Below are 173,441 nucleotides of genomic sequence, written 5' to 3' on the forward strand. Positions count from 1 at the left end.
CCGCGCACTGGTGCTGGACGGCGCGGTGCGCAACGCGCCGGCTATTCTGGTGACGTGGTTCCTGGGCTCGCAATCCGGACCGGCGATCGCCGACATCCTGTTCGGGGTCGAGGGGCCATCGGCACGCCTGCCGGTCAGCTTTCCGCATGCGACCGGGCAGGAACCCTATCATTACGATCACAAGAGCACTGGTCGCCCCAATGGTCCGGGCGAGCTGAAACCGTTCAAGGCGCATTATCGCGGGCTTCCGAACACGGCGGCGTTCCCGTTCGGCCACGGCCTCACCTATGGCCGGATCGAATATAGCGCGCTCGGCGTCGGCGACGGCCGCCTGACCGCCAGCGGCGCGCTGACGGTCACGGCCACGATCGCCAATCGCGGCACCCGCGTGGCCGAGGAAGTGGTGCAGCTCTACATCCAGGACGTCACCGCCAGCATCACCCGCCCGGTGCGCCAGCTAAAGGCGTTCCAAAAGATCAGGCTGGCCGCCGGCGCGCAGCAGACGGTGTCGTTCACCCTTCGCCACGACGACCTGACGTTCATCGGACTGGACCTGAAACCCACCGTCGAACCCGGCCGCTTCCGCCTGTGGGTCGCCCCTTCGGCCGAAGCCGAGGGCGTTGCGGGCGAGTTCACGCTGGTCTGAGGGAACGCTCGCAAAACAGCGCGGGAATAGGCAATTTCGACAAGACGTTCCCCGGCGGAGGCCGGGGTCCAGTTGGGTGAACGATTGTGAAGACTTACTACCGCCATCCCAACTGGACCCCGGCCTCCGCCGGAGAACAACCATTCGTCGGGTACGTATCGGCAGATCACCCCCGCCCCAACCCAGCCACGATCGCATCATGCGTCTCCCGGCGCAGCGGATTGGCGACCATCGCCACCATCGACACGGCGATCGCCACCGCCGGCCCGACGATCATCAGCCAGCCGATGCCGGCGACCGCCGCCGGCCCCTGCACCGTCCCGCCGGCATAGCCGATCGCATCGTACACACCGCCGATCACCGCCGCCGCCATCGCCAGCGCCCCCTTCTGCACCAGCGCCGACACGCCGAACGCGATCGCCTCCACCCGCAGCCCTTGCGTCGCCTCCCCATATTCGACCGTGTCGGGCAGCATCGCCCAACCGGCCAGGCTGAACCCGGCAAAGGCGATCTGCATCCCCAGCAGGAACAGCCGCGTCGTCCCCTCGCCCGCCGCCGACATCGCAAAGCCCGCCGCACAGGCCAGCCCGACCAGCCCCGCCACGAACCATGCCGATCGCGCGCCCCGCCGCGTCGCCCACCATGTCCACAGCGGTACGACCACCACGCCGACCAGCCCCATCATCGCCAGCGTCCCCGGCCCCGCCCCCGGATCGCCGACCACATGCGCGAAATAATAGAGGACCGACTGGTTGAGCAGCGCCGCCGCGATCCCGCCCGCCGCCATCGCCGCGTTCAGCGTCACGAACGCCCGGTTACTCCCCAGCACGCGCAGGCACGCCGCCACCGACACCCGCTCGACGGCGGCCACCGGCAACACCTCCGGCGTCGACGCCGCGACCATCAACAACACAGGCGTAGCCACCGCCGCGAACACCGCCGCCGCCACGAGATAACCTCCCGGCGACACACCATCGCCGATCCGGGCCGCGATCCACGGCGTGCCCAGCGCCACGATCGTCGCCGCCGCCGCGCCGAACAGCATCCGCGCGCCGGCGATGAACGTACGGTCGCCGCTGTCCTGCGTAATCCGCGTGCTCCACGCCGCATAGGGCACGTTGACCAGCGCATAGAGACTGCGGAACGCGATATGCGCCACCAGCGCCGCCGCCACCGGCTCGTCCACTATGGCGGGCGCGCCGTACAGCAACACGAACGCCACCCCCAGCGGGATCGTCCCGCCCGCGATCAGCGTCCGGTATCGATAGCGGCCCCGCTGCGCGACGATCCCAACCGCCAGATCGGCCAGCCCGTCCCAGATCGCCCCGATCATATAGATCAGCCCGGCCACCCCCGGCGCCAGCCCCAGCACATCGGTGTAGAAGAACAGCAGGTACAGCGTGACGCTCTGCCAATAGAGATTGCACGCGAAGTCGCCCGATCCGAACAGCACCAGCCGCCAGCGGGCAGGACGCGGCGGCGCCGTGTTGTGGTTCACCGACCGCAGGCGCCGTCGGTCGCCGTCGCCCGCTGCGCTACCTTCTGTAACGCCACCGCGAGAGCAGGTGCGATGCCCAGATCGGCCGCCGCCGCCTCGCCAGCGCCCAGCGTCCGCGGATCGCGGCCGGTGATGCTCGCGAACAGCATCAGCGCTTCCAGATAATAGCCGGCAGCACTCGCGTGATAATGATCGTCGGTCCACAGATCGACCTGCCCGGGCGCAGTCCCGTCATACGGATCGCCGTCCGCCACGCCGGTGCGGATCGCACAGGTAAACGCCTGCCCCACCGGCACCACGTCCTTCACCGCCGGTCCCGCCGCCTTCGCCGCCCGGTCATAGGCACGACGCAGATCGACCGCCATCGCGCCGATCGGCCGCCCCGACCACGGGCTGCCCGGTCGATAGACGAGGTCGGGGCGCGACCATGTCGCCGTCAATCGTATCGACACCTTCGGATTGCGCGCGCGGAACAGCGTCGCCAGCGCCTTCGTGTCCGCGATCGTCCGCGTCGCATCGCCCGGCTTGCCCGCATCCAGCGTGCTGTATTCCTGCAGGACGACCTGATCCCACGCCCGGTCGATCACCGCCCGCCGCTCGTTCAGGTGCCAGCCCAGACTGCGACCGCCACCCGTCTCCAGCGCCACGGTATAATCCAGCCCCGCCTGTTCGGTGAAGCGCTTGAAGATCGCCGGCACACCGCCGACCCCCTCGCCGTTCAGGTCCTCGACGCTGCCCGGCCGATAATGCCACGCCGCCGATCCCGCGCCGAAGGTGAAGCTGTTGCCGACGAACAGGATCGTCTCCGCCCGCACAGGCATCGCCGCGAAGGACAGGAGCACCGCCGCGATGCGGATCAGATGCGTGGGAAAGCTGGATCGGATCATGCCCCCTCCTACCCGGCCGCCGCCGCCACGTGTAGAGGCACGCCACCGGCCGCGTGGCCGGCGACGGAACGACGAGGTGGATTCGATGCAGGCACAATCCGCGATCGTCCTGGGTCTGGATTTCGGCACTACCAACAGCGTGCTCGCCGAATCGACCGACGCAAACACCGCCGATCTGGTGATGCTGAACGGACCGGAGGCCGCCGACCCCGTCTTCCGCTCCGCGCTGTGCTTTTGGCACGAGGAAACCGCCCGCGGCGGCATCGCGGTCGAGGCTGGGCCATGGGCGATCGCCGAATATCTCGATTACCCGGAGGGCAGCCGCTTCATCCAGTCGTTCAAGTCGGTCGCCGCCAGCCCGACCTTCGAACACGCCACCGTGTTCGAGCGGCGCTATCGCTTCGAGGATCTCGGCCGATCCTTCGTGGAGCGCATGGCCGCCCATGCCGATGGCGCGCTGGGCCGAAAGATCGCGCGCGTCGTCGTCGGCCGCCCCGTCCATTATGCCGGCCACCGCCCCGATGCGGCGCTCGCCCGTCAGCGCTACGACGCGATGTTCGGCGCACTCGGGGCAGAGATCAGCTATGTCTACGAACCCGTCGGCGCGGCGTTCAGCTACGCCTCGCGGATCGAGGAGCCGGCGACGATCCTGGTGGCCGATTTCGGCGGCGGCACCAGCGATTTCTCCGGCGTCCGCATTGCCGCCCCCGGTTCGCCGCAACGCTGCACGCCGCTGGGCCATGCCGGCCTCGGCATCGCCGGCGACCGATTCGACCAGCGCATCGTCGACCGGCTGGTCATGCCGCTGCTGGGCAAGGGCGGCTCCTATCGATCGTTCGACAAGATACTCGACATCCCCTCGGGCCATTTCACCGATTTCGCCGACTGGTCGCGCCTCGCGCTGATGCGCAACCGCCGCACGCTCGCCGAACTGGAGAAGCTGCGCCGCGCCGCGCTTGACCCCGATGCGATCGGGCGGATGATCGCGGTGATCGAACGCGAACTGGGCTATCGCCTCTACGACGCGGTCGGCCGGGTGAAGCGCACGCTATCGACCGCCGACGCGACGACCTTCGCGTTCGACGGCGACGATTTCACGATCGAGGCATCGGTGACGCGCGACGAATTCGAATCGTGGATCGCCCCGGACATCGCCCGGATCGAAGCGACGATCGATCAGGTGCTGACCAGCGCCGGCCTCGCGGCATCGGATATCGACCGTGTCTTCCTGACCGGCGGCACCTCCCTCACCCCCCGCATCCGCCGCGTCTTCACCGACCGGTTCGGCGACGACCTGATCGCCACCGGCGGCGAGCTCACCTCGATCGCACATGGACTGGCGCTGATCGGCCAGCAGGACGATCTGGCGGCATGGACGGTGTGATTTTATTGGGTCGCCGATTGAGCAACGTTGTTCCCCGGCGAAGGCCGGGGTCCAGTCGGGTGGCGGCTGAGATTAAGACTCAGTGATCCACCGCGTCGTCGTTGCGAGCGTAGCGAAGCAATCCAGCGTTACGCATGTGACGCTGGATTGCTTCGCTACGCTCGCAACGACGGAAATCAGCTCGATGGCCATTCAAGCCTTCCCAACCGGACCCCGGCTCCCGTGGGGGAACAAGGATGTGGCGATGGCGGGCCAACAGGCGCGTGCGATGACTGACGGCAACATCGACATCGATGATACCAACCAACCGGCGCTCTAACTGAAAATGAAAAAAGCGACGCCCTATGGGCCCCACAAAAACCGGATCACGCCACGGCGCAACCAACGGTCACCCGAACAGGAATGGTGGAGCCGAGGGGGATCGAACCCCTGACCTTTCGCATGCCATGCGAACGCTCTCCCAGCTGAGCTACGGCCCCATCCTGTCGGGAAGGCGGCCCCACTAGCGGGCCGCTTCCGGCTTGGCAAGCGGCGTTTTTCACACCGCCTGCCAGCCCGTCACATCAATGTTCGTCTTCGTCCGTGGGCGTTTCCACGCCCAGGTCGTCGTCGCCGCCCAGATCGACCTCATCATCGGCAGAGGGTTCTTCGTCCTCGCCGGTGATCGCGCCGATATCCTCTTCCTCGCCCTCCAGATCCGCATCCGGCTTGGCCTGGTCGGGCTTGGCCTGCTCGAACGGCAGGGGCTGCTTGGACTTCAGGATCGGCTCCGGCTCCCACGCATAGCTGCAATTGATGCAGGTGACGGGGTCGTCCTTTGCGAGATCGTAGAAACGCGTCGCGCATTTCGGGCACGTACGCTTCGTGCCCCATTCCGGCTTGATCATGCCGTGTCTTGCCTTTCGGAATTGGGTTATCGCGGCCGAAGGTGGCCCCTCGCCCGTAACATGGCGGGTGCCTTGCCATACGGCAACCCGGCTGTCAAAGCGCGCCGCGAATGTCACATGCCGCACCCCAACCCCGCCGGATCGATGCGCAAGGGCCGCTGACGGGCACCGTCGCGGTGCCGGGCGACAAGTCGATCAGCCACCGTTCGCTGATGCTCTCCGCCCTCGCCGTCGGTGAAAGCCGGATCGAGGGGCTGCTGGAAGGAGAGGATGTGCTTGCCACCGCCGCCGCGATGCGGGCGATGGGCGCGACGATCGACCGCGGCGACGATGGCGTGTGGCGGGTCAGCGGCGTCGGCGTCGGCGGCCTGCTGCAACCGGCCGGGGCACTCGACATGGGCAACTCCGGCACATCGACCCGGTTGCTGATGGGGCTGGTCGCCAGCCATCCGATCACCGCGACGTTCACCGGCGATGCATCGCTGTCGGGCCGGCCGATGGGCCGCGTCATCGAACCGCTGGCCCGGATGGGCGCGGACATCACCGCCTCCCCCGGCGGCCGCCTGCCGCTGATGCTGCGCGGGCTGACGCCGGCGGTGCCGATTGAATACACGCTGCCGGTCGCCTCGGCGCAGGTGAAGTCGGCGATCCTGCTGGCGGGCCTGAACACCCCCGGCATCACCCGCGTCATCGAACCGGTCGCCACGCGCGATCATTCGGAACGGATGCTGGCCGGCTTCGGCGCAAATCTCACCGTCACGCCGTCGCCCGCCGGCCGGATCATCGAAATCCATGGCGAGGCGGAATTGAAGCCGCAGTCGATCACCGTCCCCGGCGATCCCTCGTCGGCGGCGTTCTGGCTGGTGGCCGCATCGGTGGTGCCGGGATCGGACATCGTCGTTACCAATGTCGGGCTGAACCCGACACGCACCGGCCTGATCGCCGCGCTCCGTCTGATGGGTGCGGATATCGAGGAAGTGGACGCCCGCACCGTCGGTGGCGAGCCGGTCGCCGACCTGCGCGTCCGCCACGCCGCGCTGACCGCGATCGACGTGCCGGCCGAGATCGCGCCGAGCATGATCGACGAATATCCCGTCCTGTTCGTCGCCGCCGCCTTCGCCGCCGGCCGCACTACCGCCCGCGGCGCCCACGAACTGCGCGTCAAGGAATCGGACCGCATCGCCACCATGGCCACCGCGCTTGCCGCCTGCGGCGTGCAGGTCGAGGAGCATGAGGACGGCCTGTCGATCGACGGCACCGGCGGCGATGCGATCCCCGGCGGTGCGACCATCGCGTCGAAGCTGGATCACCGCATCGCGATGAGCATGACCGTCGCCGGCCTCCACGCCGTCCGCCCGGTGACGATCGATGATATCGGCCCGGTCGCGACCAGCTATCCCGGCTTCTACGCGTCGCTCGACCGCCTGATCGCGGGGCCGGCATGATTATCGCGGTCGACGGGCCGGCCGCCAGCGGCAAGGGGACGATCGCCCGCGCGCTCGCCCGGCATTATGCCATCCCGCATCTGGATACCGGCCTGCTCTATCGCGCCGTCGCCGCCAATGTCCGCGCCATGGACCTCGATCCGGCGGTGGAGGCCGATGCCGTCGCCGCCTGCGATTTCGACGATGCGATGCTCGCCGATCCGGTGCTGCGCGATGACGCGACGGGGCAGCTTGCCTCGATCGTGTCGGCGCATCCGCTGGTCCGTGCCTCGCTGCTCCAGCGGCAGAAGCGGTTCGCCTATCAGCCCGGCGGCGCGGTACTGGATGGTCGCGACATCGGCACGGTGATCGCACCGGATGCGGACGCCAAGCTGTTCGTCCGCGCCACGCCCCAGATTCGCGCCCGCCGCCGCCATGCCGAATTGCAGGCGAACGGCTCGACGATCAGCTTCGACCGCGTTCTCACCGATATTCGTTCCCGCGACCTGCGCGATTCGGGCCGCGCCGCCGCGCCGCTGGTCCAGGCGGTCGATGCCGCCACGCTCGACACCAGTTTCCTGTCGATCGAGGCATCGGTGCAACGCGCGATCGCCCTTGTCGAATTGGGCAGGACCGGTGCCAAAGATTAACGGCAGCACTGATTAACCAGTTTCTGTTTCAGACGGGGATTTTGCGACGCTACAGGCCGATTGATTCGCCACCGGAACATTGGGAATGAGACCTCAACAACCGAGGGACATTCAACATGAACAAGATTTTTCAGATCGGTCTGACCGCAGCCGCCATCACTGCCGCCATGCCCGCACAGGCGACCGATTTCATCGTCAACACGACCAGCGCGGGGACCGGTTCGCCGATTGCCGCAAATGGCAATGTTTTCAATTATACCGCGACAACCGGCAAGGAAACGCTGAGCGTCAAGGCGACTGCGTGGTCGCTGGAACTCGACGGCTCGCTCAAGACGGCACAACTCGCCTCGTTCGGGACGAACGGTCTGGGCGTTTATCAGCAGGATGAGCGTCGGGATGGCGCCTATCACCAGATCGATAACAGGAACGGCTGGGAATTCGTTGTTCTGCAGTTCAGTCAGGACGTCACGCTGCTTTCCGGCGTGCTGAACGCTTATCAGCTGGTCGATCGCAACTATACGGACAACGATGCCTATCTCGGCTGGAACAAGCTGACGGGCGCCTGGGACCAGAACCTGACGGCTACAAGCCTCGCGAATATTGGTCAGAGCATCAAATCGATCAACACGAACGGGCAGGGCGCATCGACTCCCAACCAGACGTTCAACCTGGCGTCGTCGGCGGTCGGCAACATCTGGGTCATCGGTGGCTCGGTCGACGGCCCGGATGGTCTGAACGACGCCTTCAAGCTGGCGCAGCTGACCGTTCGCACGGTATCGGCCGTGCCCGAACCGGCCACCTGGGCGATGATGCTCGTCGGGTTCGGCATGGTCGCCGGCGCCGCTCGCTACCGTCGTCGCAAGACCGGCGCGGTCTTCGCCTGACATAGCCATCGGCCGTCCGTGGCGACACGGACGGCCGGACGCCCGATAACGCGGGCGATCAAAGCCGGCATGCCCGATTGCGGCATGCCGGCTTTTGCATTATAAGGACAACATCCAGCGGGCAGGCGCTCGCGGAGGCAGGCGCGGAAGGTCGATCCTTCACGCGCCCTTTTCGCATACGCGTCTAGCCCCTCCGCCTGTGCCCGTTCGCCGGGTGCCGCAATCGACACGGGGTCGTTGCGGCTTTTTGGCCAAGACCATCGGACCCAACCGATTGGCCGGAAACAACGTTCGAGGAACTACTCTTTTTATGGCAACCCAGGTTCAGCCCACCCGCGACGATTTCGCGGCGATGCTCGATGACATGTTCGGCGGCGCCGACAGCTTCGAGGGGCGCGTGGTGCACGGCACCGTCACCGCGATCGAAAACGACATGGCCGTCATCGACGTCGGTCTGAAGTCGGAAGGCCGCGTGCCGCTCCGCGAATTCGCCCCCGCCCCCGGCCAGAAGGCCGAGCTGAAAGTCGGTGACGAAGTCGAAGTCTATGTCGACCGCGTCGAGAACATGCACGGCGAAGCGATGCTGTCGCGCGACCGCGCCCGTCGCGAAGCCGCATGGGACAAGCTGGAACTCGAATTCTCGAAGTCGGCCCGCGTCGAGGGCACGATCTTCGGCCGCGTCAAGGGCGGTTTCACCGTCGACCTGTCCGGCGCCGTGGCGTTCCTGCCCGGTTCGCAGGTCGACATCCGCCCGGTACGTGACGTCACGCCGCTGATGGATATCCCCCAGCCGTTCCAGATCCTGAAGATGGACCGCAAGCGCGGCAACATCGTCGTGTCGCGTCGTGCCGTGCTGGAAGAGACCCGCGCCGAGCAGCGTTCGGGCCTCATCATGAGCCTGGCCGAGGGTCAGATCATCGAGGGCGTCGTCAAGAACATCACCGATTACGGTGCGTTCGTCGATCTGGGCGGCATCGATGGCCTGCTGCACGTCACCGATCTCAGCTACAAGCGCGTCAACCACCCGTCCGAGATGATCAACATCGGCGACACGGTGAAGGTGCAGATCATCCGCATCAACAAGGACACGCAGCGCATCAGCCTCGGCATGAAGCAGCTCGAATCCGATCCGTGGGATGGCGCATCGGCCAAGTATCCGGTCGGCGCCAAGCTGTCGGGCCGCGTCACGAACATCACCGAATATGGTGCGTTCGTCGAGCTGGAAGCCGGTATCGAGGGCCTGGTCCACGTGTCGGAAATGTCCTGGACCAAGAAGAACGTCCATCCCGGCAAGATCGTCTCGACCTCGCAGGAAGTCGATGTCGTCGTGCTGGAAGTCGATCAGGACAAGCGCCGTATCTCGCTGGGCCTGAAGCAGGCGCAGGCCAATCCGTGGGAGGCGTTCGCGTCGGCCCATCCGATCGGCTCGACCGTCGAGGGCGAAGTCAAGAACGCCACCGAATTCGGCCTGTTCATCGGTCTGGACAACGACGTCGACGGTATGGTCCACATGTCGGACATCGCCTGGGGCGTGTCGGGCGAGGACGCACTGGCGCTGCATCGCAAGGGTGAAACCGTTCAGGCGATCGTGCTCGACATCGATGCCGAAAAGGAGCGCATCTCGCTGGGCATGAAGCAGCTTGAGCGTGGCGGTCCGGCCGCCGGCGGCGTCGCCGCTGCGGGCGATCGTCTGGGCAAGAGCCAGGTCGTCACCGTCACTGTCCTCGAAGTCCGCGATGCGGGCCTCGAAGTGCAGGCGGGCGACGATGGCGCCGCGGGCTTCATCAAGCGCACCGATCTCGGCCGCGACCGCGACGAGCAGCGTCCGGAGCGTTTCCAGGTCGGCCAGAAGTTCGACGCGATGGTGACCGGTTTCGACCGTTCGAAGAAGCCGACCTTCTCGGTCAAGGCGATGCAGATCGCCGAGGAGAAGCAGGCCGTGGCGCAGTACGGCTCGTCCGATTCGGGTGCGTCGCTCGGCGACATCCTGGGCGCCGCGCTGAAGGCCCAGAACGACCAGTCGAAGAAGTAAGACGAAGGGGCCGGAGGAAACTCCGGCCCTTTTTTTACATTCGAGTGCCGAATCAATCTATTCGGCATTAAAGTTGACTTGTATCAATCGCCGGAAGTGTGATCGCCGGGGGGTAGACGTTGATTCGTTCGGAATTGGTACAGCGGCTCAGTGACGAGCATCGCACGCTCAGCCCACGCGAGGTGGAAACCATTGTGTCCACCTTCTTCGACGAGATCACCAGCCGTCTGGCCGACGGTGGTCGCGTCGAAATCCGCGGCTTCGGCGCCTTCTCGACCCGGCCACGCGACGCCCGCACGGGCCGCAATCCCCGGACCGGCGAGACGGTGGACGTCGATGCCAAGCGGGTTCCCTATTTCAAACCCGGCAAGGAAATGCGCGCCCGTCTCAACGTCTGAGCGTCTGCGCGCTTGACGTTGCGGCCGGCATCGGGCTTTCCCATGCCGGTGCGCGGACGTGGCGAAACCGGTAGACGCAGCGGACTTAAAATCCGCTTCCCCTGGAGTGCGGGTTCGAGTCCCGCCGTCCGCACCATCATGCTTGCCCTGCCGCTGTTGATCGGCGCCTGCGACCGTCGCCGCGATACCGGGGCGGTGGTGGTCAGCGCGATCGGCGAGGCACCGGCCTATACCGCGACCGAGATACCGCTTCGCGATACGCCATCACGCCTGTTGATCGATGCGACCGCGCAGGGGCTGGTCCGGTTCGATGCGGCTGGCCAGATCGAACCCGGCCTCGCCGAACGCTGGACAGTGCTGGACGACGGCGCGAGCTACATCTTCCGCCTGCGCGGAGCCTATTGGACCGGTGGCGACCGGGTAACCGCCGAACAGGTCGTCCGGCTCTTGCGGCGCCGCATCGCGGCGCGCGACAATCCGCTGGCGCCGTTCCTGACCGCTATCGACGAGATCGTGGTGATGACGCCGCAGGTGATCGAAATCCGTCTCGCCCGCCCCCGCCCCGACCTGTTGAAGCTGTTCGCCCAGCCCGACATGGCGCTGCTGCGATCGCCACCGCCGACGGGCAGCGGCCCGCTGCGCATCGTGTCGGCCTCCGCCACCCCGCTGCTCCGTCCCGCCTTCGATCCCGGCCGCGCCGATCCCGACGATCAGGCCGAACTGCAACCCGAACAGGATGTCCGGCTGATCGGCGAGCGGGCATCGCACGCCATCCTGCGCTTCGCGGCGCGGCGATCCGATCTCGTCAGCGGCGGCACCTATGCCGATTGGCCGTTGCTCGCGGGCGTCGACCTGCCCCGCACCGCCGCCCGGATCGATCCCGCCGTCGGTCTTTTTGGTATCGCCATCATCAACCGCGACGGTTTTCTGGCCGATCCGGCGAATCGCATCGCCTTGTCGGAGGCGATCGATCGCACTGCTCTCGTCGCGGCGATCGCACCGGGATGGGACGCGGTCGATCGTATCCTGCCCGATACGCTCGATTCAGCCGCGCCGCCGCAAATCCCCGATTGGAGCCTGCTGACCCTCGACCAGCGCCGCGCCGCCGCCCGCGCGCGCGTGGCGGCATGGAGCGGCGGCCCGATCCGCCTTCGCCTCGCCCTGTCGCGCAGTCCGGGTGCGACCCTCCTACACGGTCAGCTCGCGGCCTCGTTCGCCACCATCGGCATCGCCCTCGACCGGGTGGACGCGGATGCCGAGGCCGATCTCCTCCTGATCGACGCGGTCGCCCCCTATGACAGTGCGCGCTGGTATCTCGCCACCGCGTGCATGGCCTGCGGGGATCAGGCGCAGCAGGCGCTGGACGCCGCCCGGCTGGCCCCGACACCCGCCGAACGCGGCACCCGGATCGCCGCCGCCGATGCCGCGCTGTCCGCCGATGCCGGGTTCATCCCGCTGGCCCGGCCGCTGCGCTGGTCGCTCGTCGCGCCCCGGCTGGCCGCGTGGCAGGCGAACAGCCGTGCCTGGCACCCGTTGAACCGTCTGCGCCCCGACCCCACCTGATCGTCATGACACCCAACGCCGCCCTGTTCGACCAGCTGCCGATCGGCCGCGATCCCGCCTCGGTTCGACGCCGGGTGGAGGCATTGGAAAAGCTGCTGGAGCGCAGTTTCACCATGCCGGGGATCAACCGGCCGTTCGGCCTCGACTTCCTGATCGGCCTCGTCCCCGTCGTCGGCGATGCACTCGCCGCGCTGATGGGCACATGGCTGGTCTGGGAAGCGCGCAATCTCGGCATGTCGAAATTCCAGATCGCGCGCATGATGGGCAATGTCGGCTTCGATGCGATACTTGGCGTCGTCCCATTCGTCGGCGACGCCGCCGATTTCTTCTTCCGGTCGAACACCCGCAACCTGCGGATTATCCACCGTCACCTCGACAAGCATCACCCCGGCACGGTCACGATCGACCGCTAACGCTCCCCGCGCCAGATCCTGACGGGCGCGCTGGGGGCCAGCCCGCCCTGATGCGCCGGACAGGTTCGATAGCGGAACCGCTTGTCCAGACAGATCCACACCTCGTCCAGCCAGCCCTGCCTGTCGGCGGTGACACGCATCATCGTCGGCTGCAGCCCCGGATTGGCGCGCGCGATCGCCGTCGCCAGCCCCAGCGCCGTCAACGGCCGCCGCGACAGCGCATCCATGTCCGGATAGCGCAGCCGCCCGTACAATGCCGTCGACTGCCCGAAATACCGCGCCGGCGAATACCCCGCCATGCAGGTGCCGTGCTTCGCCCATTCGTGCTGCATCAATTGCGCCGAGGGCGTCGAGCATAGATGCGCGCTCACCACCCGCGTCGGCAGCAGCGGCGTCGACCGGCAATATTGCGGCCAGTCCTTTCCTGTTCCATCGGGCCACAAGCCGTGCAGCGTGAAGCCGAACCGGTTGCCCCCGCCACACTGGAACGCCGCCGACTCGCGGTCGCCATTCTCGCGGCAATATTGCGGCGCCCAGGTGATCGCCAGGGTATAGCTGCCGATCGGCAGCACCCGGCGCGGCTGGCTGGACGAGGGAAGATCGGGCCGGATCGCCGGCACCCCGTCCGGCGCCGAACAGCTATACGCCTGCGCGCCCGCCACCGCCGGCACCGCCGCCATCAGCGCGCCGAACACGATCGACGATAGCCGCATCATACGAGATCTTCCGTCGTATCGTCGCTCATGCTGGCGAACCATGCCCGCGCATTCGGCCGGAACAGCAGGACCATGGCGATAACGCTCGACAATGTCTGGATCGTCGTCAGCACGCCGAACAGGCCCGCCGCCACCACCCCGCCCGATATCTGGAACAGGAAACCGACGACGTTGATCGCGGTCAGCGCCGTCAGCAGCCACAGCGCCACCCGGCTCCCCCGCCGCGTCGCGAGCAACAGCAGCAGGATCGTCAGGCCGATCACCACCACGTTGATCGTCGCCGCCAGCACCGGCCCGCCAACCGACGCCGCCTCCTGCCAGCCCATCACCGCCAGCGCGATCGTCATCACGATCGACGCGGCATAGACCTGCTCGCCCAGTATCACCGATTTCGGCCGCATCGCATCCCCCATGTTCGACCACGACGATAGCCCAGCACCCGCACTACGCAACCGACCTTGCGCCGAAGTGCCGGGGCGGGCCATCAGATCGCGGTGAAATCCAGCCCGATGTCGACCGCCGGCGCCGACTGGGTCAGGCGACCGACGCTGATATAGGTCACGCCCGTCTCCGCGATCGCGCGGATCGTCTCCAGCCTGACCCCGCCCGATGCCTCGGTCGGCACCCGGCCGCCCACCATCGCCACCGCCCGGCGCAGCGCCGCGGCGTCCATATTGTCTAGCAGCAGGTGCGTCGCGCCCGCGTCCAGCGCGGGGACGATCTGGTCGATCCGGTCGACCTCGACGATGATCCGCGCGATCCCCGCCTGCACGGCGCGCGCCACCGCCGCCGCGACGCCGCCCGCCACCGCGACGTGATTGTCCTTGATCATCGCCGCGTCCCACAACCCCATGCGGTGGTTGGTCGCCCCGCCCATCCGCGTCGCGTATTTTTCCAGCAGGCGCAGGCCGGGGATCGTCTTGCGCGTATCGAGCAGGGTCGCGCCCGTGCCCGCGATCGCCTCGACATGCGCCGCGGTCAGCGTCGCGACGCCCGACAGATGCTGCACCGTGTTCAGCGCCGATCGCTCCGCCGTCAGCAGCGCCCGCGCCCGGCCGACGATCCGCAGCAACTCCGTGCCCGCCGCCACCCGGTCGCCATCCGTCACCAGCCGCTCGATCGCGACATCGGGGTCCAGCGCGCGGAAGAACGCCTCGGCGATCTCGATCCCCGCCACCGTCATCGCATCGCGGCTGGCCATCACCCCGGCAAAGCGTGCGTCCGCCGGGATCACCGCATCGGACGTCACGTCGCCACCCCCGAATCCCCCCCCGCCCATATCCTCCGCCAGCGTGGCGGCGACGAACGCATCGAGGTCGAACGGGGCAGGCAACGGCATCGCGGGGGACTTTCCGGCAAGGGTCCGGCCGTGACACATCCGCCACGCCCCGTCCGTAAATGACGACGGGGCACGGAAATGTCATGACGGTCGTCGCACCGTCTAGCGTCCGATCGCAAGTTCGGACAGGTTGTCCGCAACCTAATATCAATACGATCCCGCTACCGAGCATGCGGGGCATTCGGTCAGGACGACGCAGGGCGTGTTACGCAGTTCGATGGGTTTCAGTGCGCCGCGGCTAGCCATTACCCGGTGGCTCGCCTTTCCGGGATGCGACACGCCCGCCGAACTGCACCCGGCGTTGCTGGGGACGTTGTTCGGCACGCTGACGGTATTCTTCGCGGCGCTGGTCAACTCGGTGCTCGTCACCGGTGTCGTCGCGTTTCATGAGGGCAGCGCCCCCTTTATCGGCTGGTTCGTGGTGGAGGTTGCGATCTGCACCGCCCGGCTGGCGGTGCTGGCCGTCTCGCTGCACCGCGCCGGGCGCGGGCGATCGACACCTACCGACCTGCATCTCTGGATGTCGGTGCTATGGGCGCTCAGCATCGGCTATGGCGGGTTCATCACGATCACCGCGGGCGACTGGGTATCGACCGTCATCGTATGCCTGTCGTCGGCGGCAATGGCGGGCGGCGCATGCCTGCGCAATTACGCGGCGCCGCGCTTCGTCGTGCTGCTGCTGACCTGCAATCTAGTGCCATGCTGCCTCGCTGCCATCCTGTCCGACCAGCCGGCCTTGCTGGTGCTGCTGGTGCAGACGCCGCTCTTCATGGTCGGTATGACGGCGGGCGCGTTCCGCCTGAACCGCGCACTGGTCGCGACGATGCAGGCGGAAAGCGCGATGGTGCATCTGGCGCTGCACGATCCGCTGACCGGCCTGCTCAACCGGACCGGGCTGGAACAGGGATTTGCCGGCCGCGCGGGCGACGCGCTGTGCTACATCGATCTCGACGGGTTCAAGCGGATCAACGACCGTTACGGCCATGCCGCCGGTGACGGCCTGCTCCAGACCGTCGCCGACCGGCTGCGTCAGGTCGCCGGGCCGGATGCGCTGGTCACGCGGATCGGCGGGGACGAATTCGTCGTCATCGCCGCCGATCATGACAATCACAGCGCGATCGCGCTCGGCAACGACATCGCCGCCGTATTGCGGGAACCCCATGCGATCGCCGGCGATCTCGTGGTGTCGGGCGCCAGCATCGGCATCGCCGTGCACGATGGCGGGGTCAGGCCGCTGGCCGACCTGATGGCCCGCGCCGACCGCAGCCTGTACCGCGTAAAGGCGATGGGCGGCGGCGCCCGCCTCGCCGATCCGGAACGGCAGGACGAACTCCTGCCGTTCTGAACGCCATCAGTCGCCGGTTAGTGTCGCCGGTCCCAGATCGCCTTGCCCCACCGTGCCGCCCGCCATCGCCAGCATCGCATCGAGGCTCTTTTTGGCACGCAGCCGCAGCCCCTCCTCCATCTCGATCCGGGGTTCGAGATCACGAAGCGCCACGTACAGCTTCTCCATCGTGTTCAGCGCCATGTACGGGCAGATGTTGCAGTTACAGTTCCCGTCCGCCCCCGGCGCACCGATGAAGTGCTTGGTGGGCATTGCCCGCTCCATCTGATGAATGATGTGCGGCTCGGTCGCGACGATCAGCGTGTCGCCCGGCATCGCATTGGCATATTCCAGGATACCGCGCGTCGACCCGACATAATCGGCATGGTCCAGGATGATCGCAGGGCACTCCGGATGCGCCGCGATCGGCGCGCCGGGATGCTGCGCCTTCAGCTTCAGCAGCTCGGTTTCCGAAAACGCCTCGTGCACGATGCACACACCCGGCCACAACAGCATGTCGCGGCCCGTCTTGCGAGCCAGATAGCCGCCCAGATTGCGATCGGGGCCGAAGATGATCTTCTGGTCGAGCGGAATCTTGGCGAGGATAGCCTCCGCCGACGACGACGTGACGATCACGTCCGACAGCGCCTTCACCTCGGCCGAACAGTTGATGTACGTCAGCGCGATGTGATCGGGATGCTTCGCACGGAACGCGGCGAACTGTTCGGGCGGGCAGCTATCCTCCAGCGAGCAGCCGGCGTCCATGTCGGGCAGCACGACGATCTTCTGCGGGCTCAGGATCTTGGCCGTCTCCGCCATGAAGCGCACGCCGCAAAACGCGATCACATCGGCATCGGTCGCCTGCGCCTTTTTCGACAGGTCGAGGCTGTCACCGACGAAATCGGCGATGTCCTGCAATTCCGGCTTCTGGTAATAATGCGCCAGGATCACCGCATTGCGCTCCTTGCGGAGCCGGTCGATCTCGGCCCGCAGGTCGAGCCCGGTGAAGTTGGTCGTCAATTCCATCGATCGTCTCCGCCCGCGTCGGTTGCGGCTATTGCCTGTTCCCTAGCACTTCCGCCAGCGAGCGCGAGACATCCCAACGCTCATCGGTGGTCGTCGGATCATCGGCGAAGCGCACCTGCACCTTCGCATCCAGCCCGGCGGCGCGCAGCGGCAGCGCGAAACTGCGTTCCACCGCGCGGCGCGTGGCGTCCTTGGCCAGCCGCATCGTCGTCGGCTCGCGCGCCTGCCGCAGCAGTTCGGCCTGTCCGGCACGGCGGTTGGCGGCGTCCAGTCGCGATTCGGCGTCGGTGAAGGTCGTCAGCACGCCGCCCGATCCATATTCGCGCGTCGCCGCCAGATCGACCTGCGGACCATCCACCTCGACCGCCGGCAACCGCACCGACAGCGTCTTGGTGGCGGCATCCCACGCCACGTCGCGCTCGGTCAGCTTGCCCAGATCGACCTCGTACCGCACCGAGCCCGGCATGATGAGCGTCTTCTCGGTCGAAAAACCGAGCTGCGACTGGCGCGAGGTGACGACCGCGACATAGCGCGCCGCGAACGCCGACAGCCGGTTCTGTTCGCGCAGCCCTTGCAGGCTCGCGCTCGCGATCGTCGTCGGATCGGGGGTCAGCCGGTCGGCGACGTAACGCTGCACCCCCAGCAGCGCGAGCAGGACCGCCAGCACCAGCAGGATGACGACGCCGGTCGCCTTCGCCAGAAACGATCCGGCCCCGCCGCCCTGCTTCGCCACAGGCTCGGGCACCGGATCGATCACGCCGCGATCCGCCATGTCTCACCCTCCTGCGCCACCAGCCCACGGTTCGCCAGATCGTACAGATGCGCCAGCACGGATCGCTCCGCCGCCGGCAACAGCAGCGTATCCAGCCCCGCATACATCCGCCCGACCATCGCCGGGATCGCCTGTCCGTCCTCACGCAACAGCCGCAATATCTGGCCCTCGCGCTGCTTGCGATGGCCCAGCATCCCACGCACCAGCCGGCGGGGATTCTCCACCGCCTCGCCATGCCCCGGATAGAACACGCGGTCGTCGCGACCCATCAGCTTGTCCAGACTGGCCATGTACGCGCCCATGTCGCCATCCGGCGGCGAGACGACGCTGGTCGCCCAGCCCATCACATGATCGCCAGAAAACAGCGCCCGTGTCTCCGCCAACGCAAAGCACAGATGGGCCGACGTATGCCCCGGCGTCGCCAGCGCGGTCAGCGTCCAGCCGTCGCCGCCTACCGTATCGCCCTCCGCCAATACCCGGTCGGGCGCATAGTCCGCATCGAACGCGGCATCGGCGCGGCTCCCATGATCCCCGGGTGCGAAGGGCGCCGCCCCGACGATCGGCGCGGCCGTCGCGGCGCTCAGACGACGGGCCAGCGGACTGTGATCGCGGTGATGATGCGTAATCATGATCGCCCGCACCGGCCGCCCGTCGATCGCCCGCTCCAGCGCGGCCAGATGCCCGCCATCGTCGGGACCGGGATCGATCACCGCCACGTCACCCGCGCCACCGACGACATAGGATTGCGTGCCGGTATAGGTATAGGCGGAGGCATTGGGCGCCAGCACGCGGATCACCAGCGGTTCGAGCTGGATCGGCATTCCGGTCGGGAGATCGGCCATTATCGACCGATGTGGCGGCGGAGCGCCGCGATGGCAAGCCCCGCCCGTCCCCCGATGCCATCGCCTCTGCGGTCTCAAAGGCGAAGAAGATATTTCGGCAAACCCGACATATCGTCATTGCGAGCGCAGCGAAGCAACCCAGTGCCTCACGCACTGCCGTGGATTGCTTCGCGGCGCTCTCAATGACGAACATCCATAAAGCATGATGTGGCCAGCCCCTGAACGGTTCACGCGGAGACGCGGAGACGCGGAGCAGAAGAAAGAGAGATCCCGGCGCCGCGCGCGGCCGGCCGCAGGCCCTCCAGATCACGCCCCCCCGGATCGCGATCCGCGGCATCACGAGCGACTCCCGCCATCCCTTCTTTTCCGCGTCTCCGCGCCTCCGCGCGAACCCATTTCTTCCTGCCGGACCGATTCCCCCGGATCAGTCCTGCATCTCGCGGCGCACTTCCCGCAAGGCATCGTCCAACCCGGCCAGCGCCTGTGCCCGCTTCTCGCCCGTCAGGTTGCGATCGTTCTCGATCGAGGTGCGCGCCAACTGGATGCTGGCGATCGCCTGCTTCAGGCCCGATACCTTCGCCTCGTTGGCGCGGCGTTCGGCGATCGCCGCCTGACGTTCTGCGCGATCCGCCTGACGCTGCGCCTGTGCGGCCTGCCGCTCGGCATCGGCGGCCTGCCGACCGGCCCATGCCCCCTGGGCAGAGGCCGCCGCCGCCGCCGCGCTGGCCTGTGCCGCGATCCGGTTGCTGCACAGGACCGTCACCCGCCGGCCATTCTCCTGCCGATGGATCACCGTCTCGCTGCCCGACGCCGGCTGGCAATCGCCGCTGCGGATCGTCACCGGGCCATGGCCGCCATCGACGACCGTGTCGCCGTTCACCCGCATCACCATGACGCGCGGCGGCACCGGTGGCAGCGGCGGTCTCGCCCCATCCACCCGCACGGGCGGTGCAGGCGGCGTCGGCACCATGATCCGGTTGGTCGTCAGAAACCGGTCGGCGTCCGCGCCGACATAGGTGGTGGAGCGACCATCCTTGACGATCACGACCCGCTTCGTGGCCTTCTCATTGGACGCCGGCGCCGCCGGCACGGCGGGCGCGACCGGTGCGGGCGGCACCGCCGGTGCGGCGATCTGCACACCCGTCGCCCGCTCCACCCGCTCGGTGATCGCCGCCGCCGCCTGTGTCCCCGATGCGGTCACGGCCAATCCCGTCACCACGACCCCCAGCACCGCCGCCGCCCCGGTGGCCAGGCGAGCGCGCGACAGACGCGTATTCGTCAACATCTTCAGTCTCCCTTTCAGGTCGGTGATGGTGTGCAGATGACAGGCAGCGGAGATCGCGCCGCCATGCGCGGCCTTCACGATCGCGCAGGCATAGATGTGCCGGTCCGTCCGGCTGCGCCCCGCCAGCACGCGCGCGTCGTTGGCCAGTTCCTGATCGCAGCGGAACGCCCGGAAAGCCCGCCACGCCAGTGGATTGAACCAGTGCACCGCCAACAGCGCCAGCGCCGCCCAATTGGCGATCAGGTCGCCGCGCGCGTGGTGGCCCAGCTCATGCGCCAGCGCCAGTTCGCGCTCGTCCGCGTCATAACGGTCGGCGAAATCGTCCGGGAACGCCACGAAGCGCCGCGCCGTACCGAACGCCAACGGCCCCGCCGCCGCCGCCGTCTCGATCACCCGCACGCCGTCAATCTCGTCCAGCGTCCGCGCATCCAGCAACAATCGCCGACAGAACTGCCGATGCCGCACGACATGCAGCAGGAAGAACGCCCCCGCCCCCAGCAGCCAAGCCGCCGCGATCATCGCCCCCCAGGGCAGCGCCGCCGCCGGCTCGACCGCAGCAGCAGCAGCCGCCCGGATCGGCGCGGCGGACGGCACGATCAGCACCGTCACCGCCTCGCTCGCCCGGCTGATCGGCATCACCGCCTGCTCGCGCCAGTCGGCGGGCAGCGGCGGCGTCACCATCCGCAGCATCGGGAGCGCCCACAACGCATAGGCGATCTGCGGCCCGAACAGCCGCCGCACCGGCGCCCGCACCAGCAACACCACCGCCATCAGCACCGCCGACGCGATCAGCGCCTCCACCGCCCAGCCGGTCATGCCTTCAGCTCCTTCAGGATCGCCTCGATCTCGGCGATGTCGCGCGCGGTCAGCTCGTCCCGTTCCGCCAGATGCGCCACGAACGGCATCAGACGCCCGCCGAACAGCCGGTCGATCAGCCGCTGCGATTCCCCCGCGACATAATCGTCGCGCGCCACCAGAGGCCGGTACAGGTAACGCCGGCCATCCTGCTCATGCGCGATCACCGCCTTGCCCAGCAGCCGTCCCAGCAGCGTCTTGACGGTATTGGCGCTCCAGTCCCGCGCCGGATCGACCCGTTCGGCCACATCCTGCGCGGTAAGCGGCGACGCCTCCCACAGCACCTCCATCACGGCATGTTCGGCATCGCTGATCCGTTCGGCCACGACTCGCTCCCTCATTGACTACGCCTGTAATCGCATCGATTACAGGCGTAGTCAATGATGCCTGCCCACTGTCGGAAAATCTTACGACCGCCGCATCCCGCCCCCGACCGTTAACCACCGGACCCCGCGGGAATCCGGCCTTTCACCGAACTGGCACGCGCCCTGCTAAGATAGGGACAGCCGAAGCCTCAGCGCTTTCAGCAGGGTGGACCGGTCGCTCGCGATCCGTCTCGCACCGGTCCACCCGCACCCGGCCTTTCCAGCACGGTTGACCCATCGGCCCGCTCTCGCCCATGATCGCGCCACCGGGCCGACGCGGACGCCCGGTCAGACGGTGACCGTCCAAGTCCGCTCCATCCGCCGTGCCCACGGCGCGCAGGAGCGACGCATGACCGACCCGATCCCCGACACCCGCCCGCCCCACCTCGGTCTCGGCGCCCTGTTCCTGAAGTTCCTGACCTTCGGCGCGCTCGCCTTTGGCGGCCCCGTCGCGCAGATCGCCATGCTGCGGCAATCGCTGGTCGAACGCGAACGCTGGATCGATCCGGCGCGCTTCAACCGGTTGCTCGCCGTCCTCCAGATCCTGCCCGGCCCGGAGGCGCATGAGCTGTGCGTCCATCTCGGCATCGTCGCCCGTGGTCGCCGGGGCGGGGTCGTCGCCGGCCTCGGCTTCATGCTGCCGGGCCTGTTGCTGATGATGGCGGCGGGGTGGCTGTACGTCACGTGGATCGCCGGCAACATCGAGCTGGCCGGCATATTGCTGGGCGTGCAGATCGTCGTGCTGGCGATCATCGCCCGCGCGATGGTGCGGATCGGCCAGCATGTGATCGAGGACCGGCTGCTTGCCGTCATCGCCGTCGCCAGCCTGATCGCCACGCTGGTCGGCGTGCCGGTCTGGATACCCCTCGCCGCCGCCGGGTTCGTCTATGCGCTGGTCCACCGCCCGGCGATGGCGGCCCTGGTCCTGCTCGCCGCGATCGTCGTCGCGCTGGTGGTGCCGGTCGCCCTGCCGGCCGCCCGCACCGCCGTCGCGGCCGGCGCGCCGGTGACGCTGGCGGCGCTGTTCGTCGCCGGCCTGAAGGGCGGCCTGCTGACCTTCGGCGGCGCCTATACCGCGATCCCCTATGTCCGCGCCGACACGGTCGGGCGGGGCTGGCTGAGCGACGCCACCTTCCTTGACGGCATCGCGCTGGCCGGCGTCCTGCCCGCCCCGCTCGTCATCTTCGCGACCTTCGTCGGCTATGTCGTCGGCGGCCCGGCCGGTGCACTGTCGATCACCGCCGGCATGTTCCTGCCCGCCTTCGCCTTCTCGTTGATCTTGTTCGAACGGCTGGAATCAGTGGTCGAGAACCCCGCCCTCCACCGCTTCCTCGCCGGCGTAGCCGCCGCCGTCATCGGCATCATCGCCGCCACCTTCGCCCAGCTCGCCCGCGCGACGGGCGCGCCAGTGACGCAACCCGCCATCGCCATCGCCCTGTTCGCCATCGCCCTCACCGCTGCTTGGCGCCTGAAGGGTGGCTGGGTGATCCCGGTGCTGGTTGCCGGCGGAGCGATGGCGGGGTGGCTGGTGCCGCTGGGAATCAATCGGGCGGGAGGTTAGCGGCGGCCTGATTAGGGCGATCTTGACCGCTTCTACGTCGGAAATTGGTGGTTAGCTGCCGTTAGTCGGAATAGCTTCGCCTCGGGAGTTAGCCCTACGAGTCTCCTGAATGACAGGGTGATCGCGAACGAGCATCGACGGGCTGAATTGCCATTCGGGGATAGTTGGCAGAGTTTCATCCACTCCCGCAATTCGATAGGCGAAAATTGCGCCAACCAGAAAGCGCAGTGCGCGCAAATCGCACGCTGCCGCATGGAGTGCAAAAAGATTGAAGTGGATGTCTTCCATCTTCTCACGCTCTTTAATGCCGGTGAAGTTCATATTCACCCAGCATTCTGGGTTATAATCCGACATCACCGTTATAAAGTGCGTAAGCCGGTCCCGGAAAAACTGTATCTCTCCTAGGTGACTGAACAGAGAATCAACAAATGCCTTACGGTCTATTGCAGCTCCCGTCACCCGCAGAAGGCGCTTAATAGTATCCTTTAGCGGCGACATGCGTTGCCCACCCAGCATAGCGACGACCGCATCATCCCGCTCGACGAGGCGTGTCACCGCTACGTAGACTGAACACGTTAGCTCATGCTCAAGCGCCGTGTAGCTATGATGCAGCTCTCCCAACAGGCGAAAGAAGTGCCCGCTTGCCTCGTCTTCGTTAAACGGGGTGGCTGGAGGCTGAGTGTCCATGGGCGCATATTTGCTCATGTTTGTTAGCGTCCGCTAGTGGGCGTAAGCCGCCTCTAGAAATGAGCGAGACTGGCTGCCGTGGCCCAAGCCATCGACAGCATAGCCATAAACGCGCCGCAAAAAGCCAACGAGCCCCATGTCACGTCCACGCGTCGCGAATGGCGCAAGTCGGTCATGATGCGCCGCCCGCAATAGATCAGGTTGCAGACGAGCAGTGCCAGCGCCAGCAGGACGGCAGTCAGGATGCTCATAGCGACATCATCGCCCAAGTGGCGAACGCCCGCAATTGAGCGCTCGCCAACGACCACAAACGAAAACGGGCGCCTCCCGGCGCCCGTCGTCGTCACATCAAACAGCCACCCGGCCGTCAGGCGTCGGATTTCTCCGCCCCGAACAACTCGGCTAGTTCGCCGCTCTCGTACATCTCCATCATAATGTCCGATCCGCCGACGAACTCGCCATCGACATAGAGCTGCGGGATCGTCGGCCAGTCCGAAAAGGCCTTGATGCCCTGGCGTATGCCCTGATCCTGCAGCACGTCGACGCTTTCGAACTCCGCGCCCAAATGGTTCAGGATCGCCACCGCGCGGCTGGAAAAGCCGCATTGCGGGAACAGCGGGCTGCCCTTCATGAACAGCACGGCCCTGTTGGCTTTGACTACCGCATCGATGCGGGCATTGGCGTCGTCGGTCATGTCGTCTTCCTCAGGAAATCGGCTCAAGAAACGGCGGTGGTCAGCTGGAGCGCGTGCAGCACGCCCCCCATGCGTCCACCCAGTGCCGCATAGACCTTCTGGTGCTGGCGCACACGCGGCATCCCGGCAAAGCTGGGTGATACGACGCGCGCGGCATAGTGATCGCCATCGCCGGCCAGATCGGTGATCTCCACCTCGGCATCGGGAATGGCAGCGCGGATCATCCGGGCGATTTCTTCGGCGGCCATCGGCATCGCTTACTGCGCCTCCATCAACTGGCGGCGCGCCTCGATCAGCCGTTCCTCCAGCGCGCGGCGGACAATGCCCTCGTCGGTCTCGATCCCCGCCGCGGTCAGGTCGCCGACCAGCTTGCGGATCACGTCCTCGTCGCCCGATTCCTCAAAATCGGCCTGCACCACCGCCTTGGCATAGGCATCCGCCTCCGCCGGGGTCAGTTCCATCTGCACCGCCGCCCATTGGCCCAACAGCCGGTTGCGCCGCGCGGTGATGCGGAACGTCATCTCCTGATCGCGCGCATATTTCGCCTCGAACGCGCGTTCGCGATCGTCGAAACTGGTCATCGGCGGCTTCCCCATCGCATATCTCCGTCGAGATAGGCGCGCCGACGCCGTCGCGCAACGTGTCCGGCGCCGGTGCGCCGCGTTACGATGACCGCTGTCCTACAGCCGGTCGTTCCGGTATCCCCGTCCTGTTCTTTCGCATCGCCGGACCCGCTCCGGTATAATCCCCCGCGCATGTACGCGCGTGATCGCGCGTGCGTGGAGAGTGTGACTTTAGCGACTTTCCAGCCGGCCAAGGGTGTTGAGCCGTTCGTGCTGAGCGAAGTCGAAGCACCTTGTGGAAAGCTGGTCTTCGACGTCGCTCAGGCCAAACGGATATCGATAGGTGCGGTTGCGCTAAACCGTCACCACCAGCTTTCCGATCGCGCCGCGCGCCGCCATCGTCGCGATCGCCTCGCCACCGCGTGCCAGCGGAAAGCGCGCCGTTACCCGGGGCGCGATCGCGCCTTCCGCCCACAGCGCGAACAGCCGGTCGATATGCGCCGCATTCGCCGCCGGATCGCGCGCCGCGAACGCACCCCAGAACACGCCGCACACGTCGCAGCTTTTCAGCAGCGTCAGGTTCAGCGGCAGTTTCGGAATACCGGCCGGAAAGCCGACCACCAGATAGCGGCCTTCCCAGCCGATCGACCTGAGCGCCGGTTCGGCATAATCGCCGCCGACCGGATCATAGATCACGTCGAACCCGGCCTTGCCCCCCGCCGCCTTGAACCGGTCGGCCAGCGCCTTCGACTGATCCTTGTCGAACGGCGCCCGGCCATAGACGATCGTCTCGTCCGCCCCCGCCGCGCTCGCCGCCACCGCCTTCTCGTCCGACGACACCGCCGCGACGACCTGCGCCCCGAACGCCTTGCCCAGTTCGATCGCCGCCAGCCCGACGCCGCCCGCCGCGCCCAGCACCAGCAGGCGCTGCCCCGCCGCCAGCCGCCCGCGATCGAGCAGCGCATGGATAGTCGTCGCATAGGTCAGCAGCAACGCCGCCCCCTCGGCGAAGTCACGCTCCGGCGGCAGGCGATACAGCCGCCCCGCCTCGACCGCGACCTTCTCGGCCAGCCCGCCATGACCGACCATGCCGATCACCCGGTCGCCGACCTGCCAGCCGGTCACGTCCTCGCCGATCGCCTCGATCACCCCGGCGATCTCGCCGCCCGGCGCGAAGGGGCGTGGCGGTTTGAACTGGTACTTGTCCTCGATGATGAGAACGTCCGGATAGTTGATCGCGCAGGCCTTCACCGCGACCAGCACCTGCCCCGCCGCGACCGGCGGATCGGGAACCTCGCTCAATTCCAGAAGATCAGGTCCGCCCGGCACCCTCGACAGCAACGCCTTCATATCCGCGCCTCTCCTCGATCCAGGGGCGATGTTCGGCCATCGCTCCCTCGAATTTCGAAATCGCGGTATCTCGCGCCAAGGTCAAGCCGATCTCGTCCAGCCCCTCCATCAGGCACTGGCGGCGGAACGGGTCAAGGTCGAACGGAAAGCGGTCCTGAAACGGCGTCGTTACCGTCATCGTCTCCAGATCGACCGTCACCGGCTGATCCTTCGCCACCTCGACCAGCCGGTCCACCGCGTCCTGCGGCAGCACGACCGGGACGATGCCGTTCTTGAAGGCATTGCCCGAAAAGATGTCGGAAAAACTCGGCGCGATCACCGCCCGCACGCCCATGTCCGCCAGCGCCCAGGCGGCATGTTCGCGGCTGGAACCGCAACCAAAATTATCGCCCGCGATCAGCACCGGCGACCCGGCATAGCGCGGATCGTCGAAGATATTGTCCGGCTGCGCCCGCACCGTCTCGAACGCCCCGCGACCGAGTCCCGTCCGCGAGATCGTCTTCAGCCAGTGGGCCGGGATGATGACGTCGGTGTCGACGTTCTTCGCCCCCCAGGGATAGGCGGTGCCGGTGACGACGGTGACCGGCTGCATCAGCCCGCCCGAACCTGCGTCAGCGGCTTCGCCACCGTGGCGCTATAGGCCGCGAAGCCGCTCAGCACCGCACCGGCGATCAGCATCACCAAAACCTTCTTCATGACTTCGCTCCCATCAGATCGCGGACATCCGCCAGCCGTCCCGTCACCGCCGCCGCCGCCGCCATCGCCGGCGACAACAGATGCGTCCGCGCCCCCGGCCCCTGCCGGCCGACGAAGTTGCGGTTGGAGGTCGAGGCACAACGCTCGCCCGGCGGCACCTTGTCCGGGTTCATCGCCAGACACATCGAACAGCCCGGCTCGCGCCATTCGAACCCGGCGGTGGTGAAGATGCGATCGAGGCCCTCTGCCTCGGCCTGCCGCTTCACCAGCCCCGACCCCGGCACCACCATCGCCCGCACCCCGTCCGCGACGCGGCGACCATCGGCGACCGAGGCCGCCGCGCGCAGATCCTCGATCCGGCTGTTGGTGCAACTGCCGATGAAGACATGGCCGATGTCCACGTCCTGCATCCGCGTGCCGGGCGTCAGGCCCATATAATCGAGCGACTTGCGCGCCGCCGCCCGCTTGGCGGGATCGGCGAAACTGTCCGGATCGGGCACCGAACCGGTGATCGGCACGACGTCTTCGGGACTCGTTCCCCAGGTCAGCGACGGCGCGATATCGCTGGCGTGCAGCGTCACCGTCCGGTCGTACACCGCGCACGGATCGCTCGGCAACGTCCGCCACCACGCCACCGCCCGGTCCCAGTCGGCGCCCGACGGCGCCATCGGTCGGCCCTTGATATAGGCGAACGTCGTCTCGTCCGGCGCGACGAGGCCGGCGCGCGCGCCCCCCTCGATCGACATGTTGGCGATCGTCAGCCGTCCTTCGACCGACAGGTTGCGGATCACCTCGCCGGTATATTCGACGACATAACCCGTACCGCCCGCCGCCCCGATCTTGCCGATGATCGCCAGGATCACGTCCTTGGCCGACACACCGAAGCCCAGCGTGCCATCGACACGGATTTCCATCGTTTTTGACGGCGACAGCAGCAGCGTCTGCGTGGCGAGCACATGCTCGACCTCCGACGTGCCGATGCCGAACGCCAGCGCCCCCAGCGCGCCATGCGCCGACGTATGGCTGTCACCGCACACCAAGGTCGTTCCCGGCAGGGTGAAGCCCAGTTCCGGTCCGACGACATGGACGATGCCCTGCTCGACCGCGGTCGCATCGATGTAATCGACCCCGAACTCCGCCGTGTTGCGACGAAGCGCGTCGAGCTGCGCCGCGCTTTCCTTGTCGGCGATCGGCAGCAGGCGGCCGGCGGCATCGACCCGCGGCGTCGTCGGCAGATTATGGTCCGGCACCGCCAGCGTCAGCTCGGGCCGCCGCACGCGCCGGCCGGCGACGCGAAGCCCCTCGAATGCCTGCGGGCTGGTCACTTCATGGACGAGGTGGCGGTCGATATAGATCAGGCACGTACCATCGTCGCGACGTTCGACGACATGGGCGTCCCAGATCTTCTCGTAAAGCGTTTGCGGACGGCTGGACATGATCGCGCGCGTTAACCGAAAAGGCCCGCGAGGCCAAGGTCGGGCGCAATAACCTGTCCTCGGTCGTCGGGATCGGACGAATTCCTGCTATAATGTACCGTGGCGGACCTTATCGGGTGCAGCGACCGTTAGATGCTGATCCATGTTACCGGAGACGTCCTGTGTGCCACGTTCTGATTATCGAGGACGAGCCGCTGGTCGCGATGAACATCGAGATGATCCTCGCCGACGCCGGCGCCACGTCCTTCTCGTTCGCCGCGACCGAGGACGAGGCGGTGGAGATGGCGCATCAGCACCACCCCACCCTCATCACATCGGACGTGAAGCTGGAGAATGGCTGCGGACCGGCGGCGGTGGCGCGCATTCTCGACGCGCTGGGGCCGACGCCGGTGATCTTCATCACCGCCAGTCCCGATGAATGCGATCCCTGTCACGCGTCCGCCAAGATACTGGTGAAGCCGGTGACGGACGATGCCGTCACACAGGCATTCCACCAGCTCGTCAGGCTTTAGCCCCGACGTCTCATTCCCATTCGATCGTGCCGGGCGGCTTTGATGTGTAGTCATAGGTGACGCGGTTGATGCCGCGCACCTCGTTGATGATCCGCGTCGTGACGCGTGGCAGGAAATCGCCGGGGAACGAGAATGCCTGCGCGGTCATGCCATCGGTCGATGTCACCGCGCGCAGCGCCAGTACGTGATCATAGGTACGCGCATCGCCCATCACGCCGACGGTGCGGACGGGCAGCAGCACGGCGAACGCCTGCCAGATGGCATCGTACAGGCCGGCGCTGCGGATTTCCTCCAGATAGATCGCATCCGCCTTGCGCAGGATGTCGCAGCGCTCGCGCGTCACCTCGCCGGGAATGCGGATCGCGAGGCCGGGTCCGGGGAAAGGATGGCGCCCGACGAACACGTCCGGCAACCCCAGTTCGCGACCGAGCACGCGAACCTCGTCCTTGAACAGCTCGCGCAGCGGCTCGACGAGCTTCATGTTCATGCGTTCGGGCAGGCCGCCGACATTGTGGTGGCTCTTGATCGTCACCGATGGCCCGCCGGTGAAGCTGACGCTTTCGATCACGTCCGGATAGAGCGTCCCCTGCGCCAGGAACTCAGCGCCGCCGATCTTGTTCGCCTCCGCCTCGAACACGTCGATGAAGGTCTTGCCGATGAACTTGCGCTTGGCTTCCGGGTCGGTGACGCCGGCCAGGCCATCCATGAACAGGTCCTGCGCCTGCACATGGACGAGCGGAATGTTGTAATGGCCGCGGAACAGTCCGACGACCTGCTCGGCCTCGCCCGCGCGCAGGATGCCGCCGTCGACGAACACGCAGGTCAGCTGATCGCCGATCGCCTCATGGATCAAGAGCGCCGCTACCGATGAGTCGACCCCGCCCGACAGGCCGCAGATGACCTTTCCGACGCCGACCTGCGCGCGGATCTCGGCGATCTTGGCGGCGCGGAAGCCGGCCATGCTCCAGTCGCCGGGCAAACCGCAAACGTGGCGGACGAAATTCGCGATCAGCTTTGACCCGTCCGGCGTGTGGACCACTTCCGGGTGGAACTGCATCGCATAGATACGCCGCGCCTCGTCGGCGATGATCGCGAAGGGCGCGCCGGGGCTGGAGGCGACGGGGTGGAAGCCGGGTGCGATCTCGGCGACGTGATCGCCGTGGCTCATCCACACCTGATGGCGCTCACCTTCTGTCCACAGACCGTCGAACAGCGCGCAGGTGGCGTCGACCGACACGAACGCCTCGCCGAACTCGCCGCCCATGCCCTTTTCGACCCGGCCGCCGAGCTGCTGCGTCAGCGCCTGCTGGCCATAACAGATGCCCAGCATCGGCAGGCCGCTGTTCAGGATCGTGTCGGGGATGCGCGGGCTGTGCTCGTCCAGCACCGATGCCGGGCCGCCGGACAGGATGATGCCGCGCGGCTGCATCCGGGCGAAGGCGTCGGCGGCGGACTGGAAGGGGGCGATCTCGCTATAGACGCCGGCCTCGCGCACGCGGCGGGCGATGAGCTGCGTCACCTGGCTGCCGAAATCGACGATGAGGATGCTGTCGGGGTGTTCCATGGCGGGCCGATAGCGACATGTGGCCGACAACGAAAGAGGCCGCGCTTCCGAATGGAAACGCGGCCTCCTGATATGGACGGGCCGACATGGCGAAGCCATGTCGTCGGACGGCGCCCTGGCGCCGCCGGCCGGCCGGACATCGACCCCGATCAGCTTTCGCTATCCCGGGGATGTCCGGCTTACGCCGCCTCGTTGTAATCCTCGTCGTTGTTCATGACCGGACCCGAATCCTGACCCTTGGCCGAAACGTCACGATCGACGAACTCGATGATCGCCATCGGCGATGCATCGGACTGGCGCGGGCCGGCCTTGATGATGCGGGTGTAACCGCCGTTGCGATCGGCGTAGCGGGTGCCGATCACGTCGAACAGCTTGATGAGCTGCGCATCGTCCAGCAGGCGGGCATGGGCGAGACGACGGTTGGACAGGCCACCCTTCTTCGCCAGCGTCACCAGCTTCTCGACATACGGGCGAAGCTCCTTCGCCTTGGCGACGGTCGTGGTGATCTGCTCGTGCTTGATGAGCGCTGCCGCCATGTTGCGGAACAGGGCGATACGATGGGCCGAAGTACGCTGTAGCTTACGGCCGCCGACACGATGACGCATGGGTAAATCCTTCTTCGTTCGATAAGGGGCCGTGTCACGGAACCCCAGAGCAGGCGGTGTGATCGGGCCACCGCCCATAGCCCATCCCGGCCGAAGCCGGGGAAATCGTGGAAAGTCACACCTCGGCGAGGGTGATGTGTGACTTTCCGGGGTGGCCGGACCCCGAAGCGGGGCCGCGGGCGAAGCCCGCGTCCTGACGTCGGACGGGTCGGTATCGCGGCATTGCCGCTTCCCCGCCCGCCGGCCGAGATAATCGCCGAGACGGTGGATAGCGAACGCTATCCACCTGCGATTACCCCATGATCTCCTGTTCCAGCTTCTTGGCCATCTCTTCGATGTTCTCGGGCGGCCAGCCGGGGATTTCCATGCCGAGGCGCAGGCCCATCGACGACAGCACTTCCTTGATTTCGTTCAGGGACTTGCGGCCGAAGTTCGGCGTGCGCAGCATTTCCGCCTCGGTCTTGCCGACCAGATCACCGATATAGATGATGTTGTCGTTCTTCAGGCAGTTGGCCGAGCGGACCGACAGTTCGAGCTCGTCGACCTTCTTGAGCAGGTAACGGTTGATCTGCTGGGTATCGCCAGCAGGCTCCGCACCACCGGCCGTCGGTGCCGCCGCCTGGCCGATCGGGGCCGAACGGGTCATCGACGAATCGTCGAAGTGGACGAACAGCGCCAGCTGGTCCTGAAGGATACGACCGGCATAGCCGACCGCGTCTTCCGGGGTTACGGTGCCGTCGGTCTCGATCGTCAGCGTCAGCTTGTCGTAATCCAGGTCCTGCCCGACGCGGGTCGGATCGACCTTGTACGACACCTGACGTACCGGCGAGTACAGCGCATCGACGGGGATCAGCCCGATCGGTGCATCGGCCGGACGGTTGGCGGAGGCCGGGACATAGCCCTTACCGACGTCGGCGGTCAGCTCCATGTTGAGCGTCGCACCCTCGTCGAGATGGCAGATCACGAGGTCCTTGTTCATGACCTCGATATCGCCGGACACGGCGATGTCGCCTGCCTTCACCTCGCCGGGGCCGGTGGCCGACAGCTGGAGACGCTTGGGGCCTTCGCCCTGCATGCGGATGGCGATCTGCTTCACGTTCAGGACGATGTCCGTCACGTCCTCTCGGACGCCGGCGAGCGACGAGAACTCATGCAGCACGTTCTCGATCTTGATCGAGGTGACGGCAGCGCCCTGAAGCGACGAGAGCAGCACGCGGCGCAGCGCGTTGCCGAGCGTCAGGCCGAAACCGCGCTCCAGCGGCTCGGCGACGAACGTCGCCTTGCGCTTGCCATCGCCGCCCTTCTTTTCCAGGCCGCTCGGCTTTTTGAGTTCCTGCCAGTTCTTTGCATTGACAGCCACGGGGTTCCCCTGGGTTGGAGGCGGTTGGGGAACCGCCTCGGTATAGAAGACGCCGACTCGTCAGTCGGCGCCTGAAAGATCGGGCGCCTGCCAGGCAGGCGACCGAATCAGACCCGGCGACGCTTCGACGGGCGCACACCGTTGTGCGGGATCGACGTCACGTCGCGGATCGACGTGATCTGGAAACCGACCGCCTGCAGCGCGCGAAGCGCCGACTCGCGGCCCGAACCCGGACCCTTGACCTCTACTTCGATGGTGCGGACGCCGTGCTCGGCGGCCTTCTTGCCAGCGTCTTCCGCTGCGACCTGTGCCGCATACGGGGTCGACTTGCGCGAACCCTTGAAGCCCATCGCACCGGCGGACGACCACGAAATGGCGTTGCCCTGCGCGTCGGTGATGGTGATCATGGTGTTGTTGAAGCTGGCGTTCACATGCGCGACGCCGGCGGTGATGTTCTTGCGCTCGCGACGGCGAATGCGCTGCGGTTCACGTGCCATATGGTATTCCTGACCCTATCCTGAAAGGCCGGGGACGATCGGTTGCCGACCGGACCCCGACGAAAGAAGTGAGCGTGTGACGCTTACTTCTTCTTACCTGCGATCGGCTTCGCCTTGCCCTTGCGGGTGCGCGCATTGGTGTGCGTGCGCTGGCCGCGGACGGGAAGGCCACGACGGTGGCGCAGGCCGCGATAGCAGGCGAGGTCCATCAGACGCTTGATGTTCATCGCCGTCGTGCGGCGCAGATCGCCCTCGACGCTGTAATCGGCATCGATCGCTTCGCGGATCTGCAGCACTTCCTGATCGGTCAGGTCCTGCACGCGACGCTCCGGCGCGATCGCCAGCTTCTCGGTGATCTTCTTGGCATTGGCGGGGCCGATACCGTGGATATAGGTCAGCGCGATCACCACGCGCTTGTTGGTCGGGATGTTCACACCCGCGATACGTGCCATGTTCTTTTTCTCCTAGCTCCACAGCGATCGGCATGGCAGCACGACCGCTATCTCGACGCGATAAGCCCGAACGCACGATTGCGACGTACGCCAAAAAGCGCCGCCGGAACCGGTGGATCGGGGTAAAGATCAGTTAAGCGCCGCGAAACGCCAAGTCAAGCGATCGGTTCCGCCTCGACACCCCCTGCCGCCCGCGCCTTCGACCGCAGACCGACCCAGCGGCGCAACGCCACGACGAACCAGATCAGTTCGACCGCCCCGAACGGCCAAGCGCCCTGCAGGAAACCATAGGCCGATCCCATCAGGCAACCGATCGCGAACAGGAACGTCCAGAACGGCGCCCGGTCCTCCAGCACATAACAGATCAGCATGAAGGTGACGGCGAACAGGCCGAAGGCGGTCAGGGCATCCATCGCCTGCTGGTAGCCAACGCAGTCGCCGCTTGCACCCCTTTGTCGGGGTTCGCGATCACCCCGCCGAAGCGGCCGGCATGCCGAACGTCTTGGGTGGTGCCGACGGGTCCATCAACCATGTCATCGCCGCTTCCTCCGATTCGAAGATCCGGTGCCATTCGCTCGACATGCGTTTGGCCTGAAGCCGGTGGATCGCCCCGGATACCAGCATCGCGATCCGCTTCGAGGGCGAGTCGGGGCGGACCATCTTGGCGAATTCCGCCGCGGCGTTCTGCGGCAACAGGTTCTTGCGCCGCATATCGATCAGCGTGCGCAGGTGACCGGGCCGCGCGCCCTGCCCGATCATCTCCCTCAGCGTCCGGGTGACATCCGTCGTAAAGCGCTGCGCGATCACGACATCCCAATCCCCGGTCAGCGTCAGCCGCAGGAACTCGTTCGCCGCGTCCGGCTCTATGACATATGTGGGAGCTATCATGCCCTAATGCGTATCATGCCGCGGTTAACGAATTCGCCTCGGCCCGGATCGCTAGCGCGGCAGGATGACCCGCGCGATCAGACCGGGTCCATTGTCGTCCAGCTCGAACCGTCCATCATGCAGGCGCGCGACGGTATCGATCAGCGACATGCCCAGCCCCGCACCGGGCGTGGTGCGCGCGATATCGAGTCGGCCGAACCGACGCAGCGCCTCCGCGCGGTCGGCCGGCGCGATGCCGGGGCCGCGATCCTCCACCTGCACCGCGATACCATCCGGATGTGGGGCAAGCCGCAGCGTGACGACGCCACCGCCCGCGCCGTGTTTCGGCACCCCGTGTTTCAGGGCATTGTCGATCAGGTTGGTGACCGCCTGGCTGAGCAATTCGCGGTGCAGGCGCATCGGTGGCGGCGCGATGTCGATCGCGACGAGGAATTCCAGCCCCGCCTCCTCGGCGACTGGGCCATAGAGATCGGCGATCTCCTCGATCAGTGCCACCGGATCGACCAGCGTGAACCGGTCGCGCGATACCGATTCGGAGCGGCTGATCTCGATCACCATCGTCAGCATCCGCATCACCAGATCGGTTTCGACCAGCAGGCCGCCCAGCATCGCCTCGCGCGCCTGCGGATCGCCGGCCATCACCGCCTGTTCGGTCTTGGTGCGCAAGCGCGCGAGCGGTGAGCGCAAATCGTGCGCCAGACTGTCGGTGACGAGCCGCAATTCGGTCATCAGCCGCTCGACCTTGCCCAGCATCGCATTCAGCCGCGCCGCCAGCCGGTCGAACGAATCGGCCCCACCCGCCACCATCTCGACCCGGCGCGACAGGTCACCCTCGCCCGCCGCCTCGATCACCCCGGCGATCCGGTTCAGCCGCTTGCCGACATAGCGGGTCAGCACCAGCCCGGCGCCGATGCCCAGCCCCAGCGACAGCGTGACCGCCAGCGCCAACGCCCCCTCGATCGCACGCTGCTCAGCCTCGATCACGTCGAGCGTGCGGCCGGTCAGCAGCCAGTTCGCGCCGATCGGCTGGAGGATATAGCCGGTGTCATGCTGCTCCCACGTCCCCGTCACGCCCAGCCGGTCGACGCGGAACGGGGTCGGGCGCAGCGGCACCGATACGCGCAGCGGCGCATAACCGGCCAGCCGCCGCCCCTCCGCATCCAGCACCGCCACGACCAGCGAGACGTCGCCGGGGGGCCGCGCGTCCTGAACGGCGGCGGCCAGCGGGCGCAGGCCGTCGCTGCGCCAGATCGACAGCAGCGCATCGGATTGCTCGGTCATCTCGCGACGCGTCGCCGCGATCGCGTCGTCATGCGTCCATTTCCAGACGAAGCCGACCAGCACCAGATTCGACACCAGCGCCAGCGCGATCGCGAGCAGCGCGATCCGCGCCGTGACCGACAACCTCATGCGGGCAAACTATCCGTCCGCCGCCAGCCGATACCCGGCACCACGCACGGTGTGCAGGATCGGCGAGCCAAACCCGTCCTCCAGCTTGCGGCGCAGGCGGCCGATATGCACATCGACCACGTTGGAACCGGGGTCGAAGTGATAGTTCCAGATCTTCTCCAGCATCATCGTGCGGGTCACGACCTGGCCGGCATGGCGGGCGAGGAATTCGAGCAGGTTGAATTCGCGACCGCCCAGCGGGATCGCGCGACCGGCGCGGCTGACGTGGCGCGACAACAGGTCGATCTCCAGATCGCCGACCGACAGCTTGGTCTTCTGTGGCTCGGTCGCGGCGCGGTCGGAGCGGCGGACCAGCGCCTCGATCCGGGCCGACAGTTCGGCGAACGAGAACGGCTTGCACAGATAATCATCGGCGCCCGCCTTCAACCCGTCGACCCGGTCGTCGACCGATGCGAGGGCCGACAGGACCAGCACCGGCGTCGCGACCTTGGCGGCGCGGAGCGCGCCGACCATCGACAGGCCGTCGAGGCCGGGCAGCATGCGATCGGCGATGATGAGATCGAACACGCCCTCGCTGGCGAGGAACAGGCCGTCGCGGCCATTGTCGGTGGTTTCCGCCGCATAACCGGCCTCGGCCAGCCCCTTCGCCAGATAGGCGGCGGTGGAGGCATCGTCCTCGACGATCAGGATCTTGCGGCTCATCGCTCTACGCTCACCCTCTGGTCCATACAGGAAAAGCCGGCGGAAAGCATCCTTTCCGCCGGCCCTACGGCACCCCCGGGAGTGTCGGGCACCGATCTCGTCAACGCTGTCGCAAGGGCCGCTGCGGTGGGCGACCCTGCTGTCGAGAGACGGGATAGGCGATCCCGGCATACCGGGCCGTGACGGCGACATGACAAATATGTCATCCGACAGGGTCGCTGTCGTTAAGCCGACGTCAGTTGGACCCTCCCGTGTTCCTGCGAAGGCAGGAACCCAGGGTCACAGGCGATGTCGCTTTTGGCCCTGGGCTCCTGCCTTCGCAGGAGCACGGGAGCGATGTGCCTCGACCCTGCTCCATCAAACCGGCGGCGTTGCCGTCGCCGCCACATCCTCGTCGGCCACGGTCCGGTCCCCCAGCGCCGTCACCACCGCCGCGGCCAGCGCCGCGCCGCGATAGGGTTTGGCCAGGATCACCGCCTCCGTCCCCGCCGGCACCGCGGCGGTATCGCCGGTGGCGAAGACGACGCCGACCCCCGGCCGCAGCGCCCGTGCCTTGTCCGCGAAGGCCAGCCCGGACAGACCCGGCAGGTTCACGTCGGTCACCAGCGCGTCGATCGCCACCGTCTGCAGCGCAGCCATCGCCTCCTCGGCGCTCGCGGCATCGACCACGACGAAGCCCGCCTCCTGCAACATGTCGGCGGTCGCCGCGCGGATCAGCATGTCGTCCTCCACCAGCAGGATCACGCCACGAGCGGCAGGCGGCGAGTCGGTGGCGGGGGTAGGCGCTACTTCCGCCGATGCGACCGGCGCGTCAATTCGATCCGCGCCGATCGCCCGCTGACCCTGATTGGCCAGCACATGGCGGAACTTCCGCGCCAGCGCCTCGCGCGTGTAGGGCTTCGACAGCAATTCGACGCCGGCATCCAGCTTGCCGCCATGCACGATCGAATTCTCGGTGTAGCCCGACGTGAACAGCACCGCGAGCTGCGGCAGGCGGATGCGCGCCATGCGCGCCAGCTCCGGGCTTTTCAGCGTGCCCGGCATCACCACGTCGGTGAACAGCATGTCGATCGGGATGCCGCTTTCGATCACGTTCAGCGCACTGTCCGCATCGACCGCCTTCAGCACGCGATAACCCAGATCGGTCAGCATCTCGACGACGGTGGCGCGCACCTCGGCGTCGTCCTCGACCACCAGCACCGTCTCGGTGCCGCCGGCGATCGGGCCGGTATCGACCGCGACCTCGACATCCTCGCTCTGCATCGCGCGCGGCAGGTACAGCCGGATCGTCGTGCCCTCGCCGACCTCGGAATAGATCTTCACATGGCCGCCGGACTGTTTGACGAAGCCATAGACCATCGACAGGCCCAGCCCCGATCCCTTGCCCTCGACCTTGGTCGAGAAGAACGGTTCGAACACCTTGTCGATGATGTCGGGGGTCATGCCGCTGCCCGTGTCGGACACCGCCAGCATCACATACTGGCCCGGCTCCACCTCCTCATGCGTGCGGGCGTACTCGTCGTCGAGATGGGCGTTGCCCAGTTCGATCGTCAGCCTGCCCTGCCCCTCCATCGCATCGCGGGCGTTGATCGCCAGATTGAGCAGCGCATTCTCGATCTGCGCCGGATCGATGAACGTATTCCAAAGGCCGCCACCGACGATCGTCTCGATCTCCACGCCCTCGCCGATCGCGCGGCGCAGCATGTCGTCCATCCCGCGCACGAAGCGCGTGACGTTGACGACCTTCGGCTCCAGCGCCTGACGACGGCCGAAGGCGAGCAACTGGCTGGCGAGCTTCGACCCACGCGACACGCCCGCCATCGCATTGGCGACGCGACGTTCGGCGCGGTCGTTGCCGGCGATGTCCTTGGCCAGCAATTGCAGATTGCCCGACACGACCTGCAACAGGTTGTTGAAATCATGCGCGACGCCGCCGGTCAGCTTGCCGACGGTTTCCATCTTCTGCGCCTGCGCCAGCTTGGCTTCGGCCTGACGCCGCTCGGCGATCTCGGCGATGACGCGGGCTTCCAGCGTCTCGTTCAGATGGCGCAGCTGATCCTCGGCCCGCTCGCGGTGGCGGACCTGCCGGGCAAGGTGTTCGGCCTGTTCGCGCAACGCCGCCTCGGCCGCGCGCTGATGCGTGATATCGGTGTGGACGCCGACCCATTCGACGATCTCGCCCGCATCGTCGACGATCGGCAGACCGCGCACCGCGCAGGTCCGCCACGTACCGCAATGGCGACGCACCCTGTGTTCGAACACGAACATCGACCGGGCAGCAACCGCCGCATTCCATGCCTCGATCGTCGGCGCGACATCATCGGGATGCACCGCATCGGCCCAGCCGAAGCCCTGATATTCGTCGATCGACTGTCCGGTCAGCGCCGCCCAGCCCGGCTGTTCGCCGACCATCCGGCCATCCGCGCTGTTGGTCCACAACACGCCGTGGACCGCATCCATCGCAGTACGGAAACGGCCGTTGCTGTGCGCCAGCGCCGCCTCCCGCTCGGCCCGTTCCTCGACATCGATGCCCAGCACATAGACGCCGGGGATCGACCCGTCCGCCGCGACATGCGGGATATAGCGTATCTCGCACCGCCGCGCCTGGCCGGTGCGGTCCGGCAGGACCGTCTCATCGGCGAACCCCTCACCAGTCAGCGCGCGATCGATCGCGGCGCGGCGATGCGCGTAGAATTTGTCGCCCACGATCTCGCGCACCGATCGGCCGACGATCTGGTCCGGGGACCGGCCAAACCATTGCTGATAGGCGCCATTGGCGAAGCGATAGATATGGTCGCGATCGATATAGGACACTAGCATCGGCACCGCATCGGTGATCTGGCGAAGCTGCGCCTCGCTGGCGGCCAGCCGCCGCTCCGCCCCGACCCGGCCGCTATTGTCGACCATCGTGCACATCACGCCACCGACCCGGCCATCGGCGAGATAGACGGGGGTGTAGAACAGATCGAGGAACAGCGTCTCGTCACCATCCGCGCGGTGGAACAGGATCGGCTGGTCGCGGTGCGCCACCACCTCCCCCCGCCGTGCCGCCGCCAGCACCGACCGGTTCCAGTCCCATACCTCCGGAAAAGCCGTCGCGACGGGATGGCCCAGCGCGGCCGGATGGCGATCGCCGGCCACCGCGCGATAGCTGTCGTTGTACAGCATCACATGGTCCGGTCCCCACATCACCACCTTCGCCACCGGCGAATTGACGATGTTGCCCACGGTCGTGCGCAGTTCCGCCGACCAGCCGTCGATCGCGCCCAGTGACGTTGCCGCCCAGTCGAACCGCCGGATCAGGTCGCCGCACTCACCGCCGCCGATCGGCCACGTCGCCGGCAATCCTGCTGACCCGCCGCCATCCTGCGCCCGCAACAGCTTCAGCGCGGTGCGCACCACCTCGCTGGCATTGCCGTAATCGCCCGAGGCGAGCTGATCGTCGATGAAGCTGCCCAGTTCGGGCGTCAGCGAGATGTTGCGGGACAGTCTATTGGTGGCCATGGACAGACTTGTTGGTGAGCCGCCGGTCGTGTGTCAACAGATGACACGGAGGGCGACATATCCACAGGCGGGATCGCCGGATTGATGGAGTGGTTGATGATCGGTCGGGCAGGAATCGCGTTGGTCGTTGCATCGCTGGCGAGTGGTGCATCCGTCGCCCGGCCATCCGAGTCGGCCCCCGTTATCGCCATCACCTTCGATGATCTGCCCGCGCACGGCGCCCTGCCCCCCGGCCAGACGCGCGAAGGCATCATCCGCGCCATCGCCGCCACGCTGAAGGCGGAACGCGTACCCGCCTTCGGGTTCCTGAACGGCGGCGTCGAGCGCGACGATCCCGATGCCGCGCGTGCCATCGCCGCATGGCGCCGCGCCGGCCTGCCGATCGGGAACCATGGCTATACCCATGCCAATCTAGACACCGTCGGCGCGGCCGCCTTCACCACCGATATCGTCACCAACGAAGCGCCACTGATCGCCGCCATGGGTACGCGGGCGGACTGGCACTGGTTCCGCTATCCGTTTCTGGCGGAGGGCCGGTCGCCGGCGGCGCAGAACCAGATCCGCGCCACGCTGCGCGACCGTGGCTATCGGATCGCGGCGGTGACGATGGGCTTTGCCGACTACGCCTGGAACGCACCCTATGCCGCCTGCCTGGCGAAGGGAAACCGCGCCGCCGTCGCGCAACTGGAACAGGGATTCCTGAACGACGCCCGCACCGCCGCGCTGGCATCGCGCGCCAATGCGACGGCGCAGGTCGGACGCGACATTCCCTATGTCCTGCTGATGCATGTCGGCGCGCTGGATGCGCGGATGCTCCCCCGGCTGATCGCGCTCTATCGGTCTATGGGCTTCCGCTTCACGACGCTGGCGCGGGCGCAGGCCGATCCGTTCTATGCCGGCGCCATGGACCTGTCGCGGCCCGGCCCGTCGCCGGCGCTCGCCAACCAGCCGCAACTGACCGGTCCGCCCGCCGATCTGTGTGGCTGACCCGTCACAGCGTCCGGATGACGCCCGAGAAATCGAGCCGCCCCGCGCCGCCCTCGACGAAGTCGGCATAGATATCGCAAGCATGGCCCCCCATTGGAGTGGCGGCACCGACATCGGCCGCCGCCTCGCGCGCCAGCTTCAGGTCCTTCAGCATCAACGCCGCCGCGAAGCCGCCCTGATAATCGTGATCGGCCGGCGTCTCCGGTCCCACCCCCGGCACCGGGCAATAGCTCGTCATCGACCAGCTCTGGCCCGACGACACGCTGGCGATGTCATAGAATGCCTGCGCCTCCAGCCCCAGCCTGTCGGCCAGCGCGAACGCCTCGCACGTCGCGATCATCGTCGAGCCCAGCAGCATGTTGTTGCAGATCTTCGCCGCCTGCCCCGCGCCGTCGCCACCGGCATGGATCACCGCCTTGCCCATATCCGTCAGGATCGGATGCGCCCGGTCGAACGCCGCCTGACTGCCGCCGACCATGAAGGTCAGCGTGCCGGCCCCGGCGGCGGCGATCCCGCCCGACACCGGCGCATCGACCGCCGCCAGCCCGCGCGCCGTCGCTCCTTGCGCGACGCGCCGGGCGGTGGCGACGTCGATGGTCGAACAGTCGATCAGCAGGGCGGCGGGCGGCAGCGCGGCGAGGATGTCGGCATGGACCTGTTCGACATGGCTGCCGGCGGGCAGCATCGTGACGACGACCTCCGCCCCATCGGCCGCCGCGACCGCATCGGCGGCGGGCAGGCACCCGGCCGCCTCGGCTCGTGCCAGAGCGTCGGCCGAAAGGTCGAACGCGCGGACATCATGCCCCGCCTTCGCAAGGTTGGCGGCCATGCCGCCCCCCATGTTGCCCAGCCCGATAAAGGCGATGCGTGCCATGCTCTCTCTCCTGCTTCTTCTTCTGCTCCCCTCCCGCTCGCGGGAGGGGTCGGGGGTGGGCCTGTCACCAGTCGTTGCCCGCTGTTTGCGTGGACAGGCCCACCCCTAGCCCCTCCCGCAAGCGGAAGGGGAACGACCGGTCAACTTCCCGTCCACACCCCCGGCCGCTTCTCCACGAACGCCGCCATCCCTTCCGTCTGGTCCGCCGTCCCGAACAACCCGTGGAACAACCGCCGCTCGAACTGCACCCCCGCCGCCAGGCCGGTCTCGAACGCCGCCAGCACCATCTCCTTGTTGGCGATCGCCGCCAGCGGGGCCATGCCGGCGATGACGGTGGCGGTCTTCACCGCCTCCTCGACCAGATCGTCGGCCGGGACGATCCGCGCGACCAGACCCGCGCGCTCCGCCTCGACAGCGTCGATCATCCGGCCGGTCAGGCACATCTCCATCGCCTTCGCCTTGCCGACCGCGCGGGTCAGGCGTTGCGATCCGCCCATGCCGGGGGTGACGCCCAGCTTGATCTCCGGCTGGCCGAACTTCGCGGTATCGGCGGCGAGGATGAAGTCGCACATCATCGCCAGTTCGCACCCGCCGCCCAGTGCATAGCCCGCCACCGCCGCGATCACCGGCTTGCGCGTGGCGGCGAAGCGGTCCCATCCGGCGAAGAAGTCATGCCCGTACATCGCGGCGAAACCCTGCGCCTGCATCTCCTTGATGTCGGCACCCGCCGCGAACGCCTTGGGCGATCCGGTGATGACCGCGCAACGCTGGCCGGGATCGGCATCATACGCGGCCATCGCGGCGAGCAGGTCGGTCAGGATCTGCCCGTTCAACGCATTCAGCGCCTGCGGACGGTTCAGCGTGACGAGCGTCACCGCCCCGCGATGTTCGACGATCAGCGTATCGTATTCGGCCATTCGATCCTCATTCAAAAAGGTGTCCACGCCTCATGATCGGGCAGCGGCGCGACGATCTGGTCGATCAGGTGGTCGCTGACCGCTTCCGGCGTCGCGGGGTTCCAGCGGGGAGCGTTGTCCTTGTCGACGATCACCGCGCGCACGCCCTCGGCGAAGTCGTGGCGCTGCACGATGCGGGTGGCGATCGCGTATTCCTGCCGCATCTCGTCCTCGAACGTCGCCATCGTCGCGCCGTCGAGCAGCAGCTTCAGAGACAGCTTCATCGATTGCGGCGACCGGGTCCGCAAGGTCGCCAGCTGCGCCGAAGCCCATTCGCCGCCATCACCGGCGAGCGCGGCGAAAACCTCGTCCAAATCGTCCGACGCGAACAGCCGGTCGATCGCCTCACGATGCCCCATTATGGCCGCTTCGGGCGGCGATAGCGCCAGTCCGTCCAGTGCGGCGGCAATGCCTTGCGGATCGGCGGCGATCCGCCGCTTCGCTTCCTCGATTCCGTCGGCAGGCAGGTAATGCGTCGCCAGCCCCAGCGCGAGGCATTCCGCCCCGTTCAACCGATGCCCGGTCAGCGCCAGAAATTGCCCCATCCGCCCCGGCAGCCGTGACAGATACCAGCCGCCGCCGACATCGGGGAACAGGCCGATCGCGGTTTCGGGCATCGCGAATTTCGTGTTCTCCGTCGCCACCCGGAACCGGCACGGCATCGCCAGACCGACGCCGCCGCCCATCGTCACGCCGTCCATGAAGGCGACGGTCGGCTTGGCATAGGTGAACAGCCGGTGGTTCATCCGGTATTCGGTGGCGAAGAACGCCCGCGCCGCCGCGCCGTCGCCCGCGCCGCTATCGGCCAGCATCCGGATATCGCCGCCGGCGCAAAAGCCCCGTCCCTCGGCATGATCCAGCACGACCGCCCCGACATCGCCCTCCTCGCGCCACGCCTCCAGTGCGTCGATGATGGCGGTGCACATATCCGTCGTCAGGGCGTGGAGCGCCCTGGGGCGGTTGAGGCGAAGACGGCCGGCGGCGCCGTCGGTGGTGACGATCACCTCGGCGCCCATCACTTCACCAGATCCCGGCCGATAATCATCCGCATCACCTGATTGGTCCCCTCAAGGATCGAATGCACGCGCAGGTCGCGCCAGAAACGCTCGATCGGATAATCCATGAGGTATCCGTACCCGCCATGCAGTTGCAGCGCGCGGTCGACCACGCTCGATCCGGTATCCGTTGCCAGCCGCTTGGCCATCGCGGCGAAGCGCGTCTTGTCGGGCGCATCCGCCGTCACCTTCGCCGCCGCCAGATAGAGCAGCGCCCGCGCCGCCTCCAGCTCGGTCGCCATGTCGGCCAGCGTGAACTGCGTGTTCTGGAAGTCGGCGATGGGTTTGCCGAACTGCTTGCGGTCCTTGGTGTAGCCGATCGCCTCGTCCAGACAGCGTTGCGCGCCGCCCAGCGAACACGCGCCGATGTTCAGCCGGCCGCCGTCCAGCCCGGTCATCGCGATGCGGAACCCCTCGCCCTCCGCGCCGACGAGGTTCTCGGCCGGCACGCGAACCTGATCGAACATCACCTGCCGCGTCGGTTGCGAATGCCAGCCCAGCTTGCGCTCGTTGGCGCCGAACGACACGCCGGGCATATCCTTCTCGATGACGAGGCACGAGATGCCCTTCGGCCCGTCCGCACCGGTGCGGACCATGACGGCATAGATTTCGTTCTCGCCCGCGCCGGAGATGAACTGCTTGGTGCCACTGACGATATAATCGTCGCCGTCGCGCACCGCCCGCGTGGTCAGCGCCGACGCATCCGATCCCGATGACGGCTCGGTCAGGCAATAACTGGCCAGCCGGTCCATCGTCACCAGATCGGGCAGGTATTTCGCCTTCACCGCCGCCGACCCGAACCGGTCGATCATCCACGCCGCCATATTGTGGATCGAGATGAACGCCGCGGTGGAGGGACAGCCATAGGCCATCGCTTCCATGATGAGCGCCGCCTCGACCCGCCCCAGCGCGATGCCGCCGGACTCTTCCGACACATAGATCGCCGCGAAGCCCAGATCGGCCGCCGCCTTGATCGTCTCGCGCGGGAAGATGTGCTTCTCATCCCACTCGCCTGCGAACGGGGTGATCCGGTCGGCGGTGAAGCGCCGCGCCAGTTCCTGGATTTCGCGCTGGTCGTCGGTAATGTCGAACTGCATCACGACACCGCCGCCGGGCAACGACTGTATCGCTGCGCGCCCTTCACGCCCAGATCGTCGCCCCTGGTGACCTCGCGGACCAGCGTCTTGCCGTCGTCGAGCAGGCCCAGCGTCGCGGTCTGGGTCCAGGTCTGGCCCTCCCCCGAATAGCTCAGATCGATCGTCAACCTGAGCGGCGTGTCGAGGCGGATGTTCGTCGGCGTCGCGCGCGATTCGTAGAAGGTCAGGCGATCGCCCGCCACGACCATCAGCCCCTTGGCGATATCGGCCTTGGCCGGATCGCAATCCGCCACCGTCATGCCCCAGCGTCCCCGGAACGCCTCCGGCAGCGCCGCGACCGGGGTTGCGCTCGCCATGGGCGTCGGGCCGGAACCGGGCGGCGTCAGCGGCACCACGCTGTTGGTCGGGTCCTCCATCAGATTGGCCGGCGTCTGTTCGACCGCCGCACCGCCGCCGGTGGATTCGCCCGCGCTGTTGTTACCAGCCTCGTCGCTCGATCCGCACGCGGCGAGCAGCAGGGCGAAGCCGAATATCGCCTGTGTCTTCATGGTCATGCTCCTCAACCCATGGTCGGGATGACGAACGCATCCTGCACGCGAGAGGGTCCGCCATCCTCGCTGCCGCCGGGCAGCACCGATCCGTCCGGCCACCGCTGCGTCACCGTCTTCGTCCGGGTCCAGAAGCGCACGCCCTCGGTGCCGTGCTGGTTGATGTCGCCGAACGCCGACCGCTTCCACCCGCCGAAGCTGTGATAGGCGACCGGCACCGGGATCGGCACGTTGATCCCGACCATGCCGACATTGACCCGCGCCGCGAATTCCCGCGCGGCATGGCCGTTGCGGGTGAAGATCGCAACGCCGTTGCCGTATTGATGCTCGCTCGGCAGGCGCACCGCCGTCTCGAAATCGGGCGCGCGCACGATCTGGAGGACGGGGCCGAAGATTTCCTCGCGGTAGCTCTTCATCGCCGTCGTCACATGATCGAACAGCGACGGGCCGATGAAGAAGCCCTGCTCGTGCCCCTGCAACGAGAAGCCACGGCCATCGACCACCAGTTCGGCGCCCTCGTCGACGCCGGTCTGGATCCAGTCCTCGACACGCGCCTTGTGCGCCGCGTTCACGACCGGGCCGTAATGCGCATCGGCATCCGTCGATACGCCCACACGCAGCGCGGCGATGGCGGGGATCAGTTTCTCGCGCAGGCGATCGGCCGTCTTGTCACCCACCGGCACGACGACGGGCAGCGCCATGCACCGCTCGCCCGCCGACCCGAATGCGGCTCCCGACAGATCGGCGACGACCTGATCCAGATCGGCGTCGGGCATGACGATGCCGTGGTTCTTGGCCCCGCCCATCGCCTGCACGCGCTTGCCGGCATCGACGCCGCGGCGATAGACGTAATGCGCGATGTCGGACGATCCGACGAAGCTGACCGCGGCGATCCCCGGATGATCGAGGATCGCATCGACCATCTCCTTGTCGCCATGCACCACCTGCAGGATGCCCTCGGGCGCACCGGCCTCCAGCATCAGTTCGGCGAGACGCACCGGCACGCTGGGGTCGCGTTCCGACGGTTTCAGGATGAACGCGTTGCCGCACGCGATCGCGGGGCCGAACATCCACATCGGGATCATGCCGGGAAAGTTGAACGGCGTGATGCCCGCGCCCAGCCCCAATGGCTGGCGCATCGAATATACGTCGATGCCGGGGCCCGCTCCTTGCGTGTATTCGCCCTTCAGCACGTGCGGGATGCCGCAGCAGAATTCGATCACTTCCAGCCCGCGCTGGATATCGCCCTTGCTGTCGGCGATCACCTTGCCATGTTCGGACGACAACAGGTGTGCGAGCGCATCCATCTCGCGTTCGACCAGTTCCTTGAACCGGAACATCACGCGCGCGCGGCGTTGCGGGTTGGTCCCGGCCCAGCCGGGCTGCGCGGCATGGGCGGCGGCGACCGCCCGGTTCAGATCGGCGGCCGTGCCCAGCGGCACGCGGGCCTGCACCGATCCGTCGTTCGGATCGAAGACGTCGGCCGTCCTGCCGCCCCCGATCCCGGCTGTACCGGCGATCAGATGGTCGATGTTTCGCATATCGCTCTCCTTGCTGCCGGCCTTAGAGGCAGCATCCCCGCCGCTCAAGTGCGGCATGGGACGAAAGGTCGGGGTGGCGCGATGCGACCCGCCTGCTAAGCGGACGCCAAATCCGCTTCTGCTTCAGGAACCTGCCCCCATGACCGGCCTCCGCCCCGCCGCGCTGCTCCTTGCCGGCTGCGCCACCGGCGCCGTCGCCCAGACGACACAAGCACCCGAGATCGTCGTCACCGGCCGCGGGCTGGCCGACCAGCCCGGCGACCGCGCGTTCGACGTCGTCACGATCGACCGCGGCCGGATCGAGACGAACGCGTCCGACCGGCTGGAAAGCGTGCTGGCCGATGTCGCCGGCCTCCAGCAGTTCCGCCGTTCCGACAGCCGCAGCGCCAATCCGACCAGCCAGGGCATCACCCTGCGCGGCCTCGGCGGCAACGCATCGAGCCGCGCGCTCCTGATCCTCGACGGTGTGCCGCAGACCGATCCGTTCGGCGGCTGGGTCGCCTTTCCCGCCTATGCCACCGACCGGATCGGCCGCATCCGCGTGACGCGCGGCGGCGGCAGCGGCTTTTACGGACCCGGCGCGCTGGCCGGCACGATCGAGATGGACAGCGCCACCCCCACCGCGCTCGCCCCGCTGATCGGCAGCGTGGCGTATGGCAGCCGCGATTCGATCGAGACGCAGGGGTCGGCGGCGCTCGTCCGGCCGGGCGGCTTCGCGACCATCTCGGGCGCCTATGCCCGCGGCGACGGTTTCACCCCGACCGTCGCCGACGATCGCGGCCCGGTGGATCGCCCCGCTGCCTACGAACAGGCATCGGGCGCGATTCGCACCGTGCTGGCGCTGGCGGCCGACACCGAGGTGCAGGTCAACGCCGCCGCCTTCACCGACACGCGCGAACGCGGCACGCCGTTCACCGCCAACAGGAGCGAGGGCGCGGACGCCAGCATCCGCCTGGTCGGGCGGGGCCGCTGGGGCTGGTCCGCACTCGGCTATGTCCAGACCCGCGCCTTCGCCTCCAGCTTCGCGGCCATCAACGCCGCCCGCACCACCGCGACGCAGACGCTGGACCAGTACAACACCCCTGCCACCGGTTTCGGCGCGCGGGTGGAGGTGCAGCCGCCGCTGGGCGAGGCGATCGCCCTGCGCCTGGGCGCGGACGTGCGCGACGTGAAGGGCCAGACGCAGGAACGCTATACCTTCGTCGCGGCCAGCCCCACCCGCCGCCGCATCGCCGGGGGCGAGAACCTGACCGGCGGCCTGTTCGCCGATGGCAGCGTGCAGGCCGGCGACGTGACGCTGTCGCTGGGCGGCCGGGTCGACTGGTGGCGGATCGGCGGCGGCTTCCTGCGCGAGAACACGATCGCCACCGGCGCCGCGATCAACGACCTGTCCTTCGCCGACCGCACGGGGACGGAGGCGACCGGCCGCGCCGGGATCGCGTGGCGCGTCGCGTCGCCCGTCACGTTGCGCGCCGCCGCCTATCGCGGCTGGCGCCTGCCGACGCTCAACGAACTGTACCGCCCGTTCCGCGTCGGCGCCGACGCCACCGCCGCCAATGCCGCGCTGTCGCCCGAACGGCTGACCGGGGTGGAGGGCGGCGTGACGCTGACCCCGACCGCCACGACCAGCATCGCCGCCACTGTGTTCCACAGCCGGCTGGACGACGCGATCGCCAATGTCAGCGCCGGCACCGGCCCCGGCACCTTCCCGCTGGTCGGTTTCGTCGCGGCCGGCGGCATCTACCGCGTCCGGCAGAATCTGGATGCGGTGCGATCGAACGGGATCGAGGTCGATGCGTCGTGGCGGCCCGGCCCGGTCGGCGTCACCGCATCGTACAGCCATGTCGATGCGCGCGTCCGGGCATCGGGTGCGGCGCTCGCGCTGGACGGCCTGCGCCCCGCCCAGACCCCGCGCGATCAGGTGTCCGCCACGATCGACGGCCGGTATCGCGGTATCGCCGCCGCCGTTACCATCCGCCACGTCGCCCGCCAGTTCGAGGACGACCAGAACAGCCGCACGCTCGCCCCCGCCACCACCCTCGACACCTATCTCGCGCTCCCGGTCACCACCGCGCTCAGTGTCGAGGCCCGCGCCGAGAACCTGTTCGACGAGCGGGTCGAGGCCGGGATCAGCGGCGCGAACATCGTCGAACGCGCCACGCCGCGCACGCTGTGGATCGGCCTGCGCTATCGCCCGCGATAGAGGGCGGCTCTTGAACGGCGGCGGCGTATCCATCAAATGCCGGTCATGAACCCTTTCGCCGACGCCACCGCCCTCCCCCGCTTCACCGACATCACGCCCGATGCGATCGCCCCCGCGCTCGACGCCGCGATCGCCGACCATGAAGCGGTGGTGGAACGGCTGACCCGCGACCGCCCGACCGGCTTCGCCGAGGTGTGGCTCCCCTATGAGCGCGCCGACACCGCGCTGGGCGCGATCTGGTCGGCGGTGTCGCATCTGCACGGCGTCGCCGACACGCCCGAACTGCGCGCCGCCCATGCCGAGGGACAGAAGCGCCTCGTCGAAAACGGCATGAAGGTCGGCCAGAACCGCGACCTGTACGACGTGCTGGTCGCGCTCGCCGCCTCGCCCGCCTTTGCCGAACTGCCCGATGCCGACCGCGTCGCCGTGGAGCGGGAAATCCGCAGCTTCACCCTGTCCGGCGTCGCGCTGGAAGAGGAAGCGCGGGAGCGGTTCAAGGCGGTGTCGGTCGAACTGTCCGGCCTGTCGAACGAATTCGGCAGCGCGGTGCTCGATGCCACCGATGCTTGGGAAGCGCTGGTGACGGACGAGGCGGACCTCGCCGGCATATCCGACACCGACAAGGCGATGTTCGCCGCCGCCGCTGCCGCCAAGGAACAACAGGGCTGGCTGGTCACGTTGCAGGGGCCGAGCGTCGGCGCGATCCTGACCTTTGCCGAGAATCGCGATCTGCGCGCCCGCGTCTATCGCGCCTCGGCCACCCGCGCCTCCGATCAGGGGCCGCACGCCGGCCAGTTCGACAACGGCGCCCGCATCGCCCGCATTCTGGAACTGCGGCGCGAGGCGGCCGGGCTGCTCGGGTTCGCCGATCCGGTCGAATGGTCGCTGGCGACCAAGATGGCGCCCAATGCCGGCGAAGTCCTCACCTTCCTGCGCGATCTCGCCCGCCGTGCCAAACCGGCCGGCGAGCGCGATCTGGCCGAACTGCGCGCATTCGCCGCCGAACGGTTCGGCATCACCGATCTGGAGCCATGGGATGTCGGCTTCGTGTCGAACCGCCTGCGGCAGGATCGCTACACCGTCGACGAGCAGCAGGTGCGCGGTTACTTCCCCGTGACCCGCGTCATGGCCGGCTGGCAGACATTGCTCGGCCGCCTGTTCGGTATCCGGTTGCAGGAACGCCACGACGTCGCGCTGTGGCACCCCGATGCGCGTTATTTCGATGTGCTGGACGAGGACGGCACGGTATCGTCGGGCCTCTATCTCGATCTCCACGCCCGCACCGGCAAGCGTGGCGGCGCGTGGATGCAGCAGGCGCGGCCCCGGTTGCAGGACGGCAACACCGTGACGGTGCCGGTCGCCTATCTGATCTGCAATTTCGCCCCCAATACCGATGAGACGCCGTCGCTGCTCAGTCACAACGACGTGACGACGCTGCTTCACGAGACCGGCCATTGCCTCCACCATCTGTTCACCCGCGTGAACCGGCCGAGCATCGCCGGCACCAGCGGTTTCGAATGGGATGCGATCGAACTGCCCAGCCAGTTGATGGAGGATTTCGCCTGGGACCGGGACGTGCTGACCGGCATGTCTGGGCATCACCAGACCGGCGAGCCGCTGCCCGCCGGCCTGTTCGACCGGATGCTGAAGGCGCGGCATTTCCAGGCCGGGCTGTTCATCCTGCGTCAGGTCGAATTCGCACTGTTCGACCTGCTGCTTCACCTCGGCACCATGGGCAGCGACCCGATCGAGGTGATCGAGGCGGTGCGTGACGAGGTGGCGGTGATCCGCCCGCCGGCATGGCATCGCTTCCCGCACGCGTTCAGCCATATCTTCGCAGGCGGCTATGCATCGGGCTATTACAGCTATCTCTATGCCGAACTGCTGGCGGCGGACGGTTTCCAGCGGTTCGCCGAACATGGTCTGGTCGATCGCGCGACCGGCGAGCTGTTCCGCGACGAGGTGCTGGCGCGCGGCGCCACCCGCCCCGCCGCCGACAGCTTCCGCGCGTTCCGCGGCCGCGATCCGGAACCGACCGCCATGCTCGTGCGGCACGGCCTGCAATGACCGTATCGCGGGTCGACCGGGCATGGCTGAACGAGGCGGTGCGGCGGATCGAGGCGGATTATAACCGGTCCGCCGACACCCACCTGATCCGCGTCGACCTGCCGCGTTATCCGGGCATCACGCTGTATCTGAAGGACGAAAGCTCGCATCCGACGGGCAGCCTGAAGCATCGCCTCGCCCGCTCGCTGTTCCTCTATGCGCTGTGCAACGAGTGGATCGGCCCGAACACCTGCGTAATCGAGGCGTCATCCGGATCGACCGCCGTGTCGGAGGCGTATTTCGCCCGGATGCTCGGCCTGCGCTTCATCGCCGTCGTCCCCGCGTCGACCGCCGCGCCCAAGCTGGACGCGATCCGGTTCCATGGCGGCGAGATCCACATGGTCGACGATCCGCGCACCGTGTACGATGTGTTGCACCGGCTGGCGGCGGAAACCGGCGGTCATTTCGTCGACCAGTTCACCTATGCCGAACGCGCCACCGACTGGCGCGGTAACAACAACATCGCCGAATCGATCTTCGCGCAGATGGCGCAGGAGGAACACGCCGTTCCCCGCTGGATCGTCTGCGGCGCCGGCACCGGCGGCACCTCGGCCACCATCGGCCGTTTCATCCGCTATCAGCGATACGCCACGCGATTATGCGTCGCCGACCCCGAACATTCGGTCTTCCACCGCCATTTCGCCGACCGCCGCGTCACCGAACTGCCCGAAGGCTGCGCCTCGCGGATCGAGGGGATCGGCCGCCCGCGTGTCGAGCCCAGCTTCGTCCCGTCGGTGATCGACCGGATGATCGCGGTCGGCGACTGCGCCAGCGTCGGCGCGATGCGCGCCCTGTCCGACCGTCTCGGCCGTCGTGTCGGCGGATCGACCGGAACCAACCTGTGGGCCTGCGCCGCGCTGGTCGAGGAAATGGCGGCGGCGGGCGAACAGGGCAGCATCGTCACCCTGCTGTGCGACGGTGGCGATCGCTATGCCGCCACCTATTTCGACGACGACTGGCTGGCGAAATGCGCGATCCTGTCGGCCCCGGCCACGCAACGGATGGCGGCGTTCCTGGCATAGGCTGCGGGACGACCGCTTCCGGATGAACGGTTCGACCGTCATTGCGAGCGTAGCGAAGCAACCCAGTGTTCCACGCGCTGCCCTGGATTGCTTCGCTACGCTCGCAATGACGGTCCACACTTCACGGCTGTCCTACATCGCCACGATCGGTTATTCCTTTTGACGATCGTTCTTTCTTACCCTTGATCCGACCCCCGATCATCCCCATTCGCGCGGGTGTGTGCGAGCGCGGGTGGAGGGTGTGACTTTCGGTGTGACTTTCCGACCGGCAGGCATCTGTTTTGGCACGGCGACGGGCGACCAACGCCCTTGCATCCCGCTGCGCCATCCTCATATGTTGCATTGCAGCATAGACGTCGTCGATCGGACGCGTCACGCTCCACGGCCCAACGGAGCCCTTATGCCTAGCATCAGCGATACCCTGTCCCGCCTGAACAAGATGTCCGCCATGTCGGGCCAGATGGGCGGCGCCATCGACAATGACCGGCTGACGCCACTGTCCATGACGGGCAGCAATCCCGGCGGGCTGAAGGCGTATTTTTACGCGCCCGACACGACCGCGACTGTCCCGCTGGTCGTCGTCCTGCACGGCTGCACCCAGACGGCGGCCGGGTACGACCACGGTTCCGGCTGGTCGGCGCTGGCCGAGCGGCATGGCTTTGCCGTGCTGCTGCCCGAGCAACAGCGCGCTAACAACCCGAACCTCTGCTTCAACTGGTTCGCCGCCGCCGACACCCGGCGTGACGACGGCGAAGTGCTGTCGATCCATCAGATGATCGCCACGATGATCGACCGCCACGGTGTCGATCCCGCCCGCGTGTATGTCACAGGCCTGTCGGCGGGTGGCGGCATGGCCTCCGCCATGCTGGCGACCTATCCGGAAGTGTTCGCCGGTGGCGCGATCATCGCCGGCCTGCCGCACGGCGCCGCCGGTTCGGTGGGGCAGGCGATGGAGCGGATGCGTGGTCAGGGACATGTCGGTGACGCCGCCTATGCCGATCTCGTCCGTGCCGCCTCCCCGCATGACGGCCCATGGCCGACCGTCTCGGTGTGGCAGGGCGGTGCCGATACGACGGTCAGCCCGGCCAATGCCGATGCGATCATCGGCCAGTGGCGCCTCCTCCACGGCGTCGGCCCGATCCCCGATCGCGAGGATGTCGTGGATGGTCATCCCCGCCGTCAGTGGCTCGATCGTCAGGGTCGCGCCGTGATCGAGGATCACCGCATCGCCGGCATGGGCCATGGCACGCCGCTCGATACCCGCGGCGACGCGGGCGTTGGCGTGGCGGGTGCCTATATGCTCGATGTCGGCACCTCCTCCACCCGCCACATCGCGGCAAGCTGGGGCTTGCTGGACAGGGTCGCTGAGGCCGCACCGATGCCGGGCGCGGCGAAACCGGCGGCCCCGGCGACCCCGGCACCGACCATCTCACCCAACCTCCAACGGATGCCGGATACCCCGGTCACGCCTAAACCGGAGGGCGTGCAGGCGGTGATCGAGGCCGCGCTGCGCTCCGCCGGCCTGATGAAGTAAGGCTCAGGTCGACCGCGTCGCGTCGGTCATCGGTTCCGCCAGTTCGCGGGCACCGGCGGTGCGCAGGATCGGCAGCGATCCGGTCTGGCGTTCGATCATGCGGTGGACCCGGGGGGCATCCGGCCCGGCGTGCAATGCCAGAATGATCGTGCTGTTCTCGACATCGGCGTGCGTGCGCCGCTGGTTGTGGCGGATGTAATCGAGCCAGGTGGCGACATGATACCGCTCGATCCACAGGTCGGGCTCGCCGAGATCCCGCAGCAGCGTCCAGTGGCGGGCGCCGTCGCGGCGGCGGATGCGGCCCCGCTCGTTCATCGCGCTCAGGAACCCGACGATATCGCCGGTGGCGATGCGGTATTCGATCGTCACCACGATCGGGCCGCTGCGCGATTCGACCGGCACGGCGGTATCCGGTTCCGACCAGCGGTTCAACGGATCGAGATTCAGGTCGCCGATCTGCGGCAACGGCAGGATCAGGCCGACGAGTGCGCCGCCGGTCTGCACCAGCGCTGCCGCACCCAGCGCCACCGCGACGCCGTGATCCTCCGCCACGACGCCAAATATCCAGCTACCCCCGGCCATGCCGCCGAACGCCGCCATCTGGTACAGCGCCAGCGCCCGCGCCACGACCCAGCGCGGCGCGGCCATCTGCACCGTGACGTTGAAGGTCGACAGCGCCAGCACCCAGCCCGCGCCGGCCAGCATCAGCGCCGGCAAGGTCAGGACCAGCGTATGGCTGAACGCCGTGGTGGCGCCCCCGGCGGCCAGCGCGACCGAGGCGATGCGGACGATCCATTCGATCGAGTAACGCCGCCGCAACTCGCCGCTCGACAAGGCACCGCCCACCGCGCCGACACCGAACGCGCCGAGCAACAGGCCATAGGTGAGCGGCCCGCCGGTAATCAGCGTCCGGGCCACGAGCGGCATCAGCGCCGGGATCGCACTGGCGGCGATGCCGAACAGCGACGCCCGCAACAACACGATGCGGATATTGGGTGACATCGCAACATAGCGGACACCCGCCGCCATCGCGACGCCCAGCTTTTCGCGGGGCAGCAGCCGGGGCGGCAGATCGGGCCGCCAGCGCGCCAGCACCGCGATCAGCCCCAGATAACTGACCGCATTGACCGCAAAGGCCGCCGCCGCACCCGCCGCCGCGACGATGACGCCGCCGATCGCCGGCCCCAGACTGCGCGCGATGTTGAAACCCATGCTGTTGAGCGCGACCGCCCCCGGCAGCGAAGGGCGTGGCACCATATCGCCGACCGATGCCTGCCACGCCGGGCCGTTCACCGCCGTCCCGCACCCGATCAGGAAGGTGAAGACCAGCAGCAGGACGGGACTGAGCACACCCATCCAGCCGCAGATCGCCAGCGCCACCGACACCAGCAGCATGAACCCCTGCGCCCCCAGCATCACGATCCGCCGGTCGAGATTGTCGGCGATCGCCCCGGCCCAAAGAGAAAAGAGCATGATCGGCAGTGTCGTCGACGCCTGCACCAGCGCCACGAGTTGCGGCGACGGCGCCAGCGAGGTCATCATCCACGACGCGCCCACCGACTGGATCAGCCCGCCGAAGTTGGACGCCATGCTGGCGATCCAGACGGCGCGAAAGATCGGCAGGGTCAGCGGCGAGGCGGGGGTCACGGATGGATGGGAAGAATCCGGCATTGTCGTCCGATGCGGTATCGCAGGCCGGATGCCAAGCCGTCGAAAGCGCAAACCGTCAGCGGCGGGCCATCGCCTTCTTTAGCCGGGCATGCGCCGATCCCTTGATCTGGCAGACCCGCGCCGCGCCGACGCCCAGCACCTGGCCGATCTCTTCCAGATTGAGTTCCTCGACATAGTAAAGCTGGATCACCTGCGCCTCGCGTTCGGGCAGTGCGGTGATCGCAGCGATCAGCCGGTCGCGGGTCTGCCCGTCGGACAATTGCTCGAACGCGTCGGGCGTGTCGTCGGCGAACCATGGCAGGTCGTCGGCATACACCTCGTCGATCGAATCGAAGCGGACCGCGTCGGCCGTCTGGTACTCGCTGCGCAAGCGATCGACCGTCACGCCCAGATGGGCGGCGACCGCCGCTTCCGCCGGTGATTTGCCGGTGGCATCGGTCAGCTGGCGGATCGCGTCGGCATGCTGGCGCCGCCGCCGCATCGCCCCGCGTGTCGTCGTCGCCTGACGCCGCAGTTCGTCGATCATCGCGCCGCGCAGCCGCGTCGCCAGATATTGCCGGAACGTGACCTGACCGCGATCCTCGAACCCCGTCGCCGCCTCGACCAGCGCGACGAGGCCGACCTGCACCAGATCCTCGACCTCGACCAGCGTACTCATCGCGCCGTGGACGTGCCACGCGATGCGGCGGACGAGCGGCAGGTGCTGGCGGATCAGCGCCTCGCCGTCACCGCCCGGTCGCTGGCCAGGACGATAGGTGAGCGGCAGCGGCGTCGCCTGATCGAACGCCGTCGCCATCGGTTCGGCGCTCATGCTGCCAGCGCCTGTACCGGCTGGTGCGCACCGATGACCGCGACGACCTCGACCGCCTTGTCCTCCGGCACCTCGAAGAACGACAGCACCGGCGTATCGGGCAGGCAGGTCCTGACCAGCTTGCGCACGGCGATGCGGATCGACGGCTGCACGACGAGCGCGAAGGGCTTGCCCTCGGCGATCAGCGGTTGGGCGGCGTTCTGCAGCGCATCGACGATGCGGCGGCCCAGATCGGGTTCGATGACATGGCGGCGCGACGTATCGGCGCGCATCGCCTGTCCCAGCAATGCTTCCAATTGTCCCTCCAGCGTCATGACGCGCAACGGTTCGCGCACACCGCACAGTTTCTGGATGACGAGCGGCCCGATGGTCGGCCGGATCGCCTCCATCAGGTCTTCAGGGTCCTGCGTCCGCTGCGCGGCGACCGCGATAGCGCTGGCGAGGCGGCGGAATTCCTTCAGCGACACCTGCTCCGCCAGCAGCCCCTTCAGCACCTGCGTCAGCGCGGTGAGCGGCAACGGTTGCGGGCAGAGCGAGGCGACGAGCTGCCCGGCGCGATCCTTCAACCCGTCGAGCAGCGACTGCACCTCGTCGGGGCCGAGCAGGTCGGCGGCGTTGACGCCCAGCGCGTGGTTCAGGTGCGTCGCCATCACCGTGCCGGGATCGACGACCAGATAGCCCGCGCCGGTCGCCGCATCGGCATCGCCGGATGCGATCCAGATGGCTTCCAGCCCGAAGGTCGGGTCCTTGGTCTGCTTGCCGCGCAATGCGCCGAAGGCCTGGCCCGTATCGAGCGCCAGCATCTCGTCCGGCGATACCTGATCCTCGCCGACGCAGACGCCGTTGACCATGATGCGATAGGTGTAGGGGGCGAGATTGATGTCGTCGCGCACCCGGCATTGCGGCACGACGAAGCCCAGTTCCTTCGACAATTGCCGACGCACACCGGTGATCCGGCCCATCAGCGGCGCGCCGCGCCGTTCATCGACCAGCGGCACAAGGCCATAGCCGATGTCGAGATTGACCTGCATGCCCTCGGTCACTTCCTCCCAGCCGATCCGCGACGGATCGACCGGTTCGGCGACAGCGGGCGCCGCGACGATCATCGGGCGGCGTTCGATCTGGCGCAGCTTCCATGCGGCGAAACCGGCGATGGCGGCGGCGGTGAGGATGACGAGATGCGGCATACCCGGCAGGAGGCCAAGCAGCGCGAGGATGCCGGCGACCGGCGTCCAGGTGCGTGGGGAACCGAACTGGCCGCCGATCTGGCCGGCGAGGTCCTTGTCCGACGACACGCGGGTCACGATCGCGGCGGCGGCGATCGACAGCATCAGGCTGGGCAACTGCGCCACCAGTGCGTCGCCGATCGCCAGCAGGATATAGGATTTTGCCGCCGCGGCGATCGTCATGCCGTGGCTGACCGGCCCCAATATAAGCCCACCGATGACGTTGGCGGCCAGGATCAGCATGGCGGCGACCGCGTCGCCCTTCACGAACTTGGACGAACCGTCCATCGATCCGTAGAAATCGGCCTCGGTCGATACCTCGACCCGGCGCGCCTTGGCTTCGTCGGGGGTGATGAGGCCGGCGTTCAGATCGGCATCGATCGCCATCTGCTTGCCGGGCAGCGCGTCGAGGGTGAAACGGGCGGACACTTCCGACACGCGGCCGGCGCCCTTGGTCACGACGATCAGGTTGATGATCATCAGGATCGCGAAGACGAAGATGCCGACGACGTAATCGCCACCGATCAGGAAGGTGCCGAACGCCTCGATGACGTGGCCGGCCGCGCTCTCGCCCTCATGCCCGTGCACCAGCACGATGCGGGTGGAGGCGACGTTCAGGCCGAGGCGGAACAGCGTCGCGAACAGCAGGACTGTGGGGAAGGACGAGAAATCGAGCGGCTTCTGCGCATTGAGCGCGACCATCAGGACCGCAAGACTGATCGCGATGTTGGCGACGAAGAAGATGTCGAGCAGCACGGCCGGGATCGGCACGACCATGACGACGACCAGCAACAGGATCGCCAGCGGCAGGGCCGCACCGCGTGCCTGACCCAGGATCTTGCCCATCTCAGCCACCCATCCGTGCGAGCATCAGGTACGCGAGCCGCGCGGTTTCAGGCGTCGGGCGCAGGACGCTCGCCTTTTCCGTCCCCAGCCGGCCGAGCGTCGAATTGGCCCAGGCGATCGCATCGGTGGCGCTCTGGTTGTTGCCGGTGATGACGGTAGTGTCGCCATCCAGCGCCAGCGCCTGTGCGGCGAACGACAGGTTCGCTGCCCGCGTCTCGGTCACGCTGTCGGCACCCTGCCCCAGCTTGGCGGCAAAGCGTTGATAGATCGCCGACAGCGACCGGGGCGATCCGTCGGCGTTGTTGAAGACGCCGGGATTGGCGCGTGCGGCACCGGGAAACAGCGCCGCACCGCTGGCGTCCGGGTTCGACTGCATCGCCGACAGGAATTTGGTGGCACCGCCCAGACCGAGAAAATGCGCCATATAGAGGTCGGTGCCGGTGGCATCGCGGCCTAGCCTGCCTTCCAATGCATCCTTGTTGTCGGAGGCGTGTTCGGCGGCCATCAGGCTGGCGGCGGCGGGATCGTCGCGCAGCGACAGGATCGCCTGGCGCGTGCCGGCATCGGCGACGGTGTAGCGGCCCGACCCGGTCTGGCCGATCGCATCGGCGGCCCAGCCGAGGCCGTGTTCGGCGCCGTGCTTCTTGACGACCGCCAGCCAGCTCGATTCGATGAATTGATAGAGGCCCGAGGCGGAGGACGAGCCGGCATGGGCGGCGGCGTTCAGCCCGCTTTCGACCTTGGCCTGCCCCATCAGATAGTCGAAGTCGACGCCCGTCCGGCTGGACGCATAGGCGATCGCGGACTGGACGCGGCGGGTGGCTGATGGATTGACTGCGGTCACGTTTGCTGGATCACCCCTGTTCTAAGGGATCATCAGCAAGGGCCGTGCCAGTTCAATCGAAACCCGTCAGGCAAAGGCCCCGCGCAGCATGGGCCGGTGGGCGGCAAAGGCATCGCCGGTCAGGGTTTGCAGGCGGCGGCGGGTATTTGCCGCCATCAGGTTGACGTAGATCCGGCAGGTCTCGTTCAGACGGCTCGCCTCATCGGCCAGCTCGCGCACGTCGGGGCCGGCCGGGCCGGTGCCGGCGGCGGCGATCGCGTCGATCCCCGACAGCTTGTCCGCCGTCGCGCGTTCCAGCGCGCGGACGTCGTTCGCCTTCAACGCGGCGATTTCCGCATGGAGCGCGTCGATCACCGATACCAGGGCATCACGCCTTGTCATTGGCATTCCAGTCCAGTTTCAGGGCGATCAACCGATCCGCGATCGTGGAGGGAACGAGCGGGAACGTACCCTTGGCGATCGCCGCCTTGATCGCGGCGACGCGTTCCACATCCACCGGTGGCGACGAGGCCAGCGCCTTGGCCAGCGCGGGCGAGCGGGCGGCGGCCACATCGGTGGCCGACGCGGCAAGGCGCGGTTCCGTCGCCGCGGCGCGCACCTGCGCCATCGTCGTCGACGGTATGGCGCGTGTCGCGCTTCCCGTAGTTGTCCTGCCTATCGCGTCCATTACGCCCGTACCTTCCGGTTCCTGACAGCGGAGGAAACGGCCGGATGCGCGATGGCTTTAGCATTTTGTTGAGAGAATGATTCATTGCCAGCCGGGCAGGGTCGCGCGGCCGGCGGCGACGGCCACCGCCTGCACCGGCGCGGTGGCGCCATCGACCCGCACGCCGAAGCGGGCGCCGGGGGCGGCATCGGCGATCGCCACGCCGTCGCGGCTGATCGCGAAGCCGTTCGACCCCGCCTCGATCGTCACCGCATCGCCGCGACGGATCACCGGTTCCGCCTTGGCGACCGGGACCGGCCGCGGCGTGGCGGGCGCCGCGCCGGCGGCGACAGCGGGCGCGCGGCGGACGGGAACGAACAGCCGCCAGTCGGGGCCGGAACAGGCGACGACGACCGCATCATGCGCCTCGCTGCGCCATGACAACGCCACCGTCGGGCAGGTGCGCAGCCGCAGGCGGGCATCGATGCCGGCCTGCGCCCCGCCTTCCTCTCCCGTCGCATGACCGGCAAAGGCAGCGACGGCACGGTCGAGCGCGGCGATATCCTGGAAACCGGCGGTCGCGGCGGCGGCGAGAAGGAATAGCGGGATCATGGTCGGGTCCTTGGCGGCTCACCGGCAAAGGCGAGCGTGACGGTGACGGCCGGCGGGCCGGCGGTGGTGGCGATCAGCACGCGGGCGGGTGCGATCGGCGCGATGACGGCGGCGACGGCGCGGGCGCGATCGGTGGCGAGGAGGGTGGCCGAACCGGTGACGGGATCGACATCACCCGCCTGCCCCGCCGCGCCGGTGACGGTCAGCGTGACGCGGGGATCGGCCAGTTGCGTACGTGCCCAGCCGGCGAGCGTAGCCGGATCGTGCGGCAGGGCGGCCGATCGTGGCGCGAACCCGTCGATCCGCGTCGCGGCGACCGCCATCGGCGCATCGACCACCGGACCGGCGAAACCGGTACGCAGCGACCGGGCGAGCGAGGCGGGCTCGATCCGGCTCGACTGGAGCAGGACGAAGAACCCGACCAACAACAGCGCCAGATCGGCCAGCGTCACCAGCCACAGCGGCCGTGCCGGTGGTGCGTCGGGCCATTCGGTCATGCGACGCTCTGCAACGGATGGCCATGCGGCAGGCGTGGGGTCTCGCGTTCGGCGAGCGCGACCAGCGGTGCGTCGAGCCGCACCCGCTCCAGCGCCTCCGCCCGACCGGCGGCGCGCAGGCGGGCGGCGATGGGGGCGAGGATGAAATTCGCCAGCAACGCACCGTAGAGCGTCGCCAGCAGGGCGACCGCCATACCGGCGCCGATCGCGGCGGTGTTCTCCATATCGGCGAACATGCGGGCGAGGCCGATCAGCGTGCCGACCATGCCCATCGCGGGTGCGGCCTCGGCGGCGGCGGCCCACATCTCGGCGACGGCGATGTGGCGTTCGATGCGGTTGCCACGGCTGGCGCGAATGATCGCCTCCACCTCGACCGCCGTCGACCCATCGACGATCGCGACAACCGCCAGCGCGATGTCGGGATCGGTGATGACGGTGCGGTCGAGCGCATGCACGCCGTGCCGTTGCGCGATGCGCGACAAGGCAGCGACCTGACGCAACAGCGGTTCGGCCGAAAAGCGGCGACGGCGCAGCACGACCAGCGCGCATATCCCGCGCACCACATCGCGAAGGGGCGTGCGGAGGATGGTGGCGATCAGCGTCCCGCCGACGACGACGGCGAGCGCGACCGGATCGTAGAGTGTGGCGACCTGCATACCGCCATTGCATGCAAGCGGCGGGCCAGTTGCGAACTGGCGAACTGAATTTATCCGCTGCTCGACTTATGCCGTCATCCCCACGCACGCGGGAATCCATACGGGCCGACGTCGCAACGTGATCCGCTACGGTAGAGTTTATGGATACCCGCCTTCGCGGGAATGACGGTTGCAATGCGTGGAGAGGAGCGACAGCGGTTGCCGTTGCCCGGCAAACCGTTGCCGGATGCGTTGCCGACCGGCTGCCGCCCCTCCCCTCCCACCCCTTGCGATAAAACTGGCACGGCCATTGCTTAGTCACGGTTGCGTCAATCGGGACGCGGGAGGCCGGCATGGCAGGTGATACGCTTTTCGGGGTTCATGGCGCGGCGCTGGAAGTGCGCTCGCAGCGCATGGGTGTCCTTGCCTCGAACATCGCGAATGCGTCGACTCCCGGCTTCAAGGCGCGCGACGTCGATTTCAAATCGGCGCTGGCATCGCTGGAAGGCGGTCAGGACGGCATCGACGCCGCGACGAAATACCGCGTGCCGATGCAGACGTCGATGGATGGCAACACCGTCGAACTGTCGTCCGAGCAGACCGCGTTCGCCGAGAACGCCGTGCAGTACCAGACGACCCTGTCGTTCCTGAACGGGCGGATCAGCCAGATCACCCGCGCGCTGAAGGGGGATTGAGATGGCCGGTTCACCGATGACGATCTTTCAGGTCGCGGGCCGCGCGATGAGCGCGCAGCTCGTCCGCATGAACACCACCGCCTCGAACCTCGCCAATGCCGGCGACGTCGCCGGCTCCGCCGAGGCGGCGTACAAGACGATGAAGCCGGTGTTCCGCACCAGCTTCGATCACGCCAGCGGGATGGCGACCGTCGATGTCGAGCGCGTCGTGACCGCCGGTGGCGAGCCGACCAAACGCTACGACCCCAGCAATCCGATGGCGGACAAGGACGGCAACATCTTCGAGGCCGCCGTCGACGAGACGCGCGAGCTGGTCGACATGATGGAAACCGCCCGTGGATACCAGAACAACGTCGAGGTGATGCAGACCGCCAAGTCGCTCATCATCGACACCCTCAAGCTCGGGCGCTGACGATGGCCGCTGCATCCTTCGATTCCACGCTCACCAATCTGGGCATCACCCGCACCTCCACCTCGAAGGTGGCGTCGGCGAGCGCCTCGACCTCGCTCAACCAGTCCGACTTCCTGACGCTGATGACCGCGCAGATGAAGAACCAGGACCCGTTCAACCCGGTCGACAACACCCAGATGGTCGCACAGATGGCGCAGTTCTCGTCGCTCGCCGGGATATCGGAGATGTCGACGACGCTGAAGGCGATCTCCGACAAGCTGGGCGCGACCACCGCATCCGATGCGATGGGTTATATCGGCAAGACGGTGCTGACCCCCGGCACCACCGCCTATGGCCGCAGCGGCGGTGGCCTGACCGGCGCGATCGAACTGGGCGGCGCGGCCAGCGGCACGACGGTGACGATCAGCGACGAGAACGGGCAGGTGCTGAACCAGCTCGATCTCGGCAAGCAGGCGCAGGGCACCGTGACTTACGACTGGGACGGCAAGACCACCACCGGCGCGGATGCCGGCACCGGGCCGTTCAAGGTCGCCGTCAACGCGCAGAACAGCGGCAAGACAGTGGCCGCCACCAACCTGGTCTGGGCGCCCGTCGCCTCCGTCTCGACCACCACCGGCAGCGCGGTGCTGACGTTGCCGGGCATCGGCGACGTTCCCGTCAGCGCCGTCCGCCAGATCGGCTGATCCCCCCTTTTCTCCGGAGACCCCCATGTCCTTCTACACCTCGCTTTCCGGCCTTCAGGCCTCGCAGACCGAAATGGCGACGATCAGCCACAATCTGGCGAACGTCGCGACCAACGGCTTCAAGAAGAGCCGCACCGAATTCGCCGACGTGATCGCGTCATCCGTCTCGCTCAACCCCGCGCAACAGGTTGGGTCGGGTACGGTCGTGAAGGCCAACCGGCAGCAGTTCGGCAACGGCAATTACGTGCAGTCGGCCAACACGCTGGACCTTGCGGTATCGGGTGACGGGTTCTTCGTCGTGAAGCCCGATGTGGACGGCGCACGCGTCAATTTCACGCGCAACGGCGGCTTCCTGGTCAACAGCGAACGCTATGTCGTGGATTCGCAAGGGTCGCACCTGCAGGTCTATCCGGTGGACGGATCGGGTTCGGTCGTCGCCACCGGCACCGACGCGGCGCGCAGCCTGCAATTGCCGGAGACGAGCGGCACCGCGGTCCCGACCAAGAACGTCACGATGTCGCTGAACCTGAACGCCAACGCCGCCATCCCGACGGCGACGAAGTTCGATCGCTTCGATCCGACCAGCTACAACCAGTCGTCGCAGACCACGATCTACGACACTAGCGGCAACGCGCTGACGCTGACCAACTATTTCACGCGCGCCACGACGCCGACCAGCAGCACCGACGATTCGACCTGGACCGTCCATAGCTTCGTCGGCGACAAGCAGTTGACGAGCGGCGGAGCGGACAAGGTGACGCTGACGTTCAACCCGTCGGGCGCGCTGACGTCGCCGCTGGGCAACATCAGCTACGACGAGTTCTCGACCGCCGGATCGACCGCCACGCAGCAATTCTCGTTCCAGTACGGCGTCGACACCACGCAGCTGTCGCAGCCGTTCAACGTCACCGCGCGCGGACAGGACGGCAAGGCCGTGGGTCAGATCCAGGGCGTGTCGATCGACGAGAAGGGCATCGTGAAGGCCAGCTTCTCGAACGGCGATACGCAGGCGCTGGGTCAGGTGATGCTCGCCAATTTCTCCAATCCGGAAGGGTTGCGCCAGTTGGGCAACAGCTATTGGCAGGCGACCGGCATCTCCGGCGACGCCAAGCTGGGCTCGGCCGCCAGCAACGGCTTCGGCAGCCTGATGTCGGGCACGATCGAACGGTCGAACGTGGACATCACCGAGGAACTGGTCGGCCTGATCGCGGCGCAGCGCAATTTTCAGGCGAATGCCAAGGCACTGGATACCGCCAGCCAGATTTCGCAGACCATCTTCAACATCCGTAGCTGATCCGAAGGCGACGGGAGCACCGCATGGACAAGCTGATCTACACCGCCGCGACGGGCCTGCGGGCGCACATGGCGTCACAGGCGGCGATCGCGAACAACATGGCGAACGCGTCGACCACCGGCTTCCGCGCCGATCGCGTCGTGTTCGACCGGATCGAGCTGAAAGGTGGCGGCAGCACGATCGAGGCGCGCTCGCCGACGTCGGAAGAAGTGACCGACGCCGATCGGACGGAGGGCGCGATCCAGCAGACCGGCAGGCCGCTCGACGTCGCGATGACCGGCGATACCTGGCTGGCGGTGCAGGCGGCGGACGGCAGCGAGGCCTATACCCGGCGCGGCGATCTGGAGGTGGCGCCGTCGGGCGTGCTCCAGACCGGCGACGGGCATATCGTAATGGGTGAATCCGGGCCGATCACGCTGCCGCCGGCCAGTTCGATCAGCATCTCCGCCGACGGTTCGATCTCGATCGTGCCGCAGGGGGGCGATGCCACGCCGCAGATCGTCGATCGGCTGAAACTGGCGTCGACCAGGGGGTCGGACACGGTGAAGGGCCTCGACAACCTGCTCCGCGTGCGGGGTGGCGGCACGCTGCCGGCCAATCTGGACGGGACGGTCACCGGCGGGGCGCTGGAGGGATCGAACGTCAACATGACGCAGGCGCTGGTCGACATGATCGAGAACCAGCGCAGCTACGAAGTGACGGCCAACATGATGAAGTCGGCCAAGGACATGGACGAAAGCGGTGCATCGCTGATGCGCCTGCCGAGCTGAGGGATTAGCCAATGACCACCGCCGCCATGCATATCGCGCGCACCGGGCTCGACGCCCAGGACATGCGCATGCGCGTCATCTCGAACAACCTCGCGAACGTGAACACGACGGGGTATAAAAAGGACCGGGCGGCGTTCGAGACGCTGTCCTATCAGGTCGTGACGGCGCCGGGTGCGCAGTCGACGTCCGAAACCAAATACGCGACCGGCCTGAATCTGGGCACGGGCGTCCGCATTCAGGGCACCGCGCGGATCGATACGCAGGGGTCGATGCAGCAGACGGGCAACAGCCTCGACCTAGCGATGGACGGCGACGGGTATTTCCAGGTGCAGTTGCCCGGCGGCCAGCTCGGCTATACCCGCGCCGGCAACTTCTCACGCTCCGCCGAGGGGCTGCTGGTGACGGCGGAGGGGTATCAGGTGATGCCGGGCATCACCGTCCCCGAAGGCACGACCGCGATCACGATCGGTAACGACGGCACCGTGTCGGCGACGGTGCCGGGACAGACCGAGGCGAGCCAGCTGGGCCAGATCCAGGTCGCGAATTTTTCGAACACCGCCGGCTTGCAGTCGAAGGGCGACAATTACCTGCTGGAAACCGCGGCATCGGGTGCGGCGAATGTCGGCGTTCCCGGCGTCGACGGTCGCGGTACGGTGCGGCAGGGGATGCTGGAGGCGTCGAACGTCAACGTCGTCGAGGAACTGGTCGACATGATCGAAACGCAGCGCGCATATGAGGTCAACTCGAAGATGATCTCGGCCACCGACGACATGCTCAAATATGTGAACCAGAACCTGTGAGACACGTCGCGCTTCTGATCGTCGCGGCCCTGATCGCGACACCGGCGGAGGCTGGGCTGTTTGGCAAGAAGAAGCCGGCGGAGGATTTCTCGGCCGCGCATCCGCTGGCCCCCGCAACGATGCCGATCGCGGCGACGGGATCGATCTTCGCCGCCAGCGACGGCTATGCCGCGTTGTACGAAGGCTGGCGCGCGCGCCGGGTTGGCGATCCGCTCACGATCGTGCTGGTCGAGCGCACCGCCGCGTCGAAGTCCGCCGGGTCGAAGCTCGACTCGCAAGGTAATCTGAGCATCACGCCACCGAGCGCTGGGCCGTTCAAGCTGTTCAGCAAGGCCGAAGCGTCCGCCAGCGGCAATCGCGGTTTCGACGGCAAGGGGTCGGCCGATCAGGCCAATTCGCTGTCGGGCGAGGTCTCGGTAACGGTCGCGGCGGTCTATCCCAACGGCACGATGCTGGTGCAGGGACAGAAGCGCGTGACGCTCAATCGCGGCGACGAGTTCGTGCAGATCAAGGGCATCGTACGGACCGCCGATGTCGATCTGAACAACCGTGTCCCGTCAACCCGCGTCGCCGATGCCCAGATCGCCTATACCGGCAAGGGCGATGTGGCGCGTGCCGGCCGGCAGGGCTGGCTGTCGCGGTTCTTCTCCGTCGTGAGTCCGTTCTGATGATCCGGCTTCTCCTCGCCAGCCTCGTCGCGCTGTTCCTCGCCGTTCCCGCCTCGGCCGACCGGATCAAGGATCTGGGCGGATTTCAGGGTATCCGGTCGAACCAGCTGACAGGATACGGCGTCGTCGTCGGCCTGCCGGGCACGGGCGACGATAACCTCGAATACACGGTGCAGAGCCTGAAGGCGGTCACGTCGCGCTTCGGGTTCCAGCTGCCGCCGGGGGCCAATCCGGGCATGAAGAACGCGGCGGTGGTGATGATCACCGCCGACCTGCCGCCTTTCGCCAAGCCCGGCCAGCGGCTGGACATCACCGTGGCGTCGATGGGCAAGGCCAAGTCCTTGCGCGGTGGCAGCCTGATCCTGACCCCGCTGCTGGGCGCGGACGGCCAGATCTATGCGATGGCGCAGGGCAATCTGGCGGTCGGCGGACTGGGTGCCGAGGGCGCGGACGGATCGAAGATCGTCGTCAACGTCCCCTCGACCGGCCGTATTCCCGAAGGTGCCACCGTCGAACGCGCGGTCGCGACCGGGTTCGACACCGCGCCGACCCTGACGTTCAATCTGGCGCGCGCTGATTTCACCACCGCGCAGAATGTCGCGGGCGTCATCAACCGGACGCTGGGCGCCGGATCGGCGCAGGCGATCGATGCGGTATCGGTCGCAGTGCGCGCGCCGGAAGGTGCGAACGTGCGATCGACGCTGATGTCGACGATCGAGAATCTCGACGTCGTCTCCGCCGAACCGTCCGCCCGCGTCATCGTCAACGCGCGCACCGGCACCGTCGTCATCAGCTCGGCGGTGCGTGTCGGCCCAGCGGCGGTGACGCACGGCAAGCTGACGGTGCGGATCGACGAGAACCAGCGGATCAGCCAGCCGGCACCGCTGTCCGGCGGCCAGACCGCGGTCGAGCAACGATCGAACGTGTCGGTCGAGGAAGAGAAGAAGCCGATGTTCCTGTTCGCCCCCGGTCCGAAGCTGGCCGATGTCGTCAACGCGGTGAACGCGATCGGGGCCAGCCCCGCCGACCTCGTCGCGATCCTGGAAGCGCTGAAGGAAGCCGGCAGCCTGAAGGCGGAGTTGATCGTGCTATGACCGACCTTCCCGGCCTTCCCGCCGCCGTATCGTCCACCACCGGCATCGGCACCGACAACAGCCGGCTGAAGAGCAAGGCCAACCTGGAACAGGCGGGCGCGCAGTTCGAGGCGGTGTTCACCGGCATGATGCTGAAATCGATGCGCGCGGCCAAGCTGGCCGACCCGCTGTTCGATTCGAAGGCGCTCGATACGTTCCGCGACATGCAGGACCAGAAGACGGTGGCGGCGATGGCCCAGCACACGCCGCTGGGTATCGGCAAGGCGATGACGGCCTTCCTCTCGCGATCGCAAGGTGATCTTAACGACTCCCGGCAATAATTGCCGGGCATGAGCGACCTTCTGTCCATCGGCGCTTCCGGCGTCCGCGCGTATCAGACCGCGCTGTCCGTCGTCGGCGAGAACGTCGCCAATGTCGGCGCGACCGGCTATACGCGGCGCAGCGTCCGGCTGAGCGAGATGGCGGCGGGCACCGGCGCGGTCGAGATCAACGGCGCCGGCAACGGCGTGCTGCTGACCGGCGTGACGCGGGCCAGCGACGTCTATGCCAGTGCCGCGGTCCGCACGGCGAGTGCCGACCTGTCGCGGACCGAAAGCGGCGCGACATGGCTGGACCGGATCGAAAAGGCGCTGACCGGCAATCAGTTGACCGGACGCGTCACCCGTTTCTTTGCCTCCTCGACCAGTCTCGCCGCCGAACCCGACTCGAGTGCGTTGCGCACCGGGATGCTAGGGGCGGCGCAGTCCGCCGCGACTGCCTTCACCGCCACCGGGGCGGCGTTCGACCAAATCGCGACCGATCTCGACACGACCGCGCGGCAGGCGACGACCAGCCTGAATTCGCTTGGGGTCGCGCTCGTCCGCATCAACGACGGTCTCGGCCGGACGACGCCCGGCACCACCGCCTCCGCCCAACTGATCGACCAGCGCGACCAGATCCTCGACCAGATGAGCGCGATCGTCGATGTCGGCGTCAGTTTCGATGCGCTCGGCCGATCGACGGTGAAGCTGGGCGGTGCCGCCGGCCAGACATTCGTCGATGCCGACATCGCTGGTCGCGTCGCCTATTCGCGCAATAACGAAGGCGCGGTGGTGCTTGCGCTGTCCTATGGCGGCGAGCGGATGATGGTCAGCCCCAATGGCGGCGCATTGGCCGGGATCGTCGACGGCGCGCTGAGGATCGCGCAGGCCCGTGACAGCATCGAATCGGTCGCCAGGGATTTCGTCACGCAGGTCAACGCCAACCAGTTGGCCGGCGACGATCAGAAGGGCGCACCCGGCACCGCGATGTTCGCGACCGGCACCCGCCCCACCGAGATCACCGTCGCGATGACCGAGGGCAGCCAGATCGCCGCCGCCAGTCGCGGTGGCGGTGCGCGCGATTCGAGTAATCTCGCCAAACTGGAACAGGTGCGGCTGGGTCGTGGTTACGAGGCGTCGCTGACGTCGACGATCACGCAGAACGCGACCGCGTACGAGCAGAAGAAGATCATAGCCAATGCGCAAAATGCGATCCGCGACGGGGCGACCAGCGCGTTGAGCAGCGCGACAGGCGTAAATCTGGACACCGAGGCGGTCGAGCTGATGCGGTTCCAGCAGGCGTATCAGGCATCCAGCCGCGTGATCCAGATCGCGCGCGACACGCTGCAAACCATATTGGACATCAGGTAGGCGCCATGCAGATTTCAACCTCGTCGTTTTACGACAACACGTCGAAGCGCCTGTCGGCGATGTCGAGCCGCGCATCCACGTTGCAGACCGAGATCGCGACCGGCAAACGCTTCCAGACGCCCAGCGAAGCGCCCGCGACGTCGCAGCAGATCGCCGAGTTGAACCGCAAGGATGCCGATGCCGCCGTTTATGGCGGTAACCTGACGCTGGCGGGATCGCTGCTCGATCAGGCGGACGGCGTGCTCGGCCAGATCGGCACGCAGTTGCAGCGTGCGCTTGAGCTGACGACGCAGGCGGCCAACGGCACGCAGACCCCTGCGACCCGCAAGATTCTGGGCACCGAACTGGCGTCGATCGTCGATGCCGTCGCCGGCCTTGCCAATATCCGCAACGTCCGCGGCCAGCCGCTGTTCGGGACGCCCGACGGCGTGCCGGCGGTGACGAAGAACGCCGATGGCAGCTTCGCCTATGCCACGATCAATGTGTCCGAGGTGCCGATCGCCGATGGCCAGACCGTGCAGGCGACCGAGGGTGCATCGCGCATCTTCAAGCTGGACGGCGGCAAGGACACGCTGAAGATCCTGAGCGATCTGGCCGCCGCATTGCAGGCCGACGGATCGACCGGCAAATCCGCGAGCGACGCGCTCGACGACCTGAACGCCGGCATCGAACAGGTGACGGTGGTGCAGGCGTCGGTCGGCGCGCGGTCCGCCCGCGTCGAATTGCAGCAGACGCTGCTCGCCACTGCCGATACCGACCGAGCCGCACTGCGATCGAAGCTGGAGGATACCGACGTGACGTCGGCAGTGATCGAATTGCAGCAGATGATGACCGCCCTGTCGGCGACCCAATCCAGCTTCAGCAAATTGTCGTCGCTGTCGCTGTTCGATTATCTGCGCTGAACCGCTTATTATAGGCGCCCTGCCCGCCCGATGGTAACGGGTTGGCGAGGAAATGCGGTTAATCCTTGGCCGACAAGCCGGGACACGCCCGGCGCAACCGGGAAAAGCGTTTCATGTTTCCTGCCATCGGCCTCGTCGTTCTGCTCGCCATGGTGTTCGGCGGCTTCGCCATCACCGGCGGGGCGCTCGGCCCCGTCATGCATGCCATTCCACACGAAATGCTCATCATCGGCGGTGCTGCCGCCGGTGCGCTCATCATCGGCAATTCGGGCAAGGAGCTGAAGGCCGTCGGCGGCGGTTTGGGCAAGGTGTTCAAGGGACCGAAGTACAAGAAGCAGGATTATCTCGACACGATCTTCCTGGTGTCAAAGCTGATGAAGATGCTGCGGATGGAAGGGCCGATCGCGCTGGAACCGCATGTCGAGGACCCGCAATCCTCCGCCGTCTTCGCGGAATATCCCAGGCTGCTGAAGGACCATACGCTCATCAACCTGATCGCCGATACGCTGCGGCTGGTCGTGGTGTCGTCGGGCACGCTGGACGTGCATGCGGTCGAGGAGGTGATGGACCATGCGATCAAGACCCATCATCACGAGGTCGAGGGGCCGCACACCACGCTGAACAGCCTGGCCGATTCGCTGCCCGCGCTGGGCATCGTCGCGGCGGTGCTGGGCATCGTGAAGACGATGGGATCGATCGACAAACCGCCGACGGTGCTGGGCGAGATGATCGGATCGGCGCTGGTCGGCACGTTCATGGGCGTGCTGCTCGCCTATGGCATCGTGTCGCCGCTGGCGGGACGGCTGAAGCAGGTGATCGATGCCGATGCCGCGATCTACGACGTGGTGAAGCAGATCATCATCGCCTCGCTGCACGGCCACCCCCAGCCGCTGGTCATCGAATCGGCGCGCGCCGGCATCCAGCACCGGAACCAGCCCGGCTTTGCCGAGGTCTTCGACGGGCTTCGGGGTAAGTAACGTGGGGGGCAAGTAGGGCGATGGCGAAGGCTGCACCGCACGGGGCGAACGTTCCGCCCAAGGTGATCGTCAAGAAGATCTATATCGAGGGGCATGGCGGCCATCATGGCGGCGCATGGAAGGTGGCCTATGCCGATTTCGTGACGGCGATGATGGCGTTCTTCCTGCTGCTCTGGCTGCTGGGTGCGACGACCGAGAAACAGCGCAAGGGCATCGCCGACTATTTCGCACCGACGCTGATCGACACGCATGCGATCGGCATGGGCGGCAGCGGCGTGCTGGGCGGCGAATCGCTGATGTCGAACAACAAGCTGGGGCCGAAGGCCGCCGCCGCCGCGATCGCCACGGTGGGAATGCCGACGAATCCCGTCAAGGGCGGGCCGCAGGCGGGCATGGGCAAGAAGGGATCGCTGCGCAGCAGTCCTGCCAGCCGGGCCGAGGACGCCAAGTCGTTCGAGGAAACCCGCCGTCAGGTGATTGCACGGATCATGAAGTCTGCCGATCTCGCCAAGCTGGCCAAGCATATCCGGTTCGTCCGGACATCGGAGGGGATGCGGATCGACCTGGTCGACGATGCCGATTATTCGATGTTCGCCAGCGGCACGACGACGCTCGACACGCGCGCGGCCGAACTAATCGGCATGATCGCCGGATCGATCCGCAGCACCGCCAATCCGATCATGATCCGCGGCCATACCGACAGCGTGCCGTATGGCGATCCGCGTGCCATGAACAACTGGATGCTGGCGACCGGCCGGGCGGAGGCGACGCGGCGGCGGCTGGCGCTGGGTGGCATTCCCGAGAGCCGGTTCGAACGGATCGAGGGCGTCGCCGACCGCGAGCCGATGATCGCCGACAATCCCGGCGATCCGCGCAACCGGCGGGTGGCGATCACGCTACTGTATCGGCGGACGACGTTCGGGCAATAGGCGCGGACGGGTCGGCGGCGGTGGAAAGTCGCTAAAGTCACACCTCCCATGCGCGCGCGATCGTGCGCGGGCGCACGCGCGCGCGAGCATTATAGAAGCGCCGGAACCGGCGGTGAGAAAGAGCAGGTCCAGTCCGCATAATCGATATGGGAGTGTGTAGGACAGATGTTTCGACATCGCAGCGACGGCAGATGGCGCGAACCACCCTCACCCCTCCGCGGCTTTGCCACTCCCTCCCTCTCGCGGTGGGAGAGGGATAGAATGCGAAAACGCCCGCCGGGAAATGTCCCGGCGGGCGTTTTCATGTCCGGCGGGCGACGACGTGTCGCCAGCCATTATTCGGCGGCGGTGGTTTCCGCCTTGCGACGACGCGGGGCGGCGGCGGGTGCGGCCTCCTCGGTCTTGCGTGCGCCGGGCTTGCGACCCAGGCCGATCTTCTTGGCCATCGCGCGACGGCTTTCCGAGTAATTCTCGGCAACCATCGGGTAATCGCTCTTCAGGCCGTAACGCTCGCGATATTCGACGGGCGTCATGCCGTTGGTCGACAGATGGCGACGCAGCGTCTTGTACGGCTTGCCGTCGATCATCGAGATGATGTGATCCTTCGACGCCAGCGACTTGCGCACGCTGACCGCCGGCGTGTAATCGCCTGCCGGCTCTGCCACGACCGGTGCCGCAACGCCGGTGCCGAGCAATGCCGAGACGGTCTCGTGCATCTTGCCAAGGAACGCAGGCACCTCTTCCGCCGAAATGCGAGTGTTGGGATTACCCAGCCAAGCAATGGTCAGCTCGGTCGCCAGTTCCACTGCATTGTTCTCGTACGTATCGTCAGCCATCGATAAACTCCTTCTATGCGGCGACCCGTAGCGCCAAGATACGTGGCGTCAACCGATCACGGATGCCTATCGCACAACTATTATTTACGTCTGGTGAGCAACCGGCGACTGAAAGCCGATGTTGTTGCGGCCTGCATGGCCACCGTCGATCCCCATACGCAAAGGAATTTCCGTTGCGATGATGGGATAAGAACGGATCGGCCCTAATTGATATTAAATATGATGGAAAATCAATCGCCGTAGGGAACCGCGTCACTTTACCGCCGGTGTGCGATCTGATCCCGTCATCTTGCACCGATGATCCATATGGCTGACGATGGTCACCGACCACCCTGGCCAGCCGAACCTATGCTGAAATTCGGTTGTTCCAGCATTTTATCCCTGTCTGCCGTGTCATTTTTCCCGCACGAAAATGCTCGTATGCCTTTGCTCGGCATAACTTGTTGTCTTTTTTCAGCGGCTTAGGTCATCGAATATTTCTTATTGCGCATTTCGTATAATATATTCCATGATGCTCACAACAATATTGGGGGGCATCCATGACGAATCGTACCATCCGGCTTCTGCAATCCACCGCGCTCGCCGGCATGATCGCCGCGTTCGCCGTGCCGACTGCGGCGCAGACCGTAACACCGGACCCGGCCGTCGGTGCGCAGGAAGGGGCCACCGGTGACGACAACATCACCGTGACCGGATCGCGCCTCGTTCAACCAGGAATGCAGAGCAACAGCCCGATCACCGCGATCGACGCGGCGGAAATCCGGTTGCAGGGCGCGACCAACGTCGAGAACGTCCTGAATCGCCTGCCGCAGGTAACGCCGGATGCGAACCAAAACGTATCGAACGGCGCCGATGGCACGGCAAAGGTCAATCTTCGCAATCTCGGTAACAACCGAAATCTCGTTCTGGTCAATGGTCAGCGCTTGCTGCCGATCCAGGCGACCGATCTGAACTTCATCCCGTCTTTTCTGGTCGACCGGATCGACGTCGTCACCGGTGGTGCATCGGCGGTTTATGGTTCCGACGCGATCTCCGGCGTCATCAACTTCGTGCTGCGCGACGATCTGGACGGCATTCGCGGCGATGTTCAGTACGGATTTTCCAATCATCGCAACGACAATGCCGCGCGCCGGTCCCTGATCGCATCAAGCGGCTACCAGAACGCGCTGCCCTCCCCGGTCGATGGTCAGCGGTTCGATGCCAATCTGGCGATCGGTTCGAATTTCGGCGATGGCAAGGGCAACGTCACCGCCTATTTCGGGTATCGTGACGTGAAGCCGATCCTGCAGGCCAATCGCGACGTGTCCGCCTGCGCTTTGGACCCCGCGCCCGGCAATGCCGGTTATGTCTGCGGCGGATCGAGCAACAACGAATTCGGCCTGTTCCAGCCGCTGACCGGTCCCAGCGCGGGGTCGCGCCTGAACAACACGCGCGATGGGGCAAAGACCTGGGTTCCGTACAACAGCACGTTCCGTTACAATTACGCGCCGCTGAACTATTTCCAGCGCAACGATACGCGCTTCACCGCCGGTGCGTTCGCGCATTACGAAGTGGTGCCGGCGGCCGAAGTCTATGCCGGCGTGATGTTCATGGACGATCACACCAACTCGCAGGTCGCACCGTCCGCCCTGTTCCAGGGTTACACGTACACGGTGAACTGCAACAATCCGCTGCTTAGTGCGCAGCAGGGCAATCTGCTATGCGGCGCGAATTACGGCAACGCCGCCGTCTCGCAGGACCTGTACATCGGGTATCGCCCGGTCGCCGGAGGGGCACGGCCGCGCCGCGACGACCTGCGCCACCGCGATTACCGCGTGAACGGCGGCGTGCGCGGCGAGATCGCGGAGGGCATCCGGTACGACCTGAACGGACTGTTCTCCAGCTCCGTCCTGACCGAGAACTATCAGAACGATATCGATCCCGCCAAGGCGAACCGGGGCCTGCAGGTCTTGAACGTCAACGGCGTGCCGACGTGCAAGTCGGTGGTCGATGGTTCCGATCCCGGCTGCGTTCCGCTGAACGTCTTCCAGTATAACGGTATCAGCGACGCCGGATTCAACTACATCTACGCGCCGACCTTCACGCGCGGTGTCGATACCGAGACCGTGCTGAACGGCGCGGTCACGGCCGACCTGACTTCCTATGGCATCAAGAGCCCGTGGGCGGAGAACGGCATCGGCATCGTGCTGGGCGTCGAGCATCGGCGCGAAACGCTGAAGTTCACCGCCGACGCGCTGGCCCAGCAAAAGGGCACGAAGGAAAGTCAGGGCAAGTTCAACGTCACCGAATTCTTCAGCGAAGTCCGCGTGCCGATCCTGTCGGACATGCCGTTCGCGCAGGAATTGTCGCTGACCGGCGGTTATCGCTATTCGAAGTACAGCACCCGCGACAAGGGCATCTCCACCTACAAGGGCGAGATTTCATATGCCCCGGTCGCCGACCTGCGACTGCGCGCCAGTTACAACCGGGCGATCCGCGCACCGAACATCACCGAGCTGTTCGCGTCCCAGTCGGTTAACAACATCGCGGCGCAAGACCCTTGCGCCGGCATCGTCGACAACGACCCGAACACCGTCTCTCCCACTGCAACGGCGGCGCAGTGCGCTCTGACCGGCGTCACGGCGGCGCAATATGGACGGATCATCGACTGCCCGAGCGAAGTTTGCAGTGCCCAGTTCGGCGGCAATCCTGCCCTGAAGCCGGAGGAAGCCGATACCTACACCGCTGGTGTCGTGCTCGAACCGCACTTCATCCCGCGTCTGTCGCTGTCGGTCGATTACTTCAACATCAAGGTGAAGGATTACATCAATTCGATCCCCGTCTCGCTGACGATCGAACAGTGCATCGCGACTGGCGATCCGTTCTTCTGTTCCCTGTTCAAGCGCGATACGCGGACGGGAACGATCTTCGGCGATCAGGGCTATGTCATCTCGACCACGCAAAATACGGGATCGCTGAAGACGTCGGGCATCGACGTCGGTGCCAGCTATGGCCTGCCGACCGCTATCGGCCGGTTCGATACCCAGTTTACGGGGACATGGCTGAATGACCTGGTCACGGAGTCTCTGCCCGGACAGGGTTCGTATGATTGCAAGGGCCTGTTTGGGCCGACTTGCGGCCAGCCCAGCCCCGAATGGCGTCATCAGGCCCGCCTGACCTGGACCGATCCATCGAAGTTCGGGTCGATTTCGCTCAACTGGCGCTATGTCGGCGCGACCAAGCTGGCGTTCAACACGAACGCGTCGGCCCTTAATGCCAAGCTGCCTGCCTATAGCTATTTCGATCTGGCGCTGACGGCGACCGTCCGTGAGGGCGTGACCCTTCGCGCCGGCGTCACCAACCTGCTGGACAAGGACCCGCCGGCGATCGCGCAGGGTCTGCTGGCGCTGTTCGGCAACGGCAACACCTATCCGGGTGTCTATGACGTTGCCGGTCGCTCGTTCTTCTTCGGGTTGAGCAGTCAGTTCTGACGACGGGTTGCATGAAGGGTCGGCGGGTAGACGATGCCCGCCGACCCTTTGTCGTTTCATGTTCAGGAGTGAAGATGCCGCTCATCCGCCGATCGATCCTGTCGCTGGCGCTGTTGTCCAGCGCCGTGCCGGCCATCGCCCAGACGCCGATGGTGGCGGAATGGGAGCGGCCGGAGGTGATCCGCGAAGGGGCGGAGCCGATGCACGCGACCTTCGCCGGGTTCGACACGCGGGACGCGGCATTGCGGGGCGATGTGGCCAAGGCACGCTATCACCTGTCGCTGGATGGCGACTGGCGGTTCCGTCTGTCGCCGACGCCGGAGACGCGGCCGGTGGATTTCCATCGCCCCGATCATGACGTGAGCGGCTGGGGCATGATGAAGGTGCCAGGCATCTGGCAGGCGGAGGGGCATGGCCGGGCGGTGTTCGTCGGCAGCGGTTATCCCTTTCCGCGCAACCAGCCGAAGATCGATCATGCGCTGAACGAGGTGGGATCGTATCGCCGCGATTTCGTGGTGCCGGCGGACTATGCGGGGCGGCGGCTGTTGCTGACGATCGGTGCGGCGGGGGCGGCTTATTATGTCTGGGTGAACGGACAGCGGGTGGGCTATTCCGAGGACTCCAAGCTGCCGGCAGAGTTCGACGTCAGCCGCTATGCGAAGCCTGGCCGCAACACGATCGCGATCGAACTGTATCGCTTCGCCGATGGCAGTTATCTGGAGGATCAGGATTTCTGGCGCGTCAACGGCATCGAGCGCAGCGTCACGCTGTACGCCGCGCCGGCGACGCATATCCGCGACATGGAGGTGAAGGCCGGACTCGACGCCAGCTATCGTGACGGGCAACTGGGTTTGCGGGTCGATATGGCAGGTGCGCCGCGGGCGGTGTCGGTGCGGGCGACCTTGCTCGATGGCAAGCGTGTGGTGCTGACGCGCGACGGGACGCCGGATGGGGCGCGCAGCGTCGTGATGAGTGGCGTCGTGCCGGCGGTACGGGCGTGGACGGCGGAGACGCCCGATCTGTACACGCTGCTGGTCGAACTGCTCGACGATCAGGGCAAGGTGATCGAGGCGACCAGTCGCCGCATCGGGTTCCGCACCGTCGAGATCGCGGACGGCGAGGTGCGGGTGAACGGCAAGCGGATCATGATCCGCGGCGTCAATCGCCACGAACATGATCCTAAAACATTCCGCATCGTATCGGAGGCGACGATGCGCCGCGATATCGAACTGATGAAGGCGGCGAACATCAACGCGGTGCGCACGTCGCATTACCCGAACGATTCGCGCTGGTACGATCTCGCCGACGAATATGGCCTGTACGTGATGGACGAGGCCAATATCGAGAGCCACGGCTATCTGAGCCTGTCGCAGCAGAACGATAACGATCCATCGGTGCTGCTCGGCAACGACCCGACATGGCGGGCGGCGCATCTCGATCGCGTGCAGCGGATGGTGGAGCGCGACAAGAACCACCCGTCGATCATCTTCTGGTCGCTGGGCAACGAGACCGGCATCGGTTCCAGTTTCGAGGCGGCGGGCAAGTGGGTGAAGGCGCGCGATCCGTCGCGGCTCACCAGCTTCCTCGGGTGGAGCATGAGCAACTGGCGGCATCCGGTGAACGATTACGTCGATATCTTTGCGCCGATGTACGACGATGTCGAAAAGATGGTCGATTACGCAAACGCGCCGGCGTTCACCCAGCCGCTGATCCTGTGCGAATATGCGCACGGGATGGGCAACAGCCTGGGCGACATCGACGGATACTGGCGCACGATGCGCGCGCACCGGAAATTGCAGGGCGGCTTCGTGTGGGACTGGGTGGACCAGACGATGCTGCTGACGGACAAGGCGGGGCGGCCCTATTGGGGGCAGGGTCTGGACTTCGATCCCGATCCCAAGGCGCCGGGCGTGCATGGCGACGACAGCCCGGTCGGCGATGGCGTGATCCAGTCGGACCGGACGCCCGATCCGGAATATTATGAGCTGGCCAAGGCGCAGTCGCCGATCGCGTTCGAGCGGACGGAGGGCGGCTATCGCATCATGAACCGCCACGATCATATCGACCTGTCGCGGTTCACGCTGGACTGGACGATGATGGAGGACGGCGTCGCGGTGGCGCGGGGCGCGGTGCCGATGCCGGCGGTCGCGGCGGGGGGCAGTGCGGCGCTGCCGCTTGCTTTGCCGGCGGCGAAGGATGGGAGCGCCGAGCGCATCCTCGTCCTGCGCGCACGGACGAAGGTGGGGGCGGTGCCGATGTTGCCGGCGGGGCATGTCGTGGGCTGGGAGCAGTTCGCGCTGACGCCGCCGCGTGCCTTGCCGGCGCCCGCCCCCGGTGCGGTCGCGGCGACCGAGGCGGACGGCGTGTTGCGGCTGGCGGCGGCGGATGCGGTGCTGGAGGTTGACGCGGCGACCGGTCTGGTCCGTCGCTATGCGCGCGGCGGCACGACATTGCTTAGCGGCGGCGCGCCCGATTTCTGGCGGGCGCCGACCGACAACGATATCGGTGCGGGCGTGCCGAAGAGCCATGCGATGTGGAAGGTCTTTTCCGAAAACCGCCGCGTCGATGTGATCGCCCGGGAAGGCGATACGATCGTCGTCGATCACGACATGGGCGTCGGTTCGGTGAAGACGCAGACGCGCTGGACGATGGCGGGCGATGGCAGCGTGCGGGTGACGGTGAAGTTCGATCCGTTACGCGCCACCTTGCCCGATCCGCTGCGCGTCGGGCTGGCGTTCGAGACGCCGGCGGCGCTCGACCGGATACGCTGGTACGGGCGCGGGCCGCATGAGACCTATCCCGATCGCAAGACGAGCGGGTTGATCGCGGAGTGGAGCGGTGCGCTGGCGGATCAGTATCACGATTATGCACGGCCGCAGGAGTCGGGGGCGAAACAGGATGTGCGCTGGATCGCTCTGACCGGGGGCAACACCGGCGTCCGTATCACCGGGGCGCAGCCCTTGTCGGTCAATGCGCTGGCGTTTCCCTATACCGATCTGGCGATGAAGCCGCCGGGACAGGCGCACAGTTCCGACATCCGCCCGCATGGCAACGGCACATTGCTGATCGATGCCGACCAAGCCGGAGTGGGCGGCGATACCGGCTGGAATCTGGATGGACGACCGCACATGCCGTATCGCATCCCGTTGAAGCCGCTGACCTATAGCTTCACGATCGGCGCGGCGAAGTGAGGGCCGCGCTTGCCCTCGCCCTGTTGCTGACGGCGACGCCGGTTGTCGCGCAGACCGTGGCGGAGCGGATCGACCGGTCGCTGGCGTTGCGCGAGCAGTGGCAATGGCTGACCCGCGATATCGCCTCGCCCGCGCAATGGGACGGGGACGGGCGGCATTTCCATTATCGCAAGACCGTGACGGGCGGCTTCGCGTTCGTCGATGTCGATGCCACGACAAAGGCGAAGCGCGCGGCGTTCGATGCGACCGCGATCGCCGCCGCGCTGGCGACGATGACGGGCAAGCCGGTCGATCCGGTGCGGCTGCCGTTCGATCGTTTCGATTATGCCGATGCGCGTGCCGCGATCGTGACGACGATCGGGGACCGGAAGATCCGCTGCACGCTGACCGCACCCGTCTGTGCGCCGCTGCCGCCCGAACCCGAAGCGCGCCCGCGCGGGTTCGGCGTGGTGCGCGATCTGCGCGTGCCGGCGGACAACCATCCGCGCCGATCGCCGGACGGGAAGTGGGAGGCGCTGGTGATCGACGACAATCTCGTCGTGCGCGCCGCCGGCGGCGGCAAGGAGGCGTGGCGCAGTCAGGATGGCAGCCCGGCCGATTTCTACGACCCGGAGACGATCGCCTGGGCGCCCGATGGCCAGCATATCGCGCTGCACCGTGTCCGCCCCGGCTTCGCCCGAATGGTGACGCGCGTCGTCGCCGCGCCCGAGGGCAAGGTGCAGCCAGAGGTGGTGCAGCAACTCTATCCCAAGCCCGGCGATGCGGTGGATCAGGAGCAGCCGGTGCTGTTTGCAGTGGCGGACGGCAAACGCATCGACGTGGCGAATGCGCTGTTCCCCAACCCCTATTATCTGTCCGCGCCGACCTGGCGGAAGGACGGCAAGAGCATCCGGTTCGATTATCTGCGCCGTGGGTTCGGACAGGCGCGGATCGTCGCGGTCGATGCCGATACCGGCGCGGCGCATGTCGCGGTCAGCGAGGACCCGAAGACCTTCGTGTTCCGCGACGCGATCTATAGCCATGACGTGGGCGACCTCGGCCGCGAGATCGTGTGGACGTCGGAGCGCGACGGCTGGCGGCATCTGTACCTTGTCGATGGCGCGACCGGCCGGGTGAAGACGCAGATCACCAAGGGCAAATGGATCGTCCGCGACATCGCGAAGGTGGACGATACGAAACGCCGGATCTGGTTCTCCGCCAGCGGCGTCGTGCCGGGTGAGGACCCCTATTACAAACACTGGTTCCGCGTCGATTTCGACGGTCGTCATCTCGTCCGCCTGACGAAGGAGAACGCCACGCACGAACTGCGCTTCTCGCCCGATATGACGCGGTACGTCGATGTGTATTCGCGCACCGACCTGCCCGAGACGAGCGAGTTGCACGACGCCGCCGACGGCCGCCTGATCGCGACGCTGGAAAAGGGCGATATCACCGCGCTGACCGCCGCCGGTTTCCGCCCGCCCGAACGCTTCACCGCCAAGGGGCGCGACGGCACCACCGATATCCATGGCCTGATCGTCCGGCCGCGCGATTTCGATCCCGCCAGACATTATCCGGTGATCGAGAACATCTATGCCGGCCCGCACGACAGCTTCGTGCCCAAGGCGTTCTGGCCGTTCGGCTATTTCTCCGGCGGCGACAAGGTGATGGGGATGCAGCAGCTTGCCGATCTCGGCTTCGTCGTCGTGATGATCGACGGCATGGGGACGGCGAACCGGTCGAAGGCCTTCCACGATGTGGCATGGAAGAACATGGACGACATGGGCTTTCCCGATCGCATCGCCTGGATGAAGGCGGCGGCGGCGAAGGACGCGTCGATCGATCTGACCCGCGTCGGCATCTATGGCGGATCGGCCGGCGGCCAGAACACACTGAACGCGCTGCTCTTCCATCCCGACTTCTACAAGGCGGGGATCGCCTATGCCGGGTGTTTCGACAACCGGATGGACAAGATCGACTGGAACGAACAGTGGCTCGGCTGGCCGGTGGACCAGAGCTATCTCGATGCGTCGGGCGTCGTTCATGCCGGCAAGCTGCAGGGCAAGCTGATGCTGGTGGTGGGCGAACAGGATTCCAACGTCGATCCGGCATCGACGATGCAGGTCGTCGATGCGCTCATCAAGACGGACAAGCAGTTCGAGTTGCTGGTGATCCCCGGCGGCGAACACACCGCCGGCCGCACCACCGGGCCGGTGCCCTATGCGATGCGGCGGCATTATGATTTCTTCCTGCGGACGTTGCGCGGGGAGGGTGTGGCGGACTGGAACACGCGGTAATTCCGGCCACCCTCACCCTTCCGGCGCTGTGCGCCTCCCTCCCTCTCCCGGTGGGAGAGGGGAAAGGTTCAGGTCGTTCGGGCGATGATTTCGAACCGTCCGCCGGTGCGGGCGTCGATGGTTATCGTGTCGCCGGTCAGTCGTACCGGGCGTCCGTTTACCGTTGCGGACAGCAGTCGCACGGGTAGTCGGAACCGAACGCGGGCCGATGCCGGCCCCTGTGCGCCGAACGACACGGTCGCGGTCGCTTGTCTGGCGGCGGTATCGAACCGCGTGGCATAGTCCACCCTGCCCCAGCGCGTCGGTACCTGTTTCAGCGCGATTTCCTTGCCCGAAGCGAACCATGCGCGGGGCAGGCCTAGCCCGAGGTCGAGGCGATCGGCATCGTCGTCCTCGATCGCCAGCATCCAGCGAACCAGCAGCGGGATCGTCAACTGCGCCGGCATGCAGAACAGCGGCAGGTCGCCGTCGATGCCCGACACTTCGCCCGCCACCCAGCTGCCGGGCAGGTGCGAGTGGAACCGGTGCGAATGGAGGAACAGCAGATATTCCTCGATCCGCCCCAGCCGTAGCAGCGCACGCGCATGGCCGTAGGAGATGAAGCCGAGCTGATCGCGATGCGTGTCGTTGGCGGGCGCGAAATTGGCGGTCACGCCGATGCATGTGCCGCCGTGCCCGCGCACGCAATCGGCGATCAGACCGGCCAGATCGGCGGGCAGCACATCGGCTTGCAACAGTTCGGCATAGACGCGGTGCGACCAGCCCTGTTCGCTGGGTTTGCCGGTCGCCAGCGCCTGACGGAACGTCCCCTCGGCACCGGGTAGCGGGCCGAGATAGGGGGGCTTCAGGTCGCGGCGCACCTCCTGCCGGATGCGGCGGACCAGATGCCCCTCCAGCCGGTTGGCGCGGCGTGTCCAGTCGTCCGCCTCGGCACGGCTGCCCAGTCCCGGCCAGACCCGCGCGATGTCGCGCCAGCCGCGTACCGCCCATGCGCTGTTGTTCCAGTATGGCTTCCACCAAAGGCTCGGGTCGGGGTGCAGGCACGCGTCGGATTCGCTCCAGCCGTGCAACAGGCCGTGGCCGCGATCCGATGCGGGAAGCGCCAGTGCCTGATCGTGGAGTTCGGCGAGGATCCGGGCGGTGGCGACGACCTTGTCCTTGATCCGCGCGATCGTGGCGATGTCGCCGGTGTAGCGCAGGTAGCGGGCGATCAGCGAGAGCGTCAGGCCGAATTGCGGCACCTCCGGTCCGCGCATGTCGACCATGCCGTCGTCGCCGACGAAATCGTCGAAATATTCGTCCAGCACCGCTTTGGCCTGCGCGAACCGGCCCCATTCCAGATTGGCGTAGAGCGAGCTGGTGAAGATATCCTGGAACCCGTCATATTCCGGGCCGACATAGTCGCGATCGACGACGCCGTATTTGGGATAGGTGCCGCCCGGTCGCACCACGATCTCACGCGCGAAGGCATGGGCGACCATGTCGGGATAGACCGGGTCGGGCAGCGCGACGGGCGCCAGATCGGCCAGTTCCGCATGCCAGACCTGCGCGAAGCGGAGCAGCGCGCGGTAGAAGGCCTCGGCGGTCGGATGCGGGCGACGGGGCGGGAACGCGGCATAGCTGTGGCCATAATGCACCTCGGTCACGCGGCCTCGCTCGACCCGCATCGTGCGGTGCCATGTCTGCACCAGCAGCGGATCGTTCGCATCGACATCGGCGAAGACGATCAGGTCGTACCAGGCGGTGGCGGAGATCGGGATCACCTTGTGCACCGCCGGCAGCCAGCCGCCCAGCATCCCCTCGAACCGGGTCTTCGCGCCCTCGTCGCCGGACAGCGCGGCAAAGGCGTGTTCGGGGCGATAGCCACGGGTGCGGCCGTTGGGGAACACCGGCATCGTGTCGCCGGCCTGACGCGTGCCGACGAAGGTCGTCCATGGCAGGCGGGCGCCTAGCTTGTCGGGATCGAACCGCGATCCGCTTGGCGGGGCGGCGGCGCACACCTGTTCGGGATCGGGATCGCCGCCGCCCGCCAGCAGCCTGTCGGCGAGCAGATCGGCATCAGCCAAAGCGATCGCCTTCAGGTCCAGCCCCAGCCAGACGGGCGTGGCGGTGGCATGTGCCGCCTCGGTCCGCTTGGGCAACAACACCGCCTCGCCGCCGCGGACGAGCGCCAGCATCCCGTCGCGGGTGGTCAGATCCTCGCGCACCTCCCATGCGCCGTCATCGGTGGTGAAGCGCGCGACGACCGGCAGGGCGGCGACGTCGGCCGACAGCGGATTGAGCGGCAGCGCGGCGGTCCGTGCGGCGAGCGGCGTCGCGGCGGCGGCGATCGTGCCGCCGGCGAGGAACTGGCGACGGTCCATCAGCGGGGTGCCAGCGTGATCGTGGTCGGCGCCGCACCCAGTGCGATGGTCGTAGCACCTCGTTCCACGGTGCCGCGATCGGGCGTCCATGCCACCCCGCCGGCGGGTGCCTCCACCGACAGACGTGCGACGGGGGTCGAGGTGGTGGCGGGGTCGAGGGTCAGTTCGATCCGCTGCGTCGCGGGCAGATAGCGGGCGCTGGCGATCTTGCCGGCGGCCAGCGTGATCCACTGGCCGGCGGGCGCCACGAACAGGCGGCTGCGGGCGCCGTCATGCGGGACGATGTCGATCGCGCCATCGCGCTCGGTGGCCGTGCCGCCGAAGCCCAGCCAGCCGAACACCGGATGCCGCACCAGATAGGTCGCCGCGGCATAGGCATGGCCGAAATACCCCATGCCGTAATCGCCGCTATAGGCATCCCATTTCATCATGTCGGGTTCGGAATGGAACGCGGCGGAAGCGAAACCTTCGCGATCGACATTGGTGATGCCGCCCATAAACCCGCCATAGGCGACGCGGAGCAGGTGCAGGTCGGCCGGGTCGCGGCGATAGGCGTCGAACAGCGGGACCGCGTTCAGCGCCGATCCGTAATGATGAAGCTGGCGTTCGATCCGCTTCACCTTGCCGCCGTAGAGGAAGTCCCAATAGCGGCGGGCATTGCCATTATAGCCCCAGTGCGGGATGGTCGGGTCGTAGCCCAGGATCACCTCGCTCGTGATCGCCGCTTCCTTCGGATGATCGAAATAGCGCATCCACGCATAGACTTCGGGCTGGCCGGTCGAATCCCAGGCCATCTCGCTGCCGAACGGATAGGCGAGCGTGCGCCAGTGGTCGGCGCGGGCCTTCATCAACGCCTCGACCTCGGTGGCCTCGCGCGTCATCCCCTCGCGCTTCAGGTCCATGAGGATTTCGAGGAAAACCTCGCCCTCCATCTGGCCGAACTGCGCGTACTCGGGAGCGTCGCGTATCATCGCGACGGTCGTCTTTTGTGCCCAGCCCAGATACCAGCGCCAGTCGTGGCGGGTGACGAGGCCTGGGTGATTGCGGGCGAGGCGATAGAGCACCCAATGCCCCGCCGCGACATGCGGGTAATTATACGACCGGCCGAGATCGCCCGCCTGTTTCGCATTCCATGATGTCCAGGCCTGCCAGTCGGTCGCCGGGTCGTAATAACCGGCGAAGGTCCTGGGGTCGTACCAGAACAGGCTCTTCTTCACGCCGCCGGCGTGCGGGCCGTCGGCGACCTGCAACTTGCCGAGCACGGTTTCGTCGACCATGCGTTCCAGCTTCGCCACCTCGACGGAATCAGGATGGTCGAGCTGCTTCATCATCGCTGCGACCCATGCACCGGCGCCGCCCTCGTCGCTCATGCCGGCGATCCAGACGCGCTGTTCCTGCGTCAGGATCTTGTCGGCTTCGCGGTCGTAACTGAGGATCGCGGGCGCGCGGTGGAACGGGTCGCGGGCGTCGTCGAACCATTGCCGCGTCGTCGCGAACCGACCGAGATCGGCGGACACCTGCGCCAGTGGCTTCGTCACATAGTAATGTACGGTCTGGACGCTGCCATCGGCATAGGTGATCGCCACGCGGGCGCGGCCCCAGCCCTTGCCCGCGACACGATACCGCGCCCAGCCGGCGGGACCGGCGACGCGGGTCAGCGTCATCGCGTCCACGGGGGAGATGGCGATGCCGGTGATCGCTTGCCGCGCCTTCACGAACAGGTCGGCGGGGCTGTCGGTGGGGACGACATAGCCGGGGATGCCGATCGCCAGCGGCCGGCCCTGCGCCGCCAGCGTCGGTTCGATCGCGTGGATCGTGGGGGCGGCGACGAAGCGGACACCGACCGTCCGCTGCGCGCCGGGGGCCAGCGTTATGCCGGTCGGCTCGTTCCACGGCGCACCGGCATCCTTCGCCTGCGTCATCCCCTTCGACGCGACCATCCAGTCGTAGAATCCCTCGGCGGTCTGTTCGCGCGAGGTGCGGTCGGTGAAGAGGTCGCCGGCGGGCGCCTTGCCCGCCAGACGGATGATCCGGTACGCCTCCAGCGGGGTCTGGCGTTCGGGCAGGACCAGCAGCGCCGGGCCCTTGCCGTTCAGCCGCGTGACCTGCACGTAACCGCCGTCGCGGCCGATATAGGGATCGGCGAAGCTCGCCTGCGCATGCGCCTGTTCCAGCGTGCGATCGGTGATGATGTTGTCGAACACCATCGGCAGGCCGAGCGCGCCGATCTCGACCGGCTGGGTGCCGCGATTGACGAAAGTGAAGCGCAGCGCCAGCGTGCCGCCTTCCCTCACCCACGCCCGCTCGATCGTGATCGGCAGCATGTCGCCCAGCATCGCGCGGGCCAGCACCGGGCCGCCTGCGGGCAGGATACGGACATGGCCGTGATCGCTGGCGGAAGCGTAATCCCGCCATGCGCCTTCGGCGACGCGGAAGCGGAGGTGAACGTCGCCGACCTGTACGAAGCCGTCGCCCTGCCGTTCGCCGGCGCGACCACTGGGAACGAAATCGAAGGCGGGATCGGTCGAGGGCGACAGCTTAGCCAGCGTCTGCGTGTCGTGACGCAACGCCACCGCGAAATCGCCGACGGTGAAACGATCGGCGGCCGGGGCCGCCACGGCGGGCTTGTCCGCCGCCGGCAGCGCCGGGCCGATCGCGGTCGCCGCCAATATGATCGCGACGGCCGATACCCGCCTGTTCCATCCCTGCGCCTGTGCCATCGTTTGCTTCCCCCGCCGTTTCCGCCAATGCATCGTTGACTCATCAGCCTATCACCGTATCGTATACGGTATTCTTTGGAGATAGAAATGTCGATCGGTCGCCGAGACATGCTAAAATCCGGGGTCGCGCTGCCCCTGTTCGCCCTGCCCGCCGGCGCGGCGCGGGCGCTGGGCACGGCGTTGCCGGCCAGTGCCAGGCCGTTCCCGCTGTCGGCGGTCCGGCTGCGGCCGTCAGACTATGCGCATGCGGTCGAGGTTAACAGGGCCTATCTGCTCCGGCTCGACGCCGATCGGCTGTTGCACAATTTCCGCGCCTTTGCCGGGTTGCCGACCAAGGGCAAGATCTATGGCGGGTGGGAAAGCGATACGATCGCCGGCCATACGCTGGGCCATTATCTGTCCGGGCTGGCGCTGACCCATGCGCAGATCGGCTGCACCGATTGCGCCACCCGCGCGGCGTACATCGTCGACGAACTGACGGCGTGTCAGACCGCGAACGGCGACGGCTATGTCGCCGGCTTCACGCGCAAGCGGAAGGACGGGACGATCGTCGACGGGAAGGAGATATTCCCGGAGATCATGCGCGGCGACATCCGGTCGGCCGGGTTCGACCTGAACGGCTGCTGGGTGCCCTATTACAATTGGCACAAGCTCTACACGGGGCTGTTCGACGTGATCGATCATATCGGACCCAGTGATAAGGCGATGGCGATCGCCACGGGTCTGGGCGGATATATCGAGAAGGTCTTCGCTGCGCTGAACGACGATCAGGTGCAGGTGATGCTCGCCTGCGAGCATGGCGGCCTGAACGAGAGCTTCGCCGAACTATATGCGCGCACGAAGGACCCACGCTGGCTGAAACTGGCGGAACGCATCTATCATAAAAAGGTGCTCGACCCGCTGACCGCGCGGCAGGACGAACTGGCGAACATCCATGCCAATACGCAGGTGCCGAAGCTGATCGGCCTCGCCCGGCTGTACGAGATCACCGACCGGCCGGATTACCAGACCGCCGCGCGATTCTTCTGGGAGCGGGTGACGAAGCATCACAGCTACGTCATCGGCGGCAATGCCGATCGCGAGTATTTCGCAGGTCCGGACACGATCGCGCAGCACATCACCGAACAGACGTGCGAGCATTGCAACACGTACAACATGTTGAAGCTGACCCGGCATCTGTTTGCCTGGGCGCCGGACGGATCGCTGTTCGACTTCTATGAACGGGCGCACCTGAACCACGTGATGGCGCAGCAGGAGCCGGTGAACGGCGGCTTCACCTATATGACGCCGTTGATGAGCGGGGCGAAGCGCGAATATTCGGCGCTCGACGGCGAGGAGTTCTGGTGCTGCGTCGGCACGGGCATGGAGAGCCATGCCAAGCATGGCGAATCGATCTTCTGGGAGGGGGGCGATACGCTGTTCGTGAACCTCTACATCCCCGCCGACGCGACATGGGCGGCGCGGGGGGCGACGCTGACGCTGGACACCGCCTATCCGTTCGAGGGGCTGTCGACGCTGACGATGACGAAGCTGGCGCGGGGCGGGCGTTTCCCGGTGGCGTTGCGCGTGCCCGGCTGGGCGAAGACCGCTGAGCTGTTCGTCAACGGCAAGCCGGTCGAGGCGGCCCGCGCCGGCGGCTATGCGATCGTCGAGCGCAAGTGGAAGGCGGGCGACGCGGTCAGCATCCGCCTGCCGCTCGACCTGCGGCTGGAGGCGACGCCGGGCGATGCGCAGACGGTGGCGGTGGTGCGCGGGCCGATGGTGATGGCCGCCGATTTGGGCCGCGCGGACGGCGATTGGGACAAGCCCGATCCGGCGATGGTCGGCGGCGACCTGCTCGCCCGCTTCACACCGATCGCGCCGGGGGCGGCGCAGTATCAGACGGCCGGGCTGATCCGGCCGGGCGACCTGACGTTCGTGCCGTTCTATCGCCAGTATGACCGGCGCAGCGCGGTGTATTTCAAGCGCTTCACCGATGGCCAGTGGGTGGCCGAGGAAGCGGCGTTCAACGTCGAGCAGGCGCGGCGCAAGGATATCGCCGCACGGTCGGTCGATGTGATGCATCTGGGCGAGATGCAGCCGGAACGCGACCATGCGCTGACGTCGGAGATTTCGTACCCGGTCACCTATCGCGGCCATACCGGTCGCGATGCGCGCACCGGCGGTTTCTTCGAATTCACGATGAAGGTGCGGCCTGGTCCGCTGATCCTGCAGGCGACCTATTGGGGGGACGAGGGCAAGCGGACGTTCGACATCATGGTCGATAACCAGCGCGTGGCGACGCAGACGCTGGACCGGAGCCGGCCGGGCAGTTTCTATGACGTGGACTATCCGCTGCCTGAACCGCTGACGCGCGGCAAATCACAGATCAAGGTGCGCTTCGTGCCGCATGACAAGAACACCGCCGGCCCCGTGTTCGGCGTGCGCCTGTTCACCGCCAAACCGGCTGTCGCGGCATGAGCGACGACCGGGTCCACATGACGCTGGACGAGGTACGCGATTTCGCGCGCGCTATCCTGACCCGCGTCGGCCTTGCCCCCGATCATGTCGGGGCGGTGGCCGAGACGATGGTGGCGGGCGAGCGCGACGGTTGCGGATCGCACGGCATCTATCGCCTGCTGGTCGCCGCGCACAGCGTGGCGACGGGGGTGGTCGATGCGCACGCGACGCCGGTGCTGACGCGGCCCGCGCCCGCCATCCTGCGCGTCGATGGCGGCGGCGGTTTCGCGCAGTTGGCGTTCGAGACGGGGCGGCAGGCGCTGGTCGATACCGCGCGGACACAGGGGCTGGCGGCGCTGGCGCTGAACAACGTCGTCCACTTCGCGGCGCTGTGGCCGGAGGTCGAGGCGCTGGTGGCCGAGGGGCTGGTGGTGATCGCGGTTACGCCCAGCCATGCATGGGTCGCACCGGCGGGGGGTACGAAGCCGCTGTTCGGGACGAACCCGATCGCGTTCGGCTGGCCGCGCCCCGGCGGGCGGCCGTTCGTGTTCGACTTCGCCACCAGTGCGGTGGCGCGCGGCGAGATCGAGCTGCATCGTCGTGCCGGTCGCCCGGTCCCGCCCGACTGGGGTTACGATGCCGAGGGTCAGGAGACGACCGAGGCGGCGCAGGTGCTGGCCGGCGCGATGCGAACCTTTGGCGGGCACAAGGGATCGGCGCTGTCGGCGATGGTCGAACTGATGGCGGGGCCGATGATCGGCGACCTGACCAGCCGCGAATCGATGGCGCGCGATGGTGGTCGCGGCGGATCGCCGATCGGTGGCGAGTTGATCCTGGCGATCGATCCCGCCGGCTTTCTGGGCGATGCCGCCGCCGACGAGATCGCGCGGGCGGAGGCGCTGTTCGACGGGATCGAGGCGCAGGGCGCAAGGTTGCCCGGTGCCCGCCGTCACGCCGCCCGCGCCGTCAGCCTGACCGAGGGTGTGTGGGTATCGAAGCAGTTGATCGCCGATATCGAGAATGTCGTGAAGGAAAACGCATGATCCGTATGACGTCCGCGCTGGCGCTGATGGTCGCCACCCTGTCCGCGCCCGTCGCGGCGCAGACCGCGCCGGTGGCCCCTGCGCCCTCCCCCGCCCCCTCACCCGCCGACACGAAATTCCGCGCGCTGTCGGATGCGGAATATACGTGGCGGCGGACGCTGTGGCCGTCGGACGAGAACACGCCGAAGGGCGAGCGGCGTGGCCTGCCCGATGTCGGTCCGGCGATGCAGGCGACCAAACTGAAACGCTGGACCGAGACCGCCGCGGCGCTGGCGGCGATCGATCCCGCGACGCTGTCGCCGGCCGCGCGCGCGGATTATCAGGTCTATCGCGTCCAGATCGACGCGCTGCTCGCCGAACAGAAATTCCGCGATTTCGAAAAGCCGCTGAACGCCGACACCAGTTTCTGGATGGAGGTGGCCGGGGCCGGTCGCGATACGTATCGCACCGCCGACGATTACCGCCACTACCTGACGATGCTGGCCGATGTGCCGCGTTATTACGACCAGCAGATCGTCAACATGCGGGCCGGCCTGAAGCGTGGTCTCACGCCGCCGCGCGTGACCCTGCAGGGACGCGACATCGGCGTGGCGCAGGTGGTGGATGCCGGCGGTGGTGAGGGTTCGCCCTTCTATGCGCCGTTCAAGACGATGCCGGCGACGATCCCCGCCGCCACGCAGGCCGCGATGCGCGCGGAGGCGCTGAAGGCGATCGCGGGCGGTGTCGTGCCGGCCTATGCGAAACTGCTCGCCTTCCTGCGTGCCGAATATATCCCCGGTGCGCGCACCGCGTTGGCCGCGTACGACCTGCCGGACGGCAAGGCCTATTACCGGTCCAAGGTCAGCGAGTATGTCACCCGCGATCTCAGCCCCGATCAGATTCACGCCATCGGTCTGGCCGAAGTCGCCAAGATCAAGGCGCGGATGGGCGATGTGATGCGCGAGGTGAAGTATCAGGGCGACCTGCCCGCCTTCCTGAACTTCCTGCGCACCGATCCGCGATTCTATGCCAAAACGCCGCAGGACCTGCTCGACCGCGCGGCGTGGATCGCCAAGACGTTCGACGGCAAGGCCGACGAATGGTTCGGCCATCTGCCGCGCGGTCGCTTCGCGATCAAGCCGGTGCCGGCGGATGTCGCGCCGTTCTACACCAGCGGGCGCGGCGGGCCGGGCATCTATCTGGTCAACACCTATGATCTGCCGTCGCGGCCGCTCTATTCATTGCCGGCGCTGACGCTGCACGAAAGTGCGCCGGGGCATGCGTTCCAGATGCCGCTGGCGCTGGAGCTGACCGACCTGCCCGCCTATCGCCGCGATACCTATATCTCCGCCTATGGCGAGGGATGGGCGCTGTATTGCGAGGCGCTGGGCGAGGACATGGGCGTGTACGAGACGCCCTATGACCGGTTCGGCATGCTGAGTTACCAGATGTGGCGCGCGGCGCGGCTGGTAGTGGATACGGGCATCCATGCCAAGGGGTGGACGCGCGAACGGGCGCAGGCCTTCCTGCGCGATAATACCGCGCTGTCGAACCACGAGATCACGACCGAGGTGGATCGTTACATCGCGTGGCCGGGGCAGGCGCTGAGCTATTATATGGGCGAGCTGACTTTCCTCGCGAACCGGGCGAAGGCGGAAAAGGCGCTGGGCGAGAAATTCGACATCCGCGCGTTCCACGATGCGATGCTGGCGCTGGGATCGGTACCGCTGCCGATGATCGACGAGCGCACCGATCGCTTCATCGCTGAGGGTGGCAAGGGGCCGTATCCGCTAAAATAGCCCTTCGGCGAGATGACGATCTATCCCGTTCCGTTCGTCCTGAGCGAAGTCGAAGGGCATGGGACTCACCTGTGCTTCGACTTCGGCGCTACGCGCCGACGTTTATCCTGAGCGGCTGGCTTGCCAGCCAGTCGAAGGGCTCAGCACGAACGGGGTGGGAGCAACAGCGTCGTGCTTTTAGTCACCTTCACCGAAGACGGGCGCGCGCTTCTCCATGTTGGCGCGCACCTGTTCGCGCTGATCGGCGGTGCCGAGCAGCGCCGCCTGTTCGGTGGTTTCCGCGGTCAGGATGGTCGCGGGATCGCCATCGGCGGCAACCGCGAACAGGCGCTTGGCAGCGCGGATCGCGGCGGGATGGCGGCCGGCGATCGTTCGGGCGAGTGCCAGCGCCTCGGTCAGCGGATCGGGCGCGATGCGGGTGACGAGGCCGAGCGCGGCACCGTCCGTGCCATCGACCTCACGCGCGGTGTAGACCAGCTCGCGCAGCACATCATCGCGCACCGTGCCGCGCCACAGGGCATAGCCGGCCATGTCGGGGACGATGCCCCAATGCATCTCGCGGATCGACAGGCGCGTGTCCGCCGTCGCCAGCCGGACGTCAGCGCCCGCCGCGATCTGGAGGCCGCCGCCGAACGCCACGCCGTGCAGCGCCGCGATCACCGGCTGCGGCATCGCGCGCCAGCCCCAGGCGACGTGCTGGACGAGGTTGGCGGGGCCGTGCGTGCGATCGTGGGTCAGCAGGCCGGAGCCGCCGCTCGCCATCGCGGCCATGTCGAGCCCCGCACAGAATGCGCGTCCCTCGCCCGACAGGACGACGCAGCGCACGTCGCAGCGAACGGCCAGCGCGTCGATGGCCGCCGCCAGCGCATCGAACATCGCCGGATCGAGCGCATTCATCTGGGCCGGGCGGCTGAGTTGCACATGCGCGACGCCGGCGTCGACGGCTATGGATACGCGATCGGTCATCATCCTCTCCTGATCGCGCCGCTGTTGCACCGGGCCGGCGCGCGTGTATCCACAGGACCGATGAAGGGGTTCGACGTCAAGCGGTTCGCCGCCCTGTTGCAGGCCGGCCATGGCGGGCGGCTGGGCATCGTCTATCACGACCATGACGGCACCGCGCCGGAACCATGGGTGGAACTGGCACTGCCCTATGCCGCCGATCAGGTCGGCGATCCGGTGCGCGGGGTGATCGCGTCGGGGCCGATCGTGACGCTGATGGACATGGCGACATCGATGGCGGTGTGGGCGAAGCGCGGCCGCTTCGCGCCACATGCGACGCTGGACCTGCGGATCGATTATCTGCGCGCGGCGACGCCGGGGCGGACGGTGATCGGGCGCGGCGAATGTTATCGCCTGACGCGGTCGGTGGCGTTCGTTCGGGGGCAGGCGCATGACGGCGATCCGGCCGATCCGATCGCACATGTGGCCGGCACGTTCATGCTGCTGGATGCGGCGGCATGAGCGCCTTGCCGCCCTATGCCGATCTGCTCGGGCTGACGCTGGAGCGGGACGTGTCGGGTGCGCCGATAATGGCGATGCCGTTCAACGACGGGGTGCTGGGACGCCCCGGTTTCCTGCATGGCGGCGCCATCGCGGGCCTGCTGGAAGTGGCGGCGATCGCCGCGCTTCGACATGCGCTGGCCGCGGAGGGGGAGGCGACGATCAAGCCGATCACCGTCACGATCGATTACATGCGCGGTGGCCGCGACAAGACGACGCGGGCGGCGGGGGTCGTCACGCGGCTGGGCACGCGGATCGCCAATGTCGAAGCGACGGCGTGGCAGGACGATCGCGATCGGCCGATCGCGGCGGCGCGGATGAACTATCTGCTCACCCGCGCCTGACGGCGTCAGGCGGGGTCGATGCGGACGAGGCGGCCGGTGCCGCCGTCCTCCAACACCCAGATCGTGCCGTCCGGTCCCTGCTCCACCTCGCGGATGCGCGCGCCGAGCGGGATGCGCGCGGCCTCGGTCGTGGTGCTGCCCGACACGCGCACGCGGACCAGCCCTTGCGAGACGAGGCCCGCCAGCAGGAAATCGCCGTCCCAGCCGACGAAGCGGGTGCCGGTGTACTGGATCATGCCGCCCGGCGCGATCACCGGGGTCCAGCTGAACAGCGGCGCGGTCAGGTCGGGGCGGGTCGAATGGCGCGGCAGTACCTCGCCGTCATTGCCTTCCGACACCAGCCGCCAGCCATAATTGCCGCCGGCGGTGATGAGGTTGAACTCATCGCCACCTTCCGGCCCCATCTCGCTTTCGAACAGGCGCCCGTCGCTGGCGACCACCAGACCGTACGGGTTGCGGTGGCCGTACGACCAGATTTCCGGTCGCGCATTGGCGGTGCCAGCGAAGGGATTGCCGGTGGGGATCGTGCCGTCGGGATTGATGCGGATGACCTTGCCCAGCGTCACCGACAGATTCTGCGCCGGTGCGCCCTGATGCCGCTCCCCGGCGGTGACGAACAACGTGCCGTCGCGGCCGAATGCCATGCGGCCGCCGAAATGCCGGACGTCGGTCAGCTTGGGTGCCTGTCGCCAGATCACCGCCACGTTGGTCAACTGCGCGGTGCCGCCGGCGTCGGTGGTCAGCGTGCCGCGAGCCACGGCCAGACCGGCGCCGCCCGTCCCCGTCTCGGCATAGCTGAGATAGACCCGCGCATTGGTCGCGAAGGCGGGGTCGAGCGCCACATCGAGCAACCCGCCCTGCCCCGTATAGGCCACCGCCGGCACCCCGGCGATCGCCGTGGACACCTGTCCGCTCGTCGTCACCAGCCGCAACCGGCCGGGCCGCTCGGTGACCAGCATCCGGCCATCGGGCAGGAATACCATGGCCCATGGATTATCGAGGGTAGCGATCGGCGTTCGCGTGACGGCGGTGGTGGTGACGGGCGTCGGTCCGGAAGTCGCAGTTGGCACCGGTTGCGGCGACGCGGTGGGGGTCGGGGTCGGGCCGGGAACGACGCCGACATCGTCGTCGCTCCCGCCACTGCCGCACGCGACGAGGATCAGCGCGAGCGCGACGACACCGGCGCGACGCGGTGCCCGTGTCATGACGTCGGGGTCAGCTTGATGAGCCGTCCTTGCGATTCGCCGCCATCTTCCAGCAGCCAGATCGCGCCGTCCGGTCCCTGGGCGACATCGCGGATGCGCGCGCCCATGTCCCACTGATCGCCCTTGGCGGCGTTGGTGCCATTCAGATCGACGCGGACCAGCGATTTGCTCGACAGGCCGCCGATAAAGGCATCGCCCTGCCACTGCGGGAACAGCTTGCCCGAATAGATCATCAGGCCGCCGGGCGAGATCACCGGGTTCCACCAGACTTTCGGCGCCTCATAGCCGTCGCCAGGTTTGTGATCGGGGATGTCGCGGCCATCGTAATGCGAGCCGTTCGATGCGTTGGGCCAGCCATAGTTGCGGCCGGGCAGGATCAGGTTGACCTCGTCCCCGCCCTTCGGCCCCATCTCCTGTTCCCAGAGATTGCCCTTCGCATCGAACGCGATTCCCAGCAGGTTGCGGTGGCCATAGCTCCACACCGCCGGGTCGAAGCCCTTCGCGGCGAGCGGATTGCCGGGGGCGGGCTTGCCGTCGAGCGTCAGGCGCAGAACCTTGCCGAGCGTCGCCTTCGGGTCCTGCGCCGGCGTGAATTTCTGGCGGTCGCCGGCAGTGAAGAACAGATGCCGGCCATCCGGTGCGAAGGCGATGCGGCCGGAATAATGGCCGTTGCCGTCGACCAGCGGACCGGCGCGGAACAGCGCCTCGATCTCGCCGAGGCGCTCGCCACCCTGACCGCCACCATCCGGGCGCAGGCGACCGCGCGCCAGAATGACGCCCTTGCCGCCCTCACCCGCCGCCGAATAACTGAAATACACGCGCTGGCTGGTGGCGAAATCAGGGGCCGGTACGACATCCATCAACGCGCCCTGCCCGGCACTATCGACCGTGATGGTCGCCACCGTCTGGCGCTGCTTCCCGTCCGCCGACACCAGCAGCATCCGGCCTTGCTTCTCCGTGACGAGCATCCGCCCGTCGGGCAGGAACGCCAGCGCCCAGGGTGAATCGAAATCCGCGACCACGGTTTCGGCGAACGGCTTCGCCGATCCTTGCGGGGCGGTCGGCGGGCTGGTGGCCGGCGCATTGCCGCTGCATGCGATCAGGGCGAATGGCAGCACCGCCAGCAACTTCGTGTTCATTCATGTCTCTCCCGGTTCTCGTCGGGAAACGTCCGAGCCGCGAAATTGGATGCGAGACTTGTTTATGCACCCGCCTTTGCGTATAGCGCAGTCGCTTTCTCTTACATCGTCAGGTGCAAGGGGCTGCGGGGCCGGGCTCCGCGGCGGCAACCACCCATGGAGCATCGCTTGGTCGACATCGCCGCACTTTCCGCCCTGATCGAACCCGAAGCCAAGGCGCTGGGTTTCGAACTGGTGCGCGTGAAGATGACGGGCGGCAAGTCCGACCCGACGTTGCAGATCATGGCCGAGCGCCCCGATACGCGCCAGTTGATGCTCGACGATTGCTCGGCGCTGTCGCACCGCGTGTCGGACATGCTCGACGCGCTGGAGGCCGAGGGCCGTGATCCGATCGAGGAAGCGTACCGGCTGGAAGTCAGCTCGCCCGGCATCGACCGGCCGCTGACCCGCCTGTCCGACTTTTCCGACTGGGCGGGCCATGAGGCGCGTATCCGGCTTGTCGAGCCGATCGAGGGCCGCAAGCAGTTGACCGGCGAGATCGTCGGGGTCGAAGGCGACCGGATCACGATCGATCTGGGCAAGCACGGCCGTACCGTGATCGGGTTCGCCGATATCGACAATGCCAAGCTCACGATGACCGACAAGCTCATCGCCGCCACCGCCCCGCTGTCCAGCGAAGGCGCGGACGAATTCGAAGACGCGCCCGACGACATCGATGTCGATCCGGCGACAGCAGAGGATAAGCACTGATGGCCACGGCCACCGCCAACCGCGCCGAACTGATCGCGATCGCCAATTCGGTCGCGACCGAGAAGATGATCGATCGCGCGATCGTGATCGAGGCGATGGAGGACGCGATCCAGCGCGCCGCCCGTACCCGTTACGGGCAGGAGATGGACATCCGCGCCAAGCTGGACGCGACGTCCGGCGACCTGCGCCTGTGGCGCGTGGTCGAAGTGGTGGAGCTGGTCGACGACCTGTACAAGCAGGTCAACGAGAAGGACGCGCAGAAGCTGAAGAAGGGCGCCGTGGTCGGCGACTTTCTGGTCGATCCGCTGCCGCCGATCGAATTCGGCCGCATCCAGGCGCAGGCGTCCAAGCAGGTCATCTTCCAGAAGGTCCGCGACGCCGAGCGCGAGCGCCAGTTCGAGGAATTCAAGGACCGCCAGGGTGAGATCATCACCGGCGTCGTCAAGCGCGTCGAGTTCGGCCATGTCGTCGTCGATCTGGGCCGGGCCGAGGGCGTCATCCGCCGCGACCAGCAGATCCCGCGCGAAGTGGTACGCGTCAACGACCGCATCCGCTCGCTGATCCTGAAGGTGGTGCGCGAGAATCGCGGGCCGCAGATCTTCCTGAGCCGTGCGCATCCCGACTTCATGAAGAAGCTGTTCGCGCAGGAAGTGCCGGAAATCTACGACGGCATCATCACCATCCAGGCCGCCGCCCGCGATCCGGGCAGCCGTGCGAAGATCGGCGTCATCAGCCGCGACTCGTCGATCGATCCGGTCGGCGCGTGCGTCGGCATGAAGGGCAGCCGCGTGCAGGCCGTCGTGCAGGAGATGCAGGGCGAGAAGATCGACATCATCCCCTGGTCGCCCGACATCGCGACGTTCGTCGTCAACGCGCTCCAGCCCGCCTCCGTCAGCCGCGTCGTGATCGACGAGGAAGAGGAGCGGATCGAGGTGGTGGTGCCCGACGATCAGTTGTCGCTGGCGATCGGCCGCCGCGGCCAGAACGTCCGCCTCGCCAGCCAGCTGACCGGCAAGGCGATCGACATCCTGACCGAGGCCGATGCCTCCGAGAAGCGCCAGAAGGAGTTCGTCGCGAATTCCGACCTGTTCCAGAACGAACTGGATGTGGACGAGACGCTGGCGCAGTTGCTGGTGGCCGAAGGCTTTAGCAGCCTGGAAGAGGTCGCCTATGTCGAGCTCGACGAGATTTCGAGCATCGAGGGCTTCGACGAGGGTCTGGGCGAGGAGCTTCAGAGCCGTGCGCAGGAAGCGCTCGATCGTCGCGAACAGGTCAATCGCGAACAGCGTCAGGGTCTGGGCGTCGAGGATGCGCTCGCCGAGCTGCCGTATCTGACCGAGGCGATGCTGGTGACGCTGGGCAAGGCGGGCATCAAGACGCTCGACGATCTCGCCGATCTGGCGACCGACGAGCTGGTCGAGAAGAAGCGCGCCGAGCCGCGCCGCCGCAACGAGGACGCACCGAAGCGTCCCGAGCCGAAGGGCGGCATTCTCGCCGAGTATGGTCTGAGCGACGAGCAGGGCAACGAGATCATCATGGCCGCGCGCGCGCACTGGTTCGAGGATGAGGACGCACCTGCCGCGGCCGACGCCGTTGAAGACGCGACCGTCGAGGAAGCGGGCGACGAGCCTGTTGCGGAGGCCGAGGTGGCCGAAGCCGAGGATACGACCGTCGAGGAAACCGCGACCGACGAAACCCCGGCCGATATCGACGGTGACGAGGACAAGAAGGCCTGATGCCCTTCGTCAGCATCCGTATCTCCGGTTCGGCGACGAAGGACCAGAAGTCCGCCATCGTCGCCGACGTGACCGAATCGCTGGTCAGGCGGCTGGGCAAGAACCCGGCCGCCGTCCAGATCGTGATCGAGGAAGTGTCGCTGGAGAATTACGGCGCCGGCGGTCAGTTGATCGCCGACCGGGACGCCGCCAAGGGCGCGCCCCAAGTGCGGGAGGACGCACATGCGGACCCCTCGCAATGATACCGACCGCGTAAGAACCGGCAGCAAAAATAGCGTCGCCCCGGACACCGAAGGTCCGGTGCGCAAGTGCATCCTGTCGCAGGACCGCGACGAGCGCGACCATCTGGTCCGACTCGCGCTGGCGCCCGATGGCCAGGTGCTGCCCGACGTGCGGGCCAAGGCGCCGGGTCGTGGCGCGTGGATCGGCGTGTCCCGCGTGGAACTGGAAGCGGCCTTCGCCAAGGGCCGGTTGCGCGGGGCGCTGGCACGCGCGTTCAAGACCGGCGACTTTACGCTGTCGCCCGACCTGCCCGCCCGGATCGCCGCCGCGCTGGAGCGCAATGCGCTCGACCGGCTGGGACTGGAAGCCAAGAGCGGGACGCTGTTGAGCGGCACCGACAAGATCGAGGCGGCCGCCCGTTCGGGCCAGCTCCACGCCCTGTATCATGCCGCGGATGCGGGGGATGACGGGATGCGTAAACTGGCGCAGGCGTGGCGGGTCGGTCGCGACATGGAAGGTTCCGACCTGAAGGGGTTGGCGTTACCGATCGCTCGCCCCATATTGTCATTGGCGCTGGGACGCGAAAATGTGGTACACATTGCGCTGACCGACCGCGCTGCGGCGAAGCGGGTGAGCGAAGCGCTCGACCGCTGGCTGCATTTCATCGGACCTGAACCCCTGACGGGCACCGCGCAGAGTAGCACTTTGCCAGGACCCAACTCGGCCCCTTGCGAAACGGCCTCGCAAGGCGCATCGGCGCACCGCTCCGTCCCAGACGGAACCGAGGCGTCACCGGCCGCGACTACGCACGAGGAATTTGAGTGAGCGACACCGACAACGACAAGCCGAAGCTCGGAATGCGCGCGCCCCTGGGGCTGCGCCGCACGGTCGAGACCGGCAAGGTGAAGCAGAGCTTCAGCCACGGCCGTTCGAACACGGTGATCGTGGAGACGAAGAAGGCGCGCGTCCTGCGTCGCCCTGGCGATCCCGCCCCTGCCGCCGAAGCGCCCGCCGCCGTCGAGACCGCACCGGTTGCGGCGCCGGTTCCGGTCGCCCCTGCGCCCGTGCCACGCCCGGCACCGTCGAACGAGACGGCGCAGGAGCGTCAGGCCCGGCTGCTGCGCGATGCCGAGGACCAGCGGATGCATTCGCTGGAGGACAATCGTCGTCGCGAGGAAGCCGCGCGTGCGCAGGCCGCCGAGGACGAGCGCGCCCGCGCCGCCGAACGCGCGCTGGCCGCACAGGCGCCCACACCGACGCCGGAACCCGCTCCCCAGCCGGCTCCTGCCCCGGCACCCGTACCGGTAGAGGCCGTCGCCGCACCGGCGCCCGCCCCCGCACCCACCGTGGCGACGCCCGCAGGCCGTGGTTTCCGCCCGGTCGAACGGCCCGTGCCGGTCGCCGAGCCGGAGCCCGCACCCGCCCCCGTGGCCGAAGCGGCCGCACCGGTCGCGGCACCTGCGCCGACCCCGGCACCGGCTCCCACACCCGCGCCTGCTCCGACCAGGCTGGTCGCGCCGGTTCGTGTCGCGGCGCCGACGCCGCCACCGGTCGTCGAGCTGACGCGCGATCCGTCGATGCCGGCACCGCGCCGGTTCTCGCCGGTCGCCCGCCCGGAAATCCCGAAGCCGCAGCCCAAGCCCGTCGAGCAGCCCGCTCCCGCGCCGGTCGCCGCGGCCTCCGCGCCATCGGGCGGTGGTGCGTCGAGCGCCGGTCGGCCGATGCCCGCCGGTCAGGCGACGCCGCGCAATGCGCCGCCCAGCCGTCCGCAGCAGCGTGACCGCAAGGGCGACGAGCGGCGCGGCGGCAAGCTGACCGTCAACCGCGCGCTCGGCGACGATGGTGCGCGGTCGCGCAGCCTCGCCGCGCTGAAACGTGCGCGTGAGAAGGAAAAGCGTGGTTTTGGCGGTCCGCGCGAGGTGCAGGCCAAGCAGGTCCGCGACGTGCAGGTGCCCGATTCGATCACGGTGCAGGAACTCGCCAACCGCATGGCGGAAAAGGGTGCCGACCTGGTCAAGACGCTGTTCAAGATGGGCATGCCCGTCACGATGACTCAGTCGATCGATCAGGACACTGCCGAATTGCTGGTGACCGAATTCGGCCACAACATCGTCCGCGTCAGCGATTCGGACATCGATCTGGTCTATGACACCACCGAGGATGCGGTCGATACGCTGCGTCCGCGTCCCCCGGTCGTCACGATCATGGGTCACGTCGATCACGGCAAGACGTCGCTGCTCGACGCGCTGCGCGGCACCGATGTGGTGCGCGGCGAGGCCGGTGGCATCACCCAGCATATCGGCGCCTATCAGGTCACGCTGAAGGACAAGTCGAAGGTCACGTTCCTCGACACGCCGGGCCATGAGGCGTTCACCCAGATGCGCGCCCGCGGCGCCGACATCACGGATATCGTGGTGCTGGTGGTGGCGGCCGACGACGGGCTGATGCCGCAGACGATCGAGGCGATCAATCACACCAAGGCGGCCGGCGTGCCGATGATCGTGGCGATCAACAAGATCGACAAGCACGAGGCGAATGCCCAGCGTATCCGCGAGCGCCTGTTGAGCGAAGAGGTCGTGGTCGAGGAAATGGGCGGCGAGGTCCAGGACGTCGAGGTTTCCGCGTTGAAGAAGACCGGTCTCGATACGCTGATCGAGAAGATCCAGTTGCAGGCCGAACTGCTCGAACTGACCGCCAACCCCGATCGCGCCGCCGAAGGCACGGTGATCGAGGCGAAGCTGGACAAGGGCCGTGGTCCGGTCGCGACGGTGCTCGTCAATCGCGGGACGCTGAAGATCGGCGACATCTTCGTTGTCGGTGCGGAGAGCGGCAAGGTCCGGGCGCTGGTCGACGACAAGGGTCGCCAGTTGAAGGAAGCCGGCCCCTCGATGCCGGTCGAGGTGCTCGGCCTGTCCGGTGTGCCGTCGGCGGGTGATCCGTTGCAGGTCGTCGAGAACGAGGCGCGTGCCCGTGAGGTCGCTGCCTATCGCCAGAGCGTGCTGACGCAGAAGCGCACCACGACCGCCCCGGCGAGTTTGGAGAGCATGTTCTCGGCGCTGAAGGCCAATGCCGCGATCGAGTATCCGCTCGTCGTGAAGGCCGATACGCAGGGAACGGTCGAGGCGATCGTCGCGTCGATCAACAAGATCTCGACCGATCTCATCAAGGCACGGGTGCTGCACTCGGGCGTGGGTGGCATCACCGAGAGCGACGTGACGCTGGCGGGTGCATCGGGCGCTCCGATCATCGGCTTCAACGTCCGCGCCAATGCCAAGGCACGCGAGATCGCCGATCGGCAGAAGGTGGCGTTGAAGTACTACGACGTCATCTATGACCTGATCGACGAAATCCGCGCCGGCATGGCGGGCGAGCTTGGGCCCGAGGCTTTCGAAACGGTCGTCGGCCGCGCCGAAATCCGCGAGGTCTTCTCGGCCGGTAAGCACGGCAAGGCCGCTGGTCTGCTCGTTACCGAGGGCAATATCCGCAAGGCGCTCAAGGCACGTATCACCCGGGCGGATGTCATCATCTACCAGGGCGAGATCGCCAGCCTTCGTCGCTTCAAGGACGATGTGCCGGAAGTCCGCGCCGGTCTGGAGTGCGGCGTGACGTTCACGCAGAACTTCGTCGACATCAAGCCGGGCGATTATCTCGAAACGTTCGAAGTCGAGATGCGCGAACGGACCCTGTGATGAATCTATCCTCTCCCCTTCAAGGGAGAGGGTGTCGAGCGCAGCGACGGCGGGAGAGGGGAAGTGTGGGACGGTAGCGATACTGCCCCTCTCCCCGGCCCTCTCCCCTGAAGGGGAGAGGGAGCATTTCATGAATAAAGAACCACAGGAAAAGTCGGTCCGCACGCTGCGCGTCGGCGAACAGATACGCCATATCCTGTCGGGTATCCTGCAGCGCGGCGACGTGCACGACGAGACGCTGGCGAAGCATCTCGTCTCCGTCACCGAAGTACGGATGTCGTCCGACCTTCGCCATGCAACCGTGTTCGTCAAACCCCTGCTGGGCAAGGACGAGGCCGCGGTGTTGAAGGCACTGCGCACCAATACCGCCTATCTGCAACGCGAGGTCGCTAACCGCGTACAGACCAAATACGCCGCCAAGCTGAAATTCCTCGCCGACGAGAGTTTCGACGAAGGCAGCCATATCGATCAGCTGTTGCGTGCCCCGAAGGTGGCGCAGGATTTGGCGGACGATTGACGATATCGTGCCACGTCATCATCCTGAATCCATGAGCGGGCATGTGGTGATGAATGATCGTGGCCGGGTCACCCTGCCCGCCGAGACGCTGGAGGCGATGGGCTGGCGGCCCGGCCAGAGCCTTCGCCTGACCGTATCGAATGGCGCGATCGTCATCGAACCATATCCGAAGACCCGCGAACCTTTGCGATCATGATGAAGACGTGGGTGCTGGCCATGGCGATGACGGTCGGTTTGGCGACGCTATGCGGTTCGAAGGTGGCGGAGGCCGTCCAGATCGGCGCACTTTCAACCGATTGCAAGGCGAGCGGTTTCGATCGCGGCCATCGGGCTTATCAGTTCGTGGCGACCTGCGCTGGCCGGGCCATGTCGCCTGATGGCCGTTACGCGATCGTACAGCGCGCCTATCGCGACCATCAGCCACCCATAGAACTGCAAACTGCGGGCGGGCGGGTGGTTGCGCGACTACCCGAACTGTCGGACGATATGCCATTCGTCGTTCTGTGGTCGCCCGATTCGCGGCGGATAGCCGTCAATCATCATGTCGGCTCGTTCATGGACGATCTTCGGCTCTTCGAGATCGTCGGCAATAAGGTCGTCCCACGATCGGCGTTGATCGTGGCGGCCAAACATCTTGCCGTGCAACGTTTTCGCTGCCTTTCGCCGGGCGCCGTATTGCCCAACGCGGCGCGATGGTCCGCAGATGGTCATCGCCTGATGATCGTGACCGTCAGTTCGCTGTACGCCTGTAGCGACACGGCGAAGGCCGGTGACTGGTGGCCGTTATGGATGATCGGCGATGTGCGGACGGGGCGGATTGATCCGGCTTCGATCCGTATCGACAAAGCGGATGGCCCCTTACGCGAACCACGCGATACGCTCTATCGCGGATTCTGATGGCCAAGCTCTATTTCTACTACGCCAGCATGAACGCGGGCAAATCGACCAACCTGTTGCAGGCGGATTTCAATTACCGTGAGCGGGGGATGGCGACGATGCTGTTCACCGCCGCCCTGGACGATCGGTATGCGGCGGGGACGATCGCGTCGCGGATCGGGCTGTCGGCGCCGGCCACGATGTTCGATGCGGATACCGATCTGGAACGCTGTGTCGTCGATCGTCACGCTCATGATGCGCTGTCATGCGTGCTGGTCGACGAAGCACAGTTTCTGTCGCCGGCACAGGTGGATCAACTGGCGCGCATCTGCGACCGGGTCGGGATACCCGTCCTCGCCTATGGCCTGCGCACCGATTTTCGGGGGGCGCTGTTCCCCGGTTCGGCGCGGTTGCTGGCGCTGGCGGACGAGCTGACGGAGATCAAGTCGGTGTGCGTGTGCGGGCGCAAGGCGACGATGAACCTGCGCGTCGATACCGATGGCCGGGCGTTGGCGGAGGGGTGCCAGACCGAAATCGGCGGCAACGACCGCTATGTCGCGCTGTGCCGGCGGCATTTCAGCGAGGCGCTGGAGAACTGACGGGACTGGCATCGCCGGCCCGAGCCGCTATCGCCGCGCGGATGCATGGCTGGATCATCCTCGACAAATCGCTGGGCCTCGGCTCGACCCAGGCCGTCTCCGCGGTGAAACGCGCGCTGCGTCAGGGCGGCTATGGCAAGTTCAAGGTGGGGCATGGCGGCACGCTCGATCCGCTGGCGACGGGGGTGTTGCCGATCGCGGTGGGCGAGGCGACGAAGCTGGCCGGGCGGTTGCTCGACAGCGACAAGATTTATGCCTTCACGATCCGGTTCGGGGAGCAGACCGACACGCTGGATGGCGAGGGGGCGGTGATTGCCACTTCCCCGGTACGGCCGACGGCGGCAGCGGTGGAGGCGGTGCTGGCGCGTTTTACGGGGCCGATCGATCAGGTGCCGCCGGCCTATTCCGCGCTGAAGGTGGATGGCGAGCGGGCCTACGATCGCGCGCGGGCCGGGGAAGAGGTGGTGCTGAAGAGCCGGGCGGTGGTGATTCACGATCTGCAATCCTCCCCGGCACGGGGAGGGGGACCTCTCGTCGCAGACGAGGGGGGAAGGGGGATCGCCGCGAGCGCTTCGCCTGTGGAAGCCCCCCTCCACCATCCTTTGGATGGTCCCCCTCCCCGTGCCGGGGAGGAACTTGCCGAAGCGACGCTCGTCGCCCATGTGTCGAAGGGTACCTATATCCGCAGCCTCGCGCGCGACATCGCGCTGGCGCTCGGCACGGTCGGCCATGTCACCATGTTGCGGCGGATCAAGGCGGGGCCGTTCGGGCTGGCACAGGCGATAACGCTGGACAAACTGGCCGAATTGGGGCAGGCGCGCGCCCTTGAAGGCATACTCCTGCCGTTGAGGGCGGGGCTGGACGACATCCCGGCTTTTCCCCTCACCCCCGACCAGGCAGGGGCGCTCCGTCAGGGGCGTGTACTGGACGGGATCGCAGCCACCGATGGCGCGGCCTTTGCGATGCTCGACGACGTCCCCGTGGCGCTGGTCGATGTGATCGCAGGCGAGGTCCGCGTCGTCCGGGGTTTCAATCTGACGATGTCGAAGGAAGAATCATGACGATCACCGCAGAGCGCAAGACCGAGCTCGTCAAGGAACACGCCCGCCAGGAAGGCGACACCGGCTCCCCCGAGGTGCAGGTCGCGATCCTGACCGAGCGGATTCGCAACCTGACCGAGCATTTCAAGGGTCACAAGAAGGACAACCATTCGCGCCGCGGGCTGCTGATGATGGTCAACAAGCGGCGTTCGCTGCTGGATTATCTCCGCAAGACCGAAGGCCAGCGTTATCTGGACCTGATCGCGAAGCTGGGTCTTCGCAAGTAATCGGAAGGGCGCCCTTAGCGGCGCCCTTTTCGTATCTGCCCCATGCAATTCGGCGTGAGGGCACAGGGGCGACAACTCGCCCCATACCGCCACGGACCGGTTACGTTCGTGAGACAGGCCCCGGCCGGGATTGGCCCGCCGGAGTGAAGGAAATCAGATGTTCGATACCAAGAAGGTAGAAATTCAGTGGGGCGGCAAGACGCTGACGCTGGAAACGGGCCGTGTCGCCCGTCAGGCCGACGGCGCGGTGCTCGCGACGCTCGGCGAAACGGTCGTTCTGTGCGCGGTGACCGCCGCCAAGAACGTCAAGGAAGGGCAGGATTTCTTCCCGCTCACCGTGCATTATCAGGAGAAGTTCTCCTCCAGCGGCCGCATCCCCGGCGGCTTCTTCAAGCGCGAGCGTGGCGCGACCGAGCGTGAGACGCTGGTCAGCCGCCTGATCGATCGCCCGCTGCGCCCGCTGTTCCCGGAAGGTTTCTACAACGAGATCAACTGCATCGCGCAGGTGATGTCGTATGACGGCGAGAACGAGCCCGATCTGCTGGCGATGATCGCCGCATCGGCCGCGATGACGCTGTCGGGCGTGCCGTTCATGGGGCCGATCGGCGCCGCGCGCGTCGGTTACGAGAATGGCGAATATGTCCTGAACCCGTCGGACGCGCAGGTCGCCGCCGGCGAGCTGGACCTGATGGTCGCCGCCACGCACGACGCGGTGATGATGGTGGAATCGGAAGCCAAGGAGCTGTCCGAGGACGTGATGCTGGGCGCGGTGATGTTCGCGCACAAGGCGTCGCAGCAGGTCATCGATGCGATCATCGATCTGGCCGAGCAGGCTGCCAAGGACCCGTGGGAGCTGAAGATCCAGGCCGACAAGGCCGAGGTCAAGGCCAAGCTGAAGAAGCTGATCGGCAAGGATCTGGAAGCAGCGTACAAGCTGACCGACAAGCAGCAGCGCCAGACCGCGATCAACGACGCCCGCGCCAAGGCGCGCGACGGCATGGCCGACCTGAAGGACGGCGATCCGCAAGGCTATCTCGCCGCGCTGAAGCTGGTGAAGAAGCTGGAGGCGGAGATCGTCCGCACCGCGATCTTGAAGACCGGCCGCCGCATCGACGGCCGCGACACGAAGACGGTCCGCCCGATCGCCGCGGAAGTCCACTTCCTGCCGCGCGCGCATGGTTCGGCGCTGTTCACCCGCGGCGAGACGCAGACCATCGCCACGACGACGCTGGGCACGCGCGATGCCGAGCAGATGATCGATGGCCTGAACGGCCTGAGCTATCAGCACTTCATGCTGCACTATAACTTCCCGCCATACTCGGTCGGTGAAGTCGGTCGGTTCGGGGCGCCTTCGCGTCGCGATATCGGTCACGGCAAGCTGGCATGGCGCGCGCTGCACGCCGTGCTGCCGACCAAGGAAGAGTTCCCGTACACGATCCGCGTGACGTCGGACATCACCGAGTCGAACGGCTCGTCGTCGATGGCCACCGTCTGCGGCGGGTCGCTGGCGCTGATGGATGCGGGCGTGCCGATCAAGCGTCCGGTTTCGGGCATCGCGATGGGCCTGATCCTTGAGGGCAAGGACTTCGCCGTCCTGTCCGACATTCTGGGCGACGAGGATCACCTCGGCGACATGGACTTCAAGGTCGCCGGCACGTCGGAAGGCATCACGAGCCTTCAGATGGACATCAAGATCGCCGGTATCACCGAGGAGATCATGAAGGTCGCGCTGGCACAGGCGCATGAGGGCCGCGCGCACATCCTGGGCGAAATGGCCAAGGCGCTCGATTCGACGCGGTCGGAACTGTCGGCGCACGCACCGCGCATCGAGAGCTTCACGATCGACAAGTCGAAGATCCGTGAAGTCATCGGCACCGGCGGCAAGGTGATCCGCGAGATCGTCGCCACCACCGGCGCCAAGGTCGACATCGACGACGAGGGCGTCATCAAGGTGTCGTCGTCCGACCCTGCGCAGATCGAGGCGGCCATCGCCTGGATCAAGGGGCTGGTCGAAGAAGCCGAGGTCGGCAAGATCTATGACGGCAAGGTCGTCAATCTGGTCGATTTCGGGGCGTTCGTGAACTTCATGGGCGGCAAGGACGGCCTGGTCCATGTGTCCGAGATCAAGAACGAGCGCGTCGAGAAGGTGTCGGACGCCCTTTCCGAAGGTCAGGCCGTGAAGGTGAAGGTCCTCGAGATCGATCCGCGCGGCAAGGTTCGCCTGTCGATGCGCGTCGTCGATCAGGAAACCGGCGCTGAGCTGGAGGACACCCGTCCTGCCCGCGAACCGCGTGAAGGCGGCGATCGTGGTCCCCGTGGTCCGCGCAGCGGCGGCGGTGACCGTGATGGCGGTGGGCGTGATGGCGGCCGTGGCCCCCGTCGCGAAGGCGGCGGTGGCGGCGAAGGCCGTGGCGGCCCGCGTCGTGACCGTGGCGATCGCGGCCCCCGCGCCGAGGGTGGTGACCGTCCGCGTCGCGAAGGCGGCAACGATGACGGTCCTGCACCCGAGTTCGCGCCGGCGTTCCTGAACAACGATCGCGACTGATACACGCCGGGCACGGCCGAACGACATGAAAAGGCCCGGAATGATCCGGGCCTTTTTTCCGTCATGACTATGTTCGGAACGGAGCAGTCATCAACATCGTGTCAGGAATTTTCGCCTAGGCCAGCCGTCCTCAAGGAGGACATCAATTGCCGAGCATTCAACCGCCAACGGACGGCAAGCGGACGCTATTGCGTCGCTACACAAACGTCATGTCGCTGATCGATCTTCTGACGAACCGGCGACTGGCCCTTACCCGTACCGCGCACTGGGCGGATCGTAACGATCATCTCGCCCTTGCCGAGTATGGCCAACGGATGGGCAGCAAGCAGGTCTATGCCGTCTGCCTGACCGAAGCGTCGGAGACTTTTCACCACTGGCAAATCTTCGCCGGTGGCCAGACCGGCGTCTGCGTCGCCTTTGACAAAGAGAAGCTGGTCGCGGCGACAGAGCCGCATCATCTCGCGGCATCGGTACGTTATCTGCGGTTCGATCAGGCGCGAGAGCACCGGATCAGCGAATTGAACGAACTGCCCTTTCTGAAACGCGCAGGGTTCAGCGACGAGAAGGAATTTCGCATCATCGCATTGTCGGACGATGAGACGAAGGATGCCATAGACTGCCATATTCCCGTCGAGGCGATCACAAGGATCACGTTCAGCCCCCTAGTCCCGCCCGCGCTGGTTTCCGCTACCAAATCGGCGTTGTTAAAGATCGATGGGTGTGAACATCTGACGATCGGACAATCGCTGCTAACGAACAATCCGCAGTGGCTGCGCTACCTACGCAAATTGCAGCTGGCGGCGTAATCGATCAAAAGTGGGGAGCTTCTGTTGCCCGGTGCTCCCCGTACCGCTGGATTCCGCTTCTGTTGCCCGGTGCGGTCCAACCGCGCTATCTTGGAGTAACCTTAGGCCGTGAGGCCCTTAGTTACGCCGCAATCGCGAGTGCTTCGTTATCGTTGGCACTTGTGTAATGGGCCGTTGCGGTGGTCCCATTCCGAGCAAAAACGGCGCCTTTCAATACACGTCGATCCTGGTTCGACCCCATCAGCTGAACCGCCCCTTCCCTGCTGAAAGCAGGTGGACGGCGGTGCAAATGGTGGAGTCGCCGGGTACTGCCCCCGGGTCCGCTGCATCTAGTCTACGCCGCGATTTATCGCCATAGTCGGGCGAACCCGACCGATCCGATATAGGGAGCCGCGCGCGCCGGTGCAAACGCCTTTCGCTCGCCACAAAGCGGGTTCATAGGGCTGACCATCATGTTGACGCAGCGTTCCCGTTATGGCCTTCGATCGATGCTGTTGCTGGCCGAGGTGCCACCGAACAGCCCGCCGACGCCGATGACGCGCATCGCCGCGGAAGCGAACGTGCCGCGCAAATTCCTGGAACTGATCCTCGCCGATCTGCGCGATGCCGGACTGGTAACGAGCTTTCGCGGCAAGATGGGCGGATATGTGCTGGCCCGGCCGGCGCATCTGATCTCGCTGGGCGATATCATCCGCGTGATCGAGGGGCCGCTGGCGCTGGTTCCCTGCGTCAGCCGCACTGCCTATCGCCGCTGCACGGACTGCAAGAGCGAGGCGGATTGCGCGATCCGCCATGCGATGATGCGGGTGCGGGACGAGACCGCGCGTATTCTGGACGGTACCAGTCTGGCGGATGCGACCGCGGTGGCGCTGGTCGCCGCTTAAGGAGCCGAATAGGCGATCGTCGTCTGATCCAGCAGCAGCAGGATCTTCGCATCGATGCCCAGACCCGATGTTCGGGCAGCGCGAACGAAAGCCGGCACGTCGGCGGGTGCGACATGGTGGACGGTGATGTCCTCCTCCGGCGATCCACCGCCCGCGCCGGTGCGGACGAGGCCGGTGGCACGGACGACCATGAAGCTCTCCGACGTCATGCCGGGCGAGGAATAGAACAACCCCAGTTCCTCGATCCTGTCCGCGAGGTAGCCGGTTTCCTCCTCCAGTTCGCGCCGGGCGCCATCGACGATCGATTCGCCCGCGCTTTCGTCACCGACGAGACCGGCGGGTAGCTCGATGCAGCGGCGACCGATGGGGATGCGGAATTGCTCGACCAGGATCAGCCGCCCCGCCTCGTCGGTCGCGACGATCACCGCCGCGCCAATCTGGCCCTGCCGCTCGGCATATTCCCATGTGCCCTGCTGGCTGACCTTCAGGTAACGGCCCTCCCACATCGTCCGCGTGGGGTCGCTCATAATTCGATCAGCCGGTCGGGCAGTTCGTTCACGTCCATCTCCGTCCTGGGTACATGTTCGGCGAGCACGGTGCCGATGCGATCGACCGCCGCGATCAACCCGGCTGCGGGGCGGCCGGCGCGGACCTCGTCGACCAGCGCCGCCATGGCCTCCCCCCACGCCTCGTTCGGAACGCGACGGTGAATAGCGCTGTCGGTGACGATCTCGGCGAGATGCTCGTCGAGCGATAGATAGAGCAGCACCGCCTCATGCGCCTTCGTGCGACGGTCGGCACCCAGCCGGAACGCGCGAACCGCCTGCCGCCTTACCCGCCGCGCCTTGGTGGCGCGGGGCGTCAGCTTCAGGCGCAGCGGCATCCATGCCAGCGCGAAACGAACGACCAGAAACGTCACCGTCTGCGCCACTAGCAGCGCGAACAGCCCCTGTTCCAGCTGCCAGTCGCCCCAGCCGGTGTCGCCGACCATCAGCAACGGCGGATGGATGGCGGCGATCGCCGTCACCGCCAGCACGGCCGCCACCGGATAATGCAACGCGACATCGTGGTACGCATCGGACCGTTCGGCGAGGACGGTGACGATCTCGCCGTCCGTCCCCGCCTCCGCGCGCTTGACCGCCGCCGCCACCGCATCGCGGCCCGCGCCATCCAGCAGCGACATCACCACCCGCCCGAGGCGCCACCGCCCCCGAACGATCCGCCACCACCGGAGAAGCCCCCGCCCCCCGAAAAGCCTCCCCCGCCGCCCCAGGACGACCCGCCACTGCCGCCGCCGCCAAGACCCGGCCCCCACAGCACAACCGGCGCGATACCGCCGCGATAACGGCGGCCCCGGGCGCGGCTGACGACCAGCGGCAGCACGACGAACACGATCACCACCGCCCAGAAGATCGCAACGGCGATATCGCCGTTGCTGGCGGACCGTCGCTTCGGGCCGGCCGCCTGCACCTGCGCCTGGGCGCGGCGCTCGCCGGCTTCCAGCGGCAGTTTCAGTTGCTCGGCGATCGCCTGCGCGCCGGCGACGATGCCGCCGCCCATGTCGCCCTCACGGATGCGCGGGAGGATCGTCTGGTTGACGATGACGCTGGACAGCGCGTCGGTGACGATCGGTTCCAGCCCGTAACCTACCTCGATCCGCACCTTCTTCTCGGTCGGCGCGACGAGCAGGATGACGCCGTTGTTCGCGCCGCCCTGCCCGATCTTCCACGCGCGGCCTAGGCGATAGCCGTAATCCTCGATCGAATATCCCTGCAGGTCAGGCACCGTCGCCACCACCAATTGACGCGTCGATGCCTGCTCCACCTGTTGCGACAGTTGGTCGAGCTGCTGCGTCTGTTCCGGCGTCAGCAATCTGGCGGCATCGACCACCCGGCCCGACAGGGGCGGAAACGTCTGCGCGGTCGCGAAGCCCGCCGTCATCAGCAGGAACAGGCCGAGCAGCCAGCGGAACATGATGGTCATGCCCCGGTCAGTTCGTGTTGCCGAAATCCACGCGCGGCGCCGATTCCGCGTTGGTCGCCGTCGCCTTGAACGGGGTCATCGGCTTGGCGCCGTAAAAGATCTTCGCACCGACCGCGTCGGGGAAGGTGCGGATGCGGGTGTTATAGTCCTGCACCGCCTGGTTGTAGTCGCGGCGCGCGATGGTGATGCGGTTTTCCGTCCCCTCCAGCTGCGATTGCAGCGCCATGAAGTTCGTGTTCGACTTCAGGTCGGGGTAATTCTCGGTGATCGACAGCAGCCGGCCGATCGTGCCGCCCAACGTGTTCTGCGCCGCCTGATAGGCCTCTACTTTGGCCGGGTCGGTCAGGTCGTCGCCGGACACCTGCATCGACGTCGCCTGCGCGCGAGCCTGCGTCACCTGCGTCAGCACCTCGCGTTCCTGTTTGGCATAGCCCTGCACGGTCGATACCAGATTGGGGATCAGGTCGGCGCGACGCTGATACTCGTTCTGCACGTCCGCCCACCGCGCCTTGGCATTCTCCTCGGCGGTCGGAATCGAATTGACGCCGCAGCCGGCGAGCGGGACGGCAAGCGTGGCGACGAGCGCGACCGGGGCAAACTGGCGGAACATGCGACCTCCTGATGATCCTGTCCTATCGATATAGGACACGGCCGCCGCCGGGCGAAGGGGCAATCGTATTCAGGCGCCGGACCCGTCATCATCGTTGCCGTTTCGATGGTTAATCCGTAGCGTCCGGCCGGATGCAGCAACGGGAGACATGACGATGCTCAAGGAATTCCGATCGTTCATCGCGCGGGGCAACGTCCTCGATCTGGCGGTCGCGGTCATCATCGGCGCGGCGTTCGGCCGGATCGTGACGTCGCTGACCGACGATATCCTGATGCCGATCATCGGAAAGATCTTCGGTGGCCTGGATTTCTCCAGCTACTTCATCACGATGGGCCCGGTGCCCGCCGCGTTGCAGGGATCGAGCGACTATGCCGCGTTGAAGAAGGCAGGCGTGCCGCTGCTCGGCTATGGCGAGTTCATCACCGTCGCGGTCAATTTCGTGATCGTCGCCTTCATCATCTTCATGGTCGTCCGTGCCGTGAACCGCGCGACGACGCTGTTCGAGCAGGAGAAGGAAAAGACCGCCGCCGCGGAGCCGGTCGATGTCGCGTTGCTGCGGGAAATCCGCGACGAGCTGCGGGCGCGTCCGAAAGTCTGACCCCTATCGGTGAGCGGCGCGGATCAGCCGGTCGTTGATCGCCGCGCCGATCCCCGCAGACGGGATCGGCGCCACCGCGATACGTGCCGCCGGTGCCGCATCGGCGCGGTGGAGTGCGGCGAACAGGCGCGCGGCGGCCTCCACGGGATCGCCGGTCGCCGACAGCGTGTCGTCGCCAGCGATGGCGCCGAAGCCGATCAGCCATTCGTCGGGCGATGCCGCTGTCGCATTGAGGCGGAGCGGCTTGGCGGGGGCATAGTGCGTCGCCAACTGACCTGGTGCGGTGATCCGGCCGGCCGGCGTCGGCGTAGCGCCACCGCCGGGCAAGACGCAGGCGATGTCCTCTGCCGTGATCGGCCCCGGCCGCAGGACATCACGGCCGGCGACGATCGTCGATTCCACGCCCGCCGCGCAGGCGCCGTCGTCGATGACCAGTGGCACCGCCTCGCCCAGACTGGCGACGACATGCGCCCCCTCGGTCGGGCTCAACCCGTTGCTGCGGTTGGCGGAAGGGGCAGCGAGCGGGCGGCCGGCGGCGGCGATCAGCGCCTGCATCGCGCGGTGGGCGGGCACGCGGATCGCCACCGTGTCCAGCCCCGCCGTCACCAGCGACGCGATCGGCGCGCCGGGCCGCAGCGGCAGCACCAGCGTCAACGGCCCCGGCCAGAACGCCGCCGCCAGCACCCGTGCATCGTCATCGAACACCGCCAGTTCTTCGGCCATTGCAATGTCGGCGACATGCACGATCAGCGGGTTGAACGACGGCCGCCCCTTGGCCGCATAGATCCGCGCCACCGCCGCCGAATCACCCGCATCGGCGGCGAGGCCGTACACCGTCTCGGTCGGCACCGCGACGATCCCGCCGGCGCGGATCAGCGCCGCCGCTTCGGCGATCGCGGCCGTACCGTAAGGGCGGATGCGGGGGTTTGAAGCGGCCATGATTGTCGGCCTATACCGCGTAAAAATCCGGAGAGAACCTTGCCCTTCACACCCCCCGTCGCCGAGCAGCGATTCGTGCTGACGCATGTCGTCGGTTTGCCCGATCTGGCCGCCACCGACCGCTTCGCCGCCGCCAGCAAAGATGTGGTCGATGCGGTGCTGGAAGGGGTCGGCCAGTTCGCCACCGGCGAATGGGCACCGCTCGCCCGCATCGGCGATACCGTGGGCGCGAAATGGACGCCGGAGGGCGTGCGGATGCCGGAGGGCTACGCCCGGGCGTATCGCGATTATGTCGACAATGGCTGGGGGACGATCGGAGCGCCAGAGGCATGGGGCGGACAGGGTCTGCCCTTCGCGCTCCAGACTGCGGTGCTCGACACGCTGGGCGGCGCGAACATGGGCTTCGCGCTGTGCCCGACGCTGACGGTCGGCGCGATCGAGGCATTGCTGCACCACGGCTCGCCCGAACAACAGGCGGCGTATCTGCCGCATCTGTCGACCGGCGCATGGACGGGGACGATGAACCTGACCGAACCGCAGGCGGGCAGCGATGTCGGTGCGCTCCGCGCCACCGCCACCCCGCGCGGCGACGGGACGTGGAGCGTGCGCGGCACGAAGATCTACATTTCGTTCGGCGATCACGACATGGCCGACAACATCGTCCACCTCGTCCTCGCCCGCACACCCGATGCGCCGGCGGGGACGCGCGGCATCTCGTTGTTCCTCGTGCCGAAATACCGGCTCGATCCAGAGGGCAGGCCCGGCGATTTCAACGACGTCACCGTCGTATCGATCGAACACAAGATGGGCCTCCACGCCTCGCCCACCTGCGTCCTGTCGTTCGGCGATACCGGCGATTGCGTCGGCGAGCTGATCGGGCTGGAACATGGCGGCATGCGCGCGATGTTCACGATGATGAACAACGCCCGCCTGAACGTCGGTTTGCAGGGCGTGCAGGTAGCCGAGGGCGCGACGCAGGCCGCCGTCGCCTATGCGCTCGACCGGGTGCAATCGGCGCGGGCGGGCGGCACCAGCCGCGATCCGGTGCGGATCATCGAGCATCCCGACGTGCGACGGATGCTGCTGCGGATGAAGGCACAGACGCAGGCCGCCCGCGCGCTGGTCTATTATGCCGCCGGGCAGGTCGATCGCGCCAATCTGGGCGATGCGGAGGCGAAGGACCGGCTCGAACTCGTCACGCCGCTGGCCAAGGCGCACGGTACCGACATCGGCAACGAGGTCGCAAGCCTCGGCATTCAGGTGCATGGCGGCATGGGCTATGTCGAGGAAACGGGGGCCGCGCAGTTCTTTCGCGATGCCCGCATCACGCCGATATATGAGGGGACAAACGGCATCCAGGCCGCCGATCTGGTCGGGCGCAAGCTGGGTCTGGGCGGCGGATCGGCGTTTGCGACGCTGATCGCCGATATGCGGGCGGAGGCGAAGGCGCCCGAACTGGTCACGCTGGTGGATGCGTGCGAAGCGGTCGGCGGACATCTGGCACGGGCGGGGCAGGATGACCGGCTGGCGGGCAGCTATCCGTTCCTGACGATGCTGTCCGTTGCCGCCTGTGGCTGGCTGATGGAGCGGCAGGGTCGCGCGGCGACGGGCGACGACGATTTCGCGGCGATGAAGCGGACGAGCGTGCGCTTCTATCTGGAACAGATCGTGCCGGAGGCACTGGGCCTGCGCGCGGCGGCGATGGCGAGTGCGGCAGTGCTGTACGCGGTGCCGGCGGAGGCGTTTGCGGCCTGATTTTCCCGTCGAAGGGCGACCTTCACCAATCTGCCCTGCCACATTAAAGACCGCCGCATGTTCGACCTAAACTCCTACCTCACCCGTATCGACATGCCCGCCCGGCCGACGCTCGACGCAGCCGGGCTGGGCCGGCTGCAACGCGCGCACCGGCTGGCGATTCCGTTCGAGAATCTCGACGTCATCCTTGGCCGCGGCATCGCGATCGACAGCGACAGCGTGTTCGCCAAGCTGGTGACGGACCGGCGCGGCGGATATTGTTTCGAGCATAACCGGCTGTTCGGCGATGCGCTGGGCGAACTGGGGTTCGATCATCGCCCGTTGCTGGCGCGGGTCTGGTTGGGCGGTGGCGATGCGGTGCCGCCGCTGACGCACACATTCAGCCTCGTTGAGATCGATGGCCAGCCATGGATCGCCGATCCGGGCTTCGGCGGCAGCTATGCGCCCGTCATGCCGCTGGTCGAGGGTGCGGAAGCCGAGGCACCCGATGGTGCCCGGTTCCGTTTGATCCGGTCGGACCCGCATGGCTGGATGCTGGAACGGCATGGCCCGGCGTCCACCACCGACGGGCGCGGCACCGGCGACGGCTGGCAGCCGCAATACAGCTTTACCGAGACGACGGTGTTCGACGCCGATCTGGCGATGGGCAATTTGTGGTCGTCGACCGCGCCGTCCAGCCGTTTCCGCCAGTTGCGCGTCGTCAGCATCATCCTGCCGCACGGCTTTGCCACGCTGACCGATGCGAATTACCGCCGCCATGCCGCCGGCAGCGACACCGCCGCGACGATCACCGATCCCCGCGTCTATCGCATGCGGCTCGGCCTGATGTTCGGGATCGCGCTCAGCGTCGAGGAGGTCGCGGCGCTCGGGCTGTTCTAGGCGCGCTCGCGCTCCAGCAATTCGTCCCAGTCTAGGCCGAGGAGGTTCACCGCCTCGACGATGCGCGGCCAGTGGAGGCGGTGGAACGTCTCGCGTTCGGCATTCAGTAGTTTTTCGGCCGCGCCCGGCAATACGAACATGCCGACGCCGCGCCGCACCTCGACATAGCCGTCGTCTTGGAAACTCTGATACGCCTTGGCGACGGTCAGCGGGTTCGCGCCATGTTCGGCGGCGAAGGCGCGGACGGAGGGCAACTGGTCGCCGGCCCGGTACGCGCCGCGCAGGATACCCGTCGCGATCTCACCGCGCAGGCGGAGATAAACGGGGCTGTCCTCGTTGCTTAGCGCTGTCATGCCGGGATAATACAGTAATGGCCGGTCTTGTCGACTCACCAGTGCGATACGATCCGGCCAAGTTCGGGACGCGGCCGTTCGTCGAGCGGACGGCCGGGCGTGCCGATGAACACGAAACCGACGATGCGTTCCGGCGCGGCGCCGAACGCATCGCGCACCGTATCGCTGTACGATGGCCACCCCGTGAGCCAGCCGCCGGCGAAACCCAGCGCATTGGCGGCGTGCAACAGGTTCATGCAGGCCGCGCCCGCCGACATCTCCTGCTCCCATACCGGGATCGGGCTGTTCGGCCTGGGTGAGGACAGCACCACCACCAGCGCCGGGGCCTGATGTGCGAACTGGTCCATTCCCGCGATCTCCGCCGCCGAGGCGGTCGGCTTTTCGGCCAGATAGGCGTCGGTAATCAGCGTCGCCAACGCATCGCGGCGATCGTCGGCCACCACGACGAAGCGCCACGGCGCCAGCTTGCCGTGATCGGGCGTCCGCGCCGCGATCGCCAGCATTTCCATCAGCGTCTCGGCGTCCGGCCCCGGCGCGACCAGATCGCGCGGCTTGCCGGAGCGGCGGGTGGCGAGGAAGGCGGCGGGCGAGGAATGGTCGTTCAGCATCGCTGCGCCACGTAGGCATCCCCGCCCGTATTTACACCCGCCCCGATGCCGCTAGGGTCGCACCCAAAGCCTTGGAGAGTTGAAAAGAATATGGCGACAGTGATGCAGGGCGGCGGGGTGCCGCCGCATGCGAAGACGTTTCTGGGGCATCCTCGTGGCCTGTACCTGCTGTTCTTCGCCGAGATGTGGGAGCGTTTCTCCTATTACGGCATGCGCGCCATTCTGGTGTTCTATCTCACCAAGCATTTCCTGTTCACCGAGCAGCCCGCCTATGCGGTGTACGGCGCCTATACGTCGATGGTGTACATCACGCCGATCCTGGGCGGGTGGCTGGCGGACCGGTATCTGGGGGCGCGCAAGGCGGTGCTGGCGGGCGGTGTGCTCATCACCACCGGCCATCTGCTGATCGCGCTGGTCGAGGGGCCGGTGGGCGCGCGCGGCACGGCGATGGAGGGATTCTATGCCGGCCTCGCCTTCATCATCGTCGGTACCGGGTTCCTGAAGGCCAATATCTCGGTGCTGGTCGGGCAGCTTTACCCCCGCGACGACATCCGCCGCGACGGTGCGTTCTCGATCTTCTACATGGGCATCAACACCGGCGCCTTTGCCGGGCCGATCATCGTCGGCGTGCTGGGCGAGACGGTGGGCTGGAACTGGGGCTTCGGCGCGGCGGGCATCGGCATGGCGCTGGGGCTGGTGGCGTTCGTGCTGTTCAAACCGGCGCTGCACGGCGTCGGTGCGCCGCCATCGGCCGAGCGGCTGAGCGGACGCGGGCCGATCGGCCTGTCACGGGAATGGACGATCTATCTGGCGGCGCTGGGCGGCGTGGCCGCGTCGTGGTGGCTGGTGCGCAATCAGGGCGTGGTCGGCACCGCGCTGATCGTCGCGGCCATCGGCACGATCGGATACATCCTGTGGACCGCCGTCGTCCGCCTGCCGCGCGAGGACCGCGACCGCATCTTCGCGGCGATGTTCCTGATCGCGCTGTGCCCGTTGTTCTGGGCGCTGTTCGAACAGACCGGATCGTCGCTGAACGTCTATACCGACCAGCAGGTCGACCGCACGATCCTGGGCTGGACGATCCCGGCGACGGTGTTCCAGTCGGTCAATCCGTTCTTCATCATCACGCTGGCGCCGCTGTTCGGCGCGTTGTGGATCAAGCTGGCGCGGCGCGGATTGGAGCCGAGTGCGCCGCTGAAGTTCGGGCTTGGCCTGATCCTGGTCGGGGCGGGTTTCTTCGTCCTGACGTGGGGCGCACCGGCCGAGGGGCTGACGCCGGCGATCTTCGTCATCCTGCTCTACATGCTGCATTCGATCGGCGAGCTGTGCTTCTCGCCCGTCGGTCTGTCGTCGATGACGCGGCTGTCGGTGCCGCAGATGACCGGGCTGATGATGGGGACGTGGTTCCTGTCGACGGCGGCGGGGAATTTCCTGGCCGGGCTGATCGCGCAGGCGACCGGTGGCGAGGGCGCCGGGCCGGCGCAGGTGCTGGAGGTCTATGGCCGGATCGGCTGGTTCGCGATCGGCATCGGCGTGGTCGTGCTGTTGCTGGCGCGGCCGGTGACGAAGCTGATGCACCTCGATACGCTGGGCAAGAGCGTGGATCATGGGCTGGCCGGCGATAGCGCGCTGGCGGAGCCGGCCGCCGCGGGGGTCGATACGCGGGGTGAGCAGGCGCCGCGGCGGTAACGCGGCCACCCTCACCCTTCCGGCGCTTTGCGCCCCAAATCCCTCTCCCGGTGGGAGAGGGTTTTTGTCGCGGAAAGTCCCGAAAGTCACACCTGCGCACGCGCGGGCGTGGGCGCGTGAGGGTGGATGAACTGAACGGACGGTGAGAAAAAGCGGTGTCGCATCCTGATACCGGGATGCGGCGGTGTAGGACATACACCGCCGTCCTGGCCCGATCAGATGCGCGTCATCGCCATCGCCTTTTCACCATAGCGCGGCCCCGCCGTGCCACCGCGCGGGGCGGCGGCGTCCAGCTTCGCCAGATCGTCGGCGGACAGCGTCACGTCGGCGGCCTTCATGCTGTCTTCCAGCGTGACGCGGCGTTTCGATCCGGGGATCGGCACGATGTCGTCGCCTTGCGCCAGCAACCACGCCAGCGCGATCTGTGCCGGGCTGGCGCCATGGGCGGCGGCGATCGTCTTCACCACGCCAACCATTTCCATGTTCCGGGCGAAGTTCTCCGCGGAATAGCGCGGATCGTTGCGGCGGTAATCGCCCTCGGGCAAATCGTCGCGGCTGGTGATCTGGCCGGTCAGGAAGCCGCGGCCGAGCGGGCTGTAGGGGACGAAGCCGATGCCGAGGTCGCGGCACGCCGGCAGGATCGCCTCCTCCACATCGCGCTCCCACAGCGAATATTCGCTCTGCAAGGCGGCGATCGGGTGCGTGGCGGCGGCGCGGCGGATCGTCTCGACGCCGGCTTCGGACAGGCCCAGATGGCGGACCTTGCCCTCTGCCACCAGTTCGCCCATCGCGCCGACCGTATCCTCGATCGGCACGTTCGGATCGACGCGGTGCTGGTAGAACAGGTCGATCGTCTCGACGCCCAGCCGCTTCAGCGCTCCCTCGCACGCGCGCCGGACATTGGCGGGGGTGCTGTCGACGCCGGTCATGCCGTTCTCGTCGTAGCGAAAGCCGAATTTCGTCGCGATGACGACGCCGTCGCGCTTGCCGCGGATCGCGCGGCCGAGCAGTTCCTCGTTGACCAGCGGGCCATAGATTTCGGCGGTGTCGAACAGCGTGACGCCCAATTCGATCGCGCGGTGGAGCGTGGCGATGCTCTCATCGGCGTTGGCCTCGCCATACATGCCCTTGCCGATCCCGGCCATCGGCATGCAGCCGAGGCCGAGGGCGGATACTTCGAAATCAGGGCCGAGGGTGCGGTATTTCATGCGGAATCTCCTGCGCGCCGCCCTCCTGTGCGCCGGAGCGGGCCGCGACGGAGAGGGTAACGGCGGTGTCCATCGTCACGTTCCCGACGGTGCGGAACAGGTCGGGCACGGTTTCGACCGCGATCAACAGCCCCAGCGCCTCGATCGGCACGCCCATCGCGATGGCGACCGGCGCGACCGAGGCGATGAAGCTGATCGTGCCCGGCAGGCTGATCGACCCCATCGTCGTGATCGCCGCGGTCGCGATGCCCGCCGCCATCTGACCGGGGCCGAGATGCACGCCCATCAGATGCCCGACATAGAGCGCGACCGACAGGTTCATCGCCGGGCTGGTCGCGCGAAAGACCGCGACCGACAGCGGCAGGACGATCCCGGCGGTGGCGGGCGAGGCGCCGAGATCGGTCGACGCCCTCAGCATGGCGGGCAGCGAGGCGAGGGAGGATTGCGTGCTGATCGCCACCGCCTGGGCCGGCGCCACCGCGCGGGCGAAGCGCGACAGCCGCACCCGCCCGCCGATCGCCGCGACCGGATAGGCTGCGAGCAGCACGATGACGCCGATCGCCGAGACGCAGACGATGTAATGCGCCAGCGCCCCGAACACCGCCGTCCCCGTCCGCGCGCCGACGGTATAGGCGAGCGCGAAGATGCCGATCGGCGCCAGTTTCAGCACCCAGCCGATCAGCACCAGCAGCGCATCGACCACCGCTTTGAAGAACCCGGTCAGCAGGTCGCGCTGCGCCGATGGCAACCGGTTGATCGCGAAGGCGAAGGCCAGCGAGAATATGGTCAGTGGCAGGAACGCGTCGCCCGCCGCCGCCGCGACCACGTTGGTCGGCACGATCGTGTCGAAGAACGCGCCGATCCCCGGCACCGTCCCGACCGGCGGCGCATCCGTCAGCGCCGCGCGCAACGCCTGCGCCAGTGCCGGCGGCAACGGCCACAGATCGATGATGACCGGCATGACGAACGCCGCCATGATCGTGGTGCTCCACAGGATGACGACGATCATCGCCAGCGCGCGCGCGGTGATGCGCCCGGCGCGGGCCGCCTCCGCCGTCGCGCCGATGCCGGTAATCAGCAGGCCGACGATCAGCGGCACGATCACCATCTGCAAGCCGTGCAGCCAGGCGGTGCCGATCGGCTGCGTCACCGCCGTCGCCGCGATCGCCTGTTCCGGCGCCAGCGCGGCGGCGAGGATGCCGATCACGATGCCGGCGATCAGGGCCGATAATATTCTGCTCGTTTGCGACATGCTCGCCCTTCGCGTTCGGGCGCGCTATCAGCGCCGACGACCGATAGTCGGACGGGAAAGCGGGCAAATGGCAAGGAAATATTTCGGCACCGACGGAATTCGCGGCGCCACCAACACCGGCGCGATGACCGCGGCGATGGCGATGAAGGTCGGCATGGCGGCCGGCGCATACTTCCTGCGCGGCAGTCACAAGCACCGGGTGGTGATCGGCAAGGACACGCGCCTGTCCGGCTATATGCTGGAATCGGCGCTGGTCGCGGGCTTCACCGCGGTTGGCATGGACGTGGTGATGACCGGGCCGCTGCCCACCCCCGCCATCGCAATGCTGACCCAGTCGATGCGCGCCGATATCGGCGTGATGATCTCCGCCAGCCACAATCCGTATGCCGACAACGGCATCAAGCTGTTCGGACCGGACGGGTACAAGCTGTCCGACGAGGCGGAGGAAGCGATCGAGGCGCTGATCGACAGCGACGTGCCCCTCGCCCCGTCCGACCATATCGGCCGTGCGCGCCGGGTGGACGATGCCGCCGGCCGGTACATCCACTTCGCCAAGTCGACTTTCCCCGAAAACCTGCGCCTCGACGGGATGCGCGTGGTGATCGATTGCGCGAACGGTGCGGCGTACAAGGTCGCGCCTGCCGCGCTGTGGGAACTGGGCGCGGACATCATCCCGATCGGCGTGACGCCCAACGGCACCAACATCAACGACGGCGTCGGATCGACCTCGCCCGATACGCTCGCCGAGACGGTGGTGGCGTCGGGTGCGGATATCGGCATCGCGCTGGACGGCGATGCCGACCGGCTGATCGTGGTCGACGAGCGTGGCCGGGTGGTCGATGGCGACCAGTTGATGGCGACGATCGCCGCTGCCTGGGCGCGGCGCGGCAAGCTGGCCGGCGGTGGTCTGGTCGCCACGGTCATGTCCAATCTGGGGCTGGAGCGGCATCTGTCGGCGCAGGGGCTGGGCCTCGTCCGCACCAAGGTGGGCGACCGGTATGTGCTGGAGGCGATGCGATCGCGCGGGTTCAACGTCGGTGGCGAACAGTCCGGGCATATCATCCTGTCCGATTACGGCACCACCGGCGACGGGCTGGTCGCGGCGTTGCAGATCCTGGCCGAGGTGAAGCGCGCGGGTGCGCCGGCCAGCGAGGTGCTGCACCGCTTCGATCCCCTGCCCCAATTGCTGAAGAACGTCCGCTTCGCCGGCGGCAAGCCGCTCGACAGCGACGCGGTGAAGGCGACGATCGCCGGGGCGGAGGCCGAACTGCTCGGCCGCGGTCGCCTCGTCATCCGTGCGTCGGGCACCGAGCCGGTGATCCGGGTGATGGCGGAGGGCGACGATGCCGGACAGGTCGAACGGCTGGTCGATCGCATCTGCGACGCCGTGCGGGCTGCCGCCTGATGCTGGCGATGAAACCCGATTGCGAGCGGTGCGGCACCGACCTGCCCGCGCCTGCGCCCGGCGCGTTCATCTGCTCGTTCGAATGCACCTTTTGCGCGGAATGCGCGGACGAGCTGGACGAGCGCTGTCCGAATTGCCGCGGCGAGCTGGTCGATCGGCCGACGCGGGCCAAGGCGGCGACGCCGCCGGCTACCGCATGACGATCGCCCGCGTCCTGATCGTCGCCGGATCGGATTCGGGCGGCGGCGCCGGTATCCAGGCGGATATCAAGACGGTGACGATGCTGGGCGGCCATGCGATGACCGCCATCACCGCGATCACCGCGCAGAATACGCTGGGCGTGCAGGCGGTGCATCCGGTGCCGACCGACATGGTCGCGGCCCAGATGCGATCGGTGATCGACGATCTGGGCGTCGATGCGGTGAAGATCGGGATGATCGGATCGGCGGAGACAGCGCAGGCGGTGGCGGCGGTGCTGGAGGGGCTGTCGGTGCCGGTCGTGTTCGATCCGGTGATGATCTCAACCAGCGGCGCGACGCTGGCCGACGAGGCGACGGTTGCCGCCTTTGCGCGGCTGATGCGGATCGCCGCGGTGGTGACGCCGAACCTTCCCGAACTGACGGCGCTGGGTGGCGAGGTGGCGGTGCTGGCGCATGGTTGTGCGGTGGTCGTGAAGGGGGGGCATGGCGAGGGCGAAACCGTGACCGACCGGCTGATCGACCGGGGTGGCGAGATCGCGCGCTGGAGCAACCCGCGCATCGATACCCGCCACAGCCATGGCACCGGGTGCACGCTGGCCAGCGGCATCGCGGAGGGATTGGCGCGGGGACTGTCTCCGACGGACGCCACTGGCCGGGCGATCGGCTATGTTCGTGCCGCGCTTGCAGTCGCACCGGGGATCGGCGGCGGGCATGGACCGATGGGTCATGCGCTGGGGATCGATCCTTACAGAATCATCTCCGCCAAACCATCAGCCTCCCCGGCGGAGGCCGGGGTCCAGTTGGGTGAACGGTTGTGATGACTTACTGCGGCCTTCCCAACTGGCCCCCGTCCTCCGCCGGGGAGGCGATTTTACTGGATATCACCCGGAAAATGCCGACATGCCCGGCCTGAAGCACGAAAAGCTCTGCCTCGGCCCGGTCGTCGGCGTGGACGAGGCGGGGCGTGGGCCGTTGGCGGGGCCGGTGGTGGCCGCCGCCGTGATCCTGCCGCCCAAAGGCGTGCCGCGCGGGATCGATGATTCGAAGAAGCTGTCGGCCAGCGAGCGGGAGCGGTTGTGCGGGCGCCTGAAAGGCTGCGCGATCGTTGGAATCGGCATCGTCGAGGCGGACGAGATCGATCGGCTCAACATCTATTGGGCGACGATGAAGGCGATGACGCTGGCGGTCGATGCCGTGGCCGACCTGCTGGGCGCGGTGCCGGGACATGTGCTGGTCGATGGCAACCGCCTGCCGCGCTGGGGTTATGCCGCGACGCCGCTGGTGGGGGGCGATGCCAAGAGCCTGTCGATCGCCGCCGCTTCGATCGTCGCCAAGCATACGCGCGACCAGATGATGATCGCGCATGCCGCCACCTATCCGCATTACAACTGGCATTCCAACAAGGGGTATGGCTGCGCGAAGCATCTGGCGGCGCTGCGCGATCATGGCCCGACGCCGCTGCACCGGTACAGCTTCGCGCCGGTCGCGCAGACGGTTCTGCCGCTTTGATGCGCCTTTGAGTCTTTAGAGTCACACCCGCAAGCGCTGGGGCGTCGGTGGACGGCGATGCGCAAGATGTTGGTGCCGGGTCGGCCCTTCATCCATGGTTCATGGCCGGGCGGCAGATGTCGTTAACAATCATCGCTTGACGACATCGGCCGCATCGCCACCATGAGGCACGACGAAGGGGACGGACATTGGGGGCAATTGCTACGATCGCGCGGCCACGCGCCAGGGCGAAGGAGTCGCTGGCGGTGGAACCGTCGGGGCCGCTGCCGCTCGACCGCATCCTGATGGGCGACTGCATCGCGCATATGCGGTCGCTGCCGGCCAAATCGGTCGACATGGTCTTCGCCGATCCGCCCTATAACCTGCAACTGGGCGGCGAGCTGTTCCGGCCGGACGGCAGCCATGTCGATGCCGTCACCGACGAATGGGACAAGTTCGACACCTTCGCCGCCTATGACGCGTTCACCCGCGCGTGGCTGGCCGAGGCGCACCGTATCCTGAAGGATGACGGCACGATCTGGGTGATCGGCAGCTATCACAACATCTTCCGCGTCGGCGTGGCGGTGCAGGATCTGGGATTCTGGATCCTGAACGACATCGTGTGGCGAAAAGCCAATCCGATGCCCAATTTCCGCGGCACCCGCTTCACCAACGCGCACGAGACGCTGATCTGGGCATCGAAGGGTGAGAAGGCGAAGTACACCTTCAACTATCGTTCGATGAAGACGCTGAACGACGAGCTTCAGATGCGGTCGGACTGGGAATTCCCGATCTGCGGCGGGCAGGAACGTTTGAAAAAGGACGGGACGAAGGTCCACCCGACCCAGAAGCCCGAGGCGTTGCTGTATCGCATCCTGCTGGCCTGCACGAAACCGGGCGACGTGGTGCTCGATCCGTTCTTCGGCACCGGTACGACGGGCGCGGTGGCCAAGCGGCTGGGCCGGCACTGGATCGGGATCGAGCGCGAGACCGGTTATATCGACGCCGCGCAGGAGCGGATCGCCGCCGCGCTGCCACTCGACGAATCAGCCTTGGCGACGATGCAGAGCCCGCGCCAGCAGCCCAAGGTGTCGTTCGGCACGCTGGTCGAGAACGGATATCTGACTGCCGGCGCGGTCCTGCACGACAGCAAGCGGCGGTTCCGCGTGACAATCCGCGCCGACGGATCGCTGCTCAGCGATTGCGGGGCGATCGGGTCGATCCACAAGCTGGGCGCGACGCTGCAGGGCGCGGCGGCGTGCAATGGCTGGACGTTCTGGCACCACGAGGCGGCGGGCAAGCTGCAGCCGATCGACACGCTGCGCCAGACCTGGCTGCTGGCGACGCAGCCCTGATCGACTGGCTGCGCCCGGTCCGCTTCGTCGACACGCCCGTCGGGCTGGACGACGGCAGCGTCGCGCGGCTGGCGGGCGGGCTGCAATGGTTCGCCGCCTATGAAGTAAGCGAGGACGGCCGGCGGCGGACGTTGCCGATCGACGAGGCGGTGGCGCTGGACGAGCGGGCGGCGCTGCTCCATGCGCGCATCGTCGCGAGCCGGCCGGCGCTGACGATCGGGGCGCGGACGCTCAAGTTCGATCAGCCGCAGGTGGCGGGCATATTGAACGTGACGCCGGACAGTTTTTCCGATGGCGGCCGGCATGTCGACGATCCCGAGCACGCGGCGGCGGCGGGGGTGGCGATGCTGGCGGCGGGTGCGGCGCTGGTCGATCTGGGCGGCGAATCGACGCGGCCGGGGGCGGCGGCGGTGTGGGAGGGCGACGAGATCGCCCGCACGGTGCCGGTGATCGAGCGGCTGGCGGGCAGCGGTGCGCTGGTGTCGATCGATACGCGGAAAGCCGCGGTGATGGAGGCGGCGCTGGCGGCGGGGGCGGGCATGGTCAACGACGTGTCGGCCCTGTTGTGGGACGACCGCGCGCTGGACGTGGTGGCGCGGGCCGGATGTCCGGTCATTCTGATGCATTCGCCCGACCCGGCCAAGGGCGGGCACGGCCGGGTCGCCTATGCCGATGTCGTGGGCGAGGTATTCGGCTGGCTGGAGGCGCGGATCGCGGCGGTCGTGGCGGCGGGGGTGGCGCGGGACCGGATCGTCGTCGATCCCGGCATCGGCTTCGGCAAGTCGCTGGGTGACAATCTCGCGCTCATCAACGGGCTGGCGGCGTTCCATGGCCTTGGCTGCCCGATCATGCTGGGCGCCAGTCGCAAGCGGATGATCGGCGCGCTGGCGGACGAGGCACCGGTCGACCGGCGGCTGGGCGGCAGCATCGCGCTGGCGCTGAAGGGGATCGAGGCGGGCGTGCAGCTGCTACGCGTCCACGACGTCGCGGAGACGGTGCAGGCGGTGAAAATCTGGCGGGGATGTCGCGATCGCGCTCTGGTCGGCTGAACCTGATCGCGGTTAAGGCGTTCGCACCCGCAACAAAGGGATTTGACTGTTGATCGTTGCCGCCACCCCCCGCCTCAGCCGGATCGTGTCCGAAGTCTGGAAGCCGCTCGTCATCCTGTTCGTGTGGGATGTTGTCGTGACGGTCGCGTATTTCGTCCTGCCGTTCAAGGCGCCGACGCTGCCGCTGCCGCTGTTCGGCACCGCGCTCGCCCTGTTCCTCGGGTTCCGCGACAATTCCGCCTATGAACGCTGGTGGGAGGGTCGAACCCTGTGGGGGGCGATGATCAACGCATCGCGCAGCCTGTCGCGCGCGGCGCGCAATTTCCTGCCCGATCCGGAGGCGCATGATCTGAAACGGACGATCGTGCTGCGCCAGATCGCGTATGTGAACGCGCTGCGGTGCCAGTTGCGCAGGCAGGATCGCGATGGCGAGGTGCTGCGCTTCCTGTCGCAGGGTGAGGCGGAGCCGGCGCTGGCGCGCGCCAATGCGGCCAATGGCCTGCTCGACGGCACCGGCCGCCGCATCGCCGACGCGCAGCGCAGGGGCTGGATCGACACCATCCAGCAGACGCAGATGGAGGCCGTGCTGGTCGATATCGCCAATGCGCAGGGCGGGATGGAGCGGCTGAAGAACACGCCGCTGCCCAACCAGTACCGGTTCTTCCCGACGCTGTTCACGCATCTGTTCTGCATCTTGTTGCCGATCGGACTGGTCGAATCGCTGGGCTTCGCGACGCCGCTGGGATCGACGATCGCGGGGCTGATGTTTCTGGCGGTGCTGCAGATCGGTGACGATCTGGTCGATCCGTTCGCCAACACCGTGCACGACGTGCCGTTGTCAGCGATGTGCCGCACGATCGAGATCGACCTGCTCCAGTCGATCGGTGACGAGGCACCCGCCCCGATCACGGCCGACAAGGGTGTGTTGTGGTGACGGCGTTGACCGCCATCCCCGCTTTGCGCATGCAGGTGGCATGACCGCCTCCCCTCCCCTACGCGCCGTGATCGTGCCGGTGACGCCGCTGCAACAGAATTGCACGCTCCTGTGGTGCACCGCGACGATGAAGGCGGCGGTGATCGATCCGGGCGGCGACCTGCCCCGCATCCACGCCGCCATCGCCGAGGCGGGAGTGACGGTCGAGAAGATCCTGCTGACGCATGGCCATATCGACCATGCCGGCGAGGCGAAGCCGCTGGCCGACGCGCTGGGCGTGCCGATAGAGGGGCCGCATGAGGCCGATCGCTTCTGGCTGGCGCGGCTGGACGAGGATGGCCGTAACTATGGTATCCGCGGCGTGGTGTTCGAGCCCGATCGCTGGCTGGACGATGGCGAGACGGTGACGATCGGCGACCTGACGCTGGACGTGTACCTGACGCCGGGTCACACGCCGGGCCATGTGATCTTCCACCACGCCCCGTCGCAGTTCGCGCAGGTCGGTGACGTGCTGTTTCAGGGATCGATCGGGCGGACCGACTTTCCGCTAGGCAGCTTCGACGATCTGGTGACGTCGGTGACGCAGAAGCTGTGGCCGCTGGGCGATGTGACGTTCATTCCGGGGCATGGCCAGCCGAGCACCTTCGCGCATGAGCGGCGGACTAATCCGTTCGTGGGGGATGCGGTGCTGGGGTGAGGCGGGCTAGAGCGGACCTGATACAGACTCGTCCGTCATTGCGAGCGGAGCGAAGCAACCCAGGGCGTGACGCGCTGCTCTGGGTTGCTTCGCTCCGCTCGCAATGACGGGTCAAACCAACGCCATCTTACTCGACCCGACCATCGCGTTGTTGGTGGACAGGCCCTCCCCCGACCCAGTTTCAGGTAAACGATGCCCCGCATCGTTTAGGTCATGCCGGGGGCATGACCGACCTGAAACTCGCAAGCGGGAGGGGAGTTTTTTTACCGCCGCTCCGCGGCCGTCTTCGCGCGGATCGCCTTGAATTCCGAGGTGTCGCGCCATTCCGGCCACATCGTGCCGTTCGCCAGCGTCGCGCCGATCGAGCGGAGCAGGTCGACATCCGCCGCCGCGCCGCGCAGGTCCCAGTCGGCGCTCCACGCGTCACAGGCCTGGTGATAGCAGCGCATATAGCCATCAAGCCATGCCTGTCCCGCCGTGCGCCCGCCGGTGACGAGATCGGGCGCGCCGCTGATCGCCATCAGGAGCAGTGTCGGCACGCCGCGGCGCGCGACCGAGAAATGGTCGGCGCGATAGAACAGGCCGCGTTCGGGCAGCGCCTCGGGCGTCACGGTGCGCCCCTGTGCGGTGGCGGCGGTGGCGAGCATGTCCTCCAGCGCGTTCTGGCCGTCGCCGACCAGCATCACGTCGCGGGCGGGGCCGGCGGTCTGGAGGATGTCGAGCGTCAGGTTCGCGACCGTCTTCGCGGCCGGATAGATGGGATCGGCGGCATAGGTTTCGGAGCCGAGCAACCCGCGCTCCTCGCCCGTCCATAGCGCGAAGACCTGCGTGCGGGGGGTGCGCGGAGCCTTCGCGGCGGCGCGGGCGATGGCGAGGACGCCGGCGGTGCCGAGCGCGTCGTCATTGGCGCCGGGGCGAATGCGGCGGCCCTGCGCGTCCGGTGCGCCCTCACCATAAGCGTCCCAGTGGGCGCCGTACATCACGACCTCGTCGGCGCGGGTCGTCCCGGGCAGTTTCGCCAGTACGTTGCGGCTGGTCGCGCGGGTGAAGGTGACGGGCAGGTCGGCGGCAAAGCCCGCGCCCGCCAGCGGCACGGGGCGGAAATCGGCGCGGCGGGCGGCGACTCGCTGTTGCGCGAGATCGAGGCCGGCGGCGGTGAACATCCGCGTCGCGGCCGCCCCCTCCAGCCAGCCCTGCAGCATCACGCGCGGCGCGGGTGGCTTGGCGACATCGTAATTCTCGCCGGCGGGTGCGGTGACGGTGTTCCAGCCGTAACCGGCGCCCGGCGTGTCGTGGACGATCAGCGCGGCGATCGCGCCGCGACGGGCCGCCTCCTCGAACTTGTAGGTCCAGCGGCCGTAATAGGTCATGCGCCGGTTGCCGAACTTGCCCGCCACCGGCTCGCCCGCCACCGCATCGAAATCGGGATCGTTGACGAGGAAGACGGCGACCTTGCCCTTCAGATCGACACCCTTGAAATCGTCCCAGCCACGCTCCGGCGCACTGACGCCGTAGCCGACGAAAACCATGGGCGCGGCGGCCACCTGGGCGCGGGTGACGGGGCGGACGGTGCTGAGATACACGTCGCGGCCCTGCACCAGCGCGACGCCGTTCGCCGAGACGGTGCCGGTCCCCAGTTGCGTGCGAATCAGCGGTACGTCCTGCGTCCAGCTGCCGGCGCGACCGCCGGGTTGCAGGCCGGCGGCCTTGAATTGCGCGATCAGCCAGTCGATCGTCTTCACCTCGCCCGGCGTACCCGGTGCGCGGCCGCCGAAATCGTCGGAGGCCAGCACCTTCACATCGGCGGAGAGCCGTTCGGGTGAAATTGGATCGGCGGGGGCGGCGGCCCCCAGCAGGAGCGGCAGGGAGAGCAGGCTGGCGATAGCGGCGGGACGGATCATGGACGCTCCTTTGACGAACATCCCGTGCCACTGCGGTCACGTGCTTGCAACATGAGCCGAAATCGCTATAGCGCCACGCTTCGCGATGCGTCCGGAATGTACGCGCGGCCTTTTGGGCCGGGCAGCATTTCGCGTCCCATCCTTCAACCGATTCAAGACGATAAGGTGCCGCAATGGCCGTCCCCAAAAGAAAGACTTCGCCCTCCAAGCGCGGCATGCGTCGCGGTCACGATTCGCTGACCGTCGCGGCATTCCAGGAGTGTCCGAACTGTGGTGAGCTGAAGCGTCCGCACATCCTGTGCACGTCGTGCGGCCATTACAACGGCCGTGAGGTCGTGTCGGTCGAGGCGTAAGCCACACCGAACGGACATACGCTGATGACGGACCAGCCCTGCATCGCCATCGACGCGATGGGCGGTGATGAAGGGCTGGCAGTGATGCTCGCCGGGGTCGCGCGTGCGCGGCGCCGGTACGAGGATCAGTTCTCGATGCATTTCCTGCTGGTCGGTGACGAGCAGGCGATCCGCGCAGGGCTGGCGAATCATCCCAACCTCAGCGCGCATTCCGAGATCGTTCATGCCCCCGAAGTCGTCGGGTCGAGCGAAAAGCCCGGCCAGGCGATGCGTCGCGCCAAGACGACATCGATGGGTATCGCGATCGACCTGGTCAAAAAGGGTCGCGCGCATGCCGCCGTGTCGTCGGGCAACACCGGCGCGCTGATGGCGATGGCGAAGCTGTCGCTGCGGATGCTGCCGGGCATCGACCGGCCGGCGCTGGCCGCGCCGCTGCCGACGCTGGGCGACAATGACGTCGTGATGCTCGACCTCGGCGCCAATACCGAGTGCGATGCGCGCAACCTCGTACAGTTCGCAGTGATGGGCGCCGCCTATGCGCGCACCACGCTCGATCTGGAGCGGCCGCGCGTGGCGTTGCTGAACATCGGGTCCGAGGATCAGAAGGGCACCGAAGAGATCCGCGCGGCGGCCAGCGAGTTGCGCGCGGCGACGCACCTGCCGCTGGCGTTCACCGGCTTCGTCGAGGGCGACAAGCTGGCACGCGGCAATCATGACGTGATCGTGTGCGACGGCTTTGCCGGCAACATCGCGCTGAAGACCGCCGAGGGGACGGCGCGATTCGTCGCCGACCTGTTGAAGCGCGCCTTCACCAGCTCGACCCGGTCGAAGATCGGCTTCCTGATCTCCCGCCCGGCGACGCAGTTGCTGCGCGATCATCTCGACCCCAACAATCACAATGGCGCGGTCTTTCTGGGCCTGAAGGGCATCGTCGTGAAGAGCCATGGCAGCGCCAATGAACTGGGCGTGGCGACCGCGATCGGCAATGCGGCCAAGATGGTGCGCAACGACCTGACGCGCCGGATCGCCGAGGATCTGGGGCTGGATCACCAGCCGACCATCGTCGAAAAGGCCGTCCTATGATCCGCGCGGTGGTGACGGGTACCGGCTCGGCTCTTCCGGTGCGGCGGGTGTCGAACGCCGAACTGGCGGAACAGGTCGATACCAGCGACGAATGGATCGTCGAGCGCACCGGCATCCGCTTCCGCCATCTCGCCGGCCCGGACGAGACGACCGCGACGCTGGCGCGCGATGCGTCGATCGCGGCGATCGCGGCGGCCGGGTTGCAGGCGGACCAGATCGACTTGATCGTGCTGGCGACCGCCACCCCGGACCAGACTTTTCCCGCCACCGCCACCAAGGTGCAGGCGATGCTGGGCATCGACGACTGCGTCGCGTTCGACGTGGCGGCGGTGTGTTCTGGCTTCCTCTATGCGGTGCAGGTCGCCGATGCGATGATCCGGGGCGGCGTGTACCGGCGCGCGCTGGTGATCGGCGCGGAGACATTCAGCCGACTGCTCGATTGGGAGGACCGCACCACCTGCGTCCTGTTCGGCGACGGCGCCGGCGCGATCGTGCTGGAGGCGCAGGAGAGCGCCGAGGCGGACGGACGCGGCATCCTGGCGACGAAGCTGCACGCGGACGGGCGGCACAACGGCCTGCTCTATGTCGATGGCGGCGTGTCAACGACGGGCACGGTCGGCAAGCTGCGGATGAAGGGGCGCGAGGTGTTTCGCCACGCGGTCACCAATCTGGCGGCGGTGATGACCGAATCGCTGGCGATCGCCGGGATCGAATCGGCCGATGTCGACTGGGTCGTGCCGCATCAGGCGAATGCCCGCATCCTGGATGCGACCGCGCGCAAGCTGGGGCTGGACCCGGACCGCGTGGTGGTGACGGTGGACCAGCATGCCAACACATCGGCGGCATCGGTGCCGCTGGCGCTGGATACCGCCGTCCGTGATGGCCGCGTGAAGCAGAACGATATCGTCGTGCTGGAAGCGATGGGCGGTGGCTTCACCTGGGGCGCGGCCGTCATTCGTTTCTGAACGCGACGAAACCGGCGCTTTCCGGGATGATTTCGGCTACGAAACGACAATCACTCGCAAACCCCTCTTTCGATCGGGGGGCGGCTTGTGTAGGCTCTCCGCCCCAAGGGGATATGACATGACTGATGCCGGAACGCTGACCCGCGCCGACCTTGCCGAAGCACTTCATCGCGAAGTGGGGCTGAGCCGCGCCGAATCGTCCAAGATCGTCGAACAGATCCTGGTCGAGATGTGCGAGGCCCTGTCGAAGGGCGAGAACGTCAAGATCTCCGGCTTCGGCACCTTCGTCCTGCGCGACAAGGGCGAGCGGATCGGCCGCAATCCCAAGACCGGCGTCGAGGTGCCGATCGCGCCCCGCCGCGTGCTGACCTTCCGCGCCAGTCAGATGATGCGCGACCGCATCGTCGCGGCCGAGGCGACCGGCTGATCGCCGTGACGACGCCGACGCCGAAGGCGAACGGAGCCTTGCGGACGATCGGCGAACTGTCCGCCGAAACCGGCCTGCCGCATCATGTGCTGCGATATTGGGAAACGCGCTTTCCCTCGCTCAAGCCCATGCAGCGCGCCGGCAACCGGCGCTATTACCGGCCCGAGGATGCCGTGCTGGTGCGCCGGATCGACCGGCTGCTGAACCACGAAGGCTATACGATCCGTGGCGTGCAGAAACTGCTCGCTGCCGAGACGGGGCCGGCGGTGGCGGTGGATGCGCCGGTCGAAACGGATGACGCGGGCGATGCCGAGGCGATCAGTGAGATCGAGGCGGCGCTGAAGGCGATCCGCGCGATGCTCGCCGAGGCGCTGGCGGCGGATGAACCTCGTGGCGAGAGCGTGATATAGGTCCGGTCGTCATGGCGAGCGAAGCGCCGCGATCTTTGAAGTTGCGTTCGATCAATATCGGTCACCCTCACCCTTCCCACCCGGCTACGCCGGGCGGGCCCCTTCCCCCTCCCATCGGGAGAGGGAGAGACGCCGAAGGCGGCGATGGGTGAGGGGGAGCAGACGTGATCGAGAACAGCTCTGGAGCAAATTGCGTGAAATCGGATCTATCCCCTGACCGTTCAGCCTGAGCGAAGTCGAAGGCCACCTATCCGCAAGGTGCTTCGACTTCGCTCAGCACGAACGGGTCGGATCAAGCGCTCGATGCTCTGGCCACGACCAGGACGCTCTGGATTGCCGCGTCGCTTCGGTCCTCGCAATGAAGACAGGGTCCAACGATCAGGGGCGGAGCACCCGCCCGGCCACCGCATCCAGTTTCGCCGCCAATACCGGGTCGCGCGCCGATGACGGCGTGATGATCGCATGGTCGAGCACCCGGTCGAGCGGCGATGCGGTGCGGCCGGCCGGCAGGGCGCGGGCGAAGGTTTCGATCAGGCGGCGGGCGATCGTACCGTTCACCGTCATCTGTTCGATCACCTCGGCGACCTCCACGAAACCGGCTTCCTCGCGCCAGCAGTCGTAATCGGTGACCATGCCGACCAGCGCATAGGGCAGTTCCGCCTCGCGGGCGAGCCGCGCCTCGGGCATCGCGGTCATGCCGATGACGTCGGCACCCCATTGCCGGTACATCATGCTTTCGGCGCGGGTGGAGAATTGCGGCCCCTCCATCGCCAGATAGGTCGCGTCCTTTGCCATCGTGCCGCCGGCCGCCTTGATCGCCTCCGCCGCGAAGGCCGACAGGCGCGGACAGACCGGTTCGGCCATCGAGACATGCGCGACCAGCCCGGTGCCGAAGAAGCTGGCGGGACGGCCGACGGTGCGATCGATGAACTGATCGACGACGACGAAGCGGCCGGGCTCCAGTTCCTCGCGCAACGAGCCGATCGACGAGACGGCGAGCAGGTCGGTACACCCTGCCCGCTTCAACGCATCGATATTGGCGCGGGCGTTGACCTCCGACGGCGGGATGCGATGACCGCGGCCGTGGCGCGGCAGGAAGCGGAGGTGGACGTCGCCGATCCGGCCGAACAATATCTGGTCCGATGGCGCGCCCCACGGCGTCTCGACATCACGCCACGCCGCATCCTCCAGCGCGTCGATCGCATAGAGCCCTGATCCGCCGATGATCCCGATCGTCCAGTCCGTCATGTGATACCGTTCCCGCCAGCTGATCCGCCACGGCTATAACGAGGGATCGGCCGACGGCCACAGCGTGACGGGATCATCCGGCCGCCACGGGGCAAGTCGTTCCATCGCCCGGCCGAACAGCGGCGAGGCGAGATGATCGGCGAGCCATTGCCGAACCTGCGGGATGGGCTGCGCATCGAACCAGTCCGGATCGACCGCCGCGAACTGGCGGACGAACGGCATGATCGCCATGTCGGCCAGCGACCGCGTCGGGCCGCACAGGTTAGCGACGGTCGACAGGCGCTTCTCCAGCACGGTCAGCAGCGCGAGACCGGCGGCGCGATGGTCGAGGGGGTCGGCGCCGTGGCGATCGGCATATTTGTAGCGGTCGAGGTGATGTTTGAACCGGTCGTCGAACAGGTCGATCAGCGCCATGTCATCGCCGGCCAGCCAGCGTTCGGGATCGCTGCGTTCCAGCGACCAGCGCATGATATCGATGCTCTGGTCGATCACCCGGCCATCGGCACACTGCAGGACGGGCACGGTCGCCTTGGGCGAGATCGCGATCATCGCCGCCGGCTTGTGCCGCAACGTCACCTCACGGATCGCGAACGGCACCTCGCCGACCAGCAGGGCGAGGCGAGCGCGCATGGCATAGGGGCATCGCCGGAAGCTGTAGAGCGTGTCGATCGGCCGCGACCTATCGCGGATGGCGGCGGGACAGGGCGATCCCGGCGAGGTTTTGCGCCCGCTTGACATAGCGGATCGGCGGCGAGCCGAGCGCGGCGGTCAGATCGCGCACGGCGGTGAGATGCGGCAGGCAGGCCCCCCGCGCCTTCAGGACGCCGTTCGCGCGATCGATCACCGCGACCGCATCGCCGAGCAGGACGACGTTCGTCTCGCCGAGCGTCCGGACGAGACGGAGCGCCTGCAGCAGCGCGAGCCACTCCGCCGTCATGCTGGTCCCCTCCCCCAGATCGGGCTGGATGTGCGCCTGCCCCCGGACAACGACGGCGGTTTCCATTCCGCCGCCGCCGGGCCGGTAGCCGCCATCGAAATAGATCTTCAGCCGCGCCGTCATGCCGGTTCTCCGTCCGCGCCGTCGTCGGCGAGGATGGCGGCCACATCCTCGGTCGAGATGCCGAATGCGCCGGCGAGGCCGGAAACCGACGCGCCACGCCGGGCGAGTTCGCGGACGCGGCCGGTATCGACGACGGTCTGGTAATGGCGCGTATCGCGTTCGCGCTGCACCTCGCCCGTGCGGGCCAGGGCGCCGGATCGGCGGCGTTTGGGTCGTTCCTCCTGCGCGGCGGCCTGTTCGGTGCGATCGGCGCTTCGTGCCTCGATCCGGCCGGCTTCCTCCAGCCGACGCTGTTCGCGCGCCTGTTCGCGGTCGCGGGCGGCCTGCTCGCGTTCCGATGCGCGCCGGTCGCTGCGGTCCTGCGTGGCGTCCAGCCGTTCGCGGGCGCGGCGTTCTCGTTCTTCGGCGCGCAGTCGGGCGCGTTCCGCCGACGCGCCGTCGATGGGTAGCGACAGGCGCACCGGTGGCTTGTCCCATCCATTGCTCATGCGCGGTCGGCCCTGTCGATCATCGCCGTCTCCATAACGATGGCGGGCGAGATCGCCAGACCGGCGACCGGGGCCGAATACATCACGGCCGGTAGCGCAGGGCATCGACCAGCAGCGCGAACGCCGCCGATGGCTGGCGACGGCTGGGATAATAGAGGTGATAGCCGGGAAAGGACGGCGACCAATCCTCCAGCACCCGGACCAGCCGACCATCCGCCAGCGGTTCGGCGACCGAGCTTTCCATCAGGAAGGCGAGGCCCAGACCGGCGGTCGCGGCGCGCACGATCGACCTTGTGTCGTTGCAGATGATCTGCCCGTCGACCCGCACGCGTATCTCGCGACCGTCCTTCTCCAGTTCCCAGGCATACAGGCCGCCCGAACTCATCATGCGCAGGTTGATGCAGTTGTGCCGGGCCAGATCCTGCGGCGTCACGGGGGCGGGATGGCGCGCGAAATAATCGGGCGAACCGATCACCGCCATGCGCAGGTCCGGGCCGATCCGGGTCGCGATCATGTCCTTGGCCAGCGCCTCGCCCAGCCGCACACCGGCATCGAACCGATCGGTGACGATGTCGGCGAAGCTGGAATCGATGCCCAGCTCGACATGGATATCCGGATAATCCGGCAGGAAGCGTTCCAGCACCGGCCACAGCACCGTCGTGGCGGCATGATCGGAGGTGGTGAGCCGGATGGTGCCGCCGGGCTTGTCGCGCAGATCGCCCAGCGAGGCCAGTTCGCCATCGATCATGTCCATCGCCGGCTCCAGCGTGGCGAGCAACCGCTCCCCCGCCGCCGTCGCCGACACGCTGCGCGTAGTGCGGGTCAGCAACCGGACGCCGAGCCGCGTCTCCAGCCGGCGCAGGGTATGGCTGAGCGCCGATTGCGAGGTGCCGAGTTTCGCCGCCGCGCGGGTGAAGCTCTTTTCGGCGGCGACCGCCATAAAGGCGTTCAGGTCGACCAGATCATCGCGTTTCATCGATGAAGCCTAGTCATCAGTCCATGCAACTTCCAACGCCTAATCGCGCTCTATCGTCCAACCCACATGCCGGACGACGACAGGAGACGATCATGGACATCATGCGCAGCGGGTCACGGCCATCGGGCAAGGGACCGGCGGACTATTTCACCGGCACCGTCCGTACCGACGCGCCGTTTGCCGGCAGCGGCAATCTGAGCGGGACGACCGTCACGTTCGAACCCGGCGCCCGGACGGCATGGCACACCCATCCGCTGGGCCAGACGATCATCATCACCTTCGGACTGGGCCGTGTGCAGCGCGAGGGCGGCGCGATCGAGGAAGTGCGGCCGGGCGATATCGTGTTCTTCGCGCCGGGCGAGAAGCACTGGCACGGCGCCGGCCCGGACAATGCGATGAGTCACATCGCGATCGCCGAGATGAAAGACGGCAAGGTGGTCGACTGGCTGGAACACGTATCCGACGCCGATTATGCCGGCGAGGTACGGTCATGAAGCCGCAGGTCATCTGCCTGATGCTGTCGTCGATGCTTCGATACGGGCCTTCGACAAGCTCAGTCCCTACTCAGCACGAACGGTTCTACTCAATGTCATCACGCTCTAGACGGCCAGCCCGGACGGCACCCGTCAGGACTGGACCGCGCTGTACGAGCGTATCCATGACGAACTGGACGGCGATGCGTGGCTGGTTGGGCGAGTGACGATGGCCGAGATGACGAAGGCGACCGCGCATCCGCCGGCATCGGTGACGGACGTGGCGCGACCGGTGCATGTCGCGACGCGCGCCGACAGCTACGCGGTTGCGCTCGATCCGTCGGGCAAGCTGCATTTCGATGGCGGCACGCTGGGCGACGATCACGTCGTCGTGCTGCTGGGACGGGATGTGCCGGACGATCATCTGGCGGAACTGGCGAACGACGGCGTGTCCTATGTCGTCGCGACAGCGGCGACGATCGACATCGCCGCGATGCTCCATGTGCTGGGCGATGCCTTCGGGATACGTCGATTGTTGCTGGAGGGCGGCGCCGGCATCAACGGATCGCTGCTGGCGGCGGGCGTGGTGGACGAGATGCACGTGCTGCTCGCACCGGCGATCGACGGCGGCACCGATACGCCGTCGATCATCGCGAACGGGACGGAGGGACTGGCGGGCAAGGTGCGCCTGCGCTTCCGGTCGGCGACACCGGTCGACCACGGCGTCGTCCACCTGCGATACGCGGTGGAGCCGGCCTGACGATCGGGATGGGGCTCATCCCGATCCAGGTCGGCGATCGGTTGCGTCAGTTTCCGGGCGCGTGGTCGCCGCCGCCATTGACCAGCCGGGACGGGCTCGGCGGGGGTGTCTCCACGTCGGCGGCCTTGTCGATCGCGGCGCCCGTCGTGCCGCTGCCGGCGAGCATGCCGTTGAGCGAACCGCCGGTCATGCCGAGTTCGGCCATCAATCCGTCGATCAGCGGCCCGCCGACCCGGTAACGCATCGCCGCCGCGACCGCCGCGTCGGCCAGATTACCCTGACCACCGCTGCCGGTCTCGCCGCCGGACGCATCGCCGTGCAGGCCGCGGGCGTCGAGGATGCTGATCCGGTCGATATTCTCCATCGGCTTGCTCGCCGCGGCGATGATCGCGGGCAGTGCCTCCAGCATCGCGCGGCGCACGAGCAGTTCGGTCTGGGCGTCGCTCAGGATGTTGGTCGCTTCGTTGATCGACGCCTGACCGGCGGCATCGACCCTGAACGCGGCCTCGCGACCTTCGGCGCGGGCCTTTTCGGCGTCGGCCTGCGCGGTGGCTTCGGTGCGCAGTGCACTGGCGCGCGCCTCGGCGGCTTCCTTTTCGGCGGAGGCGGCGACGGTGATGCCGACCGCTTCCTCCTGCGCGCGCTGGGTGGCGGCGATGACCGCGACGTTCTTGTTGCGGTTGGCGATCTCGGTCGCCTTGGCGGTGGCGACGCTTTCCTCGGCGCGGACGGCCAGTGCGCGCGCCTCGTTGGCGGCGGCGGTGGCGGTCGATTCCTCCTCGGACTTTTGCGCGGTCTGCACTGCCGTGGTGATGCGCGCGATCTCGATCGTCCGGTCGCGCTCGATCGTCGCGGTCTGGATCGCGCCGTCGCGGGCGATGGTGGCGGTCCTGACGATCTTGTCCGCCTCGGTCTGGGCGACGGTCTGCGCCTGCATCGCGGTGATGCGGGCGATCTCGGCAAGGCGGGTCTGTTCGGCCTCCGCCGTGGCGATCGCGGTGGCCTGTTCGGCGCGCCGCGCCGCCAGCGTCTGCTCCTGCAACAGGCGGGCCTGTTCGGCGGCCTGCGCGATCTCCAGCGACTGGTTGTTCGCGTCCAGATTGCGCTGTTCGATCTCGACGCGGTTGGTCGCGACGATGTCGTTCCTGATCTTCTTTCGCTCCTCGATCGTGCGGGTCAGCACGGTCAGCCCCTCGGCATCGAAGGCGTTGTTCTCGTTGAAATGTTCGAACGCGGTCTGGTCGAAATGGGTGATGCTGACCGACTCCAGCTGGAAGCCGTTCATGTCCAGATCGGTCATCAGCGCCTCCTGCACCTTCTGGATGAAATCGGCGCGGTTGGCGTGGAGATGCTCCATCGTCATCGTCGCGGCGACCGATCGCAGCGCGGATACCAGCTTGCCGTCGAGCAGCGACTTCACCGCATCGGGACTGTTGACCGAATCGCCCAGCGTCTGCGCGGCGGCGGCGATCGATTCCGCGTCGGGCTTCACCTTGATATGGAACAGGCCGACGACATCGACGCGCAATTTGTCCAGCGTGATGAGCGCGTCCTTGTTCAGGCGCGACACCTCCAGCTTCACCGTCGTCAGGCGCACCTGCATCAGTTCGTGCAGCACCGGGATCACCATGATGCCGCCGTTCAGCACCACCTTCTCTCCCCCGAAGCCGGTGCGGATCAGCGCCACGTCCTTGGTCGCGCGGCGATACAGGCGGGTCAGGATGATGCCGATGACGACCAGCGCGAGCAGCACGATGCCTGCGTAGATCAGGATGTTAAGAAACGATGCAGGCATGAAACCCCCTCCGGTTGATGCGCGTGTATATCAGATTGATTGCAGAAGCGTGTTTCCCTCGGGCAGCGCGAAGAACAGCTTGCCCTCCCGCCGGACCAGCAGCGCGGTATCGCCGGAGCGGAGCGCGTCGGCATCGTCATGCGGTTCGACCATGACGAAATGCGCCTGTCCGTGCCGGTCGACCACCTTGGCGCGGGCGGGCGATCCGCGCCGCGCCGTCCCCTCCAGGATCGTGCCACGCTGGCGGAGCAGGTCGTCGGTCGAGATCACCGTGGTCTCGAAACCGGGCATGACGCGCGCCAGGCCGTTGGCCGCCAGCGTGTTGAGCAGCGCGCCCGCCACGAACGCGCCGCCCGACGCCAGTCCCCAGTGCAGCGGGGCGCCGGTCAGCGCGGTCGCGGTCTGCTGGATCGCGATGCCGGCAAGCGTGAAGCAGCCGAGCAGCGAGGTGAGCCAGATCAGGATCGGCAATTCGCCGCCCAGTCCCAGCCAGTCGAGCACGCCGCCATTCGCATCGACGCCCAGTTCGCCGTCCAGATCGAGATGCCCCAGACCCAGCCCGATCGCCTCGATCAGGCCGATGCCGATCATCACCACGAACGCGATCGCGAACGGCAGGTACGCGGGGGTCAGGAACGGCGCGAACATGGTGCGACGATTATCATGCGGTCGATACGCTGTCAGGTCGAACCGTCGGCGATCGATCCGTTCGTTAGAAAAGACCATCGTCGAACAGATCGTCGTCGGCGTCGTCGGTCGACTCGACATGAACGGCGGCCATGCCGGGCAGCAGGTGGCGCTGATGCACCTCGCGTTCGGATGCCATCGTGTAGAGCGCGGCGATCCGGGGCAGCAGTATGTGGAGCGGGCTGTCCTCGTCGGGCGACACCGCCGCAGCGCGATCGGCGCGTGTCGCCAGTTCCGCGGCGATCGTCCGGATCGTCCCGGCCGCGTCGATCTTGTCGCGCAGGTCGGCCGATGTGCCGGTCAACATCCGCAGCACGCGGGTCGCCGCGTCTCCCGCCGCGTCGGCGGCGCGATCGGTCTGCATGGCGCCTTCGCGGATCGCGTCCATCGCTACCGTCAGCATGGCGCCGGGATCGATCGTGTCGATGTTGGCGGCACGGGCGGCCTGCCCGATCGATTCCAGCGTGCCGATCGCGGCGGTGAGGCCGATCGCGGCATCGTCCAGCTGGTTGGCGACGCGGCGGATGTAATCGGCGGCGACGATGATGCCGCCGTTCGATTCCAGCCGGCGCGATTTCAGGTCGATGTTGAACGCCAGTTGCTGGACGTGACGCTGAAGCCGGCGGACCATCGCGGTGCGCGCGACCATCGCATCGACCAGCCGGACGATCGTGGTCGCCGCCGCCTCGGTCTCCGCATCCGCGCTGCGCAGCCGACGCGTCAGCGCCTCTATCTCCGTCACCGACGCTTCGAGATCGCGGAGGAAGCTGCTGCTGCCCTGCGATGTGTCATTGGCTTGCAGATCGCGCAGTGCGCCGGCCTGCGGTACGATCGCGATCAGGGCGGCGACGAGCGAGCCGGCCTCGCGATCGAAATCGTCGGCGGTGGCGTTCAACTGGTCGGCGAGCAGCGACAGGACATGATCTTCCGTCATGCCGGCATCGTCGGCGCGCGCTTCGCCCAGCATCTCCAGCGCGGTGACGACATGTTCCAGCCGCTGCCGCGTGATGTCGCCGATCTGGAGCGCACCGAGCGCGGTGCCGACCTGCGTACGGATCGTGCTGGCCAGCATGCCGCTGCGCCGAGCCACATCGACCGCACCATGGCGATATCGGCGCAATGCACCGGCATGGTTTTCCAGCCGGGTCGGCGCGGCCGGCAAGGCGCGGGCGCATTCGGTGGTCAGCGCCCGTTCGGCCCCCGCGATCCGGTCGAGACTGGCGGACAGCAGCGCGATCTCGGTCTGGAGCTGGCGAATGTCGGCTTCGCCGGCGGTCATCCGCGTCGTCATTTCGTCCATGATCGCGACGAGATCGGCCGCACCCATCGCCGCGACCTTCACGTTCATCGCATAGATGCCGAGCAGGCGCAGCGTCTGGAAAATCTCGCCGATGTGATCGACCAGCGATCTGGCCGCGGCACCGGCGGGGGCGAACGTCGTGCGGCGCACCGCCTGTTCCTGCGGCAGGCCGGAAAGCCGCGCAGCCACCGCGACCAGCCCGTCACCGGGGGTGCCGGCAGCACCATCGTCAAGTGCCGCTTCCACCCCGGCCAGCGCAGTGACGATCCGGTCCGTGACCTCGATCCCTGAACCGAGCGCGGTGCCGGCCTGGACGAAACTATGGTCGAGTCCCGCCGCCAGTGCCGCCAGGGTCCGCGCGTGCGTCGCCAGCGTATCGGGTTCCGCCGTGACCAGCCGGTCGAACGTCGCGTGATCGATGGGCGCGTTCATCGGGTGGTCGCCTGCAGCATTTCGCGCGCGATCGCATCCAGGCCGATGACGCGTTCGGCGCCACCGCGTGCGATCGCTTCCTTGGGCATGCCGAACACGATCGAACTCGCCTCGTCCTGCGCGAAGGTGCGGCCGCCCGCCTGACGCATTTCCAGCAGGCCGCGCGCGCCGTCGTCACCCATGCCGGTCATGATGACGCCGACCGCGTTCGATCCGGCGGAGCGCGCCGCCGACCGGAACAGCACGTCGACCGAGGGCCGGTGCCGCGATACCAGAGGCCCCTCCCGCACCGAGACGTGATAGCGCGCGCCCTGTCGTTCCAGCATCGTGTGGCGCAGGCCACCGGGCGCGATCAGGACATGGCCGCGCATCACCGTGTCGCCGTCCTCCGCCTCCTTTACATCGACCGCGCACAGCCCGTTCAGGCGTTTGGCGAAGGCCTTGGTGAAACTTTCGGGCATATGCTGGACGACGACGATGCCGGGCGAATTGGCGGGCAGCGCCTCCAGCACGGCGCGCAATGCCTCGGTCCCGCCGGTGGAGGCGCCGAGGCAGACGACCATCTCGGTCGTGCGGCTCATCGCGCCTGCACGCGGAGGCGGCAGGACGGCGTCGGCGGTCAGCTTCGCCTGCGGGGCGGCGACGCGCGCGGGGCGACGGCTGCCGACGCGGGCGTTTGCCGCGCCCTTCACGGTGTCGCAGATGTGCCGGTGGGCATCGATCAGGTGATCGGCCACGCCGACGCGCGGTTTCAGGATCACGTCGACCGCGCCGGCCTCCAGCGCATGAAGCAGCGTTTGCGATCCTTCGTCGACCAGCGAGGAGCACATGACGACCGGGATCGGATGCTGGCTCATCAACCGGCGCAGGAAAGTGATGCCGTCCATCCGCGGCATCTCGACATCCAGCGTGATGACGTCGGGCACCGCGTTCTGGATATGCCGCGCGGCGGCGAAGGGATCGGCGGCGGTGCCGACCACCTCGATACCGGGATCGGCGGACAGGATCGCGGTCATCGTCTGGCGGACGCTGGCGCTGTCGTCGATGATGAGCACGCGGACGCGCGGGGGGGCGGGCATGTAGCGTCAGCTCCGTTGAAAGACGGTGTTGGCGACGGCGACCAGCGGCAGGCCCATGCCGGAAATCGTCTCGGAATGGCCGAGAAACAGATATCCCTCGGGCGCGAGGCATTCGATCAGCCGCCGGATCACCGCCGCCTGCGTCTCCAGATCGAAATAGATCAGGACGTTGCGACAGAAGATCAGGTGCATCGGGCTGCCGACCGGATAGCGCGCATCCATCAGGTTGAGCGGCGCGAAGCCGCAGGCGGCGCGCAGGCCGGGCGCGATCCGCACCTCGCGACGGCGGCTGTCCTGTGCCGCCATGACATGGCGTTGGCGAAGCCGCACCGGCACCGGCGCGACCATGTCGGCCGGATAGATGCCACGGCGGGCGGCGGCCAGCACATCGGTATCGATGTCGGTCGCCAGGATGCCGTAATCCGGGCCGCCGGCATCGGCATGATCCTGCAACAGCATCGCCAGCGTGTACGGCTCCGCGCCGGTCGAGCAGCCGGCGCTCCACGCGCGCAGACGGCGCGTGCCGTGCGCGGCGAGTGCCGGCAACGCGGCGTCGGTCAGGAAGTCGAAATGCCGGGGTTCGCGGAAGAAATCGGTCTTGTTGGTCGTGACCGCGTTGACGAGGTGCGGCGTCTCATCGGCCAGATTCTGGTCCGCGAACAGGTGCTCGCAATAGGCACCGAGCGACGACACGCCGACGGCGCGCATCCGCCGCCGCAACCGCCCTTCCAGCATGGTGTGCTTGCCGGCGGGCATCTTGATCCCCGTCCGCTGCCGGACAAAGGCGGAGACACGGTTGAAATCGCGGGTGGAGAGCCGGCCCTCGGGCGAGGAACCGGCGGCTTCGATCGCCGACATGGGGCGGTTCCTTCGGATGGAATCGGATCAGGCGGCGGCAGCGACCGGTGCCGCTGCCAGCACCGCCGCGTCGTCACCGCCGTGGAAGATGCCGGCCAGATCGAGCAGGACGACGAAGCCCTTGCCCGTCCGCACCACGCCGCGAATATAGCGCGCGTCCCAGCGCACGCCGATGTCCGGCGTCGGTTCGATCGCCGCCGCCGCGAAGCTGGCGACATCGAGCACGCGGTCGACCATCAGCCCCAGCGTCAGCCGGCGATCGGCCAGCACCGCCTCGACGATCAGGATGCGCGTCATCGGCGTCAGCGGTGCCGGATCGAGGCCGAGGCGGCGACGCAGATCGACCGTCGGCACCGCCTCGTCCCGCACCTCGGTCAGTCCCATCAGCCAGTCCGGACCGTGCGGGATACGAAACGCATCCCGGTGGTCGATGATCTCGCGCACGATCCCGACCGGCAGGGCGAAGACCTCCTCACCCAGCCCGAACACGACCGCCTGCACATCGCCGGCACCGCTCATGCCGCGCGTCCGAACTCGGCGTCCTCGCTGTCGGGACCACCCGTGCTGAGATCGAGTGCGAAGCCGCGGACGCGGGCCTGCTGGTCGGCGATCGAATGCGGCTTCGCCCGGACGCCCGCAGCGGCCTTGCCCCTGGGTTTGGCGACGGGTGCCCTGGCGGGCCGCTGCGCCGAGCGGGCATGGCTGTCACCGTCGGCCAGCTTGAAGAAGGCGACGCCGATCTGAAGTTCCTCGGCCTGGCTCGCCAGTTCATCGGACGTCGAGGAGATCTGCTCGGACGCGCCGGCGTTCTGCTGGGTCACCTGATCCAGTTGCTGGATCGCCTCGTTGATCTGGCTGGCGCCGATATCCTGTTCGCGGCAGGCGGCGCTGATCTCGGACACCAGTTCGGCGGTACGGCGGATGTCGGGCACCAGCCTGGTCAACATTTCACCGGCCGACGCAGCGGCGGCGACGGTGTCGGACGAGACCGAACTGATCTCGGCCGCCGCCGTCTGGCTGCGTTCGGCCAGCTTGCGGACTTCCGATGCGACGACCGCGAAACCCCGGCCATGTTCGCCGGCGCGGGCCGCCTCGACCGCGGCGTTCAGCGCCAGCAGATCGGTCTGGCGGGCGATCTCCTGCACGATGCCGATCTTCTCGGCGATGGTACGCATCGCGATGACGGCGCGGTTGACGGCGACGCCGCTTTCCTCGGCATCCTTCGACGACTGGCGCGCGATCTTTTCGGTCTGCGCGGCATTGTCGGCATTCTGTTTGATGTTCGACGCCATCTCTTCCATCGATGCCGATGCTTCCTCGGCGGCGGCGGCCTGTTCGGTCGCGCCCTGCGACACCTGTTCGGCGCTGGACGACAGTTGCTGGCTGCCCGATGCAACATTGTCGGCGGCGACGTTCACATCGCCCATTACGCCGCGCAGGCGCCCGATCATGATGTTGACCGTATCGACCAGATCCTTGATCTCGTCGTTGCCGGTCACGTGGATATCATGGCGCAGATCGCCGCTGGCGACGGTTTCCAGCGCGGTGCCGACACGGGCCAGGCCGACCGACACGATCCGCGAGATCCAGAACGCACCGCCGATCGCGATCAGCAGGGCGAAGCCGGCGGCTATCAGCATCGTCGTACGTGCCGCCGCATATAAATCATGCCCGGCCTGAACCGAGGCCGCCATCTGCGTCTGATAGAATTTGACGAGCTTATCCGTCGCGTCGCTCATCCCCAGAACCTTGTCCCTGGATTCGTTCAGGGTCAGAGCCGCAGCCTCGGAGTTCCTGCCAGCAAGTCCAAGCTCTCGAACCCTGTTGTTTATGGGCTTATAGGCGCTCCACAGATCGTTCATCGTCGCCCATAGCCGTTGCCCTTCCGGCGTCACCGCCAGTTTTTGACCCTCGTCGATCATCTGGTCCACGGCGTTACGCTGCTTCGTCATGCTTTCTACATACGTCTTGGCCTGGACGGCATCCGACGTCAGGACGATGTTCTTTTCGTTTCGGACGACCAGACTGACTTTCGCCTCGACGTTTTGCGCCATATTGAGCCGCTTCACCGGTCCGTTGGCCATGGACGACATGGCGCCGTTGAGCGTGTTGAGCCGGCTTAGTCCAACACCCACGATAGCGAGCAATATCGCGGCGAGGACCGCAAAGGTCGCACCCAGTTTCATCTTGATCGTAGCACGCATCGAAATTGTCCCCCCGGGGAATGAAATCAGTGGACGGAACGGCCCGCGCGGGTTGCGAGGCGTTCGAAGAGGATGGCGATGTCGGGAATGACGACGATGCCGTCACCGCGCCGGACGAGGCCGCGGACGTGGTCGCGCGGCCAGCGCATCCCGATCTGCGGCGGCGGCTCCACCGTATCGACATGGATCGTGGCGACCTCGTCGACCGCGTCCGCGCGCAGGCCGACATAATGGTTGCCGTCGCCGATCGACAGTTCGACGACGATGATCCGGCTGGGCGACGTGTCGGTCGCCGCCTCCATCGCGAAGGCGGGCTTCAGATCGGCGAGCGGGATCACCCGGCCGCGAAAGTTGATGAGGTGGCCGACCAGCGGATCGGCGCCCGGCACCACCGTGGTCGGCAGCAGGTCGAGGATCTCGTGGACGAATTCCGCCTCGATCGCGAAGGTTTCGGTGCCCATGACGAAGGTCAGCGCCTGCAACTCGCCATCGGCGTTCCACGCGATCGATGAAGGGGATGATGGATGGGTCATGATGTTATCCCGCGGCCCGCAGCCGCTCCTCCCTGCTCTGGTCTCTGGACTGGCCGGTGGCGACGAGTTGGGCGATGTCAAGGATCAGGGCGACACCGCCGTCCCCCATGATCGTGGCACCGGAAAAGGACGCGACGTCGCGGTGGAGCGGCGACATCGCCTTGATGACCGTCTGATGGTTGCCGATGATCTGATCGACCACCAGCCCGACCCGCTCCGCTCCGGTCGAGACGACGACGATCTTCTGCCAGGGATCGGGCCGCGTGCCGGTGGCGAACAGATCGCGCAGGCGCAGGAACGGCACCAGCTGGTCGCGGAGCGTAATGAGGCTGCGCGCACGCGAGCGCAGGTCTTCCTCCAGCGACAGTTCGAGACATTCCTCGACCGATGCGAGCGGCACGACATAGCGCCCCTCGCCGACGCGAACGAGCAGCCCTTCGATGATCGCCAGCGTCAGCGGGATGCGCAACGTGATCGTCGAACCCTCGCCATCGATGCTGGCGACGTCGATCGTCCCGCGCAGCGATTCGATCGTGCGTTTGACGACGTCCATGCCGACGCCGCGGCCCGACAGGTTCGTGACCTGCGCCGCGGTCGAGAAACCGGGCGCGAAGATCAGTTGCAGCAGTTCCTGATCGCCCAGCACCGCGCCGGGTTCGATCAACCCGTTCGCCTCCGCCTTGGCCCGGACGCGGGTGCGGTCGATGCCGCGGCCGTCGTCGCGGATGGTGATGACGACCTCGCCGCCCGCCTGATGCGCGGACAGGCGGACCATGCCGGCCTCCGGCTTGCCGGCGGCGAGGCGCTGGTCGGCGGTTTCGAGACCATGGTCGCAGCTGTTGCGGATCAGGTGGACGAGCGGATCGAACAGGCGTTCGACCACGGTCTTGTCGACCTCGGTCGTCTCGCCCTCGGTGACCAGCTCGATCGCCTTGCCGGTATCGCGCGCCAGATCGTGGACCAGCCGGCGGAAGCGCCCGAACAGGGTGGCGACCGGCACCATCCGCAACACCATCATCGTGTCGCGCAACTCGCCGGCCAGCCGCTCGATCTCCTCGGACACGGAGCGCAGGGCGAGCCCGCCGTCCTGTCCGGCCAGCTGCGACAGCCGGCTCTGCGCGATGACGAGTTCGCCGACCCGGTCCATCAGCGTATCGAGCCGTTCGGCGGGCACGCGGACGCTTTCGCCGGCCTTGGCGGCGACGGATACGGGATCGGCCCTGGCGACATCCGTGACAGGTGGCAGGTCGACGTCCGGCGTGACTTCATCGGCCGCCGCATCCAGCGGCGCCAGCGTCATCTCCATATCGTCCATGACGAAGATGAAGACATCCTCGATCGCTTCGCGCGTTACCGCGCCGGCGAACGTCACGTCCCAGCCGATATGGCAGTCGGTCGGCGTCAGGTCGTCGAGCGGCGGGATCGTATCGGTGCGTGCGACGATGGTGCAGGGTCCCAGCTCGCGCAGTTCATCGAGCAGCATCAGGGGATTGGTGCCGTTGGCCATCGCATCGACGGGCAGCGCAAACGACAACCGCCAGCCACCGCCGCCGGCCACGACCGGAGCGCCGACGGGCAGATCGGCACCGTCCGCGATCGCCGCCTCCAGCCGGGCGAGGATCGCGTCGCCATCGGCCCTGGGCGCGTCGCCATCGACCAGCGCGCGCATATGGTCCTGCGCGGACAGGATCACCGCGACCAGTTCGGCGGTCGCCGGTGCCAGCCCCTTGCGGACCCGGTCGAACGCGGTTTCGCAGTGATGGGTGAACGCGGCCAGCGCATCGAACCCGAACATCGCGCCCGACCCTTTCAGGGTGTGCAGCGATCGGAACACCGCATCGACCAGCGCGGCATCGGTCAGGCGATGGCCGAGATCGAGCAGGTCCTGTTCGACCTGATCGAGCAACTCCCCCGCCTCGACGCGGAAGATCGCCACCGGATCGACAGCGCTCAACGGCCCAGCACCTTGCGCGCGATCTTCACCAGTTGATCGGGGACGAACGGCTTCACCAGCCAGCCGGTGGCGCCGGCGGCCTTGGCCTGTGCCTTCATCCCGGCGTCGGATTCGGTGGTCAGGAAAATGATCGGCACGCCCGCCTGCGCCGGCTGCTTGCGCAGTTCGCGGATCATCGTCAGCCCGTCCATGTTCGGCATGTTCAGGTCGGTGACGATCAGGTCGAAGCGGGTCGCGGCAGCCTGCGCCAGCCCCTCTACCCCGTCGCCCGCCTCCGCCACGGTATAACCGGCATTGGTGAGCGCGATGCGGATCGCCATCCGCAGGCTGGGGGAATCATCGACGGTCAGGATCGTGGCGGTCATCATGCAGCTCCGTGGAACCAGAATTGGGTATCGGTGGGCGACAGGTCGGCGAACCCGGCACGGTCGAGCAGCGCCGCGAGCGGACCGGTGGCGGGATGCGCCAGCGTCAGCACCGCGCCATCGCGCGCTGCCTGACGACGCGCGGCCTCGACCAGCTGGATCACGCTGAGATCGGGGTCCTCGACCGCCGACAGATCGAGCGCGATGTCGCCCGTTCCGCCAAAGGCCGCGCGAACCTCGTCGCAAAACGGCGCGATCGACCGGACCGCGAGCGCGACCGGCGCGCATATGGTCGTCAGTGTCATGTCTTTCTCCCGCGGCGTTTGCCTGTTGGGATTATTCTAGGATTTCAGTGGGCTGATCGGGCGGACATTGATGAATGTTATCGACCGGGTGCCGCTTTCCCCTGGGCCGTCCGTGCTGCTATCGCGATATTACTGGCGGGGTATGGGTTATGGGCGGGCTGAACAGCACATTGTCGGATCGACAGGCGGTCTGGGCATTCGTGCTGGGTTGCGTCGCGGTGACCGCCGGAGTCTGCGCGCACCTGCCGATGTTCGCGATGGCCCGCGCCATGCATTACCAATTAGCCGGCATGCCGATGGACAATGTCATGCTGGCCGGCATGGGATTGATCGTCGCGGGCACGATCGTGGCGGCTTATGGACTGCTGCCACGCAACGTCGCCGCGCAGCGGGCCGCCGCCGCCGACATCGTCGTCGCCGCGCCGGAAGATGCGAAGCTGGGTCCGGCCCATTGGGGCCTGATGGCGGTGCTGGTCGTCGCGCTGGTGATCGACGTGATGAAACCCGCGTCGCTCGGTTTCACCGTTCCCGGCATGATTACCGAATATGGCGTGCCGAAGAAGACCGTGTCGCTGGTGCCGTTCTTCGCGCTGGCCGGCACCGTCACGGGATCGGTGTTGTGGGGCTGGATCGCCGATGTGTACGGCCGCAAGGCATCGATCCTGCTGTCGGCGGTGATGTTCGTCGGCACCTCGATCTGCGGTGCGATGCCCAGTCTGGCGTGGAACATCGCCATGTGCTTCATGATGGGGGCGGCGGCGGGCGGGATGCTGCCCGTGACCTATGCGTTGCTGGCCGAGATGATGCCGACCCGGCATCGCGGCTGGAGCCTGGTGCTCGTCGGCGGGCTGGGCGCGGTGGGTGGCTATTTCGCGGCGAGCGGTCTGTCGGCGTTGCTGCAACCGATCTTCGGTTGGCGCATCCTGTGGCTGGCCAATCTGCCGACCGGGCTGACACTGGTCTTGCTGGGCGCGCTCATCCCGGAATCGGCCAAGTTCCTTCTCGCCCGTGGCCGGGTGCAGGAAGCGGAGGCGGTGATGCGGCGCTTCGGGGCGACCGCGTCCAGCGTGAGCGCGACGGCGAGCGTGCAGAAACGCGGCGCGCACGCCCTCACCGGCCCGCGGTTATACGGCAAGCTGGCGGCGCTCAGCATCTGTGCGCTGTCATGGGGGCTCATCAACTTCGGCCTGTTGTTGTGGTTGCCGGCCGATCTCGTCGCGAAGGGATATTCGGTCGGCGTGTCGAGCAGGCTGCTCGCCGAAAGCGCGCTGATCGCCTTTCCCACCGTATTCATCGCGGCGTTGCTGTACAGCCGGTGGAGCGCGAAATGGGCGCTGGTGACGATGATCGCGCTGACGCTGGCCGGCCTGTTGCTGGTGCTGCGTCTGGAACTGGCGGGGAGCGGCAGCCCGGTGCTGCCGGTGGCGCTGCTGATCGTCGGCACCAACGGCATGATCGCCATCGTCCTGCCCTACACCGCCGAGAGCTTTCCGCTGAGGGTGCGGGGACGGGCGACGGGCTGGGTCGCGGCCTGCACCAAGGGCGGCGGCCTGTTCGCGCAGGGACTGACGATCAGCGGCATCATCCTGTCGATGGGCCTGTCCTCCGGGTTGATGATGCTGCCGACCGCCGCATCGCTGATACTGGTCGCCTGGTTCGGGCGCGAAACCCGCGGGCGCGATCTGCGCGATCTGGATGTCGACAACGGACAGATCGGGCACGCCTGAACGTGGCGTTCAATCCCCAGCATAACATTGCATAAGTATGTCGGGACTTCGCTGCGGCACGGCGCAATCCACGATCAGTTCGTCGCAAACATTTGATGCCGGATATCAGTAAGCGATGGATAGCCAGCCTTATAGTTTCGCCGTATAACCCGCACGTCTCGGCCGATAGCGATTGTCAACCGACCGCAAGCCTGACCTGACTGGCACGACCAAATTGGAGAGGTAAGTATATGCGTTCAGTTCTTCCGAAATATTCGGCCGTCGTGATGATCCTGATCGGTTCGACCGCGCTGGGCGGTTGCGCCACGAAGGGGTTCGTCCGCGAGCAGATCGCGACCGTGAACTCGCGCATCGACGGCATGGACGGACGACTGCGCACGGTCGAGGGCACGTCGGGCCAGGCGCTTACCCAGGCACAGGCCGCCGCCGGTCAGGCGCAACAGAACGCCCAGCGCATCGACCAGATAAATGGCCGCGTCGATGGCCTCGACCAGCAGATGCAGCAACAGTTGCAGCGCCAGCAGCGCAAGCCCCGCGGCTAGGCACGTCATCGCACAACGCGCTTGCATCGACGGAGCGTTCCGCTGAACAAGGCCATTGTGTCGACCAGATTGTTCCACATCGCCTGTAGCGCGGGGTTGATCCCCGCGCTGTTTGCGGCGCTCGTGTCGCCGGCCGCCGCAGGGCCACATCCTCGCGATCGCAAGGGCGTAGCCCGCGTGCCGGCAAAGCCGCTCCCCGAAGAAGCCGCCGTGTCGGCGATCGAGCTGCCGCCGCCATCGGCGTCGACCATTCGTCTGACCGCCTGGGTCGCGGCGGCGCGCGACAACGGCGCCCTTCCCTATGCGGTCATCGACAAGCAGACCGCATCGCTTTTCCTGTTCGATGCGAAGGGCAAGCCGCTCGGCCAGACGCCGGTGCTGATCGGTGTCGGCGTCGGCGATGACTCGTCCCCGGGCGTAGGGGCCAAGAGCCTGTCGGAGATCGGCCCGGCCGAACGGACGACGCCGGCGGGCCGGTACGTCGCCAAATTCGGGAAAGCCTTTGGCCGCCAGCGCGTGCTCTGGGTGGATTACGTCAATTCGGTCGCGCTGCACGCGGTCATCAATACCAACAAGAAGGAACAGCGGCTGGTGCGGCTGGCGTCGCCGGCCCCGGACGACAACCGGATCACCTTCGGCTGCATCAACGTAGGCACCAGCTTCTACGCCAAAACGCTTCGCCCGCTGTTCCAGAAGCGGGGCGGCGTGGTCTATATCCTGCCGGACACCCGGTCGCTCGACGACGTGTTTCCCCGGTTGCGGCTGTTGCCCTATCTGACCGCCGCGTCGAGATAGGGCCGGCGCCGGCGTGAAGGGCCGTCGTCACTCGAAGGAACCTTGATGATGATGTTCATGCTCGCGATGCTGGCTGCGGCGGATCGACCGGTCGTGGTCAGTTCGCTGACGACCGGCCAGCTGGTCGAATATTGCCGGGGCAAGGATACCGATCCCACCTCGAATTTCTGCACCGGCTATATCATCGGGGTGTTCGACGCCCTGTCGCTGTCCCGTCAGATCTGCCCGTCGACCGCCCGTTCCTCGAATATCGAGGTTGCCGCCGTCGCACGCAAATATCTGCGCAAACAGGCCGGGAAGACCAGCGTCGCGCCGTCATTCGTGATCCGCGACGCGCTGCGCCGCGCTTTTCCGTGCAAGCGGAAATAGACCCGCTTACTGCGCCTCGCGGGTCTTGGTGACCTTGCCGAAAACCGGTGCCTTCACGGTGGTGAGGCGATCGGTGGCATCGCCGGTCAGGTCGAAGAACAGGATGCGGTTGGCACCCTGCTTCATCCACGGCGCCGGCGTGTAGAGCGTGTGGACGGGGCCGATCGACCAGAAGCGGCCGAGATTATGCTCGCCCAGCCACAGCTGCCCCTTATGCAGCCCGCGCATGTCCAGATACGTGTCCGCCGGCCGGTCCACCGTCATCTCGGTTTCGTAGAAGCATGGACCGATACAGGGGGCGGTCGACAGGCGCAGCGTCGACAGGTCGTTCATCGGCAGGCGGAACATGCGCCAGTCCTCGATCGGCTGGCCGTTCAGCGTGACCGCGCCGGTCAGCCCCGTCTGCTCGGTACGGATCGCATGCGAGTAATTCACCCGCCCGGTATTCTCGACCAGGATGTCGAGCGTCACCGGACCATCCCGCTGCGGCAGGTTCACCGTTTCCTGCCCCAGCCGGCGATCCAGCGTGCCGACCAGCTTGCGGTCAAGATAGACCTGCGCATAGCTGTGCATGCGCTTGAGCAGGAGCGGCCCTGCCTTCCCCTTGGCCAGCGTCACTTGGTAGAGGACGTAGCCGTAATTCTGGTCGAGTTCCTCAAAGGTCATCGGCCGGCGGGCGCGGATCGGATCGGGCAGATTGTCCCATAGCGATGCGCTGCGCCGGATCGGCGACACCGGGAACGTGGCGGCGACACTCGGCGCGGGGGCCGGCGCGGGGGGCTTGCCCGTGACCTCGGCGATGACCGAGGCGAGCAGCGCGTATTTGTACCGCGGATTGCCGGCTTCATCGAGCGGGGCGTCGTAATCATAGCTCGTCGTGTCGGGGTGATAATCGGTGCCGGTGTGCGAATCGGCGCCGTTCATCCAACCGAAGGTGGTGCCGCCATGGAACATGTACAGCGACACAGAATAACCGCGTTTCAGCATGAAGCGCAGTTCCTCGGCCTCCTTGCGACCATCGGTTTCGTGGTGGTCCTCACCCCATTTGTCGAACCACCCTGCCCAATATTCACCGACCATGCGCACGCCATCGGGCCGGAACGCCTCCAGCTTCGCGACCGCGTTCGGCGCGCCGCCCGATCCGAAATTCACCACCGAGGGCAGATGCGGCAGCGAGCCCTTGGCCAGATCACCCGCCTGATTGGACGTGAACAGCACACCGTCCGCCAGTCCGGCACGGCGATAGGTCGCCTCCAGCCCCTTCAGATACGCCTTGTCGTCGCCGAAGGCACCATATTCGTTCTCCAGTTGCACCGCGACGATCGGGCCGCCATTGCGCAACAGCAGCGGCTTCACCTCCTGCCCCAGCCGGACCATCCATCGCTCGACAGCGGCGGTGTAGGTCGGGTCGGTCGATCGCAGGACGAGGCCGCGATCCTTCAGCAGCCAGGACGGATAACCGCCCAGTTCCCATTCGGCACAGACATAGGGGCCGGGCCGGAGGATAACATCGAGTCCCTCTGCCTGCGCATCGCGGATGAAGCCGGCGATGTCGTTCTGGCCGGTGAAGTCATACACGCCGGGGCGCGGTTCGTGCGCGTTCCAGAAGGCATAGGTGGTGATGGTGTTCAGCCCCATCGCCCGTGCCTTGCGCAGGCGATCGCGCCAATAGGCGCGCGGTATCCGGACATAATGCATCTCGGCGGAGATGACCTGATAGGGCTTGCCGTCCTTCAGGAACTGCGACCCGCCAACCGCGAAGCTATGTGCCGGCGCCGTCGCCTGCGCCCCGACCGGCAAGGCCGGAAGCGTCGTTGCCGTCAGGGCCGCGCCCAGGATCGACCGAACCACCATCTTCATGCGATGCACCTTCAGTCCTTCATTTCGAAGACGAACGCCGTGCCGACGAAATCGCCCTTCAGCGGCGCCCGCAGGCCGCGTTCCATCCAGTAGGCGCCACTGGCGCGGGCCGGCACGCCATCCGGCAACGCACCGCCGCCCAGCACCGACACCGCATAGGACCGGGCGGGATCGAGCCCCTTGGGATGGTTCGGCGCGGGATTGTCGCGCCACATCGATGAATGCAGCATCTGGAACATCACGCCCTGACGCTTGTCCTGCGACACGTACATGGTGGCCGACGACGCATTGTCCCTGACCGGCGGATCGATCCGGTACAACTGGCCGCGCTGCACGGTCTGGCGGATGGTCTTGTACGCCGCGACCCATTTGCTGGCGGTCGTGAAGTCCTCGTCCTTCCACTTGTCCAGATTGGCACCGATGCCCAGCCCGCCCTGCATCGACGACAGGAACCGGTAATCGAGCGAGGTCGTGCGCGTGTTCGCCCAGTTGGGGCTGTCGGTCACCCACGCCATCATGACCGCGACGGGATAGGCCTGGGTGAAGCCGTCCTGGATCATCAGCCGGTCGGCGGGATCGGTGTTGTCCGACGGCCAGACCTCGTCGGTCAGGCCGAGGATGCCGAGATCGACACGACCGCCGCCGCCGGAGCAGCCCTCGATCTCCAGCTTCGGGTGGCGGCGACGCAGTTCGGACAGGATGTAATAGAGGTTGCGGACATATTCGACATAGACGCGCTGCTGGTCCTGCACCGCCACCTGCGGCCAACCGGCTTCGGTCCAGTTGCGGTTATAATCCCATTTCAGGAACGCGATGTCGTTCTCGGCGACCAGCTTGTCGAGCACGCCGAGCAGGTGATCGCGCACATCCGTTCGCGCCAGGTTCAGCACCAGCTGATTGCGTCCCTCCGTCCGCGGGCGGCCGGGATAGTTGAGCACCCAGTCGGGATGCGCGCGGTACAGGTCGCTGTCGACGTTCACCATTTCCGGTTCGACCCACAGGCCGAAATCCATGCCGAGGGTATGGACCTTGTCGATCAGCGGCTTCAGGCCGTTGGGGAATTTGGTGCGGTTGACCGTCCAGTCGCCCAGTCCCGCCTTGTCGCTGTTGCGCGCGCCGAACCAGCCGTCATCGACGACGAAGCGCTCCACGCCGATGCGGGCAGCCTTTTCGGCGAGCGCTTCCTGGCCGATTTCGGTCACATCGAACGCGGTCGCTTCCCAGCTGTTATAGACCACCGGCCGCGGTTTCGCCTTTTCGCCGCCGGGCAGGATGTGTGCAATCTCGAACTTGTGGAACGTGCGCGAGGCACCGCCCATGCCGGCGTTGGAATAGCCGGCGTAGAACACCGGCGTGTCGAGCGTCTCGCCCGGCTTCAGCGTCCATGAGAAGTCGTAAGGGTTATACCCGCCCATGATGCGGATGCGACCGAGATTGTCCTGGCCGACACTGACCCGGAACGATCCCGACCATGCCAGCGCGCCGTACCAGACGGGGCCGGCATCCTCGCTGGTCACGCCGTCCTTGCCGATCGCGAAATACGGGTTGTTGCCGTGACCGGTCGATCCGCGCCGGCTTTCCAGCACGGTCAGCGCCGGCGTGATCGCAACGTCCTTCTTCGTCCATTCGGCGGCGTGACGGCCGGTCAGATAGTGCAGGCGGTAATCGTCGCTCACCGGCAGCGTGAACACCGCCGAAGCGATCTGGTCGACCCGCACCGGCCGGCTGTCGCCATTGCGGACCGAGGCGGATCGCGCCAGCACGCCGGTGTCGGGATCGATCGTATAGCGCAGGGTCACGGTCAGCGGCCGGTTGATGTCGGCCAGCTCGATCACCAGCGTCTCGCCGCGCACCGAGTGCGATTTGTACTTCAGCACCAGATCGCGATTGCCGTCGGCGAAGATCGTCTTGATGCCGGGATCGTTGACCAGCCCTTCGCCCTGCCCCGGATATTCCTGCAACGTGACCGATCCCGCCGGATCGAATCCCGACAGTTCGCCGGGCGCTTTCACCAGCACGGGATCGCCGGTCTTCACCGGGTCGGTCGAGACGAGCGGATCGCCGGGGGCGAGCGGTGCGCCCCAATATAGCGGTTGCAGATAGCCCTTGTCGTCGACGCCCATCGCATAGGTCACGCCGGCGCCGTCGAGGCGGAATATCCGCGCCCCGGCCGGTGCCGTCACCTTCGCCTGCGCATCGACGCCGCTGAATGCCGCGACGACCGCCGACGCCATCAGGATTGTCTTGCCACGCATACTTCTCTCCGGCGCTGAGGGGGACTTCGTACGCGGTACGGACAGTCGGGATCAACAAAAGCCGGGGCGGGATCGCACGTCGATCCCGCCCCGGTTGCTTCTTTATATTCTCAGAAAGAGAAGCGCACGCCTGCGTCGTAACGTGGTCCGAAATTCTGATACGACAGCAACTGGTTGTCGAAACGCCCGGTCGTGAAATACTTGGCGTTGAACAGGTTGGTGCCTTCCACGAACACTTGCACCGCCGGCGTCACGTTGACGGCGACACTACCGTCGAACTGGCCGTAATCGCGCACGAAGATCGGCTCGTTGCCCGAACCGCCCGCCAACTGACGCAGGAACCGCTCGCGACGGTTATAGGCGATGCGTGCCGAGATGCCGTATTTTTCATAGAACACGGTGGCGTTCTGCGAATTGCCGATCCCTTCCGCCGCGAACGACTGACCGATCTGGGTCACGTCGAATTCGCGGTTGGTGCTCACGAAGGTCGCATTGGCCTGCACGCCGAAACCGCTCAGGACGCCGGGGAGCCAGTCGAGCGTGTGGACCACGTTCAATTCCAGGCCCTTGATCTCCAGCGATTGCGCATTGCGCGGACGCCGCACGCTGAACTCACCGAAAAACTGCCCACCGGTCTGTGTAATCAGCCCGCCGACCGGCAGACGCACGCCCTGCGCGTTGCCAGCATTGAGGATCGGCAACCGCTCATCACCGAAGCTCTGGATGATGAAGTCGTCGACCTTCTTGAAGAAGACCGCCGCCGACAGCGTCGTCGTCGTCGTTGGATACCATTCCACCGACAGATCGGCGTTGTTGGCACGATATGGCTTCAGGTTGGGATTGCCGCCGTTGGCGCTCAGCGTCGCCGGACGCAGCGTATCGGTGTTGAAGGTCGGCGCCAGATCGCCGATCGCCGGACGGGTCAGCGTCTGGTACGCCGCGGCGCGAACCTGCAGCTTCGGTGTCAGATTGAGGCGGACGTTCGCGGTCGGCAGGAAGTTGCTGTAGGACGATTTCTGCGTGATCGACACGCCCGCCGGACTGGCGAACACGCCGACATAGATCGTCGGATCGGTCGGCGGATTGCCGCCGGTCGGGGTAAGGTCGATCAACTGCCGCTGCTGACCGAACGAGCTGAGTTCGGTGTACTCGTACCGCGCACCGACGTTGACGAACAACGGCATGCTGCCGATGTCCGCCTCGAAATCGACGTCGGCATAGCTGGCGTACACGGTTTCCTTCACACGCGCCGACGGCTGCGGCGTCGCGGTGTAGCCGTTGGCGCGGGCATAGCGTGCGGCCGTCGTGCCGGCCGCCAATCCCTGCGCCCGATCGAGCGCCGACGTCGCGGCCGCGCTGGTCAGGAAGTTCAGATAGGCCCGCGGATCGAAGGTCAGGAAGGTGAGCGGCACCGACCCGCTCTTCGCGCCGAGCGAGTTCATCGTGTACGACGACAGCAACGATGGATCGGCCAGTGTCGGATAACCGCAATAGACGCAGCCGACATCATCGGCCGAGGTGATCGGCACGTTGTTCTTGTCACGCGACGTGCGCGCCAGGCCGAAGCGGAGCGCCTTGACGATCCCGGTGTCCGGCTTCCATTCGTTGTTCCACCGATACTCGGTCACCTTCTCGGTGATGTCGTTGCCGTTGACGCCCGCGATGTGCGTACGGCCCAGTGCCGGGTTGGTCAGCGCACCCGTGCTGTAGCCGGAGGTCGATCCGATCCCGCCGTCCTCGGCCTGATTGAACGTGTATCGCGACGGCGAACCGATCACGGCGAAATAGGATTTTCCGCCGCCGGCGTTCTTCGCGCGCGACCAGCTGGCGTCCAGCGTCATCTTGAACTGGTTGCTGGGATTCCATTCCATATTGCCGCCGGCTTCCCACGTCGTCGTGTCGCGGATCGCGCCCGACGAGATGAAGTCGGCGTTGCCGTTGGTCGTCAGCGAGGTGATCGTGCGGTTGCTGTCGATCGTCGCGGCGGTGTAGCTCGACGGTTCGAACCAGCTGCCCAACGCGCGCGTCGTCGAGTCGCTCTTGAACTTGTTGTACAGGCCATCGGCCGTGAAGGTCAGCGTATCGTTGACCTCATATTGCGCGACCAGCGTCGCACCTAGACGGGTACGGACGTCGCGCGCGTTACCCACGTCCTGATTGCGGGGGGCATAGACGTTGGTAAACAACGGCGCACTGTTCGGCCCGACCGACGTTCTGGGCAGATAGCCACCATTGGTAACCGAGTCGACCGACGCGATACGCTTCTGGTAGGACAGCGATCCCAACAGGCCGAGGCGACCGTCGCCGAAGGTGTCGCTCAACAGGCCGAACAGCTGCGGCGTGACCTTTTCGCTGTTCTTCTCGTACAGCGCCTTCGCGGTGAAGATGCCCTTGAATTCCTTCAGCGCGAGCGGACGCGGCGTCTGGATGTTGATCGTCGCGCCGATACCGCCGCCCTGCAACGGCGCCTGTGCGCTCTTGTACACCTGCGCGCCGCTGATCAGTTCGGCCGGGATCAGGTCGAACGAAAACGAGCGGTTGAAATTGTCCGAGGCGAAACTGCGACCGTTGAACAGCACGGTGTTGAACTGCGGCCCCAGTCCACGGACGGTGACCGACTGGCCTTCGCCGTTGCTGCGATCGATCGCCACACCGGGAATACGCTGCAACGATTCGGCGACGTTGGCGTCGGGGAACTTGCCGAGATCCTCGGACGAGATCGCGTCGATGATGCCCGATGCGTCACGCTTCTGCGCGGCGGACGAGGCGATGCTGGCGCGGATGCCGGTAACGACGATATCGGCGGCCGAGGCATCGGTTTCGGCCTGGCTGGGCGGAACGGCGGTCGACTCGGCGGGCGGCAGCTGGCTGGCGGCCTGGTCGGTCGGGGTCTGGGTTTGCGCCAGTGCCGGCGTGGCCACGATCAGGGCGCCCATGGCGCTGGCCAGTCCATATGCCGTGTACAGTGCCCGGCGCCCGGAAACTCGTTGCGTGATAGCCATCGCTCTCCCCTTCGTTTAATCGTCCCCCGCCTCGACCGGGCAGGATGAATTCGATTGCTAAATTCATTGTATGATAAATACAATCAGAAATAGCAGGGGATGCGCCCTATCGGAGCATTTTGGGAGAACGACATGTTCCCCGGAGAGGAAGCTGTGAACGGACTGGTGCAACATGTCGTCGTCGTGGGCGGAGGATCGGCCGGCTGGATCGCGGCGTGCCGGTTGGCGGCGCAGGCGAAACGGTCCGGCAGCGGCGTCCGCGTCACGCTGGTCGAATCGACCAACGTGCCGACGATCGGCGTCGGTGAGGGCACATGGCCGACGATGCGCAACACATTGGCGAAGATCGGCATCACCGAAACCGACTTCATCCGGTCATGCGACGCCGCGTTCAAACAGGGCGCCCGCTTCGTCGGCTGGACGGACGGATCGCCGGCCGATGGCTATTACCATCCGCTCAATCCGCCCGCGGGCGCGACCGAGATCGATCTGGCACCGCATTGGTTGCATCGCCCCGCGACGGAGGCGGCGGATTTCGCCAGCTGGGTCGATTTCCAGGCGACGCTGTGTGACGCCGGGCTGGCGCCCAAGACCATTCTGATGCCCGAATATGCCGGCCATGCGAATTACGCCTATCACCTCGACGCGGGCAAGTTCGCCACCCTGTTACGCGATCATGCCGTGGACAATCTGGGCGTGGAGCACGTGCTGGGCGACGTGGTGCGCCCGCACATGGCCGACAATGGCGACATCACCGACATCGAACTGGGCGATGGCCGACGACTGGCGGGCGACCTGTTCGTCGACTGCACCGGCTTTGCCGCGCTGCTGATCGGCGGCGTCTATGGCGTGCCGTTCCGACGGTGCAGCGACGTGCTGTTCGCCGACCGCGCGATGGCGATGCAGGTGCCCTATGACGGCGAGGACGACGACATCACCTGTCACACCGTCTCGACCGCGCAGGACGCCGGCTGGATCTGGGACATCGGCCTGTGGACGCGCCGCGGCGTCGGCCATGTATACAGCAGCGCGCACACCAGCGACGATGCGGCGGAGGCGGCACTCCGCCGTTATGTCGGGCCACGCGCCGACGGACTGTCCGTGCGCCGGATCGGCATCGACGCCGGCCACCGCGAGCGGTTCTGGCAGAACAACTGCGTCGCCGTCGGGCTGTCGGCGGGCTTCATCGAACCGCTGGAGGCATCGGCGCTGATGCTGATCGAGACGTCGATGGATGCCATCGCCGACCGGTTCCCGCGCACGCGATCGGCGATGGACGTGATGGCGCACCAGTTCAACGACACGTTCCGCCATCATTGGCAGCGGATCATCGAATTCCTGAAGCTCCACTACGTCCTGACCAAACGGACCGACACCGCGTTCTGGCGGGACAACACCGCCCCGTCATCGATCCCGGACGGATTGCGCGAACGGCTCGATCTCTGGCGACACCATTCGCCGGCGCCGCAGGATTTCGACCATGCGCGCGAGGTGTTCTCATGGCCGAGCTATCAATACGTCCTGCACGGCATGCAATTCGCCAGCGATTATCCGCGCGTCGATGCCGCTTCGCCCGACGCGGTGATGGCAGGCCGCTTCGTCGCGCGCAACGACCGCGCACGGGCCGATCTGCTGCACCGGGCGCCGCGCCACCGCGATCTGTTGCGCGCGGTGCGCGACCATGGCCTGCAACTGGTATGAGCCGTATCGCCCCCCTGAACATGGCCGACCATGGCGCGCTATGCTTCGATCGCAACGCGGCCGGTGCGACGCGCCAGATCGTGCAACTGGGCCTATCCGAGATCGCCTTTGCCGCCGCCGACATGCCGCTCTGTCTTGCGAAGGACGCGAACACGGGCCGGTTCGATCTGATCGCCCTGCTGGGACTGGTCGAGCCGACCAATCTCTTTTCGTTCGGCGGGCATTTCCAGGCGACCTATATACCGCGCGCCGCGCTTTTAACGGGTTTCCGGCTCGACCCGAATGGTGCCGCCGGGCTGGCCGTGGACGTCGCCGATCCGACGATCGGCACCGATGGCGAGCCCCTGTTCGCCGATGGCCGCCCCGCCCCCTTGCTGGGCCATCTGCATCAGGCGCTGGAACAGGTGATGGCCGACATCGCCGCCGCCCGGACGCTGATCGCGCGCTATGCCGCCAAACGCCTCGTCCGCCCGCTGATCCTGTCGGTGCGAAAGGCGGATGGCCGGGATCACGATATCGCCGGCCTGTACACGATCGACGAGCCGGCGATGCGCGCTCTGCCCGATGACGAGGTCGTGGCCCTGCACCGCGCCGATGCGCTGGCGCCGTCGACGATCCTGTCGGCGTCGCTCGCCCAGATCGAACGGTTACGCCAGTTGCACAATGCCCGGTTCGAGCCGGCGATTTCGTCCTGTTCGATAGGCTAGCCAGCGGATCGACGCGGGTTATCCAACCTTGCCGTCGAGCGCGGCACGGGTGTCGGCCAGGGCCAGATCGACGAGCTTGCGCATCGCCTCGGCGGCGGCCTGACGGTCGGCCGCGACGATCGCGTCGTAGACGGCGACATGCTCGGGCATCGGATCGCGCGGCAGGACGCGGTCGCGCTGTTTGAGCTGGGTGGTCCATTCGACCGCCGCGGTGATGCCGGCACTGAGCGTTATCAACGCATCGTTGCGCGATGCCGTCAGGATGGCGGCATGGAATTCGCGGTCGGCCGCCCGCCCCGCATCGTTCGACAGCGTGTGGCGCCGCATCCTGCCCAGCGCGTCCTTCAACATCCTCAGATCGTCGCGATCGCGGCGCTCCGCCGCGAAGGCCGCCGCCGCCGGTTCCACCACCGCGCGCAGTTCGAACAGACTGCGCAGCAACTGCATGTCGGGATCGCCCGCAAAGGCCCAGGCGAGCACATCGGGATCGAGCATGTTCCACCGGTGGCGCGGCAGGACGCGGGTGCCGGATTTGGGCCGGCTTTCGACCAGCCCCTTCGCGATCAGCGCCTGCACCGCCTCCCGATAGGCGCCACGCGACACGCCGAGCGATTCCGCAAAGGCGAGTTCGCCCGGCAACGCATCGCCCGACGCATAATCGCCCGCCAGGATGGCCCGCCCCAGCGTATGCGCCACCGCGCCACGTAACCGCCGCCCGGAGGACTGCGTGGGCTTCTTTTCGTCCGTGGGATCGGTCATCGCTGTTTCCGACATCATATTCCGCTGACTGGGCGCGCCATCGTACGGACCATAGCACCGCGGCATCCCCGCGCGACAGTCTTCGCCCGTGGATACCGCGATGATGCCATCACGTCAGCCGATAGAGTTCGGCACCATGCGGCGATACCGTCCGCGTAATGCGGTCGCGGGCGGTGCCGGCAGCCCGACCGGACCAGAGGTCGCGGACCGCCACCGACCCCGACTTGCCGAGATCGCGCAGGGCGATCGTCACCTCCTTGGGCTTGTCGGTGGTATTGAACAGCGCGAGGTAGCGATCCTGGCTCCCCTCCGGCCGGGCGGACCAGATGCGGGCGCCGTCCTGCACGAAATGCGGACGGTTGTCGGTGCTCGACTGATTGACCGCCAGCACGTCGCGATTGGTGAGCAGCGCCAGCGTCGGCGCATCGAGGTGGCGCAGGTCGCCGCCCATGATGAGCGGCGACCGGGCGATCGACCACAATGTCATCAGCGTGCGCTGCTCGTCGGGCGTGAACTTCGTGTCGCGCTTGCCCAGCGCCAGCCGGCCCAGCGGCAGCATGTCCGCATCGGGCCATGCGCCGGGACGGCGCCATGTGTTCCAGTTCTCCAGCCGGGTGAACTGCGCCTCCAGCATCGCCCATTCGTCCCAGAAATCATCGCTGATCCGCCACATCTGCGCATATTGGCGGACGTGATCGCCGCGGATCACCGGCGTCTCGCCGGGTGACAGGCTCAGCATCATCGGGCGACCGGTGTTGACGATCGCCTTGTGCGCACCCTCGATCTCGGGCGCATGTGCGTCATAGGGGCGGCTCATGTCGTCCATCTTGACGAAATCGACGCCCCAGTCGGCGTACAGCCTGAACACGCTGTCGTAATAGGCCTGCGCACCCGGTTTCGTCATGTCGACGCCGTACATGTCGGGGTTCCACGAACAGATGCTGGTCGTGTCGGCGACATCGGCGGCGCGGTACTTCGTGCCGAGGATGGGCAGATTCTTCTTCACCGCCAGCCGGGGGATACCGCGCATCAGGTGGATGCCGAACTTCATCCCCATCCGGTGAACGTCGGCAGCCAGCTTCGTGAAGCCGGACCCGTCGGCACTCGACGGAAAACGGTTCGGCGCGGGGATCAGCCGGCCGTATCCATCCATCGCCGGCACCGGATTGCCGTTATATTCGTAGCTCGACGCCTCCGGCTCGTACCACTGGATATCGACGGTGAAGATGTCGTAGCCGAACGGCAGCAGCTTGCTCGACATGATCGCCGCCGTCTCGCGCGCCTGAGCCTCGGTGATCGTCGTCGCGAAGCTGTTCCAGCTATTCCAGCCCATCGGTGGCCGCGGGGCCAGCACCCCGCCACCCGGCGCGCGCGCCGTGGCGATCGCCGGCAGCACCATCGATGCAGCCGCCCCGGCAAATCCGGAGGCCAATATCCCCCGGCGATCGATCTGCGGTCCGTTCATGCTTCCCCTCCCGTTTGGCGTGTCCGATACATCGGCGATGGTCGTACGCTTCGACCAACGGATGTCCGGACCTGTCGCAAAATAGTATCACTACACCGACAAAAGTCGATGACGATCCCATAAATTTTTTCGCCGATCCGGCCAATGGCCTGTTGCATCGCACCAAATCTCGCAACGTTCGACTTTATCTCAGTAGTTTGGCGATTATCGCAATGCGATATCGTCGCACATCGGATTAACAATCCACCCTCAAACTGGCAATTGACATGACAATACTCTTACCAGATGTGGGACAAACGAGGGCAACTTATAAGCTCGCGAAAGAGGAGGGGATATGAAAGCTCATCTGTTGGCAGGTGCCACCGCTCTTGCCTTTCTGGCTGCGCCAGCGACCGCGCAATCCAACGCCAATTCGGTCGCTGCGACCGGCACACCCCAGGCGGATACGCCAGCCGAGCCCCAGGGACCGTCCGAAGCCGCATCCACCGACGAGGACATCGTCGTCACCGGCATCCGCAGCAGCCTGCGGTCGTCCGTCGCCACCAAGCGCAACGCCGACAACATCGTCGATTCGATCTCCGCCGAGGATACCGGCAAGTTTCCCGACAACAACGTGGCGGAATCGTTGCAGCGTATCACCGGCGTCGCGATCGATCGCAGCGGCGGCGAGGGACAGTTCATCACCGTTCGCGGACTGGGGCCGGAGTTCAACACCGTCCTGGTCAACGGCCGCATCATGGCGACCGACAATGACGGTCGCGAATTCTCGTTCGACGTGCTGTCGTCGAACATGATCCAGCGCACCGACGTCTACAAATCGTCGCTGCCGCAATTGCAGGAAGGTGGCATCGGCGCGACCGTGAACGTCGTGACAGCCCGGCCGCTGGATGGCAAATCGGGCTTTCACCTGTCGGCGGCCGCTGGCGGAATCTATGACACATTGGCCGACAAGGTCAGTCCGGACCTGTCCGCGGTGACATCGTGGACCAACGACGACAAGACGTTCGGCGTGGTGCTGTCCGGGTCGTACACCAACCGCAAGAGCCAGAACGACAACGTCAACATCGGCGGATGGATTCTGGGGCCGCAGGGGATCATCAATGCGCCCGAGACGGCGTCGAACCTGCCCAATCAATTGGACCTGCCGGTCGCGAACAGGACGATCCTCATCAACAGCGGCGACATCCACACGCCCCGCGACCTGAACTTCAACCGGGAGGCCAACACCCGCGAACGGATCAACCTCGCGGGGGCTATCCAGTCGCAGATCAACGATAAGCTGCTGCTGACCGTCGACGGCCTCTATTCCAGGTTCAACGTGTCGCAAAAAACGCGGCGGTTCGGGCTGTTCTTCACCCCGCGCTTCATCGGCGTCCAGACCGATGCGAACGGCACGGTGACCGGCTTCAACAGGCCGGGCTCGCAGTTCCTGGCGCGCAATCCTGCGCTGACCGATTCCCGGTTGAGCGACGATCGCGTGACGCTCTCCCAGAACGACAACATCGTCTACACCTATAATCGTAATACCGAGAGCTATCAGTTCGGCACCAATCTGGCCTGGGACGCCACCGATCGCCTGAAACTGAAATTCGATGCCTCCGCCACGCAGGCGACCCGCGAACAGCCGCACCAGTTCGTCGTCGTCGGCACGTTGGCGCAGACATCGCCCCGGTTCGACCTGACGCCCGACAACGATATCCCGACCGCGTCCAATCTGGGGCCGATCACCGATCCCAACATCCTGCGCGCGCACTATGCGCTCAACCAGCTGGTCGAGGTGAAGGACAAGGGCATCGAATTTCACGCCGATGGCGACTGGAAGGCCGAATACGGTCCCCTGAAGTCGCTCGGCTTCGGTGCCGCCTATAACCAGCGGCGCAAAACGCGCGACATCGCCGACAATTCCGATTCGGTCTGCACCTATTGCGGTTACGAGGTCGGCATCCCGGCCAATCTGGTGCAGGCGTACGAACTGGACGGATATCTGTCCAAGGCGTCGGGCAGCAACCTGATCCCGCGCAATTTCTTCACGTTCAACCCGGCCGACATCTTCGCCTATATCTCGCAGCCCTCGATCCTCGCCGTTCCGCGGCAGGGGCGAACGGCGGCGGAGCAGGCGGCGGAAGCAACGCGGGTTCAGGCGCTGGACGGCGGCCCATACGGCTTGCGGAATCGCCCCGGACAGCGGCTGGATGTGCAGGAAAAGGTGCTGGCCGGCTATCTCAACGCCAATCTCGGCGGCGATCAATGGTCGGGCAATGTCGGCGTCCGCGTCGTCAACACCAAGGTCACGTCACGCGGGTTCGGGCAGCCGGTCGTCAGCATCACCGTCAATCCCGGCGACGACAATTTGAACTTCAACTTCGGTCCGGCGCAGGCAATCCGGATCGACAACGAATATACCAACGTCCTGCCATCGGCGAATTTCAAATATGAATTCACGCCAAGAATATTCCTGCGCGCGGCGGTATCGAAGACGGTGACACGCCCGACCCTGACGTCGCTGGGCACCGACAATTCCTATAGCGGCCGGATCACGAATGCCACGTCGGGGGGCGGCAACCCGCTGCTGAAGCCGTTCAAGTCGACGAACTACGACCTGTCGCTCGAATACTACCTGACCGATATCAGCTATCTCAGCCTGGCTGGCTTCATGAAGGATTTCTCCGACTTTTCCGAAAGCCAGACGTTGCCGGTGCAGTTCGCCGGGCGCCAGTTCCTCGATACCCGCACGCGCAACGGCCAGTCGGGCCGGATCGCGGGCGTCGAGATCGGCGGTCAATACACGCTCGACCGGCTCCCCGGTGTCCTCTCCGGCTTCGGCGTGGCGGGCAACTACACCTATGTCACCAGTTCGGTCGAACGGGGCGCGGGCGCGTCGGCGCTCGATTGCGGCTATAACGGCCTCTCGCCGCATTCGGCGAACGGCAGCGTCTTTTACGAAAAGTTCGGCATTCAGGCACGCGGTTCGTACAACTGGCGCTCGTCGTTCCAGCGCGCCTGTTTCGGTGCCGCATCCCGCCCCGAGAACCGCGAGGCCTATGGCCAGTTCGACGCCAGCATCGCGTACGACATCGACGAGCGGTTTCAGGTTTACGTGCAGGGCGTGAACATCACCAATCAGTATGTCCGTGATTACTCACTGCGCGAGGAACGCCTGCTGCTGCTGCAGAATACCGGCGCACGGTATCTCTTCGGGGCCCGCGCTCGCTTCTGACCCTCCACCTCCCTCGCCTTCAGGCGGGGGAGGTATTTTTTCGAGGCGGCGGTCGAACTGCCCCACCAGTCGCATTCGCGACGATCGCCCACAACGATATGGTCGAACGGGCGCGAACAGGTTTACGTGGAGGCGACAACCACGATCGACGATGGTGAAGAGACAGACAATCGCCACAGGGGCAGCCCGTCACTTCTGGATAACGGCGGCGCTGATATGCGTCGTCGCACAGATTGCCGTGACCATCGGCTGGCCCGATCAGTCCGTCAGCATGCGGGCGGGGACGGCGGCGCTGGTCGCCCTCTGCGCCGCTCGAACGATCCACCTGACATCCCGATCGGCCGTCGACCGGCACCGATGGCGGTGGCATCTGGTAACGGCCGCGTTCATCATCTGGGCGATCAGCTGGACGACGGCGGCGATGATGGCACCATCCGACGCCGCGATGCCATTCCTCAGTCTGATCGGACTGTTTCGACAGGTCCTGTTCCTGATCGCGTTGCTACCGACCTCCGGCGAGGATCAGGGCTGGCGATTGCGAAGCCTGGATGTCGCGCAGGTCGTGCTGCTGGGCGTGTTGCTGGCGATCCTTTCCTGGCCGGGCACGGCGTTGCTGCATATCAGGCAGACCGATTCACGCTTCCTCTATGTCGGGCATGTCGCGCTCGCCGTGGTCGCCATCGCCAGTTACCTGCGGCAATCGGGTGAGATACGGCGGCTGATCGGGCCTTTGGCGATCCTGCATTCGGTCTATGCCGTGACCAGCATCTTCGCCGCGGTCGCCGTTGCGAAATGGGGCTTCGCCGACAATTCCGCCAAATGGGTGTTCGGCGACATGGCCTTCGTCGCCTATTTATGGGCGACGTCCAAGAAGCGATGCGAGACGTCGTCGCGGTGGCGGGTTCTCATTCTCAGGGTCCCCCGCGATCTTCCCCCGTTACTGCTGGCCGCCGTCATCCTGATGCTGTCGGTCGAACTTGGCCGCCGCTCGCTACCCTGGGGCATGGGCGTCGGCATCATCGGCCTCATCATCTACGTCACCCGGACGACGATCCTCAATGACCGCTATCTGACGCTGCGCGATCAACTGATCGCGACCGAGGAAGCTCGCGGCCGGGCGCTGATCGATATCGTCCACGAAATCCGCTCGCCGCTGGGCAGTGTCGCGCTGAACGCGGCGTTGCTCACGAAGGGGGATGCGATCCCGCAACCCCAGCGCCGCTGGGTCGAGCAGATCGAAATCAATACGACGCAGGTGACGACGTTGTTGAACGATGTTCTGGAGCTTGAGCGGCTGGACGCCGGATTGATCGACCTCGATATCCAGCCCTGCGGTCCGGAAGCCGTCATTGCGGCGGCATTGGCGGTCGTATCGGCACAGGCGATCGAATTCGACATCACCCTCACCGTCGTCCCCTGCTCCACGACAGCGCCGATGATGGCGGACCCCTGCAAACTGAGCCGGGTTCTCATCAACCTGATCGGCAACGCCATCCGCTTCACGCCGGCTGGCGGACGCGTCACCATTTCCACCGACGAACGGTCGACGAAATATCTCGCCATCACCGTTGAGGATACCGGCATCGGCATCCCGCCCGAGGCACAGGGGCTGCTCTTCAAACGGTTCGGCTATTGCGCGACCCCGGTGAACGGCCGCCGTGGGTCCGGCCTCGGCTTATCGATTTCCGCGGGAATAATCAGGGCCATGGGTGGCACACTGTCGCTCGAAAGCATCGCTACGGTCGGAACGAAGGCTGAAATCGTCATGCCGGTACATGCCGCCGCAGCCACCAGTGGTGCTTATAGGTAGACGTCGCCAACACCATGCCTGCATGATGGCGCAGGACGCACCGGCGGCGGGTGCGGCGATCTTACCGTGTCGCGATCACGGCCGACCGGCGGACTATATGCCTATCAAACGTGGACAGAACTGACATGACACTGGTTTCGCTTTTGCTGGCCCAGGTGGCAGAACCATCTGCCAGTGCCATCCGGGTCAACCAGACCGGCTACGAAGTTACGGGTCCGAAATCCGCGATCGTCGCCGACCAGGGACCGGCGCCGTCGCGATGGCACCTGCTCGACCGGTCCGGAAACGTGGTTGACCATGGCGTCACGACCCCGTTCGGTCCGGAGGCATCTTCGGACGAGACGGTTCAGCGTATCGACTTCGGTCGCTACCGCCTCACCGGGATGGGCTATCGATTGATGGTCGGCAACGCGCGCAGTCAGCCCTTCGAGATTACGGAGCGGCCGTTCCGACGGCTCGCGACCGACGCCATGGGCTTTTTCTACCAGCAAAGCAGCGGCGTGCCGATCCTGGCGCAGCATGTGCAACGGCCCGATCTCGCGCGCGCGGCCGGCCACCGCCACGAAGTGGTCACGTGCTTCGACGGTAAAGACCAGCGCGGCGTGCGCTGGCCCGGCTGCAGTTACCGGCTCGATGTCACTGGCGGTTGGTACGACGCGGGCGACCACGGCAAATACGTCGTCAATGGCGGCATCTCGGCATGGACGCTGCTCGACCTGCAGCAGCGGTTGACGGCGCTGGGGGATGGCGCCGCATTCGCCGACGGGCGACTACCGATCGCCGAAAACGCCAACGGCATCGACGACCTGCTCGACGAGGCGCGCGTCGAGGTCGAGTTCCTGCTGGCGATGCAGATACCGGCGGAACGGCGACTGATGGTTGCGATGCGAACCGATACCGGCGGCCCCGCTGGTGACTTCCGCACCATCGATGCGGGAGGGCTGGCGCATACCAAAGTGGCCGACGAGGCATGGACCGGCCTCCCGATGGCACCCGCCGACGATCCGATGCGCCGGTTCCTGTATCCACCATCGACCGCCGCGACACTGAACATGGTGGCGGTGGCGGCGCAGGCGGCCCGGATCTGGCGCACCCTCGACCCTGCCTTCGCCGCGCGCGCACTGGCTGCGGCCAAGGCCGGCTGGGCGGCCGCGCAACGGCACCCGGCGCTGCTTGCGAGTTCGGACTTCACCGGCAGCGGTGGTTATGGTGACAAGTCCGTCGACGATGAGCGGTTCTGGGCGGCGGCAGAGATGCTCGCGACCACCGGTGACGCGGCATTCCTGACCACCATCCAGGGCTCGCGGTTCCTCGATCGCGGTGGCATCGATCTAAGCTGGGGCAATACCGATCTTGCCGGCTTGTTGACGCTGGCCACGGTGCCCAACAAGCTGTCGGCCGAAACGATCGTGGCCGTCCGCGCGCGGATCGTGACGCTGGCCGATACCATTCTCGCCGAGCGCACCCGCAACGGCTATCGCCTGCCCCTGGCGGGGGCAGTCTATGGCTGGGCTTCGAATTCGACGATGCTGAACCGGGCGATCCTGCTGGGCGTCGCGTGGCAGATCACGCGTGCACCGAAATATCGCGAGGCGGTGGTCGATGTCGCCGATTACCTGCTCGGCCGCAACGCGCTCGACCGATCCTTCGTCAACGGCTTCGGTGTGCGATCGATGCATCGGCCACATCATCGGTTCTGGGCAAAGGCGGCAGACGCGCGCTATCCCGCGCCTCCGCCGGGTGTGCTGTCCGGTGGTCCCAACTCGACCGCGATGAGCGATCAGATCGCGGCAACGATGAAAGGTCATTGCGTCGGCCAGACATGCTGGCGCGACGACTCCCGCGCGTTCACGATGAACGAGGTCGCGATCAACTGGAATGCGCCGCTGGTGTGGGTCGCCGCGTTCCTCGATGCTACCCGCGACCGAGCGCCCGCATGAGGTAGGCGCGGACCTGCTCATTGCGCGGTGGCGATGGCGGTGACAGCATGCCGCGAGCGGTGACGGGCAGATGGTCTCCTGCCGCCTGCGCGTCGTTGCT

At 66.8% G+C, this 173,441-nt stretch carries 162 protein-coding genes, 2 tRNA genes and 1 other RNA gene (1 of these 165 running past the window's edge); 82 read left to right on the forward strand and 83 right to left on the reverse strand.

Annotation, left to right across the window (positions count from 1 at the left end):
* A protein-coding gene (locus JAO74_RS10475; protein ID WP_199037670.1) for a glycoside hydrolase family 3 N-terminal domain-containing protein crosses the window boundary here: on the forward strand, positions 1-646 show its 3' portion. It extends 1,643 nt beyond the left edge of the window; 646 of the gene's 2,289 nt are visible here — the last part of the coding sequence; its start codon lies beyond the left edge, outside the window; the stop codon is at positions 644-646.
* Between the two features lie 166 nt (positions 647-812).
* Here JAO74_RS10475 and JAO74_RS10480 read toward each other — a convergent pair whose 3' ends face one another.
* Positions 813-2,144, reverse strand: a complete 1,332-nt coding sequence (locus tag JAO74_RS10480; RefSeq protein ID WP_199037672.1) for an MFS transporter — start codon at positions 2,142-2,144, stop codon at positions 813-815.
* Positions 2,141-3,031, reverse strand: coding sequence for an SGNH/GDSL hydrolase family protein (locus JAO74_RS10485; RefSeq protein WP_233150879.1), 891 nt, complete (start codon positions 3,029-3,031; stop codon positions 2,141-2,143). Before JAO74_RS10485 ends, JAO74_RS10480 begins: the two co-directional genes overlap by 4 nt.
* An 85-nt stretch (positions 3,032-3,116) precedes the next feature.
* On the opposite strand from JAO74_RS10485, the gene JAO74_RS10490 reads away from it, so the two are divergent.
* Positions 3,117-4,415, forward strand: a complete 1,299-nt coding sequence (locus JAO74_RS10490; RefSeq protein WP_199037965.1) for an Hsp70 family protein — start codon at positions 3,117-3,119, stop codon at positions 4,413-4,415.
* Positions 4,416-4,497: 82 nt separating this feature from the next.
* Complete coding sequence (locus JAO74_RS10495; RefSeq protein ID WP_199037674.1) at positions 4,498-4,734, forward strand: hypothetical protein; 237 nt, start codon at positions 4,498-4,500, stop codon at positions 4,732-4,734.
* An 84-nt stretch (positions 4,735-4,818) separates the two neighbouring features.
* On the opposite strand, the gene JAO74_RS10500 is transcribed toward JAO74_RS10495, so the two are convergent.
* Together JAO74_RS10500 and JAO74_RS10505 are read right to left on the reverse strand one after the other, a co-directional pair.
* Positions 4,819-4,894: transfer RNA gene (locus JAO74_RS10500), tRNA-Ala, on the reverse strand.
* 84 nt (positions 4,895-4,978) lie between these two features.
* Positions 4,979-5,302, reverse strand: coding sequence for a TIGR02300 family protein (locus JAO74_RS10505; protein ID WP_199037676.1), 324 nt, complete (start codon positions 5,300-5,302; stop codon positions 4,979-4,981).
* 110 nt (positions 5,303-5,412) lie between these two features.
* On the opposite strand from JAO74_RS10505, the gene aroA reads away from it, so the two are divergent.
* From aroA to JAO74_RS10545, 8 genes are all read left to right on the forward strand, one after another.
* Positions 5,413-6,747, forward strand: coding sequence for a 3-phosphoshikimate 1-carboxyvinyltransferase (gene aroA, locus JAO74_RS10510; protein WP_199037678.1), 1,335 nt, complete (start codon positions 5,413-5,415; stop codon positions 6,745-6,747).
* The gene (locus tag JAO74_RS10515) at positions 6,744-7,376 is read left to right on the forward strand and encodes a (d)CMP kinase (RefSeq protein WP_199037680.1); all 633 of its coding nucleotides are present in this window, start codon (positions 6,744-6,746) and stop codon (positions 7,374-7,376) included. The genes aroA and JAO74_RS10515 overlap by 4 nt, the downstream gene beginning before the upstream one ends.
* Before the next feature lie 116 nt (positions 7,377-7,492).
* Entirely contained in the window at positions 7,493-8,260 is a 768-nt protein-coding gene (locus JAO74_RS10520; RefSeq protein WP_233150880.1) for a PEPxxWA-CTERM sorting domain-containing protein, read from the forward strand.
* Positions 8,261-8,570: 310 nt separating this feature from the next.
* Positions 8,571-10,292: a 30S ribosomal protein S1 gene (gene rpsA / locus JAO74_RS10525; protein WP_199037681.1), complete on the forward strand. Its 1,722-nt coding sequence runs from the start codon at positions 8,571-8,573 to the stop codon at positions 10,290-10,292.
* 119 nt (positions 10,293-10,411) lie between these two features.
* Positions 10,412-10,690, forward strand: a complete 279-nt coding sequence (locus JAO74_RS10530; protein ID WP_199037683.1) for an integration host factor subunit beta — start codon at positions 10,412-10,414, stop codon at positions 10,688-10,690.
* A 52-nt stretch (positions 10,691-10,742) separates the two neighbouring features.
* Positions 10,743-10,826 (forward strand) — tRNA-Leu (locus JAO74_RS10535).
* A 2-nt stretch (positions 10,827-10,828) separates the two neighbouring features.
* Positions 10,829-12,253 (forward strand): ABC transporter substrate-binding protein, encoded by a 1,425-nt coding sequence (locus JAO74_RS10540; RefSeq protein ID WP_199037685.1) that lies wholly within the window; start codon positions 10,829-10,831, stop codon positions 12,251-12,253.
* 5 nt (positions 12,254-12,258) lie between these two features.
* Entirely contained in the window at positions 12,259-12,666 is a 408-nt protein-coding gene (locus tag JAO74_RS10545; protein WP_199037687.1) for a DUF4112 domain-containing protein, read from the forward strand.
* Here the strand turns inward: JAO74_RS10545 and JAO74_RS10550 are convergent.
* The 3 genes from JAO74_RS10550 to nadC all read right to left on the reverse strand — a co-directional run bounded on the left by JAO74_RS10550 (position 12,663) and on the right by nadC (position 14,721).
* A complete protein-coding gene (locus JAO74_RS10550; RefSeq protein ID WP_416194305.1) occupies positions 12,663-13,379 on the reverse strand; it encodes a ribonuclease T2 family protein in 717 nt (238 codons plus the stop codon). The two genes, JAO74_RS10545 and JAO74_RS10550, sit on opposite strands and share 4 nt — an antisense overlap.
* Entirely contained in the window at positions 13,379-13,783 is a 405-nt protein-coding gene (locus JAO74_RS10555) for a hypothetical protein (protein ID WP_199037691.1), read from the reverse strand. The genes JAO74_RS10550 and JAO74_RS10555 overlap by 1 nt, the downstream gene beginning before the upstream one ends.
* 83 nt (positions 13,784-13,866) lie before the next feature.
* A complete protein-coding gene (gene nadC, locus JAO74_RS10560) occupies positions 13,867-14,721 on the reverse strand; it encodes a carboxylating nicotinate-nucleotide diphosphorylase (RefSeq protein WP_199037693.1) in 855 nt (284 codons plus the stop codon).
* 202 nt (positions 14,722-14,923) lie between these two features.
* Between nadC and JAO74_RS19150 the strand changes: the two genes are divergently transcribed.
* The gene (locus JAO74_RS19150) at positions 14,924-16,066 is read left to right on the forward strand and encodes a GGDEF domain-containing protein (protein ID WP_332908781.1); all 1,143 of its coding nucleotides are present in this window, start codon (positions 14,924-14,926) and stop codon (positions 16,064-16,066) included.
* Positions 16,067-16,072: 6 nt separating this feature from the next.
* Here the strand turns inward: JAO74_RS19150 and nadA are convergent, their stop codons facing one another.
* From nadA to JAO74_RS10590, 5 genes are all read right to left on the reverse strand, one after another.
* A complete protein-coding gene (gene nadA / locus JAO74_RS10570) occupies positions 16,073-17,071 on the reverse strand; it encodes a quinolinate synthase NadA (protein WP_199037698.1) in 999 nt (332 codons plus the stop codon).
* A 28-nt stretch (positions 17,072-17,099) separates the two neighbouring features.
* Positions 17,100-17,843, reverse strand: coding sequence for a DUF4230 domain-containing protein (locus JAO74_RS10575; protein ID WP_199037701.1), 744 nt, complete (start codon positions 17,841-17,843; stop codon positions 17,100-17,102).
* Positions 17,825-18,685 carry an MBL fold metallo-hydrolase gene (locus tag JAO74_RS10580; RefSeq protein ID WP_199037703.1) on the reverse strand — a complete coding sequence of 287 codons (861 nt, stop codon included), beginning with the start codon at positions 18,683-18,685 and terminating at the stop codon, positions 17,825-17,827. Before JAO74_RS10580 ends, JAO74_RS10575 begins: the two co-directional genes overlap by 19 nt.
* A gap of 424 nt (positions 18,686-19,109) precedes the next feature.
* Positions 19,110-20,786, reverse strand: a complete 1,677-nt coding sequence (locus tag JAO74_RS10585) for a M56 family metallopeptidase (RefSeq protein ID WP_199037705.1) — start codon at positions 20,784-20,786, stop codon at positions 19,110-19,112.
* Positions 20,783-21,151: a BlaI/MecI/CopY family transcriptional regulator gene (locus JAO74_RS10590; RefSeq protein WP_199037707.1), complete on the reverse strand. Its 369-nt coding sequence runs from the start codon at positions 21,149-21,151 to the stop codon at positions 20,783-20,785. Before JAO74_RS10590 ends, JAO74_RS10585 begins: the two co-directional genes overlap by 4 nt.
* A gap of 388 nt (positions 21,152-21,539) precedes the next feature.
* Between JAO74_RS10590 and chrA the strand changes: the two genes are divergently transcribed.
* Positions 21,540-22,751 (forward strand): chromate efflux transporter, encoded by a 1,212-nt coding sequence (gene chrA / locus JAO74_RS10595; RefSeq protein ID WP_199037709.1) that lies wholly within the window; start codon positions 21,540-21,542, stop codon positions 22,749-22,751.
* A gap of 51 nt (positions 22,752-22,802) precedes the next feature.
* Here the strand turns inward: chrA and JAO74_RS10600 are convergent, their stop codons facing one another.
* The 8 genes from JAO74_RS10600 to leuC form a co-directional block, all read right to left on the reverse strand.
* Positions 22,803-23,456 carry a hypothetical protein gene (locus tag JAO74_RS10600; RefSeq protein ID WP_199037711.1) on the reverse strand — a complete coding sequence of 218 codons (654 nt, stop codon included), beginning with the start codon at positions 23,454-23,456 and terminating at the stop codon, positions 22,803-22,805.
* Between the two features lie 35 nt (positions 23,457-23,491).
* Positions 23,492-23,689 carry a hypothetical protein gene (locus JAO74_RS10605; RefSeq protein WP_199037713.1) on the reverse strand — a complete coding sequence of 66 codons (198 nt, stop codon included), beginning with the start codon at positions 23,687-23,689 and terminating at the stop codon, positions 23,492-23,494.
* Between the two features lie 116 nt (positions 23,690-23,805).
* Positions 23,806-24,132: a Grx4 family monothiol glutaredoxin gene (grxD, locus tag JAO74_RS10610; protein WP_199037715.1), complete on the reverse strand. Its 327-nt coding sequence runs from the start codon at positions 24,130-24,132 to the stop codon at positions 23,806-23,808.
* A 23-nt stretch (positions 24,133-24,155) separates the two neighbouring features.
* Positions 24,156-24,386 carry a BolA family protein gene (locus JAO74_RS10615; protein WP_199037717.1) on the reverse strand — a complete coding sequence of 77 codons (231 nt, stop codon included), beginning with the start codon at positions 24,384-24,386 and terminating at the stop codon, positions 24,156-24,158.
* A gap of 3 nt (positions 24,387-24,389) precedes the next feature.
* Positions 24,390-24,713: a DUF1476 domain-containing protein gene (locus JAO74_RS10620; protein ID WP_199037969.1), complete on the reverse strand. Its 324-nt coding sequence runs from the start codon at positions 24,711-24,713 to the stop codon at positions 24,390-24,392.
* Between the two features lie 336 nt (positions 24,714-25,049).
* Complete coding sequence (locus tag JAO74_RS10625) at positions 25,050-26,045, reverse strand: NADPH:quinone oxidoreductase family protein (RefSeq protein ID WP_199037719.1); 996 nt, start codon at positions 26,043-26,045, stop codon at positions 25,050-25,052.
* Entirely contained in the window at positions 26,008-26,637 is a 630-nt protein-coding gene (gene leuD, locus JAO74_RS10630; RefSeq protein WP_199037721.1) for a 3-isopropylmalate dehydratase small subunit, read from the reverse strand. Before leuD ends, JAO74_RS10625 begins: the two co-directional genes overlap by 38 nt.
* 100 nt (positions 26,638-26,737) lie before the next feature.
* Complete coding sequence (leuC, locus tag JAO74_RS10635; RefSeq protein WP_199037724.1) at positions 26,738-28,177, reverse strand: 3-isopropylmalate dehydratase large subunit; 1,440 nt, start codon at positions 28,175-28,177, stop codon at positions 26,738-26,740.
* A gap of 161 nt (positions 28,178-28,338) precedes the next feature.
* Here leuC and JAO74_RS10640 point away from each other — a divergent pair, with 161 nt between their 5' ends.
* The gene (locus JAO74_RS10640; protein WP_332908782.1) at positions 28,339-28,689 is read left to right on the forward strand and encodes a response regulator; all 351 of its coding nucleotides are present in this window, start codon (positions 28,339-28,341) and stop codon (positions 28,687-28,689) included.
* A 10-nt stretch (positions 28,690-28,699) separates the two neighbouring features.
* Here JAO74_RS10640 and guaA read toward each other — a convergent pair whose 3' ends face one another.
* From guaA to JAO74_RS10690, 10 genes are all read right to left on the reverse strand, one after another.
* Positions 28,700-30,253: a glutamine-hydrolyzing GMP synthase gene (guaA, locus tag JAO74_RS10645; protein ID WP_199037728.1), complete on the reverse strand. Its 1,554-nt coding sequence runs from the start codon at positions 30,251-30,253 to the stop codon at positions 28,700-28,702.
* A gap of 179 nt (positions 30,254-30,432) precedes the next feature.
* Positions 30,433-30,858, reverse strand: coding sequence for a 50S ribosomal protein L17 (rplQ, locus tag JAO74_RS10650; protein ID WP_056523887.1), 426 nt, complete (start codon positions 30,856-30,858; stop codon positions 30,433-30,435).
* Positions 30,859-31,150: 292 nt separating this feature from the next.
* Entirely contained in the window at positions 31,151-32,218 is a 1,068-nt protein-coding gene (locus tag JAO74_RS10655; RefSeq protein ID WP_199037730.1) for a DNA-directed RNA polymerase subunit alpha, read from the reverse strand.
* 107 nt (positions 32,219-32,325) lie between these two features.
* Entirely contained in the window at positions 32,326-32,715 is a 390-nt protein-coding gene (gene rpsK, locus JAO74_RS10660; protein ID WP_056523882.1) for a 30S ribosomal protein S11, read from the reverse strand.
* Between the two features lie 83 nt (positions 32,716-32,798).
* Entirely contained in the window at positions 32,799-33,167 is a 369-nt protein-coding gene (gene rpsM, locus JAO74_RS10665) for a 30S ribosomal protein S13 (protein ID WP_192124506.1), read from the reverse strand.
* 155 nt (positions 33,168-33,322) lie between these two features.
* Complete coding sequence (locus tag JAO74_RS10670) at positions 33,323-33,580, reverse strand: hypothetical protein (protein WP_199037732.1); 258 nt, start codon at positions 33,578-33,580, stop codon at positions 33,323-33,325.
* Between the two features lie 55 nt (positions 33,581-33,635).
* A complete protein-coding gene (locus tag JAO74_RS10675; RefSeq protein WP_199037734.1) occupies positions 33,636-34,055 on the reverse strand; it encodes a hypothetical protein in 420 nt (139 codons plus the stop codon).
* Between the two features lie 51 nt (positions 34,056-34,106).
* Positions 34,107-35,465 carry a sensor histidine kinase gene (locus JAO74_RS10680; RefSeq protein ID WP_199037736.1) on the reverse strand — a complete coding sequence of 453 codons (1,359 nt, stop codon included), beginning with the start codon at positions 35,463-35,465 and terminating at the stop codon, positions 34,107-34,109.
* A 9-nt stretch (positions 35,466-35,474) separates the two neighbouring features.
* Entirely contained in the window at positions 35,475-36,167 is a 693-nt protein-coding gene (locus JAO74_RS10685) for a winged helix-turn-helix domain-containing protein (RefSeq protein ID WP_056523874.1), read from the reverse strand.
* Positions 36,168-36,524: 357 nt separating this feature from the next.
* Positions 36,525-39,671, reverse strand: coding sequence for a type II toxin-antitoxin system ParD family antitoxin (locus JAO74_RS10690; protein WP_199037738.1), 3,147 nt, complete (start codon positions 39,669-39,671; stop codon positions 36,525-36,527).
* Positions 39,672-39,767: 96 nt separating this feature from the next.
* On the opposite strand from JAO74_RS10690, the gene JAO74_RS10695 reads away from it, so the two are divergent.
* Positions 39,768-40,658, forward strand: a complete 891-nt coding sequence (locus JAO74_RS10695; RefSeq protein ID WP_233150881.1) for a polysaccharide deacetylase family protein — start codon at positions 39,768-39,770, stop codon at positions 40,656-40,658.
* 4 nt (positions 40,659-40,662) lie between these two features.
* Here the strand turns inward: JAO74_RS10695 and mmsB are convergent, their stop codons facing one another.
* The 6 genes from mmsB to JAO74_RS10725 all read right to left on the reverse strand — a co-directional run bounded on the left by mmsB (position 40,663) and on the right by JAO74_RS10725 (position 46,729).
* On the reverse strand, positions 40,663-41,532 hold the full coding sequence (gene mmsB / locus JAO74_RS10700) for a 3-hydroxyisobutyrate dehydrogenase (protein WP_199037740.1): 870 nt from the start codon (positions 41,530-41,532) through the stop codon (positions 40,663-40,665).
* 140 nt (positions 41,533-41,672) lie between these two features.
* The gene (locus tag JAO74_RS10705; RefSeq protein ID WP_199037742.1) at positions 41,673-42,449 is read right to left on the reverse strand and encodes an enoyl-CoA hydratase; all 777 of its coding nucleotides are present in this window, start codon (positions 42,447-42,449) and stop codon (positions 41,673-41,675) included.
* Between the two features lie 11 nt (positions 42,450-42,460).
* Positions 42,461-43,504: an enoyl-CoA hydratase/isomerase family protein gene (locus tag JAO74_RS10710; RefSeq protein WP_199037973.1), complete on the reverse strand. Its 1,044-nt coding sequence runs from the start codon at positions 43,502-43,504 to the stop codon at positions 42,461-42,463.
* A complete protein-coding gene (locus JAO74_RS10715) occupies positions 43,504-44,643 on the reverse strand; it encodes an acyl-CoA dehydrogenase family protein (protein ID WP_199037744.1) in 1,140 nt (379 codons plus the stop codon). Before JAO74_RS10715 ends, JAO74_RS10710 begins: the two co-directional genes overlap by 1 nt.
* A complete protein-coding gene (locus tag JAO74_RS10720) occupies positions 44,640-45,194 on the reverse strand; it encodes a hypothetical protein (protein ID WP_233150883.1) in 555 nt (184 codons plus the stop codon). Before JAO74_RS10720 ends, JAO74_RS10715 begins: the two co-directional genes overlap by 4 nt.
* A gap of 5 nt (positions 45,195-45,199) precedes the next feature.
* On the reverse strand, positions 45,200-46,729 hold the full coding sequence (locus JAO74_RS10725; protein WP_199037748.1) for a CoA-acylating methylmalonate-semialdehyde dehydrogenase: 1,530 nt from the start codon (positions 46,727-46,729) through the stop codon (positions 45,200-45,202).
* Between the two features lie 139 nt (positions 46,730-46,868).
* On the opposite strand from JAO74_RS10725, the gene JAO74_RS10730 reads away from it, so the two are divergent.
* The 4 genes from JAO74_RS10730 to JAO74_RS10745 all read left to right on the forward strand — a co-directional run bounded on the left by JAO74_RS10730 (position 46,869) and on the right by JAO74_RS10745 (position 53,594).
* Positions 46,869-48,932 carry a TonB-dependent receptor gene (locus JAO74_RS10730; RefSeq protein ID WP_199037750.1) on the forward strand — a complete coding sequence of 688 codons (2,064 nt, stop codon included), beginning with the start codon at positions 46,869-46,871 and terminating at the stop codon, positions 48,930-48,932.
* A 36-nt stretch (positions 48,933-48,968) separates the two neighbouring features.
* Positions 48,969-50,999 (forward strand): M3 family metallopeptidase, encoded by a 2,031-nt coding sequence (locus tag JAO74_RS10735; RefSeq protein WP_199037752.1) that lies wholly within the window; start codon positions 48,969-48,971, stop codon positions 50,997-50,999.
* On the forward strand, positions 50,996-52,060 hold the full coding sequence (locus JAO74_RS10740) for a PLP-dependent cysteine synthase family protein (protein ID WP_199037754.1): 1,065 nt from the start codon (positions 50,996-50,998) through the stop codon (positions 52,058-52,060). The genes JAO74_RS10735 and JAO74_RS10740 overlap by 4 nt, the downstream gene beginning before the upstream one ends.
* Before the next feature lie 400 nt (positions 52,061-52,460).
* A complete protein-coding gene (locus JAO74_RS10745; protein WP_199037756.1) occupies positions 52,461-53,594 on the forward strand; it encodes an extracellular catalytic domain type 1 short-chain-length polyhydroxyalkanoate depolymerase in 1,134 nt (377 codons plus the stop codon).
* Between the two features lie 3 nt (positions 53,595-53,597).
* On the opposite strand, the gene JAO74_RS10750 is transcribed toward JAO74_RS10745, so the two are convergent.
* From JAO74_RS10750 to JAO74_RS10790, 9 genes are all read right to left on the reverse strand, one after another.
* Positions 53,598-55,265 carry an MFS transporter gene (locus JAO74_RS10750; protein WP_199037758.1) on the reverse strand — a complete coding sequence of 556 codons (1,668 nt, stop codon included), beginning with the start codon at positions 55,263-55,265 and terminating at the stop codon, positions 53,598-53,600.
* 55 nt (positions 55,266-55,320) lie between these two features.
* Positions 55,321-56,076 (reverse strand): FliA/WhiG family RNA polymerase sigma factor, encoded by a 756-nt coding sequence (locus JAO74_RS10755; RefSeq protein WP_199037761.1) that lies wholly within the window; start codon positions 56,074-56,076, stop codon positions 55,321-55,323.
* The gene (gene flhA, locus JAO74_RS10760) at positions 56,073-58,148 is read right to left on the reverse strand and encodes a flagellar biosynthesis protein FlhA (RefSeq protein WP_199037763.1); all 2,076 of its coding nucleotides are present in this window, start codon (positions 58,146-58,148) and stop codon (positions 56,073-56,075) included. Before flhA ends, JAO74_RS10755 begins: the two co-directional genes overlap by 4 nt.
* A gap of 1 nt (position 58,149) precedes the next feature.
* Positions 58,150-58,992, reverse strand: coding sequence for a lytic transglycosylase domain-containing protein (locus JAO74_RS10765; protein WP_199037765.1), 843 nt, complete (start codon positions 58,990-58,992; stop codon positions 58,150-58,152).
* 66 nt (positions 58,993-59,058) lie between these two features.
* Positions 59,059-59,373 carry a flagellar protein FlgN gene (locus tag JAO74_RS10770; RefSeq protein WP_199037767.1) on the reverse strand — a complete coding sequence of 105 codons (315 nt, stop codon included), beginning with the start codon at positions 59,371-59,373 and terminating at the stop codon, positions 59,059-59,061.
* The gene (gene flgM, locus JAO74_RS10775) at positions 59,360-59,659 is read right to left on the reverse strand and encodes a flagellar biosynthesis anti-sigma factor FlgM (RefSeq protein WP_199037769.1); all 300 of its coding nucleotides are present in this window, start codon (positions 59,657-59,659) and stop codon (positions 59,360-59,362) included. Before flgM ends, JAO74_RS10770 begins: the two co-directional genes overlap by 14 nt.
* A gap of 81 nt (positions 59,660-59,740) precedes the next feature.
* Complete coding sequence (locus JAO74_RS10780) at positions 59,741-60,250, reverse strand: flagella basal body P-ring formation protein FlgA (protein WP_199037771.1); 510 nt, start codon at positions 60,248-60,250, stop codon at positions 59,741-59,743.
* The gene (locus tag JAO74_RS10785; RefSeq protein ID WP_233150886.1) at positions 60,247-60,747 is read right to left on the reverse strand and encodes a flagellar motor protein MotB; all 501 of its coding nucleotides are present in this window, start codon (positions 60,745-60,747) and stop codon (positions 60,247-60,249) included. The genes JAO74_RS10780 and JAO74_RS10785 overlap by 4 nt, the downstream gene beginning before the upstream one ends.
* Positions 60,744-61,403: a MotA/TolQ/ExbB proton channel family protein gene (locus tag JAO74_RS10790; protein WP_199037773.1), complete on the reverse strand. Its 660-nt coding sequence runs from the start codon at positions 61,401-61,403 to the stop codon at positions 60,744-60,746. The genes JAO74_RS10785 and JAO74_RS10790 overlap by 4 nt, the downstream gene beginning before the upstream one ends.
* A 332-nt stretch (positions 61,404-61,735) precedes the next feature.
* Between JAO74_RS10790 and JAO74_RS10795 the strand changes: the two genes are divergently transcribed.
* The 13 genes from JAO74_RS10795 to JAO74_RS10855 all read left to right on the forward strand — a co-directional run bounded on the left by JAO74_RS10795 (position 61,736) and on the right by JAO74_RS10855 (position 72,276).
* On the forward strand, positions 61,736-62,077 hold the full coding sequence (locus tag JAO74_RS10795; protein ID WP_056523805.1) for a flagellar basal body rod protein FlgB: 342 nt from the start codon (positions 61,736-61,738) through the stop codon (positions 62,075-62,077).
* A gap of 1 nt (position 62,078) precedes the next feature.
* Positions 62,079-62,489, forward strand: a complete 411-nt coding sequence (gene flgC, locus JAO74_RS10800) for a flagellar basal body rod protein FlgC (protein ID WP_199037775.1) — start codon at positions 62,079-62,081, stop codon at positions 62,487-62,489.
* 2 nt (positions 62,490-62,491) lie between these two features.
* A complete protein-coding gene (locus JAO74_RS10805; RefSeq protein WP_199037777.1) occupies positions 62,492-63,172 on the forward strand; it encodes a flagellar hook assembly protein FlgD in 681 nt (226 codons plus the stop codon).
* Positions 63,173-63,197: 25 nt separating this feature from the next.
* The gene (locus JAO74_RS10810; RefSeq protein ID WP_199037779.1) at positions 63,198-64,466 is read left to right on the forward strand and encodes a flagellar hook protein FlgE; all 1,269 of its coding nucleotides are present in this window, start codon (positions 63,198-63,200) and stop codon (positions 64,464-64,466) included.
* Between the two features lie 23 nt (positions 64,467-64,489).
* The gene (locus JAO74_RS10815; RefSeq protein ID WP_199037781.1) at positions 64,490-65,236 is read left to right on the forward strand and encodes a flagellar basal body rod protein FlgF; all 747 of its coding nucleotides are present in this window, start codon (positions 64,490-64,492) and stop codon (positions 65,234-65,236) included.
* A gap of 11 nt (positions 65,237-65,247) precedes the next feature.
* Positions 65,248-66,036 carry a flagellar basal-body rod protein FlgG gene (flgG, locus tag JAO74_RS10820; RefSeq protein WP_056523791.1) on the forward strand — a complete coding sequence of 263 codons (789 nt, stop codon included), beginning with the start codon at positions 65,248-65,250 and terminating at the stop codon, positions 66,034-66,036.
* Positions 66,033-66,704, forward strand: coding sequence for a flagellar basal body L-ring protein FlgH (locus tag JAO74_RS10825; RefSeq protein WP_332908783.1), 672 nt, complete (start codon positions 66,033-66,035; stop codon positions 66,702-66,704). The genes flgG and JAO74_RS10825 overlap by 4 nt, the downstream gene beginning before the upstream one ends.
* Positions 66,704-67,798, forward strand: coding sequence for a flagellar basal body P-ring protein FlgI (locus tag JAO74_RS10830; protein WP_199037783.1), 1,095 nt, complete (start codon positions 66,704-66,706; stop codon positions 67,796-67,798). The genes JAO74_RS10825 and JAO74_RS10830 overlap by 1 nt, the downstream gene beginning before the upstream one ends.
* Positions 67,795-68,118: a rod-binding protein gene (locus JAO74_RS10835; RefSeq protein ID WP_056523784.1), complete on the forward strand. Its 324-nt coding sequence runs from the start codon at positions 67,795-67,797 to the stop codon at positions 68,116-68,118. Before JAO74_RS10830 ends, JAO74_RS10835 begins: the two co-directional genes overlap by 4 nt.
* A gap of 9 nt (positions 68,119-68,127) precedes the next feature.
* Positions 68,128-69,468, forward strand: coding sequence for a flagellar hook-associated protein FlgK (gene flgK, locus JAO74_RS10840; RefSeq protein ID WP_199037785.1), 1,341 nt, complete (start codon positions 68,128-68,130; stop codon positions 69,466-69,468).
* Positions 69,469-69,473: 5 nt separating this feature from the next.
* Positions 69,474-70,370, forward strand: a complete 897-nt coding sequence (locus JAO74_RS10845; RefSeq protein ID WP_199037787.1) for a flagellin N-terminal helical domain-containing protein — start codon at positions 69,474-69,476, stop codon at positions 70,368-70,370.
* A gap of 113 nt (positions 70,371-70,483) precedes the next feature.
* Complete coding sequence (gene motA, locus JAO74_RS10850; protein ID WP_199037789.1) at positions 70,484-71,347, forward strand: flagellar motor stator protein MotA; 864 nt, start codon at positions 70,484-70,486, stop codon at positions 71,345-71,347.
* 20 nt (positions 71,348-71,367) lie between these two features.
* The gene (locus tag JAO74_RS10855; RefSeq protein WP_199037791.1) at positions 71,368-72,276 is read left to right on the forward strand and encodes a flagellar motor protein MotB; all 909 of its coding nucleotides are present in this window, start codon (positions 71,368-71,370) and stop codon (positions 72,274-72,276) included.
* 335 nt (positions 72,277-72,611) lie between these two features.
* Here the strand turns inward: JAO74_RS10855 and JAO74_RS10860 are convergent, their stop codons facing one another.
* Positions 72,612-73,112 carry a Ros/MucR family transcriptional regulator gene (locus tag JAO74_RS10860; protein WP_199037793.1) on the reverse strand — a complete coding sequence of 167 codons (501 nt, stop codon included), beginning with the start codon at positions 73,110-73,112 and terminating at the stop codon, positions 72,612-72,614.
* Positions 73,113-73,651: 539 nt separating this feature from the next.
* On the opposite strand from JAO74_RS10860, the gene JAO74_RS10865 reads away from it, so the two are divergent.
* From JAO74_RS10865 to JAO74_RS10875, 3 genes are all read left to right on the forward strand, one after another.
* Positions 73,652-76,582, forward strand: a complete 2,931-nt coding sequence (locus tag JAO74_RS10865; protein ID WP_233150887.1) for a TonB-dependent receptor domain-containing protein — start codon at positions 73,652-73,654, stop codon at positions 76,580-76,582.
* A 74-nt stretch (positions 76,583-76,656) separates the two neighbouring features.
* Positions 76,657-79,773 (forward strand): glycoside hydrolase family 2 TIM barrel-domain containing protein, encoded by a 3,117-nt coding sequence (locus JAO74_RS10870; RefSeq protein WP_233150888.1) that lies wholly within the window; start codon positions 76,657-76,659, stop codon positions 79,771-79,773.
* Positions 79,770-82,049, forward strand: coding sequence for a S9 family peptidase (locus JAO74_RS10875; RefSeq protein WP_199037795.1), 2,280 nt, complete (start codon positions 79,770-79,772; stop codon positions 82,047-82,049). The genes JAO74_RS10870 and JAO74_RS10875 overlap by 4 nt, the downstream gene beginning before the upstream one ends.
* A 68-nt stretch (positions 82,050-82,117) precedes the next feature.
* Here the strand turns inward: JAO74_RS10875 and JAO74_RS10880 are convergent, their stop codons facing one another.
* Together JAO74_RS10880 and JAO74_RS10885 are read right to left on the reverse strand one after the other, a co-directional pair.
* On the reverse strand, positions 82,118-84,412 hold the full coding sequence (locus tag JAO74_RS10880; protein WP_199037797.1) for a hypothetical protein: 2,295 nt from the start codon (positions 84,410-84,412) through the stop codon (positions 82,118-82,120).
* Entirely contained in the window at positions 84,412-87,132 is a 2,721-nt protein-coding gene (locus tag JAO74_RS10885; protein WP_199037799.1) for a DUF5695 domain-containing protein, read from the reverse strand. Before JAO74_RS10885 ends, JAO74_RS10880 begins: the two co-directional genes overlap by 1 nt.
* 108 nt (positions 87,133-87,240) lie before the next feature.
* On the opposite strand from JAO74_RS10885, the gene JAO74_RS10890 reads away from it, so the two are divergent.
* From JAO74_RS10890 to JAO74_RS10900, 3 genes are read left to right on the forward strand one after another with little or no spacing between them, the layout of a single operon-like run.
* Complete coding sequence (locus JAO74_RS10890) at positions 87,241-89,592, forward strand: glycoside hydrolase family 127 protein (protein ID WP_199037983.1); 2,352 nt, start codon at positions 87,241-87,243, stop codon at positions 89,590-89,592.
* A complete protein-coding gene (locus JAO74_RS10895) occupies positions 89,589-90,614 on the forward strand; it encodes an Ldh family oxidoreductase (RefSeq protein ID WP_199037800.1) in 1,026 nt (341 codons plus the stop codon). Before JAO74_RS10890 ends, JAO74_RS10895 begins: the two co-directional genes overlap by 4 nt.
* The gene (locus JAO74_RS10900; RefSeq protein WP_199037802.1) at positions 90,611-92,392 is read left to right on the forward strand and encodes a DUF885 domain-containing protein; all 1,782 of its coding nucleotides are present in this window, start codon (positions 90,611-90,613) and stop codon (positions 92,390-92,392) included. The genes JAO74_RS10895 and JAO74_RS10900 overlap by 4 nt, the downstream gene beginning before the upstream one ends.
* Positions 92,393-92,569: 177 nt before the next feature.
* Here the strand turns inward: JAO74_RS10900 and JAO74_RS10905 are convergent, their stop codons facing one another.
* Positions 92,570-93,358, reverse strand: coding sequence for a crotonase/enoyl-CoA hydratase family protein (locus JAO74_RS10905; protein WP_199037804.1), 789 nt, complete (start codon positions 93,356-93,358; stop codon positions 92,570-92,572).
* A gap of 60 nt (positions 93,359-93,418) precedes the next feature.
* Between JAO74_RS10905 and JAO74_RS10910 the strand changes: the two genes are divergently transcribed.
* Positions 93,419-93,856 (forward strand): PaaI family thioesterase, encoded by a 438-nt coding sequence (locus JAO74_RS10910; protein WP_199037985.1) that lies wholly within the window; start codon positions 93,419-93,421, stop codon positions 93,854-93,856.
* The gene (locus JAO74_RS10915; protein WP_199037806.1) at positions 93,853-94,239 is read left to right on the forward strand and encodes a PaaI family thioesterase; all 387 of its coding nucleotides are present in this window, start codon (positions 93,853-93,855) and stop codon (positions 94,237-94,239) included. Before JAO74_RS10910 ends, JAO74_RS10915 begins: the two co-directional genes overlap by 4 nt.
* 5 nt (positions 94,240-94,244) lie before the next feature.
* On the opposite strand, the gene JAO74_RS10920 is transcribed toward JAO74_RS10915, so the two are convergent.
* Both JAO74_RS10920 and JAO74_RS10925 read right to left on the reverse strand, forming a co-directional pair.
* The gene (locus JAO74_RS10920; protein WP_199037808.1) at positions 94,245-95,444 is read right to left on the reverse strand and encodes a PQQ-dependent sugar dehydrogenase; all 1,200 of its coding nucleotides are present in this window, start codon (positions 95,442-95,444) and stop codon (positions 94,245-94,247) included.
* Positions 95,441-96,583 (reverse strand): PQQ-dependent sugar dehydrogenase, encoded by a 1,143-nt coding sequence (locus tag JAO74_RS10925; protein WP_199037810.1) that lies wholly within the window; start codon positions 96,581-96,583, stop codon positions 95,441-95,443. The genes JAO74_RS10920 and JAO74_RS10925 overlap by 4 nt, the downstream gene beginning before the upstream one ends.
* A gap of 168 nt (positions 96,584-96,751) precedes the next feature.
* Here JAO74_RS10925 and rimP point away from each other — a divergent pair, with 168 nt between their 5' ends.
* From rimP to JAO74_RS10990, 13 genes are all read left to right on the forward strand, one after another.
* The gene (rimP, locus tag JAO74_RS10930; RefSeq protein WP_199037812.1) at positions 96,752-97,333 is read left to right on the forward strand and encodes a ribosome maturation protein RimP; all 582 of its coding nucleotides are present in this window, start codon (positions 96,752-96,754) and stop codon (positions 97,331-97,333) included.
* Positions 97,333-99,069: a transcription termination factor NusA gene (nusA, locus tag JAO74_RS10935; RefSeq protein WP_233150889.1), complete on the forward strand. Its 1,737-nt coding sequence runs from the start codon at positions 97,333-97,335 to the stop codon at positions 99,067-99,069. The genes rimP and nusA overlap by 1 nt, the downstream gene beginning before the upstream one ends.
* Positions 99,069-99,311 (forward strand): tautomerase family protein, encoded by a 243-nt coding sequence (locus tag JAO74_RS10940; RefSeq protein ID WP_199037814.1) that lies wholly within the window; start codon positions 99,069-99,071, stop codon positions 99,309-99,311. Before nusA ends, JAO74_RS10940 begins: the two co-directional genes overlap by 1 nt.
* Positions 99,292-100,116, forward strand: coding sequence for a DUF448 domain-containing protein (locus tag JAO74_RS10945; protein ID WP_199037816.1), 825 nt, complete (start codon positions 99,292-99,294; stop codon positions 100,114-100,116). Before JAO74_RS10940 ends, JAO74_RS10945 begins: the two co-directional genes overlap by 20 nt.
* On the forward strand, positions 100,113-102,980 hold the full coding sequence (infB, locus tag JAO74_RS10950) for a translation initiation factor IF-2 (RefSeq protein WP_199037818.1): 2,868 nt from the start codon (positions 100,113-100,115) through the stop codon (positions 102,978-102,980). The genes JAO74_RS10945 and infB overlap by 4 nt, the downstream gene beginning before the upstream one ends.
* Before the next feature lie 130 nt (positions 102,981-103,110).
* Positions 103,111-103,497 (forward strand): 30S ribosome-binding factor RbfA, encoded by a 387-nt coding sequence (gene rbfA, locus JAO74_RS10955; RefSeq protein ID WP_199037820.1) that lies wholly within the window; start codon positions 103,111-103,113, stop codon positions 103,495-103,497.
* 31 nt (positions 103,498-103,528) lie between these two features.
* On the forward strand, positions 103,529-103,693 hold the full coding sequence (locus JAO74_RS10960) for an AbrB/MazE/SpoVT family DNA-binding domain-containing protein (protein ID WP_199037822.1): 165 nt from the start codon (positions 103,529-103,531) through the stop codon (positions 103,691-103,693).
* The gene (locus JAO74_RS10965) at positions 103,690-104,394 is read left to right on the forward strand and encodes a TolB-like translocation protein (protein WP_199037824.1); all 705 of its coding nucleotides are present in this window, start codon (positions 103,690-103,692) and stop codon (positions 104,392-104,394) included. Before JAO74_RS10960 ends, JAO74_RS10965 begins: the two co-directional genes overlap by 4 nt.
* Positions 104,394-104,972 (forward strand): thymidine kinase, encoded by a 579-nt coding sequence (locus tag JAO74_RS10970; RefSeq protein WP_199037826.1) that lies wholly within the window; start codon positions 104,394-104,396, stop codon positions 104,970-104,972. The genes JAO74_RS10965 and JAO74_RS10970 overlap by 1 nt, the downstream gene beginning before the upstream one ends.
* A 41-nt stretch (positions 104,973-105,013) precedes the next feature.
* Positions 105,014-106,033, forward strand: a complete 1,020-nt coding sequence (gene truB, locus JAO74_RS10975; protein ID WP_199037828.1) for a tRNA pseudouridine(55) synthase TruB — start codon at positions 105,014-105,016, stop codon at positions 106,031-106,033.
* Complete coding sequence (rpsO, locus tag JAO74_RS10980; RefSeq protein ID WP_056523727.1) at positions 106,030-106,299, forward strand: 30S ribosomal protein S15; 270 nt, start codon at positions 106,030-106,032, stop codon at positions 106,297-106,299. The genes truB and rpsO overlap by 4 nt, the downstream gene beginning before the upstream one ends.
* A gap of 157 nt (positions 106,300-106,456) precedes the next feature.
* Entirely contained in the window at positions 106,457-108,844 is a 2,388-nt protein-coding gene (gene pnp / locus JAO74_RS10985) for a polyribonucleotide nucleotidyltransferase (RefSeq protein ID WP_199037830.1), read from the forward strand.
* Positions 108,845-109,053: 209 nt separating this feature from the next.
* Positions 109,054-109,650, forward strand: a complete 597-nt coding sequence (locus JAO74_RS10990) for a DUF2971 domain-containing protein (RefSeq protein ID WP_199037831.1) — start codon at positions 109,054-109,056, stop codon at positions 109,648-109,650.
* Between the two features lie 48 nt (positions 109,651-109,698).
* Here the strand turns inward: JAO74_RS10990 and ssrA are convergent.
* Positions 109,699-110,062: a transfer-messenger RNA gene (gene ssrA / locus JAO74_RS10995) on the reverse strand.
* 40 nt (positions 110,063-110,102) lie between these two features.
* On the opposite strand from ssrA, the gene JAO74_RS11000 reads away from it, so the two are divergent.
* Positions 110,103-110,534, forward strand: a complete 432-nt coding sequence (locus JAO74_RS11000; RefSeq protein WP_056523717.1) for an RrF2 family transcriptional regulator — start codon at positions 110,103-110,105, stop codon at positions 110,532-110,534.
* On the opposite strand, the gene JAO74_RS11005 is transcribed toward JAO74_RS11000, so the two are convergent.
* From JAO74_RS11005 to JAO74_RS11020, 4 genes are read right to left on the reverse strand one after another with little or no spacing between them, the layout of a single operon-like run.
* On the reverse strand, positions 110,531-111,061 hold the full coding sequence (locus tag JAO74_RS11005; protein WP_199037832.1) for an NUDIX hydrolase: 531 nt from the start codon (positions 111,059-111,061) through the stop codon (positions 110,531-110,533). The genes JAO74_RS11000 and JAO74_RS11005 overlap by 4 nt on opposite strands.
* Entirely contained in the window at positions 111,058-111,717 is a 660-nt protein-coding gene (locus JAO74_RS11010; protein WP_199037833.1) for a TPM domain-containing protein, read from the reverse strand. Before JAO74_RS11010 ends, JAO74_RS11005 begins: the two co-directional genes overlap by 4 nt.
* The gene (locus JAO74_RS11015) at positions 111,717-112,517 is read right to left on the reverse strand and encodes a TPM domain-containing protein (protein ID WP_199037834.1); all 801 of its coding nucleotides are present in this window, start codon (positions 112,515-112,517) and stop codon (positions 111,717-111,719) included. Before JAO74_RS11015 ends, JAO74_RS11010 begins: the two co-directional genes overlap by 1 nt.
* Positions 112,518-112,524: 7 nt before the next feature.
* The gene (locus JAO74_RS11020) at positions 112,525-113,127 is read right to left on the reverse strand and encodes a LemA family protein (protein ID WP_199037835.1); all 603 of its coding nucleotides are present in this window, start codon (positions 113,125-113,127) and stop codon (positions 112,525-112,527) included.
* Positions 113,128-113,281: 154 nt separating this feature from the next.
* Here JAO74_RS11020 and mscL point away from each other — a divergent pair, with 154 nt between their 5' ends.
* Entirely contained in the window at positions 113,282-113,725 is a 444-nt protein-coding gene (mscL, locus tag JAO74_RS11025; RefSeq protein WP_199037987.1) for a large conductance mechanosensitive channel protein MscL, read from the forward strand.
* Positions 113,726-113,728: 3 nt separating this feature from the next.
* Here mscL and JAO74_RS11030 read toward each other — a convergent pair whose 3' ends face one another.
* Positions 113,729-114,664 (reverse strand): L-threonylcarbamoyladenylate synthase, encoded by a 936-nt coding sequence (locus JAO74_RS11030; RefSeq protein ID WP_199037837.1) that lies wholly within the window; start codon positions 114,662-114,664, stop codon positions 113,729-113,731.
* Between the two features lie 39 nt (positions 114,665-114,703).
* On the opposite strand from JAO74_RS11030, the gene JAO74_RS11035 reads away from it, so the two are divergent.
* Together JAO74_RS11035 and JAO74_RS11040 are read left to right on the forward strand one after the other, a co-directional pair.
* Positions 114,704-116,419 carry an acyl-CoA dehydrogenase gene (locus JAO74_RS11035; protein WP_199037839.1) on the forward strand — a complete coding sequence of 572 codons (1,716 nt, stop codon included), beginning with the start codon at positions 114,704-114,706 and terminating at the stop codon, positions 116,417-116,419.
* A gap of 57 nt (positions 116,420-116,476) precedes the next feature.
* Positions 116,477-117,298 carry an arylamine N-acetyltransferase family protein gene (locus JAO74_RS11040; protein WP_199037841.1) on the forward strand — a complete coding sequence of 274 codons (822 nt, stop codon included), beginning with the start codon at positions 116,477-116,479 and terminating at the stop codon, positions 117,296-117,298.
* Here JAO74_RS11040 and JAO74_RS11045 read toward each other — a convergent pair.
* Positions 117,295-117,651, reverse strand: coding sequence for a GntR family transcriptional regulator (locus JAO74_RS11045; RefSeq protein WP_199037843.1), 357 nt, complete (start codon positions 117,649-117,651; stop codon positions 117,295-117,297). The genes JAO74_RS11040 and JAO74_RS11045 overlap by 4 nt on opposite strands.
* Before the next feature lie 35 nt (positions 117,652-117,686).
* Positions 117,687-118,259, reverse strand: coding sequence for a nitroreductase family protein (locus JAO74_RS11050; protein WP_199037845.1), 573 nt, complete (start codon positions 118,257-118,259; stop codon positions 117,687-117,689).
* 90 nt (positions 118,260-118,349) lie between these two features.
* On the opposite strand from JAO74_RS11050, the gene JAO74_RS11055 reads away from it, so the two are divergent.
* Entirely contained in the window at positions 118,350-119,948 is a 1,599-nt protein-coding gene (locus tag JAO74_RS11055) for a peptide MFS transporter (protein ID WP_199037847.1), read from the forward strand.
* A 215-nt stretch (positions 119,949-120,163) separates the two neighbouring features.
* Here JAO74_RS11055 and JAO74_RS11060 read toward each other — a convergent pair whose 3' ends face one another.
* The gene (locus JAO74_RS11060) at positions 120,164-121,156 is read right to left on the reverse strand and encodes an aldo/keto reductase (RefSeq protein WP_199037849.1); all 993 of its coding nucleotides are present in this window, start codon (positions 121,154-121,156) and stop codon (positions 120,164-120,166) included.
* A complete protein-coding gene (locus JAO74_RS11065) occupies positions 121,131-122,408 on the reverse strand; it encodes a dicarboxylate/amino acid:cation symporter (RefSeq protein WP_199037851.1) in 1,278 nt (425 codons plus the stop codon). Before JAO74_RS11065 ends, JAO74_RS11060 begins: the two co-directional genes overlap by 26 nt.
* 67 nt (positions 122,409-122,475) lie before the next feature.
* On the opposite strand from JAO74_RS11065, the gene glmM reads away from it, so the two are divergent.
* From glmM to JAO74_RS11105, 8 genes are all read left to right on the forward strand, one after another.
* Entirely contained in the window at positions 122,476-123,813 is a 1,338-nt protein-coding gene (glmM, locus tag JAO74_RS11070; RefSeq protein ID WP_199037853.1) for a phosphoglucosamine mutase, read from the forward strand.
* Complete coding sequence (locus tag JAO74_RS11075) at positions 123,813-124,013, forward strand: DUF1272 domain-containing protein (protein WP_199037855.1); 201 nt, start codon at positions 123,813-123,815, stop codon at positions 124,011-124,013. Before glmM ends, JAO74_RS11075 begins: the two co-directional genes overlap by 1 nt.
* Complete coding sequence (gene thiD, locus JAO74_RS11080; protein WP_199037857.1) at positions 124,010-124,831, forward strand: bifunctional hydroxymethylpyrimidine kinase/phosphomethylpyrimidine kinase; 822 nt, start codon at positions 124,010-124,012, stop codon at positions 124,829-124,831. Before JAO74_RS11075 ends, thiD begins: the two co-directional genes overlap by 4 nt.
* An 82-nt stretch (positions 124,832-124,913) precedes the next feature.
* Positions 124,914-125,522 (forward strand): ribonuclease HII, encoded by a 609-nt coding sequence (locus JAO74_RS11085; RefSeq protein WP_199037859.1) that lies wholly within the window; start codon positions 124,914-124,916, stop codon positions 125,520-125,522.
* A gap of 239 nt (positions 125,523-125,761) precedes the next feature.
* Entirely contained in the window at positions 125,762-126,856 is a 1,095-nt protein-coding gene (locus tag JAO74_RS11090) for a site-specific DNA-methyltransferase (RefSeq protein WP_269845941.1), read from the forward strand.
* A complete protein-coding gene (folP, locus tag JAO74_RS11095; RefSeq protein ID WP_199037989.1) occupies positions 126,853-127,905 on the forward strand; it encodes a dihydropteroate synthase in 1,053 nt (350 codons plus the stop codon). Before JAO74_RS11090 ends, folP begins: the two co-directional genes overlap by 4 nt.
* A 49-nt stretch (positions 127,906-127,954) precedes the next feature.
* Entirely contained in the window at positions 127,955-128,839 is an 885-nt protein-coding gene (locus JAO74_RS11100) for a bestrophin family protein (protein WP_199037861.1), read from the forward strand.
* Between the two features lie 40 nt (positions 128,840-128,879).
* Positions 128,880-129,536 (forward strand): MBL fold metallo-hydrolase, encoded by a 657-nt coding sequence (locus JAO74_RS11105; protein ID WP_199037863.1) that lies wholly within the window; start codon positions 128,880-128,882, stop codon positions 129,534-129,536.
* 263 nt (positions 129,537-129,799) lie between these two features.
* Here the strand turns inward: JAO74_RS11105 and JAO74_RS11110 are convergent, their stop codons facing one another.
* On the reverse strand, positions 129,800-131,437 hold the full coding sequence (locus tag JAO74_RS11110; protein WP_199037864.1) for a M28 family peptidase: 1,638 nt from the start codon (positions 131,435-131,437) through the stop codon (positions 129,800-129,802).
* Between the two features lie 173 nt (positions 131,438-131,610).
* Here JAO74_RS11110 and rpmF point away from each other — a divergent pair, with 173 nt between their 5' ends.
* The 5 genes from rpmF (at position 131,611) to JAO74_RS11135 (ending at position 134,675) form a co-directional block, all read left to right on the forward strand.
* The gene (gene rpmF, locus JAO74_RS11115; protein WP_056523654.1) at positions 131,611-131,790 is read left to right on the forward strand and encodes a 50S ribosomal protein L32; all 180 of its coding nucleotides are present in this window, start codon (positions 131,611-131,613) and stop codon (positions 131,788-131,790) included.
* 24 nt (positions 131,791-131,814) lie between these two features.
* Complete coding sequence (plsX, locus tag JAO74_RS11120; RefSeq protein WP_199037865.1) at positions 131,815-132,873, forward strand: phosphate acyltransferase PlsX; 1,059 nt, start codon at positions 131,815-131,817, stop codon at positions 132,871-132,873.
* Positions 132,870-133,838 (forward strand): beta-ketoacyl-ACP synthase III, encoded by a 969-nt coding sequence (locus tag JAO74_RS11125; RefSeq protein WP_199037866.1) that lies wholly within the window; start codon positions 132,870-132,872, stop codon positions 133,836-133,838. The genes plsX and JAO74_RS11125 overlap by 4 nt, the downstream gene beginning before the upstream one ends.
* A 118-nt stretch (positions 133,839-133,956) precedes the next feature.
* Complete coding sequence (locus tag JAO74_RS11130; RefSeq protein ID WP_199037867.1) at positions 133,957-134,265, forward strand: integration host factor subunit alpha; 309 nt, start codon at positions 133,957-133,959, stop codon at positions 134,263-134,265.
* 5 nt (positions 134,266-134,270) lie between these two features.
* On the forward strand, positions 134,271-134,675 hold the full coding sequence (locus JAO74_RS11135) for a MerR family transcriptional regulator (RefSeq protein WP_199037868.1): 405 nt from the start codon (positions 134,271-134,273) through the stop codon (positions 134,673-134,675).
* 378 nt (positions 134,676-135,053) lie between these two features.
* Here the strand turns inward: JAO74_RS11135 and mtnP are convergent, their stop codons facing one another.
* The 5 genes from mtnP to JAO74_RS11160 all read right to left on the reverse strand — a co-directional run bounded on the left by mtnP (position 135,054) and on the right by JAO74_RS11160 (position 138,447).
* Positions 135,054-135,923, reverse strand: coding sequence for an S-methyl-5'-thioadenosine phosphorylase (mtnP, locus tag JAO74_RS11140; protein WP_199037871.1), 870 nt, complete (start codon positions 135,921-135,923; stop codon positions 135,054-135,056).
* A gap of 33 nt (positions 135,924-135,956) precedes the next feature.
* Entirely contained in the window at positions 135,957-136,592 is a 636-nt protein-coding gene (locus JAO74_RS11145) for a glutathione S-transferase (protein WP_332908789.1), read from the reverse strand.
* 10 nt (positions 136,593-136,602) lie between these two features.
* Positions 136,603-136,983 (reverse strand): reverse transcriptase-like protein, encoded by a 381-nt coding sequence (locus tag JAO74_RS11150; RefSeq protein ID WP_199037875.1) that lies wholly within the window; start codon positions 136,981-136,983, stop codon positions 136,603-136,605.
* Positions 136,980-137,471 carry a hypothetical protein gene (locus JAO74_RS11155; protein WP_233150891.1) on the reverse strand — a complete coding sequence of 164 codons (492 nt, stop codon included), beginning with the start codon at positions 137,469-137,471 and terminating at the stop codon, positions 136,980-136,982. Before JAO74_RS11155 ends, JAO74_RS11150 begins: the two co-directional genes overlap by 4 nt.
* A gap of 82 nt (positions 137,472-137,553) precedes the next feature.
* Positions 137,554-138,447: a LysR family transcriptional regulator gene (locus tag JAO74_RS11160; RefSeq protein ID WP_199037877.1), complete on the reverse strand. Its 894-nt coding sequence runs from the start codon at positions 138,445-138,447 to the stop codon at positions 137,554-137,556.
* A gap of 92 nt (positions 138,448-138,539) precedes the next feature.
* Here JAO74_RS11160 and JAO74_RS11165 point away from each other — a divergent pair, with 92 nt between their 5' ends.
* Positions 138,540-138,941, forward strand: coding sequence for a (R)-mandelonitrile lyase (locus JAO74_RS11165; RefSeq protein WP_199037878.1), 402 nt, complete (start codon positions 138,540-138,542; stop codon positions 138,939-138,941).
* A 160-nt stretch (positions 138,942-139,101) separates the two neighbouring features.
* Positions 139,102-139,680, forward strand: a complete 579-nt coding sequence (locus tag JAO74_RS11170; protein ID WP_332908790.1) for a RibD family protein — start codon at positions 139,102-139,104, stop codon at positions 139,678-139,680.
* A gap of 46 nt (positions 139,681-139,726) precedes the next feature.
* Here the strand turns inward: JAO74_RS11170 and JAO74_RS11175 are convergent, their stop codons facing one another.
* The 11 genes from JAO74_RS11175 to JAO74_RS11225 form a co-directional block, all read right to left on the reverse strand.
* Positions 139,727-141,475: a flotillin family protein gene (locus JAO74_RS11175; RefSeq protein ID WP_199037880.1), complete on the reverse strand. Its 1,749-nt coding sequence runs from the start codon at positions 141,473-141,475 to the stop codon at positions 139,727-139,729.
* Between the two features lie 30 nt (positions 141,476-141,505).
* The gene (locus tag JAO74_RS11180; protein ID WP_199037997.1) at positions 141,506-142,123 is read right to left on the reverse strand and encodes an OB-fold-containig protein; all 618 of its coding nucleotides are present in this window, start codon (positions 142,121-142,123) and stop codon (positions 141,506-141,508) included.
* Positions 142,124-142,187: 64 nt separating this feature from the next.
* A complete protein-coding gene (locus JAO74_RS11185) occupies positions 142,188-143,894 on the reverse strand; it encodes a hypothetical protein (protein ID WP_199037882.1) in 1,707 nt (568 codons plus the stop codon).
* Entirely contained in the window at positions 143,891-144,973 is a 1,083-nt protein-coding gene (locus JAO74_RS11190) for a protein-glutamate methylesterase/protein-glutamine glutaminase (RefSeq protein WP_199037884.1), read from the reverse strand. Before JAO74_RS11190 ends, JAO74_RS11185 begins: the two co-directional genes overlap by 4 nt.
* Before the next feature lie 6 nt (positions 144,974-144,979).
* Positions 144,980-145,831, reverse strand: coding sequence for a CheR family methyltransferase (locus tag JAO74_RS11195; protein WP_199037886.1), 852 nt, complete (start codon positions 145,829-145,831; stop codon positions 144,980-144,982).
* A 27-nt stretch (positions 145,832-145,858) separates the two neighbouring features.
* Positions 145,859-146,350, reverse strand: a complete 492-nt coding sequence (locus JAO74_RS11200; protein WP_199037888.1) for a chemotaxis protein CheW — start codon at positions 146,348-146,350, stop codon at positions 145,859-145,861.
* Positions 146,347-148,035, reverse strand: coding sequence for a methyl-accepting chemotaxis protein (locus JAO74_RS11205; protein WP_199037890.1), 1,689 nt, complete (start codon positions 148,033-148,035; stop codon positions 146,347-146,349). Before JAO74_RS11205 ends, JAO74_RS11200 begins: the two co-directional genes overlap by 4 nt.
* A gap of 26 nt (positions 148,036-148,061) precedes the next feature.
* Entirely contained in the window at positions 148,062-148,568 is a 507-nt protein-coding gene (locus tag JAO74_RS11210; protein WP_199037892.1) for a chemotaxis protein CheW, read from the reverse strand.
* 4 nt (positions 148,569-148,572) lie between these two features.
* A complete protein-coding gene (locus JAO74_RS11215; RefSeq protein WP_199037893.1) occupies positions 148,573-150,522 on the reverse strand; it encodes a chemotaxis protein CheA in 1,950 nt (649 codons plus the stop codon).
* Positions 150,519-150,887 carry a response regulator gene (locus JAO74_RS11220; protein WP_199037894.1) on the reverse strand — a complete coding sequence of 123 codons (369 nt, stop codon included), beginning with the start codon at positions 150,885-150,887 and terminating at the stop codon, positions 150,519-150,521. Before JAO74_RS11220 ends, JAO74_RS11215 begins: the two co-directional genes overlap by 4 nt.
* Positions 150,887-151,192, reverse strand: coding sequence for an STAS domain-containing protein (locus JAO74_RS11225; RefSeq protein WP_199037895.1), 306 nt, complete (start codon positions 151,190-151,192; stop codon positions 150,887-150,889). The genes JAO74_RS11220 and JAO74_RS11225 overlap by 1 nt, the downstream gene beginning before the upstream one ends.
* Before the next feature lie 149 nt (positions 151,193-151,341).
* On the opposite strand from JAO74_RS11225, the gene JAO74_RS11230 reads away from it, so the two are divergent.
* From JAO74_RS11230 to JAO74_RS11245, 4 genes are all read left to right on the forward strand, one after another.
* Complete coding sequence (locus JAO74_RS11230) at positions 151,342-152,919, forward strand: MFS transporter (RefSeq protein ID WP_199037896.1); 1,578 nt, start codon at positions 151,342-151,344, stop codon at positions 152,917-152,919.
* Between the two features lie 230 nt (positions 152,920-153,149).
* Complete coding sequence (locus tag JAO74_RS11235) at positions 153,150-153,461, forward strand: hypothetical protein (protein ID WP_233150893.1); 312 nt, start codon at positions 153,150-153,152, stop codon at positions 153,459-153,461.
* A 57-nt stretch (positions 153,462-153,518) separates the two neighbouring features.
* Positions 153,519-154,256: a hypothetical protein gene (locus JAO74_RS11240; RefSeq protein WP_199037897.1), complete on the forward strand. Its 738-nt coding sequence runs from the start codon at positions 153,519-153,521 to the stop codon at positions 154,254-154,256.
* 45 nt (positions 154,257-154,301) lie between these two features.
* The gene (locus tag JAO74_RS11245; protein WP_199037898.1) at positions 154,302-154,625 is read left to right on the forward strand and encodes a Rap1a/Tai family immunity protein; all 324 of its coding nucleotides are present in this window, start codon (positions 154,302-154,304) and stop codon (positions 154,623-154,625) included.
* A gap of 6 nt (positions 154,626-154,631) precedes the next feature.
* Here the strand turns inward: JAO74_RS11245 and JAO74_RS11250 are convergent, their stop codons facing one another.
* The 3 genes from JAO74_RS11250 to JAO74_RS11260 form a co-directional block, all read right to left on the reverse strand.
* A complete protein-coding gene (locus JAO74_RS11250) occupies positions 154,632-156,485 on the reverse strand; it encodes a glycoside hydrolase family 35 protein (protein WP_233150894.1) in 1,854 nt (617 codons plus the stop codon).
* An 11-nt stretch (positions 156,486-156,496) separates the two neighbouring features.
* Positions 156,497-158,740 carry an alpha-galactosidase gene (locus JAO74_RS11255; RefSeq protein WP_233150895.1) on the reverse strand — a complete coding sequence of 748 codons (2,244 nt, stop codon included), beginning with the start codon at positions 158,738-158,740 and terminating at the stop codon, positions 156,497-156,499.
* Positions 158,741-158,850: 110 nt separating this feature from the next.
* The gene (locus JAO74_RS11260; RefSeq protein ID WP_199037900.1) at positions 158,851-161,742 is read right to left on the reverse strand and encodes a TonB-dependent receptor; all 2,892 of its coding nucleotides are present in this window, start codon (positions 161,740-161,742) and stop codon (positions 158,851-158,853) included.
* A 132-nt stretch (positions 161,743-161,874) separates the two neighbouring features.
* Here JAO74_RS11260 and JAO74_RS11265 point away from each other — a divergent pair, with 132 nt between their 5' ends.
* Entirely contained in the window at positions 161,875-163,443 is a 1,569-nt protein-coding gene (locus tag JAO74_RS11265; RefSeq protein WP_199037903.1) for a tryptophan halogenase family protein, read from the forward strand.
* The gene (locus tag JAO74_RS11270; protein WP_199037905.1) at positions 163,440-164,150 is read left to right on the forward strand and encodes a SapC family protein; all 711 of its coding nucleotides are present in this window, start codon (positions 163,440-163,442) and stop codon (positions 164,148-164,150) included. Before JAO74_RS11265 ends, JAO74_RS11270 begins: the two co-directional genes overlap by 4 nt.
* Positions 164,151-164,168: 18 nt before the next feature.
* Here JAO74_RS11270 and JAO74_RS11275 read toward each other — a convergent pair whose 3' ends face one another.
* Together JAO74_RS11275 and JAO74_RS11280 are read right to left on the reverse strand one after the other, a co-directional pair.
* Positions 164,169-164,909, reverse strand: a complete 741-nt coding sequence (locus JAO74_RS11275; RefSeq protein WP_233150896.1) for a FadR/GntR family transcriptional regulator — start codon at positions 164,907-164,909, stop codon at positions 164,169-164,171.
* 109 nt (positions 164,910-165,018) lie between these two features.
* Positions 165,019-166,374, reverse strand: coding sequence for a glycoside hydrolase family 27 protein (locus tag JAO74_RS11280; RefSeq protein WP_199037909.1), 1,356 nt, complete (start codon positions 166,372-166,374; stop codon positions 165,019-165,021).
* Between the two features lie 334 nt (positions 166,375-166,708).
* Between JAO74_RS11280 and JAO74_RS11285 the strand changes: the two genes are divergently transcribed.
* The 3 genes from JAO74_RS11285 (at position 166,709) to JAO74_RS11295 (ending at position 173,341) form a co-directional block, all read left to right on the forward strand.
* The gene (locus tag JAO74_RS11285; RefSeq protein WP_199037911.1) at positions 166,709-169,591 is read left to right on the forward strand and encodes a TonB-dependent receptor; all 2,883 of its coding nucleotides are present in this window, start codon (positions 166,709-166,711) and stop codon (positions 169,589-169,591) included.
* A gap of 154 nt (positions 169,592-169,745) precedes the next feature.
* On the forward strand, positions 169,746-171,401 hold the full coding sequence (locus JAO74_RS19155) for a sensor histidine kinase (protein WP_332908784.1): 1,656 nt from the start codon (positions 169,746-169,748) through the stop codon (positions 171,399-171,401).
* Positions 171,402-171,556: 155 nt separating this feature from the next.
* Positions 171,557-173,341: a glycoside hydrolase family 9 protein gene (locus tag JAO74_RS11295; protein ID WP_332908785.1), complete on the forward strand. Its 1,785-nt coding sequence runs from the start codon at positions 171,557-171,559 to the stop codon at positions 173,339-173,341.
* The last annotated feature ends 100 nt before the right edge of the window (positions 173,342-173,441 follow it).

It is taken from the genome of Sphingomonas mollis, from assembly GCF_016427505.1.
Classification (GTDB): domain Bacteria; phylum Pseudomonadota; class Alphaproteobacteria; order Sphingomonadales; family Sphingomonadaceae; genus Sphingomonas; species Sphingomonas mollis.

What these genes read in the sequence shown, in the direction of transcription:
- JAO74_RS10485 (WP_233150879.1), bottom strand. Translation starts at nt 3,031, where the DNA reads ATGATCCGATCCAGCTTTCCCACGCATCTGATCCGCATCGCGGCGGTG.
- JAO74_RS10490 (WP_199037965.1), top strand. Translation starts at nt 3,117, where the DNA reads ATGCAGGCACAATCCGCGATCGTCCTGGGTCTGGATTTCGGCACTACC.
- JAO74_RS10505 (WP_199037676.1), bottom strand. Translation starts at nt 5,302, where the DNA reads ATGATCAAGCCGGAATGGGGCACGAAGCGTACGTGCCCGAAATGCGCG.
- aroA (WP_199037678.1), top strand. Translation starts at nt 5,413, where the DNA reads ATGTCACATGCCGCACCCCAACCCCGCCGGATCGATGCGCAAGGGCCG.
- JAO74_RS10515 (WP_199037680.1), top strand. Translation starts at nt 6,744, where the DNA reads ATGATTATCGCGGTCGACGGGCCGGCCGCCAGCGGCAAGGGGACGATC.
- JAO74_RS10520 (WP_233150880.1), top strand. Translation starts at nt 7,493, where the DNA reads ATGAACAAGATTTTTCAGATCGGTCTGACCGCAGCCGCCATCACTGCC.
- rpsA (WP_199037681.1), top strand. Translation starts at nt 8,571, where the DNA reads ATGGCAACCCAGGTTCAGCCCACCCGCGACGATTTCGCGGCGATGCTC.
- JAO74_RS10540 (WP_199037685.1), top strand. Translation starts at nt 10,829, where the DNA reads ATGCTTGCCCTGCCGCTGTTGATCGGCGCCTGCGACCGTCGCCGCGAT.
- JAO74_RS10545 (WP_199037687.1), top strand. Translation starts at nt 12,259, where the DNA reads ATGACACCCAACGCCGCCCTGTTCGACCAGCTGCCGATCGGCCGCGAT.
- JAO74_RS10550 (WP_416194305.1), bottom strand. Translation starts at nt 13,379, where the DNA reads ATGCGGCTATCGTCGATCGTGTTCGGCGCGCTGATGGCGGCGGTGCCG.
- JAO74_RS10555 (WP_199037691.1), bottom strand. Translation starts at nt 13,783, where the DNA reads ATGCGGCCGAAATCGGTGATACTGGGCGAGCAGGTCTATGCCGCGTCG.
- nadC (WP_199037693.1), bottom strand. Translation starts at nt 14,721, where the DNA reads ATGCCGTTGCCTGCCCCGTTCGACCTCGATGCGTTCGTCGCCGCCACG.
- nadA (WP_199037698.1), bottom strand. Translation starts at nt 17,071, where the DNA reads ATGGAATTGACGACCAACTTCACCGGGCTCGACCTGCGGGCCGAGATC.
- JAO74_RS10575 (WP_199037701.1), bottom strand. Translation starts at nt 17,843, where the DNA reads ATGGCGGATCGCGGCGTGATCGATCCGGTGCCCGAGCCTGTGGCGAAG.
- JAO74_RS10580 (WP_199037703.1), bottom strand. Translation starts at nt 18,685, where the DNA reads ATGGCCGATCTCCCGACCGGAATGCCGATCCAGCTCGAACCGCTGGTG.
- JAO74_RS10585 (WP_199037705.1), bottom strand. Translation starts at nt 20,786, where the DNA reads ATGACCGGCTGGGCGGTGGAGGCGCTGATCGCGTCGGCGGTGCTGATG.
- chrA (WP_199037709.1), top strand. Translation starts at nt 21,540, where the DNA reads ATGACCGACCCGATCCCCGACACCCGCCCGCCCCACCTCGGTCTCGGC.
- JAO74_RS10600 (WP_199037711.1), bottom strand. Translation starts at nt 23,456, where the DNA reads ATGAGCAAATATGCGCCCATGGACACTCAGCCTCCAGCCACCCCGTTT.
- JAO74_RS10605 (WP_199037713.1), bottom strand. Translation starts at nt 23,689, where the DNA reads ATGAGCATCCTGACTGCCGTCCTGCTGGCGCTGGCACTGCTCGTCTGC.
- grxD (WP_199037715.1), bottom strand. Translation starts at nt 24,132, where the DNA reads ATGACCGACGACGCCAATGCCCGCATCGATGCGGTAGTCAAAGCCAAC.
- JAO74_RS10615 (WP_199037717.1), bottom strand. Translation starts at nt 24,386, where the DNA reads ATGCCGATGGCCGCCGAAGAAATCGCCCGGATGATCCGCGCTGCCATT.
- JAO74_RS10620 (WP_199037969.1), bottom strand. Translation starts at nt 24,713, where the DNA reads ATGACCAGTTTCGACGATCGCGAACGCGCGTTCGAGGCGAAATATGCG.
- JAO74_RS10625 (WP_199037719.1), bottom strand. Translation starts at nt 26,045, where the DNA reads ATGAAGGCGTTGCTGTCGAGGGTGCCGGGCGGACCTGATCTTCTGGAA.
- leuD (WP_199037721.1), bottom strand. Translation starts at nt 26,637, where the DNA reads ATGCAGCCGGTCACCGTCGTCACCGGCACCGCCTATCCCTGGGGGGCG.
- leuC (WP_199037724.1), bottom strand. Translation starts at nt 28,177, where the DNA reads ATGTCCAGCCGTCCGCAAACGCTTTACGAGAAGATCTGGGACGCCCAT.
- guaA (WP_199037728.1), bottom strand. Translation starts at nt 30,253, where the DNA reads ATGGAACACCCCGACAGCATCCTCATCGTCGATTTCGGCAGCCAGGTG.
- rplQ (WP_056523887.1), bottom strand. Translation starts at nt 30,858, where the DNA reads ATGCGTCATCGTGTCGGCGGCCGTAAGCTACAGCGTACTTCGGCCCAT.
- rpsK (WP_056523882.1), bottom strand. Translation starts at nt 32,715, where the DNA reads ATGGCACGTGAACCGCAGCGCATTCGCCGTCGCGAGCGCAAGAACATC.
- rpsM (WP_192124506.1), bottom strand. Translation starts at nt 33,167, where the DNA reads ATGGCACGTATCGCGGGTGTGAACATCCCGACCAACAAGCGCGTGGTG.
- JAO74_RS10670 (WP_199037732.1), bottom strand. Translation starts at nt 33,580, where the DNA reads ATGGATGCCCTGACCGCCTTCGGCCTGTTCGCCGTCACCTTCATGCTG.
- JAO74_RS10675 (WP_199037734.1), bottom strand. Translation starts at nt 34,055, where the DNA reads ATGATAGCTCCCACATATGTCATAGAGCCGGACGCGGCGAACGAGTTC.
- JAO74_RS10680 (WP_199037736.1), bottom strand. Translation starts at nt 35,465, where the DNA reads ATGAGGTTGTCGGTCACGGCGCGGATCGCGCTGCTCGCGATCGCGCTG.
- JAO74_RS10685 (WP_056523874.1), bottom strand. Translation starts at nt 36,167, where the DNA reads ATGAGCCGCAAGATCCTGATCGTCGAGGACGATGCCTCCACCGCCGCC.
- JAO74_RS10690 (WP_199037738.1), bottom strand. Translation starts at nt 39,671, where the DNA reads ATGGCCACCAATAGACTGTCCCGCAACATCTCGCTGACGCCCGAACTG.
- JAO74_RS10695 (WP_233150881.1), top strand. Translation starts at nt 39,768, where the DNA reads ATGATCGGTCGGGCAGGAATCGCGTTGGTCGTTGCATCGCTGGCGAGT.
- mmsB (WP_199037740.1), bottom strand. Translation starts at nt 41,532, where the DNA reads ATGGCACGCATCGCCTTTATCGGGCTGGGCAACATGGGGGGCGGCATG.
- JAO74_RS10705 (WP_199037742.1), bottom strand. Translation starts at nt 42,449, where the DNA reads ATGGCCGAATACGATACGCTGATCGTCGAACATCGCGGGGCGGTGACG.
- JAO74_RS10710 (WP_199037973.1), bottom strand. Translation starts at nt 43,504, where the DNA reads ATGGGCGCCGAGGTGATCGTCACCACCGACGGCGCCGCCGGCCGTCTT.
- JAO74_RS10720 (WP_233150883.1), bottom strand. Translation starts at nt 45,194, where the DNA reads ATGACCATGAAGACACAGGCGATATTCGGCTTCGCCCTGCTGCTCGCC.
- JAO74_RS10725 (WP_199037748.1), bottom strand. Translation starts at nt 46,729, where the DNA reads ATGCGAAACATCGACCATCTGATCGCCGGTACAGCCGGGATCGGGGGC.
- JAO74_RS10730 (WP_199037750.1), top strand. Translation starts at nt 46,869, where the DNA reads ATGACCGGCCTCCGCCCCGCCGCGCTGCTCCTTGCCGGCTGCGCCACC.
- JAO74_RS10735 (WP_199037752.1), top strand. Translation starts at nt 48,969, where the DNA reads ATGCCGGTCATGAACCCTTTCGCCGACGCCACCGCCCTCCCCCGCTTC.
- JAO74_RS10740 (WP_199037754.1), top strand. Translation starts at nt 50,996, where the DNA reads ATGACCGTATCGCGGGTCGACCGGGCATGGCTGAACGAGGCGGTGCGG.
- JAO74_RS10745 (WP_199037756.1), top strand. Translation starts at nt 52,461, where the DNA reads ATGCCTAGCATCAGCGATACCCTGTCCCGCCTGAACAAGATGTCCGCC.
- JAO74_RS10750 (WP_199037758.1), bottom strand. Translation starts at nt 55,265, where the DNA reads ATGCCGGATTCTTCCCATCCATCCGTGACCCCCGCCTCGCCGCTGACC.
- JAO74_RS10755 (WP_199037761.1), bottom strand. Translation starts at nt 56,076, where the DNA reads ATGAGCGCCGAACCGATGGCGACGGCGTTCGATCAGGCGACGCCGCTG.
- flhA (WP_199037763.1), bottom strand. Translation starts at nt 58,148, where the DNA reads ATGGGCAAGATCCTGGGTCAGGCACGCGGTGCGGCCCTGCCGCTGGCG.
- JAO74_RS10770 (WP_199037767.1), bottom strand. Translation starts at nt 59,373, where the DNA reads ATGACAAGGCGTGATGCCCTGGTATCGGTGATCGACGCGCTCCATGCG.
- flgM (WP_199037769.1), bottom strand. Translation starts at nt 59,659, where the DNA reads ATGGACGCGATAGGCAGGACAACTACGGGAAGCGCGACACGCGCCATA.
- JAO74_RS10780 (WP_199037771.1), bottom strand. Translation starts at nt 60,250, where the DNA reads ATGATCCCGCTATTCCTTCTCGCCGCCGCCGCGACCGCCGGTTTCCAG.
- JAO74_RS10785 (WP_233150886.1), bottom strand. Translation starts at nt 60,747, where the DNA reads ATGACCGAATGGCCCGACGCACCACCGGCACGGCCGCTGTGGCTGGTG.
- JAO74_RS10790 (WP_199037773.1), bottom strand. Translation starts at nt 61,403, where the DNA reads ATGCAGGTCGCCACACTCTACGATCCGGTCGCGCTCGCCGTCGTCGTC.
- JAO74_RS10795 (WP_056523805.1), top strand. Translation starts at nt 61,736, where the DNA reads ATGGCAGGTGATACGCTTTTCGGGGTTCATGGCGCGGCGCTGGAAGTG.
- flgC (WP_199037775.1), top strand. Translation starts at nt 62,079, where the DNA reads ATGGCCGGTTCACCGATGACGATCTTTCAGGTCGCGGGCCGCGCGATG.
- JAO74_RS10805 (WP_199037777.1), top strand. Translation starts at nt 62,492, where the DNA reads ATGGCCGCTGCATCCTTCGATTCCACGCTCACCAATCTGGGCATCACC.
- JAO74_RS10810 (WP_199037779.1), top strand. Translation starts at nt 63,198, where the DNA reads ATGTCCTTCTACACCTCGCTTTCCGGCCTTCAGGCCTCGCAGACCGAA.
- JAO74_RS10815 (WP_199037781.1), top strand. Translation starts at nt 64,490, where the DNA reads ATGGACAAGCTGATCTACACCGCCGCGACGGGCCTGCGGGCGCACATG.
- flgG (WP_056523791.1), top strand. Translation starts at nt 65,248, where the DNA reads ATGACCACCGCCGCCATGCATATCGCGCGCACCGGGCTCGACGCCCAG.
- JAO74_RS10830 (WP_199037783.1), top strand. Translation starts at nt 66,704, where the DNA reads ATGATCCGGCTTCTCCTCGCCAGCCTCGTCGCGCTGTTCCTCGCCGTT.
- JAO74_RS10835 (WP_056523784.1), top strand. Translation starts at nt 67,795, where the DNA reads ATGACCGACCTTCCCGGCCTTCCCGCCGCCGTATCGTCCACCACCGGC.
- flgK (WP_199037785.1), top strand. Translation starts at nt 68,128, where the DNA reads ATGAGCGACCTTCTGTCCATCGGCGCTTCCGGCGTCCGCGCGTATCAG.
- JAO74_RS10845 (WP_199037787.1), top strand. Translation starts at nt 69,474, where the DNA reads ATGCAGATTTCAACCTCGTCGTTTTACGACAACACGTCGAAGCGCCTG.
- motA (WP_199037789.1), top strand. Translation starts at nt 70,484, where the DNA reads ATGTTTCCTGCCATCGGCCTCGTCGTTCTGCTCGCCATGGTGTTCGGC.
- JAO74_RS10855 (WP_199037791.1), top strand. Translation starts at nt 71,368, where the DNA reads ATGGCGAAGGCTGCACCGCACGGGGCGAACGTTCCGCCCAAGGTGATC.
- JAO74_RS10860 (WP_199037793.1), bottom strand. Translation starts at nt 73,112, where the DNA reads ATGGCTGACGATACGTACGAGAACAATGCAGTGGAACTGGCGACCGAG.
- JAO74_RS10865 (WP_233150887.1), top strand. Translation starts at nt 73,652, where the DNA reads ATGACGAATCGTACCATCCGGCTTCTGCAATCCACCGCGCTCGCCGGC.
- JAO74_RS10870 (WP_233150888.1), top strand. Translation starts at nt 76,657, where the DNA reads ATGCCGCTCATCCGCCGATCGATCCTGTCGCTGGCGCTGTTGTCCAGC.
- JAO74_RS10880 (WP_199037797.1), bottom strand. Translation starts at nt 84,412, where the DNA reads ATGGACCGTCGCCAGTTCCTCGCCGGCGGCACGATCGCCGCCGCCGCG.
- JAO74_RS10885 (WP_199037799.1), bottom strand. Translation starts at nt 87,132, where the DNA reads ATGGCACAGGCGCAGGGATGGAACAGGCGGGTATCGGCCGTCGCGATC.
- JAO74_RS10890 (WP_199037983.1), top strand. Translation starts at nt 87,241, where the DNA reads ATGCTAAAATCCGGGGTCGCGCTGCCCCTGTTCGCCCTGCCCGCCGGC.
- JAO74_RS10895 (WP_199037800.1), top strand. Translation starts at nt 89,589, where the DNA reads ATGAGCGACGACCGGGTCCACATGACGCTGGACGAGGTACGCGATTTC.
- JAO74_RS10900 (WP_199037802.1), top strand. Translation starts at nt 90,611, where the DNA reads ATGATCCGTATGACGTCCGCGCTGGCGCTGATGGTCGCCACCCTGTCC.
- JAO74_RS10905 (WP_199037804.1), bottom strand. Translation starts at nt 93,358, where the DNA reads ATGACCGATCGCGTATCCATAGCCGTCGACGCCGGCGTCGCGCATGTG.
- JAO74_RS10910 (WP_199037985.1), top strand. Translation starts at nt 93,419, where the DNA reads ATGAAGGGGTTCGACGTCAAGCGGTTCGCCGCCCTGTTGCAGGCCGGC.
- JAO74_RS10915 (WP_199037806.1), top strand. Translation starts at nt 93,853, where the DNA reads ATGAGCGCCTTGCCGCCCTATGCCGATCTGCTCGGGCTGACGCTGGAG.
- JAO74_RS10920 (WP_199037808.1), bottom strand. Translation starts at nt 95,444, where the DNA reads ATGACACGGGCACCGCGTCGCGCCGGTGTCGTCGCGCTCGCGCTGATC.
- JAO74_RS10925 (WP_199037810.1), bottom strand. Translation starts at nt 96,583, where the DNA reads ATGAACACGAAGTTGCTGGCGGTGCTGCCATTCGCCCTGATCGCATGC.
- nusA (WP_233150889.1), top strand. Translation starts at nt 97,333, where the DNA reads ATGGCCACGGCCACCGCCAACCGCGCCGAACTGATCGCGATCGCCAAT.
- JAO74_RS10940 (WP_199037814.1), top strand. Translation starts at nt 99,069, where the DNA reads ATGCCCTTCGTCAGCATCCGTATCTCCGGTTCGGCGACGAAGGACCAG.
- JAO74_RS10945 (WP_199037816.1), top strand. Translation starts at nt 99,292, where the DNA reads ATGCGGACCCCTCGCAATGATACCGACCGCGTAAGAACCGGCAGCAAA.
- rbfA (WP_199037820.1), top strand. Translation starts at nt 103,111, where the DNA reads ATGAATAAAGAACCACAGGAAAAGTCGGTCCGCACGCTGCGCGTCGGC.
- JAO74_RS10960 (WP_199037822.1), top strand. Translation starts at nt 103,529, where the DNA reads ATGAGCGGGCATGTGGTGATGAATGATCGTGGCCGGGTCACCCTGCCC.
- JAO74_RS10965 (WP_199037824.1), top strand. Translation starts at nt 103,690, where the DNA reads ATGATGAAGACGTGGGTGCTGGCCATGGCGATGACGGTCGGTTTGGCG.
- JAO74_RS10970 (WP_199037826.1), top strand. Translation starts at nt 104,394, where the DNA reads ATGGCCAAGCTCTATTTCTACTACGCCAGCATGAACGCGGGCAAATCG.
- truB (WP_199037828.1), top strand. Translation starts at nt 105,014, where the DNA reads ATGCATGGCTGGATCATCCTCGACAAATCGCTGGGCCTCGGCTCGACC.
- rpsO (WP_056523727.1), top strand. Translation starts at nt 106,030, where the DNA reads ATGACGATCACCGCAGAGCGCAAGACCGAGCTCGTCAAGGAACACGCC.
- pnp (WP_199037830.1), top strand. Translation starts at nt 106,457, where the DNA reads ATGTTCGATACCAAGAAGGTAGAAATTCAGTGGGGCGGCAAGACGCTG.
- JAO74_RS10990 (WP_199037831.1), top strand. Translation starts at nt 109,054, where the DNA reads ATGTCGCTGATCGATCTTCTGACGAACCGGCGACTGGCCCTTACCCGT.
- JAO74_RS11000 (WP_056523717.1), top strand. Translation starts at nt 110,103, where the DNA reads ATGTTGACGCAGCGTTCCCGTTATGGCCTTCGATCGATGCTGTTGCTG.
- JAO74_RS11005 (WP_199037832.1), bottom strand. Translation starts at nt 111,061, where the DNA reads ATGAGCGACCCCACGCGGACGATGTGGGAGGGCCGTTACCTGAAGGTC.
- JAO74_RS11010 (WP_199037833.1), bottom strand. Translation starts at nt 111,717, where the DNA reads ATGTCGCTGCTGGATGGCGCGGGCCGCGATGCGGTGGCGGCGGCGGTC.
- JAO74_RS11015 (WP_199037834.1), bottom strand. Translation starts at nt 112,517, where the DNA reads ATGACCATCATGTTCCGCTGGCTGCTCGGCCTGTTCCTGCTGATGACG.
- JAO74_RS11020 (WP_199037835.1), bottom strand. Translation starts at nt 113,127, where the DNA reads ATGTTCCGCCAGTTTGCCCCGGTCGCGCTCGTCGCCACGCTTGCCGTC.
- mscL (WP_199037987.1), top strand. Translation starts at nt 113,282, where the DNA reads ATGCTCAAGGAATTCCGATCGTTCATCGCGCGGGGCAACGTCCTCGAT.
- JAO74_RS11030 (WP_199037837.1), bottom strand. Translation starts at nt 114,664, where the DNA reads ATGGCCGCTTCAAACCCCCGCATCCGCCCTTACGGTACGGCCGCGATC.
- JAO74_RS11040 (WP_199037841.1), top strand. Translation starts at nt 116,477, where the DNA reads ATGTTCGACCTAAACTCCTACCTCACCCGTATCGACATGCCCGCCCGG.
- JAO74_RS11045 (WP_199037843.1), bottom strand. Translation starts at nt 117,651, where the DNA reads ATGACAGCGCTAAGCAACGAGGACAGCCCCGTTTATCTCCGCCTGCGC.
- JAO74_RS11050 (WP_199037845.1), bottom strand. Translation starts at nt 118,259, where the DNA reads ATGCTGAACGACCATTCCTCGCCCGCCGCCTTCCTCGCCACCCGCCGC.
- JAO74_RS11055 (WP_199037847.1), top strand. Translation starts at nt 118,350, where the DNA reads ATGGCGACAGTGATGCAGGGCGGCGGGGTGCCGCCGCATGCGAAGACG.
- JAO74_RS11060 (WP_199037849.1), bottom strand. Translation starts at nt 121,156, where the DNA reads ATGAAATACCGCACCCTCGGCCCTGATTTCGAAGTATCCGCCCTCGGC.
- JAO74_RS11065 (WP_199037851.1), bottom strand. Translation starts at nt 122,408, where the DNA reads ATGTCGCAAACGAGCAGAATATTATCGGCCCTGATCGCCGGCATCGTG.
- glmM (WP_199037853.1), top strand. Translation starts at nt 122,476, where the DNA reads ATGGCAAGGAAATATTTCGGCACCGACGGAATTCGCGGCGCCACCAAC.
- JAO74_RS11075 (WP_199037855.1), top strand. Translation starts at nt 123,813, where the DNA reads ATGCTGGCGATGAAACCCGATTGCGAGCGGTGCGGCACCGACCTGCCC.
- thiD (WP_199037857.1), top strand. Translation starts at nt 124,010, where the DNA reads ATGACGATCGCCCGCGTCCTGATCGTCGCCGGATCGGATTCGGGCGGC.
- JAO74_RS11085 (WP_199037859.1), top strand. Translation starts at nt 124,914, where the DNA reads ATGCCCGGCCTGAAGCACGAAAAGCTCTGCCTCGGCCCGGTCGTCGGC.
- JAO74_RS11105 (WP_199037863.1), top strand. Translation starts at nt 128,880, where the DNA reads ATGACCGCCTCCCCTCCCCTACGCGCCGTGATCGTGCCGGTGACGCCG.
- JAO74_RS11110 (WP_199037864.1), bottom strand. Translation starts at nt 131,437, where the DNA reads ATGATCCGTCCCGCCGCTATCGCCAGCCTGCTCTCCCTGCCGCTCCTG.
- rpmF (WP_056523654.1), top strand. Translation starts at nt 131,611, where the DNA reads ATGGCCGTCCCCAAAAGAAAGACTTCGCCCTCCAAGCGCGGCATGCGT.
- plsX (WP_199037865.1), top strand. Translation starts at nt 131,815, where the DNA reads ATGACGGACCAGCCCTGCATCGCCATCGACGCGATGGGCGGTGATGAA.
- JAO74_RS11125 (WP_199037866.1), top strand. Translation starts at nt 132,870, where the DNA reads ATGATCCGCGCGGTGGTGACGGGTACCGGCTCGGCTCTTCCGGTGCGG.
- JAO74_RS11130 (WP_199037867.1), top strand. Translation starts at nt 133,957, where the DNA reads ATGACTGATGCCGGAACGCTGACCCGCGCCGACCTTGCCGAAGCACTT.
- mtnP (WP_199037871.1), bottom strand. Translation starts at nt 135,923, where the DNA reads ATGACGGACTGGACGATCGGGATCATCGGCGGATCAGGGCTCTATGCG.
- JAO74_RS11150 (WP_199037875.1), bottom strand. Translation starts at nt 136,983, where the DNA reads ATGACGGCGCGGCTGAAGATCTATTTCGATGGCGGCTACCGGCCCGGC.
- JAO74_RS11155 (WP_233150891.1), bottom strand. Translation starts at nt 137,471, where the DNA reads ATGAGCAATGGATGGGACAAGCCACCGGTGCGCCTGTCGCTACCCATC.
- JAO74_RS11160 (WP_199037877.1), bottom strand. Translation starts at nt 138,447, where the DNA reads ATGAAACGCGATGATCTGGTCGACCTGAACGCCTTTATGGCGGTCGCC.
- JAO74_RS11165 (WP_199037878.1), top strand. Translation starts at nt 138,540, where the DNA reads ATGGACATCATGCGCAGCGGGTCACGGCCATCGGGCAAGGGACCGGCG.
- JAO74_RS11175 (WP_199037880.1), bottom strand. Translation starts at nt 141,475, where the DNA reads ATGCCTGCATCGTTTCTTAACATCCTGATCTACGCAGGCATCGTGCTG.
- JAO74_RS11180 (WP_199037997.1), bottom strand. Translation starts at nt 142,123, where the DNA reads ATGTTCGCGCCGTTCCTGACCCCCGCGTACCTGCCGTTCGCGATCGCG.
- JAO74_RS11185 (WP_199037882.1), bottom strand. Translation starts at nt 143,894, where the DNA reads ATGAACGCGCCCATCGATCACGCGACGTTCGACCGGCTGGTCACGGCG.
- JAO74_RS11190 (WP_199037884.1), bottom strand. Translation starts at nt 144,973, where the DNA reads ATGCCCGCCCCCCCGCGCGTCCGCGTGCTCATCATCGACGACAGCGCC.
- JAO74_RS11195 (WP_199037886.1), bottom strand. Translation starts at nt 145,831, where the DNA reads ATGTCGGCGATCGAAGCCGCCGGTTCCTCGCCCGAGGGCCGGCTCTCC.
- JAO74_RS11200 (WP_199037888.1), bottom strand. Translation starts at nt 146,350, where the DNA reads ATGAGCGGTGCCGGCGATGTGCAGGCGGTCGTGTTCGGGCTGGGTGAG.
- JAO74_RS11205 (WP_199037890.1), bottom strand. Translation starts at nt 148,035, where the DNA reads ATGCGTGCTACGATCAAGATGAAACTGGGTGCGACCTTTGCGGTCCTC.
- JAO74_RS11210 (WP_199037892.1), bottom strand. Translation starts at nt 148,568, where the DNA reads ATGACCCATCCATCATCCCCTTCATCGATCGCGTGGAACGCCGATGGC.
- JAO74_RS11220 (WP_199037894.1), bottom strand. Translation starts at nt 150,887, where the DNA reads ATGACCGCCACGATCCTGACCGTCGATGATTCCCCCAGCCTGCGGATG.
- JAO74_RS11225 (WP_199037895.1), bottom strand. Translation starts at nt 151,192, where the DNA reads ATGACACTGACGACCATATGCGCGCCGGTCGCGCTCGCGGTCCGGTCG.
- JAO74_RS11230 (WP_199037896.1), top strand. Translation starts at nt 151,342, where the DNA reads ATGGGCGGGCTGAACAGCACATTGTCGGATCGACAGGCGGTCTGGGCA.
- JAO74_RS11235 (WP_233150893.1), top strand. Translation starts at nt 153,150, where the DNA reads ATGCGTTCAGTTCTTCCGAAATATTCGGCCGTCGTGATGATCCTGATC.
- JAO74_RS11245 (WP_199037898.1), top strand. Translation starts at nt 154,302, where the DNA reads ATGATGATGTTCATGCTCGCGATGCTGGCTGCGGCGGATCGACCGGTC.
- JAO74_RS11250 (WP_233150894.1), bottom strand. Translation starts at nt 156,485, where the DNA reads ATGAAGATGGTGGTTCGGTCGATCCTGGGCGCGGCCCTGACGGCAACG.
- JAO74_RS11255 (WP_233150895.1), bottom strand. Translation starts at nt 158,740, where the DNA reads ATGCGTGGCAAGACAATCCTGATGGCGTCGGCGGTCGTCGCGGCATTC.
- JAO74_RS11260 (WP_199037900.1), bottom strand. Translation starts at nt 161,742, where the DNA reads ATGGCTATCACGCAACGAGTTTCCGGGCGCCGGGCACTGTACACGGCA.
- JAO74_RS11265 (WP_199037903.1), top strand. Translation starts at nt 161,875, where the DNA reads ATGTTCCCCGGAGAGGAAGCTGTGAACGGACTGGTGCAACATGTCGTC.
- JAO74_RS11270 (WP_199037905.1), top strand. Translation starts at nt 163,440, where the DNA reads ATGAGCCGTATCGCCCCCCTGAACATGGCCGACCATGGCGCGCTATGC.
- JAO74_RS11275 (WP_233150896.1), bottom strand. Translation starts at nt 164,909, where the DNA reads ATGACCGATCCCACGGACGAAAAGAAGCCCACGCAGTCCTCCGGGCGG.
- JAO74_RS11280 (WP_199037909.1), bottom strand. Translation starts at nt 166,374, where the DNA reads ATGAACGGACCGCAGATCGATCGCCGGGGGATATTGGCCTCCGGATTT.
- JAO74_RS11285 (WP_199037911.1), top strand. Translation starts at nt 166,709, where the DNA reads ATGAAAGCTCATCTGTTGGCAGGTGCCACCGCTCTTGCCTTTCTGGCT.